A 230,686-nucleotide genomic window follows, 5' to 3' on the forward strand; every position below is an offset into this window, starting at 1 on the left:
CGGCACCCACAGCAATACCGCTTTCGGGTTGTCATTGGCATGGGATTACGCCGTCCATACCCAAAATAAGGCATTTCAAGACGTATTACGAACAGCCGCACTTCGCCTTTTCGGAGCCGATAAAGATGCCCCTTTTATTTGGGAACCCAGCGGCACCGACTTCCTCTCGCCCTGCCTCGAAGAAATCGGTATAATGCAACGCGTATTGCCGGAGCACGAGTTCCTCAAATGGATGAAAGCCTTTGCCCCCGTCCTGAAAAAGAAAGACTTCAAATGGGAGCCCGGAAAGGTGTCAGACCGAACCGATGGCCATCTGGTGCATCTAGACGGACTCAACTTTTCCCGCGCGTGGAACCTCTACCGGTTGGCGGCACAATACCCGCGGGCATACGGGCATCTCAGGTCCCTGGCCGACCTCCACATGGCTGCTTCCCTGCCCTCAGTCGTAGACGGGAATTACGAGGGCGAGCACTGGCTGGCTTCGTTTGCACTGCATGCGTTTGAAGAAAAAGGCGCTTCGTATTAACAAGCCGCCGTCGCCTGTGCCATTCCAAAAGTCCGGCCCGTAGGCAACCGTCGCGACTTTCCGTACCTTTGCGCCATGCCAAAGGAACTCCTGATACAGGTACCACCTGAAACCGCTGCCGATGCATCGGCCCTCAAATTGCATGTCGCACGGCACATCCGGATTTCGGAATCGCAAATCGATCATATCACCATCCTGAAACGGTCGATTGATGCGCGCCAACGGGCCATCAAAATCAACCTCAAGCTGCACGTTTTTGTAGACGGTGAGCCGTTCTCAGACGCGCTCATAGCCCTACCCGACTATCCCGACGTGTCGAACGCACCGGAAGTCTTGGTAATTGGCGCCGGACCCGCCGGACTCTTCGCCGCTTTGCGCCTCATCGAGTTGGGATGTCGACCAATCGTCATCGAGCGCGGAAAAGACGTAAGAGGACGTCGGCGCGACCTGAAAGCCATCAACCGTGACCATATCGTGGACGAAGATTCCAATTATTGTTTTGGCGAAGGCGGCGCGGGCACTTATTCCGATGGTAAACTCTACACCCGTTCCAAAAAACGCGGCGACATTGACCGCATCCTTCGGCTGCTGGTCGGATTTGGTGCGAGTGCTGACATATTGGTCGAGGCACATCCCCATATCGGCACCAACAAACTGCCCAAAATCATCGAAGACATACGCGAGAAGATCATCGAACGGGGCGGTAAAGTCCTTTTCGAAACCCGCATGACCGACCTGATTTTGGAAGGAGGGGCCGTGCGTGGCATCGTCACACAAAACGGCGAACGCATTGCCGCGAAAAGCCTGATCCTGGCAACCGGACACTCCGCCCGCGATGTATTTGAACTACTCCATCGGAAGAACATCCTTATCGAAGCCAAGCCCTTTGCATTGGGCGTACGCGCCGAGCATCCGCAAAGCCTCATCGACCAGATCCAATACAGTTGTGACTACCGGGGTGCCTTCCTGCCTCCGGCGCCGTATTCCATCGTCAAACAGGTCAACGGACGGGGTATGTATTCCTTCTGTATGTGTCCGGGAGGCGTCATCGCACCCTGCGCAACGAGTCCGGGCGAGGTCGTCACCAACGGTTGGTCGCCCTCAAAACGCGACCAGGCGACCGCCAATTCCGGCATCGTGGTGGAACTCCGCCTTGAAGACTTTGCGCCGTTTGCAAAAGAAGGACCGCTCGCTGGAGTGGCTTTCCAGCGCGACATCGAACAACGTGCATGGCGATTGGCAGGTGAAACCCAACGAGTGCCTGCCCAACGCATGGTCGACTTTTCAAAAGCAAAGGTATCGGCCGACATCCCGAAAACGTCTTACGTGCCGGGCACGACGTCTGTAGAGTTAGGGAATGTTTTCCCCGGTTTCCTTACCCAAACACTACGCCAGGGGTTTGCGGAATTCGGCAAGACCATGAGGGGCTATTTCACCAACGACGCCATCCTGCATGCCCCGGAATCGCGAACATCATCACCTGTTCGCATCCCCCGCGATCCCGACACACTCATGCACCCTGAAATAGCCGGACTCTACCCGTGCGGAGAAGGGGCAGGTTACGCCGGTGGCATCGTATCGGCCGCAATCGACGGCGAGAAATGCGCGTTCATGGTGGCGGCTTCGCTTGTCGGCGCAAAACCAATCTCTTAAACGAGCGTTAAACCTGTGGTGACGCCCGTCTGGCCCGTCAGTAAGCGTCCGTTTTTTCGTATTTTTACACGATGACGGAAGAACACGTAATCCTGGTCAATGAAAAGGACGAGCCTATTGGGCTGATGCCGAAGATGGAAGCACATGAAAAAGCGGTTTTGCACCGCGCCTTTTCCGTGTTTGTGCTCAATTCAAAAAACGAGGTCATGTTGCAGCAACGGGCCCGTGATAAATACCATTCCCCTTTGCTTTGGACCAATACCTGCTGTAGCCACCAGCGTGACGGCGAGTCGAATATCGAAGCCGGAACACGACGTTTATTCGAAGAAATGGGGTTCACCACCGAACTGCGCGAACTCTTCCATTTCATTTACAAAGCACCTTTTGACAACGGCCTTACTGAACACGAACTCGACCACGTCATGATCGGTCGCTACGATGGCGTGCCCCAGGTCAATCCGGCGGAAGTCGAAAGCTGGAAGTGGATGGATATTGAGTCGATCCGTACCGACATGACCGTACATCCGGAACGTTACACTGTTTGGTTCCGCATCATTTTTGACGAATTCTATCACTTCCTGGAAGAACACACTCTTTAACCGCCACACCACCGTGAAAGTAACTGTCTCCCGTCGCGCCCACTTTAATGCTGCCCATCGGCTTTACCGGCCTGATTGGTCAGACGAACGCAACAATGCAGTGTTCGGCAAGTGCAACAATCCGAACTTCCACGGGCACAATTACGAATTGATTGTGTCGGTGACGGGAGAGATTGATCCTGAAACGGGCTTTGTCATTGATGTCAAGGAACTTGCCGACCTTATCAAGGCATATGTCGAAAACGCCTTCGACCATAAAAACCTCAACCTCGACGTTGCCGATTTTCAATCCCTTAACCCAACGGCCGAGAACATTGCCGTGGTGATCTGGAACCGCCTCAGGCCGCATATTGCCGCCGATAAAGAGATGGAAGTGACCTTATATGAAACACCGCGCAACTTCGTTTCCTATCGGGGATTGTGATTTTTATAAGGAATTGACGGAATTGTAGTAGGACACTTCCGTCGGTTAGACGAAATTTGCGCGTAAAACACCGCGTATGGCCCTTCCGCTTTATCCGCTTACCTTCGCTCCCATCCTGAAAGAACGCATTTGGGGAGGTGAGAAACTGCGTACGTATCTCCACAAACCCATCGAATCCGCTATTACCGGCGAAAGCTGGGAACTGTCGGCTGTCAAAGGCGATGTCAGTGTCGTGGCAGACGGACCCTTGGCGGGACAACCGCTCGATGCCCTGATTGCCGAGCGTCCGGATGACCTACTCGGAACCAAGGTACACGCGCGATTCGGGGCCGAATTTCCCTTACTCTTCAAATACCTGGATGCACGCGAAGACCTGTCGATCCAGGTGCATCCCAATGATGAACTGGCGAAGGCCCGTCACAACTCATTCGGCAAAACCGAGATGTGGTATGTGATGCAAGCCGATCCGGGCGCGCGCATCATCGTAGGATTCAAGGAAAAGTCGAGTCCGGAAGCCTACCTCAATAGCTTAAAACACAATTCCATACTCGACCTACTCGACACCCGAACGGCACACAAAGGCGACGTTTTCTTTCTCAACACGGGCACTGTACACGCCATCGGGGCCGGTCTGGTCATTGCGGAAATACAACAGACCTCGGACATCACGTATCGCATCTACGATTTCGACCGCACCGATGCACATGGCAACCGTCGTGAACTCCACGTCGAACAGGCACTTGACGCCATTAACTACGACAAAACCGAGGCATTGCGCACGTATGACACAAAGCCGAATGTCGCCAACACGATGGTCGATTGTCCGTATTTTCAAACGAACTTCCTGCCTCTTGATGGGCAATTGGACGTGTCGAAATCCGGTGATTCCTTCACGGTGTATATGTGCACCGAAGGCGCGTTTTCGATTACTGTAGACGGAAACGAGTATCCGTATACCATGGGCAACACCGTATTGCTGCCGGCCGCATTGACCGACTTCCGTTTGTCCGGAACCGCCACGCTACTGGAAATTTCGGTGCCGTAGGCTGTCGTTCAAAAACTTATACGTACTTTTGCACCGAATTTTTAAACACAAGAAAATGGCAAGCGTTCGTAACCTTAAAAAAGACATTAACTACGTATTGGGCGATATCATCGAGGCCGTTTACCTGTATGAGCTGGCTACATCGGGAAAACCGAGCGTGGAAAGCAATGCCGTGATCGAAGAAGCCATCGTGGCGTTCGATACCTTGATCGCGAAAGTGAATGCTGTGAAGGGAAATGACAAAAAAGCGTCATTCAAAGCCATCAACGCGGAACTGGAAGAAACAGCCAACGCACTGGTAGCCAAAATCAACGCGCTACAGTAATAAAAAAAGCGGCTAAAAAACAGGCCTGACTTTTGGTTTTTTGGGAAGAGCCTGTATATTTGCACGTGTAAATGCCGGTGTAGCTCAGTTGGCCAGAGCAGTTGATTTGTAATCATCAGGTCGTGGGTTCGAATCCCTCCATCGGCTCAGCAAACCATCCTTGTGATGGTTTTTTTATGGACAAAAAAAGCCATCCTTTCCGGATGGCTTTTTGTTTTTACTGACCGGCTTTCAACCGCTCTTTGTAGTACTTTTCCAGTCGCTGTCCATACAGCGATTTCGCTACTTTCGGTGTCATCGAGGTACGGATGGTATCGAGGTATTTCAGGCTCACATCCGGGATGGCAGACAGCGCGACATAAGGCGCTACTTCCTGGTCGCGGTGGTTGACCGCAAAATTGACGGCATAGAGGTAGCGGCGCTTTAAATTCGACTCCGACACCTTTTCGAGGCTATCCAGACGCTCCGGTTTCCCGAGTCGCTGTGCACGGAGTTTCTCAACGATCAGGTTCGTATTCTGGTCGGTGAAACGACTGTCTACCTTACGGAATTCGTCATACAACGCATGGTTTTTCGACCCCGTAATCTTTGCATCGGCAAAAAAGGCATCGAGCGTCGTCTCGATGTTCATATTGCCCGGTTCAGCAAAAAAGGGCAGACGGTCATCAATTGAGTTGGTCGTGCCGCGGTCGAGTACGAGTACAAACATTTCCGGCGACGTGACATTCAGCCAGGTTTCAAAATGGGAATCATTGTCAATACGGATGCTATCCAATACGACCAATGACGTATCCACCTGTTTTTTGATATAAAGTGTTCCTTTCCCGAGTCCTTTGACATTTCCGGTGAGGTGCAGGTTTCCTTCTTTCTTCGTATCCTGGCACGCAACCAGCAACACCACGCCGGCCAGGGCCGCAACCAATCGTTTCATCTGTTTTGAGTTTGCGCAAAATAAAGAAAAAATCCCCAAAGCGCGGGCCTTGGGGATTTTACATTAGGGTGTTTTTTCACTATCCTTTCAACCAGGCATTGCGAAGCGCCTGTTTTTCGGCTCCGGAGGCGTTGTAGCCTTCCTCCTCGGTCGACGGAAGCACCACTTTTCCGGATACGGTTTTCTCTTCTGTACCGCGGCGGATCTTTAACGTAACCGCATCGCCTTCCTTCCAGCCTATACTTGCCATGACGAGGTCGTAAATATTATTGACGTTGTAGGCGGTGCCATTGGCTTCCAACAGCACGTCATTTCCTTCAATACCCAGGTTCTTGGCAAAGGCGTTATCAAGGCCCGGCAGGAAGTAAATCTCGCTCTTCGGATTCACCCCGATATACGGCGTCTGCATGTCTTTCAGCAGGGGCATCCCCTTCTTGTTGTATTTTCCTTTCACGACGCCCATTTTGGCGAAGTACTCACTATACGGGATCGGTGTTTCGCCCGCCACATACTTGTCAAGGAACGCGCCGACTTCCGGATACGTCATTTGCGTGATTTCGGCAAACAAAGCCTCGTCCTCAAACGGTTTTCCCGCGCCGTATTTGGCTGACAGGCGTTGCATCATGTCGAGGATACCCCGTTGTCCGTTGCTTTTCTCACGGATGATGATATCGATGCACATGCCGATAAGGGCCCCTTTCTCATATACGTTCTGGTATTGGTCTTTATACGGTTTCACCAATACGTTCTGGCTCATTTTCGTAAACGACATTTTGTCGTCCATGCGCGAGGCGTTTTCGATTTTACCGGTCATCCGGTCGAGGAACTCCTGCTCCGAAATCAATCCCTGGTTCACCTGGAACAAATTCGCAAAATACTCCGTTACGCCTTCGTACATCCAAAGGTGTTTCGACATCTTTGGCGCGTTGAAATCAAAATACTGGATTTCTTTTGAGTGGATGGTCAGCGGCGTTACAATGTGGAAAAATTCGTGTGACACGACGTCACGCAATTGCGCTCCAAGACCTTCCACACCCATCGATTCCGGCATCACGACAGTTGTACAGGTGGGGTGTTCAAGTGCCCCGAATCCTTTGGCATCCGTTTCCGAAAGCGTCGAAAGGTAAATAAGGATGCTGTATTTCTTGGTCGAATTGAAGTTTCCGAGGAAGGCTTTCTGCGCCGTCATCATCTCTTTCAAATCGGGGGTGATGGCCTCGGCGGTAATAGTGCCATTGGGTGAATACACCGCAATCAGGATATCCATGCCGTTGATTTGGAATTCGGTATGGTCAGGTGTGGAATACATAATCGGATTCTCGACGAGTTCCGCATACCGCGACACCGTAAAGCGATCTGCGGTTGGAGATGCATCGAGATCAGTCATCGACGTGGCGCCCCAAAGTCCGGCCGGATGCGATACCGTCATTTCATAAGGCGTTTCCATAAACTCCTTGAAATAGCCGACAAAGGCCTGGGTATTGACCAGGAAGTTCTTATTCGCGTCAATATTACTTCCCACCGGCGAAAAAATATCGTGTTTCCCTTCGATATCAAACGTGTCATTCACGAGATACGTAATCTTGGCGAGTTTTTTCGCGCCTACAATCGTCCAGGAATTCACATCGGTTTTTTCCACCACCAATGGCTTCCCGTCGGTTCCTACGGCTTTCAGGTCATCGATGTACTTTCCGAAATCGTCTTCCGAATACGTACCCGGAACGGTTTTGGGAATAAAATAGGTGATCTTGTCCGTGGCGATCTTGGGCACCGAAACGGTAACCTGTACTTTATCGTCGACCACATTCGTCAGATCCAGATTCGCTTTTAGGGCGTTTTGTGCAAAAGAGGCGACGCCCGTCAGCAGGACGACACACCACATCAAAGGTTTTGTCATATTGTTTCCGATTTGGGAGGTAAGACTACCAACCTTCGATATTGTTACGGCAGCGCGTCGTTTTTCGGTCTTATTTGACCTCGCGCGTAGGCGGTCGCTTCGGACGGAAGGGCATCTTCAGCAGTTCGGTGAGGCGGTTGTGCTCGCGTTCGTCGGGATGGGTGTCGATGCCATATACGACATCGGTGGCCGGAAGTTCGCGATAGGTCCCGAAGAGCCGGTCCCACAACGAAAAGATATTACCGTAATTCGAGTCGGTATAGGGTAAGCGATAATGGTGGTGCACTTTGTGCATATCAGGCGACACCAGCACAAACCGCAGCGTCTTATCCAACCACAGGGGCAATTGGATGTTGGCGTGGTTGAACTGCGAAAAAACAACAGACAACGATTGGTACATGAATACCATCCACATCGGCGCGCCCGCTAAAAACGTCCCGACGATCGTAAACGCAAATCGGATCACGCTTTCGCCCGGATGGTGCCGGTTGGCCGACGTAGTATCGAGCCAGGTATCGGTGTGGTGTATGAGATGGAAACGCCACAGCACGCTCACTTTATGCTCTGCAAGGTGGGCAAAGTAGGCTCCGAAGAGATCGAGTATCATGAGTCCGGCCAACGTATACAGCCACAACGGTAAGTCAGATAAGAGGTTCAACACTCCGATTTCATGAGCGGCGGCCCATTCCGCGGTTTGCAGCAACAGGAACGCCATGACAAAATTGACGACGATGGTTGTGGCCGTAAAGAAGAAATTGATGCCCGCATGCTGCCATTTGCTGTAGGAAAAGGAGGCAAACGGACGTGCATTCTCAATCAGCCAGAAAAAGGTAATCCCCCCGGCCAGGATGAGGGCGCGGTGCCAGGACGGAATGGTCTCGAAATACTGTACGATGGTTTCCATGATTATAAAGGAAAATGAACGATAAAGGTACTGCCGGATTGGCCGTCGCTTTCCACGGTGATCTTACCGCCGAGCGCCTCAACCTGTGTTTTGGTCATAAAAAGGCCAATTCCTTTCGCATCGGTGTTTCGATGGAAAATCTGCCGCATGCCAAAAATTTTATGCCCGTATTTCGAAAGGTCGATGCCAAGGCCATTGTCTTTCACCGTCAGTTTGACGTAATGGGTGAGTTTCTCGGTGCGGATCTCGATGAGGGGTTTGCGATCCGGATGACTGTATTTCAAGGCGTTGCTGACCAGGTTTTGTAGTATACTCTCAGCATAAATCTTCGGGAAGCGGATAAATGGCGCGCGGTCAAATTCAGATATAACCTGTGCCTCTTTTTCCAGTATTTGTCCCTGCAACGTCGCACAGACGTGCTGGCACATATCGCTCAATGCCACTTGCTCACGCTCGATGCCCGTATTGTTCTTGATATGGAGTACGTCAATAAGTTCGTTAAGCGTTTCATTGAGATTGACCGATACCTTCTTCAGCATTTCAAATACGGTTCGGTAATCGTCAATCGTACTGTCATCGTTGATGATATCGACCAATGACGAAATGTTGGCCGCCGGCGACCGCAGGTTGTGCGAGGTGATGTTGGCAAAATCGTTGAGTTGGCGGTTCTGCATGGCCATTTTATGCGTCATTTTGCGTTGCATGTGGATACTCCGCACCGTCTGCACCGTGGTGCGTCGGATCTGCAGGTAGCCAAAGACCACCAACCCGAACGTACAGATGACAAAAATGATGAACAGGCTGTCGCGAACCCGGACGTTATGGTCGATTTCTTCCAGACGTTTCGCCAGTTGTTGCTGTTGTTGGCGTTGGTATTTGATGATGAACACCCGAATCTTGTCCATCAGTTCCTTGCCTCTTCCCGACGCAATGATTGTAGTGGCAGCCTCTTCACCTACCAATCGACGCGCTTCCACAATAGAGGCTGAAATACGCTGTTTTTCACCAATCATCTGTTTGAGCGCCTCTACTTCCCGCACGTCGCCATGAATCGATTGGGAGAGATCGTGGAGCGAATCAACCAACACCTCAAGGTCGCGGTTACCCAGTTTATAGAGATTGAGGAATTTCTCCTGTCCCGTGATGGTATACCCACGTGAAGACGTTTCGATACTCACCGTACTGGTCAATATCTTATCGAGCACCGTGCAGATTTCGTTCGTCTCCATAATCGTCGAACGGTTCTGTTGTACGGTACGGGCCGTGGCAAAGATGGCATAAAACAGCGCTACGAACAAGACACCGCCAACGGCAAATGACAGGTCGATTTTGGTCAGCAGGGAAAACTTCCGCATAGAAAAGAACAACGGTTTCGTCGCTAAAGGTACGTTTTTTCTTAAGAATGTGACAAATAATTCCCTGATAACCAGAAACCGGATGGGTTATTTCAGGATACGGAAGGTAAGGTTGATCCGCGGCCCTGTCGGGCGGGCCGTTTTCGGTATCTGGTGTTTCCAGAAATGCTGTGTCGTGCCGCCCATTAGCAACAGGCTTCCGTGCTCAAGCCGCAGTTTTAGTGCCTGTGAAGCATCTTGGTTGTGTCGCAGGTGAAACATCCGTTCCGCCCCTAAGCTCACCGATGCGATAAGCGGGTCGCGGCCCAGCTCGCGCTCGTTATCGGCGTGCCATCCGTTACTGTCGCGGCCGTCGCGGTAGAGGTTGAGCAATACTGTCGTAAAGCGGTCAGCACACACCTGTTCGACGGCTTCCTTTATAAACATCAGGGCCGGTGTCCAGGCGTGCGGGTGCATGACGATGTTGCTGTAGGCGTAGGGTTTTCCTTCATTGCCATAAAGGGCGGTGAGTCGTGGCTGTGGATGGCTTTTCCCAAATACCACAATATCATCCTGTTGCCAGGCCGTGTTTTCCAAAAGGAAAGAAAACAGTTCATCCGCCTTGTCGTGGGTAAAGAAAGAAGGATAGTAGGTTACCTCCGCATCGCGCAGGTCAAACCGAACGGGCGTCCTTTCTTCCTCAAACAACAACACGGCTATTCTTTTTTTCGAAGGTACGGAAGATTGAGTAATACAATCGCCGCCAATATCAGCACGATGCCCAGCCATTGCGACGGTTGCACGGTTTCATGCAGCAAGACCCATGCCATCGTGACCGAAACGGGCAATTCGAGGGAAGCCACGATACTGCCGGGGCCGATACCCGCCTTCGGAAAGCCCGCGTTCAACAACAGCGGCGGAATGATGGTACCGAATACCGCGATGGCGAGTCCGTAGGTCAGGAAAATACCCATTTGGAAAGGCCCGGTTTGTGTGAAAAGGGCGGCCGAAAAAACGATGACCGCTCCACCTGCCAACATCCAGAGACTGCGTTGTGCAGCCGATACGCCCAACGCGACTTTATTGGCCGTGAACATGGTGGTGGTAAAGGAGGCAGCAGCCAACATACCCCATACGATACCCCTCCAGTCGGGAAACACCTCGGTATCGAGGAGATTGGCGGCCAACACGGTTCCGGCAAGCACCACGGCCACCGCCGTAACACGACCGAGAGAAGGCAGCCGCTGGGTGAGCAGGGCTTCAAGCACCACCCCCATCCAGACCGTTTGCATCAGCAATACAATCGCGACCGACACGGGGATATATTTTACGGCGATATAATAGAACAGGCTTGTAAACCCCATCGATGTACCCGCCAGCAGCAACGAAAACGTCTGCCGTCTGGTCGCCGCGACGGTTTCCGTTTTTCGACTCCGCATGAACAGGTTAATAAGGCCCAAACCGAGCAATCCGATCACAAACTGCGATACGGTAACTTCCGCAGTCGTGTATCCCTCGCCATAAGCCAACTTCACAAAAGTGGCCAGCATGCCGTAGCTGGTGGCACCCAGCGCCACAAATCCTATTCCCTTTAAAAATTCCCTGTTTCCCATAGTGTCGTAAGCGGGCGCAAAGATACGGAATCGTAACCGTGTACCGCGCCCCACCTAAAATAAAGCCCTCGTTCCAACGTTTGCACTGCTAACCGGCATCACAGCCTGAAACCCATGCCTATGCGCTACCTACCCCTACTCCTGTTTGTACTTTGTTGCGGAAAGCCTGCAGAAGAACCTGCGAAACTGAAAACCGAGTACATACGGGTCCACAACGAAGCACGCACGTTTTGCGAGAAGCAGGGCATGAACACCGACTACTATTTTCTCGTCGACCTGAGCGTGCATTCCGGGAAACCGCGGTTCTTCATATACGACTTCGCTCGCGGCACAATCGTCGACCAAAACCTCGTCACGCATGGTGCCTGCGATGTGACGCCCAATCCAACGAAATGGGAAACCGCACGGTTCAGCGATCAACCCGACAGCCATTGTTCGGCCAAAGGGAAGTACAAGATTGGAAAACGCGACTATAGCGGCTGGGGTATCCACGTGAAATACTGGCTGCACGGACTCGAAGCCTCCAACCGAAGTGCCGAGGAACGGGTGATCGTATTGCATTCGTGGTCGGCCGTAAAAGACGGGGAAACCTATCCAACCTACAGTCCTCTGAGTTGGGGATGCCCGGCCGTTTCGGATGCCTTCATGCGGAAGCTGGATGCGCGACTGAAGCAATCCCGTAAACCGGTTCTTTTGTGGATTATCGGCTGACTACTACTCCCCCTCTTCCAAAAGATCGCTCAAATGCACCCTCAGCGCCCGCACCGAAATACTGATCTCCCAGAACGAAATGCCCAGCGACACCAGCAGGCTCAAGAGGCTCACGCCAAACAGCACGATGCCTGCAAACGGCTGTTTAAAGAACAGCAGCAACATGGCAAACACCGACAAAAACAGGCTCATTACGCCGAACATCTGCATATAACGGATCAACGTCAATCGCAGGTTTAGGTTCCTGATCTCCAACAGGATACTCCGGTTCCGCTTTTCATCGTAATGTTTCTTCAGTCCACGGATGATCTGCGCGATCGTCAGGAAACGATTCGTATACGCCAGTAAAATCAACGACGTGGCAGAAAAAAGCAGGGCGGGTGTTTCGATGGCGAGGGTCATGAGGGAGGGGTTAGGAATTAGGAGTTAGGTGTTGGGTGTTGGGAGTTGTGTGTAACGAAGATACCTCATTCTCTTTATCCTACAAAAAAGCCACCTTGCGGTGGCCTTCTTTATTTGATCAGTTCGAAACTGCGTTTCACGAATGCGGTGAGTTCTTCGCCTTTCAGGAGTCCCTGCGCGATCTTCGCCAGGTCGAGTGCCTGTTTGACCAGGCCTTCGCGCACCGTCTCGTCTTCGGTTGACAGGATGGTCGTCGCCAGGTCGCTGTTCGTGTTCACCACAAGGTTATACATATCGGGGAAGTTGCCCATCCCGAACATGCCACCGCCACCGGTTTGGCTCATTTCCTTCATCCGGCGCATAAACTCCGGCTGCGTGATCAGGAACGGTGCCGCCTGGCTGTCGAGTGCTTCGAGTTGAACGGTGTAGCCCGGAGTAGGCACGACTTTTTCTACCGCCGACTTGAGTTGTTCTTTTTCCTCATCTGACAACTTCGAAATGGCCGCGTCGTCTTTCTTGATCAGGTTGTCAACGTGATCGGCATCAACGCGAACGAACGTGATGTCAGAGTTGTCGCCTTCCAGTTTCTGGATAAGGTGCGACACAATCGGCGAGTCGAGCAACAGCACTTCATACCCCTTGTCTTTCGCCGCAGCAATATACGCGTGCTGCGTTTCTTTATTTCCGGCATACAACAAGACGATCTTACCGTTTTTGTCGGTCTGGTTTTCCTTGACTTTCTCTTTTAGTTCCTCCAGCGTAAAGTACGAGCCGTCCACCGTCGGGTAGAGCGCAAAAGCCCCCGCCTTCTCATAGAACTTGTCTTCTGAAAGCATGCCATATTCCAATACGATCTTGATATCGTTCCATTTCGCTTCGAAATCCGCGCGGTTCTCGTTGAAGAGCGATTTCAGTTTGTCGGCGACTTTACGGGTGATGTAATTCGAGATTTTCTTCACATTGCCATCGGCCTGAAGGTACGAACGCGATACGTTCAGCGGGATATCCGGTGAATCGATCACGCCTTTAAGCATCGTAAGGAATTCCGGCACGATACCTTCTACATTATCGGTAACGAATACCTGGTTTTGGTAGAGTTGGATGCGGTCTTTCTGTATTTGGAGGTTTTCACCCAGCTTCGGGAAATAGAGGATACCGGTCAGGTTGAACGGGTGGTCTACGTTCAGGTGGATGTGGAAGAGCGGCTCGTCAAACTGCATCGGATACAATTCGCGGTAGAACGACTTATAGTCCTCTGGCGTGAGATCGGTTGGCTGCTTCGTCCAGGCCGGCTCAGGGTTGTTGATGATGTTGTCTGTCTCGACGGTTTCAGCAACGTAATCGTCTCCGGCATCTTCCGGCTTCGGAAGGGTTTCTGTGCGGGTTCCGAATTTGATCGGCACCGGCATGAATTTATTGTACTTGCGAAGAAGTTCCGAAATGCGGTGCTCTTCCAGGAACTCGGTCGAATCGTCGGCGATGTGCAGGATGATTTCCGTTCCGCGATCGGTTTTGTCAGACGGCACCAGGGTGAATTCCGGGCTGCCATCACAGGTCCAGTGGGCCGCAGGTTCGTCTTTAAACGACTTGGTGATGATCTCTACCTTCTCGGCGACCATAAAAGCCGAATAGAAACCAAGTCCGAAATGACCGATGATACCCGCATCCCTCCCTGCTTCTTTGTATTTGTCAAGGAATTCTTCCGCGCCGGAGAACGCCACCTGGTTGATGTATTTCTCTACTTCATCCGCCGTCATACCGATACCCTGGTCGATGATGTGCAGTTTTTTAGCGTCTTTGTCGATCCTGACTTCGATGATCGGATGCCCATACTCAACCTTTGCCTCACCGATGCGTGTCAGGTGACGGAGTTTAAGGGTAGCGTCGGTGGCATTCGAAACCAGCTCCCGCAAAAAGATCTCGTGGTCGCTGTAAAGGAATTTCTTGATTAGGGGAAAGATGTTCTCTACCGAAACGTTGATTTTTCCTGTTGTCATGAGTCGTGCTTTTATGGATTTGCCCGCGGCCTGCAAAAGGAATACCACACCCGTGGAAAATGACAAATTGTCGGTTTAATGCCATTTGAAAGAAAAATAGGTAATTGTACAAGTCGAATTTCGAAAACCGAAGTATTTTTGCAGGATAAACCCATTATTCGCACACATGAAAAAAGCAGTAGTATTCCTGCTTCTGGCGGCTGCGGCCGTTAGCTGCAAATCCACTTCGGCTACCAGTACCAAACTTGACAACAAATCCGAGCGCGGACTCAGCGGCGACTGGACACTGACGTCGGTCTCCTATCCGGGATCGGAGTATATCCGTGTTTTCTCTTTGGGACTCGCCGACTCGAAGTGCTTCGAAGGAAGTTCGTGGCATCTTGTCTCCAATAACAATAAAGGAACCATGTCGCTCGCCGGCGGTGCCAATTGCGCAGCCTTCGACTCGCCCATCACCTGGTTCGTCAACAAAGAAGGACAGTTCGTGCTGAAAGTATTGAACGCAGGCGAGAAAGCCCGTAAAGTGCGTGACGGTTATGTATTGTCAATGGCCAACCAAACCCCTACCTCTTTCCAGTTGGTAGACCGGGTAGACGTAGCCGGCAAAATGACCGAAGTCGTATACCAATTCCAAAAACGCTAACCTTATCCCATTACCATGAAAAAAATAACAACGATAGCCCTTTCGCTCGCATTCGTCGGAAGCGGCCTTTTGACCGGTTGTGAAGCCGTCAAGAACACGAACAATACCCAACGTGGTGCCGCCATCGGTGCCGTGGGCGGGGCCGTCATCGGAGGCGTGCTGGGCAACAACGTCGGAAAAGGCGGAAAAGGAGCCCTTGGCGCCGTCATCGGTGGTGTCGTAGGCGGTGTGGCCGGTGGTATCATCGGCAACAAAATGGACAAACAGGCACGTGAAATCGACAACGCCGTACCTGGTGCAGAAGTAGAACGCGTAGGGGAAGGCATCAAGCTGACACTGAAAGAAAATGCCGTCCGCTTCGATGTCAATAAGTCGACGCTGACACCTACCGCCAAAGCGAACCTCGACAAACTGGTGACCGTTTTCAATACGTATCCGGATACCGACATCGTCATTTACGGGTATACCGACAGCACCGGTCCGGATGACTATAACCTGACCCTTTCACAGCAACGTGCCGCCTCGGTCAAGGCCTATCTGGCGTCAAAAGGCATCAACGCCGCCCGTATCCAGACAACCGGTATGGGAGAAGCCGATCCAATTGCCACCAATGACACCAAAGACGGACAAGCGCAGAACCGTCGGGTAGAATTCGCTATCACGGCCAACGAGAAAATGAAGGCCGACGCAGCGAAGGAAGCAGCGAAGAACTAATTACAACATACATCCAATGAAGAAGACAGCCCGAAACGGCTGTCTTTTTTATTGCGTCCTCCTTAAACAAAAAGACCTCCCAGAAGGGGAGGCCTTTTCATGCAAAAAAATCTATGTATAAATAAGAACGTACTAGTTGAGGACTTTCCGGGTTACTATCGAACCGTCGGTCAAGGTAATTTTCAGAAGCAATACTTGCTTTTCAAGGTTCAACACTGAAAGGCGCACTTCATTTTCCCCTAATGCCATTATTGTGTGAACCATTCGGCCCCGGATATCAAACAATTGCACTTTTTCAATACCCGCGGACAAAGCGTGGATCGTCAAACCGTCCTTATCCGTAAAGACCGCTACCGGGATGCCAGCTACGTCGGGTATTCCCAGCGTCGTGTTTGTATACTGAATTTGAAAACGGTCGTTGAAATCACCTGCCGCCGTCGTGAAACTATAAGGTGTTTCTTTCAGGTTGGTGACACTACCTGTAATGTTATCCTTGAGGAAGATACCCTGTTCACCTGCAAAAACGCCGTCGGCATGGTCAAAAGAGATGGTCATCGTACCCGTCGTCTCCGCATGAAGTGCCATCGGCACAATATCATTATCATCAAATGATGAGCGCGCCTGTATGCCATATCGTTCACCTCCGATCATCGTAGCAATACAGTTTCCGCTAGGAAGCAGGCGTCCGTCATAACCTACGTCTTCACCCATCGTGGCCGTATCAAGATAAGCCAACAGCATCTGGTTACCTTTAGACGTTTCGCTTTCGATGTTTAACCAAAAACGGCTGTTTTCGCCACTTACTGCACTTCGGAAAAACTGCCCCTGGTTGTTTCCAGTCCGCATATCGGGTGTAAAATTCACAGCAGACAGATTGGAAGTGTTGCTGAAAACAAAGCCCTGCCCTACCTGTATGGTGCCATTGGGTACCATTCCGCCCTGGAAGGCTGCGGTAGCTCCGGTATTGTTGTACATGGCATAATTAGAGCCGCCAACCAATTGGTCATGATGCGCCCAGAAGTAGAGACTGCCGGGATTGGTCGCGAGAAATGCATCGGCATCGACTGTCGAAGGAAACGGATTCGAAATAATATGGTTGTAGTTCGTACCGTTTATTGTTGGTACCGCGATACGACCGTTATTCGGAACACCTGTAAACTGACTGATAAACAATGTTGTAGGTGAAGCACCTGAAAACGGCGGATTCGGGAAGTTGTTGGGCGCACGCACCATATACCCTCTCCCTGTCACAAAATCATAGGTCCCAATCGTCGGATCAGATGCACTGCTGAATACCGGCACGAAGGACGAGGAATTTACATTATAAGTATAAAAACGGTTCCAAAGCGTCAAAGGAGAAAAGGCAAACAATTTTTGTCCGGATACCGGGCTCCCCCAGTAAACATAGTCCTGGCGCCATATCTTGACGTTGGTTTTAAAGGTAACCAATCCCGAATTGGCAAATGCGTAATCCGATTGCAACAAGTTGCTACCCTGCTCAAAAGTGAGGGAGCCACCGTTTACCGTTATCGGTCCTGATAGGTCGAAGTCGTATGCCGTAACCGGCTCTCCGTTTGCGTCAACAGAACCAACTGTGACGTTGCCGCTGTTAACAATGATCCCACACGAGAAAAAATCGGCTGATGCATTGTAATCTCCTTCAAATACAGCGGTGGCTGGTATGCCATAAAAAGGATCGTAGTAATCATTTGGCGCACCATTCGACCAACTGGTACCGTTCCAAACCGTGTTAAAACACTTTTCGGCCAAAGCGTAATAGCCCGGAATTTGGGACGGCGTCAACTCCATGTAAACGGGTGCACGCTCTGGAAAAAACGTAGGAGGCTGATAGTAAACTCCTTCCAGGTCATTGGAACGAAAAATCCCCGATGGTTCGTTTACCAGTGAATAAAAGTATACCCTGACAGCGGATATGTTCGCTGCCCCGGTTAACACGGATACCTCTACCTTCCTTGATGCAAGACCGTAACCATAAAACGGACGACCAACCGAATTGACGTGTGGTTTAAACGACAACCAAACGCTACTTATTCCATTCCCAACCATCGAAAACCAAACACCGTAATTCGAAATGCTTAAAGGATCCACACTACTAAAGAAAGGAGACGCATTTGGAATTTCATTGACCGATGCCACAGTAGGTACTTCCATTCGTACTTCGCCATTAATCTCGATATTATTGGGGCCATCTTCAAGACGGGAATTCAACGGTATCACCAAATAGGCGCCATTGCTAAAGTTGAAAGAACCTGCTTCCACCTTCATTACATCCCTAATGGTAATCACCTGGGTGGTGGTCACGGGTGCTGACATCTGCTTGTAGATTTCCCAACGATTAAAGGTTGCAGTTGGAGCAACCGCATCGTTACGGTAAACACCATTTCCGGTTAGCAATTGCGCCGTTGCCGTTGGATCGACATTCCGCATCCACAGCGTATCGATCGTGGCGATACCTTCATTGAAAATACTGCCGCCCGTGTTGAGCAAATTGGTACGGATTTCGCCCGAAGTAATCGTCAAATCACCCGCAATATCGATTTGCGGGGAAGACACGAAGCGGTTGGTGCCGCTGCCCGTTTCAATCTCGATATCGCCAAAATACATATTGGAAGTGGTAAAATAAAACCCCTGGTTACCGCCCGCGTCGGTGGAAACGCCGTTTCCAAAGCGAAAAACATGAGACAGTGGAAATACAATCCCGGATGGAATGCTAATGCTTAGGGTCGATGCACCGTTGGCCACATGTGGGTCTACAATCGTAATACGGCCTGCTGAAAGAGCAAGGCTTGCGGTGGTTGAAGCAGTAAAGTCAAAGATTTTGTTCCCCGATTGGACGCTTCCGACCGCATTTCCACCGCCATTACCGTCAACAACCATTTCGCCTCCGCTTTGGCTAAAACTGCTCCCTGAGTTACCCTTAAAGTTACCGTTTAGGGTAAAAGTACCGCCCGATAAGATAAACGAGCCATTCAAGAGAAAAGTACGATCGCCACCACCCGCCGGACCGATGGTTACCGCGCCTGAGGAAAGCGTCAGGCTGCCGCCGGTATTTACCGCCATACCCGTACCGGAACCTCCGCCGACATTGAAGTCTCCGCCATTGACGGTTATACTTCCGCCCGTGGTTACGGAATCGGTTACGGCAAATGTACCCGAGGAGATTGTGACAGAACTACCCGGACGGACATTAAGCGTTTTGGCATTCGCGGTTCCACTTACTGTAAGCACCCGCCCTTCCAGGATGTAGGCACCGGTGCCGGGAGTAGGAACAGATCCAGTGCTCCAGATGGATGAATCCGACCAATCACCTGACTGTATCGCAATTACGTCGCCAGAAGTGTTGATATCGCTGAAGGAAGAACCAATGTAATAGGTATCCGCTAGGTTGGCCAAGGGTATGCCTACCCGGTTTGCTTTGATATAATTAGTACCAGATGCATGATTACCCGGTGCGGGCGTATTAGCCGATGTCACATGGTGATTGCCGTTGATAGGCGCGTACAGCAACGGGGCATATACATCTTCCCCGTCGAAACTGAGATCGAAGGTAGCGCTGCCGGTGATCCCCGTTTGGCCGACCGCCCATCCCGTATTGCTTCGCAGGTTGACAGTGTAGCCATCGTTATCGAGAATCGAATTGTACGAAACGTTATTTGCATCTATCATGGGCCCTACGCGCACGATTCCCCCAGTGGTAGAGGCTGTTTTTGAGACCGTGACGTCCCGTCTTTTGGTTCCATTTTGTCCGACCATATAGAAAGGTCTGGAGCCGGCGTCAACACCAAACCAACGACCCAAAACGGCGGTAGGTGCAAATCCGCCTGAAATGAAAGAGAGATCGTCATTCAGCGCCGGGCCAGTTCCGACAATAAATGTTGAACCAAGCGTGTCAATGGTACCGCTTGTTAAAGTAAGCATACCAGACACTGTACCCGTATTGCTGCCTGATAACAAAGAATTGGCATTCGAGAATGTCACGCCTCCATTCGTATTGGCACAATCCAGGGCGGAAAAATTGGCCGTGGCACCGCTAAGCGCGTTTTGGAAGACGCCAGCGCCCGAGACCGTCTGGTTACTGCTGCCAGTAAATGCAATCGAGCCTAGCGTGCTGAGCGTGCCATTATTCGTAAGGCTACCACCCAGTTGTAAGCCCGCCGTAGCCAGTATCCGGAACTCCCCGCTTGTGACCGTAAGCGAACCATTCATGCGAAAGCTATCGGCGATATTGGCGTATCTATTGGCACCGGATCCGGTATTGATTTCCAACGAGCCCATAGTAAGTGTTGTGGGTATACTGACCCGCATGGCCAGTGCCCCACCTACGGTTGTGGAAACACCATCACCCAACACAAGCCTGTGCGAACTGTTAGAGGTGCAGATTCCGGAAGGGATGACAAATACCTGGTCTGACGCACCGCTTCCCACGTGCGGATCTACAATAATGAGACGTCCGCCAGTAAAATAAAGATTGATGGCGCTTGCCGATGTAAATGAAAACAATGGTGTTCCCGTAGCAACGCTGGATGCGGCAATACCGTTATTATTACCGTCAATTATGATATCTCCACCACTTTGGGAGAGGATAGCCCCACTCGCGGCAGTCAAGTTTCCATTCAATACAAGCGTACCGCCATTACTTAAAGAGAGTGAACCACTGGACGTAATAGATAACGTGGTGTTATTCCCCGTGGCGCGACTTACCGTAAGCGTATTGGACCCTATGGAAAGACTGCCATTTTCAATGGTAAGCTGACGCACCGATGCTGATGCGTTCAATACCATGTTCGCGCCGTTACGTATAACATAGTTGTCGGCGTTAGTAATAGCTGCCGGTGCCGCGCCGCTGCCATTGCCGTTAACTCCCCAAGAGGTTCGATTCGCAAAATTAGTAGAAAAAGGCTTTGAGTAATACGTGGTTTGGGCCGTGCTATCCCATCCAAAGACCAGACATGCTGCCAGAACGTAGAAAAAAAGGGTCATCTTATTGAGACGCCTGTTGTCAGTGGTAGCACGAGTCTCAGCTGTAAGGGTGGCGCTATGACCTGGCTGCATGTTGTTGTAGCGATGTTGCATAAATTAGGTGTTTTGGGTTATTGATTTTTGGGGACAAATCCAACAATGGCGGAGTTTTTTAAAAGGGAAGCCGCCCCCCAAACGGACGGCTTCCCAGTTCAATTAAGAAACTATATATAAAAAGAACGTCAATGCATCAATGCCTGATTGAGACAATCCCGTAAGCCAAGAATCTCTTTTTCGAATACAGTTCCGACACTTTTTCAAGAGCACGAGTTCTGACAGAGCGCTTGCTAAATATGCGCCACTCACTCCGCAGAACGCCCCTCTTAAAAAATGTTTAACATTTTAGAAAAAAAGTTAGACAAATCTAAAAGTTGATGTAATGGAAACACTTGACTTTTGGTAAGAAAGTAGCGAAGGCTGTGAAATCAAATTAATTATCATTATCACACAAAATCACTACTATAAACTGTGATGTAGCCCTTCTAACTTGATGAATTGTTCAGTTTTAATAAAAAAACAATGAACAAATTATAAATATGACAAAGCGGGCTGCTTGACAATTGTCAAGAAGTGAGAAACAAACGACAAAACCGCGGAGGTGTGCGAAAGAAAATGGCATTTCGTCACACTATTTCTCCGTTCCATCAAGAGACGGTTAACTGACGATGGTGAGATGTAGAGAAAGGATATTATTTGAGCCGCAACGCACCACAGCGTCGAATGCGACTCAACGTTTCGGGTGTGACACCAAGATAAGAGGCAATAAACTTCAACGGCACGTTTTGATAGACTTCGGGTTGTTCCGAGAGAAGTTTCTGGTAACGCTGTTCGGCTGTTAGCATTCTGAAATCTAGTGTACGTTCGCGCAAACTCTGTATAAGGTGCTCGTACGTTTGTTTACATACATGTCGCCAAACCAGGGTGTTGGAAAGCAATTGATCATAACTTTCTTTATCAATAGCAATCAAAACGCAATCAGATAAGGCTGACACTCTTTCACGCGAGGGATGACCTGTCACAAAACTCTCAAATGCCGTTACAAGGCCGCCAGGACCGACAAGCTCAGTCGTGATTTCTTCACCATCATCAACAAAATAGACACGAACATATCCCTCTACCACAAAATAAAGGGTATCAACCTTCCGCTTCTCTTTTTCCAGAAGTCGGCCCTTTGATACGCTAACAGCGCGAAGTAGGTTAATAAGCGTCGTAACGTCATACGAATCGATTGGCATGATAGTATTGACATAACGCAGAAAATTGCTGATGGGCATATGCGAACTCTTATTGGGGTAAGAGTTACCTGAAAAAACCTCTCAAATATATTAACTATTGTTTAATATATCAACTGCAATAAAAAAAACTAGATATCTATAAATATCAGTTAATTAAGCGTATAAACAAAATACTAAGCCATAAGTCATTAAACAAATATTTAAACTAAGCCGTGTGCAAAGTGGCATACTTACGTGAACCTCTTTTAGATCAATCAGACGCCCCTCCATTAAGACAAAAAAGAGGGCACCGTGGTAGTCCCCCAACCCCTCGTGCGCCCTCTATGCAAAATTGGTAGATCGCTGAAAAACAGCTCTCGAAAAGCCCCAGTGTGGTTTCTCAGGTAAGTCGAACCGTTTTACTTCGTGTTCATCCTATGGGCTTAGCCAAAAATAACCCGACACAATAAGATTCGCCTTGACCTGTATCAAGAAATGAATTTTCTCACAGAAATAAGGTTCACCTAAGCGACTCGTAAAGTGATCCAACCGCTCTTATTTTGTTTTCGCGCTGCGTATCCGACTCAGTGTCTCCGGGCGAATTCCCAGATAAGAAGCAATGTATTTGAGCGGCACATGCTGGTATAATTCCGGCCGCTTGGCATAGAGCTTTTGATAGCGCTCTTCCGCGGTCAACGTAAGAAGGTCGAGTGACCGTTGCCGCGACTCGGCCAAAAAACGCTCGTAACTATATTTACAGACATATTTCCAGGACACCGTTTCCTTCATCAGGATATCGTAAGAGGCCTTGTCTGCCCACATCAAATGACAATCCGTGACGGCACTCAACGTTTCGGTCGAAACCTCCTGGTTGACGAAGCTCTCAAATACCGTAACAAGCGAATTACCGTGCACAAGCTGTGTGGTAACCTCAAGTCCATCATGGTTACACGACATCCGCATAACGCCATCAACCAAAAAATACATTTTCTCTACAACCCGGCCATCCGATTCTACGATCGTTCCCCGCGGCACCTCCATGCAGTGGAACGCTTTTTCGAGAACAAGCTCGTCTGTCTCAGACACATTCGTTATGCCCGATATGTAATTAACTAAGTGATGTAGCGGCATGCTGCAACTCTTTTTTGGGGGTAAGAGCTACCTGAAAAACCGCGTAAAGATACTTTTTTTGAAAATTCCCTCCTAGCAGATTAAAAAATTAACTTAACAGCCAATTTTTAACGAAATAGACCTCCTTTTCATACTTATTTTGTAAGTCTTTCAACAACTACTGCGCCCACTATTTTTTAGATACGCCTTCTTCCTCCATCAGCTTAAGTCCGAAATTTCGGATTTGAACGATGATGTCCAGCACCTCCTGCCCCCTCGGTGTCAACGAATATTCGGTGCGCGGCGGCACTTCCGCGAAGACTTTCCGCACGATATACCCGTCCCGTTCGAGTTCTTTCAACTGTGCCGTCAGCATTTTGTCGGAAATATGCGGAATGTCCTTTCGCAATTCCCCATAGCGCCGCACCTGGTCGCGAAGCCGCCACAGGATCGGGGCCTTCCAGGCACCTCCAATCTGTTCCATCACCAGTTGCACCGGGTTATAATAGACGCGTCCGTTGATAATGAAGTCAGGCATATGATGCGTTTTAGACGAAGATACCAAAAAACAACCCTTACTTACCAAAAAGTGTGTTCCGCACGCCTTGGTAACACTCTTGAAGCAGGGCTTTTCCGGGCGTAGCTTTGGAGTGTTAAACAAAAACTCCTTATGAAAAAACGGCTACTACTGGCCATGCTCGTCCTGACGTGCATCGCACATGCCCAACACAATGCGGGCTACAAAGGCAAGATACTGATGATTGCCTCGAACCAGGCCACCAGCAAACAAACCGGATGGCCCATCGGCGTCTGGTATTCCGAACTCACCCACCCCTATTGGACGTTCACCGAAGCGGGCTATAAAGTCGACGTGGCGTCCCTGAATGGTGGCGCGCTCTTTTTCGACAGCTTCAGTGACCCGGAAGATGCAAGCGGATACGCGGCCTTCGACCTACTGTCGCTAGGCTTCAAAAAAGACCCGGCCAAACGCGATTGGCTCGCGAACTCGAAGAAACTGGCCGACATCAACCCCAATGACTACAAAGCGATCTTCGTCTGTGGCGGGCAAGGGCCGATGTACACCTTCTATAAAAACCCGGAACTGCTGGCCTTCTTCAGCAACTTCTACCAAACCGGAAAACCGACCGCGGCCATCTGCCATGGCACCTGCCTCTTGCTCGACGCCCGTCTTCCCGATGGCAACCTCATCGTAAAAGGAAAACACTGGACAGGATTCGCGAACAGTGAAGAAAATTATGCGGATGCGTATGTAGGGATGAAAATCCAGCCGTTCCGTATCGAAGACGAAGCACGCAAGCTGCCGGACACCCATTTCGAAACCGCCCACGCATTCGATGCCTTCGCCATACGAAGTGGTAACCTCATCACCGGCCAACAACAGAACAGCGGCGCCAAAGCAGCCGAGCTGGTCGTGCAGGCCCTGGAAGAGGATGCGAAACGCTATCCTACCTATATCTTCGTACACGGTGCCTGGGCCGACGAGAGTGCCTGGGGTGGCATACGCACGACTTTGGCCGAGCACGCCAACGTTGTGACCGTCAACCTTCCCGCACATGGTATCGATCCAACGGCCGGCACGGAGGTCACCCTGAACGATTACGTCAAAACCGTTACGAACGCCATTGACGCGGCACCGGGTAAAGTGATCCTGGTCGGACATTCAATGGCAGGCGTCATCGTATCTGCCGCAGCCGACCAACGGGCCGACAAAGTCGAAAAAGTCGTGTATGTAGCGGCTTACCTCCCAAAAAGCGGACAAAGTATTGCCGCCATCAACGACGATTTCTTCGGGAAGAAACCCATTCCCATTTTTGAGTATTCCGCCAACGGGGCCCTCGTAAGCATCCAAAAAGACGCCATCGCCGATGTGGTATGTGCGGATTGTCCGGCATCGATCAAAGAAATGCTGGTAAAATACCACCGGGCCGAACCGACCAAAGGGTTTACCGAACCGACCACCCTGTCGGCCGGTTTTGCCCGCATCCCGAAATACTATATCTTCACCGAAAACGACCACGCCATCCCGCTTGCGCTCCAACAGAAAATGGTCAAAGCCGATGGCACCGTTCGCAAAACAGCCACAATGAAAACCAGCCATTTGCCTTTTGTGGTGCAGGGCCCTGAATTCCTTTCCATCCTACAATCGTTCCAAACACTATGATACCCTATCGCATTGCCGTAATCGGCCTCGGAAACGTCGGGGCCGCGCTTGCCCGCAACTGGAAAAAGGCCGGACACACGGTCGTATTCGGCGCGCAGTTTCCCCTTTCAGATAAAAGCCGACGACTCGTTGACGAGTTTGGCGAAAGCCGCTTCCTCACCGTTACGGAAGCCATAGCCCAAAGCCAGGTGATCCTGCTGGCCACACCCGCCGCCGCTGTAATCGAATTAGCCGATGCACTAGGCGGCGACCTGAGCCACGCTGTTATCATCGACGCGACCAACGCGATCATGCCCCTACCGAACGGCTACGCAACAGCCTTCCATTTTCTGGCCGAACACACCAACGCACGGCTTGTCAAATGTTTCAATTCGACCGGATTCGAAAACATGGCGGATCCGTTGTATGCCGACCAGGCCCTCGACATGTTCATGGCCGGCGACAACGTCGAAGCCAAACAGGTAGCCCGACAGTTGGCACTCGATTGTGGCTTCGGCACCTGCATCGATTTTGGCAAAGCCGATAAAGTGGAATTGTTGGAAAAATTCGCCCTCAGTTGGATCAATCTCGCGATCATGCAAGGAATGGGGCGCGGCATCGCCTTCCGTTTACTGCATCGCTGATCCCTTCGTATAACTTTAGTAATCAATTAACAAACCTTCCGTCATCGTTCTACGTATATAGGATAGGTTTGTTTTTGTTATTGGTTAGGCTGCAACCCCGGACACCGAAGCGTCTGGGGTTGTTTTTTTAGGAAATAGGGCGTCTACCACTGCTCAAACCAATCGAACCATTGCCGGATGATGGCCTCCTTCTCCGCCTTAAGGAAGTCGAGATAGGCCGTCGCAACGGGTCCGAGTCGTTTTTCTTTCAACCAAATCAAATACCAGGTCGACCGTATTGGAAAACCCTTGACGGGAATAATCTGCAATTGGCGGTTCAGCAGTTCATTCTTGATACCGATGAGGGGCATGATCGAATACCCAAGTCCGGCGATTAAGGCTTGTTTGACCGCCTCGTTGCTGGTGAGTTCCATCTTCTTTCGCACAGGCAGGCGGTTACGGCTGATATAGCGTTCCATCACGTGGCGCGTACCCGACCCCTGTTCGCGGTAAATAAGCGGTATTTCCTCGAAAATCGCTTTCCCCTGCTCCGTTTCCGGGAAGGTACGGTCGTAATTCCCTACGACGAACAACTTGTTTTGCATCAACTCCACTTTGTCGATTTGTAGTTTCTCAGGCAAGACGCTCACCAACGCGAAATCGACCTCATTGCGTTCGAGGGAAGCGATCACCTGCGCTTTGTTGGTCACATCCAGGTACAATTCGACCCCTTCGTTCGCTTTCATGAAATCCGCGATGAAGTAAGGTGCGATGTACTTTCCGGTCGACACCACCGACATCTTCAACCTACCGGTGAGTTGTCCCTTGTGGGCATGCATCCGAAAATCGATGGCGTGCACCTCGTTGAGGATGGTCTCCGCCGCCGCGGCAATCTCAAGTCCGAAGTCCGTCACAAACAGCTTCCGGTTGACAATCTCAATCAACGGAAGCTCAAACTGGTCCTGGAAATTCCGCAACTGTATCGAAACAGCCGGCTGGGTCAGGTGCAGTTCCTCGGCTGCCTTCGTAATACTCTTCGTTTGCACGACCATGGCGAAAATGCGCAACTGGTTCAGCGTATAGTTCATAAAAATATTTTATATAAGATATATCAAAGTTAAATAAAAATTTATCGAAAACACGCCCCAACTTTGCCCTGTAACCAAAAAGCAATTTTCAATGACGCGAATTACAGTAGCCAAAGGCGACGGAATCGGACCCGAAATTATGGATGCCACACTGGCCATCATCAAGGCGGCAGGTGCCCGCATCGAAATCGACGAAATCGAAGTGGGTGAGAAAGTATACCTGTCGGGTAATACCTCAGGTATTGCAAGGGAATCATGGGATATCATCCGCCGGAACAAAGTGTTCCTCAAGGCGCCGATCACCACGCCACAGGGCGGTGGCTACAAAAGCCTGAACGTTACCACACGCAAATCGCTCGGACTCTACGCCAACGTGCGTCCGTGCTTCACCCTTCATCCGTTCGTACAGACGAAACACCCGAAAATGGATGTCGTCATCATCCGTGAGAACGAAGAAGACCTATACGCCGGTATCGAGCACCAGCAAACCGACGAAGTCGTGCAGTGCCTCAAACTTATCAGCCGTCCGGGTTGTGAGAAAATCATCCGCTACGCCTTCGAATATGCCCGTCAATACGGTCGCAAAAAGGTGACCTGCTTCTCGAAAGACAATATCATGAAGCAGACCGACGGACTCTTCCACCAGGTATTCGATGAAATTGCCGCTGAATATCCGGAACTGGAAAACGAGCACTGGATCGTCGACATTGGCGCCGCCAAACTCGCCGACACTCCAGAGATTTTTGACGTCATCGTCATGCCAAACCTCTACGGCGACATCCTCAGCGACGTAGCGGCCCAGATCGCAGGTTCGGTCGGACTCGCCGGATCGTCGAACATCGGAGCCGAGTGCGCCATGTTTGAAGCCATCCACGGATCGGCACCGCGTCGCGCCGGACAAAACCTCGCGAACCCATCCGGGCTCCTTCAGGGTGCCATCCTGATGCTGACCCACATCGGACAACAGGATATTGCCGAGAAAGTACAGAACGCCTGGCTAAAGACGATTGAAGACGGAATCCATACGTACGATGTCTTCGTAGAGGGCGCCAGCACCGAGAAAGTGGGCACACGCGAATTCGCCGAGGCCGTCATTGCGCGCCTGGGCCAAACGCCGGTGAAACTGAAACCGGTGAAGTATGCCACCGACGTAGTCATGAACCTTCCGGAATACCGTCGGAAACCAGCCGCGCAAAAAGACCTCGTAGGTGTCGATATCTTCGTGCACTGGGCCGGAACCAATGCATCCGAACTGGCGGCGAAAATCCAACCACTTGACGGAGCCGAGGTAAAACTCAACATGATCACGAACCGCGGTATCAAGGTATACCCTGATGGCTTCCCTGAAACCTACTGCACCGACCACTGGAGATGTCGTTTCAAGCCGGTAGAAGGCGCGACCATCACCAAGCAGCACATCCTCCAACTGATGCAGACGGCCGAGAGCCTGGGAGTAGACGTCATCAAGACCGAAAACCTCTACACCTTCGACGGACGGGCCGCTTATTCACTCGGACAAGGTCAATAAAAACCCCCAACTATGAAACGCAACTTCCTTCCCGTATGCCTGACAGTGCTCGCCGTAGTCGTATTCACAATGGGCTGGGCCACCGACGATCTCTTTCTGGGGGCCGGCGCCAAGGCCCTCTCCATCCCGATATTCCTGGCGGCATTGCGAAACGGCGACCCGTTGCGTATCAAGTCGACCCTGCGGTAAATGGAGGCACGGCATTTTTTTGAAGGGCGACAGTTGCTGATCGCCACGAAACATGGCAAAGAGCGGGTCATCGCGCCACTGGTAGAGAAAAGCTTGGGCGTCACGGCACTGACAACCGACGATTTCGACACCGACCTGTTAGGGACGTTCACCGGTGAGGTCGAACGGGGCGATGACCCACTTGCCACGTTGCGTAAGAAATGCCGGATGGCGATGGAGCGATACGGCTACGACCTCGCGATAGCGAATGAAGGTTCCTTCGGACCCCATCCTTCCGCCTGGTTTGCCGGAGCCGACGACGAACTCATCATCCTGATAGACAAACAACAGGACATAGAGGTCATCGAACGCGAACTGAGCCTGCAAACCAATTTCGCAGGTGAGGCTATCACATCCGAAAGTGCGCTAAAAGCCTTTGCCGACAAAGCCTTATTTCCTTCCCATCGGCTCATCATACGGCGGGATGCCAACACCACAACGGGCTTGGTAAAAGGAATCGGGGACTGGGACACACTGCTGACAGCCTGGCGCCAAACGATGGAGCAACACGGATGCGCATACGTAGAGACCGATATGCGTGCCCATCATAACCCCACAAGGATGAAGGTTATCGAACGAGCGACGGAAAAATTGCTGGAAAAAGTACACTCATGCTGCCCATCCTGCGGCACACCAGGCTTCGGCATTGCCCGGTCGGTAAAAGGATTACCGTGCTCCCTCTGCCACCAACCCACCTCGTCCACACTGGCCTTTATCTGCCAATGTGCAAAATGCGGCCATGAAGCGGAACGACGATATCCGCATGGCAAAACCCAGGAAGACCCAATGTATTGTAACTATTGTAACCCATGACACTCCTTATGAAAACACACCAAACAAAACTGATGGAGGGTGCCTTCACAAAAGAAAGCGCAAAAACGCTTCTCGTGGAACTGCTCTCGTATAAAATCCGCTACCACCAACTGAAAAAATTCAGCGACGACGAGCGCTTCGGAACCGACATTGACCACTCTGAAAAGCGTATGCACGAACTGGCCCAGTCACGCGAAGAACTCGTGGCATGGCTCGACGCCCTCGACAGTAGTGCGGTAGCCATCCATTGTGACATCCAGATCCGAAGCCTAGACTGATGCCACATACCGTCTTGTGTCCGCGATTGGTGTTCAGCTGCCCCTGCTGTAACCTCGAATCCCTTATCCAACGGGAATTCGGCGACGTCTACCATTTTGCCACGCCGGCAGCGGTAGTCGAGCCGATCGACACCGAACGGAGTGTGGAACTCATGCAACTCGTGACTACCGCCCGTATCCGTGAGATTTGCATCATCGGCAGTCCAGACTGCAGTTTCGTCAAGCGGGCGCTAAAGTCCACCTTCGTACCCGACGTGGCGCATGACGCCGTCATCCGGAAGTTCCGGGTACCCTCCGACCGTGGGTATACGCTTTCGCGGAAGCTTATCCGCAACCAGGCCATCGCGCTGCGGGAGGCACTCCGCACAGCCGCATCAGTGGCCTCGGGCGCCATACAGGTGCGGGGAATCCTGGCCTGCGGCACCACCCACCGGTTCCTCGATGTGCGATAACCTGACGTATGCGTATCTTTGCAGTCCAAAACTGTTGACATGGCAGAAATCAGTTCGCAACTAGAACCGGCTGTAGCGTGGCTGACACGCGGAGACGTAGTGGCCATTCCTACTGAAACCGTCTATGGACTCGCCGGAAATGCCCTTGACGAAACGGCGATCAGCCGCGTTTTCGAAGTCAAGAAACGGCCGCGCCAAAACCCATTAATCGTACACCTGGCCGGCGTCGAGCGCCTTGATGAGTTCGTGACACACGTGCCGGAAACCGCCCGAAAGCTCGCTGCCCACTTCTGGCCCGGACCGCTGACGATGGTGCTGCCGAAATCCGAGCGCATCTCGCTCTCGGTCACCGCCGGACAAGACACGGTGGCCGTGCGGGTACCCGATCATCCGCTGACGTTAGCGTTGTTGCAGGCGCTCCCCTTTCCGTTGGTGGCGCCGAGCGCGAATCCGTATGGCTACATCAGCCCGACCAGCGCCCAACACGTCGAGCGACAACTCGGCGACAAAGTCCCTTATATTCTGGACGGCGGTTCCTGCAAAAAAGGCATTGAATCGACCATCATCGGCTTCAAGGGTGAAACCCCGGTGGTCTACCGCGCCGGAAGCCTGCCAATAGCCGCCATCGAAGCGGTTGTGGGCCGTGTCGAGCATCCTAAAGCCGGACAGAAAGCAGTCGTGACTGCGGGCATGTCGACCTCGCATTACGCACCCCGAACCCCTTTATATCTTACACACGGAGCCGCCACCTTACGTCTTTCGATGCCGGATGGCCGCTACGGACTATTGGCGTTCCGGAAACAATATGACATGAGCGGTTGGAAGGAGCAAATCGTGTTATCCCCTTCTGGAAATCTGGAAGAAGCCGCACACCGACTGTATGAGGCGTTGCACACGCTTGACGAAGCCGGACTCGACGCCATTATTGCCGAATATGTACCGAACACCGGGCTCGGTGAAGCGCTGAACGACCGACTGCGGCGCGCGGCCCTTCACGTATTGGAATAAAAAAAGGAGGCACGTGGCCTCCTTCTTTAATTAAAGCGCATCCGCCAACGGAAAGTCGATCTCAAACCCCGTCAGGTTGTGAAGGTAATTGGATATGATCTTATCGCCTACAACGATAATGACATCGATCATATTCGCTTCCGTATAACCGGCAGCAAAGAAGGCTTCTTTGGCCTCAGCCGATGCATGTCCGCGATCGCTTACCACGGCCGCCGTAAACCGGGCCAGGGCATCGAGTTTCGAATCAAAGGAAGCGGCTCCCCTGCGGATTTCGAGTACCTGTTCGTCAGTAAATCCGTTCAGTTTCCCCAATACGGTGTGCGCACTTTGGCAGTAGCGACAGCCGTTGATCTGGCTCGTTACGAGGTTGATGACCTCACGCTCTTTGGCGCGCAGCGTGCTTTTTCGGTTCTGAAGCGTCAGATAATCAGCGAGGGCGGTGTCGTTTTTGGCGAAGTACGCGTACAGGTTCGGCACAAAACCGAGTGACTTGTGCAGCGTGTCGAACAACGCCTGGTTGGGGGTGGATACGTCTGCTTTTTGCGGAACAGTGAAGCGGATGTTGGTAACGGTTTCCATTTTGTTTGCTTTTAGATGGTATGTCATTATTGACAAGACAAAGTTGGGCCATCTACACGCCCTGCAAAATGAAGTAGTTTAGGAAAAAAGCTTGAAGCAGTTCAACTTTTCCGGCGCACCTTGTTGTTCCGGATTTTAGAAAGGAATTCCGTTGTCATGCCCAGATACGACGCCAGGGCATACTGCGGCAGTCGCTGCGCCACCTGAGGGTATTTTTCGATAAAGTGGTCGTAGCGTCCTTCGGCCGACTGCGTAAGGTTTGATACCATCCGTTTTTGCTGGAAGGCGAGTCCACGCTCGGCCATAATCCGGAAGATGGTCTCAAACCGGTGATGGCCGCTCTTCAGTTGCTTTTCGGCTTCGTAGTTGATTTGAAGGATGACGCTATCCTCAAGCGCGACCACAAACATCGTCGCCGGTTGCTGGAAGATGTAACTGTTGTAATCCGTGATCCACCAATCTTCAATGGCAAACGAAATCGTGTGGTCGCCTCCATGGTCGTCCACTACGAATGACCGGAAAGCCCCCTGCACCACATAGTGCCGGTTGTGGGCCGTAAAACCGGGTTGCACGATGTACTGTCGTTTCTTGATTCGCACTTCCGCGAAAGCGCCGACGAACAGGTCGAGCTCGTCTTCCGAAAGCAGGTCAAACCGTCGTAGAAAGTCTTTTAATTGCGCGGGGCCGTCCATGTATCGTCATCCTGGTGTGACGAAAATAGGCAAAAAAAGCGTCGCTCCTACCCTTATTCCGCACCACCCAACACCCGGAACAACTCGGCATGTGACAGCAAATAGCGGTTTTGCAGGTCGATCTGCGAAAGTTGCGCGCTGACAAGGCTGTTCTCACGGGTATTGATCAGGAATACCGAACTTTCACCTACTGAGAACAGGCGTTCCTCTGATGTCAGCATGCGGTTGTAGTCGTTTACAAGCTCCGCGATGGTCAACTGTTGTCCGGCCAGGATGTTGATTTCGGCTTTCTGCGCTTCGATTTTATTTCGGAGTTGCAACCTTTCGTTCGATAATTCGAAATTCCCGTCCTGTATCTTCAGCTTTGCCAGTCGCAGCGAACCTCGTTCCTTACGAAGAAACAACGGAAAACTGAAGTTGAGCCCGATTTTGTAATCCTGTCCGACGTAGTCCCCTAAATACGAAGGCGCCGACAGGTATTGGTAACTCGCATCGAGCCGGGGTAACAGCGCATTGGCTTTCAGCTTCCGTTCAATTTCAAGCACATCCAACTTGACCTTGAGGCTTTCGATTTTCGGATGGTTTTCCACCGACGTCGGGTCGAGGATGGCCTTTTCCAACTCAAGGGTCTGTACGATAGATTCCGCAAGCCGTTCCTCAGGCATGATGGTTTCCGACAATTCTACCGGAACATCGTCGATCCAAAGATAATTGGAGAGCTCAAGCCGGGCCTTGGTCAGCTTTAGTCGCGATTCCTCAAGCGAGAGGCGACGGTTTTTTACGGTGATACCCGCTTCCACACTATCGATGGCCGGTTTATCGCCCGCCAAAATCAGTTTACGGATGCCCTCGTATCGAACTTGAGCAAACTCAAGATAACGGCCGTATAAAGTGAACTCCTCATAGGTCCGTTTCCACTGAAAATACGCTTTGGAAGCATCATACAAAACCTGGGTGGCCAGTAACCGCCGTTGTACGACCCCAAGTCGCAACTGTGCTTTCGCGGCCCGCACGTCGGCCATACGTTGGTTAATGAACAGCCCCTGCCCCAGCGGCACCTGCACGCCAACGAAGGCGAGGCCGTCGGTAGGGGTCGAAACCTGTGGATCTACATAGATACCATCGGCCTGTTCAAAACCCGCTTTGACCTCGATGCCGTACCAGGTCGGAATCTTAAAGGTCGAATTCAAAAGATCGTAATAGTCGATACCCTTGAACTCCTTTTTCGTATAATCGACCTCAATCTTTGGGTCAAAACCACCCCTTGCCACCATTAAAGCCGCCTGGGCCGCACTGACTTCGAGGTTGGCCTGTCGTACCAATGGATGGTATTTCTTGACGTACCCCAGGTATTCGGCATACGACATACGCTCGGTTTGGGCCGAGAGTACACTTACACAGAATACGGAGAAAAGGGTCAGGAACTTTCTCATTTTCCAGCCTCCTTCTTCTCTTCCTTCTTATCCGCACCTTTGTAATAATTGGCCGGGAAACCATTGAGCGTCCGCCACAGTTCGAACCACACCGGCACGGTATCCAGCATGGCGATCGTTTGGGCACCGGCGCCGATACTCAACTGTTTCGGCCACGGCTGGTCGTCTTTATCGGGGGCTATCAGCACGCGGTATTTGCCGTTCGGACTGATGTATTTTTCAATCGCCACTACGCGTCCGCCGAACGTACCATACGACAGTCCTGGCCATCCTGAAAACACGATGGTGGGCCATCCGTCAAACCACAAACGCACGGGCGCGCCGTTATCGATCAGGGGCAGGTCAATGGGGTCTACATAGGTTTCGACGGCAATTTGGTAATTCGACGGCATGATACTCACCACCGGGGTGCCTTCCTTAATCGTTTCCCCAAGTCCGCCCTGCAACGCCCGGTTTACATACCCGTTCTGTGGCGCCGTGATGTAGTAGAGTCCGTTACGGATGCTGTAATTGGCATACTGGTTCTTCAGTTTGTTCACTTCCGCACTGGCGTCATACTGGCTGCTGAGGGCCGTGAACTTATCGCTGGTTGACTTCGAGATTTTCTCGGCGTATTCTGCCTGTATGCGGTTGATTTCGACACGTGCATTTATAAGATCGTTGCGCGAGGAAAGCAGTTTATTTTCCTGGGTGATGATCTTCGCCTGGGATTCCTGAAGCTTAAGACGTTTCTCTTCTACATCCGGCAAGGCTTTCAGGCCCTCTTTGTTGAGCTGCGTTACCCGGTCGAACTGGGTGTTGGCGATCTTAAGCTGGGTGCGTACGGCCTCCAGATCGATACTGTCGCTACGCACCTTCAGGATGGCCTGGCGAATTTTATTGGCAGCCTGTTGGAGCTTCAATTCCCTTTCACGGGCCAGCGATACTACCTGCGCTTCGAGCGCGGTCACTTTTCCACCATACGACTGAAGGGCACTTTTCTTTGCCTCTACCTGTTGCCGGGTATTCTCGACGAGGTTCGGATCGAAATACGAATCCTTGATCTCGGAAAGGAATACGATGGTGTCGCCCTTCTTAACGAAGTCCCCTTCCTGGACATACCATTTCTCGATCCGGCCTGCAATCGCGGAGTGAATGGTCTGTGGTCGTTGGTCAGGCTTGAGGGTGGTGACAAAGCCCGACCCGGAAATGTTCTGCGTCCAGGGCAAAAAAAGTACCAAAACTCCCAGTATGGCCAATCCGACGACAATGCGGTTAAGCAACTTGTAATGCGGACGGTTCTCGAGATAGCGGACCGTTTTGTACGTCTGCAATTTCTCTGACGACGCTTTGTATTGGTTAGATATGTTTAACATGGCTAGTTTTTTTGGTCTTCAATGATCTTGCCTTTTTCCATCGTAATATAACGTGTACAACGCTGTACCCAGCGGTTATTGGAAGACACCACCACAAGCGCCCATCGATGCTCTTTCGAGCAAAGGAAATCGATAATGGCGTTGGCGGCGTCCGTATCCATACGGTCGGTCGGGTCTTCATAGAACAACATGGAAGGCTTGCGTACGATGCTTCGTGCCAGCAAGATCTTCTGCGCATTTGAGAACGACAGTTGTTTGCCTTCGGGCAGGATTTTCGTTTCAAGTCCGTCCGGTAGCGTTTTGATATAGCTGCCCAGTTGCACCGCATCTACGGCCCACCGAACATCCTCGGCACTGATGGAGGGATCGCCAAAAGTGATGTTGTCGAGAATGGTGCCTTCAAACGGCGTTTCACCATGTACGATGACGCCGATGGCGGAGCGATAGGTATGGATATCCACCTTATGGAAGGTATCGGATTGGTAAAGAAAAGACCCCGAGGAAGGCGTCAAAAGGCCCGAAAGGATACGCAACAGCGTCGTCTTACCTGACCCGTTCACGCCGCGGAGGATGATTTTCTCGCCCGGGTCAATCCGGAACGATAGGTTTTTCAGGGTATCGCGCTCGGCGTCGGGATAGCGAAAACGAAGACCTTCCACCTCAAGCGACAACTTTCCGGATGGGATCGGGTCGACATCAGGGGTTTCTTCGGGCTCCATTTCCATGTCGGTAACCTGGCCGATTTTCTCGACCGCAGTCAATACATCGTACAGCGATTCAAAACCAATAATGATTTTCTCCACCGAGCTGATGACCATAATGATGACAATTTCCGCCGCCACGAACTGGCCAATATTCATTTGCTGGTCCAGAACGAGGAATCCACCAATCAGCAACAGCCCGGCCGTGATGAGCGCTTTGAAAACAATCAAACGGCTAAACTGCGTTTTCAACACATTAAAGTGTTTCTCGCGGTATCTGAGGTAGCCGCCTACCAATTCGTCGTTTTTGCCCAAAGCATATCGGAAACTCGAAGGCGCCTTGAAGGTCGACTGGTTACGGGCCACTTCCTGTAGCCAGTCGGCCACGCGGTATTTGTACTTCGATTCGATCAGGCTGGTCTCAAGACCCGGGCGGTACGAGACCTTCAATAAAAGATACAGCACGAGCAGCAATACCAGTCCAAATACAATAAAGAAGGGGTGATAAAGCGACAGCAGGATGATGCCGAAACTGATCTGCAACAAAGCCGCCGAGAAATCGAGCAGCAACTTCGCGACACCTTTCTGGATGGTCAGCGTGTCGAAGAAACGGTTGGCAAGTTCGGGCAGGTACATGTCGCTATGGCGCTGGCGGGAGACCAATCGCGGCAAGCGGTAGGCGAATTCGAAAGACGAACGGACGAAGATCTTCTGCTGCAGGTTCTCGGTGATGCGCAACTGCATAAGCGACATCAAACCCACAAGGGCTACGCCTCCGACCACGATGACCACCAGCACGATCCACGACACGCTCACGCGCCCACTCTGGATAAAGTTGATGATCGTTTGGATACCCAACGGCAACGAAAGGCTGATGACCCCCGCCACGATAGCGTAGAAGAAGATTTGGGAAATGTCGCGCCGGTCAAGGTTCAACAGGCTGAAAAAACGTTTAAGTGGTGTCATGATGTGGCTTGCAGTTTGGCGATAAGGTCAACATAGAATTCGGCAGGACTCACGTGGTCGGAACAATCCGTGATCGTTTTCAGGTGGTCTTTCAGGAAATGCTGGTGCAGCGACCCCTCCACAATCGACGAGGCAAGGCTGCGCGGATAAGCGTAATCGGGCATCGCTTCCTGGATGAAACCGACCAGGCGGTTGATGACGTTTTTATAGAGAAGGAAGAAACCGTCTTTGTTTTCGGTGTCGACTTCTTTCGTGAGGAACGTCTTCGTAAATTCGGCTACGATGATCCGGTTCAGGATCGATTCATCGATGTGTTCGGTATCGTCGTCATCGTGCACGGTTCCAGTCAGCACGGCTACCGCCCGCCGAAGCCGCTCCCCCGCATGATCGATATTCGCAGTGCCGAGCGTGAGACGGTAGTCCATCCAACTCCAATACCACGACGACAAATATATCAACAAACGGTGTTTGTTCTCGAAATAACGGTAAATCGAACTTTCATTCGAGCCGATCCGTTCGCCCAGTTTCTTGAAGGTAAAATGGTCAAAACCGAGCTCATCGATGAGCAGGATGCTCTCCGTAACGATCCTTCGTCCCAATTGGGAGGTCTCCGGATCCTTCACGAAGAGATTCGGACACACATTTATTTTGATGGAAGATAAAGACATAGCATCGATATAAGACATGTCAAAATTAATAGTATTACTATCAATTATAACACACTTCCTATTTTTTAATATAACTTTAGCGTTTGTCCGTCGGTTTACGAGGGTGAAAAACCATTTCACCCCTTCCCTTTTTAGGGTGAATACGTACCTTTGCGCCCTGATTTCACGCCAATGCTCCACGTACACCACATCGCCTTTGCCTACGAAAAAGAAACGGTCATCCGAAACATCGGTTTTACCCTTGAAGCCGGACAAAACCTGGCAATAATCGGAGAAAGCGGCTGCGGGAAGAGTACATTGCTCAAGCTCATCTACGGACTCTACGACCTTGACCAGGGCGAGATTTTCCATTTCGGTGAACCTGTACTCGGACCGAAATTCCACCTCATTCCGGGTATGGCCTCGATGAAATACCTCGCGCAGGATTTTGACCTCATGCCCTATATTTCCGCTGCAGAAAACGTAGGTAAATACCTGTCGAACACCGATCCGGCCGAAAAAGAACGCCGCATCTGGGAATTACTGGAAATGGTCGAAATGACCAAATGGGCCCGCACCAAGGTCCAATACCTCAGCGGCGGCCAGCAGCAACGCGTGGCACTCGCCCGGGTGTTGGCGCTCGAACCGCAGTTGTTGTTGTTGGATGAGCCGTTCAGTAACATCGACAGCTTCCGCAAAGGCGCCCTCCGCCGGAATCTCTTCGGTTACCTCAAGGCGAAAGGCATCTCGTGTATCATCGCCACCCACGACAGTATCGACGCGCTTTCCTTCTCTGACCAGGCCCTGGTGCTGAAAGACGGCATGACGGTGCAGCATGACACGGCGCGGAATGTCTACCTCAAGCCGCGCAACAAGTACGTGGCCTCGCTGTTTGGTGAAGTCAACGAACTGCCCACACGCGTCTTCAACCCGATCGCACCGGAAGATAAAACGTTGCTGCTCTACGCCACCGAACTCTACCTCACCGACCAGTCGCCGCTGGAAGTGACCGTGCGACAGCAATACTTCAAAGGCCACACCTATCTGGTTAAGGCCGCCTTTGGCAAACAGGTGGTCTTCTTCGAAAACCCATTCCCGCTGCCGATAGGCGAAAACGTATGCCTCACCGTGGATCCGGAGGTGGTGACGATGCGGGGTTAGGATGAGTGGCAGTCGCAGTCGCAGTCACAGTCGCAGCGGGCAGTCGCAGTTGGCAGTGGGTAGCGATTACCGTTGTCCTAGCCCTTGAGGTATTTCTCCAGAAACCGGTCTTCCTCCCACAACAGGTGCAGGATATTCTCTTTGGCTGCATACCCGTGTGCTTCTTTCGGCAGCAGCACCATCCGCACGGGTGCACCCAGTCCTTTCAACGCCTGGAAATAGCGCTCGGTCTGCAGCGTAAACGTACCCGGGTTGTTGTCGGCGTCTCCGTGCACCAGCAAAAGCGGTGTTTTCATCTTTTCGGCGTTCATGAAGGGCGACATGGTGTTGTAGATCTCCGGTATCTCCCAATAATTGCGTTGCTCACTCTGGAACCCGAACGGCGTCAGGGTGCGGTTGTAAGCCCCGCTTCGCGCGATACCACAAGCGAAAAGATTGCTGTGCGTCAAGAGGTTTGCCGTCATGAAAGCACCGTAGGAATGCCCACCGATCGCGACCTTCTTGCGGTTGATATACCCCAGCGCATCCACCGCATCAATCGCGGCAGCGGCATCGTCGACCAACTGGGTAAGGAAGGTGTCATTCGGTTCGGTCGTGCCCTCGCCTATGATTGGGAACGACGCATCGTCGAGCACGGCATACCCTTTCGTTACCCAATACACAAACGAACCATAGTTCGGGAAGGTAAACTCATTCGGGTTCTTGTTGCTTTGCCCGGCGCTGTTCCGGTCTTTGAATTCCTCTGGATACGCCCAGATCAGCAACGGCAGTTTCTCTTTTTTGGCCATGCGGTCATAGCCCGCGGGCAGATACAGCGTACCCGAAAGGGCTACACCGTCTTTTCGCTTGTAATAAATGACTTCCTTATAGACATTCCGGATGCTTTCAAACGGATTGGCAAAGGACGTTACTGGCGTCAACGTCTTTTTCCTCAGGTCGCGGAAATAATAATTGGGGTAATCTGTCGCCGATTGCAGCATCACCAGGACCTTCCCTTTCTTGAAATCTTCGATCGACAGCAAGTCCTCTTTACGATCTTTGTAAACGGAGGTATACAGGCGTTTCTTCTTCAGGCTCGACAGGTTCATCTCTTCAATGAACGGAAACTGTCCTTCTTTGGTAAACCCATCCCCGATCAGGAAGACATTCCCGTTTTCAATCGCCATCACATAGCGGCCGTAGGCATTCCGCACGGTTTCTACCTGTCCGGGATCGGAGTAAATGTCCTGTGAATTCCGGTCCGATACCAACCGCGGCGCCGCACCCGGCTTCGACGGATCGATCAGGAACGACTTTTCATTCCGCGTATCATACCATTCTTCCGTCACCATTGCCGTGGTCGCATTGCCCCACAGCATCCCGCTGAACCGTTGTTTCAGTTTCACCAGCGACACCGGGGCCGCGTCGAACGGGGCTTTCCACAAAAAGACCTCATCTCGGAATTCGACCTGGTTGGCCGGATCGCCCCCGTCAAGCGCTTCAACGAAGGAAAGCGTAGCCGGTTCATCCGCGCGCCATCCCATGCTGCGTTTGCCTTTGCGTACCGCCATGAACCCTTTCGGCATGACTTCGTTCAACGGTACTTCATTGACGGTTTTGACGAGACGTCCCGACAAGTCATAAATGTCCGACTGCATCGGGAAACGGCTGACGGGCACGATATACGAATAAGGCTTGCGGATGGTGGTGACCATGAGAAGCGAGCCATCTGGCGAAAAGTTCACTCCGGCGTAGAGGTCGGCCGGTTTGAAAACCGAAGCGGAACCGTCAAGCGCGATGCGTTGCAATTCTGAGCGTACCAACGTTTCAAAGTTCGCCTCGTCGGTAGCGTTTTTGAGGAGGTCGGGATAGGTGCGGTTTTGTGATTTGGACCCGTCCGATACGGAAACCGTGGGGCCCTTGGGGAGGTCTTTCTTCGAATCGATAAGCGCCGGACGCTCGTTCGGCAGCACATTCACCAGCAGTGCTTTCCCATCGCGGAACCAACTGATCGGATTGCCCATGACGGCGTTCAGGGTCGGACCCGTGAGTCGTGTGGCTTTTGCCGACGCTACATCCAGCACCCAAAGTTCGGTGCCATCGCTTACGGTGTTCGTAAAGGCGATTTTGGTCTCGTCGGGCGACCACGACAGGTTCGTGATGCGGGGGTTACGCGGCAGGCCCGCCACCTGGATTTCCTCTTTGCCCGTAATCCGACGTACTTTGAGGTTGTTGATGAACGTGGTCGCGCTGCTGATATGGGTCACGGGGTTAATACGGAGGCCTCCCAAACGCATTTCTTCCTGGTTCAGGTCTTCCAACGATTTATACGTATCGCGATACGACAACAGCATCCATTCCTTTTTCGAGTCCATCGTCACCGACGGTGCGCGTTGGTAATCCGCTAGCGCCAGGATTTCAGCGGAAGGCTTCTGGAACGTCAGGTTCTCCTGGGCGAAAAGCGTGAGTCCGGTGAGAAGGAGAAGGGAGAGGAAGTGTTTTTTCATTTTGGTTGAGGGTTGATAGTTCAGGGTTGATGGTTTTGGGTTTTGGGTTATAGGTTGTTGGTTGTTGGTTGGGGAGATCGTTGGGTTGGGACTGTTGTTTTTACTGGGGTTATTGGTCGTCGGAGCGTTATTTTGTTACGAATATAAAAAAAGGGAGGGAGTGTGGGGTAGTTGGGACCTTGCTATCTCCCAATCTTCCGAACCTCCTATCTTCTTAACTTCACTGGACACGTGGTCGGGTGGTTAGTTGGGTGTTTTATTCTAAAAATGCGATGCAGATTTCGTGTTGTTATTCACAAAGCGCTGTATACCATTATCTTGAAGAGATCGGTGATTTAGGGTATTTTGTATATTTGAGAATTAGAGATATGTTAATCGACACTCGAGAAAATAATGAGTAATATTGACAAACTTCATGATTTAACGCTTAATATAAAAGAAATTATTCATGAGCTACAACTTCCAAGAAACGATGTGCGTAAAGCATACTTCGAGAATTTATATTCGATTGTAAGTGAATTTTATCATGGTAAAATTTTTTTCCGAATAAGTGAAGAAATCAAAAATCGTAGGATAAAGTTTGACTCAACTATAATTGAACTAAAACCTCATATCGATAGAATATATGAAATTGCTGATCACAATTTGCTTGCCAATTCATATCACAATGAATTAAATAGGAAACTATTCGTGGATTCTTTTACGAATTTTGAAACAACACTTTCACACTGCTTTGAAGAAATTGTTAGTCAGGAAAGTCTCGATGAAATTGTAAAAGCAATTAATTTTACGATACTTAAAATTTGTGGGAACTTATCCGAATTTGAGAAAAGCAACTTATTGAACGAGTTACACAAGACGACATTTATTCCATTATCTCGGAAATTCAAATTTTTATCCAAACTTCAAACAGAATGTTATCCCTTTGACAGGAAAGCAGATTTGAAGTTTATTGAATTTTGCTCAAAACTTAGAAATTGCGTTTCTCATTCTGCAGGTTACTATAAAGGAAGAGATTACGAGTATGAATTCGAAGGGGTGAAATTCATATTTAAAGATGATAAATTCCTAGAGATGAAAGGAGAGAATAATTACATCTTTCTAAAAATCAACGAAAAATTGACCAATATCGTTTATGGATTACTCCGATGCTTAAAAGACGTTAGATTTATTAAATATCCAGATGATGGATTTTAATACGTTTCTTAAAAACGGCTAATCGTGATTGGTCAGTTGAGTTAGAGACTCGAAATTCTATCTTCCGCGCACTGCACTAAAGCCTCGAGAGGCTAGCAGCAAGTTTCAGACTTACACCTTTAATATTATCTGGAAGGCTATGTTGGCATACAATGAATTAATTCAGTTAGCTCACAAGTTGGAGAATTGTCTTGTCCTGAAATAACTATACACAAATTTTCAGTGTATGGAACAAGAAGGAAAATTGGCTAATTGCCAGCACGAGGGAAAACAAAGTCATTTTGATCCTCGATTAATTGCAAAGATTGTAAGTGAGGTTGAGGCGGGTTTGCCTCGCAAGGAGGCCAACCGGATTTATGGCCTTGGAAAAAGTACTTTGTGCATTTGGATGCGCAAATATGGTTCGAGTCACTATCACGAGAAGATAAAGCGCCGGAGCTATACAAAATTGCAAAAGCGCACCATTGTCAGCGCTGTAGAACAGGGTAGGATGAGTATCAGTGAAGCGTGTAGCGCTTATGGTATAAAAGACGCGAAGTTGATTCGTGCCTGGCTTTTGAAATACAGGGAAGAAAAAGTGGATATTTGTACTGTAATCCCATCGGTCATGTCCAAGAAGCCCGCCCTGAAGGATGCTGCAGAAGTCGAATCGCTCCGCAAGGCGCTGCAGGAAGCTGAGATGAAGATCAAGGCATTGAACACCCTTATCGATGTTGCCGAAGAACAGCTTAAAATTGATATCAGAAAAAAGCCTGGTGCCAGGCAGTCCTCAAAATGAAACAAGACTATCCGCGTTGCGGAATAGGAATGTTATGTGGGCTGTTTGGCAAAACCCGACACGCGTATTATGATACGCTCTGGCGCAGGGAAACGGGCTTATAGAGGAAGATATCATCCTTCAGGAAGTGCAGAGGCTTCGCAAGTCATTGCCTCGTGTGGGCACCCGAAAACTCCTTCATCTGTTAGGTCCGGTGTTGGTATCACACCAAATTCGCATTGGCCGCGATGCCCTTTTCGATCTCTTACAGCGACATCGTTTATTGGTGCGCCAACGCAGGCGAAAAGCCATCACCACCGATTCACGCCACTGGATGCGTAAATATGGCAACCTGATAAAAGATATAGTGATAAACAGGCCCGAGCAGGTTTGGGTAAGCGATATTACTTACATCCGTATGTCTAACCAGTGGGGCTACCTGAGTCTGATTACCGATGCTTATTCAAGAAAAATCATGGGATACAGTTTTCGTAGTGACCTGCAGGCTGAAGGTTGTGTTCAAGCGCTGCAAATGGCACTGGACAATCGTGCCTACAACGCTACCATCACGCATCACTCTGACAGGGGATCTCAATATTGCTCAGCTCTATACGTCAGCCTACTACAACAAAACAACATCAGGATCAGTATGACAGAAAATGGCGACCCTTACGAGAATGCAATTGCAGAAAGGGTAAACGGCATCATCAAAACAGAGTTCAATCTGCACACCAGCTCTTTAGGTTTTGAACAAACCGGGAATCAAATAGCGAAAAGTATCAAGGCCTACAATGAACTACGTCCTCATGCGAGCTGTAACTACTTAACCCCGGAAGAGGCTCACCTTAATTTAAAACCGCTCACAAAGCGATGGAAAAACTATCACACACAAAACAAAAGTAAATCTCAATGTATAGCTGACCTAGGATTATGAATTACATTTGTATAACTAAAACAGGATTTATTTAGTAATCTGTATAGCTATTTTAGGACGCGACAAACTGCCGGGATACTGTATAGATACTGTATGGATACTGTATGGATACTGTATGGATACTGTATGGATAAAGTATCAGATGGTGACAAATTACCGTAGATCGACCGATGGTACCTCTGGTAAAAAACCGAAAGCGCGCATTTCCTATCCATGCCTTAAACACAAAGCCGCCGCTAGCGCCACCGCCGCCAGAAACCTTCTTTTTTACTATCTTCCCCCTATCAAAAAGCTGAATGTATATGAACACAATCACGTATTTAAAAGACGTTCCCTTGTTGAAGCAACTCCTGGGTTTCAGCCTGGCAACCCTAGGGTTGGTGGCGATGGTGCTCTCGAGTATCATAATGGGGCTTATCCTGCTGGTACTCGGATTGAATTTACTTGCTACGGAAGGCTCCCAGATCAATCTCGATACCCATACCTATCGAAACATAAAATCCCTTTTTGGGTTTCATATGGGAAAATGGCGGCCCTGCCCGCAATTCGAGTATGTCTCCGTTTTCAGAACGAAAGAAAACCAAACCGTCCGGGTCGTGACGGCAGAAGCGACGCTGCAAACCGATATCATTTTACTCAACTTGTTTTTTGACAGAAACAAACACATAACGTTCTATAAAACCAAAGACAAATCAGACGCGTTCGACAAAGCCCAAAGGTTCCGGTCGATCTTCGGGATCGACATTCTCGACGCCACCGAAAGTGAAAAAAAATGGTTGTGAAATCGCCGCTTGCGTGCGCATTTTAACTACCTACTAAAAGTATTCCATGGCAAAAGAACCATTCGCTTCAAAAATAACGGCAATTTGGATCGGCGGCGCATTCTTCTGGATGTCCAGCGGATTCAAAGGGCCGTATAGCCATGTAATTTCCGAAAGATATACTACCCGAAATGTAGCGGTGGGATATGTCGTAATGTTGGTTGGCGCATTGGGATTAGTCTATTTCATCGTCCGGCATGAACGTTGAAATTGAACATATCCTAAGCCAACTAACTTACGGGTTCGAAGAGAGCGGCTTAAGAAGATCGGATTGTTGAGCATGTCGTTGTGAGAATGGCACGCTCTACTTTATTGAAAGACATGTCATGGTGAGAATGGAAAGGAATCCCTTGAAAGTGGATCATCATACCTTGCGACTGGCATGTTTTACTTTGAGAGTGGCATTCAGGTTTTGCGCATGGAATGCTGTACTTTATAAGTGGGGAGGAGAGATGAGCAAGTATCAAGGGACAAGAAGCAAACCTAAAGTGTCTTCTTGAGTGCACGAATCCAACACAGAACGCTACATTCTCTTCTCTCCTTCCTTCTTGCTCCCCGATACTTGCTCCTTGCTCCTCTCCCCTAACTCCTAATCACAAAATCTTCCCTCGCCTGCCCTGTCCGAAAAAACACCACCCCCCATTGGTAGGTATCCATCGTCACCGTCACGGCCGGATGGCGTTTGATCGCGTCCCACGCGCGCTCCATCCCTGGCGACCAATGGATATCGTCGAAAATCCACACGGAATCGTCGGTTGCGTAGGGTAACAAGGCTTCGAAATAGGCGAGTGTGGCGGCTTCGGTGTGGTGTCCGTCGAAAAACACCAGTCGGGGCGTCGGAAAAGCCAGTGGCTGGGAAAGAAAAGACGAAAACTCGGCGTTGACGACGGTAACGTTCGCCAGTCCGGCTGCCTGCAAATGGGCCGCTGCTACCGCCGCTGTTTCCGGACAACCTTCCACCGTGATCACACGGGCGTCGGGTTTACCCAGGGCCAGCGCCGAAGTGGCGAGTCCGACCGAAGTGCCTATCTCCAATATCGTATCCGGTTGGAAATACCGCACTAGCCGAAAAAGCAACCGGGCCCGTTTGGGCGAAATTCCCGCATGCCGGGCCATGGCCGACACCGCCCGTCGGTTCGATTTGAAGACGTTCGACCCGGCCCCGAAATCGGTGACATCCACCAGGCGATGGTCGGACAGTAAATCGGACCGGAAGCGGCCAAGGGTTGTATACTCGGGGTATCCTGACGTGTCATAGAAGCACTTCGTGACCAGCGAAAACACGAAGGGCGAATGCACGCCGTGTTCGTTCTTCGAGTGCCACAAAAAACGCAGGTATGCCCAGAAGCGGAATCCCATCACGCCTCCATTTTGGCCAATAATTCGAACCAGCGCTCTTCCTTCGCCTCCAATTCGGCGATGATGCGCTGCAGCTCCACCGCTTTGGCCGCTATATCGGCATCGGCTATCGTTCCTTCCGAAAACTGCCGCTCGATTTCCTTGCGGGTATACTCGAGGTCTTTGATCTCACGCTCGATTTTCTGGAACTCTTTCTGCTCGTTAAACGACAAACCGGCCGACTTTTGCTGCTGTTTCCAGTTGTTCTTTTCCTTCGGCGCGTCGTCTTTCGACGGTTCGGCGCTGTCTTCATACGCACGGAAATCCGAGTAATTGCCAGGGAAATCCTCGATCACCCCATCGCCCCGGAAGATAAACAGGTGGTCGACGATCTTATCCATGAAATACCGGTCGTGCGAAACGACTACCAAACAACCCGGGTAGTCAATCAGGAAGTTCTCGAGCACGTTCAGCGTCACGATGTCAAGGTCGTTGGTAGGCTCGTCGAGAATGAGGAAATTCGGGTTTTGGATGAGCACCGTACAGAGGTACAACCGCTTTAGTTCGCCCCCGCTCAGTTTCTCAACATAATCATGTTGTTTCTTGCGGTCGAACAGGAAACGCTCGAGCAACTGCCCGGCCGAGATCGTGCGTCCTTTCATCAGCGGGATGTATTCGCCGAATTCCTTGATGACATCAATGACTTTCTGCCCCGGTTTGGGATCGATACCCGACTGGGTGTAATACCCGATCTTCATGGTTTCACCCGTAATCACCTTACCTGAATCGGGTGGCAGGGTGCCGGTGATGATGTTGAGGAAGGTCGATTTCCCCGAACCGTTCTTGCCGATGATGCCCACGCGGTCGCCCCGTTGGAAATCATAGGAGAAGCCGTCGAGTATGACTTTATCGCCGAACTTTTTGCCCAGGCGGTGCAGTTCGATGACCTTACTGCCCATCCGCTCCATATTGATCTCGAGTTCGACCTGCTTGTCACGGCGGCGGCTCATCGCTTTCTCCTTGATCACATAAAAGTCATCCTGCCGCGACTTCGACTTGGTCGTACGGGCCTTGGGTTGGCGCCGCATCCAGTCGAGTTCCTTCACGAAAAGGTTCTTGGCCTTGTCGATACTGGCGTTCTCAGAGGTGATGCGCTGCTCTTTCTTTTCGAGGTAATACGAATAGTTGCCTTTATAGGAATATAGCTTTCCGTTCTCAAGCTCGATGATCTCATTGCACACACGCTCCAGGAAGAAACGGTCGTGCGTTACCATGAACAGGGTGATGGGTGCGGCAGCGAAATAGCTTTCCAGCCACTCGATCATTTCGAGGTCCAGGTGGTTGGTGGGCTCGTCCATAATCAGCAGGTCGGGCCGGTTGATGAGGATGATGGCAAGGGAAAGACGTTTCTTCTGTCCACCCGACAAATCCCGTACTTTCAGCTTCAGGTTGTCGAGCTTCAACCGGAAAAGGATCTGCTTGAACTGCGTTTCGAAGTCCCAGGCATTGTGCTGGTCCATCTTGTCGAAGGCTTTCTGGTAGGCCTCTTCATCCGCCGGGTTCTCCAGCGCCCGTTCATAGGCGGCAATCACCTTCAGGGTTTCATTGTCGGAGGCGAAGATGCTCTCTTCTATCGTCAGGTCGTCCTGCAGATCCGGCACCTGCGACAAAAATGTCATCCGGATGTCTTTCCGCGTCACGACCTGGCCGTTATCCGGTTCGTCTTTTCCGGTGAGGATGTTCATGATCGTCGTCTTCCCCGTCCCGTTTTTGGCGATGAAGGCGATTTTCTGGTCTTTGTTGATCCCAAAACTGATGTTTTCGAACAGGGTACGTTCGCCATACGATTTGGAGATGCTCTCGACGGAAAGGTAATTCACAGTGGTTTCTTTAATCCGGATAGTCGGCAAAAGTAACGAAAAGCGCGCGTTTTGCCCGAGATCGTCCCATACAAAAAAAGCACCCTTCCGGATGCTTCTCTCTTAGTTCTTATAAACGCTGCCGCCGGAATCCTCCTGTTTGTTCAGCTTGTTCTTCGGAGTGCTCACATAGCGCACGTTGCCGCCACTATCGGCTTCCGCCACAAGCGTCAAGATCGGATTGACGACGGTCGTACTGCCGCTGTCGGCCGAACTGGTCACATCGTTGGTGTCGAGTCCTGCCGCGTCAAGGTTACTGCCACTGGAAGAGGCCGTTTGAAGACGCAGTGCCTTCCCGCGAACGGTGGCATTAGCGCCGCTTGCCGTTTCAATTGAGATATCATCGGCTTCGACTGCCAACTCTAAAGAGGCACCGCTCTCGCTTTTCACGGCGATTTCCGGTGTGACGAACGTGGCCGTCGAATGGGCGTGGGCCGCGCTGTGGGCGGTAAGGCCCCGCAGTTTGGGTAGGCTGACCGAGACTTTGATGCCTTCGGTCGAACTGATGTTACCCGTAGCCGCCACACGAAGGGTGCCTTTCTCTACGGTAGTAGTAATCATGTTAATCAGGTTCGCGTCGGTTTCGACGGTGATGCGGGTGTCGTTGGAAGGCGTGAGAACGAGTTCGATGCCCTCTCCTACCTCAACCCGGTCAAACGACTCGGTAACATTGCGGTCAACCGTGACCTTCTGGCCGTTGCCCCGAACGCCGGGATTGCAGGAGGTGAAAACCAAGGCCGCCAGCGCGACGACGATCAGTTTGATGGTGTAGATGATGATGCGGACCATACTCGTTATTTTTTAGGTACTATTTTTCCATCCTGGTCGGTCGTAAGCCCTTTACCTGACGATTGGGTGGTCGTTTCGACCCGGATGTCGCCATCGGTATGGACTTTTACGGTCATGGTGCCGGTCGAATCGCTTACTTCCACTGATTCGGGATCGTCTATATCGTTATACTCGTCTTCACTTGGTGGGCAATCCAGACAACGTACGCGGTCTTTGTCGACACGGTAGGTGTAGCTGTCGTCACTCCAGTGGAGGTTGAAGAAGGCGTCGTCTGAGCGATCACGGTCCGTAACCGATTTGTCGACGCGGAATTTCGTTCCTTTTGGCAAATACAGCACCACTTCCACCTGCTGGTCGCGAAACTTGTTGCGTATATCGGTCAGGAGGTAGTTATCCAAAAGTACGTCATTATTCTGGAATTTATACCCATACACGATCTTTTCAGCCGTGCGACGGGCGTCACTCACCGAACTGCCCCGGGCGATGCGCTGCACCTGAATGTAGGCCTTGTCATCGTCTGACGGACGCACATCAAGGGTGACGTCGTTCGAGTAAATCATCTCATGGTCAGAGCCGTCGAGCTCGATACGGAAATCGTCATACTCATTCGTAGAGTTGGCGTAACTGTCGTTGTGCACAAACTTGATGTCGAGAGTGTCGGCCGGCGCCAATACCAACTCTTCCTTTTTAAGGGTTTTCCCTTCGAAGGCGAAAGCGGTTGCCTGGCGTACACCAAAGGTGATGGCAATCGCGGTCGAGATGATCCACACGGCCAGCAGTCCGAAATTGATGATAGCACCCGGCGACTTGATCTTCGGCGCCAACAGTTTGAAGCCCAGCAGGCAGAAATAGAAGAACGGGATTCCCACGGCGAAGAACATGACCAGTCCGAACAACCAGATCGGATACTCCCCGAAATTGCCCTGTTCTACGAACGATGACCACGGGAAGCTCACAAAGGCGGTTGAACCAAGGGTGAACACACCGATCAGAAGGCTGACAATCACGGCCAGTGAGGCCAGGATGATGAGGGAACCGATGATTTTTGCGAACACCTTGAAAATACTGATGAAGATATCTCCGATGGTCGAGCCTACTTTGGTGGCACCTTTATGGATGCTGTCACCCATCTGGGCGTAGTCGGCGTTACGAAACCGCTCGGAAAGTCCTTCGATTTCCTCCCGTACTTTTCGTTCGATGTTGCTGATGGTGATGGGCTCCCCGCGCATTTCCAGTTTCTCGGTAGTCGTCACCGCTTCCGGCATTACGATCCACATAACCAGATAGGCGATTATACCCGTTCCGAATACGCACAACAGTATCACGAACAACACACGCAGCCATACCTTATCGATGCCGAAATAGTGCCCCAGGCCGGCCAATACACCACCGATGATGCCGTTTTCGCGGTCGCGGTACAATTTACGGGTCGCACGCGGCGAGTAGAAAGGCGTGTTCGGTTGCGGCGCAGCCCCTTCGTCGTCAAGGCGATAGTCCTCAGGTTGGCCCATCACAGCAATCACTTCTTCGATTTCCTTCATCGAAATGACCTGTTTCGGATGGGTGTGTTTCTCTGAGATCAGTTCAGCGATACGCATTTCGATGTCGCGGATGATCTCGTCCTGGCCGGCCGAACGGTTCAGCGACCGTTTAATGGCGTCGAAGTAGCGGCTAAGGCGTTGGTAAGCGTCTTCATCTATATAGAAGAAAATGCCTCCCAGGTTGATATTGACTGTCTTGTTCATGATTCGTGTTTTTGATTGGTGATAATGTTGACGGCGTCGGAAAGTTCGGTCCAGGTGCCGTTCAGTTCCTTAAGAAATGTGTGTCCGATTTCGGTCAGGCCGTAGTATTTACGAGGCGGCCCGGAGGTCGATTCTTCCCAACGGTAGTTGAGTAACCCGTCGTTTTTCAGGCGGGTCAGCAGCGGATAGACCGTGCCTTCCACAACCAACAGCTTAGCGCCTTTAAGGGTATCGAGTATCTCGGAGGTGTAGGCATCCCGCTCTTTTAGTACCGAGAGGATGCAAAACTCGAGAACACCCTTGCGCATCTGTGCTTTCGTGTTTTCAATGTTCATGATGCCATTTTGATTTTGGATTAATGTCCGTTTTTTGATGATGAATTATACAGTGACGCTCGAGGGTGATGAAGCCTCCGCGTCGACGGTTTATTTTAGGAAGCGGATGGTCGCCGGATACCGGAAGTCATCCCCTCCCGATGTCTTGACCGCCGCATAGATCGTCAGCAATACCTCGGCCGCTTTGATGAGACCGGCGAGGATGACGGCGACGATCGCGACCACCAGCGGAATACTGACCTCCGTAAACGACCACTCCATGTGGTGCATGTTAAAGTGGTGCCCGTGGCGGTGCAGCTCGCCTCCCGACATAAGTGCGAAGAGAAATGTCGGCACGGCGACCAAGGCACAGATAAGAAGGTAGAGGAAGCTGCTCAGTTGGAAATTGATGCACTCTTTCCCTTGCTGGTCGATATAGGCCGACCGCTCGCGATTGGACGTCCAGATCACGATCGGCAGGATGAAATTGCCAAACGGGATCAGGAACTGCGACAAGGCACTGATGTGGGTGAAAGTCGCGATTTGTTGTTCGTTGGTTCGTTGCATGACGATGATAGATTGTGATTGATGATGATTGAAACTCCAGACTACTATAGATAGCTCATTAATTTCTTATACAAAGATATGACGATTGGAAGGTATTATGCAATACAAAGTAGTGTATGTTAACTTTTATTTAACATATACCGCTTATATGCGGATAAAACGCTAAATTGCCCGTAAATACTGACCTCCATGCTCACAACAGCCCAATTCAACCGCTTCCTGTTTTTTAAGTTGCCGTCTGCCTTTTTGTGTGGTGTACGGGTGAAAAACATCTCTGACGCGCGTTGCGACGTTTCGGTTCGGCACCGCTGGATCAACCAGAATCCGTTCAAATCGATGTATTTTGCCGTGCAGGCCATGGCGGCGGAACTGTCAACGGGCGCACTGGTCATCGCCGCCATTCGAAGCAGTGGGGCTAATTTGTCGATGTTGGTAGCGCAGAACCGTTCCGTATTCACGAAAAAAGCGACCGGACGTATCCGATTCCGGTGCGACGACGGACGTGCCATTGCCGAAACCATCGCCAAAGCCATCGAAACCGGCGAAGGACAAACGCTGTGGATGCGGTCGGAAGGTGTCAACGAACAGGGTGAAACCGTTTCGCGCTTTGAATTTGAATGGACGGTGAAAGTCAAAACCCGACAATAAATGGGGGCTTTTTAAGTTTTGCCGAGGGGCAGACGTTGTACCTTTACCAAAAGAGCATCCATGAAGGTTCTGATCACTGGCGCAACCGGACTTGTGGGAACGGCTTTGGTGGCCGCCTTGCGCAGCCGCGGACATAAAGTCTGCTACCTCACGACGTCCAAAAGCGGGAGACCACTTCCCGGCGCCCAACGCTTTTTCTGGAACGTCGCCACAGAAGAACTCGATCCCGAGGCGTTTGAAGGTGTGGATGCCATCGTGCACCTGGCCGGCGCCTCTATCGCGAAACGCTGGACGGCGACCTACAAACAGGAAATCCGCGATAGCCGTATCGCATCCGCCGAACTCCTATATAAAGTACTTCGCACCCTTCCCCACCACTCCGTACGCCATTTCGTTTCCGCCTCGGCTATTGGCCTTTATGCCGATCACCCTGACCATCTCTACCACGAAAGCGACCTCGCCTTCGATCAGGGATTTCTGGGTGATGTCGTGTTGCAATGGGAACAGGCCGCTGACCGCTTCCGTACTCTTTCTATTAAAGTCGCTAAACTGCGCACCGGACTCGTTTTCTCTAAAAAAGGAGGCGTACTCGAGCAACTGGTGGCACCCGTGCGCTATGGGTTCGGCGCCGCATTCGGTTCCGGAAAACAATGGCAGTCGTGGATCCATCTTGATGATATGGTTGGACTTTACCTCGCGGCACTCGAAAACGGCTGGGAGGGGACGTTCAACGCCGTGGCGCCCCATCCGGTGACGCAAACGGAACTCATCCGGCAAATCGGAAAAACCCTCCATCGTCCGGTATGGTTGCCCAACATCCCCGAATTCCTCATGGCACCGATACTGGGTGAAATGCGCCAACTGGTCTTTTCCAGCCAAAAGGTAAGTGCTGAAAAAGCGATAGAACACGGTTACCGTTTCCAATTTCCTTTATTACCCGCCGCCCTTTCCGACCTGCTTACCAACGACAACGCGTAAGCAGACGAAATTCGTTCGTGACCTTCGGATGCTCTTTCTAAGTTGGATTGTGCATTCGTCTACTAGCACCCGGTGACAATTTGGCACTCCTTCTCCGTTTGGCAGTACTTTTGCCAACAAGCGGACGTATACAACGATTTTACGCTAAAAAATACATATCTCTATACCGATGGCAACCGAAAAGAACGCGCAATCACAGGAAAACGAAGACATTACAATGGACGGACAACCGACGGCCGAGGCCCCACAGGAAGACCTTCCGACAGCCGAAAGCCTGACAGCAGAGGAAAAATTGTCAGAGGATCTCGCCAAAGAGAAGGATAAATTCCTGCGTTTGTTCGCCGAATTCGAAAACTATAAGAAGCGTACGGCAAAAGAACGCCTCGACCTGTTCAAAACCGCGAACCAGGAAGTACTGCAGGCGCTGTTGCCGGTGCTCGACGATTTTGACCGTGCGATGATCGAAATCCGCAAGTCGGAAAACAACGAGCTGGTGCGTGGCGTGGAACTCATACAGGAAAAATTCAAAAACACGCTTGTCTCAAAAGGACTTGAGGAAGTCGAAATCAAAGCCGGCGATGCCTTTAACGCCGATTTCGCAGAAGCCATCACGCAAATTCCGGCTCCCACACCTGAATTAAAGGGCAAAATCGTGGATGTATTGGAGAAAGGCTATAAATTGGGCGACAAAATCATCCGTTTTCCGAAAGTCGTCATCGGAAACTAATCCGCCAGGACCATGAAAAAAGACTATTACGAAATACTCGGCATCTCGAAAGGCGCTTCGGCCGCTGAGATTAAGAAGGCGTACCGGAAGAAAGCTATCGAGTACCATCCCGACAAAAATCCGGGTGACAAGCAGGCGGAAGAAAACTTCAAGGCCGCGGCGGAAGCGTATGAAGTGCTGAGCGACGACCAGAAACGCGCGCGCTACGACCAATACGGCCACCAGGCATTCGAAGGTGGCGGCGGGTTCCACGGAGGCAACATGAACATGGACGACATCTTCAGCCAGTTCGGCGACATCTTCGGAGGGGCCTTCGGTGGTTTCGGAGGCGGATTCGGAGGCGGAGGCGGCCAGCGACGCGTGAAGGGAAGCAACCTTCGTATCAAAGTAAAACTCACGCTCGAGGAAATCGCGAAAGGCGTCGAAAAGAAAGTAAAAGTCAAACGCAAGGTGCAGGCACCGGGCGTGAAATATAAAACCTGCCCGACCTGTAACGGTTCCGGACAGGTCATGCGTGTGACCAACACCATTTTGGGACGGATGCAGTCGGCGTCTACCTGCCCTACCTGTGGTGGTGCCGGCCAGACACTGGAAAGTAAACCGGCGAACGCAGATGCCTATGGTATGGTGTACGAAGACGAGACGGTATCGATCAAAATACCGGCCGGTGTGGCAGATGGCATGCAATTGAAAGTCTCCAATAAAGGAAACGATGCCCCAGGCAACGGCATTCCGGGTGACCTGATCGTCGTAATCGAAGAACAGGAACATGAGACGCTGAAACGCGAAGGGGAAAACCTCCACCTCGATTTATACATCAGCATCGCGGAAGCGGCGCTCGGCGTATCGAAAGATATCGATACGGTAAACGGAAAAGTGCGCATTAAGTTGGAAGAAGGCATCCAGTCGGGCAAGATACTTCGCCTGAAAGGAAAGGGTATCCCGAGCCTGAACAGCTACGGAAGCGGCGACCTCCTGGTGCACATAAACGTCTGGACGCCACGGAATCTCACCCGCGAACAGAAGCAGTTTTTCGAAAATGCACTGAACGATCCGAACTTCACCCCTAACCCGGAAAAGTCGGATAAATCTTTTTTTGAAAAAGTGAAAGATATGTTTTCCTAATTAAAAAAAAGTATATACTTTTGACCTACTAGGCAACTAGTAATTTCTTTTTCATAGCAATTTTTCCCATCCTTGTGCACTTGTGTAAAAGGGTGGGTTTTTTTATGACGTTGGTTTGATCCTCTTCCTAGCGTATTTATGAGTCCAGACGTAGGCATAATTCCTCCGGTGACAGCGCCGGAATTTCGCTCGTTTTGAAATCCCTCAAATTCCGGGTCACGATAAAATCGACTTGCCCAATGCGGGCGGCGCACAAGACCTGTACCGCATCCTCGAAATCCCGATGACCCGAGCGAAGTGCCATCCGAAGGAGTTCGGCATCCGCATCCTGCACCGTTAAAAAGTCAAGGAGGGTAAGCAATACCTCACGAAGTGCCTTCTCGTCCAGATACCGGCTCATGAGGTAGTGTGTGGTGATAAGGGAGTGGGAAGACGCAAATAACTCTAACTGCTTCTGCTCGGCACGTTGAAAAATACGAACGGCATGCTGGCTATACGGCTGACGGTCTGCGATCAGATCAACGATGACATTGGTATCAAGGAAAATCCTCATTTCAGGAAATGTTTGCGTTCAAACGCCTCCCTCAAAGCCGTCGTTTCGTCGAAATCATCCGGCAGTTTTACCGCTCCGACCAGCGACTTAAGCTTAGGTGAAAGCACTCGATCTCCTTCCTCCAGTGTAATCGTCTCGAGATACCGTTCTACAAGCTCCGATAAGCTCCGGCCTGTATTCCGGGCATATAATTTGGCCCGGTCTATCACGGCTTTCTCGACGGTCAAGGTAAGCTTGGTTGTCATATACGTGTTTTTATTTCAAAGATACGTATTTTATAAAAATGCGTCGCTTCATGATGGAATTTCCGAAACTACCGAACTTCCCCTAACTTTACCTTCCAAACATATACACATGTCTATCATACTCGACGTTCGCGACGTCGTCAAACGATACGGCGACTATACCGCCCTTAACTCGGTTTCCCTTTCCGTCCCGAAGGGCAGTATTTACGGACTCCTGGGTCCGAACGGTGCCGGGAAAACCTCGCTTATACGGATTATCAACCAGATCACTTTGCCAGACTCAGGTTCGGTGTGGCTCGACGGGGCACCGCTGAAGCCAGACGATGTGCAGCACATTGGATATCTTCCGGAAGAACGCGGACTCTACAAAACCATGAAGGTGGGGGAACAGTGCCTCTATCTCGCGCAGCTAAAAGGGCTTGACCGCGCGGAGGCCAAGAAGCAACTCGACTTTTGGTTTGAGCGACTGGGTGTGGAAGGCTGGTGGAATAAGAAAATCCAGGAGCTTTCGAAAGGGATGGCGCAGAAGATACAGTTTATCGTAACGGTGCTTCACCGTCCGAAATTGCTCATTTTCGACGAACCCTTCTCGGGCTTCGATCCGGTGAATGCCAACCTGATCAAAGATGAAATTCTTGCCCTCAAGGAACAGGGCTCCACCATTATTTTTTCCACCCATCGCATGGAAAGCGTGGAGGAACTGTGCGACCATATCGCCCTCATCCACAAATCCAACAAACTGATCGAAGGCCCGCTCCAGGAGGTGAAGCGCCGCTACCGTACCCATACGTATGAAGTCGGCATCGTAACGCCCAACATCGAAGGGCTTATGTACGACCTGACACAGCATTTTACCGTGGCACCCACGCAGTTCCGTTCGTTGAACGACGATGTGAAACTCGATATCCAACTCGGAAAAGCCACACCGAACGAGTTGTTGGCCCTGTTGACGGGCCGCGGCGAGGTCACCCACTTCGTCGAGAAAATTCCGAGTGTCAACGACATCTTTATCCAAACCGTTACCAACGGCACTACCTTATAATACGACTTATGCGCGTCCTTTCTCTTATCATCCGTCGCGAATTCAATGCCAAAGTACGCAACAAGGCATTTATCGTCATGACCTTCCTGAGTCCGCTGATCTTCGTCGGCATCGCCCTCCTCATTGGCTTCCTCAGCACGATGAAAGCCGATACGAAGTTTATCGCGGTGCACGACGCTTCGGGACTTTTCGTGGGCGATTTCAAAAATTCCGACGAGTTCCATTTCCACAATGTTTCCACTCTTCCGTTGCAAACCGTCAAAGACAGCATCCTCAGCGAACGGCTGGACGGCGTGTTGGTCATCCCGAACGAAAAAGACCCGAAAAAACTCGCAGAGAACATCCAGTTCATTTCCAATGATGACCCGGGCATCGAGTTCATCGGCGGATTGGAAAACACCATTTCAAAACGGTTGACCAAGGCGAATTACGCGCGAACCGGACTCGATTCCATCTCCATCCGGCAGGCGCAGGCCGACGTTTCCATCCACATGAAAAAAGCGGACGGCACCGACTCGATGAAAGGGCTTAATTGGTTCAAGGCGGCCACCGGCGGGCTTTTCGGCTACCTGATCATGATGTTCATCATCATCTACGGCAACTTCGTCATGCGCAGTGTCATCGAAGAAAAAACGAACCGTATCATCGAAATCATCATTTCTTCGGTTCGGCCGTTTCACCTGATGATGGGCAAGATCATCGGCACGTCATTGGCGGGCGTGTTGCAGTTCGCCATCTGGGCTGTGGTCGGTTTCACCTTGTTGTTCGTGGCCACACAGTTCTTCGGTCTTGATGTAGCCACCACGCAAAGTACGGCCGCACACACTGCCACGCAGGAACCCGGTTTCTGGCCGTCGGCAATACGCGAACTCAGCAGCCTTCCGCTATTCGGCATGGCCGTTTGTTTCCTGGTGTATTTCGTCGGTGGTTACTTTTTGTATAGCTCCTTTTACGCGGCCATTGGCGCCGCGGTCGATAGCGAGACCGACTCCCAGCAGTTCCTGTTTCCCATTGTGATGCCGCTGGTACTGGGTGTGTATATTGGCTTTTTTACCGTCATCAATGACCCGCATGGCACCGTCGCCACCGTATTTTCGTTCATTCCACTCACTTCACCGATCGTGATGCTGATGCGGTTACCGTTTGGCGTGCCGTGGTGGCAGGTAGTCGTGTCGATTGTGATTTTATATGGCACGTTCTACGGTGTTGTATGGTTCGCCGCCAAAATCTACCGAGTGGGCATCCTGATGTATGGCAAAAAACCGACGTGGAAAGAACTGATCCGCTGGATGCGCTACTAAAAAAAGCAGCCCGTTTGGACTGCTCTTTCTTAGATGGGGATTACCGACGTTTATTCCGCCGCATCTTTTGCCTTTTGGTTTTCGTTTGCTTTGGCGCCCATACGTTCCCATTTGAATTTCGGGGCGAATTTCAACTTGATTTCTGCAATTTTGCGGTTATCATGTGATGTAAGGCCTTCTTTCTCAACCGTGTTCTTATGGGCATCCAACGCCTCATACATCGCTTTGATTTCATCGAAATCTTCACGTGAGTAGTTGTCTTTGTTCTTGTCGAACTCGTTATAAAAGTCGTTATAAACGCGAAGGATGTTGTCCTTGTTTACCCAACTGAAGTCCATATCAGCACCGATTTTACCCGCGCCGAAGAACGCATCACGCAATTCCTGAGGGCGACTTGGCGTAGCCTCTTTCTCAAGCTCGGCATTCACCTGTGCTTTAAGTTGTTCATATTTCTCGCGACCGGCGTCCAGTCGGTCTTTTGCGGACGCATCATCGCGAAGTGCAGCGGCGGCACTATCGGCTGCCGTGGCGCGTGCCTGGTAAGACGCTTCGATCGCAGCCCAGTTCGACTTGGCATCGGCAACGGCCAATGAACGAACCGAATCGGTAAAGGACGTATACTGGTTAAGGGTTTTCTCTGCTTCTTTCTCCGTTTCGCTTTTGCACGAAACAAAGGCCATTGATAAAGCCGCAAGGGCATAAAGGGACATGTTTTTCATGATGGGTGGGATGTTATTGTTAACAGAGGTAAAGGTAGTGGCAGTGGGAAACAGGGATGTTGCAGATACACCGCGTTTCGTTACAAAATACCGATATTGCCGTTGGGAGTGTAACAGAAGTACAATTGGGCGGACACATTATTTTTAGCTACTTTTATTGAAAATCCGGCATATGTCGAAATCATTGATTGAAATCCGCGGACTCCGACGGAATTTCCAACTGGGCGGTGAAACGCTTGAGGTGCTGAAAGGCATCGACTTAGATATCCAAAAAGGCGAATATGTCGCATTGATGGGGCCGTCCGGCTCTGGCAAATCGACCCTGATGAATTTGTTGGGATGCCTTGACACCCCCACCTCCGGACGCTATGTGCTGAACGGGCAGGACGTCAGTACGCTCCACGACGATGAATTGGCCGAAATACGAAACAAGGAAATTGGTTTCGTCTTCCAGACCTTTAACCTGATGCCGCGCACCACCGCACTCGACAATGTCGCGTTGCCGATGGTGTATGCCGGTTATGGAAAAAGCGACCGCCACGCCCGTGCCCGTGAAGTGTTGACCCAGGTCGACCTCGCTAACCGGATGGACCACCAGCCGAACCAGTTATCGGGTGGACAACGGCAGCGCGTCGCCATTGCACGTGCGTTAGTGAATAAACCGTCCATCATCCTCGCCGACGAACCTACCGGAAACCTCGACAGTAAGACCTCGGTGGAAATCATGGCGCTCTTTAACGAGATACACGCCCAGGGAAATACCGTCATTCTGGTAACGCACGAGGAAGACATCGCGGCGTATGCCAAGCGGGTTATCCGTCTGCGGGACGGGATGATTGAAAGCGACTCAGCCAACAAATAGACACCTAAACCGAACCGGAATGGCTTCTCAGGTCTCTTCCGGAACCCAAGGCTATGAAAGTATATACCAAAACCGGCGATGCCGGAACCACGGCACTTTTTGGCGGAACCCGTGTACCGAAAGACCACATCCGGATCGATTGTTACGGTACGGTCGACGAGCTCAACTCATGGATTGGACTCGTGCGCGACCAGGAATTCCCAACTCTTTATAAAGAAGTATTGATACGTATCCAGGACCGGTTGTTCACGGTAGGCGCCCAACTTGCCACGCCACCCGAAAAGGAAGTATTGAAAAACGGCGAACGGCGCCTGAAGAATCTCGGCATCACCGAAGACGACATCCTTTTCCTGGAAACCGAAATTGACCGGATGGACGCAGCCCTGCCCCCGATGACGCACTTTGTGCTACCCGGAGGCCATACAACCGTGTCATATTGTCATGTGGCCCGCTGTGTATGCCGCCGTGCCGAGCGACTTGCGGTGCAATTACGTCATGAGGAGCCCGTTGACGAGCAGGTATTGAAGTACCTGAACCGCCTTTCTGACTACCTTTTCGTGCTGGCACGGATGTTGTCGAAAGAGGTTGGCGCCGACGAGGTGAAATGGATTCCGCAAAAGGACTGAAAATTCATCGCCAAGCCCAGTGTTTACAAGGTTTTAAGAACTTTTTAAACACTACGTTCTTGCCTTTCCAAAATAAAGATCATTTTACTTGGCATTTTCAGTAAAAAATTTATTTTTGCATTAAATTCAAAAATCTTAAAGCGATGTATTGGACATTAGAATTGGCATCCTATCTCAGTGATGCCCCGTGGCCAGCAACCAAAGATGAGCTCATCGACTATGCAATCCGTGCCGGGGCACCGTTGGAAGTCGTCGAGAACCTGCAGTCGATAGAAGATGAAGGCGAAATATACGAATCCATGGAAGAGATTTGGCCCGATTATCCAACGGACGAGGACTATCTCTGGAACGAGGACGAGTACTAGAAAAAATAAAAAAAACACCTGAAAAAGTCTCATTTAGAGGCTTTTTTTTTGCTTAAATTTGCACACTTTTCACGAACAGAAACACCGTATTTATGAGTTTCATAAACAGTATATTAAAAGCCTTCGTAGGCGATAAGTCGCAGAAGGACGTCAAAGCCATCCAGCCCTTTGTCGCCAAGATAAAGGAAATCGAGCCGACCCTTACCGGATTGTCACACGATGCACTTCGCGCGAAGACAGAGGAATTCAAATCACGGATCCGTGCGGCCCGTGCGGCACAGGATGAGAAAATCGCTGCGTTGCGTGCGGAAGTCGAATCGATTGCCGACATCGATAAAAAAGAAGACGTTTATGCCGACATCGATGCGCTTGAGAAGGAAGCATACGACGTATCCGAGAAAGTGCTGCTTGACATCCTTCCGGAAGCGTTTGCTGTGGTGAAAGAAACCGCGCGCCGGTTCAAGGAAAATACAACTATTACGGTGACCGCTACTCCTATGGACCGTCAGCTGTCGTCGACCAAAGAATATGTCACACTCGAAGGTGACAATGCCGTATGGGCCAACTCATGGAACGCCGCAGGTAAGGCGATTACGTGGGATATGATCCACTACGACGTGCAGTTGATTGGTGGTATCGTATTGCACCAGGGGAAAATTGCCGAAATGCAGACGGGTGAAGGTAAGACCCTCGTGGCGACCCTCCCACTCTACCTCAACGCCCTGACCGGCGAAGGCGTGCACCTGGTGACCGTGAACGACTACCTCGCCAAACGGGACAGCACGTGGAAAGCGCCGTTGTTTGAGTTCCACGGACTCACAGTCGACTGTATCGACAACCACCAACCAAACTCGGAAGGTCGTCGCAAGGCCTACGAAGCGGATATCACCTACGGAACCAACAACGAATTCGGTTTCGATTACCTACGCGACAACATGGCGCATACACCAGGCGAACTGGTGCAACGCCGCCACAACTACGCAATCGTGGATGAGGTCGACTCGGTATTGATTGATGACGCCCGTACACCGTTGATCATCTCAGGTCCGGTTCCACAAGGAGACCGTCACGAATTCCTTGAACTGAAACCGACGATTGAGAACCTCGTCAACCAACAACGCGCCCTTGCCAATGGCTTCCTCGCCGAAGCGAAGAAATTAATACGGGAAGGAAATGCGAAAGACGGCGGCTTCAACCTGTTGCGCGCCCACCGTGCACTTCCTAAGAACAAAGCGTTGATCAAATTCCTCAGCGAGGAAGGTGTAAAACAGATACTGCAGAAGACCGAGAACCAGTATATGCAGGACAACAACCGCGACATGCCGAAGGTAGACGAAGCGTTGTTCTTCGTAATTGAGGAGAAAAACAACCAGGTTGAACTGACCGAGCGTGGTTTCAAGGCACTGGCCAGCGGATCGGACGAAAGTTTCTTCGTATTACCCGATATCGGAACAGAAATCGCGCGGATTGAGAAAATGGAACTTCCAAAAGACAAGGAAGCCGAAGAAAAAGAACGCCTATTCCAGGATTTCAGCGTAAAGAGCGAGCGTATCCATACGCTTACCCAGTTGCTGAAAGCGTATGCACTCTTTGAAAAAGATGTGGAATATGTCATCGACGACAACAAAATCAAGATCGTCGACGAGCAAACCGGTCGTATTATGGAAGGCCGCCGCTATTCGGACGGGCTCCACCAGGCGATCGAAGCCAAAGAAAACGTAAAGGTAGAGGCTGCCACACAGACCTTCGCTACGATTACCCTCCAGAATTATTTCCGGATGTACCGCAAATTGGCCGGTATGACGGGTACTGCCGTTACAGAAGCGGGCGAATTCTGGGAAATCTACAAACTCGACGTCGTTGAAATCCCGACCAATCGCCCGATTTCACGTAAAGACCAACACGACCTGATCTACCGTTCGGTGCGCGAGAAATTCAATGCAGTTATCGAAGACGTCATACAGTTATCCGCCGCCGGACGTCCGGTGTTGATTGGTACGACATCGGTTGAGATATCGGAATTATTGAGCCGTATGCTTAAAATGCGTGGTATACAACACAATGTGTTGAACGCGAAGATGCACAAGCAGGAAGCGCAGATCGTCGAAGAGGCCGGTAAGCCAGGCGTCGTGACGATTGCGACGAACATGGCCGGACGGGGTACCGACATCAAGCTGACGCCGGAAGTGAAAGCCGCGGGCGGATTGGCCATCATCGGTACAGAGCGCCACGATTCGCGTCGGGTTGACCGCCAGTTGCGCGGTCGTGCCGGTCGTCAGGGTGACCCAGGAACCTCGCAGTTCTATGTGTCGCTGGAAGACAGCCTGATGCGTCTTTTCGGCTCTGAACGGGTAGCTAAGATCATGGACCGAATGGGACTCAAGGAAGGCGAAGTCATCCAGCATTCGATGATGACCAAGTCAATCGAACGCGCCCAGAAACGTGTGGAGGAAAACAACTTCGGCGTTCGTAAACGACTTCTCGAATACGACGACGTGATGAACGCACAGCGGGAGGTAATCTATAAGCGTCGCCGTCACGCCTTGCACGGAGAGCGCCTGAAAGTGGACATCGCGAACATGATCTATGATACGTGTGAACTTATTGCCCGTGAAAACAAGGCGAAGCGTGATTTCCGGAACTTTGAATTCGAATTGATCCGTTACTTCTCGATCACATCACCGGTAACCGAATCGGAATTTGACAAGCTGTCTGACATGGAATTGGCCGGCAAAGTGTATAAAGCGGCATCCCTGTATTACGCAGAGAAAAATGAGCGTAATGCCCGTGAAGCCTTCCCGATTATCGAGAATGTGTTCGTGAACCAGGGCGATCGTTTTGAGCGTATTGTGGTACCATTTTCTGACGGCATCAAAACCCTAAATGTTGTCACCGACCTGAAGAAGGCCTATGATACCCACGGCGCACAATTGGTAGCCGATTTCGAAAAGAACATCACGCTGGCCATCGTAGACGAAGCCTGGAAGAAGCACCTCCGCAAAATGGACGAACTGAAACAGTCCGTACAGTTGGCGGTGCACGAACAGAAAGACCCGCTCCTCATCTATAAATTCGAAGCATTCGAGTTGTTTACGAATATGCTGAACGGTGTGAACAAAGAAGTAATCTCGTTCCTGTTCAAGGGTGATTTACCACAACAGCAGCAGGCACCGGAAATCAGGGAGGCACGCGAAGAACGCCGGGTAGAGAACTACAAGACGTCGAAAGATGAAATCCCGAATCTGGACCAGGCAGCGGAAGTGAACCGCGAAGCCGGACAAACGCAACCGCGGCAGGTGACGGAAACGATTGTACGGGAGGCACCGAAAATCAACCGAAACGACAACGTGGTGGTCAAGCATGTCATGAGCGGCAAGACCGAAACGATGAAATTCAAAAAGGCGGAAAGCCTGTTAGCCACTGGCGAATGGGTGCTGGTAAACGAAGCCTAACATAATAACCCCGGACCTTCCGGGGTTTCTTTTTGCTACTACTTTCGGGGGAGTGCCTTTTCGAGGTGCTTTTTTCTATTATGCACTTTCGGCTTTCTACGATATTGATCCTCGGCGAGAAATACATCACGTCTTGCAACGGAAAGCAAGAGTACACGGGCCAACCAGTCCTTACGGATTAATGCAATAAATTAAACGCCTCTGTGCGATCCTTCAGCACCATCACTGCCAGGCATCAAAGAAGAAAATTTTAACAAAAGATGCGGTTTTCCCGTACCTAACTTTCGGGATTGTTTTGTAAGGGACGCATCCGCCCCTCCCCTAAGGACAAAGTACGAATTCCCGGCGACACCGTCGTACGGGAAAACCGCACCTTTTGTTAAAAATCGATATGGAGCACGTATGTCTTAGAGCAGTGAGTATGCGTGATGAAAATGCCATTTTACCGGATACCTTGCGCCCTACTCCAACAAAAACCAGTTGCTGATATCGGTCCTTTTAGAAAATGATCGCACGAGAGACCCCGCTGCCACGGGACACTAGGCGTAGGATACTTCGGTGGAACATCGAAAGGGTTTCCCGGGAATGAACATGCTTCAGGCGTGAACCGCGCGTGAGGGACAGGCGCGGCAGCCTTTTTGCCACCGCCAACGTCTTTTGGAAACGGAAGTAGGGGAAAAACAGGAAAAGGAATCGAAGCCCGGCAAAAAGCTATAGCAGATGGCCCGACGGCGCCTTTTTAGTAGGCAGTTGGCAGTCGCAGTAGGCAGTGGGCAGTGGGCGCCGGCACGCCCAAAAACAAAAAGAGAAAGCCGCCTCCTTGCGAAGACGGCCCTCTCTTAATACAAAACTAAAACAAAATACTCTTTAGAAACCGTAGCCAACTCCGACGAAGATGCCGCTGACTTTCACGTCGCCCATACCCATTGAGTATTTAGCCGACACGTCGATGTCTTCGGAGATCTGGTACCCCGCGCCTACACCTACGTTGACTTTGAACTGGTCTTCATCGGCATTGAGGAAGTAGTTCAGGTCAGGTCCGGCGAACACACTGAAGTCGTCGAATTTGAATTTCGCCATAACCGGGATGTTCAGGAAGCTGAAATCATCCGGAAGCGATACATAAAGGAGTTCGGGCTGTACCGAGAAGGACTCGGAAATACCGATGTTGGCATAAGCGCCTGCGAAAAAGCCGGTGTACGATTCCGACACTTCACCCAGTGGGCCGAGGTCGACTTTTACCGATGCGAGGTCAACACCAGCTTTTGCACCAAATTTTGTTTCCTGAGCGGAAACCGAAAAAGAACCGGCTACGAGAAGAGCCGCAAAAAGTAGTTTTTTCATGATAAATGATTTGTTTAGTTATCATGGTAAAAGTACTTGGCGGGCTGTCGGCCGACAATACGACAAATGTCGTATTTTTACAATAGGTGGTCGGGAAGGATCTTTCCTGGATTTAAAATGCCTTGTGGATCAAATAGTTGCTTGATGCCTTTCATCAAATGGAGGTGATGCTCGGGAAAGGCAATGTCCATGTAGCCCTTCTGCACGAAGCCAATACCGTGCTCTCCTGACAGTGTACCACCGAGTGCTACGGTACTTTCAAAGATCTCGCGGATTCCCTTCGGCACTTCCGTCTTCCAGTTTTCATCCGACATCGTTCCCTTGATGATATTGACGTGCAGGTTTCCGTCGCCTGCGTGGCCGTAACAAACGGAAGAGAAGCCATATTTCGCCCCTGCGGCTTTGACGCTTTCGAGCAATTCTGGAAGGCGGTAACGCGGAACGACCGTATCTTCTTCCTTATAAATGGAATTCGCCTTCACCGCTTCTGCTACGCCGCGCCGCATGCGCCATAGGGCGTTCTTCTGTTCGTCGGAGTCGGCAAAAAGCACTTCACCTATGCGGAATACCTCGAGTACTTCCATGATTTTCTCTGCTTCAGAGAAAAGCACGTCGGGATAATTCCCGTCGACCTCTATAAGAAGGTGCGCCTGGATGTCGTCGGGTACGGTAACACTGATGCCATCGACGTACCGGATGGCCCAGTCGATGGCGTCGCGCTCCATAAACTCAAGTGCGCTGGGTACGATACCCGCACGAAACACGGCGGAAACGGCTTCACACGCCTGGCGTGCTTCGTAAAACGGTACCAGCATTAGGATATTTTGGCGGTTTTGTGGGAGCAGTTTCAGGACAATCTTGGTCAGGATACCCAGCGTACCCTCACTTCCTACCATGAGTTGGGTGAGGTTGTAGCCGGTGGAGTTCTTCAAGGTGTCAGCACCAGTGCGGATGATATCCCCGTTGGGCAGCACTACTTCCAGGTTGAGCACGTAGTCTTTGGTGACACCGTATTTCACAGCCCTTGCACCTCCGGAATTCTCCGCTACGTTCCCGCCAATGGTACAACTACCCATACTGCTCGGATCAACCGGATAGAAAAGGCCTTTTTCAGCAACGGCTTCGCGCAGTACCTGGGTGATGACGCCGGGCTCGACTGTAACCTGTAGGTTCATCTCATCGATGGCGATAATCCGGTTCAGTCGCTCGACTGAAAGGCCAATGCCGCCACGAATGGCCAGTGCACCACCACTTAACCCTGTGCGTCCGGCAATGGGCACAACCGGTATGCGAAACTCCGAAGCCAGCCGCATGATACCGGAAATTTCGGCCGCATTCGAAGGCTTCACCACTACCGAGGGCGGAAAGATATAATCTTCGGTTTCATCGTGACCGTAGTGCTTTCGCGTCTCCTCGTCGAGGAAAACGAAAGAAGGACCTACAATCGATTCGAGTTTTTGGATAACGTCAGGGGAGAGCGAGGTGTGCATGCCTCAAAAATAGCGATTATTTGGGTCTGCAAAAAGCACTGTTTACAGCATTCCGAGTACCCAATGCCAGAGCACCAACGTGAGGAGCGACAAGGGTATACCCACTCCGACCATCATACCGGAAAGCCGTGGCTTGAGTCCGTAGGAGGACGCCAATATCGCCCCGGTAATCATCGGTGCCATGGCGGCTTCCATAACACAGACATCGGACATAGCGCCGTCAAAGGCGAGTATATAGCGATAGAACAGCAAAAAGAAAAGCGGCATAAGGAACAGTTTGAACAGCAGCCCAACCGAAAGAAAGCGCCAATACTGGTTGCGCTTCGCCAGTTTCAGTTGCAGGCCTACCGCGACCAGTGCCACTGGCGCCACGGTTTGCGACAACCGAAGGAAGAACGTATCGGCATAGGCGGGTACCTGCCATTTCAGGACGCCCATTATCATGCCAAGTACGAAGGCAACAAAAGGCGGAAAGGTGAGAATTTTGCGCACCATGGCACCCACATCGGGTTTTTCGTTCGAGAAAAAGGAAGCCGTCAGTGTCCCAAGGGTCGCCATCACCACAAACGTACCGGCCTGGTCGACGACAACCGCGGTTTTGAGTCCCTCGCTGCCATACAATGCTTCAATAATCGGGAAACCAACAAACGACGTATTCCCGAGTCCGGCGGTGAGAATCAAACATCCGGTCAGTTTCCGCGGCCAGGCGAACCAATAGCCCAGAAAGAGAAAGAAACCAAACGACAATACGTAGCCGATCCAGGCGATTCCCAATGGATAGAGGATGTTTCCGCCCAATTCAATCTTGGGGATGTAATAAAGAGCCAGTCCGGGTAACGCCACATGGATGACATACTGGTTGAGCGCTTTATAGCCATCGGAAGGGAATTCCCTGATCCGCTGGAGGAGCACTCCGGCAGACAGACAGGCAAAGATGAGCAAGAGGTTTTCCATGCGGTACACACAAAAATAGGAAATCCGTCGGAGGCCGGACGCCCGTATTGGGCGTTTTTTGCTACTTTTATCGGTATGAAACCCGACCGTAAAACCGCGCTGTCTGAAGTTGACGGCGTTTTGCCACCCGCACCGGTCAATCCGGATGCCGCGGGTACGATACGGCAGTTGCGACGGTCACGCCCCCATCCGGAAGCATTGGCACAGGCCATCCTCAAAGGCGACAAAACGGCGCTGAGCCGGGGCATTACGTTAGTCGAAAGCACACAGGAAACCCATCGTAGTGACGCTGACCGTTTGCTTGAATTGTGCCTCCCCCACTCCGACCGCTCGGTTCGCATCGGCATCACGGGCGTACCGGGAGTCGGAAAAAGCACCTTCATCGAAGCCTTTGGCAGCTATCTTACCTCCATCGGCAAGAAAGTAGCCGTGTTGGCGGTGGATCCGAGTAGTACGGTGTCACATGGCAGCATCCTGGCCGACAAAACGCGCATGGAGGAACTGGTGAAAGACCCGAATGCCTTCATCCGCCCCTCCGCATCCGGCGAAGCACTGGGCGGCGTGGCGCGTAAAACCCGTGAGGCCGTTATCCTATGTGAAGCGGCGGGCTTCGACGTCATCATCATCGAAACGGTGGGCGTCGGGCAAAGCGAAACCGCCGTGCACGGTATGACCGACTTCTTCCTTTTACTGCAATTATCGGGGGCAGGCGACGAACTACAGGGCATCAAACGCGGGATTATGGAAATGGCCGACGGCATCCTGATCAACAAAGCGGATGGCGACAACGTCCGGAAGGCGCAACTGGCCCGGACGACCTTGGTACGCGCCCTGCACCTCTTTCCCCGCAAGGATTCTGACTGGCAACCGGAAGTCGCAACCTGCAGTGCCTTGAAAAAGGACGGTATCTCCGACGTCTGGTCGATGATCGAACGGTATGTAGCCACCACCACTGAAAACGGTTTTTTTGAAGCCCGACGACGGGAACAAGCCCTATTCTGGATGCGGGAAACAATACGCACCGAACTCGGCCGCCATTTCGCGGAAGATCCCAAAGTGCAGGCACTGATCGAGACAATGGAAACCGGCGTACTTACCCGGCAGACCACACCTTTTCGGGCGGCGCGGGAATTACTGGCGTCCTACTTCGGGACTCACTCCTCGTAACGGTCCATTTCGCGGTCATAGAAAGCACCCGCCTGTTCGATCAAACGCTCCATTTCGGATTGGATATCGTCTTCCTCGTCTTCTTCATCGAGTTCTTCAAGAAACTCGATTTCATCGTTTTTCAGGTTGATGAGGAAACGCGGATATTCCAGATGGATAATGAAGATATCGTCTGGGAAATCGGTATTGTCGGCGAGTACGAATTTAGGAAGTTCCATGGGCTTGGGTTGTGACCTCCCGTTTCTCACGGGATGTGATATAGTGAAAACGAAGGTACAAAAATAATGCAGCCGCTGCGAGTCCGGCCAGCAAGCCGATCCAGATGCCGGTAGCACGCAGTTCGGTATACTCGCCGAGCACGAAGGAAATCGGGAAACCAATGATCCAGTAGGCCACAAACGTAATATACATCGGCACTTTTACATCCTGCATACCGCGAAGCGCGCCCAACACCACGACCTGCACGCCGTCGACGATCTGGAAGAGGGCCGCAACGAGCAACAACTCCGATGCAATCGCAATTACCTCTGAGTTATCCGCCAATTGCAGGGTGTTTTCCATATTGAGGAAGAGATACGGCAGTTCTTTATAAAAGAGACAGAATAAAATCGCAAATACGATCTCGATTACAATGACGAGCAGGAACACCGAACGTGCAATCCGGACGAGGTTCGGGATATCGCCCAACCCACGCTGTTGGCTGACGCGGATCATCGACACGACGCTGAGTCCCATGGCGAACATGAACGTAAGCGACGCCAAACTCAACGCAATCTGGTTTGCCGCCTGGCTTTTCGGACCAAGGTTTCCACTGAGCCAGATGGCCGCTGTAAACAAGACCACTTCGAACAGCATCTGAAGCGCCGACGGGATACCCAACGAACAAATCTTCGACAACACGTCTTTCTTCAAGTCGGTAAACCGCAGGGCTGCGAAATACGGTTTCAATATCTCCTTCCGCGCCAAGATCATATGCATGAAAATCACCATCAGCGTGCGGGAAATAACCGTCCCGAGTCCGGCGCCGACGATGCCCATCTTCGGAAAAATCCAGATACCATAAATAAGGAGGTAATTCAGGAGTACGTGCACCACATTCGCCATAACGATGGCATACATTGAGTACTTTGTCATGAAGAGTCCGTCGGCGAATTGTTTATACGCCTGATACAATACCAGCGGTACCAACGAAAGGGCCGCCCAGTCGACGAAAGGCTTGGCCAGCGCGATGACTTCCGGCGGTTGGTGCAGGTACACCATCAATGGTTTCGCCAGTAGTACCAAAAGGAAGAGCGACAGTCCCAATACGGCACAAAGGAAATACCCATGACGGAACGCCGAGGCCACCCCTTCTTTGTCTTTCTCCGCATCCGCCTGGGCAATCATCGGCGTGAGCGCGGTAGAAAATCCGATACCAATCGACATCGCCACGAAAATCATGCTGTTGCCCAAAGAGACGGCGGCGAGTTCTGTCGCGCCCAGCTTTCCAACCATAATATTATCGACGATATTGATCAGCGTATGCCCCACCATTCCCAATACAACGGGATAGGCTAGGCGTACATTATATGCGAATTCTTTGGTATAGGAGGATAACACGGTGGCTAATTTGGCGGCAAAGGTACGGAGAAGCCCCGTGTTTGCGAATTTTATAACACGGTATCGAAATTCTATAAATCGAACGAATATCACGATACTAACTTTGTCACTGTCCTTATGAGGAAAAGGACGCACAAAACACATGATCCCTAACATACCTATTATGAAAAAGACCACCCCTTTTTTCGCCCTTTTTGCCCTTACCTTTTCCCTACTTTCAAGTGTGTCACTCCACGCCCAGACTCCGGGTGGCACCCTACCAGAGGCAGCCGAGAATTATGACAGCGGCTTCCGTCTCGGATTTGGCATCAGCGCCGGACCTGTTTTCGACGATCCGTTCTCATGGGGACTCGGCGGGGACGCCCGACTTCAGTACGACCTTACGAAGTTCACGTCGTTTACCCTTACTACCGGTTACACCCACTTTTTCGTGAAGAGCGAGTTTGAGGATGCCGGCGCGGAAGACCTCGGATTCATTCCCGTAAAACTAGGCTTTAAAGGCTTTGTCGTCGGAGAAGAGCTGTACCTCCTCGGCGAAGTGGGTGGTGCCTTCGATGTCACTAGCGACAACAGCCAGTCCTCGGTATTGTTGGCACCCGGTATCGGTTATGCCACCCGTTCGATCGACCTGAGCGCCCGCTACGAGTATTTCCCTAACTGGGAAACCGGGCCCGGCGAAAAAGGTGTAGGCTTTTTGGCCTTGCGACTGGCCTACGGGTTTAAACTGTAACGTAACCCTCTCTATATATCCACGAAAATACCTCCGTTAATCGGGGGTATTTTTTTTACTTTGTGCTATGCAACTCACGCTCGAAGCCTTTCGTCGTTTACCCGGGGTCGGCGCCGCATCCGGACTCTGTCTGGCGAACGGCTGGATCTACCTCATCTCAGACAATGCCACCTTCCTCTATGCCTATTCCCTGGATGGGAAGGAGATGGTTCAGATACCGCTGGCAGCAAAGCCGGAAGCTGAGATCAGGAAAAAGCACAAACCCGACTTCGAGGCCTTATTGATGCGCAACGGGCAACTTGAGGTGTATGGATCCGGATCACGGCCCAATCGACAAACGAAGGCAATCGTCGACCCCAATCGTCATACGGTGGAACATGAAGATTTGACGCCTTTGTATGCACGGATGCAGGCAGTTTCGCGTATCGACCCCGACGCGTTCAATATCGAAGGTGTCGTGTCGAAGGGAAATAGCCTGTATTTTTTTCAAAGGGGAAATGGCGCAGGCGGACACAATGGGATTTTTTCGGTTTCCGGATCGACGCTTTCGTATCACCCCATAGCCCTTCCTTCCATTGACGGAACGGCGGCTACCTTTACGGATGCGACCCTGGTAGACGACACCCTCTACTTCCTGGCGGCAGCCGAAGCATCCGACTCGACCTACTATGATGGGGAAGTGACAGGAAGCCTGATCGGCACCTGGAATCCCGACACGGGCGCTACGGCTGTGCTGGGCGTCCTGCCGGGGAAACACAAATTCGAGGGACTTACCTTTGAAGCGCGGACGTCGAACGGACTGTCATTCCTACTCTGCGAAGACGCGGATGTTGCCGCTCCCTTCACCACCCTCTACCGCCTGGTCATTTCGACCTGACCGCATTTTTTTTACGTACCTTCCCAACCATTTCCGGTTACGACTTCTCTTAGTCTGTAAACATCCACAAAATGGAGGAACAACTCGTCAATGGCTGCAGGAAGGGGCAACGCGACGCGCAACGGCTGGTCTATGAACGGCTGGCGCCGCGGCTCTACCATACCTGCCGACGCTACCTGAAAAAGGAAGAGGAAATCGAGGAAGCATTGGCCGACTCGTTCTACATCATCTTCACCAAAATCGACCAACTCAAGGAAAACGCCGCTTTTGAAGGCTGGGCCCGACGCATCGCCATCAACGAATGCCTGCGGTACTTGCGGAAAAGCGTCAACTTCAACCTCTATGTTGATGACATGAAAGCGTCACTGCAACCTGTGACGGATGCCGCCACCGACCTCGAAGAAGATGATTTGCTGCAATTGCTTACCAAACTTCCGGCAGGGTGCCGCACCGTTTTCAGCCTGTATGCCATCGAAGGCTATGGCCATAAAGAGATTGCGGCCCTACTTGACATTACCGAAGGCACCTCCAAATCCCAATTGAACGCCGCCCGCACCAAGCTGAAAGACCTGGTGGGTGGACTCTATTACAAACAAGCGAAGTAACATGGAACAGCAGGATATTTTTGAAACGAAACTACGCGAAGCCGCACGAAAAGCGGAAACGCAGGATTTCCCGGCCATGGAAAACGTCTGGAACCGGGTAACGGAAAAATTAGACGGAACCGAACGGAAGCGTCCGGTCATCTGGTGGAAACGCCTGGTGGTAGCGGCCTCCATCCTACTTTGTGGCGTTATCGCCTATGAGTTTGTCGATACACGGCCGATGCCCCGTTACCCCAGTCCGGCATCAACACAGCCGGTAGTGGAAGAACCTGCCCCTAAAGCGCCTTCTTCCGAAGCACCCGTTCCTTCTGCACCGGTAACGCCTCCGTCAACACTGGCGCCGCAACACGCCACGGACGCTGAAGTGTATGCGCCTCAGTCTGAATCCGACACGAATACGGAAATAGCCGCAGCAGATGAACCGGCACTAGCCAAAGAGAAGGCCGTTACCAAAGACATGACGCCGTTCCTGTCGAATTCCGCCAGTAGCCTGTCGACACCTTCGATGACAGCCAACCGCTTTCCCGTTACGGTCGACTCGACACAGCAAGCGGTGATGGGTGAAAAACGCGTATTGGACCTGGTTGAAGGGACTTCAGGTGACACCTATTCAGGTGTGGTTAACGATGATTCCGGGCTACCATTGCCGGGCGTATCAATCGTCGTACAAGGTACCAATCGCGGCACACAGACTGATTTAGACGGCAAGTTTACAATCAAGGCGAAAAAAGGCGAACGCTTGGTCTTTAGCTTTATTGGGTTGGACACACAACGTATCACATTGGGGAAGCCAAAAGACTTTCTTTCTATCTCGCTAAAGGCCTCCGCCAAGTTACTGGAAGCTGTGATGGTGCAAGGTTACAACATTACCCGTACAAAAAAGAGTTTGGCAGCGAGTACGGTAACCGTATCAAGCTCCTACGTAGAGCGGAAAGCGGCGAAAAAACGCAGTCGTAAAAACCGGAAGACGGCGCAGGTTACGTCCAATGCCAACACGCTACTCGTAAAAATCCTAAAGGAAAAAACAGCAGCTGACACCCTTAACGAAGCTCACGCAGTGCTATGGCAACGGGCCTTGAGCAGCGACAAACGCGGCGCGCCGCTTTACCTGCTCGACGGTGTTCCTGTGTCGCCTGAGAAACTAAAAGTCCTGACCTCTGATGATATCGACGATGTAGAAGCAATGAACCGTGATGAGGCCTTAAAAGTATATGGGAAAAAAGCAGAAAACGGCGTCATCATGATCGAGAGTGTCACCTACAACGGCGATAAAAAATCGAAACGGGAAGTCCGGAAGTGGCTTCGCGAATTACAACAAAAGCAGCGCGACACGCAGGAGGAATATCCACCCTTAATCGAAAACCCCTTTGAAAGCGCCCGCAACCACCCGCTTTCTACTTTCTCGATTGATGTTGATAATGCCGCCTACACCAATGTCCGCCGTTTTATCAACCAGGGGCAGGCTGTGCCGCCTGACGCGGTGCGGATCGAAGAAATGGTGAACTTCTTTGACTACCAGTATGCCCCACCGGTCACAAAGGATCCGTTGGCGGTGCATGCCGAATACGCCGATTGCCCGTGGAACAGCCGCCACAAGCTGCTGCGTATCGGTCTCCAGGCCGCTTCCCTGCCAAGTGATCGACTACCGGCTTCGAACCTTGTGTTCCTGATTGATGTATCAGGCTCGATGGACAGCCCTGATAAACTGCCGTTGTTGAAGGAATCGTTCAAGGTGCTTGTAAACCGACTGCGGCACCAGGACCGGGTGGCGATTGTGGTGTATGCCGGTGCGGCGGGTGTGGTGCTGCCGTCTACTCCGGGCGACGAAAAAGATACCATCCTCAACGCACTGAACAAGTTGTCGACTGGGGGTAGTACCGCGGGAGGACAGGGTATCGAGCTTGCCTATGACATTGCCTCCGAACATTTCATCAAAGGTGGAAACAACCGGGTGATCCTGGCAACGGATGGTGATTTCAACGTGGGTCCGTCCTCCGACCAGGACATGGAAGAACTCATTGAAGAAAAACGGCAATCGGGGGTTTTCCTGACCTGCCTCGGCTTTGGCATGGGTAATTACAAGGATGCCAAAATGCAGGTGCTGGCCCAGAAAGGAAACGGCAACCACGCGTATATCGACAATTTACAGGAGGCCAACCGCTTCCTTGGAAAAGAGTTCACAGGCACTATGTACGCGGTCGCCAAAGACGTAAAACTTCAGGTGGAGTTCAACCCGACCCATGTCAATGCCTATCGCCTCATCGGATATGAAACACGCAAATTGCGGGACGAAGACTTCCGAAATGATGCCATCGATGCCGGAGAATTGGGCAACGGCCAAACGGTGACCGCCTTCTATGAGATCATTCCACCGGGCGTTGAGAGTACGTTCTTTGATGGAGACATTCCGTTGAAATATACCAAAACCACCTATGACGGCGGCTCGGAACTGGCGACGGTGAAATTCCGGTACAAACAACCCAACGGAAACAAAAGTCGCGAGTTAGCGGTCCCAATCAGCGACACGCCGGTACCGTTGGATCGCTCGACAGACGATTTCCGCTTTGCTGCGGCGGTGGCATGGTTTGGATTAAAACTCCGGGATTCCCAATTCATCGAGAATAAATCGCAGGACGATATCGAGGCGCTGGCACGCGGGGCACTGACCCCGGATCCGGATGGTTACCGGGCTGAGTTTGTACGTTTGGTGGAACTGGCGCAGTAGCAGTTGCGATGCGTCTGAAAACGGCCAAATGGATTATGCCTTCTCGATTTCCTTCAGGCTCTCCATCTTCTTGAGGGCGAGGAAGCCTTTGATGTCTTCGAAATGTTCTTTCACGCGTTTGTTGCCGAATTCGAACACCTTAGTCGCGAGTCCGTCAAGGAAATCACGGTCGTGCGACACCAGGATGAGCGTTCCGTCGAAATCGCGAAGGGCATCCTTGATGATGTCCTTCGTTTTCATGTCGAGGTGGTTCGTCGGTTCGTCAAGAATGAGGACATTCACCGGTTCGAGCAGGAGTTTGATCATGGCGAGACGTGTTTTTTTCGCCGCCTGACAAGACCTTTACTTTCTTCTGGATGTCGTCGCCTCCGAACATGAACGCGCCGAGGAGGTTTTTGATCTGCGTACGGATGTCACCTACCGCGATCCGGTCGATGGTTTCGAATACGGTCAGGTCACCGTCAAGCAGCGACGCCTGGTTTTGGGCGAAGTACCCAATCTGGGCGTTGTGGCCGACCTCCACCTTTCCGGCATCCGGTTGGATCTCATTCATGATCGCTTTGATCATGGTCGACTTTCCTTCCCCATTCTTTCCCACAAACGCCACTTTCTGGCCGCGTTCAATGACGAGGTTAGCCTCGCGAAATACGACGTGGTCGCCATAGCGCTTCATCACATCCGTTACAATAACCGGATACTGCCCCGAGCGTGGTGAGGGCGGAAACTTCAGGCGTAACGCAGAATTGTCGACCTCATCTACTTCTACCAGTTCTAGTTTTTCGAGCATCTTCACACGCGACTGCACCTGAAGGGTTTTGGAGTAGGTGCCTTTGAAGCGCTCGATGAACTCAGTCGTTTCGGCAATCATCTTCTGTTGCTCTTCGTAGGCCTTCATCTGGTGTGCCCGACGCTCTTTCCGGAGTTCGAGGTAATGCGAGTATTTGGCACGGTAATCATAGATCCGGCCCATGGTGACCTCAATCGTGCGGTTGGTGATATTGTCGACAAAGGCACGGTCGTGGGAGATCACAATAACGGCTTTGGCGGAATTGACGAGGAAGTCTTCCAACCATTGTATCGACTCGATGTCCATGTGGTTGGTGGGCTCATCCAGCAGGATCAGGTCGGGTTGTTGCAGGAGGATCTTCGCCAACTCGATCCTCATGCGCCAACCGCCGGAGAACTCAGACGTCGGACGCGTGAAATCTTCGCGAAGGAAGCCAAGTCCTTTCAGCACTTTCTCTACTTCCGCTTCATAATTTACCTCTTCGATCGAGTAGAATTTCTCGCTTAGTTCCGACACCTTCTCGATGAGTTTCATATAGTCATCGCTTTCGTAATCGGTGCGGATGGTCAACTGTTCGTTGATATGGTCGATTTCGGCCTTCATTTTGAAAATGGTGGCGAATGCTTTCGACGCTTCCTCAAACACGGTGGCGTTGTCTTGCGTGAGCAGGTGCTGCGGCAGGTAGGCGATGACGGCTTCTTTCGGGGCTGATATGTTTCCGGTGGTCGGTTTGTTGACACCGGCAATGAGCTTCAGGAGCGTCGATTTGCCCGCGCCGTTCTTCCCCATGAGGGCAATCTTATCGTTTTCGTTGATGGAAAAAGTGACGTCACTGAAAAGTGTGGTGCCGCCGAACTGTACGGAAAGGTCGTTTACGGTAATCATGATGTGGTTTGAGCGCGCAAAGGTAGGAAGAAGTTGGGGAGATTGAGAGCGCAGGAACCGGGAAATTAGGTTGTTGCCAGACCTCGAAGTTTTCGTTACGCTATTGGCGAACTGTATGCTTTAGACAAGCTATCGAAGAGGCCTATCTTAAAAGGAGGTTTATCTCTGCTTTCAGTGGTTCGATATGTCGTTTCAGAATTAGCCAAACCATCGAGTTGTCGAGGCTGTCATACGCGTGTACCAATCTATTCCGGAATGCGATTATCTGCTTGTCGTGTTCGATTCGTAGGTCGGGCTGTAGTTTTTGACACTGGTTCAATGCTTCGCCTATGATGGCGAGTTGCCGTTCCACAGCACTTTGCGTCTTCCGGTCGGAATCGTAGACAGAAAAGTCACTTACTCCAATTGTAAACTCTTCTATCAACTCAATAGCAAGAAGAACATCAAATAGATACTTTCTGCTTTTTTCCGTCATAGATAAGTACTTTTGATGTATCAATACTGTTTCGGAGTATGGGATTCCGAATGGAAGCGTTTGTCAGCAAATCCACTCTGCGTTGGAAAAACGACTCGAACTTTTCCCATAAGTCGGTGAGATACTCGCCCCTTTGAAGTGGATCTTGGGTCGTTAGTTCGACCAATAGATCAATATCGCTGGACGCATCGTTGAATCGACCGGAAACAGATGAACCGAAGGCATATAACTCCTTTACTTCATGCGTCTTGCATAAAGACAGAAACTCACTTTGGTTAGCCGATATCGCTTCTCTTACATTCACAAAGGCTAAGATAGTCATTTTTGGGGTAGTAACCGATTGACGAAATATCGGTTTACGTTATCTTTAAACTAACAATTCCCGAGAGTTCCACCTAACTCCACAAAAATGCGACGTTCGGCCGGCCTGCTTTTATTTCGAAGGGATGCGGATGCCATCCGTTACCTGCTGGTGCATCCGGGCGGACCCTTTTGGAAAAACAAGGACGCGGGCGCGTGATCGATCCCGAAAGGAGAAGTAGAAGGAGACGAGGACGGACATGCCGCGGCCCTACGCGAATTCGAAGAAGAAACCGGACAAAGGATATCCGGCGATTTCATCACATTACCCCCGCTTCGGATGCCATCTGGAAAGTGGCTTTCCATTTGGGCGATTGAGCACGATTTTGACACCGGCTCCCTTCACAGCAACACTTTCGAAATGGAATGGCCACCCCGCTCCGGACGCCTGATTAGCGTTCCTGAAGTCGATCAGGCGACATGGGTGACGGCGGAAGAAGCACAACTCAAATTGCATGCCGGACAAATGGCCTCCCTCGATGCATTACAGGCGTTACTAAAGACGTCTCCTCAAAAGTAATTAACCGAAAACGATTGCAGTTCGCGAGTTATCCACACTTCATGAAACGTTAACAATCAATTTGTTATATTTGACCATGCCCCTTATCGACTACAGTTTCCTTCGCAATATCCTGCCCAAAGGGCGTTTCAAAAAACAGTTCCGGCACGCGCGCCGGTCGTATCTGCGTCGGGTACGGATTGCGGTTTCGCTCTTCTATTTCGGGATGGGATTCTGTTTTGCCAGTTGGGCGAGCCGTATTCCCGATATCAAACAGACCCTCGGTCTTTCAGAGGGCGAGCTGGGTACATTATTGTTCGCGCTTCCCATGGGGCAATTGGTGGCGATGCCTTTTTCGGGTAAGACCGTTACGCGCTATGGAAGTAAGGCCGTCGTTATGGCGGCCCTGTGTTTTTATGCGGTGGCCCTTTGCAGTATTGGCTTTGCCACCACCACTTGGCAGTTGGCACTAGCGCTTTTCTTCTTTGGATTAGGCGGAAATTTCAGCAATATTGCCGTGAATACTCAGGGTGTCTATGCCGAGGAATTGTATGGTAAGACCATTATGGGATCCTTTCACGGGTCGTGGAGTCTTGCCGGTTTCTGCGGCGCACTATTTGGCCTCCTGATGATGGGACTTGAGGTTGACCCGTTCGAGCATTTTCTCTATTCGGGTGCCATTGTGTTGTTCCTGATCCTATTCAATCATTCGTTTTTGGTACGTACCAAAAAGGCGAACCCGGCTGAATTAGAGGATGCCGAAGTCCGTTCCCGCTTTTCCTTCCCTCCTGCTCCGCTGCTGTGGCTGGGGTTAATCGGCTTCTGCTGTATGGCCAGCGAAGGGGTAATGTTTGATTGGAGCGGCGTCTATTTCCGAAAGATCGTAAAAGCACCCGGAGCCTTAGCTGCCTTGGGCTATACGTCTTTTATGGTCATGATGGCTACCGGTCGTTTTCTCAGTGATTTTGCCGTAGCCCGTTTTGGCCGGAAAGCCGTCTTGCAGGTCAGCGGCTGCGCCATTTCGATCGGATTGTTGAGCGCAGTGGCTTTTCCGTACCTGGTTCCGTGTGTGATTGCCTTTATGGTGGTCGGACTCGGGGTCGCGACGGTTGTACCATCGGTTTATAGCCTGGCCGGCAAAAATGGCAAGATCCCGCCCGGCGAGGCACTCACAGCCGTTTCGAGCGTCAGCTTCCTCGGATTTTTGTTAGGACCTCCTTTTATCGGGTATATCGCGGAAGCGTTTGGCCTGAAATGGTCGTTCGCCATTATTGGCACCTTCGGTTTCTTCATTACGCTGATGGTGTCGAAGTTGCCGATGTTCCGGGCGTCTCAGTCCTGATCGGATGCGTCGTCGTCAGCTTCGAAGAAGAGCGGCTCAATCATCCATTTTTCGGCCATTATCTCCACTTTTTCGGTAATCTCCGAGCAGTAAAACAGGCGTTGGGTGCGTTCGGCGCTGGCCGATAAACGCGCAATCGCTGCATCCTGTCGGTTTCGGAAGAGGACATCGGCATCGTCTACGGCAAAAACCCGCACCGTATTCAGGTTGAAGCCCGCGGTCGAGAAAAGGGCGCTCAGCTTGACCGGCGTACCAACAAGAATGTCGAGTCCGAGCGAAATAAGGTTTTTATCATAGTCGGTATCGCCTTTTTCATGTACGCCATATATCCGCAGCCCCATATACTGCCCCAGTTTTTCGAAAAGCGCTACGGTTTCGGTCACGGCATCGCGATCGGCTACAAACACCAAGGCACGCGTGCTTTCGCCTTCGGGTTTACCCAACTTTTGCAGGATATTCAATACCATCGTGGTGGTCTTACCCGTTCCCGGACCCGATTGCACCACAACATCCACGCCGCTTTTAATGGCTGTGAACGTGCCTGCCTGCAGGTCATTGGCGTCGGTGAATCCGGCTTCGATCAGGCCTTGTTGTAAGAGGGGGTTAATTTTCTTGAGCTGCATGATGGTGAGAGGTGAGGGGTGAGGAGTGAGGAGTGAGGAGTGGGGGTTAGGAGTCAAGGGTATTGGAGGCTAGATACATTTTGACCTGCTACTGGCTACTTGCTACTTGCTACTGAATTCACTTACTCGCAAACAACTTCACATCCGTTTCAGAAATCTCAGATCCTCCGAGGATGATGAGGCGTTCGACGACATTGCGAAGTTCACGGATGTTGCCCGTCCAGTCATATTCCTGTAACAACTGAATCGCTTCTTTAGAGAACGGCTTTCGGGCGCCGCCCTGTTCTTCTGCGATACGGTTCGAGAAGTGTTCGATGAGGGCGGGAATATCATCCCGACGTTCATTCAGCGCCGGCACCTTGATCAGGATAACCGCCAAACGGTGGTAGAGGTCTTCGCGGAAGTTGCCCTCAGCGATTTCTTTCTTCAGGTCTTTATTGGTCGCCGCCAGCACGCGAACGTTGACTTTAATATCTTTTTCGGCACCGACCCGCGTCACTACGTTTTCCTGCAGGGCGCGCAGCACTTTGGCCTGGGCGGGAAGGCTCATATCCCCTACCTCATCCAGGAAAAGCGTACCACCATCGGCTACTTCGAATTTACCTGCACGGTCTTTTACGGCCGAGGTGAAGGCACCTTTTACGTGGCCGAACAATTCACTTTCAATCAGTTCTGACGGAATAGCTGCGCAATTGACCTCCACGAAGGCCGCATTGGCCCGTTCGCTTTTATCGTGTAACTGACGGGCGACAAGTTCTTTACCGGTTCCGTTGGGGCCTGTTATTAATACGCGGGCATCGGTTGGCGCCACTTTATCGATCATCAGCCGAATATGAGACAAGGCGTCGCTTTCGCCAATCATGTCATAGGCACGGCTGACTTTTTTTCGCAGTATCTTATTCTCTACCACCAATTGTTTCTTGTCCAATGCGTTCCGCACCGTGTTCAACAGACGGTTCAAATCGGGTGGTTTCGAGATATAATCGAACGCCCCGAGGCGCATGGTATGGATGGCCGTTTCCATGTCGCCATGGCCGGAAATCATCACCATGGGAATCTCGGGCTTGATTTTCTTGACGGCTTCCAGTACCTCTACCCCATCCATTTTTGGCATTTTGATATCACAGAGGATCAGGTCGTAGTCCTGGTTTTTTACTTTTTCCATTCCGATGACGCCGTCTTCGGCTTCCTCTACAACATACGACGTGTTCTCTTCCGAGAGTATGCGGGTAAGCACGCGGCGGATGGCGGCTTCATCTTCGATAATCAGTATTCTGGACATGCGATGCAGTTCATGCGACGTGGCCGCCGCGGTCATGGGGCGAAGATACGGAATGGACGTTACATTCGCATTACACGCCGTTAGGTGGAATTTGGCTTTTTCGCGACCTTTGTGCCATGCGTAACATCAAACTCATTTGGGATTTCCGCGGGCCTGCTGCCGCGAAGACGGCCGAACATCACGATATACACCTGCGGGAATTTGTGGAAGCGGAACAGGTGACGCCCGGACTTACCGGCTGGGAAACGATACACGAATTCCACGCCATTGCTTATCTGGTCGTAGCGGAAAAAGACATGATGACCATTCGGGATCGGCTGCTTCCCCACCGCGGCGTCGTCTATGAAGGCTAGTTAATTCGCGACCTCGCTGATAAAACGAATGCGCATCATCCTGAGTTCCTCGATGTCATAATCGCCGTCGAACTCCTTCAGGGCCGTCTCGATACTGTCGGTTTCCGACTCCATAAAGTAATCCTGGATTTCCTCCTGCTGCTCGTCATCCAACATTTCATCAATCCAATACTTGATGTTGAGTTTGGTGCCGGAATAGACGATTTGCTCCATTTCCTTCAAGAGTTGGTCCATCGTCATGCCCTTGGCCGAGGCAATGTCGTCGAGTGGCAGTTTGCGGTCGATGCTTTGGATGATGTAGAGTTTATTGGTGGAATTGGCTCCGGTCGATTTCACGACGAGGTCATCCGGGCGGATAATGTCATTATCGTCGACGTATTTCGCGATCAAAGCGACAAATTCTTTGCCGTATTTCTTCGCCTTTCCTTCCCCTACTCCATGTACATTGCTGAGTTCCTCCAGCGTAACCGGGTATTTAAGCGACATATCTTCGAGTGACGGATCCTGGAAAACCACGAAAGGCGGAACACCTAATTTTTTCGCTACATTCTTCCGGAGGTCTTTCAACATGTTCATCAGCACCTCGTCTGCCGTTCCTGTTGCTTTCGAAGAGGTCACAATTGTATCGTCGTCGACCTCATCGTAATCATGGTCTTCCGACATCAGGAACGAAACCGGATGGTCGATGAAATTGAGTCCTTTCTCGGTCACCTTCAGAATGCCGTAGGTTTCGATGTCTTTGGAAAGCAGGCCTTCCACCAAAACCTGGCGGATGAGTGCCATCCAGTATTTTTCCTCCTGGTGGCTGCCGGCGCCGAAGAACGCCTGCGAGTCGGTACGATGGGCCTTGATGACCGCGTTGACCTTGCCGATCAGGGTAAAGATGACTTCTTTTGCTTTATATAGGTGTTTGGTGTCGCGTACGACCTTTAATAGGCGTACCACCTCGTCTTTTGCTTCCACCTTCGATTTCGGGTTCCGGACGTTGTCGTCCATATCGGCACCTTCGCCCGTTTCGGAATCGAATTCCTCACCGAAATAATGCAACAGGAATTTACGGCGTGACATCGAGGTTTCCGCGTAAGCGACCACTTCCTGCAAAAGGGCGAATCCGATTTCCTGTTCGGCGACCGGCTTACCCGACATGAATTTTTCCAGTTTCTCGACGTCTTTATACGCATAGTAGGCCATGCAGTGCCCTTCGCCTCCATCCCGTCCGGCGCGACCCGTTTCCTGGTAGTAACTTTCGAGCGATTTTGGGATGTCGTGGTGGATAACGAACCGCACATCGGGTTTGTCGATTCCCATACCGAAGGCGATGGTAGCGACAACGACGTCCACATCTTCCATAAGGAACATATCCTGGTGTTTGGCCCGCGTGCGCGCGTCGAGTCCGGCGTGATACGGTACCGCGCGGATACCGTTTACGGTCAACAGCTCGGCGATTGCCTCTACCTTCTTACGGCTGAGGCAGTAGATGATACCCGATTTTCCTTTGTTCTGTTTGATGAACCGGATGATATCGGTTTCGATGTTTTTGGTTTTCGGACGCACCTCATAAAAGAGGTTCGGTCGGTTGAACGACGCCTTGAACACAGCCGCATCGCCCATTTCGAGGTTTTTGAGGATGTCTTCCTGCACCTTTGGGGTGGCGGTGGCGGTCAACCCGATGATCGGAACCTGCCCGAGCTGCCGGATGATGTGCCGCAGGTTGCGGTATTCGGGACGGAAATCGTGTCCCCATTCCGAAATACAATGTGCTTCGTCGATTGCGACAAAGGAAATGGGGGTCGACTTAAGGAATTGTACGTACTCGTCTTTCGTCAGCGATTCGGGCGCTACGTAGAGTAATTTCGTCAGCCCGGCTGAGATGTCGTCTTTGACCTGGGCGATTTCCGTTTTGGTCAATGACGAGTTCAAGACGTGCGCGACTCCGGCCTCTGATGAGAGTCCACGTATCGCATCGACCTGGTTCTTCATCAACGCGATGAGCGGCGATACGACGATGGCCGTACCGTCCTGGATAAGGGCCGGAAGCTGGTAACAGAGCGACTTCCCGCCACCGGTTGGCATGATGACGAACGTGTTCTTTCCGCTGATAATGCTGCGTATGACCTGCTCTTGTAAGCCTTTGAACTGGCTGAAACCGAAATATTTCTTTAATTCCTTATGGATGTCTATTTCCGCTGGATCCATCCTCTTTTTATGGGTATATTATCGTAGTTTTGCAATTACTAAAGATACTATTAAATTTAGTTTTCGCAAACACAAGCTTTTTTCTTCGTTTTGAGCCAAAAAGATACTATACTGGCGTCGGCCAGGAAAACCATCCTCGCCGAAAGTGAGGCGATAAAAGGGCTTCACGACCGGCTGACCGACGACTTTGCCGAGGCCGTCACGCTCATCCTGAATGCGACCGGTCGCCTTGTGATTACCGGCATCGGGAAAAGCGCCATCATCGGGCAGAAAATCGTCGCTACCATGAATTCGACGGGTACGCCTTCGATGTTCCTGCATGCGTCCGAAGCCATACACGGCGATTTAGGGATGTTGCAACCCGGCGACGTGGTCATTTGCATCTCTAAAAGCGGCAACAGTCCGGAAATCAAAGTACTCGCCCCCATCATCAACCGTTTTGGCAATACCCTTATCGGGATGACGGGGAATGTTGATTCCTTCCTGGCAAAATCGTCCGACCTGATACTTGACACGACCGTGCCCTATGAGGCCGATCCGATCGACCTGGCACCCACGAACAGCACCACCGCACAATTGGTGATGGGCGATGCGTTGGCGATTGCCCTCATGGAACTGCGTGGTTTCAGCAGCGACAACTTTGCCAAATACCATCCGGGCGGTGCACTCGGTAAGAAACTCCTGCTGCGCGTAAGCGATATGCTGGAATCCAACCATAAACCCATGGTGGCACCTGAGACGCCCATCCGGCAGGCCATCTTTGAAATTTCCGAAAAACGCCTTGGCGTGACGGCAGTCATTGAAAACGGCCGTATTGTGGGGATTATCACCGATGGGGATATCAGAAGGATGCTCAACGACCGCGACTCAATCGCCGGCGTGACGGCACGCGATATCATGACCCGCAATCCGAAGACCATTCCGTCGTCGCACATGGTGACCGATGCCTTCCAGATGATGGAAAACTTCGCCATCACACAACTGGTGGTAGCCGACGAAGGTGAATACAAAGGCATCCTGCACCTGCATGACATCCTAAAAGAAGGCATCGTATAATGGCTAAGAAACAAAAAGGGGAAATGTCGTTTCTCGATCACCTCGAGGAACTGCGTTGGTTGTTGATACGCAGTACGGTTGCCATATTGATCCTGTCTTGCGTGGCCTGGTACTTCATCGACTTTATCTTCGATACGTTGTTGTTTGGCCCAGCCGATCCGAATTTCGTCACCTATCAGTTCTTCTGTAAAGTGGCCACTTTTTTTGGTGAAGGGGAAAATGCCTGTACGACCGAATTCCATTTTGCCATACAGAATACCGACGTCGGCGGCCAGTTTTCGCTGTTTATGTGGACGTGCATCACGGCGGGTTTCATCATGGCGGTACCCTATATTCTTTGGGAAGTATGGAAATTCATCAGTCCGGCGCTATATGAAAAAGAACGGCGGATGGCGGCTTCCTTCGTGATCGTCTCCTCACTGTTGTTTTTCGTGGGGGTGTTGTTCGGTTATTTCATTGTCATACCGCTCTCTGTCAACTTTTTCGGCACTTTCATTGCGAGCGATATGATCAAGAACGATTTCAATGTCGAATCGTATACGGCCATGATCAAGACCTCAGCCATCGGATCGGGTATTGTGTTTGAACTGCCGGTGATCATTTATTTCCTGACGCGGATCGGACTCGTGGGCCCGGCCTTCCTGCGCAAACACCGCCGGATTGCCATCGTATTAATCCTGATTCTGGCCGCCATCGTGACCCCACCGGAGATTTCAAGCCAGATTATCGTGTCATTACCTATCCTGGCCCTGTATGAAGCCAGCATCCTTATATCGGCCATCGTAGAACGAAACAAACTGAAGAATGAGCAACTTAGTCGATGATTTCAACGCCTATCGTTCCAAAATGAACGAGAAACTGCTTGCCGACAATAACAAAATCGTCAAGCGGATCTTTAACCTTGATACGAATGCGTATGCCGAGGGTGCGCTTGACGTAAAAACGAAAGAGCTTCTCGGGCTTGTCGCGTCGGCCGTGCTTCGCTGCGATGATTGCGTCAAGTACCACTTGGAAACCTCCTATAAAGAAGGTGTCACCCGCGAGGAAATGATGGAAGCCATGGGCATCGCCACACTGGTCGGCGGTACGATCGTCATTCCACACCTTCGACGCGCCTACGAATTCTGGGAAGCGTTGGAAGAAACCCAGCGCTAAACCGAACCGCCGCTGCCTATAGAATTTTGTTAAAATCACTTGTCACAGCAGCCCGAAACGTTTTCTTTGTACCCTCTCTGACCACTAACTACTGACTACCAACTACTAATCCTCCTTTCCATGATCCTAAGAGCCGAAAATCTCGTCAAGACCTACAAGAAACGAACGGTCGTAAAAGGCGTTTCCGTTGAAGTACGACAGGGCGAAATCGTGGGCCTTCTGGGACCGAATGGTGCGGGGAAGACGACCTCCTTTTACATGATCGTGGGATTGGTGAAACCGAATGCGGGACATATTTACCTTGACCAGACCGAGATTACCCAGTATCCGATGTATAAGCGGGCGCAAAATGGCATCGGTTATCTGGCACAGGAAGCATCGGTATTCCGGAAGCTGAGCATCGAAGATAACATCATGAGTGTGTTGCAATTGACGAAGCTCACAAAACAGCAACAGGAAGAAAAGATGGAGTCGTTGATCGACGAGTTTTCGCTGGGTCACATCCGCACTAACCGTGGCGACCTGTTGTCGGGCGGTGAACGGCGGCGGACGGAAATCGCGCGTGCGCTGGCAACCGACCCTAAATTCATCTTGCTGGATGAGCCGTTTGCAGGCGTTGACCCCGTGGCGGTGGAAGACATCCAACGGATTGTGGCGCAGTTGAAAAACAAGAATATCGGCATCCTTATCACTGACCATAATGTGCAGGAAACCCTTGCCATCACTGATAAAACCTATCTCATGTTCGAAGGCGGCATCTTAAAGGCCGGCATGCCGGAAGAATTGGTACAGGATGAGATGGTACGGAAAGTATACCTCGGACAGAATTTCGAGTTGCGGAAGAAAAAATTGAGTTTCGAGTAGGAACCCACGCATGCCCACGATGCCATGGATGTTTTCGATAACCAAACGAAAGTAACGGATGCCCTCGGGCAGCTTTTCCAACGATATGGCATCCCATCCGATGCCTATACCGCCTCTCATTTTACGATTCCCGTTGGGCGCATCGAGTTTCGGTTTCCCAATATTGCCGCGAGGGTAAAAGTCGCCCAGTTCCATGATTTACACCATATTTTGACCGGATATCCCACCACCTGGCTGGGTGAAGCGGAAATTGGCGCATGGGAATTGGCTACCGGATGCCGCGGCTATGTCATCGCGTGGTTTTTGAACGGAGGTGCGGCCTTCGTCGGACTGTTCCTCAATCCAAAAGCCGTCATCCGCGCGTTTCGGAGAGGATGGAAAACGCCCACGAACCTCTACCACGACTTCGTCTATGCCGACTTACTCGACCTTACCTTGGGTGAATTGCGTAAAAAAACAGGTATTTATTGAGCCAGGGAGGCGGCAACGAAAGCAATGAGAATCCGCACCACCGCGGCAAGACAAAAAGCCAGAATTCCCAAACGGTAGATCCACACCCCATGACGGCGGTCGGCTTCCTGATACAACGCCACCTTGCGTCCGTCAGGCAGTTTTTTCGTCAACTTCGCGAGCGAGAGTCCAATGAAAATGGCCGGAATGCCACCCAACAAAACGAAAAGATAGCCCAGCGCCACCAGAAGGTGTTGCCTTTTTGAGGGCTGTGCCAGTTCCGCCAGACGCTCCCGTTGTAGTTTTTCGATCACTGACGTGTCCATCAGATGCCCGCGTTCGGCGAGCAGTCGCTGTGCCAATGTGTAATCGATATCACTCCATTCGTCCTTTTTGCGCACAACGTCGAACAACTCGTCATCGGTGAAGTCGCGCAAATAATGATCCTCGGGAATCGCGCTGTCAGCGTTTGCTTGCTCCAGTAACTTTTGTGCGTGTTCGACTTCAGACGAAGGAACCCGCACTTGGTACTCATACACAGCCGTTTGATTGGCAAAGCTGGCATCAAACCGGGGTGTTGTATCGGTCAGGATAGCGGAAATACCTTTACTTTCCAACCACTCGGCAAGTTCACGCGCGGGTACCGGATCGATAAAGGTCGTAATGACCATATACTCTTCAGGTACGTCGTTGTTATCATTATTCATATCCGTAAACTTTTATCCATTCTCTCCTTTCGTGTCCTCTCTCCCCTCTCTTCTTTCCTCTTTCTTCCTGCTTCTTGCTCCTCACCCGCTCACTTCCCCAACAACCGCAGCTCCTTTTTCGTTCCGTTAAAGATATTCAGGTCGACGGTGCCGTTGATGCCGCTCACGCGGGCGCTCTCTGAAAACTGCCACATCAGCCAGTCGTCGTCAATCTCTTCCACAAAAAAGTTGTAGTTGGCGATCCAGAAGGGATAATCGGGAAAATCATCTGCCAGGAACGAATCATAATATTTCTCGCCCGTGTAGATGATGGGCTTCATGTGGTAATGGGCCTCTACTTTATCCAGCCAGCGTTTCAGTCCTTTTTTTAGGCTGTCAACCGATTGGCTGGCGGGCACTTTCTCGATGTCGAGTACCGGAGGAAGGTCGCCTTTCCGCAAGGTTACGGTACGGATGAAAAGATCGGCCTGTTTGATGGAATTCTCGTCCGGGCGGTAGTAGTGATAGGCGCCTTTTAGGAGTCCGGCTTTGGCCGCCCCTTTCCAGTTCCGTTTGAACGCCGCATCCGGACGGTCGCTGCCTGCGGTTGCGCGAATGAATACATATTCTATCGGAAACTGTCCGGCCACGTTTCGAACGCTGTCCCATACAATCCTGCCCTGGTATTCCGACACATCGATACCCGCAGCGCGCGGCGCATGCCGTTCGAGTACCTGGAATTCCCGGATACGCTGCAAACGCTTCTGTTCGGGCGTCTTGGCCTGTTTGTCATTGCGAAAGCTGAAGTAGTAGGCGATGGCGTTTCGATAATGGAACACACCTATTCCGAGCAGCAGTAAGAGGATGAGTACAGGCAGAAAGCGCCACGACCGCCTTTTCGACGGGGCACGACGAGACCGCCTGACCGACCGCCGTTTCATGCACCGCTAGCCTTATGATCGGATGCCAGTTTGTTTCGGGCGACCGATAACAGGATGTAAAAAAGGATGATCAGCGGCAGTGCGGTTACCTGTAGCAGCCACAAAAGAAGTACGCATACCGCGAGAAAGAAAAATTGCAAGGCGTAGGCCTTAACATCAAACTTCTTGATTTTGAGCGAGAACAACGGCAATTCGGCATTCATGATCCAGGTGCTGAAGAGCGTGATAGCCAGCAGGACATAGGGATTAAGCAACGCTTCGGTGACGACGATCGAGTCGGATGTATTGCGCACAATCGGCAGGCTCACGATGAAAAGGCAATTCGCAGGCGTCGGCAACCCGATGAAGGAGTCGGCCTGTCGCGTATCGATGTTGAATTTGGCAAGGCGGTAACAGGCACCCAGGGTGATGAGGAAGGCCGAGAAACAAAACCACAAATAGGGATTTTCAAGTGACACCGCCCCTTCACAATGCGGGTGCAGCGCCGCCGTCATCATATAAAACATGGTGAGCCCGGGCACGACGCCGCTGGTTACCATATCCGCAAGGGAATCGAGTTGCACGCCGAGCGGTCCGGAGACGCGAAAAAGGCGGGCAAAGAAACCGTCAAAAAAGTCGAAAAAAATGCCAAGGCCGACAAAGAACAAGGCCCAACCAAACTGGCGATCAAAGGCGAATACGAGTGCTATGCAGCCGCTTGCCAGGTTCAATAACGTCAGTAAATTGGGAATATAACGTCTGATATCCATTTCGGAGGTTTACGGGCAAATGTAGCACAATAACGCTATCGTTCCACCGTTTTGTATGTGTGATTTCGCCCGATACGGTGCGTCTTCCCTTTCGGAACCGCAAAAAAATGTACTTTTGTCGCGGCTCCGGGCCTTAAAAAAATTGCCTTGAAAAGAACCCTTATTGCGGCCTTCCTGACTGCCTCTGCGCTGGCGTCTGCCCAGACGGTGCGTAAGTATTCGAACGAGTTCATGAATATTGGAGTCGATGCCGCCGCATTGGGTATGTCGAACGCCGTTGTGGCAAGCACCTCCGATGTCAATGCAGGCTATTGGAACCCGGCCGGACTCGTGCACCTCGAAGACCACCAGGCCACTTTCATGCATGCCAGTTACTTTGCCAACATCGCGCAATACGATTATGCCGCCTATGCCCGGCCGATCGACGACCGCAGTGCCTGGGGCATCTCGCTGATCCGTTTTGGGGTGGATGACATCCTCAACACGACGGAACTGATTGACAGCGAAGGCAATATCGACTACAACCGCATCAGCCTCTTCTCTACCGCCGATTATGGCGTGACGTTTTCGTATGCCCGGAAACTGAAAGTACCCGGATGGCAATACGGCGTCAACGCCAAAGTGATACGGCGTATCATCGGGAAATTCGCTACTTCATGGGGATTCGGAGTGGATGTGGGTATCCAGTTTGAGCGCAACGACTGGAAGTTTGGCCTGATGCTCCGCGACATCACGACCACGTATAACATCTGGGCGATCGACGAAGAGGAATTCGCGAAGATAGCGGCGGCCATTCCCGACCAGAACCAAGAGCTGCCGGAAAGCACTGAAATTACACTTCCGAAGGCGCAAGTCGGATTGTCGCGTAAGTTCGAATTCCATAATGACATGTCGCTGCAACCCGCACTGAACCTCAACCTGCGGTTTGAGCAAACGAATGATATTTTCTCGACGTCCGCGGTCAGCATCGATCCGGCACTGGGCTTCGAGTTCGGGTATACCGATTTGGTGTTCGTACGGGCCGGTGTTGGGAACTTCCAGAACATCCAACAGATCGACGGCACTGATCGGGTGGGCTTCCAACCCAATGTGGGTGTGGGTTTCCGGTATCGCGGCATACAGGTGGATTATGCACTGACGGACCTTGGTGACCAGAGTGCGGCGCTTTATTCGAACATCTTCTCGGTTCGGGTGGATCTGGGCATATTCCGCCGATAGTCGTATCTTCGCATTGATGTCGCACCTTCGTTTCTTTTTACTCGTTTTCTTCGCGATGCTGTTGCCACTGGGCGCGGCACGGGCCGAAGCACTGTCATCTGACGCGCGCGTTTCCGTACTTACCTGTGACACCGGTGACCAGTTGTATTCGCTTTTTGGCCACACGGCCATTCGCGTGTTTGATCCCCGTTTGGGTATTGATACGGTGTATAATTTCGGGGCTTTCGATTTCAACACACCAAACTTCTATCTGAAATTCGTAAAAGGCGACCTGCAGTATTTCGTTACGACCGCCTCGTATGGAGAATTTCTCTATGAATATCAATACTTAGGACGTTCGGTCTACGAGCAGTTGCTGAACCTTACGCCCGCTCAAAAACAACAAATTTTCGACCGGCTTGAATCTATTTTAGGATCGAACGAACGCTATTATACCTACAAATTCATCGACCGGAACTGCACGACGATGGTGGCCGACATCGTCACCGACGCGTTGGGAAAGCCCTTGTCGCTTGATGTTGCGGGAAAAGGGGAAACCAATCGCCAGATACTATACGGCTACCTGCAACGACAGTTCTATGCGAATCTCGGCATCAGCATCATGTTTGGTGCCAAGACCGACCGCGAGATGTATAAAGTCTACCTTCCGTTGCAGTTTATGGAGAGTATATCCAAAACACAAAACGGAAAGCTACCGCTTACCAACGGCACGGCAAAGGTGTACGAAGCCCCAAAAACCGAAAGCGAACGCTCGTGGTGGGACAATGCCTACACCTATGCAGCGGTAATGTTGGTATTGGCGCTGGTGCGAAACCGCACGGTCATGTTGACCTGGTGGGCGGTGAGTGCCCTTTTGGGAACCTTCCTGGCCGTGGTAGGATTGTATTCTTTCCATGAGGAAGTCGCCTGGAACTACAACGCCTTCCTTTTTTCTCCCTTGTTTGGTGGTTTGGTCGTGTCGTTACTTTCCGCTGGAAAGAAGAACGTGCGGTTGTGGTGGTTTGCGGCGGCGGGATGCCAAGTCCTTTATCTGCTATACATGCTAAATAAGCCGCACCTGTTGCTTTTGATGCCGATTTTAGCCGTAAACGGGCTCTATCTTTTCAGGATTTACAAAAGCAATCTTCTACTGTCCCCTGTAAAATAATACCGTACTGAAGGTCTTGATGATAATGTTGAGATCAAGGAAGATGCTGCGGTGCTTGATGTAATACAAGTCGTACTGCAGTTTGATCAGGCTGTCGTCCATGGTTTGCCCATAAGGATATTTGACCTGTGCCCAACCCGTAATACCCGGTTTGATGACGTGCCTGGTTTCGTAGAAGGGCATCCGTCGTGATAACTCGTTGACAAATATCGGACGTTCCGGGCGCGGACCGATAAACGCCATGTCTCCTTTGAGGATGTTGATGAACTGTGGCATTTCATCGAGACGCGTCTTTCGTAGGAACTTCCCGAAGGGTGTCACACGTGCGTCGTTGGTGGCCGCGAAAACGGCTCCGTTATGTTCCGCATTCTGCACCATTGTTCGGAATTTATAGATACGAAAGGCTTTTCCGTTCTTGCCCACACGTTCCTGCACATAGAACAATTTACCCCGGTTTCCGAGTAGATTCCCTAAAAGAATTAACGGAAGCAGCACGCTCATGACGACCAGGCCCGCAAATGAAAATAGCATCTCCAGTGCCTTCACGATAATGAGATATAGCTTATTATTGTTGCTACGGCTGAACGGGAAGTAACGGTAAAAGTCAGTAGCGAAGTGCTCCATCGGAATGCGTTGCATCATCGATTCGTAGACCTGTGCGAAGTCACGGATGATGACGCCATTCTCGAGCAGGTAAACGAGTTGAGTGTAGAGAAACACCGTCATCCGCTTGGCTTTTTTCGAGTCGACCACGACTTCCGATATGCCGTTTTCGGTGACAAAAGAAGCAGCCTCCCCCACTCCGATTACCTGTACATCCGCTTTGACAGTTCCGTGATCGGATTCATCGGGATTGATGTATCCCACCACACGATAGTGTGGATCAGCGTCGGCAAGATAGGCAATCAACGAAGGAAGCAATTCACGGTCGCAAATCAAGACTACCTTTTTCTCAAATCGGTGCGACGCCAGAAAAGCCTGGTAGAAAAAGCGCCATACGAACAACCCAGCGAAAAGTCCGAGGAAGAAATAGACGATTTGGATACGGTTGAGCGGAAGGAAAGGCGTGAAAAACGGGGTCAACAGGTAAAAAATTCCCGTCGCGGTTGCCGTAAACAAGATACTTCGAATGACCTGTAGCTGGTTACTGGCTACCTGTAGGTTGTACATCTCGAATACCGTACCTAAGACATTGATGTAGAGCGCCAGTACTGTAAGTTCGTAATAGTCACCCCGTTGAAAGCTGAAGTAATCGAAGTCGACTAACTTATCGAGAAGAAATAAAGCCCCAAAAACAGAAGCCACATCGAAAGTCCGGAGGAGTATTTTCCTCTCGGAAATTTCAAAATGGATTTTGTTGCCGGACAACATCGTTCGGAAGGGGTTAGGAGCTGCAAGATACGTATTTTCGGCTTAACGAAAATCAGTTTTGAGCGGGTGATCGCATTCCAGGATACACCCGTTTCTTAATGATGGCAACGCCCGGCATGTCTACCTTCAACAGCGTCAACGAGTAAATAAAAGCGGGTGCAGCGGTGCGCATAGCCGAGTGATTGATGGTCAGGAACCAAAAGATCAACAGAGGGAACATCATGAAGTTCTCTTTGTTATCAAAGTGAAGAATAATAGGTGTAAAGATGAGGATAAGCAGCATGGCTATTCCTAAAGAACCATGTTCGGCCAAAAGACGCGTAATCTCATCGTGAGAAGCCGTATTGACACCCGACTCCTCTTCCCTCATATCGATTGTTTTTCCAGCCCCGACTCCAAAGACCGGGTTCTCAATGAAAGCAGTAATCTCCATTTGGGCAATCTCCTCCCGTCCGGTAAAACGACTTTCCTTAACCCTTCCGGCCGCATCCTGATTCGCATATCGCTTTCCGATTAAACCACCCGTTTGGAGCAATGAGTAGGTCCATACCGCTATCCCCACGAGGGCGAAAATACCTGCCGCCTGAGTGAGCCGTACCTTCGCTTTTCCCCTTATTCGTGTAAACAAAGTCAATAACAATATGGCAATCATGGCCAATGCCGTCAATATTCCACCTCGTGAGAACGTCGTAAGTCCCCGGAATGCTACAATGGTCGCAAGACCGACATTCAGGAGGATAAAGTGAAGGTTAGGTGAACGTAGCAACGCCCTTGAGACAAAAATAAACATCGCCAGTCCGAGAATTGTCGACACCTGGTTAGGACCGAAGCCACCGGACGTAGCAGACGTAGATGCCGTTCCCGTAATCACATCCCGTACCGTTGGGGTATAGAGAATGACATATACGGTAAGGGAGATGGCCGGCAATGCCATCATAAGCAAGCACGAATACAGATGCTCGAGTGTTATTCGACGTTGGTAGGTATACAACGAACAGAAACCGAGACAAAGAGGGCCGGAAATCACGAAGGAAATGATTTTTCTGTTCTCGATCGAACTGCCCAACACGGAATTTCCAATTATTACGCCCGGCACCATCAGCAGAAGGAAAACCCAATACGGCACCGCATTCTTTGAGAAGCCATTAAAGTAAATACCGTAAGCGATGACGAGTGCCACTGCATACTTCCCGTACTCGTATACCGGAACGCCGTGAGACGCACGCAGAAAAACCTCAGCGCCCGTAATGTAAGCTGCTACCACCAATGCTTCGTGTCCGCGATTCTGCCTTTTCGCAATATAAACCATGCCCCCCACTAGAATCACCAAACTATACGCGAGTGACAGCGTGGAAGAAGCGAATCCCAACACCCCAATGACGACGTGCAATGCGATAAGTCCGATGTAGGTCGAGAAGTTATTCATTCCGTTTATGCTCCAAAAGACGAAAGTACGAGGAAATAACGGCCTCTTCAGAAAATTCCCCAGCTACTTTTTTCTGTAACTGTTCGCCGAGCGCCGCGCGCAGCTGCCCGTCTTCCGATAAACGCAGCAATTCATCGGCAAAACAGGCTGTATCACCCACCGCGACCAACAGTCCATTATGCTGGTGTTGGATAATATGTGGAATTTCACCCACCGGAGTAGTGATCACAGCTTTACCCATGAGCCCATACTCGAGTAGTGCAACCGGCAGCCCTTCTGAGCGGGAAGACAGCACAGCAATATCGGCCTGTGACAGTATAGCCAAACTATCAAAACTGGCGGTATAGAAGTACACCCTGCCTTTAAGCCGGCTATCATCGGCGACCACGTGTTTCACATTGTCAGAATAAGGATCGTGAAAATCCTTACCGACCAAATGCAGCGACCACTCTGGTTTTTGGCTGAAAAAAATACCAGCCGCTTCCAATAGTGACAGATGGTCTTTCTGTTCGCGGAAGTTAGCCAGACAAACGATCCGCTTGCCTTCGGCTCCGGCAAGAAACGTGGGCGTATCCAGAGTGGTGGCCGTCGCCGGGAAATTAGGGAGATAGGTGACGTTCTGATATCCCAATGATCGAAGCCAGTCGACCAGTCGATGGTTCACGGCAATTGCCTTCCATGTGAAAGGAAGGCACAACCGAATGAGGGTTGACGGCCGTTTTTCCAGAAACTCACTGTCGCCATAATGATCATGCCATACAATACGGACGGAAGGCAAAGTACATTTCAGTAAGGTGGCAAAAAACAAAGACGTAGAATGCGCATGTATAAGAGTGATTTTTTCTGCTACCACCCATTTCCGCAGTTTAAACAATGCGGGAATATCGAGTGCCCTTTTCTTTCCCAACACAAGAAACCGAACACCCGGATCCAGGAGCGCCGCCATCGGACCCGTACGCCGGGTAGCCACCACCGCGGCATAACCCGTTCGCCGAATTAGGGCGTTGGCATAGCTCACCGCCATTCGTTCGGCCCCGCCCGTGTCAAGGGTATCGATCAACTGTAGGATTCTCATACGAGCAGTCGTTGGATTTCGGTTCGAAAACGGTCTGTTGTGTAAACTTGCGACCATTCGGATGCAGCCCCAGCCTTTTCTGCGTACGCCACGGGCGATTGTATCAACGTATCGATCTGGGCAACATCGGCGGCCAAATCACCAGTGAGCATAATGCCACGGCGCCCGTGATCCATCATCTGCGGCACACACGAAACGGGAAGGGCTGCCGGTACACACTTCCAGAACATCGCTTCTGCAACGGCCTTGGGCCAGCCTTCGCTCACAGATGGCAATATCAGGAAGTGGCCCGTTTGGTAGGCTTTCTTCATCTCCGCTGCCGGGACATTTCCCGCTATCGAGGCCCATTGACCAAGGTTTCTCTCGCGAATGCAGTGCTCTAAACCCGGACGAAGCGGCCCATCTCCGAAAAAAGTCAGCGAAACCTGATGTCCACGTTGCGCCAATTGCTGCACCAGGTTGAGCGCATACATCGGGTTTTTACCCGGTACTAACATACCGGAAAACAAAAAACGAAGAGTACCTGACAAAGGGCGCACCGGCAGGTCTACTTTTTCGTTTTCCGCATATGTAGCCGTGAAAAACGAGCGGATGTTGGCAGTATCATCGGGCCAGTCGCCGTAGACCAATACCGTCATTCTCCGCGTCCAAAACGTATTTTTCAGGATGGCCTGCTGCCATCGGTACGAAGACGGTTGGCGGGAGGAGGGATCCCAATTACCCGCGTATTTTGCTGTTTTGGGTTTTGAAGGAAAAAACACCTGCGCTAAACAGCCCAATAGCCCCATATTTCCGGGACAACGAAGGTGGATGTGATCGGCTTTTCGTATGGCACGAAGGATACGCCACCCGATAAGGGGCAACATCACAAACGAAAAAAGCGTATTTCGCCACGAAAGAAAGTTGAACGCGGGAACCGGAACTACCGTGACGTTGGGGTGTTGGTACGGTATATCAATGGCATCCGGCGACCTGGCAACAAGGGGGGCTACAATAACGATCTTGTCTACAAATTCGCCCCATATGTTCATCTCGCGCACGTAGGGTCCGTAGGCGAAGAACCGTCCTTTTTCTTCTACATGCGGAACATGTGTCACGATCAGGAACGTCATGGGGCTAACGAGTGGAATTCAGAAAAGAGTTCGTTTTCAGAACGCAGTCGGGCGTCTTTTCGAAACGTAAACGCATATCCTTTAGGCATCGATATCGTACGGCGGTTCACGGTCTCCGGACGGCGGTCAAGGTATTTGAGCCAACCAAAAACGAACCGGGAAACCAACAGAAAACCACTTCTGACAATGCGACGGCGTGAGATATTCACCAGGAAATTGGACGCTGCCAACGCCACAACGGACGCGTTCCCTTCTGTGACATAGGCCTTTTCTACGGCGCAAAGACGGAAAAGGCTCCGCATGCCGGTGTAGGTGAAACGAAAGAAATCGTAAGGTTCGGCATGATACGGAAAATTATGCGGCGCTTCAATCTGCAGCAATCCTCCTCTTCGGGTAACGCGTTGCAATTCTGCCGAGAACTGCCACGGATTTACAGTATGTTCGATTACCTGCGCCGCCAATACCAGATCGAACACCTCATCTTCGAATGGAATCCGGTGTCCGTCAAATACATAGTCGGGGCGAAACGCCGCATGGACGTCCGACGTCACCACCTGGCATCCGGGAAAGGTCTCCCGGTAAAAATCGGCTTTCTCGCCTGTCCCCACGACCAATACGACACCACCCTGGGGCAATTTTGCATTGAGCTCGCGATAGCGGCGTGTAAGGGAAGTATCATCGGCTAAGGAAGGTAGCAATTTGCGGCGGATGTAATTCCGATAATTCCCGGTATTTAGGTGTTCGGCATCCTGAGTAGTAACGGAACCCTCCCGTATGTCATCTGCGGAAAAAAGAGAGTCTGCGCCAAACAATATAGGTACTCCATTGTAAACGGGCAGTTCGGAACCGTCCTCAAACCGGATGATGTCTACGGAGCGGAACGCTTCGCGCGACTGCGTATCAGGATGTACGGGTTTCGGAGTACGTAGTTCCATTTATCGTTTTTGTAATCGCATGGTGATATGCATACATCGGAACAGCGCTGCATCAGACACTGATGACCGTTCCCAATCCTGTTGATGCCATCGGGTGCCGAGTTTGTGCACCAACGCATTTGAAAACGGCAGCAAATTCAGGAGGGCCAACCATTTTGACTTCCCGAGCAAGCCGCGTCTTTCCTGTACCAAAAAGGCGGTTTCGTAAGCGCGTACTGTCTTTTTATTGAAGGGCCATTCCCAGTCAGCATCCGACTGAAACGGACGGTATAAAGTACGCAACAACTTTACCGGCCAACTCGTTTGCATAGGGTCATAGCTTATGATCTCGCCCCCGGGTGCCAGTCGTTTTTGCAGATGGGCGATAATCAGTTCGGTGTTTTCAAAATGATGCAGTACACCGTAGGCATAAATGATGTCAAAACCGTCTTCGGTAAAATCCGGCGACAGAAAATCAATGGCTTCCACCCGGGCGTTAGGTAGGTCGGCCAAACGGAGCCTCAATTTTTCAATGGCTACATCGCTGAGATCGATACCGAGGTAACTCTTTGCACGCTCCGCCATGTATTTTGAAAGATAGTTCCCCGCGAAGCAGCCCAAATCAAGTACCTTTTTATCGGATAAATCGCCCAGCCACTGTGTATGGAGTTCGTAGACCTGTGAGCTGATGCCCGTGTTTTTTCGTATCCGCTGTAAAAGTCCGTTTCGAACCGAAGCCCAGCAGCGGGTCAAAAAGTTCTGTCGGACCTCATTATAGAAGTCTCTTTGTCTTTTGTTGGTTTCGAGGATGTCGGCTGCGCTTTTCATAAAGAGGGTTTTCGCCACACCAAGCCGAAGAACGCTGTCAGACGTCCGAGTGCTTCCGTAAAAGCCTGTTTTTTTTCGGTGCCGGTAAAGGTATTGCTAAATCTTATGAATGTCAAAAGCAGCGTCACCAAATTCCACTTAACGCGCGCATCAAAAGACGGCCTTGGATTTGCCACACGCCACACATACCATCCGTTCCGAACAACCATCTTTCCAAAAGCAAACTGATTCGGGCGCCCCGACGGTTCGTGATAATGGGCCAATCGCGCTGCCGTATTGCAGTAGAGCGCACCCGTTTGAGCCACCCTGATACTGAAATCAGCGTCTTCGTAGAGTCCGTATCCCTCGAAATACGTCGAGAATTGATGCGTGGTTACCGTTTCTTTGCGAAACGACGATACGCCTCCCATAAGCAATTGCGTGGGATAGGTTTTACCGCTCGGTGGCAGGAAGCCGATACTCCGCGCATGCCCGAACGCCGGCATAAACCCGGGCGGACAGTCGGTATCGAGTCCAAAACGCCTCCGCAGGCGAAAACGACTGCTTTCTTCCTGCACCCAACCATCGTAGAAAAACTCGTGGGACGAGGCAGCATAGTCGGTTCCTACGTATCGAAAACGCGATTCATTGGCAATGTATCCTCCTACGCCCACCGCATCCGGATAAGCTTCATAGGTTCCGATCAGTTGCTCGAAATAATCGCTTTCGAGAACCGTATCGTCATCTAAAAAACAAACAATTTCGGCCCTTTCATGCACCCGTTGGATACCGTAATTACGCTGTCGGGTGAGACCCCGCTCAGCCGGAGGAACCGAAAAATACCGCACCAAAGGCATCGGATGGCGTTCGAGCATTTCGCGGGTGCGATCGTCCGGCGAGCCGTCTACCACCAGGACTTCCAGCGGCGGAAGGGTTTGTTGATCTACCGAAGCCAGAAGTTTTGAAAGGGCTTCGGGCCGTTTATACGTGCAGATAATGAGCGTAAAGTTCTTCATCGATCGGATCGTAAGATTTCAAAGGGTACACTTCCCATTCGAGCGGCATATCGGCTAAAAGCACTGTTATACATATCGCGCCCCAACAGCAGGAAGATGCGTTCGGACGAAGCCAGAAAATGGAAATCCTGTAGGGTTTTAACGAACGCTTCGGTGGCGCTTCCTGAGTGGGAAACACCTGTATGGGCGGGCGTTCCGGATGTAATCCGAACGTTTGGCAGCGTTTGGCAATACGTCAGAAACGATGTGCTGTCGGAAAATACGTAGACAGGCTTGTCAGATGTGGCCTGCACGCGTTCGATCAGCGTCCGAACTTCTTCTATCAACTGTTTTTTCGCCTCTTCGGATAACACGCGCTGCGTTGTATCGGCGAAGTCACCCAACAAAGATGTAAACCGGGCATGGCACGAAACGTAAGCCGGGGGCGTAGCGGGCAATTGCCCCGCCATAAAAGGCGTCATGGAAAACAACGTGTGAAAATGAGACCTCCAACGCTCGTGAAGCTGTTCGGGATTGAGATCGGGCCGAAGGACGGGCAAGGCATCTATATTGTAGAAATAGTAAAAGCGACGTATGCGACGGTTCTTGAGGGGTTTGCGGATATCAGCTTGAAAGTCATCCATATGGTACACAATGCGGGAGTAAAACGGATGATAGCCTTCGTCGTCGGGACGCCAGTCATAAGTACCCGGTTCAAAAAAGTCCGTCAGGGCTACCGGCGACGTATACACAATCCGAAAATCAAGTTGTTCCTGAAGGGCAAGTTCGTAACACGAAAGGATGCCTTTGAGCCTGTCAATCCAACCGCCGTGTGGCACGACTCCATTACAGCAGAACACCAGCACGCGACCTTCCGGTTTCGTAAACCGGGGCTTCTTCATAAGATGCGTCCATATTCGCACGTTCTTCTGAAGACGCGCCAACCTGTTCCGGAGGTGCTTCCGTGTCTCATTCCATACCTTCATCCTGACTATTGATTGGGTTAACGAAAAAATCGTGGACGGTATGAAAAAACCGGACATCCCGGAGCTTGTTATACCAAAGTGCGCGGTTCTTCTCCTGCATCGCCCGAAAATCCGCTGGCGTGATTGTTTGATGGAACGCCCACAAATCGTCGGCGATCGAACGGCCCGACACTTTCACACAGTGTTTGTCCCAGTCGATTGAGGTAGGAAGCGGCAAACGGCAGTCGGTGTCGACCAACACCGGAATACGCCCCATTGCCAGCGCTTCGTAGAATCGCACGGAAAAATTCCCATTTCCCCGTAAACAAAACGTATACGGTGCTTTTTCCATGTTGCGTAAAAACTCCAGATGGGTGCGAACGCGATCGTCTTCGGTTTTTGCACCCGCGCGATAGGATTTCCGGAAGATAAAATCCGTCCGGATCCGCGCATCTTCCTGCAACTTTTTCAACAGCCTGTACCGTACGATTCCAGAAGGGAAAAACGGCTGTGGGTCAGAGGGAATGCTGCGGCGAAACCGGTGCCAAAAATAATACCATTGGATATAGAGTTCCTTTATCCATTTGCCGAAACTGCCATCGGCGTTGCCAGTGAAGGCAATGAAAGGACTGGTTTCTTTGTCTATAGGCTGGAACTCCTTATCGAGCGTCCGATACGGATCTGTTGTATGGGCGGGAAGGATGATGGTTTGTTCGCCGAGTTTACTGTCGAATCCGCCGAACCGGAAGACCCAGACGGGCTTGGTAAACGTCAGCCCAAGATCTCCGGAAGAATATACCCATACGGGCTTCTGCCGTTGTAAGGCCTGGTCGATGAAGCGGTCCATGACGGCACGCAAACCGTTGCTGATGTAGTATTCGACGCTAAGCGGAAGCACGTATACATCCGCCGCAGCGTCATCTGTTACCAGGGTATAGACCTGCCGCAAAGGTTCGTCCTCTTTATACCAAAGATGGAATAAAAGCGGAAAAACAAACCGACGATGTAATTCGCCGAGGTAATCCCTGTCTGTATAGACGTTGATCATGGTGCAAGCCTGGAGGCCCAAGTTACGGCGGCGTTCCACCTTTTCCAAAAATTCCGTAAAAATGATGGTAGTTCTTTCAAAGGGACGCTCTTCAGCGAGCGAAGAAAAAGTTGGAGTTTATAGCCCCGTACCTGTTCGACCGAATCATATTGCTTCCGGACGTAAAGTAACGTGGGGGCCGGTTTAGGTTGGATGGCGTCGTCTTCCCACGGATGCCGGAACTTCGAACGAAACCCGCCTATGGGCGCATTCAGGTGCAGCAGCGCCGGCTTGGGGAAATACAGGACATCGCGTCCGGAGTACCGTAACTGCATGCCATAGTCGGTATCCTCCCCGTATCCAAACTCCAATTCCATTTTGAAACGTGGCATGGGATCGATCCGTTTTACAAAACTGCAGCCCGATCCGAATACGATGGTCTGGTGGACCTGCGGATATAACTGCGGAACACCGGCGCTAAGGCAACTCAGCACCAAACATTCGGCACCGTATTGGCGTGCGTTATCCAGACAGATCGAAAGGCTATCTGCCGGAAGGCGTATATCGTCATCAGCAAAAAAAACCCACTCGGAGGCGACGTGTTCCAGGGCCACATTCCGGGCATTGCAGGCACCGGCCTGACGCAGGAAAACGTGTTTGATCGAAAAGGGCCATTTCGTTGTTTCAAGATAGTCAAGAAGCGAGTTTCCGTTTGGTTCAGGGTTTTGCTCGACGATGATGACCCGTTTCGGAAGATGGTCTTGTTGGGCGAGATCGGAAAGCACGTCCCAGAGATACGGTTTTCTCCCGATAGTTGGAATCACTACGTCGATGGTTCCCTCGCTGACGACGCTTCTTCGGCTCGAAACTTTTAAAACGTTCATCTCCACTTTCACATTAATTCGTTTACGGACGACGGCCCTGAGAAAGGAAATCATCGCCCATTTACTTTCAAAAAGCACTAACGAAGCGAAAAGTAAAACAACCCATTTGCGTCCTTTATAGCGTGCTACGAAATCGAACAAGTGACGATATGAAATCGGCTTGGACGATAGCCGGAGGGGTTCGCGCAACAGCCGGGGTTCGGACAGGCAGATTAGCCCTTCGACCTGAAGGAGTTTACCCGCAGCGTGTAATACCTCATCAAACCCGGAAACGTTCGGGAAGGCGTCAAGCAGCATACGTAGACAACGGCCTTTGCACGCACCTGCGTTTGCACTCATGCACCAGGTGGGAAACGTCACATCGTCTGGAAACCGCACAAAAGATGCCCCTTCAACATACCCGATGGCGGTGGGTAGGTAATAATGTCCCGCGGCGTAGGAAATAAGTAGCGTATCGTGATGCAGCAACTCCTCTACCCGCTCCTTTGCAAATACAGGTTCCAGTTCTTCCCGACACCAGGTCACCGTACCGTCTTCTGCTGCCGCGAGTTGGGCCAGGCCGCGCACAAGGGACTGTCCGACGACGTCCACAGTGGTGCCTTCCGTTTTCAGGATGGCCGAACCGTTATGTACGACGTGTACCATTTGCAATACAATTGTGGTAAAATGCCTGGTTCTGCGTTACGACCGTAGCGATAGCAAAGTGCTTCTCTACGAAATTTCGGGCTGCAACACCGACTGCGGACGTTAACGCATCATCGGTCAGCAAGCGTACGATGGTGTTAGCAAACGCCTCATGATCGTGGGGATCAACGAGAAAACCGCTTTCTCCGTTGGCCATCAGTTCGTGTGCCCATCCCCCATCACTGTTTACAACGGCCTTTCTCATCGCCATCGACTCGACGGTCACCATGCCAAATGTCTCGGCAAATGTAGGGAAGAGACAGATATGGGCGTTTCGTATGAAGTCCTGTACTTCGTGATACGGCTTACTGCCAAGATATGTAACAGCGTCCTGGTCGTCGGGATGAAGTGCTTCCTGGAACAACGCATACGTAGAAGGTCTTCCCGATACCGAATCGGCGCTGTCGTTGCCGATCAACACCAGTTTCACGTTTGGATACTGCTGCCGCACACGCCTCAGGATGAACGGAAGCTCCAACACACCTTTCTTTCGGATGAGGGTGCCCAGATAGAGCAGCGTACCACGCTCAAAGGCATCCGGTTCAGGATTAGAAAAATGGGAGACGTCGATTCCGTAGGGTATCCGCGTCACCTTCTGCCGCAATCCGAAAAGACGGGCCGACTGCTCGCCTGCGAAGGTACTCGGCGCGATAAACGCATCGGCGGCGCGAACCGCACACCATTCCAGCCAACGGTTTTTGACTTTTTGGCGCCGGTTCTCAAGTTGGCAGAAATAGGTGTCACTTCCGTGGAAACGCATCACAACGGGAACCCGAAACGACATAAAAGCGGATATGCCAGTCCAGTCGGGCACTTCTATTAGGTCAATTTGTTCCTCTTCGACAAAGGTCCTAATCCGTGCCTGGATATACTTTCGATAGAGAAACCATCCGCCCACACGGTAGTGCCGTTGGCGAAGAAAGTGGAGCATTACTCCTTCCTCTTCACGGCGTTCGTCGCGTTCCTGACCATACAAAATAACAGACACTTTCACTCCCGCCCGCACGAGGCCACGCGCAAGGGTACCCAAACTCGTACCGAGCCCACCGCAACGACCTGCCGAGGTGGTAGGATATTCAGGCGTGAGGAAGGCTATATGCATCATCACGTACCGGAACGTAAGATGGTGTCAATACCGTTCCAAATCCGTTCGGACGCGTGCACCGGATCCGGGCCTACGACAATATCAAACCATCGAAGTCCGTCGGGCACGTTGGTCGTTTTTCCATCAAGGATATCCGCCGTCAATTGTGCGAGGTCCTTCTTATTCCGGCACCAAAGTGCGGCATCGGGCGATGGCATCGAGCGAAAGTGGATATATTTATAATTCTGTCCGATATCCCGGATTCCCTTCTTCAACTGGGGCTGTTCGTAGTCGAAAAACACACAGGATTTATGGTGTGCGACAAAATCGAATACCATCGATGACGCCACATTGGCTACGAACTCTGTATGCTCACAAATAGTGGCCTGAAGGGCAAAATCTTCCTTCGATGGCATGATTTCATTCCAACTGGAACCCACCGGCCGCCAAAGCGGGTCAATAGAGGTGATGACATCCGAATAGGTTTCGAGGATGGACTGATACCGGTCGGTAAAGTCAACAGGGCATTTTCTGTAAATAATGCCCAGGTTACGCCCCGACGCATTTAGTGTGCGTACGGCAAGGGCCAGGTCTTCGAGGTAATATTGGTCAAGCGGAGAGGTTACGATATCATCCCCTGAAAAACAGATATACTGTTTAGACATGTCCAGTCCGTGGCGCTCAAAAAAAGACGCCTTTGGTTCAATGAGATTTTTGTCGAAATGGCTGGCAAACTGTGGAGTGCCCGTTACAAAAACCTGTTCTTCCTTCACGTAGGGGCAGTAGCGCAGCAGTTCCCGTTTCATGTGATCACTCCAGACGAAATAATAATCCGTTTCGATGACGGTCGTCGCCTTAGGGAGGTTGTCCCATGAAAAAATAAAGGTGCCGGTCGGTATCCCCAGGTCCTGAGCTGCCAAAATAGGCGCGATGGCCTGTGAAGGACGTTGGTTGGTGCAAAAAACAAAGGCAGGCTTTCCTTCCTGAAGTTGGCGGTGGCAGTAGGCGTATTTGGGGCTTTTACGCTCACGTGCCCGAATTTGCTTCCGGATGCGTTCGACACCCCGGGGGCTCGACGATGTTGCGACCAGGAAATCCGATAGCAGACTTTTCGCCGTATTCTTGAGTCCGTTATAGGATTGCGGAAAGTTGTAGGTATTGTATACGGTTTCGTTGAACTGCCTGTCAAATACATTCAGTTCCGAACGCTTTCGCGCATTGGTCCAAACCGGTGTAAGCGGATCGATGCGCTGGTTCTCGATGCGGATTTCGGGATATCCTGTTTCTGTTTCTACGGGAAATGGGGTGTTATTCCAATAGACGACCTCATATTCCCTTTCCACTCCCAACTGCGGGAAATCGGTGAAAGCGAAATTCCGAAGGCCTACCCCATCCGGCAGAAAGATAAAGACCCGTTTTTTCATTTCTTTCGATACTTGAGCTTTTCGCGTTGCACGGCCTCGATAGGCAATACATCCTGTTCTTTGAATCGAAGCGATTCATAGACCGCCTGTAAATCGCGCGTCAGTTTACGAAGTCCCATAGGCTCAAGCGACGCGGCGTGATCGGTTCCTTTCCAGGTACGGTCAAGCGTATAATGCCGTTCGATGACCGTGGCACCCAGCGTATAGGCCGCGATATCCACAGCGATACCGAGGTGGTGACCTGAAAAACCGATTGCCTTTACCTCGTGCCCGTATCGTTGTTGGAGGTAGGTAATATCCAGTAGGCATATGTCGGCGAAAGGCACCGGATAGCCCGACGTGCAGTTATACACGACCACGTCCTTGCTTCGGTTCCGTTCGCGGAAAAACGTCATCAGTTCTTCGATTTCCTCTTTTGTGGTCATGCCTGTCGACACGTGAATCTCCCCTTTATAGTGGTCACAAAGCCATCCGAGCATTTCGTAATGGTTGTTGCAGGCCGACGGGATTTTGATAAACTCCGGCTCAAGTGCCGCAATCTCTTTTGCAGAGGTGGTGTCCCAAACAGAGGTTGAGTAGACGATGCCGGTTTCTTCACAATAAGCTTTCAGCTCCCGGTGTTGTTCGGCCGTAAACTCAAGGAATTCGCGGTGTTCCCCATAGGTGCTTCCGTAGGCATGGGATTGGTTGGGATGTGGCGCATTGTATTGCTCTTCCGTAAGCAGTTCGCGGTTATTTCGCTTTTGGAATTTTACCGCATCCGCGTTCCCGAATATTTTGGCTATTTTAATAAGTTCCTTCGCCGTTTCCATCTCGCCCCGGTGGTTACACCCGATCTCCGCGATGACGAAAGGTCTTTTAAACTGAGTCATGTCGTTTGTTATGTTTTATGATAAATTCGCAGGCTTCCCGGATGGCACCATGACCACCCGAATGTCGCATTATGATATCGGCATGGCGCTGCACCGTGACTGTAGCATCCGCCGGAGCCAGTCCCCAACCGGCTGCGCAGATACAGGCCAGGTCGTTTACGTCGTCGCCGATATAGGCAATGGAAGAAAAATCAATATTCCTACTTCCCAGGATTTCGGTCAATCGCGAGAACTTGTCTTTTACGCCCAGGTACGCATCCTGTACACCCAACTTACGCATCCGTGCAGCAACCAGGGGTGATTGCTCTGAAGTGATGACCATGACACCCACGCCATGTTGTCGCAGGATCTCAAGCCCCATCCCATCCCGCATATCGAAGCGTTTTCCGAACTCTCCTTCTTCGTTGTAATAGACGCCGGCATCGGTAAACACTCCATCCACATCCAGCACCAGGTACCGAATAGGCCCATGGGCGGCACTTTTTCCTGAAAGGCGGGCGGCGAGCAATGTCTCACATACCTGCCAATCGGTTTCATGATCGATTTCTATAAGTGTCTCTTCGGGCATTTCAACCACGGCCACCTTACCTCCCAGCCTATTTCGGGTTTCCGCATACGTTCGGCCATTTGTCGCATATACGGCACCGTTTTCGACGAGTGTTCCGGTGAAGTCCTGGCGGCGGGGGCGTTGCATATAGTCGTAGTTGAGGGGCGCACCCTCCTCACTCCAAAGAAAACGATGGGTTCGCACTACTGACAAGGCCGAATCGGCCTGACCTGAGGCCACTTTTTCCAATACCTTATCAATATCGGCAGCGGTCGTCAGTGGCGAGGTCGCCTGAAGCAGGCAAATGATATCGTCGGGGTTTTCATGGCCGGAAAGGAACTCCGCCAACGCCGATTCAGTCGACGCGGTATCCGTCGCATTTTCGGCGGAACGCAGGCGCGCCGTGACTTTGGCGGTCCAACTGTACTCGCGCTCAATCGCGGATACTACGCCCTCGTCATCCGTAAAAACGTACACCTCATCCAGTTGCGATAGGATGGCCTCGCCCAGCACCCAGGCATAGAGCGGTCTCCCGAGCATCTTACGGGTATTCTTACCCGGAATTCCTTTTGAACCCTTCCGTATGGGAATAAATCCTATTTTCTTCATATCCGCCGCCTAAGTTACGTAAATGTGTTCATTTTTGCCCGTTGCGCTTCAGGAACCTACCCACGTCGCGCGCGAAGACCGCCGCCCCCTTGGCATTCAGGTGCGATTCGTCATGAAAGAAGCGGGCATTTGTATACTCGGGCAGGCGCGGATCATACGAAATCATCGGTGTATCACCCGCCAGCTCCCTGATGCGTTCCCGAAACCCGGGTGTAGGCAATGCAAAGTTAGGCGGCAAAACCAAATACAACCGGATCTGATTTTGACGACAAAGCGTTTGGAAGCCCACAAAATCACGCACTTTCACCGGCTGCTCTTTACGCCGGTCATACGGCCGTACCCGCTTTTGATACGGCGGCACTGGCTTTTTCCCTACCGTATCCAGAAGCGATTGCGCCGTCAGGGTAGTTTTAGTTGTATGCCGGTCTTTCCATGTGGTGGAAAGTGTTGCGAAGTCGACGCACAGAAGGTTTAGGAAACGTGCGCCCGGATTCCGCTTTCCGTGTGCGATAAGCGTATCGGTTATGGCAGCATCGGTCATAAAAGGATAGAGGGCATCGTCCCGGAACTGAAGGGTCTTGGAGGCCTGTAATTCTGATGGATCGTCTAACACCAATACGATCGTTCGTGGCGTGCTTCCCTTCCGTATCATCGTTTCCAGCAAAAAGCGGTGGAACGCGATGTCAGAGCCGGGAAAGCCCAGATTGGCTACCTGCCGGCCCGTTGCTTTTGACAGTTCTTTTGAGTCTATATCCCATGTGCCTCTTGACGAGCCCATAACGAGAATATCAATTTTTGTTTTACCTGCCAGTACCTGCGCGATGCGCTGGTCTTGGGAATGCCTGCCCACCGCGTTCACCAACACACCCACGGCCCGGTCTACCAGCACAACGACCAGGCAAAAAAGGAGTATATGTAAAAGAAAGCGCTTCATCAGTATTGAAAGTAAATGAAGGGCACCTCGTGCATCTGCCGGAATACAAACAGCACCACGAATAACCCGATATAGCAACTCCACCGGACGACCCTCGGCATACGCACGATTTTTTCAAGCGGATGCACGGATTCGCGTCCCAACCACTCGATTATGAAAAATACAAACAGCAACACGAAAAGGTAGAAAGGCCGTATCTCAGGAAGTGAAAACAGCGATGGGGAAAAGAGGTGGCGACAATAAGAGAAGGCGCTTTCAAGACTGGGGGCACGGAAAAAAATCCAGGCCAGCGTGGAAAGACAGAACGTTATGAGCACCTGCCCTAATTCTTTAAGGGACGGAAAAATACGCCCTGCGGCAACGGAATCCAGGTGCGTGCGGTTTCGGTCTGAGAGTAACAAGGGAAGAAAATACACCGCGTTCAAAAATCCCCAGAAAAGATAAGTCCAGTTCGCGCCATGCCAAAATCCGCTGACCAGAAAAATGGCAAACGTATTGCGTATGCGCATCCATTTACCCCCTTTGCTGCCGCCGAGCGGTATGTAGAGATAATCCCGAAACCAGGACGACAGCGACATGTGCCACCGGCGCCAGAACTCGGCGATATCCCTTGAAAAATACGGAAACGAAAAATTGCGCAGCAGTTCAATCCCGAACAGTTTCGAAACCCCCAGTGCAATGTCGGAGTAACCCGAGAAATCCCCGTAAATCTGCACGGCAAACAAGACGGCACCAAGCGCTAATGTACTGCCACTGTAAGCCGCCGGATCATGAAAAATCTGATCGACAAATACGGAACAGTTATCGGCTATCACGATCTTTTTAAACAATCCCCACAAAATCTGGCGCATGCCATCCACTGCCTGGTGATAGCGGAATTCCCTCGGCTTTTTGACCTGCGGCAATAGATGCGTCGCGCGCTCGATGGGGCCCGCCACCAACAAAGGAAAATAGGCCACGAACACGCCATACGCCACGAAATCCGATTCTGCTTCAGTGCGACGGCGGTATACGTCGATGATGTACGACAAACCATGGAAGGTATAGAACGAAATGCCAACCGGAAGAATCACATCCAGCAGGACTGGCGTGATGGAGAGACCAAACCCCGAAAGCAGTTGCGTAAACGACTCCGAGAAAAAGTTGAAATATTTGAAGACGGCCAGAAAACCCACATTAATGCCGATGCTGAGCCATAGCCAAATGCGGCGATGAGACTCGCTTTTTGCTTTCGTGATGCAATGGGCGGCCGTATAATCGAGAGCAGTAGAGAACAATAACAGAAACAGGAACCTCCAATCCCAGCAGGCGTAAAAATAATAGCTGGCGGCCAACAACAGCATGTTCTGCAGGCGCAGGTGGCGGCTCGCCATCCAGTAAAGGGCGAAGACAAGGGGAAGAAAGACCGCGAATTCGAAGGAGTTGAACAGCATATCAATACGGGATTCCGTCCAGGCTTTTGATCTTATTCTCCGTAGCCGCACCTAACGGTTTCCGGAACCGGAAGACAGCGGGCGTTCTCCACACCATCGTTGCTACGGCACGGCAATAGGCGCTGAAATACGCGCGGTCACGAACGGCATATTTACGGAAATTATGCAGGAGGAGACGTAGCATTCTGCGAAGCGGATAGCGGTAGTAGACCAGGAAAATGAAAAAACTGTTGCGTAACTGCCGCTCGAACCGAAAGTAGTTCCGACCGGTCCTCCGGCGTTTTTCCATGTCAACGCGATGGTTGATGACAATCGATGGTACATACAGAAGATCATGCCCGTTTTCAAGTACTTCGAAGGCAACGCAGGTTTCCTCCCCGTAAATGTCGATCCATTCCGGAAAACCGCGGGTTTCGTGATATACCTGACGCCGTATGGCAAAGCCGCTGCCAATGAAATCAGCGGTACGGTACTCAGGACCCGCCGGACCCGCCTTATCCAGACACGCCTGGTCATTTGGAAAAATGCCTTTTATCTCACGAAACACAAGGAGTCCGACCGTTTCGTCGCCAAACTTTTGATCGATGATAGAAAGGAAATCGGGCGTAACCGGATGCGCATCGTCGTCAAGTCCGATCAACACACGTCCGTTTGCTTCCGGATACAAACGACGGCGGGCGGGGGATGCCCCCAACTGCTTCTCTGACGAAAACCATCGCACCATCGGAAATTCTTTTTTCACCTCACGCGTCTCCCAACAGCCATCAATGAAAACCAGGATTTCGGCATCGCACGTATCCACCCACTCGCTCAGTCGACTGAGTGTCAGACGCAGGTCGTCCGGGCGCTGGCGTGTTACGATTAGAAACGAGACGTCCATTCGCTTTTGATGTGTTCGTATAGCTCGTTGATGACGGGCTTCAATTTCGTACGGTCACGTGTCTCCGATAGCACATGCACATTATATTCCTGGGCGTTCCTCCTTAGTGAGACATCCTGCAATGCGGTGATAACTAACTCGCGTATAGCGGTACTGTCGGTCGGGCTAGCAATCAGGAAGCCGTTTTCGCCATGACGAATGACCTCCTCCGTCGCGCCGCCCGGATTCGATTGAATGGGGAATGCGCCCATGCCCATAGCTTCGAGCAGCGCATTCGGCATCCCGTCTGATGTACTGTTTCCGATATGGAGGATACTGCGTCCCATCATGTCAATTAAATCAGCGTTGGATACGAATTGATACCTGCTGTACACCCTTACATCCTGAAAAGGAAGCCGGTTTTGCCTGCAATATACGGAAACCACATCGTCAGCCGCATATACGACCAGCTTCAGGTGGTGGTAGTGTTCGGGAAGTTCGTGTAGCGCGTCCAGCACAGCAAGCGCCTTTCCAACGCCATCCTCATAGCCTTTTACCAGGATGATATTACGTTCTTCGAGGGAACGTATGGAGTCCTTCGGAAAATGCATCCCTCCGTTGGCGGGTAATACGCCCAATACACGTCCGGTGAAGCCGTTTTGCAGGGCGAGGTTGACATCACGACTGCAGTCGGAAATCAAAAAATCGGCACGCTTCAGGAATCGCGCCTGGACATCGCTCGGACGTGCCGACGCGAGTTGGAAAAGATCACTTCCCCAGGACGAGTATATAACTGGAATGTGGGTTTTTTCGAGAAAATCGAGTATGGGTGTCCCGGCGCGATCCATTTCAAAGCAGTGGATCACGTGGGGGCGGAACCTTTCCGCTGTTAAACTCAATACGGAAGAGGCATCGACGGTGTTCCAACGTTCTACCCAGCTTGAGACGGCGGGTAGCCATTTCCTGAGTTTATGCCGGAAAGGCAAGCGGTAGCGGCGTTTCCATTTTTTTATTTGTGTAACCCACGGAATCCGGGGCGATGGCGTTTCATCGTCGGTTATATCAAACCAAACCACCTCGTGCCCGGCGTCGCGCAACTGGTCGACCCATTGAAAAAAATGCTGGTTGGGTATCGCGATCATCAGAATTCTCATGATACAAAACCCAATAGTTGACGGTAGTCATGGTTAAACTTCTCTTTTCCAAAATGACAGAAGGCATATTCCCGCGCATTGGATGACAGCCTGGCACATAGCTCAGGGTCAGCAATCAGCAATTTCAGTGAGGAAATAAGCTCTTCGACGATGGCCGATTCGTTTTCACTAGGCAGTAAGATGCCATTTGATGACGAAATGTGTTCCGCTATCCCGCCGACATCCACCGAAACCGGAATGACGCCGTGGGCCATTCCTTCCATCAAAACCATGGGAAAGCCTTCATATTCGGATGTGATGACGATGGCGTCTATTTGATGGTACAGGCTCGACAACTGTTCCGTATCCGTAACCTCTCCCAAAAACTCGACGCCGGCCTTCGCTATTTCCTCGGCGTGACTTCGCATACCTGTGCCCACCATGATGCAACGCGTCGACCCACCCATATGCCGTAAACGTTCGGCCATAGCGAGGAAAAGATGCGGGCGTTTCTCTTGCGACCAGCGTCCTATATAGGCAATGGTAAATACGTCCGCACCGGAAGGACGGTGCCTAGAGGGTAGTGTAACGCCGTTACGTATGACGCGGAGGCGATCATCAAAAGAGCGTGGCACATCAAAGGAGCGATAGATGTGCGCCAGGTCAGCCTGCCCCTTTTGGTTGATCACGACCCGCGCGTTAACAAAAGGGGCGCTCGAAGCGACGACGGGTGCGCGGTCATCAGCAGGTGCAAAGGCATGGAAGAGATCTATTTTTCGTATATCGTTCCTAAGCTGTGGGATTATTTGGTAAAAAAAAGCCGCGTTGGATCCGAAAACGACCTCGACATTTGGCGACGTATTGATTGTCTTTGTCAGTAACGAACGGAATTGACGCTCAAAAAAAGGCGCCTTTCGGGTGAGGATATGATGGGCATGAACGACCTCCGAACACTCGCTGAAACCGGAAAGAAAGTTCGTAGTCGCGGATCGCATCGTAAAAATAACGGCGGTCGCCACCTCGGGGAAAGCCCTGACGATATCGAGGTGCACGCGCTCGGCACCGCCCGTATGATAATAGGGGAAGAAAAAGACAATTTTTGATTTCCGTATCTTCTGTCGCCCTCGCAGAAAAAACAGCACCAGGTGCCAGGCCGCGTGTGTGGCATTCAGAAGATGGCGGACTTTTTTCTTCAACGCGCCCATCAATCGGTGAAGTGATCGGTAATCTGTTGCGGTGTCATCCCCTTTTGTTTCAGCAGCCATCGATAAAACCGACGATTGCCTAACATCCTCTTGAACACTTTTTCCAGGAACATCCCACTGAGGATGGGCTTTGGAAGGATTCCGAACTGCTCATCCGGATTGCGTTTCCCGGTTATTTCAGGAAGCGTTTCAAATTTCTGTACAATCCAGTCTTCCAACTGGTTTCCCACATGGAACGCGTGATTGTGAACGGTAGAAAGACGGAAACCTCCGCGTTTGATCACGGGTAGATCTGTGTAAAGCAGTTCTGAATTTCCGCGAATGCGAAACTCACTGTTGCCTGACGGCAGTTTTTCAAAGACTTCCCGTCGGTACGTGGCCACAAAATGCGAGCAACCCACAAGTGCTTTGGCGCCATTGGCCGCGGTCAGGGTGGCAATGCAATCTTTATACCGATCCAACAGGTACTCCCACCCCAGGCTTTTCGCAAAACGGGTCATACTCTCCGGATCCTGCACTTTTTCATACCGCAGCCGCGATGAAAAAAGAAACCGCAGCCAAATGTTGGCCGTGAGGTCAAAGTTCTTTCGAAAAACCGGAACCGGGCATACGGCACCCGCTTGAGGAAACGAGCGAAAGACGTCAAAAACCGCGTCTTCCCAACCCACATCGAAAAGCACATCAGCATCGGTAATGGTGATGAAGGGTTCAGACGCCGTACGCAACGAACGCAGCACGCTGTTGATTTTTCCTATTCCTTCTTTTACGACCGTCAGTTCGTCTATCCAACCGTCTTTCTGAAGTTCCCGGAGCCTGTCTGAAATTGCCTCAGAGCAGCCATTCGCCACAACCGCTACCAACAATCGGGTGCGACTGGTGCGATGAAGCGATAACAGGCACATGGTAAAAATATCGAATGCCTGCTCAAAATACCCGGTCTCATGGGGTATATAGATCGGGATAATGACACGATGGAAAGCAGATTCGCCCTCCAGTCGACTTTTGTTATTAGGATTAGATCCGACCCTCATAATAGGCCATCAGTTTTCGGATACCTTCTTCGACGGTCACAAAAGGCCGTCCTAAAATCATCTTCATATTGGTTGCATCGGGGCAGCGCCGCGTCATATCGCCCTCAGGTAAGGCCGGCAGATACTGAATTTCCGACGTCGACCCGGTGACCTCGATAACTTGTTGGGCGAGGGAAAGAATGCTCTGTTCGACATCACTTCCGATGTTGATCACTTCATTCACGAACAAATTCTCTTCCATGACCTTCACGCAGGCCTCCACATTGTCGTCTACATAGCAGAAGGTCCGGGTTTGTAAACCGTCACCATAGATAAAAATGGGGTCCCCGTTTAGGGCGGCTTTTACAAAACGTGGGATGACAAAATCCTCGCTTTGACGAGGACCATAGGTATTGAAAAACCGAAATATGGTATAATCGAGTCCGTATTCTTTTTGATACGACCGGAAAAAAGCCTCTCCGACATTTTTCACGATGGCATACGGCAACCGCGAGTTCAAAGGAGTAGTCTGTTCGTTCTGCGGTATTTCGAATGGTTCGCCATATACCTCCGAAGAGCTCGAATAAAACACCCGTTTTACGCCCGAGTTTTTGGAAAGAAGCAGGATGTTCTTGATACCTTCGATATCATTGAGCACCATGATCGGGTTTTCAAGGGTGCGTTTCACCCCGACGACCGCGGCAAAATGGAACACGAAATCAAAAGCACGGCTTCCGAAAATTCCGACCATGTCACGGAAGTCGTTTACATCGGCTTTGATGAAGGTGACGTTATCCGACTTCGGAATCTTCTCAATACTTCCGGTCAGGAGGTTATCGACGATGACCACTTCGTATCCGCCTTGAGCGGCCAATCGCGCTGCGAGCGCACTGGCTACATTACCGGCCCCGCCGGTGATTAATATCGTTCGCCTCATCGTTATGTTAATTCTCGTGCCGCAAGTTACGGTATGCGTTAACATAACCGCAAGCCTACGCGCCTATTTTTGTATATAAAAGAGATTCCCCAGATCGCCTTTGATGGTGGTCTTGCCTACCAATCGATACCCTTTGTCATCGAGAAATTGTGACACTTCCGAATCGAGATCGACCCTGAGCGACGCTTCGGTTTCGGTTACCACAATTGACGGACGAAACCGATCCCAGTCATTAGATTGAAGTATCTCAAGATCATACCCTTCCGCATCCACATCGAAAAAATCGAGTCGGTCGGATGGTGTGAGTCGCTCGTCCAAAATCTCCCGTAAAGGACGCGTAGGTACGTCAACCACCCGTTTCACCTTATCGGCCAGACCGTAGCGTCGTATGAAGTCGCCGTCAAGGGTGTTCATCGAGTCGTAACCCGACAACAGCATGTAATATTGAAGGGTGGCTGACTCAAGTCCGACGGCTGTATTGATGAATTCGTCGGTCGGACGGGTAGCGCGATAGAGGTCCGCCAATTCCGGATTGGGATCGATACAGATACCCCTCCAGCCCCTTAGGTAGAAATAATAGCTATTCGATGCCTTGACGGGATGCCACGATCCGATATCGACGTAGGATCCGGGTGAAGCATTTTGCAGGAGCCTCATTAACTGAATGTCGTCTCCCGACCGTGAAAAACTCACGTTTAACCGTTTTTCTATTAAGGTTCTTATCCAGCTCTTCATTCCGCCGTCCAGTTTTGTTTCATCAATAAAGCCCCGTGTTTTCTGGCTACCGGCATTTGGCCCGTGCCGAAATAATTGGTAGCCAACACTTCAATATGGAAGGCCTCCTCTACTTCATCGCAAAATCCATTGCGTAGCGACATCCAGGTGGTTCCCTTGTAAACACCACCCGTTAGGTTAAGATCGGGCAGCAAACAGCGGAAGGACGTATACTTCTCTGCCGATACAATCTGCATGTCGTCATATCGATTGGATATGGTGAACAGGATGACATTGCGCTCATTTCGAAAAACCACATAAAAGCCCACTGCTTTGACCTCGTCGAGCGATAAGCGTCGATTGAGGGTAAAGACCATTTCCAACGCATCACCGGAACGGACGGTCTGGTAAAGAGCGTCAGAACCGTTCAGTTGAATGGCGTCCAACCACAAATCACCTTCGGTCGTACGTCGGGCCTTTGAAAGATCGGTATTCTTACTCGATGACAGGTAGTACGCAATCGCTTCCTGTGGGGATGCTTTTTTAATGACCGAGCCATGCTCAAGTACAACAACCGAATGGCACAGCGATTCAATCGCATTCATGTCATGGCTTACGAAAAGAACCGTTCTACCCTGCCCTTTTGAAATATCCTGCATTTTGCCAAGTGCTTTTTTCTGGAATTCGGCATCTCCTACCGCCAACACTTCGTCTACGATTAAAATCTCGGGTTCAAGGAAAGCCGCCACTGCGAAGGCAAGGCGCACCGTCATACCGCTGCTGTAGCGTTTGACGGGTGTATCGATGTAACGTTCACAACCTGAAAAAGCGATGATATCCTCTAATTTTGACGCAATTTCCTTTTTTGACATACCTAAAATGGCACCGTTAAGAAAGATGTTTTCGCGTCCGGTGAGTTCTGGGTGGAAACCCGTTCCGACTTCCAATAAAGAAGCGATCCGGCCCTTTGAACGAATACGGCCTGTAGTTGGGGCGGTTACTTTGGAAAGTATTTTAAGTAACGTCGACTTACCTGCACCGTTTTTGCCAATGATCCCAAGCACTTCGCCCTGGTGAACGTCAAAAGACACATCGCGGAGGGCCCAAACATAATCGCTGTCGCCTTTTCGGGATCTGTCGTTTGCCTCTCCGACTTTTAGAAACGGATCTTCAAGTCCGCGCACGCGATACCACCATCTTTTAAGGTCATGACTGAGGGTTCCGGTGCCGATCTGGCCCAGTCGATATTGTTTCGACACGCTTTCTACAGAAAGAATGATATCCTCACTCATATCGTATCAATAAAAGTTCGTTCCGTTTTATTGAAAATCAGCAATCCGACAAACAACACTACAACGGTGGGAATAATCGTCATTCCGATACTCTCCATCGCCGTATCGCTGCCCCCGAGCAACATCCTACGGGAAATTTCAACCATATGTGCAAGGGGATTGTATTGAATCGCCCAAGCCCACTGAGGCAACTTCTGTTGTACGAGTTCTATGGGATACGTAACCGCCGAAAGATACATCAGAAGCTGGACGCCGAATACCACGAGAAAACTCAGGTCACGGTATTTCGAAACCAGCGATGACACAATCATGCCCAGACCCAATCCGAGCAGGGCCATGGAAATAATTAGAAGCGGGAACAACAAAATGCTCGCATGTGGTCGAATCTCCACTCCGGAAAAGTAGAAATAGAGATAGAACCCGAAAAAGATGACGAGTTGGATGAGGAACTTCACCAAATTAGACAGCACCACGGAAAGAGGCATGATGACGCGGGGAAAATAAACCTTCCCAAAAAGAGCCGCATTTGTTTTGAACGTATCCGCTGTGGTCGTAAGGCATGTTGAGAAAAAAGTCCAAACGGTCACCCCGGCCAAATTGAACAAAAAAGGAGGCACACCATTTGTCTGGATGTCCGCTATTCCATTAAAGATGATTGTAAAAATGACCGTAGTAAGAATGGGTTGGATGACATACCACAACGGCCCCAAAATCGTCTGTTTATAAAACGCCACCAGATCCCGTCGAACTAACAAAACCAGAAGATCGCGGTATCGCCAGACTTCTTTAAGGTCGAGGCGCAGCAATGTATCACGGGGGGTAATTTCAAATAGCCATGTGCGGCTCGACACGTTTTCCAAAACGTACTTTTTAGTTCGGTTCAAATATACAACTTATAACAAAAGTGCCTGAAATCACGGGCGTCATTTATACCAACTAAAAAAAGGGCAGCCCTTTCGGACCGCCCTTTGTATGTAGGGTGTTAAGCGATTAGTACGCCACCTTCTTGGTTACGACCCTTCCGTCGGCGGAAGTAATCTGTACCAACAAGACTTGGTGCTCTGCTTTCAGGTCACCCAACTGGGCCACATTCGAGCTGATCGCTTCTTTGGTGTATACCTGACGGCCGCGGATGTCGAAGATTTTCACATTCGCCATCTCGATCGTACCGGCGTTGATGGTCAGCACCTGGTTGTCATCTTTATAGATAACCACCGTGTTCGCATCGAAGCCTGGGATACCCAAGGTCGTATTGACATACTGCAACTGCAGACGGTCATTGAAGTCGCCCGCTTCGGTAGCGAAGCTGTAAGAGGCTTGTTTCAGGTTGGTCACAACCCCTGTCAGGTTATCTTTCAGGAAGATGTCCTGATCGCCCTCAAACACACCATCCACGTGGTCAAGCGATACCGTGAAGGTACCAGCTGTCTCAGCACGAAGACCCATCGGAACGATGTCGTCAGCGCTGAACGCAGGACGTGCCTGGATCACGTAACGGTCACTTCCAATCAGTGAGGAAATGTTGTTACCATTCGGGATCAGTTTCGCCTCGTAGCCATTGTCATCAGCCAGTGTGGCAGATGGGATATAAGCTACCAACATCTGGTTACCTTTCACATCGCCGTTGGCCACATTCAGCCAGATACGGCTGCGATCGCTATCCGCTGTACGGAAGAACTGACCTGCATTGTTGCCCAAACGCATTGAGTTGTTGAAGGTAACGCTTGATACGTTGCCTGTGTTGCTCAACAGGAAGCCCTGACCTACCTGGATCGTACCGTTCGGAACCACACCGCCTGAGTAGGCAGCTGCTGCTCCTGAGTTGGTGATCGAAGCGTAGTTGTTGCTTCCAGCCGTTTGGTTGGTGTGTGTCCAGAAGTACAACGCACCTCCGCCGTTAGCCGAACGGAACGCAGCCGCATCGATAGTAGACGGATACGGGTTCGAGATCATATGGACATTCGATACTCCGTTGGTAGTCGTAACGTTGTACGTACCGTTGTTGGCAACACCGATGAACTGGCCGTTGAACCATGGCTGGGTAGCTGGTTGTGAATAGTTCGGGTTAGCGAACGTATTCGGGGCACGAACCATATAACCCGTACCAGGACTGAAGTCATAAGTAGCCATCGCCGGATCGGTACTGCTAGAGAATACCGGAACATACGCGTTACCCGTAGCACTGAACGTATAGAAACGGTTCCAAAGTGTCAACGGAGAGAAGTTGAACAACTTCTGACCCGATACCGGTGAACCCCAGTATACGTAATCCTGACGCCAAACGCGGACTTTCGTCTTAACAGTAATGTTACCACTGTTAGCTCCCGTGTAGCCCGTCTGCAACAGGTTCGATCCCTGCTCGATGATCAGCGATGAACCAGTCTGAACCGTTACCGGACCAGAAATGTCAAAGTCATACGCCGACGTCGTAGCATTCCCTGCGTCAACCGTACCTACGCGCACTACTGCCTCGTTTATCAACGAAAGTGAACACGCGATCAGATCAGCATCTGCAGTATAATTACCAGAGAATACCGCGGCCACACCAGTAGTTGGCGCACCGTTCGACCACTGCGTACCATCCCATGTTGTGGCAACGGTAACAGTGATTTCAGAAGAAGTAGCCTCTGAGCAAGCACCGCTTTGAACAACAGCACGATAACGTGTCGTTGAAGCGATCATACCGATGCTCAATGTGCTGGTTGTGTTGGCAATCGGTGACCATGTTGTAAATGGTGACACCGCGCTTTCCCAACGAACCACACTACCTGTATTACCGGTAAGGGTAAGCGTACCGCCATCTGTTCCGCAGACAGCACCACTGCGTGCAAGGCTACCACCCACAGAAACTGGGCTCACCGTGATTTTCACTGCAGTAGAGTTCGCAGTCGAACAAGCACCGCTCTGTACCACCGCACGGAACCAGGTATCAGCTGTCAACGCACCCATTTGGGCCGATGTCAACGTCGTGCTGGTCGTGACAATGTCAGTAGCAGACGTAAACGCTGCATTCGACGCACGTTGCCATTTTACCACATTACCTACATGGCCTGAAAGGCTTACATCAGTTGGAGTACCTCCCGTACAGATAGTCTGGTTAGACGATACGGAGCCTCCTACAGAAGTAGGATTAACGGTGAAGTTGAACGTGCTGCAAGACGAAGCCTCACCATTCGCGTTCAATGGAACCACGCGCCAGAAATACGTGCCTGCAGCCAATGGAGCCGCCGTAGTAAAGCTTGTAGTCGTTTGGTCGTTCGAAACCAGTGTGGTTCCGTCAACGGTGTCAAGATATACGTCATATGCTGTCGCATTCGTTACAGCAGCCCATGAAAGGGTAGTTCCAGATACAGAGGCGCACAAGTTAGCGCCACCAGCAGGAGCTGTTGGAGCCGCGACGCACACAGGTACAGGTGCCGTGACACAAACGGTGAAGTTCCCTGATCCGGCGCCACTTGCTGCGTGGTAAATACGTACGAAATACGTATTACCCGACACAAATGCGTTGCTAGTATACGTCTCAAGACCTCCCGTACTAGTGCCGTTCGTACAAGTCAATGAAGTCAGTGTACCGGTAGCAGTGTTGTCTGAAGAAGAGAACACCTGCAGCACGGCATTATAACCTGAACCTGACTGTACCGTCACAACCTGGTAGGTTGAGGATGCCACGAAGGAATACCATACGTCATCATCCGGTGTTCCTGTACACGATGTCTGAGGCGACAAGGTAGCTACAAGAATATTCGGTTGTGGACTAGACGTTGGGTTACACACAGAATCAACTGTAAGGGTAACGGCACCGGCAATGTTGTCATTGGCAGGTGGATTCACCACTTCGTTCACCGAAATAGAGAACTGTCCGTTTCCTGAGCCTACTCCGTTGTGGAACACACGCAGGTAGTACGTAGCACCGCCAGTAGTCAGCCCTGTCGGGTTGATGGCCTCTACCAAACCAGCCGATGTACTGTTAGCACATGTGATCGGTGTCATTGACGAATCGAACAACTGCAACACGCCATCGTAACCAGGTGAAGACCTGAGACGGATGTTGTAGTCAGCAAATGTTGTGGTGTTGAATGAGAACCACACATCGTCGTCTTCAAATCCGGCCGTCGAGCACGAAGCTGTGCCCACCCCTGAGTTGGTAGCACCGTCGGACGTATAATACGTACCGCACAGTTCAGACGGAGGTGATGATAATACGGTCAATGGAGTAGCACCCGCCACTTCGTTATTAGACGGAACCGGAGTCGTCGGTGCACTGGTCAAGCCTGAGTAGATACCTGGTGTAAGAGACACCATGGTATAACAAGCTGGCATACGCGTAAGCGCGGTTTGGTTCGTCGTAGAGAAGAAGTTGGTGTTCGCTACTTGTTGGGCGAAACGATCGGAAGCCGTCGTTCCGTTAGGCGTAGTGCCATTGTAACCCACGCTGTAGCTGTATGCAGATGTTACAGTACCATCAAAACCATTAAAGTTACCATAGATAAACTCGATATGGTTATCTGATTCGTACAGTTTTACCTGGAAGTTCAGGTTTGGACCAGGGATGTTGAAACGTTCCATACCCGCCCACTCTACTGTAATCACAGCAGAACCGGAACCTAACACACCTGTAACCTGATAACGCATACACGCATCGCGGTTGGCATACGCTTGACCCGTGAATACAAGGTCATCCCAGAATGGAGCCAATACACGGTTCTGTCCGGTAGAGGTCAGGTCGTTTGAGAACGCAGTAGATGTGTTCGCAGTATTGAACGTCATCCATCCGTTTGAAGACGCCTGGAATCCACTCACCGGAGCACCTTGGTAGGTGAAGGTCGTTCCGGTAAGGCTTACCGTAGTAGACGTGTTATCGTCACCCGATGTAGTACTCTGCCAGCCAGGGAATGCGGTACCTGTTCCGCCGGCAGCCGGCATGATCGAGGTGTATGACGCACTTGTAATGGCCGTATCATACGTACAGATGCTTACGATAACATTCGACACGTTTGAATATCCTGTAAGGGCAGTAGCCGAACAGTCAACACGCAACCTGTAATACTTGGTAACGGTCAACGCAGGTGTCGTATAGGTAGGCGTAGTCGCCCCTGTTCCACCTGTAACCGCAGCCCACGCATCGCTCACACCATTGTCATCTGACTCTTCCCACTGGAAGCTGGTACCGGTTCCGGTAGAATATCCGGTAGCCGCCAGTTGAACGGTATTCGTCGCACAAACATTGAATGTAGCCTGAACCGTACCACCTGTTGGCGTTCCGTTACAAATTGGAGCCGCAATCACATTGACAGTATAGTCTTCGAATGAACCGAAGGAGCCTGAGTAACAAGGCGTCACCGGACCTGAGTCCTGACCACCGATACGCATTCTGTGCGGACCTACCGTTGCCAAAACAGGCACGGTAAAGCTAGCCGAAAGCGTCGTTGGGTTGGTGGCAAGTGACGTACCCGTATAAGCGATCTCGCCAGTATCGTCGAAATCAAGGTCATCGTTCCAGTCAATGAAGATACGGGTGTCATACGTGAAACCGGTCGAATACGTGATGCTCACCGGAACTACGTCTCCTTGCGTGACCGTTGCCGATAATCCGGAGTAGTCAGCATAGTTTCCAGTTTCAGCACCAGTAGAGTTGTTAACCGTACCGAATGTCACATTCGTGATACCACTTCCGTCAACTGAAGTCGGTGCAGGAACGCAGTATCCTGTAAAGAACGATCCGATAGACGACCAATCACTTACGGTACCAGAACCACAGTTCGAACGTACCCAGAAATAGTATTGGGTGTTCGCTGACAACGTTGATAACGTAGCGGATGTACCAGTAGCGGTGCCTGTCGGTGTATCCGTAGTCAACGGAGTTACATTCGATGTTGAAACGTAATATTCATACCCATTTGACGGCGCAATCGAAGGAGCGGTCCATGTGATAACCGCACCACCAGTAGAAACTGAAGAAGTCGTGAGCGCTGAAGGCTCATTACAAACCGGCAGGTCTTCCACGAGTACATCGTCAAGGTACAGGACCCATCCATCAGCCGGTGCTGCATTTCGGACGAACGCAATGTAAATAGAAGAGCCCGCATATGCTGACAAATCAACCGTCATCAACTGATAAGTCGTAGAAGCGACCGGCGTTGAGGCCATCGCAATATTCGTGAAGTCACTATAGGAACCGCCCGTAGTTGAAATACGAACCGAAATTTCATCGGGTTCCCCCGTTGAATTCGCACGTACCCAGAAGCGAAGCCTTTTCGGAGCACCCACCAGGGTCAACTGAGGCGTAATCAAGTAATCATCATTAGCAGCATTGAAATCTGTATTCAAAGCAGCCGCACGACTACCCGAACGCGGGTTGCTGGTTGTGATCCCCCACGTACCTGAATCTCCTCCGTCAATAACGGTGAAACACGGTAAGGTAGTAGACGTCGTTTCGAATGTCTCCGTCCATGGGAAAGTCGACACTGGATCACAAAGGGTAGTAAACGCCGAAGCAGGCGCCCAGCTACTGTAATCACCACCGCCGCAATTAGCACGTACCCAAGCGTAATACGTAGTGGAAGCAGCCAGTGTGCCCAGTGATGTTGTCAACACGCCTGCACCGACTGAACCTGTTGGTGTTGTAACAGCCGTTGGAGCTGTGCTGGTAGTATCGAGATAATAATCATATCCGCCAGAAGGAGCACTAGCCGACGCCGTCCAGTTAAGGGTAGCTGAACTGTTTGTGATGGCATTTACAGTTGGCGAAGACGGTGCCAAGCACGATGGTACCGGAATTACATTCACGGTGTAGTCTTCAAACGTACCAAACGAACTTGTCCAACACACAGTTGGCGGTCCTGCATCAACACCACCGATACGCATTCTGTGCGTTCCGTAGAAACCAACACCTGTTGGAACCGTGAACGAAGCAGCCAGGGTAGTTGGGTTCGTCGCAAGGGATGTGCCGCTGTAGACCTCTTCACCTGCATCCGCAAAGTCAAGGTCATTGTTCCAGTCGATCCAGATTTTGGTATCGTATGTAAAACCTGTTGAGTATGTAATGTTCACCGGAATTGTCGCACCGGTAATCACATCACCCACCAGCGAGGAGTAGTTTCCATAACCACCGGGTTCAGCACCGGTCGGATTGTTGATTGTAGAGAACGAAACGTTTGTGATACCATTTCCATCCGTGCTTGTAGGTGCTGGCGAACAATAGGTCGTACTGAACACAGCAGAGTTTCTCCACGGGCTGTAGGAGCTCGAAGAAATGCTACAAGCGGAACGAACGTAAGCCGTCAGACCGGCAACAGAAGGAAGTCCTGAAACTGTAGTAGTCAATACACCTGCCCCAACCGAACCGGAAGCGACAAGGCCTGTCGACCCGCTGCCACCCGCACCACTCGTGCGGATTTCGTACTCATATCCATCAGCAGGCGCACTCAGCGAGGCCGACCACGTCAGGTCAACTGAAGCAGCAGTGATGTTAGACACGGTGATGTTGGATACCACGTCGCACGATACCGTCGTGAAACTGGTTTCATTGGCGACACCGCATGTAGGGGCACCGTTACCGTTTTTCGGAACGATATACCAGAAATACTGGGTATTTGACAACAGTGGCGTTGTGAATGTATACGAGGTAGTCGCAACATTGGTCAGCAGTGTTTCGCCGCCTGAAGAAGTTCCGAAATACACATCATAACTGGTTGCGTTGGTAGCTGCTGCCCACGTGAGGGTCGGTAGCAAGGCGACTTGTGTTACCGCATCAACCGGATCTGTGTTTGTTGTACAGGCAGGAACCGGAGCCGTTACACAGATCGTGAAGGCACCTGTTCCGGCACCTGTACCACTGTGGTACACACGTACGAAATAGGTTTGGCCTGCCGTGAACGGACCTGAATAGGTTTCGATACCACCACCGGTAGTCGCGTTCACACACGCTACAGAGGTGAGGGTACCCGAACACGTATTATTAGAAGAGGTGAAAACCTCAACATGTGGGTTGAAACCTACCGCACTTCCGGTTACCGTGATAATATTGGTACCGCTGCTCACGAAAGAATACCATACGTCGTCGTCTGGGTTACCACCGCAGGCCGCTTGCGAAGAAGCCGTCGCCGTGAACGTGTTACCAGCCGTTGTCGTACAGGTTGCAGTCGGCGTGAGCGAAGTAGCCGTACAGATATCATCGTTAGCAGGTGGTGTCGGTGTAGCGTTCACGATAATCGAGAAGTCACCGGTAACACCAAAGCTCGAAGGCGCAACGGTAACCGTCGGCGTACCCGAATAACCGGAACCGCCCTGGCTGCCTTGGAGCGCAATAGCTGTGATCGCACCGCTGGTCACTGTAACTTTCGCCACAGCACCTGAACCCGTAGCATCGGTAATATATACGAACGGAGTTGCAGTAAGTCCTGCACCACCATTACACGTAATATACCCCGTTCCACCGTTGGTTACCGTGAAGCCGGTAATCGCGCCTCCCGAAACAGTAGCGGTTGCAGTTGCCTGCGTTCCACCTCCTGCATGGTACACACGCACGCGGTAGACATTACCCGGTGTCGTTGTAAAATCAACCTGGTTGATGGTCTCGGTCAGTGATGTACCGGTCAGGCCGTTCGCGTTCTTCGACGCAAGCGGCGTTGTATAGTCACCGTCATTAAAGATCTGTACGACCGCATCATAACCACCTGAACCGCGAACGGTAACAGTGGTGTTGGTCGAATTCGCCGTGAACTTGAACCACACGTCGTCATCGGCTGTCGTTCCTGACACAGGAGCCGCAATACCTGAACTCGCTGTCGCGAACGCAGACGAATAGAACGAGCCACAGAAGTTCGCCGGAACAGTAGGCAGCGTCGTCAAATCGATCGCGCCCGCTGGCTCATCGTTGGTAGGCGGACCTGGCACACCCGGATACGGATCATTCGCACGAATGGAACCCGCTGGTGTGAAGGTATACATACTCGAACAGTTTGGCATAACCGAAAGCTTGTTAACACCTTCGTTTGTTGTTATACCTCCCAAACTTGAGAAACTAAGGGAATTGGCCTGCTGTAGTGCGATAACCTCGCCCGCCACAGCCGGTGTACCCCATGTGGAAGCGGTCATACCCATGGTGTAGCTAAACGCATAGCCGTTGGTAACCGTACCATTATTCGGGTTGGTTCCGTCAAAGCCCTGCATCACACCATATACATATTCGATATGGCTGTCAGACTCATAGAGTTTGACCTGGAAGTTAAGGCTAGGACCAGGATAGTTAAATACTTCCACGTTTTCCCACTGCACGGTCAATACGCGGTTAGGGGATGTACCCGTGACTTCGTATTTTACGAACTGTGTGTTCGGCGTGCCGTTGTTTACATACAAGTCTTCCCAGAAGGGCGCCAGCACAAAGTTGTTACTGGTGCTATTCGAGATACCGTTGTTGAAGGATGTAGCGGTATTCCCGCTATTCAACGTCATGAAACCATTCGTCGTTACGCGGAATGACGACACGGTCGTACCGGCATATTGGAATGGGAAGAATGTAAATGGACCGTAGTTGGAATCATCGGCGGTACCCGTGGTAGGCGTCGCAATGACGGCAGAAGCCGATACCGGCGTGTAAACGATATTGTCTGTACGCGTGATGTTATATTTCAAGCGATCAGCGGTAGAAATAGAAGCCGGGTTGGCTGTAGCCGTGGCCGTGTTGTAGAAATAACTTGGCGACGTACACAAGCGGCTCTCATACACGCGAACAAAATACGTAGTCCCAATGGTCAAGCCGGTAACCGTAACCGATGTACCTGTACCGTTAAAGACAAGTTGTTGCCCTGAACCTCCGTATACCGTGTTGGCTGTGCCTGGCACTACCCCATTGGTGGGGTCTACAAAGGAATTGGTCGTATTGATGTAGACAGAACGGTTGTTACCGTTACCTGCCGTCCAGCTAAATGTTGCAGATGTTGTCGTCGCAGCGGTCTGCGTAATAGCAGATGCCTGGATAGTCGGGTTTGCCGGCCCGGAAACCGATACGACGTTGGAGTACGCGATATCAGAAGTGGGCGTACACGTAACGCGAAGGCGGTAGTACTGTGTACCACTGGCATAGGCCGGTGTGGTATATGACGCCGTCGTCGCACCCGTACCTCCGGAAACGTTCGCCCATCCGGTCGAACCATCAGGTGATGTTTCCCATTGATAAGCTAACCCCGTAACACCAGTAGTGTTACCAGTAACTGTAAATGCCTGTGTACTGCCTACGCAAATTGTCGACACTGCCGGACTAACAGTCCCCGCAGATGGAGGACCGGAACACGGTGGCGGTGGCGTAAACCTGTATACAGTTCCAGTAGCAGGTTTGGTTGAAAGCAACGTTTGAGATGTCGTACTACTCACAGCAGGCGTAGCTACGCTAGTTAAGTTCAAATAAGAGTTGGCACCTGAACCCGTAGCCGAACCGATACCGATCGAAGCAGAGCCATTGTTAACCGACCCCGACTCAGAACGATAAATGAATTCAATCACGTTCGTTGTCTCGTATAGTTTAATTTGGAAGCTCAGAACAGGAGACCCTGAGTTCCAATTCCACTCCCAATTTCGCCACTCAACAGTAAGAACGCGGCTTCCGACTGAACCTGTCAACTCATAGCCCGCAAAGGAGCCTCCAGTGGCAGCTCCGTCCAAGTCGTCCCACAGCGGCGCGATGATAGGCCGCGAGGTAGCATTGGCCGTAGTGAAGTCGTTAGTCGTCAATGAAGAAGTACCGGTCGTGTTCAAACTGATAAAGCCGTTTGAACTCATCCGGAACTGCGTGTAATTCACGCCTTCATAGACGAATGTAAACCCAATGTTTTGCGCCGTACTGAGAGCGGTATCGGCCTGCACAGACGTTAGCTGTGTGGCTGAACCACTCACCTGCGTGTAAGTACCTGTCGTTGCGAGAAACGAATAATCTCTCGCAGTCTGAGCATGGACACTGACTGAACACAGATGCACGACTACAAAAGCGATAAACCAAAGTAGGAAACCTCGGCCTGCCCTATTTCCCGAACGCGGTCGAGAATGAGCGGAATTGTAGTTTTTATACATAGTTAATAAAATTTTAGTGCCTAAAGATATTCAAAAAAAGTTAATGGTTTATTAATATTCCGATAATAAGCTAATTATTCCGACGTTTTCGACCGAAAAATAAACGAATTACGAGTAAAAAACCAAATACTTTGAATTATTCTCAATATTAAAAATCGCAAAAAGACACTATATTTTACTTAATAACACAACTATTAAATCACAATTTGATAACTTTTGAGGTATGGCATTTAAATAAAAGGGCTGTATATGAAAAATTGTGATGTGAGTGTTAATTCTATGATTATTCCTATGCACTCTATGAAAATTATCTGGCAATAGCGCAAAAAAAAACCTCCCGTTTCCGGGAGGTTTCTCTTATTTATAACCAGCGATTAGTACGCCACCTTCTTGGTTACGACCCTTCCGTCGGCGGAAGTAATCTGTACCAACAAGACTTGGTGCTCTGCCTTCAGGTCACCCAACTGGGCCACATTCGAGCTGATCGCTTCTTTGGTGTATACCTGACGGCCGCGGATGTCGAAGATTTTCACATTCGCCATCTCGATCGTACCGGCATTGATGGTCAGCACCTGGTTGTCATCTTTATAGATAACGACCGTGTTCGCATCGAAGCCTGGGATACCCAAGGTCGTATTGACATACTGCAACTGCAGACGGTCATTGAAGTCTCCTGCTTCGGTAGCGAAGCTGTACGAGGCTTGTTTCAGGTTGGTCACAACCCCTGTCAGGTTATCTTTCAGGAAGATGTCCTGATCGCCCTCAAACACACCATCCACGTGGTCAAGCGATACCGTGAAGGTACCAGCCGTCTCAGCACGAAGGCCCATCGGAACGATGTCGTCAGCGCTGAACGCAGGACGTGCCTGGATACCATAACGGTCATTACCGATCAGCGAAGCGATACAGTTACCGTTCGGGATGAGGATACCATCAAGCGACATATCGACGCCCATAGTGGCCTCTTCCGTATAACCGACCAACATCTGGTTACCTTTAACCGTACCATTGGCTACGTTCAGCCAGATACGGCTGCGGTTGCCGGAAGCGGTCCGGAAGAACTGTCCTTCATTATTGCCCACACGCATCGCGTTGGTAAAGCTGACGCTTGCCAGGTTGTTGTTATTCGTGAACAGGAAGCCCTGCCCTACCTGGATCGTACCGTTCGGAACAGCACCACCCAAATAAGCGGCCGTGCCTCCCAAATTGTTATACATCGCGTAGTTGTTACCACCCGGTGTTTGGTCATGGTGCGTCCAGAAGTACAACGTACCTGGGTTAACCGAAAGGAATCCGGTTGTCGCATCGGCATTAACGGTCGACGGATACGGGTTCGAAATCATATGGACATTCGATACGCCATTCGTAGTCGTTACGGAAACCGTACCGTTGTTTGGTACACCCGTAAACTGGCTGGTGAACCAAGGCTGTGTTTCCGGAGCCGCGTAGTTCGGGTTAACGAACGTATTCGGGGCACGAACCATATAACCGGTTCCCGGAACGAACTCATAGGTTGCCAACGCAGGGTCGGTCGCATTTGCGAAGACCGGAGCATAGGCGTTACCTGCCGGATTAAAGGTGTAGAAACGGTTCCACAGTGTCAGTGGAGAGAACGCATTCAGTTTCTGACCCGATACCGGTGAACCCCAGTATACGTAATCCTGACGCCAGATACGAACTTGTGTCTTCACGGTGATATTACCACTGTTGGCCCCAGTGTAGCCTGTTTGCAACAGGTTCGAACCTTGCTCGAACGTCAGGGAACCACTCTGTACCGTTACCGGACCAGAAATATCAAAGTCATACGCCGATGTGATCGCATTCGTGGTAGCGTTAACCGAACCTACCGTCACCACAGCACCGCCATTGACGGTCAATGAGCAGGCCGCGAGATCCGATGTCGCACTGAAGTTGACCGGGATAACTGCAGCCATGCCGGAGTTAGGTGTTCCGTTTGACCACGTTGTACCATTCCAGCTGGTAGACACTGCATCCACATTGATTTCAGCAGAAGTCGCAGTAGAACATGCTCCACTTTGCACCACTACACGATAACGCGTCGGAACCGACAAGGCACCTACGGCATACGACGTGGTCGTATTCGTGATCGGTGTCCAGCTAGTGAACGGTGCAACCGAACTTTCCCAACGTACAATCGTTCCTGTATGGCCAGACAGCGTCAACGTTCCTCTGTCGGTGCCGCACACGGATGTGCCCGCCGAAATAGTACCGCCAACCGAAGCTGGATCCTTGATGAAGCTGAACGTACTACATGCACCGGCTTCGCCATTCGCATTTAGCGGAACGACACGCCAGAAATAAGTACCGCCTGCCAAAGGAGCCGCTGTTGTATAGCTTGTAGCCGTTTGGTCATTTGATACCAGTGTGCTTCCATCAACGGTATCGAGATACACGTCGTAATTAGTAGCATTGGTCACTGCAGCCCATGAAAGTGTGGTTCCGGTTCCGGAAACGCACGAATTGGATCCGTTGACCGGTGCGGTAGGTGCAGCAACACAGACGGGTGACGGAGCCGCCACACATACTGAGAAGTTACCACTGCCGACACCGCTGGCAAAATGATAGACGCGAACGTAATACGTATTACCAGGCACGAAGGTATTCGACGCATAGGTCTCCGTTCCAGCCGTGCTTGTGTTGTTCGTACAGGTAAGCGAGGTAAGCGTACCCGTCGGTGTGTTGTCGGATGACGAGAACACCTGGAGTACGGCATTATAGCCTGAACCCGATTGAACGGTCACGACCTGGTAGCTTGACGAGGCAACGAATGAATACCACACGTCATCGTCCGGTGTACCGGTACAAGCCGTTTGAGGTGAAAGCGTTGCCGCCAACACGCTTGGTTGAGGGCTATTGGTCGGGTTACAGAAGGTATCCACAGTCAAAGACACTGCACCTGCTATGTTGTCGTTCGCAGGAGCTGTAATCACCTCGCTCACACAGATCGAAATCTCTGGTGTTGTGCCGTTTCCGGTACCAAGGTGGTATACGCGAACATAATACGTCGCACCCACTGTGAGTCCTGTTGCAGCAAGGGTTTCGGTCAAACCGTTACCTGTTGCGTTGATACAGCTTAGTGACGTAGTACCTGCATTGCTGAATAGCTGCGCTACAGGGTTGTATCCGCCACCTCCGTATACACGGATATTAATGTCTGCCGTGGTGGCTACGAAGCTGAACCAAACGTCATCGTCCGGTGTTCCGATAGCCGACGGCGAACAGGCTGAAATACCCGCAGAAGCCGTAGCGCCCGCTGTTGAGTAGTACGTTCCGCAAAGCGATGTACAAGGGGACGTGTTCACCGTGAGTGACACAGCGCCGCCCGGTTCGTCGTTTGCCGGTGTAGAAGCACCCGGAACATACGTTGTATACGCACCCGGAGTAAACAAGAGACTTGAGTTACAATCCGGAACGAAGTTCAGGTTGTTCACGGCCGTAGCGGCAAAACTGCGCGTATTGGCGAGTTGCTGCGCCGTAAGGTTGTTCACATTTGGCGTGCCTATCGTCTCACCATTCATACCCGCTGCATAGGCGTACGTATAATCAGTAGTACCATTGAAACCTTCCATTGAACCGTAGACAAACTCGATGTTGTTGGTCGTTTCATAGAACTTCACCTGGAAGTTCAGGTTAGGTCCGGCGTTCAGGAACGTCTCCATGTTTGACCATTCAACGGTCAGTACCCGGTTAGGTGCTGTGCCGTCAACCTGGTACTTGATCGGAGCCGAAGCACCTTGCAGTGACGCAACCGTATTCGGGTTACCCTGTGTGACAAGGTCAGCCCAGAACGGAGCTACCACAGAATGGTAGTTCGAAGTCGAACCAATAGCAGGTCCTGCCAAATGTGACGTATATGGAGTATCACTCAGCGATACGAATCCGTTAACGTGGGCCTTAAAGTTACTCACGACCGTTCCACGATATACGAATGGGAATGGGAAACTCACCGCCGTAGACGTGTTCTCATCGGTTTGCCAGCTGCTGTTAACGGCCGGTGTAGACGAGGTAGTACTCCACGTAAACGAGTTACCTGTTGAAATAATAGATGCGTAGCTTACACCCGTATTACGTGTTACGTCGAACGAACAAACCGATGCAACGATCGTATTCGTATTCGTATACGCAAACTCCGCGCTGGTGGCGCACGTTACCTTCAGACGATAGTAGCGTGTGCCGGACAATGTAGTCGGCGTGGTATAGGTATCCGTAGTGGCACCTGTTCCGCCTACTGCATCTGCCCAGGCATCCCCTACTCCATTATCATCCGACTCTTCCCACTGGAACGAAATGCCCGTGCCCGTTGTGTAACCGGTTGCTACCAGTTGTACGGTGCTACCGACGCAAACCGCAGAGGAAGATGGGATCGTACCTGCAGTCGGTGTACCCGTACAGATAGGCGCCGCCGTTACGTTGATGGTGTAATCCTCGAAGGTACCGAATGAACCCGTGTAACATGGTGCTACCGGACCGCCATCCTGACCGCCAATACGCAATCTGTGCGAACCGACGGACGCGCTCAATGGCACTACGAACGTACCTGAAAGGACGGTCGGATCATCACCGGCGGAGGTTCCTGTGTAGACAGTTTCTCCCGAGTCGCTGAAATCAAGGTCATCGTTCCAGTCAACGAAGATAGCCGTGTCGTAGGTATAACCCGTTTCATATGTGATGCTGAACGACACAGTCGACGCCTGTTGGGCTGTCGTAGACTGCGCGCTGTAATCACCATAGTTGCCTGTTTCGGAACTTGTCGTATTGTTGATAGTACCCATCGTTACATTCGTAATCCCGAGTCCGTCAACACTGCTTGGTGCAGGCACACAATGACCGGTGTAGAACGAAGCCGGAGACGACCATTCGCTGGTCGAAACACCCGTGCTACAAACCGAACGTACCCAGAAGTAATATTGGGTAGAGCCGCTCAACAGGGAGAGATTGGTAAAGGTTGTGCCCGCGGCCGTGCTGCCCGAAGGCGTAGTGGCATTGGTAGGCGTTGTGTTAGACGTACTGAAATAATACTCATAACCATCCGCCGGAGCCACCGCTGGAGCAGTCCAACTAACCGTAGCAGAATTCGTCGTAACGTTCGACGCAACCGGCGCATTAGGCGCAATACAGCTTGGCTGATCTTCCACGAGAATATCGTCAAGATACAGAATCCAACCATCGGCCGGAGCCCCGTTACGCACAAACGCAATATAGATGTTCGAATTGGCATACGCCGTCAAATCAACGGTCAGTTGTGTATACGTTGTAGACGCAACCGGTGTTGACGCGAGGGCAACGTTCGTGAAATTCGCCACCGTCTTACCGGTAGTTGAGATACGAACCGAAATTTCATCCGGCTCCGCTGCTGAATTCGCACGCACCCAGAAACGAAGACGTTTTGGTGTGGCATCCAGTGACAACTGCGGCGTAATGAGGTAGTCGTCGTTACTGCTGTTGAAATCAGAGTTCATGGCAGCACTACGCGCACCTGTACGAGGCTGAGACGTAGAAAGTGTCCATGTCTCTGTATCGGCATTGTTGTCGATTACCGAGAAACAGCCCAACCAGGTAGAAGTCGTTTCGAAACCTTCCGTCCATGGGAAAGTCGTCACAGCGTCACAGGCGGTTGTAAAGGTACCTACCGATGACCAGTCACTGGTCGTCAGTGCATCACACACCGAGCGAACCCATACGTAGTAATCAGTATTTCCTGTAAGGCTTGAAATACCAGCCGTCAGAATACCGGCCCCCACCGCACCCGAAGGCGTAGTAGCCCCGGTAGGCGTAGTGGAACTGGTGCTGAAATAGTACTCATAACCGTTAGCTGGTGTCGATACAGAAGCATCCCATGAAATGGTCGCGCTGTTATTGGTGATGGCAGACGCCACAACATTGGTAGGAGCGGCACATGGCGGCGTCTCTACGATGTTGATATCGTCGATGTAACAGTCGTTACCGAATTGACCTGTGAAAAGGAACGCGATATACACTTGCGGTTGATTACCCGCACCCGCAGGAAGCGTGACGGTTTTACCAATCCATCCCAGGGTACTGCCGTCGTAACGGACAATCGGTCCGCCTGCGTTTACCCATGTAGCACCATCAAGTGAATACTGTACCTGCACTTCGTCAAGGTTCGTATAGGTAAGTGAGTGAAGCCACTTAAACTTCACATCAACAAACGATACGCCCGTGGTATTGACAGCCTGCGAAACCAAACGGATCTGGTCGCCCGCGTCACAATCAAAGGAGTTAAAGCGGTAGAATCCGGTACCTTCTTCAGCAGAGAAGCCGGTCGGATTGGTCGATGCCGTTACATAGGTAAGGCTTGGTGTAGCGCCACCAGAACCTGTTCCGTCTGTAACCACCGTCGATGACCAACAACCCAATGAGCCGCTGTTAAGCCCTTGGGCCAATGGCAACCCTGCTGTAGCACAGTCGGTAACACAAATAGTGAAATTACCCGAACCTGCTCCAGACACGGCATGGTACACACGTACGAAATAGGTGTTTCCCGGAACGAACGTTCCTGAATAGCTCTCTTGGCCCGCTGAACTTGTCGCATTCACACACGCAACTTGAGTAAGTGTACCCGTTGGGGTATTATCCGAAGAAGAAAGGATCTGCATAGCCGCATTATAACCACTTCCCGATTGAACAGTTACTGTCATAAGAAGCGATGTCGCGGTGAACTTATACCAAACGTCATCGTCTGCCGTGTTACAGGCTGCCGGGGTTGTTGGCGATGCCGTTGCGGCCAGCGTAGATGGGAATTCGCTTGCCGTTGTAGTACATGAACTCGCTGGTGTCAGGGTTGTGGCCGTCGCAATGTTATCATTCGTTGGCGGCGAGATTACTTCACTGACGCAGATTGAAAGGTTGGTGGCCGTTCCGTTCCCTGTACCTGCATGGTACACGCGAATGTAATAGGTTACCCCAGTGGTCAACCCGGTCGCGTTGATGGTTTCGGTGAGTCCGGTTCCGGTTGCGTTGACGCAGCTCACGGCAGTCGTTCCAGCATCGCTGAAAAGCTGCACTACCGCATTGTAGCCACCACCACCATACACCTGGATTTTATAGTCGGTTGCAACACCGGCTGTGAATTTGAACCAAACGTCGTCATCAGGAGTGGTTCCTGCTACCGAACAGGCAGTAATGCCAGCCGAAGCCGTAGCGCCTTTGGTATCATAGTAGGTTCCACAAAGCGAGGTGCACGGAGACGCGTTTACTGTAAGCGTCGCAGCGCCTGCCGGTTCGTCATTCGCAGGCGTTGAGCTGCCTGGTACGTAAGCGGTGTAGTCGCCCGGTGTAAATAACACGCTGGAATTACATTCCGGCACAACATTGAGGTTGTTTACGGCCGTAGCGGCAAAGCTACGGGTGTTGTAAAGCTGTTGTGAGGTTAGGTTCGCCACAGAAGGCGTTACGATGCTTTCACCATTTAGACCCGAAGCGTATGAGTAGGTATAATCCGCGGTTCCGTTATATCCTTCCATTGATCCGTACACGAATTCGATGTTGTTGGTCGTTTCGTAGAACTTGACCTGGAAATTAAGGTTTGGTCCAGCATTATTGAACGTTTCCATGTTTGACCATTCCACAGTAAGGACACGGTTTGGAGATGTTCCGTCCACCTGATACTTGATCGGGGCGCCTGCGCCCTGAAGCGACGAAACCGTGTTTGGGTTACCGGCGATGACAAGGTCAGCCCACATCGGCGCGATAACGCTCTTCCATGTGGCCGTGGAACCCAATCCAACGGTGAAGCTACTCTGGGTGGAGAGTGCCGTGTTACTCAGCGTTACAAAGCCGTTTACTGTCGCACGGAAACCGGTTACGGTAGTGCCGCGATACGTAAACGGGAATGGAAACGTTACTTGCGTCGTGGTGTTCTCATCCGTCTGCCAAGAGGAGTTGACGGCCGGTGAAGACGAGGTCGTGCTCCAGGTAAAGGCATTACCGGTTGAGATAATAGAATTATATGTGATACCGGTCGAACGTGTTACATCGTACGCACAGTTCACCGTCGTGATAGTTGCTACATTCGTAACATCCGACAAACCACTGTTCGAACAAGTAACGCGCAGACGGTAATAACGGGTAGAGGCAAGTACAGGTGGCGTATACGATGCCGTAGTGGCACCGCTTCCTCCGACCGCATTGGCCCATGCATCCGCTACACCGTTGTCATCCGATTCCTCCCATTGGAAGTTGATGCCCGTGACGCCCGTCGAAAACCCGGTGGCGGTTAGCACAGTACCGGATGTATTAGCGCAAATGGTAGTAGAAGCGGGAGCTACAGTACCGGGCGTAGGTGTGCCCGTACAAGGTTGTGAAATATCAACATTGGCAGCACCTATATAAAGGGCGCCTGATGTCAATTGCGCTACCGAAAGCACGCGTTGTGCACCCGGTGTACTTGTTCCACCCTGCTGAGTGCCTCCTACACTTGAAGAAGCCAGCAAGATGCGGCTGTTCGAATTCAGTGCGATGTATCCACCTGGTGCCACAAGCGCTACTTCATTATTGGTAGCCGAGTAGGCAGAACCTTCCGTACTGAAGGTCCAGCTGCCGTTGTAGCGTGATTCGATGGTGTAAGCACCGTCTATTACACTTACCGGAGTGGTGCCCGTGGCATCCACATACGTACAGGAAAGCTGTCCGGCCACCGTGGAAGTGCTACGTTCGATCCAAGCGGAACGGTTTTGATTCGTTGCCGAAACGAACGGATAGCGGCTGGTAGCAGTTGAGGGGTCGGTTCCACCCGTTATGGTGCTGCCGGTTCCGGCGGTTGTCCAATAACGGTTGAAGGTGCCTCCCGTGAAACCACCCGCAGTATAGCTAAGGGTACCGGTAGTGGTGGTATTGATTCCCAGGGTCAGTTTATTAGATCCCAGTGCCACTTTTCCGGCTGTAAACGTAAGCGTGTTGGCAATGCTGATATTATTGAAGTTCCAGTTGATATTCGGAACAGCCGCATTGGTATTGTTAAAGGTAAGTCCGCGAAGGGTATTCGCCGTAAACGAACCACTGCCTCCAACCGTCTGCACCGTAGTGCCGTTCAGGGTAAGCGCAGTAGCCGTTGATCCCACCGACATATCGATGGTGCCATTATTCGTAATGTTACCCGCCACAGCAACGCTCTTACCCGCCGTACCATTGTAGACATTAAAAGCGCCGCCCGCGTTGACTGTAAGGTTACCTACTATTGTAAAGGTGCTGGGCGTGGTGCCATAGTTGAGGATACCACTCGTACCTCCACCTATGGTGAGATTATTAACCGCTTGTCCGGTTTGGTCGATGGTCACAGTAGAACCGTCGGCAATCACCGCGTTATCGGCGGAAGTCGGAACGATCCCGCCTACCCAGGTAGCGGTAGACGACCAAAGTCCACCCGCACCATTTGACGTAATGGTCATAGGCGCCCGTGAGGTCATCGAGATGTTATCGATAGCAGCCGGGGGTTGTGAACCACCGGTCTCATTCTTCCATGAGAAGATAAGACGGAAGGTCGTACCGGCTAACGAAGCCGGCAGTGTAAACGTCGCCGTCTGTACGGTAGTCTGTATCTGACCGAATCCGATGAGGGTAGCTCCTGTAATTCCGGTTGGAATTACTCCGGTACCACTACCAGGATGCGAAGCAACACCTGTAGGCGTGACCGTAGTCGGCGCATAGAAGACCTGCCAAAGGTCCCAACTGCTTTCGCCATTGCTACGCCAGTTGAACGACAGCGTGATGATAGTCTCCCCTGCCGGAACGGTAATGTCCCGATAGAAATAGTTGGTAGCATCATTTGCCTGCGTATACGCATTGGTCGTACCACCATCGTTGGAAATGTAGGCGCTATTCCCGGAAAACGGTGCCGTCGACACCGCAGTGCCGACTACCCAAGGGTTATTGGCCGAACTGGAAGCGGTCCATCCGTTTGCAGCGAATGTCGATCCATTGGCAAAACCACCGTCTCCTGTCGGACTGATGAGGGTCGTCTGAGCAGACGCAGGGCCCACGGAGAAAAAGAGCAGGAACGCAAGGCCGAAAAGCCATCGGGCGAACCTAAAAACGGACGTAGAAGGAGGCGAACCTACATCATGCCCGATTCCGTCGTTGAGACCGGCATCCCTACCAGTCATCAAGAAAACGTAATTTTTACACATAGTTAAGATTAATTTAAAAGCCGAAGTTAACAAAAATAGTTAACCATAACTTAAATTAAATTAAAAAAATCACATTTGGAAACTATTTGTAAATATAACTGCGTTTTTATCGGGCATTTTATGCATTTAATCGTGTTTTCCTATTTTTAAATCGCATATAGAAATCAAAAAAGGGCAGCCCTTTCGGACTGCCCTTTGTATGTAGGGTGTTAAGCGATTAGTACGCCACCTTCTTGGTTACGACTCTTCCGTCGGCGGAAGTAATCTGTACCAACAAGACTTGGTGCTCTGCCTTCAGGTCGCCCAACTGGGCCACATTCGAGCTGATCGCTTCTTTGGTGTATACCTGACGGCCGCGGATGTCGAAGATTTTCACATTCTCCATCTCGATCGTACCGGCGTTGATGGTCAGCACTTGGTTGTCATCCTTATAGATAACCACCGTGTTCGCATCGAAGCCTGGGATACCCAAGGTCGTATTGACATACTGCAACTGCAGACGGTCATTGAAGTCTCCTGCTTCGGTAGCGAAGCTGTAAGAGGCTTGTTTCAGGTTGGTCACAACCCCTGTCAGGTTATCTTTCAGGAAGATGTCCTGATCGCCCTCAAACACACCATCCACGTGGTCAAGCGATACCGTGAAGGTACCAGCCGTCTCAGCACGAAGGCCCATCGGAACGATGTCGTCAGCGCTGAACGCAGGACGTGCCTGGATCACATAACGGTCACTTCCAATCAGTGAGGAAATGTTGTTACCATTCGGGATCAGTTTCGCCTCGTAGCCATTGTCATCAGCCAGTGTGGCAGATGGGATATAAGCTACCAACATCTGGTTACCCTTCACATCACCGTTGGCCACATTCAGCCAGATACGGCTGCGGTCGCTATCCGCTGTACGGAAGAACTGACCTGCATTGTTGCCCAAACGCATTGAGTTGTTGAAGGTAACGCTTGATACGTTACCTGTGTTGCTCAACAGGAAGCCCTGACCTACCTGGATCGTACCGTTCGGAACCACACCGCCTGAGTAGGCTGCTGCTGCTCCCGAGTTGGTGATCGAAGCGTAGTTGTTGCTTCCAGCCGTTTGGTTGGTGTGTGTCCAGAAGTACAACGCACCTCCGCCATTAGCCGAACGGAACGCAGCCGCATCGATAGTAGACGGATACGGGTTCGAGATCATATGAACATTCGATACACCGTTGGTAGTCGTAACGTTGTACGTACCGTTGTTGGCAACACCGATGAACTGGCCGTTGAACCATGGCTGGGTAGCCGGTTGTGAATAGTTCGGGTTAGCGAACGTATTCGGGGCCCTTACCATATAACCCGTACCAGGACTGAAGTCATAGGTAGCCATCGCCGGATCGGTACTGCTAGAGAATACCGGAACATACGCGTTACCCGTAGCACTGAACGTATAGAAACGGTTCCAAAGTGTCAACGGAGAGAAGTTGAACAACTTCTGACCCGATACCGGTGAACCCCAGTATACGTAATCCTGACGCCAAACGCGGACTTTCGTCTTAACAGTAATGTTACCACTGTTAGCTCCCGTGTAGCCCGTTTGCAACAGGTTCGATCCCTGCTCGATGATCAGCGATGAACCAGTCTGAACCGTTACCGGACCAGAAATGTCAAAGTCATACGCCGACGTCGTAGCATTCCCTGCGTCAACCGTACCTACGCGCACTACTGCCCCATTGGTGACCGTAAGTGAACAGGCCGCCAGATCGGAACTTGCCGTGTAATTGCCTGAGAATGCCACTGCCTGGCTCGCAACAGGCGCAAATGGCGTCCATTGCGTACCGTCCCACGTAGTTTCGGCAGAACATGGCGCAGCATCCGTATCGGTGATTCCATTACAATCATTGTCAATATTATCGCCGTAAATCTCCGACGCATCCGGATTGACATTGGCGTCGGTGTCATCACAGTCAGGACCTTCGGTGAACGGAGATGTATTTGGAGGATACATTCCGATAGTACCATCATAACATACAGTTACCGTCGAACTATGGTAATCATCACCGTCCAAATCCACATACATCAACTCGCTTATGAAAATCGCTGCGTTTGAGTCGTCGCAGTCCGTATTGTTAGTCGAATAACCCGGAAGCAGGGTACAAGCCGTAAGGCTGATTGCACCGTCTCCATACCCATCTCCGTCAAAATCCGCATACAGGGTAAACAGCGGCAGTGCTGTAATTTTAACAGCGGAAGAGAAGGTACTCGAACAAACACCATTCTGCACCACCGCGCGGAACCACGTATCAGTGGTAACCGAACCAATTTCGGCGCCTGTGAGTGTGGTAGTGGTATTCGCGATATCCGTTGGCGACGTAAACGCCGCATCAGAAGAACGTTGCCATTTCACGACCGTACCGGTTTGACCGGAAAGCGTAAGGTTAGCCGGCGTATTCCCTGAACAGATACTTTGGTCAGAAGAAACACTACCTCCCACTGATGGCGTGTTCACGGTGATTTTTACCGGGGCCGAGTTGGCTACGGAACACACGCCGCTTTGCACCACGGCACGGAACCAGGTATCTGCAGCCAATGTTCCGATTGCAGCGCCGGTCAATGTAGTGGTAGTATTGGCGATATCCGTTGGTGACGTAAACGCCGCATCCGACGAACGTTGCCATTTTACAACAGATCCGGTATGTCCGGAAAGCGAAACATCCAATGGCGTAGCGCCTGAACAAATGGTTTGATCCGCCGAAACGGTACCTCCCACACTGGTTGGACTAACCGTAACCGAGGCCGTAGATGCCTGTGTAGAAGAACACCCGCTCACACTGGATGATACCACGAGGTTATAAACCCCCGAAGCGGCAGGCGTAATAGCGGAAATAGAAGGGTTCGCCTGGTTACTGGTGAAGCCATTCGGACCTGTCCAACTATATACCGGCTGGTTTCTCACGAATGAAATAGTCGAATTACTCGCCGGAGCGGTAGAAAGGCCGGTTTGGTTGGTAAAGCCAAAGGTACCTGAATTTGCCGTCGTCTGACTAATCAATTCACTGGATGTTGGCGTCGTACTGACGGTGGCCGCGCTGGCGCCCACACTATAACTTATGGAGGATGAACTCTGGTTCATGGTTCCATAAACGAACTCTACCCTGCCATCGGCTTCGTAGAGTTTCACCTGCCAGTTGAAGGAGGCTGTCGACGTCGTACTGAAATCCTGCATATTCCTCCACTCGATGGTGGTCACCCGATTACCGGCTGAGCCTGTGGTGGTATAGTTGATACTATTATTCAGGTCAGCAACGGTCGTTGCGTTGGCAGCCGTCTGCAAATCGTCCCAGAAAGGGGCCAAAATCAACCCGCCATTGCTAACGGTAAAGGAATTTGTATAGCTGTACGGGTTGGAAAGTCCACCACCGGTGACGGTAGAGGCATTATCAAACGTCACGAAGCCATTCGTACTTACACGGAAGGTGGAGTACGTCACCCCATTGTATGTAAACGAGAAACCGATAGGCTGGTTGTCACTCAGGTTATCGTCCGTATTGGCGGAATTTCGCCAGGCCGAAATATTCGTAGCCGGGAAAATCGTGGTAAAGGCCGTCCCGGTCGTGCGGGTTGCCACATAGTTGGCCATACCGGTTCCTAGTGACGAAGCTGTATACCCGGATGTAAGGTTGAGCGTATCGCCCTGACATAACTGGGTCGCACTGGCACTGGCTGTTACCCCGGCTGGCGTAAGATTGACCGTAACCGTAACCGTTGATGCGACAGACGAACAACCGTTATTTGTTGCCGTGAAGCTGTAAACTCCCGCAGCTGCTGCTGTTACGTTTGAAATCGACGGGTTCTGCAATGTAGATGTAAACCCATTAGGACCCGTCCAAGAGAACGACGTACCCGTATCCGTAGCTCCGGTCAGACTCAAAGTTCCTCCCAGACATACGGTTCCGGAGACACCGGCTGTGGCAGTGGGTGTCGGCGTAACTGTTACCGTAACCAGTGAAGAATTATCTGTCGATGAGTTGGTGGCGCAAGTTACGCGAAGCCAATAATACGTGGTCGCATTGACGACTCCCGTGGTCAATGCAGCAGGGTTGGTTTGACCGGAAACTGCACTTCCACCGTTTGGATAATCGGTTGAATTAGTCGATGACATCCATTGATACGTTGTCCCGAGTCCACCGGAATAGCCCGATGCCGTAATGGTCGGCGTTCCGGAACCACAGAAAGATACCGTACCCGTCGCTGTTCCGCCCACGGCCGTAACGCAAGTCGGAGGTGTAAACTCATCCGCTCCCATATCCGGCGCCGTACCGCTGCGTGTAGCACCGTCATAGTCGACCGTAACCGATACAGGGGTTCCAAGATCGTTAAGGGTCGTATTAAAGGACGGCACCAGGTGTAGATCCGAACCACTTGTAAAAGTAGGCGCTATGTTGACCGAGTTGGCATTCTGCCCAAATCCTGCAATGATACCCGCCAGGTTGGTCCGATCACTGGAAAGGAATCCAAGAACGGCAGACGCAGCGTTGAAGGTATTGGAAACGAAATAATCGTTGTAGTTAATAGCGGTAAACGCTGTGTTGGCTGCCGCCGAATAGATGGCATAATTCTTCTGGTTGGTGCCGGTCGCCACCTGATTATTGACCAAGATGTTATTTCGGATATCCAGCGACGTAGCACCTGATCCGATGTATAGGGCAGTTGTGATGGCGGTGGTGCTACCGGAACCCATGCTCCCGCTCATGTTCACCGTATTATAGTACAAGTTGACACCGCCAACGGTTGTGGTAAGAGTGCTCGTTCCACCAATTGGGCCGATACCGATACCCATAGAAGAAGAGTTCCCAAAAGAACTAAAGTTTGTACCATTGACGCCACTTATAAAGTTGTTTGCAATGGTTAGGTTACTTGTGGCCGTACCCGTACCAACCGTAATCCCGCGACCACCATAGCCGCCTGAATTCGAAGCAAATACCTTGGTTATGGTATTACCTGTCACGGTAGAGGAAACGAAACCAGTTTCAAGAGAAATCCCTGTTGGCGCGGTGGCGGCAGAGCTTTCCTCAGACACCGAATTTTGCGCTATGGAACTGTTTAAGGCATTTCCAACCTGTATGCCAATACAACCGGCCAGGGTGCCATTGTAGTCAACGGTATTGCCACTGATAGTCAACGCATCATCACCTCCCGAAGAGACAGAAGCCGCACCGGCCGCATAAATACCCACGGGAACAAGGGTGATGGCATTGTTTTGTATCGATACGTTATCATTGTCCGCACCGGAGGTACCAGGGGTTGAACCCCCTACTGAAATACCATATCCCACTGTAGTTGCCACTCCAGTCCGGATGTTACAGTTCTTAATCGTATTGTTTGTAGCCCCTGCACCCACGCCCAGACTCACAAGAGAGACCGCAGAAGGTGCTGTGGTAGCGGTGTTGATGATGGTCAAATCACGACTTGACGAACCGTTGTTGCTACCGTCGATGGTCACACTGTCGGCACCATTCAGTCGGATCAGCGCGTTAGACGCCAACGAACCGGAAATGGTAGCCGTCACCCCTGTATTTGGCTTGATCGTAACGGTAAAAGGCGTCGCAAACTGGTTGAGCGCAATAGCGCCTGTTTCCACCGTGAGGTCGCCGTTGACCAATAGGGTAACGTTCCCCGTGACCGCGCTGTTATTGATGGCATCGAAGGCGCCACCCGCCACCGTCAAAGTGGTATAATCACATCCGGAAGCACACACCGTCTTCGTACCGAAAATTGAGGCGGTTACGGTATAGCTATTGATTGTGCCGCCAATTGGGAATTGCGTCGAGGTAAGTGCCACTGAAGATGGACTGGCCGTAAACGTACCTGAATTGATTGCCACGTTAGGGGTCGGCGCGGTGTCCTGTGCCACCACAAAATACTGGATAACATCGCCGTTCGCAATACTGCCTGCATTAAGAAGGGTATAATCGATGGTAAAACTGAAAGGTGAGCTACTTCCGGTCGCCTCTACAAACTTCCATCCTGTCAGGTCATTTGCATCGGTTGATTTCTTGAAATAGAGACGTGGTCGCGTGCCTGAAGTGCCGTTCACGCCGGTCGCATCCGTTATCGTCACACCAGATACCGCCCGCGTCGAAGCCACCACATCGTTTGCTAACGTAGTGTAGGTGATTTGCGGAGCCAGCAGATCCAACGCAGTGAAGTTGCCGGCGTCGGCACCGATATCAACTGGCGTAAGGCCCGAACGCGTCTGACCGTCATAATCATCCGTAACACCGAGCCCCGTTACGCCCGTTCCTTCCACAGCCGTAGCCGTTACCGCGCTGATATGAAGGTCCGGAGTTGTAGCAGCCGGCGCGACATATTGCGGATTGGTAAAGAAACTCTGTGCGTCCTGCCCTACCGCGGTTCTCCACGCGCCAATATCCGCTACATCGACTCCGTTGAAAAATCCGAATACGGCGCCCACACCTGAACTAAAGTAGACGTTGTTGTTGATGGTCAGACCCGTCGGATTAGCCGCCGAACCACCGACACGCACGATGTAGTTCTTCCCAGATGCTCCGGAATTGGTACGGGCATTTACGAAAATATTGTTACGGAATGAACGGGTGTTAGTGACCTGTGTACTGTTGAAAGCATACGAAGCCCCCGTACCGGCTGTAACCGTTCCGCCCACATATACGCTGTTGTGGAAGATATTGTCGGTACCCAAAGGTTCATTGATACCGTTAACAGGAATCGCATTTGCGACACCTTCCCCAATCGCGATCATATTATTACGGATCGTCGAAGTACCGCCCGCGATACGGATACCATTGATTTCGGCGGAAGTCGAGTTGGTTGCTGCCGTCAGTCCGTATATGAGGTTTCGATCGATTACGTTACCCGTACCACCATTGAATTGAATACCGGTAACAACCGATGCGGCCGTCGTGTTCGAGTTCGAAAGATTGAAAATGGTATTCTGCGAAATGGTATGCGCGGGTGTTGTATTTGTGGAAAGGATACCAATAACAGACGCCGTAGTTGTGGTGCCAATTCCAATATTGGACGTCAGGTTTCGAATGGTGTTTCCCGTCAACGCCATAGGGGCATTCTGGCTCCACATACCGACCACCTGCGAGGCGGTTGAAGTTGCATTCAACTGGATGGAACCCGCAACGCTACCACCTACTGTGTTACCAGAGGCGGTCCAAGTAACCGAAGTTCCTGTATTCGCGCGGATGCCATAAACCACAACACTACCAGAACCCGTGTTGGTGACACTGATGCCTCCTACTGTGTTGTTATTTGACGTCCAGGTATTACTGGTGAAATTATAAAGACCGATGACCTCAGACGCCACGGCGGTATTCGTCGAAAATACGATCGAACCGGTGCTACTTTGGCTACCGATCACATTGTTGTTGGTAACGCCAATCCCTTCCTGGAATAATATCCCCATGAAAGGACTGCTAGTGGAAGTACCCGACGAAGTAACGCCGGTCATACTGATAGCAGCTATCGTATTATTCGAGATAGTCGACGCCGGATTAGACGAAGTCGAGTTCACGTTTACGTGTATACCTATAAACCTCGCCCCGGTCACGGCCCCTGTCAGCGTGTAGGCTCCCGTAGCGGTATTAGAGGCGTATCCGATGGTGTTTCCTGTGATCGTAAAACCTCCTACTCCCGCACCGGTATTCGTGATCTTAATGGCAGCATGAGGAGCGCCGGTTGTCCATGTCCGGGTGCCGGTTTGGTAGAATTTGTTATTCGTAATAGTATTAGCCGTCGACCCTGTAGTGCCGTATACACCGGCGCTTTCCACCGTTGCACTGAAGTAGTCGAATATTTCGTTGTTATCGATTACGTTTCCACTGTTATTAAGGGTAAGAGTGGTCGTGGTTCCTGAAAAATAGACCCCTTTAGTGGGTAGGTTACTGCCCGCCGGGCCAATTTTACAGAATGAAATCGTGTTATTGTCGTTTCCTGTGGTGACTGCAGACGCATGGAAGAAAATGTTACCACCGTTTGTACCGACCGCCATGGTGGAAGATCCGAGGATCGAACAGTTGGTAATCAGGTTTGAGGTAGCATCCCCGTAGAAACGTATTGTAGAGGTGCCCGATGTAGCCGATGTACTGGTATTGGAAATAACCAACGCGTTTCCGCCACTATTCAAGCCATTGAAGGTTACGTTATCGGCGCCGTTAAATCCGATCAGCTCGCTCGCCAGCGACCCCGAAATCGTGCGGGTAGCGCCCCCTGCAGGAGACATCGTAATAGCAGTATACGAAGCAGAACCGGAGCCACTCGCATTGAGCGTTGCAATTGCTGCTTCGGTGGTATTTCCGTATAGTGAAATGGTAATCGCACCCGTGTGCGTTCCGGCATTGATAGCATCAAATGCGGCCTTGACCGTCGCATACTGCGCGAAGGCCGTACCGGCTGTCGAATTGACCCAAACCGGGTTGGCAGGATCTACAACCGTTAGGGTAGCACGGTAATTCAGGCCGCCATTACTGGCGAAGGTAGTACCCGGATTACCGTCGGCATCCGAATACACTTCCAGCGTATAAATGCCCGCCGAGAGTGTGGAAACAAGATCGGTCGTACCACCGGTTCCCTGCCAGGTCTGGTTACCACCGCATCCCCCCGCATCATTCGATACAAACGACATGGTAACGGTATTGAAACTACCGCTGGCACCCGCACTTGTTTGCCATGCCCGCCAGTTAAAGCGGCCATTGAAAATGTCACCTCCGTTACACTTGAAGGTCTTGTTCTGACCCCCTCGGACAATAAGCGAATTCGAGCCTTTGTAAAAAACGCCAAGATTCGCATTGTTAAAATCGGGGTTGGTAGTAGTGGCACCCATATCATAAAAGGTATTGCCTCCACCGTTCAGGCTCAGGATGGCATAACTTTCATAAATGCCGTTGATCTGCGCTTGTACCGACTGTCCCATTATCAGGACAAAAAAGCCGACAAGCATCGTGATTACCTGCATCCTGCCTCTAACGTGTACTTCTCTCTTCATAACACTAATTTGATTAATTCACAACAATTTGAACACACAAAGGTACATGCTAAAATAGTTTTATAACATTTCGTTTTGATTTTTGCCGTTTTTGTAACACTAGAGCCCGACTACCCCGAATTCTTACAAAAAAAGCGTCAAAATGGTCACTACACTGGATAAAATGCAATGAAAAAAAGAAGATTCAAAATACGCAAACGTTTTCGTGTTGATAACGTCGCAACTATGCGGTATAAATAAAAAAACCACCCCTTTCGAGGTGGTTTTGTATAAAGTAAGTGAGCACTTACGCTTGGCCCGTCGGACCGAAGTTGAGCGGAATAGCGGGCTGTTCACCCTCTTTGATCTCGCCATGGGCCATCTCGAAGCGGTGGATGTTCTCCGCCATCGCCTTCAACAAGCGTTTCGCGTGCTGCGGCGTCAGTACGATACGTGACCGTACTTTCGCTTTTGGCGTACCGGGCATGATACTGACGAAATCCACTACGAATTCCGACGGTGAGTGGTTGATGATGGCAAGGTTCGAATAGATCCCCTCTGCCGTCTTTTCATCCAACTCGATATTGATTTGCTGCTGGTTTTGGTCACTCATGACTTAGAAATTATACTCTTCTTTAGCAGCCATTAATTCATTGAAATCCTCTTTCGAGCCTACGATTGTTTCATCGTACTCACGCATACCGGTACCAGCCGGGATACGGTGTCCGACGATGACGTTCTCTTTCAGGCCTTCCAGTGTATCGACCTTACCGGCTACGGCCGCTTCGTTCAATACTTTCGTGGTTTCCTGGAACGACGCCGCCGAAATGAACGACTTCGTCTGAAGGGAAGCACGGGTAATACCCTGAAGGATTGGTGTAGCGGTCGCGGTGATGACATCACGGGCCGTTACCTGTTTCTTGTCGGCACGTTTCAGGATCGAGTTCTCGTCACGCAGGTCACGTGGTGAGATGATCTGGCCTGGCTTCAGGCGCTCTGAGTCACCGGCATCCTCTACGACTTTCATACCGTAGAGTTTGTCATTTTCGTAGATAAAGTCTTTCGTGTGGATCAACTGATCTTCCAGGAAGAGCGTATCGCCCGGATCCTGTACCTGCACCTTACGCATCATCTGACGGATGACCACTTCAAAGTGCTTGTCATTGATTTTTACACCCTGCAGACGGTATACCTCCTGGATCTCGTTCACGAGGTACTGCTGTACCGCCGAAGGCCCCTGGATACGAAGGATATCTTCCGGCGTAATGGCACCATCTGAAAGTGGCGCACCGGCACGTACGAAGTCATTCTCCTGAACCAGGATCTGGCTAGACAGTTTCACAAGATACTTCTTCACCTCGCCGAACTTCGACTCGATTATGATCTCGCGGTTACCACGCTTGATCTTACCAAAGGTCACCACACCGTCGATTTCCGACACAACCGCCGGGTTCGACGGGTTACGGGCTTCGAGCAATTCGGTGATACGCGGAAGACCTCCGGTGATATCGCCCGCTTTTGACGAACGACGTGGGATTTTCACGAGTACTTTACCAGCCTTGATCTTCTCGCCGTTCTCTACCATAAGGTGGGCACCTACCGGAAGGTTGTACGAACGGATAAGCTCGTTGTCCTTACCGAAGATGAGGAGCGTCGGGATGAGTTTTTTGTTACGTCCTTCGGAAATTACCTTCTCCTGGAAGCCGGTCTGTTCGTCGATTTCGACAACATACGACTGACCTTGTTCAAGATCCTCGTAGGCTACTTTACCGGTAAATTCCGAGATGATAACACCGTTATAAGGGTCCCATTTACAGATGACATCACCTTTCTTGACGCTTTGTCCGTCTTTCACGAAGATGCTGGATCCGTAAGGGATGTTATGGGTATTCAGGACAATGCCTGTTTTCTCGTCGATGAGTTTCAATTCCGTTGAACGTGACACGACGATATCCACCAGGTTACCTTCGTTGTCTTCGCCCTTGACGGTCTTAAGGTCTTCGATTTCAAGACGTCCGTCGAAACGCACCACAATGCTCGATTCTTCCGAAATACCACCGGCCACACCACCGACGTGGAACGTACGGAGGGTCAACTGGGTTCCTGGTTCACCGATCGACTGTGCTGCGATTACACCTACCGCCTCCCCTTTCTGGGTCATGCGGGCAGTGGCAAGGTTACGTCCGTAACACTTCGCACAGATACCTTTTTCTGCCTCACAGGTCAGCGGCGAACGCACTTCCACTTTTTCAAGCGGAGAGGCTTCGATCGCTTTCATGATCGGCTCGGTGATTTCCTCGCCGGCCGCAACGATGACTTCGTTGGTCAGCGGGTTGATCACATCCTGAAGGGCCACACGGCCGAGGATACGCTCGCCCAACTGCTCGACGATCTCTTCGTTTTTCTTGAGGGCAGATATTTCGATACCACGCAGGGTGCCGCAATCCTCCATATTGACGATGACGTCCTGCGACACGTCGTGGAGACGACGCGTGAGGTAACCGGCATCCGCCGTCTTCAACGCCGTATCCGCAAGACCTTTACGGGCACCGTGCGTCGAGATGAAGTATTCAAGGATCGAAAGACCTTCCTTAAAGTTCGAAAGGATCGGGTTCTCGATGATCTCGCCACCTCCGGCAGTCGATTTCTTCGGTTTTGCCATCAAACCACGCATACCGGTCAACTGGCGGATCTGTTCTTTCGAACCCCTCGCACCCGAGTCAAGCATCATGTATACGGAGTTGAAGCCTTGCTGGTCTTCGCGGATGTTCTTCATCGCCAACTCCGTGAGGAGGGCGTTGGTTGACGTCCATACGTCGATGACCTGGTTGTAACGTTCGTTGTTGGTGATTAGACCCATGTTATAGTTCATGAGGATGCCTTCCACCTGCTCATTTGCGTCGGCGATAAGCGCTTCTTTCTGATCTGGGATCTTGATATCACCGAGGCTGAACGACAGTCCACCTTTGAAGGCAAAACGGTAGCCCATGTCCTTGATGTTGTCAAGGAACGCAGCCGTTGTCGGAACGTCGGTCACGGCCAGGATATGTCCGATAATGTCACGCAGTGACTTCTTGGTCAATACTTCGTTGATGTAACCCGCTACTTCCGGCACCACTTCGTTGAAGAGTACACGACCGGCTGTTGTCTGGATGATCTTCCATACCAATTCACCGTTTTCATTGAAGTCTTTGGCACGGATTTTCACACGGGCATTCAGCTCGAGTTTGCCTTCGTTCAGGGCGATATTCACTTCCTCAGCCGAATAGAACGTCGTGCCTTCGCCTTTGATTTTCAACGTATCGGTCGACAGACGCTCTTTGGTCATATAGTACAGACCGAGTACCATGTCTTGCGACGGTACGGTGATCGGTGCACCATTGGCCGGGTTGAGGATGTTGTGCGATGCCAACATCAGCAGTTGCGCCTCAAGAATCGCCTCAGGGCCCAACGGAAGGTGTACCGCCATCTGGTCACCGTCAAAGTCGGCGTTGAAGGCCGTACACACGAGTGGGTGAAGCTGGATCGCTTTTCCTTCAATCAGTTTCGGCTGGAACGCCTGGATACCCAAACGGTGAAGCGTAGGGGCCCGGTTGAGGAGTACAGGGTGTCCTTTGATTACATTCTCAAGGATATCCCATACCACCGGCTCTTTCTTGTCGATGATTTTCTTGGCTGATTTTACCGTTTTCACGATACCGCGCTCGATGAGCTTACGGATCACGAATGGCTTGTAAAGTTCGGCCGCCATATCTTTTGGCAAACCGCACTCATATAATTTCATTTCCGGACCCACGACGATAACCGAACGCGCTGAATAGTCGACACGTTTACCGAGGAGGTTCTGACGAAAACGACCCTGTTTTCCTTTAAGGGAATCAGAAAGTGACTTCAGCGGACGGTTCGATTCGGTCTTAACGGCCGACGCTTTACGCGTGTTGTCGAAAAGTGAATCTACCGCTTCCTGAAGCATACGCTTCTCGTTACGAAGGATCACTTCCGGTGCCTTAATTTCCATCAAACGCTTCAGACGGTTGTTACGGATGATCACACGACGGTAAAGGTCGTTGAGATCCGACGTCGCGAAACGACCACCGTCAAGCGGCACAAGCGGACGCAATTCAGGCGGGATCACTGGAATTACTTTCAGGATCATCCACTCCGGACGGTTCTCACGGTTCTCGTTCGACTCACGGAACGACTCTACCACCTGCAGACGCTTCAAGGCCTCTGTCTTACGTTGTTTGGACGTTTCGTTGTTCGCAGAGTGGCGGAGTTCGTATGACAACGCATCGAGGTCGATACGGGCCAACAGGTCCATGATACACTCAGCGCCCATCTTCGCGATGAACTTGTTCGGATCGGAATCATCCAGGTATTGGTTGTCAGCCGGCAGGCTGTCGAGAATGTTCAGGTACTCTTCTTCTGTAAGGAAGTCAAGCGACGACAGCTTCTCACCATCCGGATGGTTCGCAATACCGGGCTGGATCACTACATAACGCTCGTAATAAATAATCATATCGAGCTTTTTGGACGGAAGTCCAAGCAGGTATCCAATCTTGTTCGGCAGCGAACGGAAATACCAGATGTGTGCGATAGGCACTACGAGGTTGATGTGGCCCACACGGTCACGACGAACCTTTTTCTCGGTCACTTCCACGCCGCATCGGTCGCAGACAATGCCTTTGTATCGGATGCGCTTATACTTACCGCAGGCGCACTCGAAATCCTTCACCGGGCCGAAGATCCTTTCGCAGAAAAGACCGTCGCGCTCTGGCTTATGGGTTCTGTAATTGATGGTTTCCGGCTTCAGGACCTCTCCACGCGATTCGGCGAGGATGGATTCCGGCGATGCCAGTCCGATCGAGATTTTGTCAAACCTTTTTACAGGGTTTTTATCTTTATTTCTATTGTTCATAACGGTGTTGAATCTTAATTAGTTGATGGTGGCTGGTGGTTGGTAGCCAGACGGGATGTCCAACATCCGGCTACCAATTACCAACAACTTATTCCTCAAGGCGGATATCGAGTCCGAGACCTTTCAGTTCGTGCATCAATACGTTGAACGATTCAGGGATACCAGGCTCTGGCATGGTCTCGCCTTTCACGATCGCTTCGTATGTCTTGGCACGTCCGATTACGTCATCCGACTTCACAGTCAGGATTTCGCGAAGTGTGCTCGATGCACCGTAGGCTTCGAGGGCCCACACCTCCATCTCACCGAAACGCTGGCCCCCGAACTGTGCCTTACCACCCAGCGGCTGCTGTGTGATGAGTGAGTACGGACCGATGGAACGCGCGTGCATTTTGTCGTCGACCATGTGGCCGAGTTTCAACATGTAAATCACGCCCACGGTAGCCGGCTGGTGGAAACGTTCTCCGGTTCCGCCGTCGTAGAGGTAGGTATGTCCGAAACGTGGGATACCTGCATCATCCGTCAGTTTGTTGATCTCGTCGAGTGACGCACCGTCGAAGATCGGCGTCGCGAATTTCTTCCCGAGCTTCTTACCGGCCCATCCAAGTACGGTTTCGTAAATCTGTCCGATGTTCATACGCGATGGTACGCCCAGCGGGTTTAACACGATGTCGACCGGTGTTCCATCTTCGAGGAATGGCATGTCCTCCTCGCGAACGATGCGCGCAACGATACCTTTGTTACCGTGGCGTCCTGCCATCTTATCCCCTACTTTCAGCTTACGCTTCTTGGCGATGTATACCTTCGCGAGTTTCAGGATACCGGCAGGAAGTTCATCTCCTACGGTAATGGTGAATTTCTCGCGGCGGAGTGCACCCTGAAGGTCGTTCAGCTTGATTTTGTAGTTGTGGATCAGGTCGTTCACCAAACGGTTTGTCTCGTCGTCCGCCACCCATTGTCCTTTTGACAGGTGGGCGAAGTCCTCAACAGCGTGAAGCATCTTCAGGGTATATTTCTTGCCCTTCGGAAGTACTTCCTCACCCAGGTCGTTCATCACGCCCTGTGACGTCTTGCCGTTCACGATGTTGAACAACTTGTCAACCAATTTATCTTTCAGTTCATTGAACTTCACTTCGAATTCCATTTCGAGTGCGCCCAAATCATCTTTATCTTTCGTACGCTTGCGCTTGTCTTTTACGGCACGAGCGAAGAGTTTCTTGTCGAGAACGACACCGCTCAACGATGGCGAGGCTTTCAACGACGCATCTTTTACGTCACCGGCCTTGTCACCGAAGATGGCACGGAGGAGTTTCTCTTCCGGCGTCGGATCCGATTCGCCTTTTGGCGTGATCTTACCGATGAGGATATCGCCAGGCTTGACTTCGGCACCGATACGGATCATACCGTTCTCGTCGAGGTCTTTCGTCGCTTCTTCCGAAACGTTCGGGATATCATTGGTAAGTTCTTCGTTTCCGAGTTTGGTATCACGCACGTCGAGTGAATATTCGTCGATGTGGATGGAGGTGAAGATATCATCCCGTACCACTTTCTCTGAAATCACGATCGCATCCTCGAAGTTGTACCCTTTCCATGGCATGAACGCCACCTGAAGGTTACGTCCGAGTGCCAGTTCACCGTTTTGGGTCGCATATCCTTCACAAAGCACCTGACCTTTGGTCACGCGGTCGCCCTTGCGAACGATCGGTTTCAGGTTGATTGATGTGCTCTGGTTGGTCTTGCGGAACTTGATGAGTTGATACGTCTTTTCATCCGGATCAAAACTCACCATACGCTCTTCATCCGTACGGTCGTACTTAATGGTAATTTCGTTTGCGTCAACGTACTCAACAGTACCATCTCCCTCCGCGTTGATCAATACACGGGAATCAGACGCTACCTGACGCTCCAATCCGGTTCCGACGATAGGTGCTTCAGGACGCAACAATGGTACGGCCTGGCGCATCATGTTCGATCCCATCAGCGCGCGGTTCGCGTCATCGTGCTCGAGGAACGGAATCAGCGACGCCGAGATCGAAGCGATCTGGTTTGGTGCTACGTCGGTATAGTGAACGCGTGACGGCTCGACTACCGGGAAGTCACCTTCCTCACGGGCGATGACACGCTCAGCGGTGATCGTTCCGTTGTCGTCCATATCGATGTTCGCCTGCGCGATCAATTTGCCTTCTTCTTCTTCCGCACTGAGGTAGATTGGTTTGGCAACCAGATCCACTTTACCGTCTTTCACGACGCGGTACGGCGTTTCGATGAAGCCCATGTTGTTCACCTTCGCATACACACCGAGAGACGAAATCAGACCGATGTTTGGTCCTTCCGGCGTCTCGATCGGGCAAAGGCGTCCGTAGTGGGTGTAGTGAACGTCACGCACCTCAAAGCCGGCACGCTCACGTGACAGACCGCCTGGTCCGAGGGCTGAAAGACGACGCTTGTGCGTGATCTCGGCCAGCGGGTTGGTCTGGTCCATGAACTGCGACAACTGGTTCGTACCGAAGAACGAATTGATCACCGAAGACAGGGTCTTGGCGTTGATCAGGTCAATCGGTGTGAAGACCTCGTTGTCACGAACGTTCATACGCTCACGGATGGTACGGGCCATACGGGCCAGACCGACGCCGAACTGCTGTGACAGCTGCTCGCCTACGGTACGTACACGACGGTTGGAAAGGTGGTCGATATCATCGATCTCCGCTTTGGAGTTGATGAGTTCGATCAGGTATTTTACGATGGTGATGATATCCTCTTTGGTCAGCACCTGCTTCTCCATAGGGATGTCAAGACCCAGTTTTTTGTTCATCCGGTACCGGCCTACTTCCCCGAGGTTGTAGCGTTGGTCTGAGAAGAAGAGCTTCTCGATGATGCCACGCGCGGTCTCCTCATCAGGTGGTTCAGCGTTACGGAGCTGGCGGTAGATGTGTTCCACGGCCTCCTTCTCCGAGTTCGTCGGGTCTTTCTGGAGGGTGTTGTGGATGATTGCGTAATCCGCCTGGTTGTTATCTTCTTTGTGGAGAAGGATCGATTTCACGTTCGATTCGATGATCTCCTCTACATTGTCTTTGTCGATGATGGTATCGCGGTCGAGGATAATCTCGTTACGCTCGATTGATACTACTTCGCCTGTATCCTCGTCTACGAAATCTTCGTGCCAGGTGTTCAGGACACGCGCAGCGAGTTTACGGCCTACGTATTTCTTAAGTCCGGTTTTCGAAACCTTGATTTCTTCCGCCAGGTCAAAGATCTCGAGGATATCCTTATCCCGTTCGAATCCGATGGCACGGAAGAGGGTCGTTACCGGTAATTTCTTTTTACGGTCGATGTACGCATACATCACGTTGTTGATGTCTGTCGCGAACTCGATCCATGAGCCTTTGAACGGAATGACCCTTGCCGAGTACAATTTCGTTCCGTTGGCGTGGAAAGACTGTCCAAAGAAGACACCTGGTGAGCGGTGTAGCTGTGATACAACCACGCGCTCGGCGCCGTTGATGACAAACGTCCCGCTGGGGGTCATGTAGGGGATAGTCCCCAGGTACACATCCTGAACGATGGTTTCGAAGTCCTCGTGCTCCGGATCGGTGCAGTAGAGCTTTAGGCGGGCCTTGAGGGGCACGCTGTACGTCAGTCCGCGCTCGATACATTCCTGGATGGTGTAACGTGGCGGATCGACGAAATAATCAAGAAATTCGAGAACGAACTGGTTTCGGGTATCAGTGATAGGGAAGTTCTCCTGAAAAGTCAGGTAAAGTCCTTCGTTGCCACGTTCCTCGGATTTGGTCTCCAACTGGAAGAAGTCCTGGAAGGATTTAACCTGGATATCCAGGAAATCCGGATACTCCGGGATGTTCTTTGTCGAGGCGAAATTCAGTCTTTCAGTCTGATTTGTTATCATCAATGGACAAATTTGATTTAAAAAAAGTAGCTTGTGTGTATCCGATACTTTCTTTTTGTTATCGAAACATCTTTAGAAATGAGCCAAGTGAAAACTCATCCTTTTCTTCGTATCGACTAAAAGTTTGTTGGTATGCAACCTAACGATAATAAAACCGGATATAAATTTTATTATACGCAAAATGGTTTAGGCCACTGGAAACCTTCCAGGACCTAAACCTTGCTTTTGCAGCGGAGCCTAATTACTTAAGCTCAACAGCAGCTCCGGCCTCTTCCAAAGCTTTCTTAAGGCCTTCAGCCTCATCTTTGGAAACGGCTTCCTTCACGTTGGATGGAGCGCCGTCAACGAGATCTTTTGCTTCTTTCAGTCCAAGACCGGTCAATTCTTTAACCGCCTTAACCACTGCCAATTTAGAAGCACCTGCGTCTTTCAACACTACAGTGAATTCTGTTTTCTCTTCAGCAGCAGCTTCGCCACCACCAGCGCCACCAGCCACAACTACAGCAGCAGCTGCAGGCTCGATGCCGTATTCTTCTTTCAATATTGTAGCCAGGTCGTTAACCTCTTTCACAGTCAGGTTGACCAGTTGCTCAGCGAATTGTTTCAAATCTGCCATTTTTTCTATCGTTTTAAGATTTGTGAAAATATAATTTAGTTATTGTGCGCGTCTTCTAGCCGCTTAATCCTGCGCAGGATTAGGCGTTTTCTTCGTCCTTGAATTGGTTTTTCAACGCAGAGATAACGCGTTGAGCCGGAGACTGGAGCAATCCGATGATTTCGCCGATCATCTCTTCTTTCGACTTCATCGAAGCCAACAGGTCGAGTTGATTATCGCCGATGAAAATATCGGAATTGATGTAAGCTCCTTTCAGGACAGGTTTATCGGATTTCCGACGGAACTCCTTGATGATCTTCGCTGGCGCATTGGCCACGGTAGCCACCATGATAGCAGAGTTTCCTTTCAATACAGAAGGGAGGTCGGCGTACTCGTTAGACGACGCTTCCATCGCTTTCTCGAGGAGGGTGTTTTTCACCACTTCGAGTTTGATACCCGCTTTGAAGCAGGCACGGCGAAGGTTGGAAGTCGTTTCGGCGTCAAGTCCGGACACATCCGCTACGTACAAGATGTTCGACTCTGCTAATTGAGCAGTCAAATCGCTGATCGCTGTTGATTTTTCTTGTCTTGTCATTTTCTTACAAGTTTACTACTTCAATTAGACTGCTTTCGGATCGAGGGCAATGGCAGGACTCATCGTAGACGACAAGTGGATGCTCTTGATGTACGTTCCTTTAGCAGCAGTCGGCTTCAGTTTGATTAATGTTTGGATGATTTCGTGCGCGTTGTCGACGATTTTGTCAGCATCGAACGAAACTTTTCCGATACCTGCGTGAACGATACCTGTTTTATCCACTTTAAAGTCGATTTTACCGGCTTTCACTTCAGCTACCGCCTTACCTACTTCCATCGTTACCGTACCGGTCTTAGGGTTTGGCATGAGGCCGCGTGGTCCGAGTATCCGCCCGAGTGGACCCAGTTTACCCATTACAGCCGGCATGGTGATGATTACATCAACATCCGTCCAGCCGTCTTTGATTTTCTGGAGGTAATCGTCGAGACCTACGAAGTCCGCGCCCGCTGCTTTCGCTTCCGCTTCTTTGTCAGGCGTAACGAGGGCCAAAACCCGTACGTCCTTACCTGTACCGTGTGGAAGTGTTACAACGCCACGTACCATTTGGTTCGCTTTACGGGGATCAACTCCCAGACGTACCGCGATGTCGACCGACTCATCGAATTTCGCAGAAGCAACCGTCTTCAAAAGAGAAGAGGCGTCTTTCAGCGAATACAGCTTGTTCTTCTCAATTTTAGAAGCAGCTTCTTTTTGCTTTTTTGTCAATTTTGCCATGTCTTTTCCGGATTAAAAAGGAGCATCTCCCGTTACGGTTATACCCATAGACCGTGCTGTACCAGCCACCATGCTCATTGCTTTCTCGATGGTGAAGGCATTCAGGTCCGCCATTTTGTCGTCAGCGATGGCACGGATCTGATCCCATGTTACGCTGGCCACTTTCTTACGATTCGGCTCTCCGGAACCGGACTTAAGCTTAGCCGCATCCATCAACTGGATGGCAGCCGGAGGTGTTTTTACGACGAAGTCGAATGACTTGTCTTTGTACACGGTAATCTGTACCGGTAACACTTTGCCGGGTTTATCCTGGGTCCGCGCATTGAACTGCTTACAGAACTCCATGATGTTAACTCCAGCGGCTCCCAAAGCAGGTCCAACCGGTGGCGACGGGTTCGCAGCACCTCCCTTAACTTGTAGTTTAACTACTTTACTAACTTCTTTAGCCATTGTTTAAAAAAATTTAGCACATCTAACAGTTGGAAGCAAAAAGATGTGAATTGAATATGTAACAGAAAAATTATACTTTTTCGACCTGCATGAAACTGAGTTCCAGCGGGGTTTTGCGTCCGAAGATCTTGACCATCACTTCCAGCTTGCGCTTTTCTTCGTTGATCTTCTCTACGGTGCCGTTGAATCCGTTGAACGGACCATCGATTACCTTTACGGTCTCACCATTGGTGAACGGAATGGCATGCGAATCGGTTTTGACCGACAATTCGTCGACTTTCCCCAGCATGCGGTTCACTTCAGACAGACGCAACGGAACCGGATCACCGTTTTTGGTTTCACCCAGGAAACCGATGACGCCGGTAATGGATTTGATGATGTGCGGAATCTCACCTGAAAGGTTGGCCTCGATCATCACGTATCCTGGAAAATATACCTTGTCTTTGGTGATTTTCTTCCCGTCTTTTACCTGTACCACCTTCTCGGTCGGCACCAGTACCTGTGAGATGAAATCACTCATCCCAAGACGGTTCGCCTCGGTCTCGATGTAAGCCTTGACCTTATTTTCCTGGCCGCTTACCGCCCTGACGACGTACCACTTCTTGACGTTGTTATCTGACATTGCGTTGCAGGCTTTTTGGATTATTTGATCAGCTTGAACAGGTTATCGAGCGCGTTGGTGAACAACTGGTCAATACCCCAGGTCACCAGGGCACAGGTCACCGAAAACAGCGCCACCACGATGGTGTACTTCTGTACTTCAGCCCACGCTGGCCATGTCACGTTCGACTTCAGCTCTTCGAATGAATCCCCGATATAGTTGAAAAATGCCTTCATTCTTTTCTTTGTTTGCACGGGTGGAGGGATTCGAACCCCCATCAACGGTTTTGGAGACCGCTATTCTACCCTTGAACTACACCCGTTTGATTAAAAGCCGGCAGCATCCGTAGACCTGCCGGCTTTCTTATGTTGGTTATCCTAATTAGTCGAGGATTTCAGTAACCTGACCTGCACCTACTGTACGTCCACCTTCGCGGATAGCGAAACGAAGACCTACGTTGAGGGCGATTGGGCTAAGGAGGTTCACCTCAATAGTAAGGTTATCACCTGGCATTACCATCTCAACACCTGCAGGAAGTGAAATCACACCTGTTACGTCAGTTGTACGAACGTAGAACTGTGGACGGTAGTTGTTGTGGAATGGCGTGTGACGGCCACCTTCTTCTTTTTTCAGGATATAGACCTCAGCCTTGAATTTAGCGTGTGGCTTAACGGAACCTGGCTTACAGATAACCATACCACGACGGATGTCTTTCTTATCGATACCACGGAGGAGGAGACCAACGTTGTCACCTGCTTCACCACGGTCAAGGATTTTACGGAACATCTCAACACCAGTGATCGTAGAAGTCAGTTTGTCAGCACCCATACCGATGATCTCAACTGGGTCACCTGTGTTGGCAACACCTGTTTCGATACGACCTGTAGCAACCGTACCACGACCAGTGATGGTGAATACGTCTTCAACTGGCATAAGGAAAGGCTTCGCGTTGTCACGAACTGGCTCTTCGATCCAGTTGTCAACAGCTTCCATCAGTTCAAGGATTTTAGGAACCCAGTTCGGGTCAGCGTTCAATCCACCAAGAGCAGAACCTTGGATAACTGGACCGTTGTCGCCGTCATATTCGTAGAATGAAAGAAGGTCACGGATTTCCATTTCAACGAGCTCAAGAAGCTCAGCATCGTCTACCATGTCCACTTTGTTCATGAACACAACGATACGTGGAATACCTACCTGGCGACCCAAAAGGATGTGCTCACGTGTTTGTGGCATCGGTCCGTCTGTAGCAGCAACAACAAGGATAGCACCGTCCATCTGGGCAGCACCTGTAACCATGTTCTTAACGTAGTCGGCGTGACCTGGACAGTCAACGTGTGCGTAGTGACGGTTAGCTGTTTCGTATTCTACGTGAGACGTGTTGATGGTGATACCACGCTCTTTTTCTTCTGGTGCGTTGTCGATCTGGTCGAACGATTTAGCAGCTGTTTTAGAAAAACCGGCTTCTGCAAGAACTTTAGTAATTGCAGCCGTCAAGGTAGTTTTTCCGTGGTCAACGTGACCGATCGTACCAATGTTAAGGTGCGGCTTGGTACGACTAAAATTCTCTTTTGCCATTTTTACTTAATTTAACTTAGTTATATATTAGTGTTCAAACTTTTAGAAAGTTGAGCCAATGACGGGATTTGAACCCGTGACCTCTTCCTTACCAAGGAAGCACTCTACCCCTGAGCTACACCGGCTTGTAATCAACCCTGGTTTTGAATCCCAACAAGTGGAAGCTGTATAGGATTCAAAAGCCCGGATCTAGACTCCCGAGGGAGTCAAAAATCACAGGCGTACACCTGCAATTTTACTTTTGTGATTGAACTCCTCCAGCATCCATCCAGTTCAGGCCTCCCACGAATTACCTCCGCTGCGCTTCGGTGATCCGTAAGGGTGAACCCTTACCAAATTTTTGCTTTCGCCAGCTTACGAAAGCAGAGCTTTCGACGCTGTCTCAATCAAAAATTTCGTGGGAAGAGCAGGATTCGAACCTGCGAAGGTTTCCCAACGGATTTACAGTCCGTCCTCGTTGGCCGCTTGAGTATCTTCCCTAATTTTTTGTGCTCCAGTATGTAAAAGAACCGCAACTTTCGAGCCGATGGAGGGATTCGAACCCACGACCTGATGATTACAAATCAACTGCTCTGGCCAACTGAGCTACACCGGCATATAGCAATAAAAAAGTCCGCTATTTCTAACGGACTGCAAATGTATAGGTTTTTGTTTGGTAATCCAAAACAAAAACTAGAAAATTTTTGTATCAGGTATGGGCCCGGATTTTCTCTTTCCTTCTTACCAGTAAACGCTCCAGCGACTCGGCTGCCTGGTCGACCGCTTCCTCAAAAGTCTTGCACTGTTTCTTGACCATCAGGTCGTCTCCGGGTACATGAATCTTGACCTCTACGATCTTATTTTCCTTTTCACTCGTCTTCTCAACCTTGAAATAGACGTCCGACGCCACCACCCTGTCATAATACTTTTCCAGTTTGTCAAGACGTAGTTGTGTGAAATCCACCAGCTTCCGGTCAACCGTGAAATTGACCGCATGAACATTTACTTTCATAATCTAAATGTTTTAATTGAACAATTGTTACCGTCTATTCCGAGGATGCGCATCCCCATACACCTTCTTGAGTTCAGCAAGACTGTTGTGGGTGTATACTTGCGTGGATGCCAGGCTGGAATGTCCGAGTAGTTCTTTAACCGAATTCAAGTCCGCTCCGTTGTTTAGAAGATGGGTTGCGAAGGTGTGCCGCAGGATGTGCGGACTCTTCTTCACCTTACCGGAGACATCACTAAAGTAATACTTTATGAGTCGATAAACAAGCGATTCTGACACTTTAATTCCCTTTTTCGTAACGAAAAGATAACCTTGGTCCGCGACTGATTCGAGCGCGGCTTTTGCCACAAGATAATGTCTTATGGATGAGACAACTGACGGCAACAACGGAATAAGACGTTCTTTGTTCCGTTTCCCCAACACTTTCAGCATCCGTCCGTCGAGGTCGACGTTGGCCGTACGGATGTGGATGAGTTCAGCCCGCCGGATGCCGGTAGTATACAGCAACTCAACGATTAGCTTATCCCGCACACCGTCAAATCCTTCTGGATATCGGATGTCCTTCAAGACCTCTTCCATCTCCTTTTCAGAGAATGGCAATTGCACCTGCTTGGGTGTTTTGAGTGATTTGTGCTGTTGCAACGGACTCACCTCTATCTGGCGGCTCCGCAACAAGAACTTGTAGAAGGCTTTTAACGAAGCAACCTTCCTATTTACGGAATAAGGCGATAACCCTTCCTCGACCAAACGCACGATCCAGGTGCGCACCTGTGGATACACGACATCCTGTAGCGTTTCCTGCCCATACTCTGCCCGCAGGAAAACCGAAAAAACATCGAGGTCGCTGGTGTAGGCCAAGACGGTATGTGGCGAATAATGACGTTCCGCCTGAAGATAATCCCGAAAAGCTGCCTTATAATCGTGCATAAAAATACCGCCAGTCTCAAAGATAGCAATCTTTGTCGACTGGCGGTTTATGATAAAAAGAAAACGCTCTTAGTTTTCAGCAGCGTCACGAAGACCCTGGATATAAGAAGCTTTCTGGATTTGCATCCTACGGGTTACCGATGGCTTTACGAACGCTTGACGCGCACGGAGCTGACGGATAGTTCCGGTCTTATCGAATTTACGCTTATAACGCTTCAGCGCGCGATCAATATTTTCTCCGTCTTTAATTGGAATAATCAACATAGCGAGACACCTCCTTTCATTTAGGCGGCAAAGATAGTGTTTTTAATTAATTACCAACAATTAAGGAGTAACAATTGCAAAAGAGGTAAAAGTACGCTATCAAGAGCCTTTCCCACAACGCGCCGTTATCCCTAGACCTACCCTATCATTATTCTCACTTACTCATCTTAATTGCTCATTGTTCCTTGTTACTTGTTCATTTCAAAAACCTTTTCCTATTTTCGGCAAAAATTTCTCTCAATGGAAGAAACCCATTCACAATACCCACCCGCAAATCCCTATGGAGGCGGGTATCGCCCTTTTCCAGCCGCGCTCCCGAACGCCAACGCCGTGTTGGTACTCGGTATTTTATCCATCGCGCTTTGCTTCTGTTACGGCATCGTGGGTCTTATTTTGGGCATCATAGCACTCGTGCTTTCCTCGCGTTGCAAAGCGATGTATGAGGCACAGCCTAGTGCTTATACACCATCCTCCTATAACAACATGAATGCAGGCCGGATTTGCGCCATCATCGGAATCTGCCTTTCCGCTGTGTACTTCCTGTTTGTCTTGTACGTGATAATTGTAGGAGCCGCCATGTCGACTGTGCCGTGGTACATGATGGAGCAATAGGATGATCGAGTGGCTGGAGGCCCATATGCTCGCCTGCTCGATGAAGGCTACCTTCGGCATCGAATGTCCGGGCTGTGGTATGCAACGTGCACTGATAGCACTACTCCGCGGTGACGTTATGGATTCTTTGCACTATAACGCCGCCTTGGTGCCCTTCTTATTGACTATTTCCGCACTAATGGGACAGCTATGGGCCAAACACCCAAAAGGAGGATATGTGGTGATGTGGCTGTTCATCCTGACTTCGACCATAACAACCGTGCAATTCCTATATAAGGTCTCCACCTGGTAGACAGGAACGATTACAAAAGAAAAAAGGCTGTCTCCGATAAGAAGACAGCCTTTTATGCTTTATGTATCGCTACTTACCTTAGCAAATTACGTGAAATCACCACCTTCTGGATTTCGGTAGTGCCCTCTCCAATCGTGCAGAGTTTCGAGTCACGGTAAAACTTCTCAACGGGAAAATCTTTCGTGTAACCATATCCGCCATGGATTTGCACCGCTTCGTTCGAGATGCGCACGCAGGCTTCCGATGCATACATTTTGGCCATGGCGCCTGCAGTGGTAACCGGTTGGTGGGCCTCTTTCAGGTGGGCCGCTTTGCGCAACAGCAATTCCGACGCTTCGATCTCGGTGGCCATATCGGCCAACTTAAAGGAAATCCCCTGGAACTCGCTGATTGGCTTTCCGAACTGCACCCGCTCTTTCGAATATTTCAATGACGCTTCATAGGCCCCTTTCGCAATGCCAAGCGAAAGCGCCCCAATCGAAATACGGCCGCCGTCAAGGATTTTCATTGCTTGGATAAAACCCTGTCCGACCTCACCCAAACGGTTCTCATCCGGTACGCGGCAGCTATCAAAAATCAATTCCGCTGTTTCAGACGCCCGCATACCGAGTTTGTTCTCTTTCTTACCGGATGAAAATCCAAGCATACCTTTCTCAAGTACGAAGGCGGTCATCCCCTTCGAATCACCTTTCTCACCCGTCCGGGCAATCACCACGGCCACCTCTCCGGAGATTGCGTGGGTAATGAAGTTCTTCGCGCCGTTCAGTATCCAGTCGTTGCCGTCTCGTTTCGCAGTCGTGTTCATCCCACCTGCATCCGATCCGGTATTGTGTTCGGTCAATCCCCAGGCGCCAATGTGTTCACCGGTCGCCAGTTTCGGAATCCAACGGCGTTTCTGCTCATCGTTACCAAACGTCAGGATGTGATTGGTGCAAAGCGAATTGTGGGCTGCAACCGACAATCCAATAGACGGATCGACCTTTGAAATTTCTTCGATGATCGTAATATACTCGTGATAGCCCAGACCCGAACCACCAAGTTCTTCCGGCACTAAAATACCCATGTAGCCCATCTGGCCCAGTCTTCGGAAAAGGTCAACCGGAAACAGCTGCGCCTCATCCCATTCCATAACGTGTGGACGGATATGTGTTTCGGCAAAATCGCGCACGGATTCCGCAATCATGGTATTGGATTCCAGGTAGTCAAAAGTCATAATCGAAGGTTTATTTTTCAGAATTCCAAATATAGACTTATTATTTTTAATTTTTCAAGTGGAAAGCCCTCAACATTTGCTAAATCCTCAGCATTCTTTATTCCCGAGTGCATGCTACGGTATACCATTACCTCTTTTGTCAGGTTGTAATTAAAATAGGGAGCCTGCATGATTTCGCGAAAGGTGGCTTCATTGATACGCACCTTTTTCACCGCAGGCGCCGGGCCCACTACAAAGGCTTTCTTTACTTCAGCAAGTGCCTCGGGCCGCAACCCCCAAACAAGTTCCAACTGGTCGATCGAGACGAACGCCCCAAATTTTTCCCGAAGCTTCAGGATGCGTTCCGACAAGGCTGGTCCGATGCCGTACACCTTGATCAGGTCTTCCTGTGTGGCCGTATTGATATCGAGTGGCTTTTGCTGACGCTTTTCAATCCTCACGGTATCTTTGGTAAAAGAGCCCCGCGCGTTTCGGTGCGTTACCCATTCGGGAAATCGAAAAAAGGGTGACAACCGCTCCAGCAACGAATCCGAGATACCGGTTACTTTCTGAAATTCACGGGCGGAGTTAACGTAGCGTCCGGTTTTACGGAAAGCCAACAGGCGGTCAATCTCGGCTGCTGACATGCCAAGCCGGTATCCTTTATAGTCGCTGATAAAATTCGGGTTGAATGGATACTGCTTGGGCTGTTCAGACTTCCGGATGGTCTTGAGGGAATCGATCATTCGTTGTGTGGCCATCCATTCCGTTTCGTCCTTCGATGGGACACCGGATGCACCGATATCACTGCCGTACAAAACGATCTGGAAAACTACCATAAGAAGCGCGAGCACCGTCAATCCCCTTCGCTGGCGGCGCGAAAAGGTCAGGCTAGCTCCCATAATGCAAACTTAAAGGTCGAACACCGACGATCGCTTGGCGCGGATAAGGTCTTTCAACTTGAGCCAAAACGCGAGTGTGAGGTACACCCCGAACCAAAGTCCGGCCGTCACAAAGGAAATGTAAATGAAAAACAGGCGGACACTGCTGGCGCGCATCCCCAGTCGATCGGCTAACCGCGAAGCTGCGTTGAAGCCGTGTTTTTCGAAGAAATATTTGAGTCGGGTGACTACTGACATATACGTGCATAAAAATACGGATTATTCGGTTCGTAACAACTGGTGCCCTACGGTACATTCGAGGCAGCGTCCGCGAGAGCAAAAAGAGGTCTTCAGCTCGAGCAACGCCTGGGTTTCGAAGGCATCGGCCGCTGCGATTCCCAGTTGCCCAAAGCGTTCCACTACTACATTGCGTTCGGGTTTCAGTTCGCGTAACAGTACGATAAGGTCTTCGTCGGGCAAATCGCCTTTCGCCTGTCCGTAAAGAAACCGCAGCGGCACAATGGTATTGATGATCACTAAATCGATAAAAGAATCCGATAGCCCTTTTCTACGCTGTGGCGACGGGCGATCGAACAGGTAATGTGTCTCCCAATAAGGCGTTGTCTGGCTCTTCAGCAGCGCTCGGAGTTCCCGCCCTGATGAGGCCAGCATAACCGAGGTAAAAAGATGTGCGGAACGATGGTAAAGCCACGCTAACTGCGATAACCGGATGGTCGGGAAATTATCCGGACGCAGTTTGAAAAAGTGAACAGGCTCTGAAACAGGCGGCGGCAACCGGTACTTGGTCGACAGATAGGCAAATTCGCCCTGTAAGGTCTTGAAGTAGTGGTCTTCTTTCTCTCCATCCAACATCCCGCAGAGCCCCATAAAAAGCGCTTCCAACCGGGTGGGGTCGTCTGCTTCCTTTCGCACCAACGAAAACGGCAACAGACCTGACATGGCAAAAAAGATTTCCCCGTTTTGGTTAAGTCCGAACGTACGTGCCAGCATCCGAAACAGCACCGCCTCCCAATCGCCCGCCTGGTATTCCGGCCATGACCGTATCTGAAGCGACTTCCGTTCCAACCGCTCGAAAAATAAGCGTTCGAGCCAGGCCGAGAAGTGAAATGCATCGACATCGGCAATCTGGCGTTCGCAATAAATCCACTCTTTGGGCGCCAGCAACTGGTTATACCGCAAAAGCGTTGAAGAAGGAACGCGCCCCCGAAGTTCCAACGTCGGGATTTCAGTTTGGTCGGCCCGAAACACCGGCGTATCGTGTTCCCACACCACATGCAGGATCACGCTGTCGTAGGCCCGATCCGCTTCATGGCGGTGCGCATACCAATCGGATGACTTCAGGTGTATCTCGATGTTCCCGGCCCACTTCTGTCGGTCGAGTACAATCTGCGCGTTGAAAAAATCCGGACCGGCCACCTGTAGGTACTGGCCCGGATGCACAATCGCAAGGTCTTTTCCGTCGACGGTCGTCAACGAGTGGTTGTCGAATTTTGAATACCTCCATACATAATGCAGGAAATCCTCTCTCATGGCGTAAACTGGACTAGTGGCTTAGATAGTCGCAAGCTAACACGGTTTTCTGTTCCGATTTTACGGGAAAAACCGCATATTTTCCCACAAACCTGCTGCGTCCGATGCGATCAAAAAACGTCCACATAGGAGCACATGCCCGCGTTTCGGTATCTTTACACAAAATCGTATTGGATGCGCGCTTTACTTATCCTACTCCTGACCGCCGTCACCTCGCAAGCCCAGACTTATAAAATCTCGTATGACCGCATTTCCAACGGTACGCCCGCAGACGGAGCGTCCCCGGTCGTTTTTACCGACTCCGATAAGACCGTGGTGACCCAATCGGCCATCCTCGCCGGGAAGGCATCTGTTCCCTACGAGCAAACACTGCTTTTTCGCGATCAGCCCGGCGTCTTTTACCTATCAGCCGTTTTAGGAGCAAACCGGACTGTCGCGACCAAAGACAGTACGACCATTGCCGGCCAACAACTGGAACTTCGTCCGGACCGCAAAAAGATACTCGGATACGAATGTAAGTTGGCGCACACGGTGATCAATTCCAATAGCATCGACATCTGGTATACGGAGGCGTTGGGCGTGCAGGGAGGGCCGTCGGTATTAGGACAACGGCTCGGACTCGTACTCGAAACCATCCGCAACGGACAATTCGTGGTCAGGGCACGCCAAATTGAAAAGGTGAAGGGTTTTCCGCCTTTTCCTGCCATAGCACCCTTATCGGACCTCCTCACCTACCGCGACCTTTTGTGGAGAAGCCGCTTTACAACGATCCCCCTGTTCCGCCAACAGGTATTGAACTTTTCGGACGACGCTACCTCTAATGACAGTATTTTCCGTTTTGGCGGTGGCAGTATCGCCGTTCGAAAAATCCGTTTCCCGGAAATAGGATCCGGAAGCGTGGCCTTCCTGGACGTCACCGAGCAATCTACGGGCGATGCCTACGACCGCACTGGATCGGTATTCCTCCTGCCGGTCACAGGCCCCAGTTTTTGGGACGCACTTGAGAAAGGGATTGAGGCGGTGCCGGTATATGAAAACGGAAACGGCAAGAAATACCAGGGAATGGTACGGGCAGGCGACTACGAACCCTTATTGGAATTGATGCGGTTCTTTACTCCTTTTGGCGTTAAAGGCTACAACCATTTACAGTTAAAGAACAAAGTATGGCAGGACAGCGTCTCCTATCGACAGGACATTACCGACCTCATCCCGGCGTTTTCGGGTAAGGAAATGTATGTGGGAATCGTGATCGGAAACTACGATAAAGGAGGACATACGGTCAATGCGAACATCACCGTGCACACGGATCCGGATTCGGAGAAGCTCGGGGTGGCGAAGGTCCTGCCGCTTTTTAATACGGTGAACATACTGGAGATGCGCGGCCAGAACTACGGTTCGATGTTTGATGTGGAAAAAGGACTTGAAGTCACCTTCACACTGCCCGAAGGGGCCCGAAACGCGCGGTTGCGGTATATCGTAACGGGACATGGCGGATGGGAACACGGCGATGAATTCATGCGAAAGAAAAACATGCTTTTCCTCGACGGGGCCGAACGGTTTGCGTTCACACCCTGGCGGACCGACTGCGGCAGCTATCGACTTGCGAACCCGGCGTCAGGGAACTTTGAAAACGGTCTCTCTTCCAGCGATTACAGCCGTTCGAATTGGTGTCCGGGCACTACTACCAATCCTATTTGGATTGACCTCGGCGACCTGGCCCCGGGCACGCATACCCTCCAGGTCAAAATCCCGATGGGCGCCCCGGAAGGTGGTAGTTTCAGCGCATGGAATGTGTCGGGTGTGCTGGAATACAACTAAAAAAAATCTCCCTGTTCTAAAAAGAAAAAGCGCGCTCACGAGCGCTTTTCTATAAGACATGGGTGCCCTTATTTAATGGACCCGATGATGTCGTGCTTCGTAATGATATGGTGTTTGCCGTTGCCGAGCTCCACCAGCACGGCCTGTCCGTCTTTTCCAAAGAGTTTCGATACCTCTTCAATGGCCGTACCGGCTTTCACCACGGGATAGGGCGCGCCCATCACCTCGCGGATCGGCTTTTCGGCTACGTTTTTGTCGGCTACGTAATGACGGAACAGATCGGTTTCGTCGACGGAACCCACAAATCCGTTGATATCGATAACCGGGATTTGCGAGATGTTGTACTTCCGCATCCGCTCGATGGCGTGTGACACCAGTTCTTCGGTACGGACGGTGATCAGTGGCTTGTCAACGTGGTCTTTGATGACGTCTTCCGCCTTTGTAATCTCTTCTTCGAGGAAACCACGCTCGCGCATCCAGTCGTCGTTGAACATCTTGCCCACGTAACGGCTGCCTGAATCGTGAAACAGGACGACGACCACATCATCCGGTTTGAAATGTTCCTTGAGTTGCAACAAGCCTTTGACGGCAGCTCCGGCCGAATTCCCAACAAAAATACCTTCTTCCAGGGCCAGTCGGCGTTGGTAGACGGCTGCATCTTTATCGGTTACTTTCGTAAAACCGTCGATGAGGCTGAAGTTGACGTTTTTCGGGAGGATGTCCTCGCCGATGCCTTCCGTGATATACGAATAGATTTCGTTCTCATCAAAAATGCCCGTTTCATGGTATTTCTTGAACACCGAGCCATAGGTATCAATACCCCAGCACTTGATGTCAGGGTTCTTTTCTTTCAGGTATTTGGCCACGCCGGAGATCGTACCTCCTGTTCCCACACCCACTACAAAATGCGTCACCTTCCCGCCGGTCTGCTCCCAGATCTCCGGTCCGGTTGATTCATAATGTGCCTGGGTATTCGACATGTTGTCGTATTGGTTTACGTACCACGCATTTGGCGTTTCCTCTGCCAGACGACGCGATACCGAATAGTAGGAACGCGGATCAGTGGGCTCCACATCCGTCGGGCACACCACTACTTTCGCTCCTACGGCCCGCAGGATATCCATTTTCTCTTTGGATTGTTTGTCGGTAATGACACAAATCAGCTTGTATCCTTTGATGATGGCGGCCAGTGCCAGTCCCATTCCGGTGTTGCCCGACGTACCTTCAATGATGGTACCGCCCGGTTTCAGGCGCCCGTCGGCTTCGGCATCCTCCACCATTTTTACGGCCATCCGGTCTTTCACGGAATTGCCGGGGTTGAAGGTCTCGACCTTTGCCAACACCAGTGCATCAATCTCTTTTGTAATCTTGTTGAGTTTCACCATGGGTGTGTTCCCAATGGTACCCAATATGTTTTCAGCGTAGTTCATTTGACTGTATTTCGGCGCAAAGATACGGAAACGATTGCGTTGAAAGTCGAAAGTCAAAAGTCGAAAGTTGGGACTACTGGAAAAAGGTCCAGACGAGGCCGAAGCGTACGAGGAAGTCTTTATACGGATAATTCGGTGCCGAGTAAAACTTGTTTCCGGTAAAAGGCGAGTTGAAGTGCTCGGCTTTGAGGTAAATGCGTGTCTGGCGAACCTTCGCGTTGAAGAAAAAGTCAACGAGCGGGAAGTCGCCGATCTCGCGTTTGGTCTGCACGTAAAACTCGCCCAATAGTGGGTTGAAGTCGTTTGCCTTGTATTTTGAGAAGTATTGGAAGGTGAATCCGGTTTGGATAAACATCGCCTTCTTAAACAAGGTGCCGGAGTAGTACAGGGTATTTCGCGTAAGCAGTTTCGGCACATTCAGCACTGGATCGTCCTGGCCCACCTGTTGGTAGAGCACGGTATTGTCGAGGGCGAAGTGGCCGAGGCGGAACTCCTTTGAGGCCTTTACGGAAAGATACTTGATGGTTTTCCCATACTGTTTTGGCGACACGAGCAACACGCGGTCGTCGGTACTTACATCGTCAAAATAGAGGTAGTCGTCGAGTACAGTAGCCTGCAGGCTCGCGTTGATCCAGGGCGTGTCGGCCGTGGCTTCAAAATGCGTGATCTTCTCGTTCTTGAAATCGTTGAACCAGTTGTACGCGATGTAATCACTCTGGAACAGATTGAAATTGTGATTGGGCAATCGGTTCAGTTTCTGGAGACGGAAGGCAAACAGATAGTCGTCATTGAGTTGGTAATCCGCCTTGACATCGATTTCCGAAAGCCGTTGGTTGGTGATGGCATTTCGAAGGAGCGCCGTTCCCGACCAGCTTCCCTTTTTGTAGGTATACTGTCCCCCGAAATTCTCGATACGGGCATTGAGTGAGCTTGGAATTACCTCTCCATTTTGCACGATGGCTGTTTGGTAGAAATAATTGTAGTTGAAATCTTCGATGAAGAACTGCACCTGTCCGAGCGACTTATTTTCATACGCCACTCCGACCTTATTATACATCCGGTTGTAGCGCGATTTATCCCGCAGCCGCGACGCCACGTAAGACTCGCCAAACCGTTGGAAATCGTCATTCGAATTGACCACATCGGTGCGTAGGGTTGGCTGGTAGTATTCAAAAAACTCGTGTTCGTAGTTGAACTGGTGCAACAGCCACAGGTTGTTCTGCCGGTCGCTTCCGTTGACGCGGAAACCATGGTCGAAGAAATAACGGTTGCCTTTCATCGTCGACTGGGCGTCGGTGAGGTAGACCTGCAAACGCCCCCGTTCATCGAAGGCTGGGTCGCCGCTTTCAAAATCTTCGAGGTTCAGCACGCCACCGTTTTCCATGTTGAAGAAATCCTGGCCGGTGAAATGCGCTTTGAGGAAATACCGCCCCGACTTCGTTTGGTAATTGGAGGTAAACCGGAAGTTACCCGTACTCGACATTGCATTCTCATACCGACCGACCGACCGCAGTCCGCGATAGGCCACCGATATGTTCAGGCGTTCGTGTAGGTTGAGGGTCAGGAAGGCATCGACCGACTGCCCCTGTTTGATGGTGGTTTTGAAGTAGAGTTCCGTCAGCGGTGTGGCCACCTGGTAATACCGCATCTGCTCAGGGCGGATGTAGTTGAAATGCTTGGCCCGCATGCCAAACTGCGGAAACGGTGAAAACCCGTCAAGACCGAAGTCGAGAGTATTGTAGGGCTGCCCGTCGTTGGCAAACGGCAAGAGCCCGAAGTTGTCGCGGCGCAGGTAATTGAAACGGTAGTCTTTCTGGATGGTCAGTGATGTATCGATGTAGGTCGTATCATTGTCAATGGTAAACACCCGATACATGTCGATGGTCGCTTTGGCGTCGGGGGTCTGGCCGGCCGCCTTTCGCTCTTCCTTCGTCATTTTCTTCAACCCCTCACCCATGGGCTTCGGCTGTTGCGCGAATGCCGACACAGCAACTAACAGCAGGAGGATATAACAGCGTTTCATCATCGGGAGGGCGGAAATTTCGGAGGGAATTCGTGCTATAATTTGCCTTAAGCGCCCAAAGGTAGTACATTTAAACGGAAAAAGTTTCTTAAAAACCGTGGTGCGCTTTGAGGATCTCAACCTTTTATCACGCGGTGTACCTAACCAAACACCTGGACCATGAGACACGTTTTGCTTTTGCTATTAATCTGTTTACCGGCCTGGGCGCAGTATGAAGACAGGTGGGAAAAAGTATACACGCTGGAAGAAGCCAGAAAAATCAAATCAGCGGATGCGGAAATAAACGAAATTCTCTCGCGGGCGGTAAAAGAGAAGCGCGAACCGGAAATACTCCGCTGTTTTTTCTATCACAACCGCTTTCTACATTCGCTTAGTGACCACGCCGTTCAAACCATACTCGAAGAAGCTGCAAAACCACCTGTCGGACTGTCAGCGCCATCAGAGGCCCTGATGCTGCTCATCCAGGCGCAAATACTGCAACAATATTACGCCAACCATTACTGGGAAATTGACGGGCGCACCGCAAACCATACCGACCCAGGCAACCCTTTGACGTGGACGGGACAGGATTTTAGCGACGCGATCTCCTTGCGGCTTAAGAACTCACTTAAAAATCGCGGGCAACTACAGCATATCAAGGCAGATGACTATCGTCAATTGTTCGATTTCCGTTACGAGGACGATCCCAAAAAACTTTCTCTTCTGGAGTGTTTACTTCGCGAGCACGTCGAATTACGCGTCGGACTTACGAAAGCCAAAAAACGAACCCGACCTGTACCTATTGCCCTTTTCGCCGATGCAACGCAATTTACGGCCGATTCGCTGCAGACTGGCAACGCCGAAACCGACCGGGTGATTGCCCGCTTACAGGAAATTGAACGCCTTTCTCCGTCTGATCGAAACCGATTTGAACGCTTACTGAGAATCGAAAATCTGATAGGGGACGATTTACAGTTCGAAAGCGCGTTCGACAACTTCCATACAACCGATCCGGCTGTGCGCCAGGAAATCTTCTTTCGGCGATACCGCAAAGTGATTTCAGGCAAAGCACCAGATCGAAATATAGAGGGGTTGAGGCTTCTTGACAGCATTCTGTCCATCCCTGAAAAATCAAATGTGTATTGGAAATCCGTCATGGAAAAAAAGACCATGCAGAATCGGGAATTAGAAGTGCGAATCCCTTCCGTGGTTACGGCAGGACGGCAAAGTCGAATACATCTCGCCTACCGGAACCTCACCGGAGTGGATGTGGTCGTTTTTCGGTTGAACAGAAAACAAACTGCGCTTTGGCGTGAATTCCCGCAAAAACACGATAGCCTCGGCCAGGTATTTTCTAACATCCGGGTAACGGCATTTCGCGTCGACTTCGTGAAAGAGCGCCCGGATTACCTACCCCATACCACCGAAGTTCTTTTGCCTTCGATGGAGCCAGGTCAATACCTGTTTGCCTTCACCCCCATTGACCCCAGCGGAACGACAAACGAGCGTCACTATTCTGCCGTAACGGCATCGAACCTGATGCCCTTGGCACGTGAGCTGAACGAGCGCCATTATGTTCAGATAGTGCATCGCGAGACAGGAAAGCCGATGTCAGGTGTACAGATATCAAATATCACGGGCACCTCTATTACGGACCGCGACGGGGAAGCCGTTTTACCCTATTCAAGGGAAAACCAGGTTCGTATTGCGCAACCTGGCGATACGCTGGATGTCGATTTCCGCTATTCACCGCGCTTTTACAACTTTTCGTCCTCTGACACCTCTTTTGAAACGGGTGCCCGGATCTATTTCGACCGCGCCATCTATCGACCTGGCCAGCGCGTCTGGTATAAGGTTATTGTGGTGAAGGAAACCCTTATGGGGCAGGAGGCCGCACCGCAGCTACACGTTTTGCTGACACTCGAAAACGACGACGACACCATCGTGACGAAATTGGTGCTGACAAATGAATTTGGATCTGCTTCGGGCTATTTTGACCTTCCTAAAGCAGCGCCCACCGGGCGTTATAGTCTAACAGTCGGGAAGCCGACAGATGAGAAAGATCAATTTCTTCCCGACGTTCCCGAACCAGAACGTTCGTTTTGGCATCTTGCCTCGTGGGATGATGAAAATGCTTCCTTCGAGGTAGAAGAATACAAGCGTCCCCGATTCGAGGTGGTGATGGAGACGTTCGAAGAAGCAGTGCGGCTGGGCGATTCGGTGCGGCTCTCCGGTCGTCTGCAGGCATTTGACGGAAGCAGCCTGGCCAAGGCAGAGATACGTTTTGCGGTGCATCGAACCGAAGAAGACGAGACGTACGATCCTGAGGATGACGAACCCGCACTTGTTTCGGGCAACTTACAATCCGATGCGGAAGGGAAGTTTCATTTTGCCTTCGCGGCGTTACCGCATCCGGAGGACGGCCCCGAAACCGTCTACGACTATCATGTGCGGGTCGAAGCTACCGATACCTCAGGAGAAACACATGAGGCTTCGACATCGGTGACCGCCGGAAACCGAAAGCGGATCATACGCATATCTGCCCCCTGGCGATGTGATACGTTTCGAAAAAATACGTTTACGGTTTCGGCGACCAACCTCAATGGCGGACAGGTTCCGACGAAAGGAACGGTGCGGTTGTTTCGTCGTCGTCTGGTTCGGGAGGCCTATATGCCCCGACCCTGGGCAAAACCCGACCGACCGGTAATCGACTCACTTACGTACGATCGACTCTTTCCGGTTGAAAAAACAGACGAAGAAAATCAGCAGTTGTTTGGAATAGACCGTGAGACTCAGGATGAAGATGGAGAGTTGATGGCCACAATCCCTGTCGACACTGCACTCAAACAAGAATGGCCGCTTGACCTTATTGACCTCTACCCGAGCGGAGACTATAGACTGGTTTTCACTGTCGAAGAAGACGGAAGGGAAGAAAAAAGCAGTTACGACTTCCGTATACAGCAGCATCGCGATCCTTTTGACCGAAGCGAACTTGTAACGCTAACAACAAAAGATGTTTTGGTGGACGCTAAGAACGTAGTGGTACAGGTGGCGTCGCCAGTGCGCGATCTTACCATCCGTATTGCGGCTTTTTACGACGGACAGCAGTTCTTTCAGCAGGATTTGGTAGTGGAGGCGGGCCAGGGAAAAGTGCGGATACCCCTCCTTCCACAATTTCAGGACGGCGTTATGATCTCGGCGGAAACCGTTTACAAAGGCTGTTTCTTTGTCGAAAGCCATGCCGTAACGATTCCCAGAGAGGAACAAAAGATCGCGTTTGGCACCCAAACCTTCCGCAACCGAATTGCGCCCGGCCAACGAGAAGAATGGTTATTTGACCTAAACGAACCCGAAACCGAAGTTCTGGCGTCGATGTACGACCGTTCACTGGATATGTTTACCCAAGAATCATGGAAATCGCCTACCAAAAGTCACTATATCAACCGCAGTTTCGCACAGCGTCTGGCGCACACAGGACAAACAGAGCACTTAAAATTCACGCAGTTGAATGAATGGTCGCCCGAACCCCTTTACCGTCAGGAAAAGCCCGGACTGATCTGGTTTGGATTTTCCATCAATAATGGGTGGTTCGACCGAAATGCCTACAATGCCATGCTGCAGCGCAAATCGCCTGCCCCCGCTGATGCGCGGCGAGTACGGGGTGTGGTGACGGATGATACCGGAGCCGCTCTCAGTTGGGTCTCGGTATTTGTGAGGGGAAGCAGGCGTGCCACACTGACGAATCTCGATGGCTCCTTTGAAATCGAAGCGGCACCGGAAGAAACACTGGAATTCGTCTCTTCAGGCATGCTCAACACCCAAACCAAAGCGCGAAAGAGTTCTATAGAAGTGCGGATGAAGGCGCTGCCCGGCCAATTGAGGGAAGTGGTAGTGAAAAGTTATGAGATAAGACGGCTAAGAAGTAAGTCGAACGCCGCCGTTGCAACCGTTTCATCCGTTTCGTTTGAGTATGAAACGTCGGCGGGATTCTTTGCCACCTTACAAAGTCAGGTCGCAGGACTGAACATCTCCACTGCGTCCGGCGCGTCCGGCGGATCAAACGCGGTGATCCTTCGCGGTGTGGGCACCATCCGAAATGGTTCGGAGCCGCTCTACATTATTGATGGTGTTCCCCTTTCAAGAAACGAATTCCTTGCCTTGGATCCCACTTCGGTTTCTGCCGTATCTACCCTAAAAAGTGCCAGCGCAATCGCGCTATATGGTAATCGCGCCTCGAACGGGGTCATCGTGGTGACCACTAAGAAAGCCGTATCAGAACTGGTTTCGGTGACAACACGTAAAAACTTATCGGAAACTGCCTTCTTTCTTCCGCATCTGCAGACCGACAAGAAGGGACTGCTACGCGTGTCCTTTGAGAGTCCGGAAGCGTTGACAGAATGGAACTTCCGCATGCTCGCCCATACCAAAAAAATGGTGTCAGGCTTGTTCCTGGGTGTCGTACGAACACAAAAAGACCTCATGGTAGCGCCGAATTTCCCCCGTTTTCTCCGCGAGAACGATCATATAACCGTAAAAGTGCGCGTCTCAAACCTTACCGCGACTCCGAAAACGGGAACCATCCGCCTGACCCTGACCGACCAGGAAACCGGCCTCGAGCAAAATCAACAGACGGGAATTGGCGATGGGATCCAATCTTTTACAGCACCGTCTATGGGCACTACGACCTTGTCATGGGCGTTAACCGTACCAGAAGGATTAAAAGGCCTGCGGTATAAAGTAGTAGCGAAAGCCGGGGACTTCTCCGACGGTGAGGAAAACCTTATTCCCGTCCTGACCGACGCGATGCTGGTAACCGAAAGCCAACCCCTTTGGGTACGGGAGGGTAGCACCCAGAAGATCACACTGCCTACCCTGGCTACACCCTCTAACACCCAGCGTCCGCACCTGCTCACGCTGGAATATACCTCAAACCCGGCCTGGAGTGCCCTGCAATCACTGCCCTACCTCATGGAGTTCGAGCACGAATGCTCGGAACAACTTTTCAGTCGGTTTTATGCACAGCGACTCGCCCGGCGCCTCCTTGAAGCAAATCCAAAAATCGCGGGGGTGTTTACCGAATGGGCAAAAAGCGACAGTACCGAGGTACAAAATGACGACCTCCGTCGCTTGATTGCAGCTGAAACACCCTGGGCCGACGACCTGAAAAAGGAAAGCGAAAAGAAAAAACATCTTGCCCGTCTTTTTGACGCCGCGCGACTAGAATCGGAATCATCGGCTACACTTCAAAAACTCAGCGAACGCCAATTGTCCTCCGGCGGATTTAGCTGGTATGGAGGCGAACACGAGAACGCGTTCATTACGCGTCATATCATAGGGGGCTTCGGCCATCTACTGCGTCTTGGCGCACTTGATACGCTCAATGTAAAAGTAAAGGACCTTCTGGATGAGGGAATCGCCTATATCGATGAGGATGTGCTGGTGTACGACGCCCCCGTTGGCAAAGGGCGCTGGCGGAACCGCTCGGCGGGGCTTCATTACCTGTATGTGCGTAGCTTCTTTCTTTACAAGGAACTTCCTAATGTAGTGGCACAACAGTTACCCGCCTTATTGTCGGACGTGCGGCAGCATTGGCAAGAGTATACCCTCTATGAAAAAGGAATGGCAGCACTTGCCTCCCATCGATGGGGTGAAAAAGACCTCGCAAAGTCTATTTTGGAACAATTGAAAGAAACCGCGGTAAGCGACACCACAGACGGTATCCATTGGAATGCCAACGTGGGTGGGTGGAGTTGGAACCAGTTGCCTATTGAGACGCAGTCGCTGCTTATTGAAGCGTTTGCCGAAATCGGGAAGGATGCAAAAACCGTCGATGGCATGAAAGTCTGGCTTCTGGGCCAGCGAAGCCGAAGCCATTGGCCAACCACAAAGGCATCAGCTGACGCCATTTATGCGCTGCTCATGGAAGGTCGTGATTGGCTGAGCGTCAAAGAGAATACAACTATTGTAGCCGGTGATCAACGCCTACTTGAACAAAAAAGGGAAGAGAGTAAAGAGGAAGCAGGAACCGGTTATATGAAGCTTCAGTGGAAACCTTCTGAGATCTCACCCGCACTTTCGCAGATTGAAATTAGGAACGATTCCAAAGTGCCGGGCTATGGGGGCATCTTCTGGCAGTATTTTGAAAAAATGGAGAAGGTCCAAACTGGCACACCCACCGGGCTCTCAGTGCTGAAGGAACTGTTTTACAAACCACTGTCCGGCCCGACGGAGCTACTGAAAAACAACGAAATCAGAATCGGCGACCGCGTATTGGTTCGACTTACGGTTACCGCTGACCATGACTTTGAATTCGTGCACCTCAAAGACGTCCGGGCATCATGCCTGGAACCTGTCGATGTGTTGTCAGCCTACGAATGGATGCAGGGAGCCGGTTACTACAAAACCACCCGCGACGCCGCCACCCACTATTTCTTTGAACGCCTGCCCAAAGGCGTTTACGTACTGGAATATGAGGTGAAGGTGAACAATGCCGGGGATTTCTCGGCGGGTATCGCGACGATAGAAAGTATGTATGCACCGGCCTTCTCCGGGCGGTCATCAGGAGGCCGTATCGAAACAAAGGAGTAGTCCATTTCCGGAAGTTGCGTGAGGGATGGGCGCGGCAGCCACGCGGCGCGAAGGCTGGTTTTGCCGGCAGGCGGGTGCGACCGCAGGAAGCGCCCGGCGACGGTGCAAAACCGCCTGAGCGCAAGAGGCTATAGCAAACAGCCCGACGGCGTCCCTGCGGGTAGTTGAACGGATGCTATTCTGCCAACTGCACTGCCAACTGCCCACTGGAACGCGCCGGCACGCCCATTCCTTCGCTGCGCTCGGAAGGACGTCGTTTGCACAAGCCAGTTTCGCGTAACGAGGAATGGCCCTATCAACGGCCTACCACTGCCTAGTGAGACTGCCTCGTGCCTATTGCTTACTAATTGAACCTACAAGGTTTTAAAAACCTTGTAGGTTGTAGACGGCGCTGAACGCTGCAAACTACCCACTACTAACCATCAACCATCAACTAAAAAAGGCCACCTCACGGCAGCCTTTTCTTTTTACTTCACGATCGTCATCTCGTCGACGATGTGCTTCGCGCCGCTGAACTTGTCGATCAGCCAGAGTACGTAGCGGATATCGACGTTGATGGTGCGCTGTAGGTTCTTGTCGAAGATGACGTCACCTGCCATGGCTTCGATGTTGCCGTCGAAGGCAAGGCCGATGAGTTCGCCTTTGCCGTTCAATACCGGTGAGCCTGAGTTACCTCCGGTGATGTCATTGTCGGTCAGGAAGTTGACTGGCATATACCCGGCTTTGTCGGCGTAACGGCCATAGTCTTTTGCTTTGTAGATGTCAAGCATCGCCTGTGGCAGGTCGAATTCGGCATCGCCCTTTTTGTATTTCTTCACCATGCCTTCGAGGGTGGTGTAGTTGTTGATCTTGGCATCGTTGCGCTTGTCGGCCGGAAGGGCACGCACTTTACCATACGTCAGGCGCAGGGTCGAGTTTGCGTCGGGATACTGGATCGGGTTGAGTTTTGATTCACGGAGTCCGGCTACCAGGTTGCGGAACGCTTTTTCATAGTCGTTCTGCGCTTTCGCGATGGCATCCGACTTCGACGCCAGGTGCGTGAGCAGGTCGTTTGACAGTTTATACACCGGATCGTTGGTTACAAGGGCGGCATCGGGAGCATCCAGGAAGGCCATCATCTTGGCTTCCGACGTCAGGATACTCAGGTCGTAGATCGCGTTTACATACTTCGTGAAATCACCATTGTTTTCCTTACCAATCTTGTCGACCATCGGTGCGATGGCGTATCCGGTCGCTTTTGTTGAATAGAGTTTCAGTTGTGCGGCCATGATGTCTTTTTCAGCCGGCAGGTACACTTCTGAGAAGAAACCTTTGATCATCTCTTCCAGATCCGGACGCATGCCGGCGCGGGCTGTGGCATCGGCATTGGCGTAGGCTTCGAGCTGTTTGCCGAATACGCGGGAAACGGTACCGAAAGACGTCGTACGCAGCAATTGTTGCAGGTAGTTGTCGTGACGGGCCTTCTCGTTTGTCAGTGCATACCAAGCATTGATATCCCGGATGACGTTGCCGTATTTGGCTTTGTTGGCCGGTTTGTTGGCCCATTTGTCAAATTTTGCTTCCTGTGCTGCCTTGGCTTTGGCGGTGCCGAATTTGCTAAGGGCATCGATCATACCCTGCCGGTTTTTCCAGTAGTTGGCGGTTGAAGCGTATTTTGAAGCGTACTGAAGGTTGACTTTTTCGTCTTTCTCCATATACTTCTTCATGTTGTCCATGCCGGTTTTGGCTCCTTCCACCCAAGCTGGGTAGGCAAATTTGACGTTCTGCTCGATCCCGCCTGCCGGCATCCAGCGGTTGGTACGGCCCGGATAGCCGAGGATCATGGCGAAATCGCCTTCTTTCACCCCATTCAGGTTGACCGGAAGGTAGTGCTTCGGATGTAACGGAACGTTGTTGGGTGAATAATCGGCCGGGTTGCCGTCTTTATCGGCGTAGATACGGAACATCGAGAAGTCGCCGGTGTGGCGTGGCCATTCCCAGTTGTCGGTGTCGCCACCGTATTTACCGACGCTTTCAGGTGGTGTTCCTACGAGGCGTACGTCTTTGTAATCCTGGTACACGAAGTAGTAAAATTCGTTGCCCTGGAAGAACGAACGCACGACGACGGTATATTTGCCGCCTTCGTTGTTTTCTTTTTCGATGACTTTCATTTCGTCGGCGATGGCTTTGGCGCGATCGGCTTCCGACATATTGTCGTTGACTTTAGAAAGGATGCGTTTCGACACGTCGTCCATCCGCACGAAGAAGCGCACGAACAGGCTTGATGGTTTCATCTCGCCGTTTTTATTGGGTGCCCAATACCCGTCTTTCAGGTAGTTGTGCTCAGGCGACGACAATTCGGCGATGGCGTCGTATCCACAGTGGTGGTTGGTGAGCACGAGACCGTCTTTTGAGATCAGCTCGGCCGTACAACCGCCGTTGAACTGCACGATGGCATCTTTGAGGCTGTGGTGGTTGATACTGTAGATTTCTTCAGCGGTCAACTGAAGGCCCATTTTTTCCATGTCGCGGTGGTTGAGACGTTCGATGAACATCAGGAACCACATCCCCTCGTCGGCCCGCATTGGGAATGCCGATAACGCCAGGAGGATGAATAACGTTATTTTTTTCATGTAGTGAGAGTTTATAATGCGCCGAAACCCGGCAAACGCCGCGAATATACGCAATTTTAGGATTGATAACGGCAGGGTTTGTAGTTGCTATAACGATTTCGTTACAACTAGTGCCCGACGGGGTTTAGCATCGACCACAGTCGGTCTTTCAACTGGGTCAGTCCCAACTCCGACACCGACGAAATGAACATATACGGTGTACCCGCAAACGCGTTGTCGAGATCGCGGCGCATTTCGGCTATCAGTTCGTCGTCGAGCATGTCGCATTTAGAGATAGCGATCAGGCGGTCTTTGTCGAGTAACTCCGGATTGTATTTGTCGAGTTCATTCAGCAGGATGTCGTATTCGGCGGCGATATCAGGTGAATCGGCCGGAATGAGGAACAACAGCGTTGAGTTGCGTTCGATATGGCGGAGGAAATAATGCCCGAGTCCTTTGCCTTCTGCCGCTCCTTCGATGATACCGGGAATATCGGCGATGACGAACGACTGGAAATCGCGATAGGCGACGATACCCAGATTGGGTTTCAGCGTCGTAAACGGATAATCGGCAATCTTCGGTTTGGCTGAGGTGAGTACCGACAGCAAGGTCGACTTACCGGCGTTCGGAAAGCCCACCAGTCCTACATCCGCGAGTACTTTGAGTTCGAGTATAATGTCTTTCTCCTCGCCCGGCAGTCCGGGCTGGGCGTAACGCGGCGTTTGGTTGGTCGACGAGCGGAAATGCCAGTTCCCGAGTCCACCTTTGCCGCCTGATGCCAGGATCTTTTGCTCGCCGTCTTCGGTGATCTCAAACAGGATTTCGTGGGTTTCGGCGTCTTTTACAACCGTCCCGAGCGGCACCTCGACGATTTTATCTTCGCCATCATGCCCCGTGCTTCGGGAGCTACCCCCGTCACCGCCGTGTCCGGCCTTTACGTGTCGGAGGAATTTGAGGTGGAAGAGCGTCCATAGGTTCTTGCTTCCCTGCAGGATGACGTGGCCGCCACGGCCGCCGTCGCCCCCGTCAGGACCGCCTTTCTCGATGAATTTCTCGCGGTGTAAATGCGAAGAGCCGCGGCCTCCTTTGCCGGACGCTACGTAAATTTTGGTGTAGTCGACGAAATTTCCCTCGGTCATGAAGTTGGCAGTTGGCAGTCCCAGTAGGCAGTAAAACTCCTGGAATTGAAATTAAGTGCAAAACTACGCCTAATTGGCCTTTGCGCCAAACTTCGTCGGATTTTGAATCATATAGGCCAACAGCTTTCCCACTTCTTCCGACCGGAAAAGAAGTGCGTCCCGAAGCTCAGCCCCTATGTATCCACAGGAAAATGAGAAGTCAATCCAAACAGCTGTCTCTGCGTTTTCGCTGTCGCTGTCGGTGAGTTTACTTATGAAGTGATTGGGATAACGTCGCCTGCGATAGGCCTCGGCAAGGTTCGCACAGGTGCTTCGAGATGACCGTCGCACCTGGTCTATTAGGGAATATCGTTCTTCTGTCGGGAGTCCTTTTGAAATTTCGAATAGCTCCATAGCTAGTTCATAGGCCTTTTGGTAAGCTAGTAAGTCCCTGAAATCCATATTTTTTCATTTTGGCGTATATTCTTATAAAAATTGAATCGTCTAAACTCCACAAACCGCTGGCACTGCCCACTGCAAACTGCCCACTGCAAACTGCCTACTGCCTACTGCGACTGCCAACTGCTCATTCCTACCGCTCCCTCCGCGCCCGCACGATCACCTTATCGATTTTCACGCCGTCCATGTCGACGACTTCGAGTTCGTAATCGTTCCAGACCAGTACCTCGCCTTCTTTGGGGATGTAGCTGAGTTCGGTCATGATGAGGCCGCTTACGGTGGTGACTTCGTAGTCGTTGATGAGATCATCGAGGTCGAAGAAGGTAAGGAAATCGTGGAGGGAATAGTGTCCGTCTACCAACCAACTGCCGTCTTCCCGCTCGATGAGTTTGAAATCGTCTTTATAAAATTCGGAGGCATCACCTACCAGGGCTTCCAGGATGTCATTCAGTGTGATGATTCCCTGGAAAACGCCGTATTCGTCTGACACCAGTGCATAATGCACCCCGCTTTTCTTGAAGTTTTCAAGGGCTTTGTAGGCCGTTGTCTGCTCCATCATATAAGGAGCATCGGTCATAATCTTCGCGATGTCGAAATCGGCTTCATCAAAATGAGCAAAGATGTTCTTGAGGTTTACGACGCCGACGATATCATCGAAGTTCTCCCCATAGACCGGATAGACGGAATGCAGTTCCTTCAGCATCAGGTCGCGGGCCTTTTGTTTGTCGGAATCGAGGGGTAGCATCACTACCGAACCCCGGTGTGTCATGAGGGAATTGATCTTCCGGTCACCGATATGAAACACCCGTTCCACGATATCCTGCTCGATTTCCTGCACTTCACCGCCTTCGGTTCCTTCCTTGATGATGGCTTTGATTTCCTCTTCCGTCACTTTTCCGTCGGCGGAGGGTTTGATCATGAACAGCTTCATCAGTCCCTCGGTGGCAAACGTCAGCAACCAGATGAAAGGCGCTGTTGCGATGGAAATCCACTTCATCGGAATCGACACGGCCTTGGCGATTTTCTCAGGGTAGTTCAACCCGATACGTTTAGGCAACAGTTCGCCCAGCACCAGTGAGAAGAAGGTCAGCATGACGACAACAATACCCGTGGCAATATTGGCCGCATAGGGTTTGAGCGCTGGAAATCCTTCGACGAAATGTTGCATGTCGTCGGTGATCTTGTCGCCGGAATAAATACCTGTGAGGATGCCAATAAGCGTGATGCCGATCTGTACGGTCGAAAGGAACTTGTTAGGCGAATTCGACAGTTCCAGCGCGGTCTGTGCCCCGGCATTGCCTTTTTTGGCGGCCGTTTCGAGGCGGTTCTTCCGCGACGAGATCAGCGCGATTTCCGACATCGAAAAGACGCCGTTGAGCAAGATCAGGAACAGGATGATAAGGATTTCCATACGGAAAACGATTGGTTCTTATAAGGCGTCGATCACCGCGCGCAATCGATCGGTGATGGCAGCGATCTCACCAATACCGTCGACAGCGTGGTAATTGCCTTTTTGTTCGTAGTAGGCGATCAGTGGCGCCGTTTTTTCGTTGTATTCCTGGTAGCGGTTGCGGATCAGCGATTCGTCCTGGTCGTCTTTGCGTCCGGATGTTTTGCCCCGCTCCAGCAGACGTTTTACCAATATTTCGTCATCGGCCTCAAGGGCAATGGTAGCGGTTACCGCCCAGCCTTTCGATTGCAGGAAACCATCGAGTGCTTCTGCCTGGGCAAGCGTACGCGGATACCCGTCAAACAGAAATCCGTTCGCGTTGGGATGGCTGTTGACCGAATCGATCAGCATGTTCGTGGTAACCTCATCCGGCACCAGGTCACCCCGGTCGATATAGCTCTTGGCCAATTTGCCTAACTCGGTTTCGTTCTTCATATTGAACCGGAAAATGTCACCGGTTGAAAGGTGGATCAGTCCGTAGTGCTCCTTCAGGAATTCTGCCTGGGTACCTTTTCCCGCGCCCGGCTTGCCGAATAAAACGATATTGGTCATCAGTTATGTAGGGTGTTTAGCTAAGTTACGAATTTAGGCGACGGATCAATCCGCCAATTGGTAGACATCCGGAAGATTCCGGCCGAGTCCGTCATAGTCGAGTCCGTATCCCACGATAAACTTGTTCGGGATGCGGATGCCGACATAATCCAACCGGACATCTTTGTCGTATACCTCGGGTTTAAGGAACAACGTCGCGATCTTCACGTGCTTGGGATTATGTTCCTTGAGCATGGCTTTCAGGGCGACGATGGTCGCACCGGTATCGACGATGTCTTCTACGAGGATGACGGAACGCCCCGACAGGTCGGAGGAAAGTCCAATCAATTCCTGTACGGCTCCGGTTGAGGCGGTTCCTTCATAGGATGCCACCTTCACGAACTGCACCTCGCATTGGCCGCGGAAGTGCTTTACCAGATCAGAAACCACCATAAAGGCGCCGTTTAGTACACCGATGAAAACCGGGGTCTCCTCCGCATGGTCGTCGGTGATGCGGCGCGCCATTTCCTGAATGGCAAATTCGATTTCGCCCGAGGAGATGAAAGGGACGAATCGTTTATCATGAAGATGAATCACGTTGTTGTGTTTGGGAATAAAGGGCAAAGATACGTAAAGCGGGGGAAGACACAAGATGTGGTGAAGGAGTGAGGAGCGAGAGGAGAGAGAGGTGAGAGGTGAGAGGTGAGAGGTAAGAAGCAAAAGGAGCGGAAAGAAAAATGAAAGCGGAAAAACAGAACAAATGAACGAAGCATAACGACGGACGCGGACACCAGTGTATCCCGGCTTGGAGCCAAAATTCGGATGCCTACCAAATGCTGCGGCTTTCTAAAGGAGCATTCGACGAACTGTGTCCGTTTTACAATCGCTATTTGCCTATGGCAACCTTCCACTCTACCCCGTCTAGTAGCCGCTCCTCCATCCTCTCTCCTCTCCTCTCCTCTCCTCTCTCCTCTTTCTTCTTTCTTCTCTCCTCTTGCTCCTTGATACTTGATACTTGCTCCTTCCCCACTACATTTTCCGAAAATTATGTAACTCCCGTCACCTCCCGCCTCACGAACTTTGTTGTAGCCCGCCCCAAAAACACCGACCATGATTACCCGGCGCAAACTCCATCTCTATCAATATTTCAATGCCGATCGTTCCGACTGGAACCTCTATGCCACGCCTGCTGAAAAAGCGGGTATGACCGACGGCGACTGGTTACTGATTGAACGCCTGATGCAGGAATTGCTGTTGGCCGAGCGCGGCAAGCTCGACGCAGAGGCACGGGCAACGCTCGAAGAACGGCTGCGACGCTGCTGCGACGGCCCCGAAACCGAGGCCGAAGCGCGACGGGTAGCATTTGTCAATTATAACTGAAGTTATAGCACCGACTGCTACACAGAGAGCGAGAGCTCTCGTATGCGGTCAAGAGCCGCTTCCCATCGGATTTTCATCGTATCGTAGGAGGCATCCGATACGTCGGACGAAACGGTCAAAAGGGTGCCGTCTTCTACGGATGCCAACGCAAACACTTCACTACCCCCTTTCCATTGCATCGCTTCCAGGCTTGTCGTATCGTCGCTGCCCTCAGGTGTGATGATGCCGTCGTATACCCATTCAATTCGGTCGTAGGGACGCTTTTCCTCTATTGTCCCGACACGTCCGCCACCGGATCCGTCCCACAGACGGAGCGGATGCCCGATGATCCAGTCGGTATCGAAATACGTACCCGGGGCGAACTCCGCCAGCCAGGTTCGGTTGAATTCGTCTTCCAGCAAGACCATCCAGATGGTTTCTTTGGGGGCTACAATATATCGGGTTTGGGTGATCGTTTTCATAGGCAAGTGTTTTTGGTTACTTTAGGTACTTGAAAATACGCATTCCCTAACCGATCCTCTCCCAATAAAATCGTAAATGTCTGCTTCTCCTTCTACGTCTTCCTGGTCGTTCCGCCTTTTCACCAACCTCACGACCTGGGTATTGCTGGCCATTCTGACCGGGATTGCGCTCGGACACTGGGCACCCGAAACCGGACAACAGATGAAGGTACTGGGCGAATGGTTTGTGGCCGGTATCAAGTGCTTTATCGGCCCCATCATCTTTCTCACCATCGTGTTGGGTATCGCGGGCATGGGCGACCTTCGAAAAGTCGGACGCATCGGACTTAAGGCGCTTGTATATTTCGAAATCGTCAGCACCCTTGCCCTGGTCATTGGTGTCGCCGCGGCCTACCTCATCGAACCCGGCCATATCGACCGGCGGCAACTCGCACTGCCGGAAACTCCGGTTCCGGGAAACGGCGATGGCCATTTTGACTGGATGCAGTTTTTTCTCGACAACCTCACTTTACAGGTGCTTTTAGCTGCCATCGTGTGTGGTATTGCGCTGAACTATTCCTCCCATAGGCAACGGGTGGTCGACGGGTTGTATAGAATATCGTCGTTCGTTTTCAAGTTATTAAAATGGCTGATGTACCTCGCGCCCGTCGGTGCCTTTGGCGGGATGGCATACACCATCGGGAAATTTGGCCTTGCAACCCTTCTGCCTCTGGGAAAACTGATGCTGACCATGTACGTCACGATGGCGATTTTCGTTTTCGTTGTATTAGGAGGCATCATGCGGTATTATGGACTGAGCCTTCGCAAGTTCCTGCGGCACATACAGGCAGAATTATTGGTGGTGTTAGGAACATCTTCGTCGGAATCAGCATTGCCGCGTCTTATGGAAAAACTCCAGGAAATGGGATGCTCAAGGGCGGTGGTCGGTTTGGTCGTTCCGACAGGTTATTCGTTCAACCTCGATGGCACCTCCATCTATCTATCAATGGCCGTTATTTTCCTGGCACAATTATATAATGTCCCCCTATCTATAACTGATATCATGACGATCTTCTTCCTGCTCATGCTCACGTCAAAAGGGGCGGCTGGCGTTACGGGTAGTGGTTTCATCGTATTGGCCTCGACGCTCACGGCACTTCAAAAGATTCCCGTGGAAGGACTTGCCTTTCTGTTGGGCGTCGATAAATTCATGAGCGAGGCACGTGCCATTACCAACTGCATTGGAAATGGAGTGGCCGCTATCGTGATCTCAAAACAGGAAGGCGACTTCCAGGCCGATCCGGAACGGGCGCTTGACTAACGGGCTTCTTCTCTCCGGCAACATGCCCTAATGAACTTGCAACTCTCTAACGGAATTGTGTAGCGCAAAAAAAGGTTTCCAGCCGGAACTTGCGTCGAAATACCACTCCATGAATGTAAAACGACTTTTCGGCACGACCCTTACTATTTTAGGCATCGTTGGACTCATCTATGCTGCTATCCTGTTCATCAACACAGGAGGTCAAACGCGGGATGTGAAAGGCATCATCATCTCCGGTCTCCTCGGCCTGGTGTTTTTTGTCTCCGGTATCGGCTTATTGAAAGGAACGAAAGACGAGAGCTAGGTGAATCAACCTTCCCTTATAGCCCTTCCATCGACTGGAGGCGTATCCGGAACAGTTCGCGGCATTCTTTGCTGTTAGAGCATCCCATGTCGCCACAGTACCCCCTAACGGATACAAGATAACCGAATATGCCATTTTATCTCCCGAATACACCCTGCCTTAGACCGCTTTCGGACAAGGTCTGTAAAACACGAGGCGTGATGGAAACGAGCATGTAGATTTGCGCCAAAAAAAAATGGATTCACTATCAATTACCCAAAACCGATACCTGAATGTCCGTTTACTTTTGCCGCTGGCCATGGCATTCGTATCATGGGTTGCATTTCCTCAAAGCCCGATGAGCCGCATCTGGCTCAACATGTCGCATGAAGAAAATCCAGGTAACCAAATCCTGGTTGGATATACCGATATGGCGACGTTGGAAGTCGACCCCGGTTTTGACTCGGCACTGGCACCCGCGGGAGATTGCCTTTCGTCGCTTATCGGTTCTGAACACTACGTTATACAGGCCCGACCGGCTTTCGAAGCATCAGATGTAGTTCCGCTCGCACTGCATGCCGAATCATCCGGAACGTTTACAATCTGGCTGGATCATGCCGATGGCGTTTTTGAACAAGGCCAGGCGATTTATCTTTACGATGGTTTGGAAAATAAGTGCTCCGAGTTATCGGCCGCTTCCTATGTATTTACATCCGAATCGGGCGACTTCGACAACCGTTTCCAATTGCTTTACCAGACGTCAACATTAGGTTTGGCGACCTCGTCACAAGATACTGTATCCGTTTACGACGAGTCAGGTGTTTTGACGGTACATACCGGATCCGAAACAGCATCATGTATCCAGGTATTTGACTTGCAGGGCCGGGAAATTGCCCAATTGAAAACGCCTGCTACGTTAACGGCGTCACTGCCATTTGTATCAGCGCAACGCGAAGTGAGGCTTGTGCGTATTGTATACCCTTCGGGTCGGGTATTGGTCCGTAAAATACGGTTTTAAGACAAAGTACGTTTTCCAGAAAACCGCGTGAATCCGCAGTTCATGCGCGTTGAAGGCGGACGTACCTGTTTATTATGCATTTGGTTAATATTTTAGAGAAGATACGCTCGTCATAGGACGGGCGTTTCTGCTCTGCTCTAGTAGAAAAAATCAGCGATTAAGTCCCGTAAACGATTGGTAGTGGCGACCGAGCGGCACCATACACTTGACATCGTGATCGTTTACATACCATTCCAGGCAATATCCGTCCGGATCGACTTCGTGCTGCGCGCGCAGCATTTCGAAAGCGCGGTCAATCGCGTCGGGTTGTGAGGTATAATCCGAAATATAGAAGCTATTGTAGGGACCATTTTGAATGGTAAACGCACTGAGCCCCTGTTGTTCCATTTCGCCATCCAGTACGTTCGCGGCGGCTTTATACGTACCACCGTCGCGTCCTGGCCAAAACAGCCCATAAAAATGTCGCCTTTCGTTAGGCGGCAGGAGTGACTTCAACGTCTGCATGGCATCGGCGGCACCCCGGCGTCCGTCAACTGCCGTCACACAAAAAACCGGAACGTCTTCCTGGAAGGTAAAGCTGTCCATATTGGGAGATTTTCTCAAATTTACGAAAAAAACAGCTGGCTTACAATGCCAATTCGATCCAAACAGGGGCGTGATCACTGGTTTTTTCCCATCCCCGCACCTCTCGGTCAACTCCGCCTGCCTTCAGGTGGTCTTTGAGTTGGGGACTGAGCAGGAAATGGTCGATACGCAGACCGGCGTTGCGCTGGAAAGCGCTGCGGAAGTAGTCCCAAAACGTGTACATCGTCTCATTTGGGTAAAGGGTTCGAAGTGCGTCGGTCCACCCCTGCTGCACTAACGACTGGAACGCCGCCCGGGTTTCCGGACGAAAAAGGGCATCGTCTACCCAACGTTCCGGCTTATACACATCTTTTTCGGTTGGCATGACGTTGAAATCACCCGCCAAAAGCACGGGGGTGTCGTGTGATAACAGTACGGCAGCCCGCTCCTGCAAACGTCGAAACCAATCAAGCTTATAGTCAAACTTGGGGCCCGGCGCCGGATTGCCATTCGGCAAATACAAGCAGGCAATAACGAGCGGACCCGCAAGTACTTCCAGATAACGACTTTGTTCATCATCGGGATTACCGGGAAGCACACGGGTGATTTCCTGAATACGGATGTCATTCCTGGCTAAAATGGCGACTCCGTTCCAGCTTTTCTGTCCGTGCCAGATAGCCTGGTAGCCTGCGTCCGAAAACGCCGCCAGCGGAAACTTCTCCTGTGGCGCTTTAAGTTCCTGGAGGCACACGATATCCGGCTGCGCGAACTCCAGCCATTTCAAAACGACAGGAAGGCGCCCGTTCACACCATTGACATTGTAGGTGGCAATCTTCATAGCTACGTTTTCTCTAAGATAGTCAAAAAGGGCGAGATACATCCCTTGGCGCAGAACGTTATAAAAATATACAAACAGGCCTAAAATTAAATAAAATCAAACTTTACCGTTGTTTTTGTTATAAAATGACGTTTCTGCTTTTTTTGCTTTGTCATGTCGCCGATTTCTGCCATTTTGCACCAAACCCCAACTACCCCATGAAAAAAAACCTCAGCAGCGGCGAGAGCCTCTGCCGTCTGGTGGCTGCCGCTGCCTGTTTTTATGTATTGTACTTCTTCGAATTTGACTGGAAAATGGCCATCACGGGCGCCATCGGGCTCTTTTTTTTCATCACAGGAATTTGGCGCGTTTGCCCGGTATATTCCCTCTTTCACATTTCTACCAGGCGTCCGCCTGAAAAGCGATAACTCCAAACCACTGGTTGTTAATTCGATACCGACGTCCATGGGACGGCGTCGGGCTACTTATCCTCTCAGGTTAGCCCTTTACGAATCCTATTCGTACTAAAGCAGCAACGTAATTTGTACGTAAGAACCCACGTAATTCTACGTGTTTTTTGAAGAGTCTAACTATCGCCTCTTAATTTTGATATTTTTACCACACTGAATCTAAAACAAAACAACAAACCTCATGGAAAAAACAAACCCCAACGTAATTCCGCTCAAACAAGCACAGGATTGGGCGGCAAATTGGCAAAAAGACAACACACTTAAAGCCTTTCTGATTCAAAAAGACAATATTGACTCCATTTTGGCTGCAGGGGGAAATGTGGCTAATTTTAGAGGTTATCTAGGGCTGGACGATGCGGGAGATCCCGTTTTTATGTTGGTCGGTGTGGATGCCAGCGGAAACGATATAATCAATGAAGAAGATGGGTATTATGTTTACGATTTTAATGATCCATGCCCACGTACGTGTAGCCCCGGTAGTCCACTCATAATGAAGTAATGGCACACCTTCTTTCCTACATAGGTGACTTTCTTCTTCTGGTCAATTTGATACTGTCACTGTCGATACGACCAAAGAATCGCACCATTATCTTCTTTATCGTATACCAGTTCTGCATTTTTTTGGTTCAGACGGCCGGTACGACACTCAGCACCTTGGGGGAGCGTAATCTGTTTCTGTCCCACTACTATTTCGTGGGACAGTTTTTACTACTAAGCCTCTTTTATTACAGTCTTTTGAATACGTCACAGAGGCGCATCCTATTACTCGCTCAACCTGCCGTACTTATACCGCTGGCAATTCAATACACAGTGGATCCCGAAGTCTATTGGAAATTCAATCATTTAGAGATTCTGTTAACGGCCTTTCCGATTATTGCCTTTGCTGCCTTTCATTTCTACAATCAACTAGATGGTCCGAAACAATTTCACCTGATTAATCTGTCGATAATGATGTACCTTTTCGGCAGTACCGTGCTTTTTCTAGCCGGTAATACGGTGAATCTGATGGTAAATAATCGTGCACGGATTTGTTGGGATCTTAACTCTATCCTTTATATTTTATTTCAACTATGTGTGTTACATGAATTGCGTGTTACGTACTTAAAAAGACCCCTGTCACAGCATGAAGCAGGTCACTGAAAATGACTTAATTCTGGGAATCATTTACATCTCTCTCGCCTTCTTAATGATGGGAGGGATTGTCGTAACCTTTTTCTACTTCTCCAAAAAGAAAATACTTCAAAAAGAGCTCGAAAAACGTGACCTCCGCATCTCGCACCAGAAGGAACTCCTGCGGTCCATCATCCTCACGCAGGAGGAGGAACGGGCGCGTATTGCGCAGGACCTGCACGACGACATCAGCTCTAAACTGAATATCGTGTCGCTGAACGGACACCTGCTGAAGGAAAAAAGCCTGCCACCGGACGAAGCCGACCGTATACGGGAAGCTATTGTCGAACTCACGGGAAAAGCATTGGAGAATTCACGGCGTATTGCTCATGACCTACTGCCTCCCGTACTCGAGAAATTCGGCCTCGTGGCGGGCATCGAAGAATTGGTGCAGGAGTTCGAAGCGTCGAAGCGCGTTACGACCAGCTTTACCCAGCACCTTTCGCATGAGCCGGAAGACGAACGCACCAGCCTGCAGGTATTTCGCATCCTACAGGAATTGATGAACAACTCGTTGCGTCATGGAAAATCGACACATATCAGCATCAATCTATCGGAAGAAAACGGACGCTACAGCTGCCACTACACCGATAACGGATCGGGGATGGACGCACAGACACTGAAAAATGCCCGCGGCCTCGGCCTGCGAAATATCGAGAACAGAATTGAAATCCTCGAAGGAACCTTTAACATCGACAGCCAGCCGGGCAAGGGTGTCCGGGTTCACTTTACCTTTTGACTGTAACCATGGAACAACAACCGCATACGCACATCCGCATCGCCCTTGCCGACGATGAAATGCTGTTCCGCAAGGGCATCGCTTTCCTATTGGGACGTGAAAGTGATATTGAAATCGTGCTTGAAGCCTCCGACGGACAGGAACTCGTCGATTACCTTAAGGAAAGCCATGAACATCCGGATATTGTGCTCATGGACCTTAAAATGCCGTCACTGAACGGCGTGGAAACCACCAAAATCCTGAACCGGAACTTCCCGAATATCCGCATCATTGCCCTTACCAGCTATAACACCAAGCCTTTCATCGCCAATATGATTCAGGTAGGCGCCGTCTCGTATATCGTAAAAAATGCGAGTCCGGACGAGATGATCCATACCATCCGGCAGGTGGCCGAAAAAGGGTTCTACTATAACGAAGAGGTTATGCAGATCATCCGGTCGGGCGACCTGCGGAAAACACCGAAAAGCCTGCTCGACAATACGTTTCTCACCCAGCGGGAACTGGAGATACTGGAGGGCATCTGCCAACAGAAAAACTCGGCGGAAATCAGCGCAGAATTGTACCTCAGCCAGCGCACCGTCGAAGGGCATCGCACCAACCTCCTGGTCAAAACCGGGTCGCGCAACATCGCTGGCCTGGTGGTCTTTGCAATCCAAAACCGTTTGGTGAACATCGGCGGACTCGACTGATTCCTATTTCAGCAGTTTGTTGGTAAAAAGGTAATCGGCAGTTTGGTACCAGGCGATCGTCTCCTCAAGAAACGACGGCTCTGGCTGTAACGGCAGCAAACGATCCTGTTTCCGATCCCAACGGTAAAACGCCTTTTTCTTCTGGTCGCTCAAAATCATGATCCGGTCGCCTTTCATCAGTGCCAACTTCCGGTAGGTACCGACGAACGAACGCTCCTCAAACGCAGCATCTCGTACATCCTTACCATAAAAATCCGATTCATACGACCAGCCCAGGAGTCCGAAGAAGGTTGGGAATAAGTCGATTTGGGAACACTGCTCCGCGATCTTTCCATTCTGTTCTGCCGGAAGATTCACAATCAGCGCCGGGATGTGGTAATTCTTCACATCGATCTCGTCTTTGCCCGCGCTGCTGGCGCAGTGGTCGGCTACGATGACAAATACCGTGTTTTGGAACCAGGGCTTTTTGCGCGCCGCCGCGAAAAGTTCGCGCAACGCAAAGTCGGTGTACTTGACGGCCCCGTCACGACTGGTGCCAGACGGAATATCGATCTTTCCTGACGGATACGTATACGGCCGGTGATTCGACGTGGTCATGATAAAGTTAAAGAACGGCTCTTTTCGGGCATAGTGGGCATCGGCGACAGATAGCATCTTGCGGTAAATATCCTCATCGCATATCCCCCAGGCATTCTCGAAGGTCACCTCACCATCCGTAATGTTGTGACGGGTTGTCTTGATGGCATCGCTCAACACACTTCCGCGTCCACGGTCGTAAATCGTAAACCCGTTACCGCCGTAGAACGCATTCATGTTATCGAAATACCCATCACCGCCGTAAAAGAAATTGCGGACGTAACCGCGTTTTTCGAACACGCTTCCCACCGTATACAGTCCGCCGTTCTCCGGACGCTTTACGATACTTTGTCCGGGTGTCGGTGGAATACACAGTGTAACGGCTTCCATGCCCCGTACCGTCCGGGTTCCTGTAGCGTACATATTCGAGAAAAACACGCTTTTTTGGGCCAGGCTGTCGAGGAAAGGTGTAATATGTTTTTCGTTTCCGAATTCCTGCAGGAAACTGCCCGACAGACTCTCGACGAGAATGAATACCACATTTTTGGGAGCTCCCGTACCTGTATCCAGCGAATTGGAAATCTTGCGGTGGATGGAAAAACCATCTGAAGAATACACACTCGTTTCCTGCTGCAATTTCGAGCGCACCAACTGGAACGCCTTTTTATTGTCGATGGAAGTATAGAACTCCGTATACTTCATTTGGTTGTTGCGGAACGCTGAAAAGAAAGAATACACGCCGGTTTTCGACAGTTCGGAATTATAGCGGTTCGGCGACCATTCGGCATCCGTGTTGCGCAACCAGACGGTGCAGAGAAACACCACCAGGCCATAACCCAAAGCGAGGGCCAGGCTTCGGTTCCAACGTGCTTTTGACCGGAAAGCCGTAGTAAAGGCTGCGTTGCGCCAGAACAGGAATAGGAAAAGCACCGTAAGTGCCACCACCGCCCCGACGAGCAGCGGCAGCGGATACGATTCCTGGATGTTGGCTACGACCTCATGGGTATAGATCAGGTAATCAACCGCAATGAAGTTGAACCGACTCCGGAATTCCTCCCAGAACGTGAATTCGGCAAAGAAGGCAAATACGAGAATAAACACGGCCAGGCTGGTAAAAAACCAGACCATAACCCGGTCGAACAGACTGCCCACCCATCGATTCGGGAAAAAACAGAAGTATAACGTCGGCAGGAGCCCGGCGTAGAAAGCGGTCGCTACGTCGAAAAGAAGTCCGGTTCCCAGGGTGCGGAGTATATCAAGTGGCGCCCACGAAACGTCCGCCGATTGCCATATAAGCAGTGCGATGCGAACCACGGAAGACGTGACGACGAACCACGTGAGAAAGTGAGCCAGGACGGCGAATCGCCCGGACCTGCGAAGGAATTGAAACATGGATAGTGTGGTTGGTTATAGTTGGTGTAAAAATACGTAATTTCCTTAAAGGTAAGACTGGTGGGGCGACGTCAAAAAAAAAAACGCAACCCGGTGAGGATTGCGTTAGAAGTGCCCAAGACTGGACTCGAACCAGCACACCCGAAGGCGCTGCGACCTGAACACAGTGCGTCTACCAATTTCGCCACTTGGGCATTCAGGACGACAAAAGTAGTCCTTTTTCGGTAATTCCAAAACGGTTTCCGCGTTTTTTAGTATAAAAAACGTCGAGTCTGAGACTGCGACTGCGACTACTATCATACTTTCCCACTTCCCGAACTTTTTCTACCTTCGCCCCCATGGCAAAACACATCATCGTCATCATCGGCGGACCTGGCAGCGGAAAAACGACCCTGATCGATGCCCTTGCGGCAAAAGGCTTCCGGTGCTATCCTGAAATTTCAAGGGAAGTGACCCTGGAAGCGCGTAAGAACGGCATCGAACAACTGTTTCTGGAAAACCCTTTGCTGTTCAGCGAACTCTTGCTGGAAGGACGCCGCAAACAATTCCTCGATGCCCAGGAAGACGAGGCGGACGTGGTTTTCATCGACCGCGGCCTGCCCGACGTGTTGGCCTATATGCACTACATCGGCGATTCCTATCCACCTCATTTTGACGAAACCTGTCGGATCCATACCTACACCCACATTTTCATGCTGCCACCGTGGGAAGCCATTTATGTGTCGGACGATGCACGCTACGAAAGCTATGAACAGGCCGTCAAGATACACGAGCACCTGATCGAAACCTACGGAAAATACGGTTATGAGATGTTTGAGGTACCGCGCGATACGGTAGAGAACCGCGTGAACTTTATCCTCGAGAAACTGGCGTAAACCTACTTTTTCCGCGCATACTTATTGTCTTTCCAAGGGTTAGTGCCGGCCGCACTCTGCGCAATGAGTTGTTCGAGCCGTTTGCGCTGTGTCGCTTCCTGTTTGGCACTCATCACCCAATGTATTGATGTCCGCCGGTAGGACGGTGCCAGGTTTTCGAAGTAGGCCCATGCCTCGGGATGCTTCCGGAAGACGGCTTCAAATGGAGCCGGAAAAGCGGCTTTTTCCTTTTCATATGAATAGACGCCTTTTTTGTCGGCCTTGGCGGAATCGAACGCGGCGAGTCCGGCGGGAGTCATTTTCCCCGCTTCCGTAAGGGCCGCTACCTTTTTGATATTGACATTACTCCAACTGCTGCCGGGTTTGCGGGGTGTAAACCGAATTTGGTAGCGGTCGGCGTCAATCGTTTGCCGGACGCCGTCGATCCAGCCGAAACACAGCGCTTCGTCGACTGATTCCGACCAGGTCATGCCCGCTTTTCCGGTGCTAACTTTATAATATCCTACCAGCAATTCGGCGGCTGTTTCGTGGTGCTGGACCAACCATTCACGGAATTTACTGGGAGAGGAAAAGAATACCGCGTCCATGACTTTTTTCGTAAAGATACGCCCTCTGAAAAGAGAAAAGCAAGGGGAAATTACGGGATAGCCTGGGTCGCCAATCGATAGGGTTGGTCCCATCGGGCCTGCAATCGCTCGAGCTCCCGAAGGTTCGCGTCGGATGGGAGATTCTTTTTCCATCGTGTGATCTGTCGATCGAGCGTCGTCCGGTCCCTTCGCAGGAAAGCACAGGTTCCTTTCGCAAACCGATACCACGCCGCACCGTCAGCGTCTCCGAACCACTTTTGGAATACGGAATAGGTGCTTCTCAGGTAGCGAAGGGCTTTTTTGTTCTCACCCGCGAAAGCATACAGTTGTCCGGCGTGCCAGCGAAGCGATTGTCGGTTGTCAGGATGCCCATCAGCAAGAAAATCCTCAATACGTTGCGCGGCCTCCACATAATGGCCTTTCGTGGCAAGCACCCGCCAGCAGCAGGTATCGCTGTCGAACGCACGCTGCGGGTACGTAACCTGCGCGTATGCCGTAGTAACTAAGAAAAAAAGGAAGATAAAGGATCGTTTCCTGAAAAGGAAAAACGGAATTATTCCGCGGTACCGCATTAGTGCCGGAAGGAAGACGCCAGTGTCGAATGTGCCTCTGGGTGCGCAATCATTGACAACAACAACAGGGCGAAGGCACCAAACGCAAGGATAATTGCCAACCATAGCACACCTCTGTGCTTCCGGATGTAGTGCTCAAGAACTTCTTCCTTTACGCGGATATCGGGCTTCAGATGGGTTTTCATAGCGCGGAGCGTTGTTTGTCTCTCTATAACGGTATAGAACAGGTAAAATTGTCTTTACCCTACCGTAACATAGTAGTTTTATGAGACCGAGGCAATTAACGGCGCTACGGAGCAGCCAAAACGGCGCGTTAGCCCCCGTCAGCGCTGGAGTAGCGACCCTCACAGGCTTCCAAACCGATTGCTTTTCCTATTTTTACCTCATGACCGCCCTCGACGCTTTACGCAGCTACTGGAAACACGATGCCTTTCGACCTTTGCAGGAAACGATCATCGAATCGGTGCTGGCAGGGCGTGACACTGTGGCGCTACTGCCTACCGGTGGCGGTAAGTCCATCTGCTTCCAAATCCCGACATTGGTCAAAGGCGGTGTATGCCTGGTCGTATCCCCGCTCATCGCACTTATGAAAGACCAGGTGGCCCAACTCGCTGCGCGTGGCATCAAGGCATTGGCCCTTACCGGTTCCTTATCGACAGACGACATCAGCGACCTGCTCGATAACGTCAAATTTGGCGACTATCGTTTTCTGTATCTCTCACCTGAACGATTGCAGATCGACTGGATTGTAACACGGCTGACTGAGTTACCCATCAACCTTATCGCAGTTGACGAAGCCCACTGTGTCTCGCAATGGGGACACGACTTCCGGCCAGCGTATCTGAAGGTGGGTGACTTACGAAAACAGTTTCCGGGCATTCCGCTGATCGCATTGACGGCTACGGCCACCCCGCGCGTGCGGACCGACATCATACAACTGTTGTCGTTAGGGGAACCGTCGGTTTTCGAAGGCTCTTTTGAACGTCCGAACATCGGTTATCATGTCGTCGCCACAGAAGATAAAATAGGACGTGCCGTTGCGATCCTCGAGCGGCAGCAGGGTTCGGCCATCGTGTATGTACGGAACCGGAAAGCCTGCCATGAAGTGGCCGACCAGTTACAGGCATATGGAATTGCTTCGACGCATTACCATGGTGGACTCCCCTTCCGGGAGAAGAACCGCCACATGGAAGAATGGATGACGGGCCGGAAACGGTGTATCGTCGCCACCAATGCCTTCGGAATGGGTATTGACAAACCCGATGTGCGCACCGTCCTTCACCTGGAATTACCCGAAAACCTCGAAAACTATTATCAGGAGGCAGGTCGTGCCGGACGTGACGGTGCGAGCGCTGCGGCCATTATCCTAGTGGCGCCTGCCGATGTTGACCATGCACGGGGCCGTTTTTTAGGATCGCTTCCCTCGAAAACCTTTCTTCTGGAAGTTTATAAAAAACTCTGTAACCACTTACAGATTGCGTATGGAGAAGGCCCAGGCGAGGTCTACCCGTTGAGCCTGCACCGTTTTTGTGTGCACTATGGCTTCCCTGTGATTAAAACCTACAACGCGCTGCAGTTCCTGGATCGGTCGGGTGTGGTAGCGCTTTCGCAGGACGGCATCGAGAAAGTGACACTGCGGTTCACGGCCGAGTCAAAAGAAATCATCCGCTACGCCAGTCTGCATCCGGCGGATGAACCCGTCGTCAGTTTGCTGCTGCGCACCTATCCGGGCATCTGGGAAATCGAAACCGCACTCAATCTTCCCTTCCTCGCCCGAAAAACCGGTAAAGACGAAGCGGAACTGTTGCAGGTGCTGGAGCGTCTCGCCGCACGTGAACTGGCCGATCTAAGGCGCAACGACAGTGATGCCGCCGTTTCCTTCCTTGAAATACGCGAAGACGAACACACCATCAGCCGGGTATCCCGCCATCTGGAAAGCCAGAATACCGTGAAAACCCAGCAGTTTGAAGCGGTTGCCGCTTACGTAACCTCCGACGGCATTTGCCTTTCGCGCAAACTGTTGACGTATTTTGGAACGCCAGGTGAAGATTGCGGCCGCTGTTCGACCTGCCTGGCGCGAAAAGCCACACGACCGGTAACGGCCGCCGACCAGCTACGCCGCCTATTGGCAAACGGATCGTACTCGTCGGGTGAACTCGAAAAAGCCACCGGATTACCGCCGGATGCCCTTATCTTTGCGCTCCGGACGCTGCTGGAGAACGAAGAGATCGTGCTTACGTCCGATAACCGATATAAATGGAATGGATAATCTTCGTATAGTCTTTATGGGAACGCCCGAATTCGCAACGGGCATCCTCGACGCCATCCGACAGGCGGGATATGAGGTCGTGGCAGTCGTTACGGCCCCGGATAGGCCCGCAGGTCGCGGACAAAAACTGCATTTTTCCCACGTAAAAGAATACGCCCTTGAACATGGGCTACCCGTGTTGCAACCCCTGAACCTGAAAGACGAGGCTTTCCGTGAGGAGCTCGCTGCTTTTCAGGCTGACATACAAGTGGTAGTGGCCTTCCGGATGCTGCCGAAAGCAATTTGGGCATTGCCTCCGAAAGGGACCTTCAACCTGCATGCTTCGCTGCTGCCCGATTACCGTGGTGCCGCACCGATCAACTGGGCGCTGATCAACGGGGAAACCGCTACTGGTGTTACGACCTTCTTCATCGATGAGAAAATCGACACCGGCGCGATTATACTGAGTAAAGAAACGACCATCACCCACGAGGATAATGCGGGGACCCTGCACGACCGTTTGATGGCCTTGGGAAAAGATGCGGTGGTGGAAACCCTGCGACGCGTGACCGACGGAAGCGTTACCACTACTCCCCAACCGATGGATGACACGGGAAAAAATGCGCCCAAGCTGACCAAAGAAAATACGCGAATTGACTGGCAAATGTCAGGCGAGGCCATCCGTAACCTGATACGGGGCCTGTCGCCCTATCCGGCAGCCTGGACACTGTTTACGGATGCAGGCCAGGAATGGAACGTCAAAATATATGAAGCGGAATTCGAGGCCGGGGCATGCGATCACCGTCCGGGCACCCTTGTGACAACGAAGAAAGACCTCCGCATTGCCGTTACCGACGGCTACCTGCGTATCCTGTCGTTGCAGTTTCCGGGTAAGAAAAAAATGACCGTTTCCGAACTCCTGAACGGCATCCGGTTCTCCGAAGAGGCATTTGCGCTGTAGGGCGCGCCGTTACTGGCCTTGCGGCATTTTGGAAAAATCAAGCCTGCTTATGAACAAATGCATTGAAGTTATTAACAAAAATGCGTCTGAACCCCGCCAGCCCTTGCCTGGTAAGGAATTCCTCTTAAATTTGTTTGTATAAGGAATGTTTAACCAACAATTAATACTATTATTATGAACAAATCAGAATTGATCGATGCAATCGCGGCTGACGCCGGAATTTCAAAAAATGCTGCTAAACTGGCTCTTGAGTCGTTCATCAACAACATCGGCGGCACACTGAAGAAAGGCGGACGTGTTTCCCTGGTAGGTTTTGGATCTTGGTCTGTATCAAGCCGTGCTGCAAGGGAAGGGCGTAACCCACAAACAGGTGCCAGCATCAAGATCGCTGCTAAGAAAGTAGTGAAGTTCAAAGCAGGTGCTGACCTCGAAGGAGCCATCAACTAATCGTTCTATTCGATACAACCTCAAGGCCTTCCCTTCATTGGGAAGGCTTTTTTTGTTAACGCTGTAGGAATAGGCATTCTTTTTATGAAAATAATTTTATACTTTTAAGAAAAATTCCGTGTCTCATGACTTTGGAAAAGCTACGAAAAGGACAATTACTCATTGCGGAACCGTCGAGTACTTTGGGCGATGCGTCGTTCAACCGCTCGGTAATCCTGCTGGCTGACCATACCCGTGAGGGCTCGGTAGGCTTCATCATCAACAAGCCGCTTCGGTATACGCTGAGCGACCTGATACCGGAGCTGAACGCCAAATTCAAGATTTACAATGGAGGCCCGGTAGAGCAAGACAATCTCTATTTCATCCATAACGTACCGGATTTGATTCCGGAGAGTATCGAGATTTCCAACGGTATTTATTGGGGAGGCGATTTCGAATTTGCCCGCGACCGGATCAACCGGGGCGAAATCGGGAAAGACAACATCCGCTTTTTCCTGGGGTATACCGGATGGAGCGCCCACCAGTTGGAAGAAGAGATGCAATCGCACTCGTGGATACTCGCCGATAACATCTACGAGAAGAAAATCCTCGGACGTCCTACCACCCATTTCTGGAAAGAGAAAATACTGGAATTAGGCGGTGAGTATCTCATCTGGTCGAATGCACCCGAAAATCCCATCCTGAACTGATCAGGCCAGGCGCAACTGGGCATTTAACTGCACCAGCAAGCGCCGCGCAAAGGCATCCCCAAACGCTTTTTTCCGATAGGATGTAATCGGGCGTATACCCATAATCACGTTCGTAAGGAACAACTCATCCGCTTTTTGAAGATCGAAAGGAGAAATCGGTTCTTCCACCACCTCAATACCTTCCATTTTTCGCGCCAGGGCCATTACCTGCTGTCGCATCACGCCGTTCAGGCAGCCTTCTGATACCGGCGGTGTTGCCAATCGGTTGCCGGTCAGCATAAACACATTGCCCTGCACCGCTTCTGCCACATTACGCGCATCGTTCAGCAACAGGCAGTTCGCATAGCCGTTCTCTTCGGCGAAAACCGCCGCTGTGACGTTGAGCATCCGGTTGGTCGATTTGATAGAAGACAGCAATTGCCGCGGAATCAGGTAATCTTTGTAGAGCTCTACCTCATACGGCCCTTCCTCCCATCCAAATACCGGATCGATGGCCGTCGCTTCCATTAGCCACGACACCGTGTTGTCGGTTGGTCGGTAAAACCCGCCGCTATTCCGGAACACCGTAATACGGACGCGGGCCGCCGCCTGGTAGCCCAATGTCGTTACCAATTCGGCAATCGCCGCGGAAAAGAACTCCATCGTGAAGGTCATCGGAATTTCCATCCGGCAAATGCGCATGGCGGCCATCAAACGGAAATAATGGTCTTCGAGAAACAGCGGTTTGGCGTCGTTCACCCGCAGTGTTTCAAAAACCCCGTCACCGAAGAGGAAGCCGCGGTTACGGGCCAAAGGAATGGAAGCGTCGGGAACGAGTTCCCCGTTGAAGTGCAGCATAAAAAAAGCCCTGAAGGATCAGGGCAAATATACGTCTAAATGAAGCGTCCCACAATCAAACGGATCCGATCACGTGTTTAAGATCCGACACCTGGTTTTCCCACAATTGGGCCGCTTCGTCGAGTTCTGACTCGGGTGCGTAGTCGACCACCATCAGCGATACGTCTTTCGTGATCTCATCCTCAAGGATGCGAAGCTCGAAAAAGTAGTCGGTATCATGGTCGTTCTGGTCAATCCAGCGGAACTTGATTTTCTCGCCCGTTTTGCGTGAGGCTACGCGTGCACGTTCTTCTGTGTCCTCCCATATGAAGGTAAAGATCTCGCCACGGGCGTTTACATTATCGGCGAACCACTCAGATAAACCAGAGGGTGTGGAAATATACTGATAGAGCAGCTGAGGCGAGGAATTGATAGGGAATTCAAGTTCGTATTTTACTTTTACTTCCATGCGGATTGGGGATTGAAAGTCGAAATATATACAATTAAAATTAATTGTTTGGCACCCGATACAAATAAAAATTTAGAGGCCGTTCTTGCCACATCTGAATTTAGTCCTATATTTGCACCCGCGTTCCGAAACGGACGCCGAATCAGGCGAGGTAGCTCAGTCGGTTAGAGCGCAGGATTCATAACCCTGAGGTCACGGGTTCAACTCCCGTCCTCGCTACAAAAAAGTCGTCCAATGGACGGCTTTTTTTTTGGCCCTATCGCCAAAATGCATCTTTCTCCTCCTTTTCCGCTTCATTTTATAGGTGTTTTCTTAGCTCAAAAGCGTTTTTACACTACAAATCCGACAAAAAATGCGGTAAAAAGCGACTTTTATCGAAAAACACAAATTGTTGATTTATAATTATTTAAGGCATATCGCAATTCTAAAAAGTGTATTTCGTCGACAAAAAGCATCACTTTATCGATAAAAAATTTGGCTGGTAGTTTTTTCTTTTCTAAGTTTGACATGCCCCAAATCTTAAAAAAATGAAAAAAATTACGCTGGCAACATTGGTCCTGTTGCTCTTCTCGACTGGCGTGTGCTTTTCCCAGAAAACCTATTGGCGTTTTGACGGTACTGAAAAAACCGTTCGTGACAAGCCTAAACGAAAAACCGTTCCAAATGAATTCCGGGTGGTAACACTCGACTTCAATGCCATTAAGTCTGAACTGGCCCAAACGGCCGTCCGTGGCGCGAACGGATTACTGACAAAGACCGTATGGGTCGATTTCCCTATGGAAGACGGCACAACGGAAACGTTCAGCATGGAGAAAACCTACACCCTCGCCCCTGAACTCGAGGCGCTGTATCCGGATATTACCTCGTATTTCGGGGTGAGCCGAAAAAATCCGCTGAACAAAATCTATATCAGTTTGTCGCAGTTGGGCTTCGCCGGACTCGTTACGGGCGAAAAAACCATCTACATCGACACCTACGACTTCCTAAAAAACGACGGTCGCTATATCGTCTATGACCGGAACAAATGTACGCGTGCCGAAAAAGACGGCTTCGAGTGCCATGCAGATGTAGATGTCGTAGATATAGAATCGCTGCCGCCTTCCATGCAGTTCCGGAACTCTACCGACGGTATTTTCCGCACTTTTGACCTTGCCGTTGCCTGTACGTCTGAATATACCTATTACTACGGAAACACGGTAGCGAATGCCCTTGCCGCCATCAACACCACGATCACACGTGTAAACAGTGTGTATAAGCGTGACTTCGCCGTGGTCTTCCAGGTCGTAGCGTCTAACAACCGTCTTGTCTATCGCAATAATGTCAACATCGACACCACGCCTGATCCAGATCCGTATGACAACTACGACGGCAGCCAGATGCTGAGTGCCAATACCAGCAACATTACGGGTATTATCGGCGCCAGCGCGTATGACGTCGGACACGTATTCAGTACGGGTGGTGGTGGTATCGCCTCAACTGCTCCTTGTAATGCTACAAGTAAAGGTTCAGGCGTGACGGGCATCGTAACACCGCAATTCGATCCGTTCGACATCGACTATGTCTGCCACGAAATCGGTCACCAGTTCGGTGCCAGCCACACCCAAAACAATGCCTGTCAACGTGCAGCGGCCGCCGCTATGGAGCCTGGTAGTGGTTCGACCATTATGGGATACGCCGGAATTTGCGCACCGAACGTGCAAAACAACTCCGATGCCTATTTCCATGCCTACAGCATCCAGCAAATAACCGGCGGTATGTCAGGATATACGTGTGAGACCGAAACTGCCATCAACAATGCCGAGCCAACCGTATCTACGACGGCTACGTACACCATCCCAAAATCGACACCGTTCATCCTGACCGCAACAGGAAGTGATTCCAATGGCGACACCATCACCTATTGCTGGGAACAAATGAACAATGGTACGGGAACTGGAGAAGTTATGCCTCCTGCTTCGACCAACACCACACGGCCGGCTTTTCGTTCGTTTACACCCACAACAGACCCTACCCGCACCTTCCCGAACCTCAATGCCGTGATCGCGAACGTGACGCCGACATGGGAGGTGCTGCCAAGCGTGGCCCGTACGATGAACTTCCGCTGTACGGCGCGCGATAACAACTCATTGGGCGGGCAAACCAACCAGACCAATACCACCCTTACGGTAAGCGGCACCGCCGGACCTTTCGTCGTGACCGCTCCGAACACCAATGAAACCTGGTATGTGGGCGAAACCAAAGCCGTTACGTGGAGCGTCAACAGCACCAATACCCTGTCGGCAAATGTCAACATCAAACTATCGACAGACGGCGGTTATACCTACCCTATCACACTTGCATCCGGCGTGACCAACAACGGAACTGCCAATGTCACGGTTCCTAATAACATTGGTTCGAACAACCGCGTGAAAATCGAAGCGGCGAGCAACATCTTCTTTGATATCTCGAACACGAATTTCACGATCAAAGCCAACACGTTCGAACTTACGACCGCGCAGAACACCGTATCGGTTTGTTCCCCAACCAATGCGGCCTACAGCTTTACGTATACCCCGGCACCTACTTTCTCGTCTACGACTACGTTCACGGCAAGCGGACTTCCGGGCGGTGCTACTGCTGCTTTTTCGCCTACCACCCGCAACGCGACGGGTTCCGTAAGCCTGACGGTGGGTAACCTTACCGGCATCACACCAGGCACCTATAATTTCAACGTGATAGGAACCGCCGGAAGTAACGTGATCACGCTGCCGATGGTATTGCGTATTTTCGACTCTACTATCGGAGCTGTGACCCTTACCAGTCCGATCAACGGCGCGCCAAACCAGCAAACGTCCTGCCTATTGCAATGGAATGCGGTATCGACAGCGTCGTCTTATACCGTCCAAATTTCAACCGATCCGACCTTTGCCACGGTGACCGAAACCGCCACTATCACAGCTACGTCCTACCAAACCACGTCGCTGTCGGCCGGCACCATCAACTACTGGAGAGTGCGTCCGAACAACCCTTGCGTAAACGGCAACTTCTCTCCCAGCTTCGCCTTCCAGATCGCGAGCGACACCTGTAAGAGCTATGACCAGGAATATTTCGAATTCAACGACAACGTTTGGGACCTGAACTCGACCAATGCGGTGAGCGCCCGGGTTGACGTAGCGGATAACATCGTCATCAGTGAAGTCAGTTTCTACATGCGGGCCACGCATGCCGCCCTTGGTGATATCAAAATGCAGTTTAGCGGTCCTACCGGCATTTTCGCGGAAATCTACAACCGTGATTGTACCGGAGCGAATTTCGACGTCACCTGGGATGACGACGGAACCGTACTGACATGTGGTAACGTGACAGCCGCAACAAATGCCGGCTTGGAAGGCACACAGCAACCGAGCCAGCCGCTGTCAAAATTCGATGGCACCTCGTCACTCGGAACGTGGGTATTGCTCGCAACCGACCGTGGCGCCAACACATCCGGAGGTACCTTCAACGAATTCAGGGTAGACATCTGTGGAAAACTGCAGATCGTCAATAACATAACCGTGACGAATAGTTCCGTAAAAGCCCCGCTTGGATTGACTACGACCATCACCCAATCCAAGCTACTTGCCGCCCAGCCAGGTGCCACTACATCTGACTTGGTGTATGTATTGACCGACTTACCCGACAACGGAACATTGAAAAAAAGCAATGCATCCCTGTCACTGGGGCAAACATTCACGCAGGCCGATATCAATAGCGGTGCAGTGACCTATACGCACAATGGCGCCAATTCCAATCCGGATAGTTTTACCGTAATTGTAAAAGGCACCAGCATGGCGCTGTCAGAAGCCAAAACAACGGATATCGAGATCTGTTCATTTGCTACCAATCCGTCACAAACCAATGTACTTTGTTTCGGAGCGTCTACGGGCTCCGCTGCCGTGGCTCCTTCAGGCGGTGTAGCACCCTATACGTATCTGTGGTCGACAGGCGCTACTTCAGCTAGTGTCACCGGACTCGCAGCCGGATCTTACAGCGTGACCATTACAGACGCCAGCGGATGTGCCATGCCGCAAAGCTTTACACTCACACAACCTGCCGCGGCCCTGACAGTAACGTCTGCCGGACAGACCAACATCAACTGTTTCGGAAATGCCACTGGTGCTGCCTCGGTAACTGTAAGTGGTGGAACGACCAACTACTCCTACAACTGGACACCGGGCAACCCAACCGGTGACGGAACCGCTTCGGTAACCGGATTGACCGCCGGAACCTGGACGTGTACGGTGACCGATGCCAACGGTTGTACTGCTTCACAGAACTTCACCATCACACAACCTGCCGCGGCCCTGACAGTAACGTCTGCCGGACAGACCAATATCAACTGTTTCGGAAACGCTACCGGTGCTGCTTCGGTAAGCGTGAGCGGTGGAACGACCAACTACTCTTATAACTGGACGCCGGGCAACCCAACCGGTGACGGAACTGCTTCCGTAACCGGATTGACAGCCGGAACCTGGACGTGTACGGTAACCGATGCCAACGGATGTACCGCTTCACAGAACTTCACCATCACACAACCAGCCGCGGCCCTGACAGTAACGTCTGCCGGACAGACCAACATCAACTGTTTCGGAAACGCTACAGGTGCTGCTTCTGTAACGGTAAGTGGTGGAACGACCAACTACTCCTACAACTGGACACCAGGCAATCCAACCGGTGACGGAACTGCTTCCGTAACCGGGTTGACAGCCGGAACCTGGACGTGTACCGTGACCGATGCCAACGGATGTACTGCTTCACAGAACTTCACTATCACGCAACCTGCTGCTGCCCTGACAGTAACGTCTGCCGGACAGACCAATATCAACTGTTTCGGGAACGCCACCGGTGCTGCTTCTGTAACGGTAAGTGGCGGAACGACCAACTACTCCTACAACTGGACACCAGGCAACCCAACAGGTGACGGAACTGCTTCCGTAACCGGATTGACCGCCGGAACCTGGACGTGTACCGTGACCGATGCCAATGGATGTACTGCTTCACAAAACTTCACCATCACACAACCTGCTGCTGCCCTGACAGTAACGTCTGCCGGACAGACCAACATCAACTGTTTCGGAAACGCTACAGGTGCTGCATCGGTAACGGTAAGTGGCGGAACGACCAACTACTCCTACAACTGGACACCAGGTAACCCAACCGGTGACGGAACTGCTTCCGTAACCGGATTGACAGCCGGAACCTGGACATGTACCGTGACCGATGCAAACGGATGTACCGCTTCACAGAACTTCACTATCACGCAACCTGCTGCTGCCCTGACAGTAACGTCTGCCGGACAGACCAACATCAACTGTTTCGGAAACGCTACAGGTGCTGCTTCTGTAACGGTAAGTGGTGGAACGACCAACTACTCCTACAACTGGACACCGGGCAACCCAACAGGTGACGGAACTGCTTCGGTAACCGGATTGACAGCCGGAACCTGGACGTGTACGGTAACCGATGCCAATGGATGTACTGCTTCACAGAACTTCACTATCACACAACCTGCCGCAGCCCTGACAGTAACGCCTGCCGGACAGACCAACATCAACTGTTTCGGAAACGCTACCGGTGCTGCTTCTGTAACGGTAAGTGGTGGAACGACCAACTACTCCTACAACTGGACACCAGGCAATCCAACCGGCGACGGAACTGCTTCCGTAACCGGATTGACCGCCGGAACCTGGACGTGTACGGTGACCGACGCCAACGGATGTACCGCTTCACAGAACTTCACCATTACACAACCTGCCGCGGCCCTGACAGTAACGTCTGCCGGACAGACCAATATCAACTGTTTCGGAAACGCTACCGGTGCTGCTTCGGTAAGTGTGAGCGGTGGAACGACCAACTACTCCTACAACTGGACACCAGGTAACCCAACCGGTGACGGAACTGCTTCGGTAACCGGATTGACCGCCGGAACCTGGACGTGTACGGTGACAGATGCAAACGGATGTACTGCTTCACGTGTCTTCACTATCACACAACCTGCCGCAGCACTGACAGTAACGTCTGCCGGACAGACCAATATCAACTGTTTCGGAAATGCTACCGGTGCTGCTTCGGTAAGTGTGAGCGGTGGAACGACCAACTACTCTTATAACTGGACACCGGGCAACCCAACCGGTGACGGAACCGCTTCGGTAACCGGACTAACAGCCGGAACCTGGACGTGTACGGTGACCGATGCTAATGGATGTACTGCTTCACAGAACTTCACGATCACGCAACCTGCCGCGGCCCTGACAGTAACGTCTGCCGGACAGACCAATATCAACTGTTTCGGAAACGCTACCGGTGCTGCTTCCGTAAGTGTGAGCGGTGGAACGACCAACTACTCTTATAACTGGACACCAGGTAACCCAACCGGTGACGGAACCGCTTCTGTAACCGGATTGACAGCCGGAACCTGGACGTGTACGGTGACCGACGCCAACGGTTGTACTGCTTCACAGAACTTCACCATTACACAACCTGCCGCGGCCCTGACAGTAACGTCTGCCGGACAGACCAACATCAACTGTTTCGGAAATGCTACCGGTGCTGCTTCTGTAACGGTAAGCGGTGGAACGACCAACTACTCCTACAACTGGACACCAGGCAACCCAACCGGTGACGGAACCGCTTCTGTAACCGGACTAACAGCCGGAACCTGGACGTGTACCGTGACCGATGCAAACGGATGTACTGCTTCACGTGTCTTCACTATCACACAACCTTCCGCAGCCCTGACAGTAACGGCCGCTGGACAGACCAATATCAACTGTTTCGGAAATGCCACTGGTGCTGCTTCCGTAACTGTAAGCGGTGGAACGACCAACTACTCCTATAACTGGACACCGGGCAACCCAACCGGCGACGGAACCGCTTCGGTAACCGGATTGACAGCCGGAACCTGGACGTGTACGGTGACCGACGCCAACGGATGTACTGCTTCACAGAACTTCACCATTACACAACCCACTGCCGCTCTGTCCGCCACCATCAGCAGCACCAACGTGTCATGCTTCGGTGAAACCAACGGAAGCGCCACTGTGGTACCATCCGGCGGAGCAGGCGGATATCAATATAGCTGGTCTCCATCCGGCGGAACGGCTGCTACCGCTTCAGGGCTCGGTGCCGGCACTTACATCTGTACCATTACGGATGCCAACGGATGTTCTATCACCAAAACCGCTGACATAACGGCTCCGACAAGTACTACCTATACGTCCGGAGGCTGGAGTAACGGCTACCCAACAGCCGGTATGAAAGCGATCATCTCGGCCAATTACACCGCGTCCTCAGACCTTACCGCGTGTATACTTGAAGTAACCGATGCTGTGATTGTGACAGTACCTTCCGGTCTTGACTTTAACATTGCCAAGCAGGTAACCGTTGCTACGACCGCGCAGTTGATCTTCCAGAACAACTCGAACCTGTTGCAATCATCTGCTTATACCACGAATACAAACAGTGGAAAAATCGAAGTACGTCGGAATGCACAAATGTGGCGTCAGGATTATGTATACTGGAGCTCACCTGTTCAGCAGCAGAAACTGCGCAGTTTCTCACCTGAGACGCTCGAGAACCGTTTCTATGTTTTAGACGAACCAACCAACAGCTTCAAAGGTGTGTTTACGGCAGCTCCGGGCGGATTGGCGCAAGCACCGGCCACTTACGAATTTGTGCCTGCGAAAGGCTATATGGTGCGTGCCCCGAATACCTTCCCGAATCCGGGTTCGCTTCCACAGGTGCCGACGTTCACCGGGGTCTTTACCGGACTTCCAAATAACGGAAACGTGAACATTGCGGTGACTAAAAGTGCTTCCAACCTCGGGTATAACCTGATCGGAAACCCGTATCCATCTACAGTTGACGCGTATCAGTTCTTGTCACAAAATCCGGGGACCCTTTACTTCTGGACACACCACGACCAGAACAGTGCGAACAACAACTACGCCAGCTTTACGACGTTGGGAGGCTCAGCCGCCTATCCGGGTGGCGTAGTTCCAAATGGCTTCATTCAGGTGGGCCAGGGATTCCTTTACCACAACACCAATGGCATCGCCACTGCTAACTTTACGAACTCCATGCGCGCCGGCAACAATGACGGGCAGTTCTTCCGCACCTCAAATGGTATCCACCGACTTTGGCTGAACCTGTCGTATGAAGGACAGGGACAAAGCCAGATGCTCCTGGGGTATACAGATATGACGACCTACGGCGTAGACCCGGGCTTTGACGGCTTGCTTATTGATACGGGTAATTCGATTGCTACTTTGATTGACGACGTTCCGTATGTCATTCAGGCACGACCTGCTTTCGAAGTCACAGATCAGGTACCGATGCACATCACAGCGACAGTAGCCGGTAACTATACCATCTCTATTGCCGATATGGATGGTTTGTTCCAGGGTGACCAGCCGGTATTCATCAAGGATAACCTTACGGGTGTGATCCATGATATCAAACAGACGCCGTATACCTTCACAAGCGAAGTCGGTACATTCAACACGCGATTTGAAATTGTGTATCAGGACACCTCACTGGGCATCGATCAGCCGGTAGCGGAAACGTCAGCCGTAACCGTCTACAAAAACGACGGAATCCTGACGCTGGATGCCGGCAAAGATGCGATTTCCAAGGTTACAATCTTCGATGTCCGAGGACGTCAGTTGTACCAGAAAAAACCGGTAAATGCGTCTTCTGTTTCGCTGTCTGACTTTACCGCAGAACAACAGGTTTTACTTATCCAGGTGACTACCGATAAAGGGGTCATCACCAAAAAATACATTTACTGATAACTTCCTGAAATAAAGACTACTAAAACTTTAGCCCCAAACCATCGTTTTAGTAGTCTTTTTCATCTAAAAATTACCCGCAAAGGTATTTCATCGGTAATAAAACGCATTTTATCGATGATTTTGTTAACTTTTTCGTCCAAAAATTTTTTTATTCAGGATTAAAAATATAGTTTTACCCCGTTCATAGTGAACAGACATAATTTTTGAATATCTAAGCCCCAACGGATATGAAAAAAAACTACCTACTAATAGGTAGGCTGGCTATAATGCTAGCCTGCCTCCTGGCCACGCCTGTGCTTTTTGCGCAACAATCCCAAACTTTTGCCGGTGCCGGAACCTATTCGTTCCAAGTACCTGCCGGCGTCACCCAACTGGATGTCCAGGCATGGGGTGGCGGTGGCCGGGGCGGCTCCCGAGTATCCGGAAGTAATGGCTACGGAGGTGGCGGTGGCGGTGCGTTCGCAAGTTCAACCCTTACTGTTACGCCCGGCCAAACCTATACCATTGTGGTGGGCGCCGGAAGTACCAGCGCTGCCAGCGCAGGAGGAAGTTCCTATTTCAATAACACCACAACCTTACTGGCCGTAGGTGGCCAGTCGGTGGCAAACAATATTACGATCGGTGCCGCTGGAGGTGCTGCGAGCAGTTGTGTGGGTACGATTCGATATTCCGGCGGTAACGGCAATAACGGACTTGCCAACACCTATGGAGGTGGTGGTGGTGCCGGTGCGGGTCCGCTTGGTAACGGCCTTAGCGGCACCGGAACCAACCTCGGCGGTATCGGACTTACATCAGGTGGTGGAAATGGCGGCGCGGGCCGCACAGGTTCACAAGGTGATGGTACTGCCGGAAGCGCGCCAGGAGGCGGTGGCGGAGGTGCTTTGCGTACGAGTACGGGCAGTCCCGTTGGTGGAAATGGCGGTGACGGACAAGTCATCATCCGTTGGACCTGCCCTGCTTATGGTATAACGTCTACAGCCGTTCCGGCCACATCCTGTTCTGGCAACAGTGCGACGGTCACCCTTACCGGAAGCGCTACTTCCCTACCCACAGGAACCTACACCATAACGTACAATTTGTCGGGCGCGAACGCAGCTACAGGCAGCACCGCCACCATGACCGTGTCTACTGCCGGCAGTGGTACCTTCACAACCAGTTCTCTCACAAATGCGGGAAATACGACGGTAACCGTAACAAATATTGCGAGTGGCGGCGCGTCTCCCTTCAACTGTTCTACCAATATAAGCAGTTCGAATACCGCTACCGTCAACGTAATCGCTATACCGGCACAGCCATCCGTTATTACCGGAAGCGCCACGCCTTGTGTGGGCACGTCCGTTACCTATAGCGTTACGAATGTGGCAGGTGTTACGTATACCTGGGCCTTCCCTTCCGGCTGGACACAAACCGGAGGCGGAACCACCAACAGTGTAACCGTAACGGTCGGAAGCACCGGCGGAAACGTTTCGGTAACCCCTTCGAATGCCTGCGGAAGCGGAACGGCACGTACCCTTGCGGTTACGCCACTCAGCATCCCGGCCACACCTTCATCTATAACGGGTAGCACCGCTCCGTGTAACGGATCGTCTGTTTCTTATTCCGTCACGAATGTCACGGGCGTCACTTACAACTGGACATTCCCGTCCGGATGGACACAGACCGCAGGTGGCACTACCAACTCTGTTACGGTAACAGTGGGGGCGTCCAGTGGTGTCATCTCGGTAACTGCTGGCAATACCTGCGGCACCAGCACGGCCAGTACGCTCTCGGTTGTATCCACAACCCTGCCAAGCCAACCCAGCACTATTACCGGCCCCTCTCCTACCTGCGCCGGAACATCACAGACTTACTCCGTCACAGCCGTGGCGGGTGTAAGCTATAGCTGGACCGTTCCTTCCGGATGGACCATTACCGCCGGTACGGGCACGAACAGTATCACCGTAACGGTCGGCACAACAGGTGGCACCCTCTCGGTGACACCCTCAACCGGATGCGGGTCAGGACCTGCCCGCACGCTTTCGGTAACCGTCAATGCCGCTCCTACCATTACCTCTACGACCCCCGGTTCACGTGTGGGCTTCGGTCCGGTCGTTCTGGGCGCGACGGCTTCTTCCGGGATTGTCAATTGGTATGCAACTGCCAGCGACACGACCATTTTAGGAACAGGCACTTCGTTTACAACTCCCGACCTTGTTACGACATCCATATTTTATGCCGAAGCCGTATCAGGAGGATGTTCCAGTACGCCGCGTACACCCGTGACGGCAACCGTCAACCTTCCGGAAGCGAACGTAAAAGGCAATGGCTTCGACATCGCTGATGAAGACGTTACGCCGATCACGACCGACTATACCATACTCGGAACCACACCCGTAGCTACCTCCATCACGCGTACGTATACTATCCAAAACACCGGAACCGTCGCGCTGACAGTAGGCTCGATCTCTATTACCGGAACAAACGCATCTGCCTTCACCGTACTCACGGCGCCTGCATCCACAATCGCAGCCGGCAGTACGACCACCTTCACCATTCGGTTCACCGCTGCGTTCCTGGGCAACCACGATGCCACACTGTCGTTTGCCACGAATGATAACGACGAAAATCCCTATAACTTCTCTATTAGGGGTATAGGCGGAACCGGACTCTACCCTGAGATGAACATTACCGGAAATGGCGTAACGATCATCGACGGTGACTCCGGACCCACCACCGCTGACCATAGCGACTTTGGAACAGTAACGATACCGGGCACCGTAACACGTACTTTCACCATCCAAAACACAGGTGCCGCCCCACTCTTGCTGACTGGGACGCCCGTGGTTGAAATAACGGGCAGCGCCAACTTTACACTTGTCACAGCGCCGGCCACTACCATTGCTGCAGGCGGTTCGACAACCTTCCAGGTGACCTTCTCGCCTTCGACAACCGGTTCCTCGGTTGCCATCATCTCGATCATCAACAGCGACGACGACGAATCGATTTATGATTTCACCATACAGGGAGCGGCACTGATCTCGGGCCGGGAGATTGATATCCAAGGCAACGAAGTATCCATTGTCGCGGGCGATACAACACCGAGTATCGTTGACCAGACCAACTTTGGGGTCACCGATACTACGACTGCCATTGCCATACCTTTCAACGTATATTCATTTGGAACCTCCACGTTGTCACTTACGACGACGGTGGGCATCTCGGGCACCAATGCATCGATGTTTACAGCCACGGCACTACCCGGCACCCTGGCTTCCGGAGCCGTGACGTCGTTTGTTATAACGTTTACTCCCAACACTTCTCTGGGCGTGAAAACCGCCACGATAACAGTTACCAGCGACGACCCTAACGAAGGCACCTATTCGTTTGCAGTGAGCGCTGAAATACAGGCGAGCAGCACTCCTTCAACCGGACCTGGTGGCGTAACAGGAAACTTGCGCCTTTGGCTGAAGGCCACCAGTAATCTCTCTGGGCTGAACGATGGGGATGCGATCTCCACTTGGGCAGATCAAACGACGGGCAGTACGAAAAGCGCCATTGCACAATCATTGTCAGAACCGACGTTCCGAAACAACCCGGCCTACAACGTCAATTTCAACCCTGTAGTTCACTTTGACGGTGGGGATGCGATGTATGGCGGACAGGGTTTCTACAACTCTGACATGTATATTGTCGTAAAAACGGCCAATACCATCAGCTACCTCGCGAGTCCGCAGGATATCTTCTGTGGCGATGACATAGCGACCAACCGCAACAGCCAGGACGTAACAGGATTCCAGATGGGTAACACTTCCGTGCGCCACGCGAATGAAACATGGGCGTACAACCAGGGTGCACAGACCTCTTACGGTATCGCAGAGATCAGCACTACGAAAACCTACAATGGCGTCAACATCTTCAACCCACGTAAAAACGTATCGTCTGGTCGGATGGAGTTGATTTGCAACGGCGGTGCCATCACCGGTACCGAAGTATTTACTGGCACATACAAAGACATCAACAACTCACGTTACTGGCTCGGACGAAGCGAGTTCTTCGACTCTAGTTTCAACGGGTACCTGCTGGAAGTGATCTGCTATAACTCGCGTAACACCGACACCAATCGCAACCGCATCGAAACCTATCTCGCCTTGAAATACGGCATCACGTTGGGCGTTAACGGCACGAGTGTGAACTATGTAAGTTCGAACGGAACAACCGTATACTCTGCGGCCTCCGGATTCAACTACAACATTGCCGGTATTGGTCGCGACGACAACTCAGGGCTAAACCAGAAACAATCGCGGACCGAGAATTCAAGCTACGATGTTACGATGGGACTTGCGACGATTGAACCCCGTAACTCCGATAACAACAACACGTTTGACACGGATCGCAGCTTTTTAGTGTGGGGACATAACAATGCTACCCTTACCGCACAGGCACCGGTAGTAGTCAATATGAGTGCGGGCATTTCAGGCCTGACGTCAGAAGTGGAGTTCATTTCGATTGGACGTGTATGGCGTGTGGTAGAAACCGGTGGAGATGTAAAAACCGTGAAAGTATCGGTTCCTGAGGACTTACTTACTTCAACCGTCACACCTCCGGGCGCTTTCTTCATGTTCATTTCGTCAAGTCCCATCTTTAATCCAACCGCGGAATACCGCATCATGACCAAAAACGGGGTAAATCTGGAGACAACCTATGATTTCAGCGGCACCAAATACATCACCTTTGGTTACGCCCCGGAAAAAACGTTTGTACGTTCAATTGACTTCGATGGTGTAGATGATTACCTGGATGCCGGAAACGTTCTCAACCTTGGCAACAACTTTACCGTTTCGGCCTGGATCAAGCGCTCGGGCGCGAACCAAAGTATCGTATCGAAACGAAATGCAGGTTTCACATCCGGATATGACCTACGCATCAATAATGCGGGACGCGTAGAAATGAGTTGGATGAACGGTACCTTGCAGACCATTACGTCTACCGTTTCTATCCCAACCAACGTATGGCACAATGTCGCCGTCACATTCGATGGCACCACCGCCCGCCTGTATATTGATGGTGTTCTCAATGTATCACAGGCCCTTTCAACCGTTCCTGATACGAACGAGAGTTTCCTGATTGCAGCGGCAGGAGGTACGTCAACCACTTCCTTCTTTGATGGTACGATAGACGAAGTGCGTGTGTTCGGAACCGCCCTCTCGGCTGCCCAGCTCCGCTACATCATGAACCAGGAGGTCCGCCAGCATTCAGACGGCACCGTAAACGGCAGTATCGTGCCACAGTCGATCACATCGAACGACATCAAGACCGTAGCGTGGAGCCAGCTTAGGGCGTATTATCCGATGTCGACCTACACCTACACGAACGCAAAAGACGAATCCGTAAATGGCTACACGGCGTCGTTGAGAAACCTCACCACTGTCGACTACCAGACCGCCCCGCTTCCCTATGTGAGCAATGCCGACGGGAACTGGAATACGGCCGGAACCTGGAAAAATAGCAGCACACAGGATTTACCCTACGCGCTTTCAATTGTGGACGGCGCTACCCGTGTGACCTGGAACATCGTCGATATTGACCACAATGTGGTGTCAACCGGAAACAAAGATGTACTAAGCCTTGACCTGGCCAGCGGAAAAACCCTCACAGCCAGCAACGATACCCGTATCGGTGTATCACACTATCTGCTGCTGAACGGAAAACTCGACCTGGTTGGAAAATCGCAATTGGTGCAGTCACAAAACAGCGACCTGGCCATCACAAGCTCCGGATCGATTGAACGCGACCAGCAGGGTTCGAACAACGTCTATAATTACAACTACTGGTCATCTCCGGTAGGTGCAACCAGCACTACAGCCAACAACACCGACTATACCATTAGTGGCGTGTTGCGTGACGGTACTGACGAGAACAATCCTCTCGCCATTAACTGGACATCGGGATACAACGGCGCGGCAGGAACCCCTATCACGCTGTCAAGTTCCTGGATTTATAAATTTGGGAACCTGTCGAACGACTATGCCAACTGGCAATATGTAGGTCAGGATGGGACTATGCGCGCCGCCGAAGGATTTACCATGAAAGGAAGCGGTGCGGGGTCTTCGCAGAATTATGTATTCACAGGCAAACCGAACAACGGACTCATCGAGCTTCCGATCGCGGCATCCAACCTCAACCTGTGTGGCAACCCGTATCCATCGGCACTTGACGCGAATACCTTTATCACCGACAACCTTGGCGTTCTCGACGGAACCCTGTATTTCTGGATCCACTACAGCACCAATAACACGCACAACCTGGCGGATTACCAGGGTGGTTATGCGGCACGTACGTTGGTAGGTGGCACAAATGCGGTGAGCCCGCCGGGCGTTAGCGGCCTTGGTTCTAACTCCCGTGTTCCGCAGCGCTATATCCCTGTCGGACAAGCGTTCTTTGTCACGGCCAATTCGACAGGCGGTACCATTACGTTCAACAACAACCAACGGGCCTATGTCAAGGAAGACAACAGTCAGTCGGGTGTGATGTTCCGAAGCGGAAACAGCGCAGCAGCATCACTGGATGACCTTTCGGAAACAAATGTACAGGAAGACAACTTCCCTACCGTTCGAATCGGATTTACCATGCCGAATGATTACCACCGTGGACTTCTGCTCGGTTTTATGGGCGCCAATGCTACCGATGGCATTGACGTTGGGTACGATGCCGTACTGTTCGACGAACTGCCATATGATATGTACTTTGTCAACGGGGAAAACCGACTGGTGATTTCGGGCGAAGGTGATCTTGACGTCAGCCGCAATTACCCATTGGGTGTAAAGGTTTCCGAAAAAGGATTCGTGAAGTTCTCATTGGATGAGATGCTACACTTCCCGACGGCGATGAACTGTTTCCTATATGACGCCTATCTGGGTATCTATCATAACCTCAGCCAATCCGAATATGAGCTAACGCTTCCGGAAGGCGTTTACAATCAACGTTTTTATATCCGATTCAGCACAGCCAATACGCTTGGAACCGCCGATGTGCCGACCACTGCGACTACGGGTATACGTTATGAATCGTCCAAACACGAACTGGTGATCGAACCGGCACCGTCCACAACGGTCACCTCTGCATTGTTATTCAACATGTTGGGGCAACAAATTGCCAATTGGGAACTAGAGAAAATGGGACAGGAAATGATCCGGATTCCGATTACAAAAGCCACTTCCGGGACCTACATCGTGAAGTTGCTGACAAGTATGGGGCCTGTCAGCAGGAAAATCGTAATCCAGTAGTTTACTCACCCTTTTTGCCCGCGAAAGACCGCCCTAACCGGCGGTCTTTCTTTTTTATCTAAAATCCTGAGAAAAAGCAGGATAAAAATTACGTTTCGCAAAACGAGAATAAAACAACAAACTTCCCATTAACACTGCGAAAACCCTCAAAAACACTATGCAAAACATGTAGTTTATCGACGAAATACACCCGTCAACGATTATTTTTCGTGCACGCGTAAAGGGAGATTAATTTCGACCCCGGTTTCAGTCCCCAAACCTGGAACCGACCGTAACATGAAACACATAACCAGTACAAAATCATTACTCCAATTCGGAATCATCCTACTTGCATTTTCCGCTTTTGGGCAGCCCGTCGTACTGAATTCGGAGACATTTGAGTCGGCTTCGGGCTCGGTCACCGGTATTTGGACGATGGGTACAAACGCCTCGCTCAGCACCACCTTTGCGCATGACGGCTCGCGATCCATGCGCTTTCAAAGTGGCGGAACCACATCCAACACCACGCTTACTTCCAGTGTCTTTGCCACTTTGTCACTCTATGACAAGATTGACGTCAAGTTTTTTCTTTACACAAACTCCACCACTGCCGGCGATTATGTCGAATTGCAATACCGTCCTACCGCGCTTGCATCGTATGTTCCGGTAAGGCGTTTCACTATTGGTTCCTCTACCACCCCGGCAGACATCAATGACAATGTAAACCGCTATGCGTTCATCGCGACAATGTTCAGAACCGATAGCAGTTTCGGCCCCTACAGCTTAACAGGCAACTTCCGTTTTGTGGCGTCTTTGTCTGGCAGCAACCGATTTCTCTACATTGACAACCTAACCGTTAGCGGCACGGTTTACAATACGATCTCACAAGGCCCGGGAGGCATCACGTCCGGCCTTGAAACATGGCTTCGGGCCGACCGCGTCAACGGAACAACCGTTGGAACCGACAACGCAAATCTGGCTACATGGAGAGACTGTGCGAAAGGACACGATGCAAGCGTTATGGATAACTCGAGCAGTTGGGCAGCAACCAATCTCACCCTTCGTCCTGTTTACAATAACAACAGTACCCGGAATATGAACTTTAACCCCGTGGTGTATTTCGGCAACGACCCCACGACGGTAAACTTCAGTGAATATACAGGTCTCACCAACCGGGCAGAAATGAATGGCACCGGTGGTTTTTTCACCCATGAACAGTTCGTGGTGTTCGCAATCGACTACGCTACGACAATCAACTCGTCTACGCCGATACAGTCGATTTACGTAGGCCAGATGTCAACGACAAACCCGTGGGATCGCGATACGGGCGGATTTGCAGTCGGGCAGTTCACCGGTCGATTTAACAACGAAGTAATCAACTATTCGCTTGGCACCACCGGCACGCCCGTGGGATACGGAGTAGCCGCTGAAAATGTGACCTACACCAATCTGCGTGGTTTTCTCAACTGCAGAAATACGGCGGCTGCCAATGGACTCGAACTATACCTCAACGGCACCGACATAGAGACAACAGAAGTCGGAGCGGCGCAGTTCGTGAATTCGTCGAACAGGCGGTACTGGTTAGGAAGGTCACAGGTAACAAATGGCAGTCTTAACGGGCGTATAGCGGAGTGTATCACCTTCTCCTCTCGCCTCTCGAACGCCCAGCGCTCCCGCGTTGAGAGTTATTTGGCGATAAAATACGGCGTTACACTCGGAGTGAACGGTACCTCTCAAAACTATGTTGACTCATCCGGCAGTATCATTTGGAATACGGGTACTCACAACGGTTACAACTTCAACATTGCGGGCATCGGACGCGATGACGCGGGTACATTGAACCAAAAGCAGTCCCGCAGCGCCAACTCGGGCGAAGTAGTCACCGTTGGTTTGGGCACGATTGCCACAACCAATTCGGCCAATACCAATACATTCACTACAGACAGGAGCTTTTTGATGTGGGGATCCAACAATGGTACGATTGCCAATGCTACTACACCGGTAACTGTTACATATCCGGGGGCGGGTGTGTTCACTTCAACAGACGTGATCAACCGCAGATGGAAATTTGTCGAAACGGGAGGCGACGTTGCAACAGCTCGCGTATCCATCCCTACCACCACGCTTTCTTCACTTTACACAGTCTCCGCATCCGACGCTTATGTAATGGTTGTCTCCGACAATGCAGCCTTCACATCAGGCGTGGAAACGGTCTTCATGTCGGTCTCCGGATCTGACCTGATTGCAAACTATGATTTCGACGGCGCGAAGTTTGTTACTTTTGGGGTGGCACGTGGAAAAGCGAGCACGTCACGACTAACCCTTGACGGAGTAGACGATTATGTTCGCATGGACAATGTAAACGAATTGGGAAGTGCTTTCACGGTAATGTCCTGGATTCGTCCAACTGGAGCCAACACACTCGCGTCAAACGAAACGATCATAGCGAAACGACCAGGAAGCACCAGCGGATACCGCATTTTATTGCTTACGTCAAATAAAGTGCGCGCCGAATGGACGGTATCGGGCACTACCTATGGACTCACATCCAATACGGTACTACCTGACCTTAAATGGCGCCATATCTGTTTCACCTACAATGGAACTACCCTTACGCTTTACATCGACGGCGTCGTTGATTCAACCGCTTCCATAAATACGGCGCCCGTTGCAACGACGGCTAACTTTACAATTGGCGCTGAGTACAACTCTAAATCATCGATTTCCAACTATTTCAGGGGCGATATTGACGAATTGAGAATATGGAATAAAGCGCTTACGATGACGGAGATACGTTTCGTTATGAACCAGGAGATTGCCCAAAACGGTTCGGCAACGCGTGGAACGGTACTCCCCACCACCATTCCGATGCACGATATAAGTGGCACAACGTGGGCTTCCCTCACTGCCTACTACTCGATGAACAATTTTATCGGGTCGCACGTATCGGATGATTCAAACAGCAAGAACAGAGGTTTTCTGGTATCAAACACACCAAGCATCAATGCACAGACCGCCCCATTGCCTTATACGAGTGCTTCTGCTTCAACCTGGACAAATAGCGCAACCTGGACGAATGGAACCCTTGTAGATGCACCAAGCTCGGTGTCAATTGTAGATAATACTACTGTTGTCGGTTGGAACATCGTGCAAACGAGCCATAACATTACGTCCAACAATAGCGTCAAGGTAATGGGTCTGTTCGTCAACTCCAACACCCTATCCGCAGCAACCGCAACCAATATCGAGGTATCCCATTATCTCTTGCTATCAGGCAAAATCGACTTGGTTGGCAAGGCGCAATTGGTTCAGACGAATAATAGTGAGCTTGCCACTAGTAGCGGAGGATCAATCGAGAGAGACCAACAGGGCACCCGAAACCTTTTCAACTATAACTATTGGTGTTCTCCGGTAAGTACGATCAATACGACCTCGAACAACAATGGGTACACCCTGGGTGGCGTGCTGCGTGACGGCACAACACCGTCGGCTCCGGCGTCTATTAGCTGGACAAGTAGTTTGAACGGCTCTGCTACATCACCGATTACCTTGAGCGACCAGTGGATCTACACCTATAACAACGCCAACGGAGCTTACTCTGAGTGGATTTATCAAAGCACCACCGGCAACATCGCATCCGGACTCGGATTTACGATGAAAGGAAGCGGTGCCTCGGGCGCTTCCCAAAATTATGTTTTCGTAGGAAAACCCCACAACGGAACCATTACGATCCCTGTAACGGCAAACAACCTGGTACTGTGCGGAAACCCATACCCATCGGCACTGGATGCAGTTCAATTTATTAAAGACAATATTTCCGGCAGCAACTCTAACCCAGGTTCAAGTGCCTCACTCGACGGCACATTGTACTTCTGGCAGCAGGGGGCAGATAACGCCTCCCACATACTTGCTAACTATACCGGCCGTTACGCGTCTATGAACCTTTTGGGCTCTGTAACGGGTGTAGTACCATCCGGAATAAACGGGTTAGGTGCGGGAAGTTATTCTGCCCCGAAACAGTACATCCCGGTAGGACAAGGTTTCTTCGTTCAGGCAAATACGACCGGCGGAAGCATCACCTTCAAAAACAGCCAGCGTATTTTCAAAACGGAAGACGATACCAACTCTTCTTCCCTTATGCGTACTTCGGAGGCACAGGCCGACGGAGGCTCAGAAAATCCTGCAACCACCTCAACAACTCCGGTTATCAAGCTCGGCTTTAACTCGGTTGATCATTGGCACCGCCAAATCGCCATTGGTTTCGACGGCCAGAATGCAACAGATGGTTTTGACTACGGGTACGATTCAATCAATTTCGATGACTTCCCAAGCGATATGAACTTCCTGCAGGATACCAACAAACTCGTGATCCAGGGAGTAGCTGATTTCACGCTGACAGCTTCTTACCCACTGACAGTTAAATCAGACCTAAGCGGAGTGGTACGATTTGAAATTGACGAATTGGAAAACTTTGATCCTGAGCGCGCTATCTACCTTTATGACGATACCACCGGCATCTACCACGACCTGAAGCAGAACCCTGCCGAGGTAACGATTGACGCCGGCACATACGACAACCGTTTCTTCCTTCGCTTCCTTAACCCGTCACTCGGAACAGGTGAAGACGAAATGGCACAGCCGATCAAAGTATCGTACCTCAACAGCAATGGCACACTGGTGATCCACAATAATACGACCGGCACAACAGTGAAAGACGTACGCCTGTTCAACATCATGGGCCAACAGGTCGGAAGTTGGAAAGTGGAGGCCACGGCTGATCAAACCAACATTGTGCTTCCGGTATCGAAATTGAGTACCGGTACCTATATCGCGAAAGTAACCTCCGACAAAGGTACAGTTGCCCAAAAAGTAGCGATCCGATAAAAACACCTTTTTTAAAAAAAGAAGCCCGACATGCAACCCGTGTCGGGCTTTTTTTATTACGCGCTGACTGTCAATATCTTATGCACGCATAAGAACACGAAATAAACTACTAAAAAACGACCCGTAGTTCTACGTAAGTCTACGTCATACATCGTTTTTTTGCGCCTGTTATCGAAAAAAAGCCTGATTCTGTTAAGGTACTGTTACCTTAGCCCCCAAGATTACAAGAAGCCCAAAAATCTTATGAAACCAAACCTAATTACCCACCTCGCAGGCGTAGCCATGCTCGTTTTTTTCAGCGGCAAGGTTTACAGCCAGGACGACAACGAAGACACCCCGCTTCCGTCCGACACCTTCCCTAAAGTACGTTTGGCTTATTACGGCCACAACAACGCCCAACGCCAATTACTGATCGGATTTCAGGGTGCTCCCTGCACCGACGGCGTCGACCCGGGTTACGATGCCATCAACATCTTTGACCTGCCAAACGATGCGTATTTCTGGGTCAACCAAACCGAACTCTTCATTCAGGGAGTTGGTGAATTTAATCCGGATAATGTGTATCCGCTCGGCGTAAAATCGGATGACGATGGCAACATTACGATTCAGTTACTGGAGACGGAAAATTTCGATCCGACGCAACCGATTTACATCTACGACAACGAAACGGGTATCTACCACAGTCTTAAAGGTGGTACGATGACGGTAGCAGTCGGCACTGGCACGTTCAACGACCGGTTCTCTCTTCGGTTTAGCCAAACGTCCTTGAGTACACCCACATTGGAACCATCTAAATCGGTAGGTATACATTACTACAGTTCCAACAACCTATTGCATGTTGCAGCAACAAATAGCGCGTCGACGCTGTCTTCGATGTCCTTGATTTCTATGACGGGGCAGGTCGTGTCTTCATGGACGGTCAACGGCACGGAAGCCGATGTCGCCCTTACCGGACTCGCCTCTGGCGTGTATCTTGTAACCGTGAATGCCTCGACCGGTACCGCGACGAAAAAAATCAGCATTCGATAGACAGATAGACCTGTCGCAAAATAAAAAGGGGCTGTCTTTGTGAGACAGTCCCTTTCCTTTTGGGTATAATGTACAAACTACAAAACCAGAACCTTCGATCAGGTGACGGTCACGACAGGGGGAGGAGTGCGGAGGAAGCTAAAAAGCCCCACTAATTGTCGTTTGCGAACCCTGACTAAGAAACGTATTGGCTGTAAGTAATTGGCAAATCGTCCGACAAAAATGCGTACATAGGATGCACCGACTGTAAGCTATTTTAGGACGCGACAACGACCCGGATACTGTATGGATTAAGTATGGATACTGTATGGATACTGTATGGATAGTGTATGGATAAAGTATCAGATGGTGACAAATTACACCTCCAGCCCCCTTCGCTCTCTACACCCACTACTCCACTTGCTACCTGGCTGAAAAACGTTGCAACAGTGCCGTTAACTCCGGTAGCGTAACGGTTCGTTGCTCGCCCGATCGCAAGTCCTTTAGTGTAAATACCTGCTGTTCCATTTCGGTATCACCGGCCAATGCCGCATACGGAATGCCTTTTTTATCTGCATGCTGGAACTGCTTGCCTATTTTCGCCGCATCCGGATACAACTCTGCCCGAACGCCCGCTTTCCTCAGGGAAGCGATGGCCCTGCTCGCATAAAGCGCTTCCGCATCGCCAAAATTCAGGAACAGCACATTCGACGCCGCAGTCACTTCCGCGGGGAAAAGGCCGAGCTCTTCCAATACCAGGTAAATCCGGTCGAGGCCAAACGAAATACCGACCCCGCTCATCCCTTTCAATCCGAAGATACCCGTCAGGTCATCATATCGTCCGCCGCCACCTATTGAACCCATGGCAACCGTATCTGGAGCCGCGACTTCAAAAATAGCGCCGGTGTAATAGTTGAGTCCGCGTGCCAGTGTCACATCCAACACCAACTCCGATGAGCGCAGTCCGAGTGCCGCAATTGCCTCACAGATAAAACGCACCTCTTCGATGCCTTTGAGTCCCGTTTCCGATTCTGCCAATAACGATGTCAATGTTACAAGTTGTTCGGAAACACTTCCCGTCAAATGAAACAAAGGAGCAAGGTGATCCAGGGCCTCATTTGTAAGTCCTTTTTCGAGCATTTCCTTCCGCACACCCTCTTCCCCTATCTTATCGAGCTTATCCAGGGCAACGGTGAAATCGATTAATTTATCAGACGCTCCAATGGCATCGGCAATACCCGACAATATCTTACGGTTATTGATTTTGATGCGCGTACCGACAAGGCCAAGTTCCGAAAACACGCTGTCATATAACTGCACCAACTCTACTTCCTGCCAAAGAGAAGTCGATCCCACCACATCGGCGTCGCACTGGTAGAACTCCCGAAAACGTCCTTTCTGCGGACGATCCGCGCGCCATACCGGTTGCATTTGGTAGCGCTTGAAGGGAAACTCGATCTCATTCTGGTGCTGCACCACATAGCGGGCAAACGGAACCGTAAGGTCGTATCGAAGGGCCTTTTCGGATATTTTTACCGCCACTTTCCGGCTGTCAGCCAGCTCATCCGGCGTGACCTTCGATAGAAAATCGCCGGAGTTGAGTATTTTGAAAATCAGCCGGTCGCCTTCTTCTCCGTATTTCCCCATCAGGGTCTCCGAATTCTCAAACGAAGGGGTCTCAATCGGTTGGTACCCGAAGCGTTCGAATTGCGTCCGGATGGTTCCGAAGATGTAGTTGCGCCTGGCCACTTCCGAAGGGGAAAAATCACGTGTGCCTTTTGGTATACCGGGTTTCTGTGCCATGATGAAGGAATTTCGGTGCAAATATCCCACTTTATGTCAAAGAAAAGAAACGTACCAGACGATTTCAGTCGCCCAATATCTGTAACAAATGCCGTAACTTCGTGACAAACCGGCACCATGTTAAAACTGCTGCGCGAAAACATCCGCACCGCCCTCGGCTCTATTCGTTCGCAATTGCTGCGAACCGTCCTTACCATTGTAATCATCGGCATCGGTATCTGGGCCCTCGTGGGCATCCTTGCCAGTGTGGCGGCGCTGCAGGCGACGATGAACGCCAATTTCGCCGATATGGGCTCAAACACCTTCAGCATCACGCAGTATGACTGGTCAGAACGGCTCGAAGATGAATCCGAGCGCGAAGAAAATCCGGCAATCTCCTACCCGCAGGCCAAAGCCTTCAAAGAGCGCTACGACTTCCCGCAAAGCACCGTCTCACTCGCCTTTCAGGCAACTGCAAAAGCGGAAGTACGCTACGAATCCAAAAAGACCGATCCCAACATCCAGGTGTGGGGCGTCGACGAAAATTTCCTTTCCAACACCGGATCGGAAACCACGCTAGGGCGCAATTTCACGAATTTCGACATTACCAACAACGCCAGCGTCTGCATCGTCGGCTCCGACTTTATAAAAGGATTGCTGAAAGACGTTGATCCCATCGACAAAGTCATCTCGGTGCGGGGTGCCCGTTTTCGCGTTATCGGCGTGCTGAAAGAGAAAGGCGCCACGTTCGGCAACAACCAGGATCTTCGGGTAATGATCCCGATACAACGCGCCCGTTCCCTCTTTTCGGCATCCGGCATCAATTACAATGTCAGTGTGAAAGTAGAGCGCGGCGATGTCATCGATGCGGCCGTTGACCACGCGACCCTCGCCATGAAAACCATCCGTCGGGTAGGCCCGGCCAAAAAACCGAACTTCGGCATCGAACGAAGCGACGATTTGATCCATCGTATCGCGGAAGTAACAGATTACCTGAAGTATGCGGCCATCGTCATCAGTATTATTACCATTTTGGGGTCCTCCATCGCGCTGATGAACATCATGGTGGTCTCAGTAACCGAACGCACCCGCGAAATCGGCGTCCGGAAGGCTCTCGGTGCTAAAAAACGTACGATTGCCACACAGTTTTTCATCGAAACCGTGGTGATTGGGCAGTTGGGCGGGCTGCTGGGTATTATTTTGGGGCTTCTGACAGAATGGGGCATATCCGCCGCCTTTGACCTCGAATTTGTAGTGCCATGGGCCGCCGGTATCTGGGCGATTGTAGTGAGTTTTATAGTGGCATTGGTATCCGGACTATTTCCCGCCATCAAAGCCGCCAACCTCGATCCAATCGAAGCGTTGCGCTACGAATAAGGCTTCCGGCCACGTATCATCCGGTCATTGCCAAAAATATCCGGGCGCAGGGTCACGTCTTCAAACCCTGCGTGTGTCAGCACATCCGCCGTTTCTTTTCCAAGATATTGGTTGATTTCGAAATACAGCCATCCGCCCGGCACCAACGCTTTGTGCGCCAACGAGGTGATACGGCGATAGAACAACAACGGATCCGTGTCGTCAACGAAAAGCGCCAGGTGCGGTTCATACGACAGCACATTCGGATTCATCTCCGCTTTTTCCATCTGGCGTACATACGGCGGGTTCGACACGATTACATCAAACGTATCGAGCGTCTCAGCGATTAGGATATCCGTTTGGGAAAATGCCACCTGAGCACCCAGCAACCGGGCGTTTTCCGACGCCATCGAAAGCGCCGCTTCCGATACATCAAGTGCCGTCACCCGGGACGAAGGCAGCTCCAACGCCAGCGTTAAAGCGATGGCACCACTACCCGTTCCGATATCGAGTATCCGGCTTTCGGGATGGATGTCCGACACCATCCACGCGACCAACTCCTCCGTTTCCGGCCGCGGGATCAATACGTCGGGGCCGACCTTAAAACGCCGTCCAAAAAACGTTGTCTCACCCAGTGTATATTGTATCGGGCGAT

Annotated in this window: 175 protein-coding genes, 7 tRNA genes and 1 pseudogene (2 of these 183 running past the window's edge); 72 read left to right on the top strand and 111 right to left on the bottom strand. The window is 51.1% G+C overall.

Annotation, left to right across the window (positions count from 1 at the left end; genetic code table 11):
• The 7 genes from MKO97_RS14120 to MKO97_RS14150 form a co-directional block, all read left to right on the top strand.
• Positions 1-526: the final stretch of a DUF2891 domain-containing protein gene (locus tag MKO97_RS14120; protein WP_241103856.1), read on the top strand. The gene continues 557 nt to the left of window position 1, outside the view; only the last 526 of its 1,083 coding nucleotides appear in the window; its start codon lies beyond the left edge, outside the window; its stop codon occupies positions 524-526.
• Between the two features lie 75 nt (positions 527-601).
• Positions 602-2,179, top strand: a complete 1,578-nt coding sequence (locus tag MKO97_RS14125) for an NAD(P)/FAD-dependent oxidoreductase (protein ID WP_241103857.1) — start codon at positions 602-604, stop codon at positions 2,177-2,179.
• A gap of 71 nt (positions 2,180-2,250) precedes the next feature.
• Positions 2,251-2,778, top strand: coding sequence for an isopentenyl-diphosphate Delta-isomerase (idi, locus tag MKO97_RS14130; protein ID WP_241103858.1), 528 nt, complete (start codon positions 2,251-2,253; stop codon positions 2,776-2,778).
• 13 nt (positions 2,779-2,791) lie between these two features.
• A complete protein-coding gene (locus MKO97_RS14135) occupies positions 2,792-3,202 on the top strand; it encodes a 6-carboxytetrahydropterin synthase (protein ID WP_241103859.1) in 411 nt (136 codons plus the stop codon).
• 76 nt (positions 3,203-3,278) lie between these two features.
• Positions 3,279-4,247: a type I phosphomannose isomerase catalytic subunit gene (locus MKO97_RS14140; protein ID WP_241103860.1), complete on the top strand. Its 969-nt coding sequence runs from the start codon at positions 3,279-3,281 to the stop codon at positions 4,245-4,247.
• Between the two features lie 55 nt (positions 4,248-4,302).
• Positions 4,303-4,572, top strand: a complete 270-nt coding sequence (locus tag MKO97_RS14145) for a hypothetical protein (protein WP_241103861.1) — start codon at positions 4,303-4,305, stop codon at positions 4,570-4,572.
• Between the two features lie 73 nt (positions 4,573-4,645).
• Positions 4,646-4,719: transfer RNA gene (locus MKO97_RS14150), tRNA-Thr, on the top strand.
• A gap of 70 nt (positions 4,720-4,789) precedes the next feature.
• Here the strand turns inward: MKO97_RS14150 and MKO97_RS14155 are convergent.
• The 6 genes from MKO97_RS14155 to MKO97_RS14180 all read right to left on the bottom strand — a co-directional run bounded on the left by MKO97_RS14155 (position 4,790) and on the right by MKO97_RS14180 (position 11,251).
• The gene (locus MKO97_RS14155) at positions 4,790-5,503 is read right to left on the bottom strand and encodes a DUF4369 domain-containing protein (RefSeq protein ID WP_241103862.1); all 714 of its coding nucleotides are present in this window, start codon (positions 5,501-5,503) and stop codon (positions 4,790-4,792) included.
• Between the two features lie 79 nt (positions 5,504-5,582).
• Complete coding sequence (locus MKO97_RS14160) at positions 5,583-7,400, bottom strand: peptidase M61 (protein WP_319800051.1); 1,818 nt, start codon at positions 7,398-7,400, stop codon at positions 5,583-5,585.
• 70 nt (positions 7,401-7,470) lie between these two features.
• Entirely contained in the window at positions 7,471-8,304 is an 834-nt protein-coding gene (locus tag MKO97_RS14165; RefSeq protein WP_241103863.1) for a sterol desaturase family protein, read from the bottom strand.
• Between the two features lie 2 nt (positions 8,305-8,306).
• On the bottom strand, positions 8,307-9,659 hold the full coding sequence (locus tag MKO97_RS14170) for a CHASE3 domain-containing protein (protein ID WP_241103864.1): 1,353 nt from the start codon (positions 9,657-9,659) through the stop codon (positions 8,307-8,309).
• An 87-nt stretch (positions 9,660-9,746) separates the two neighbouring features.
• Positions 9,747-10,352 (bottom strand): alpha-ketoglutarate-dependent dioxygenase AlkB, encoded by a 606-nt coding sequence (locus tag MKO97_RS14175; RefSeq protein WP_319800050.1) that lies wholly within the window; start codon positions 10,350-10,352, stop codon positions 9,747-9,749.
• Between the two features lie 2 nt (positions 10,353-10,354).
• Positions 10,355-11,251: a DMT family transporter gene (locus MKO97_RS14180; protein WP_241103865.1), complete on the bottom strand. Its 897-nt coding sequence runs from the start codon at positions 11,249-11,251 to the stop codon at positions 10,355-10,357.
• A 120-nt stretch (positions 11,252-11,371) separates the two neighbouring features.
• Between MKO97_RS14180 and MKO97_RS14185 the strand changes: the two genes are divergently transcribed.
• Positions 11,372-11,962 carry a murein L,D-transpeptidase catalytic domain-containing protein gene (locus MKO97_RS14185; RefSeq protein WP_241103866.1) on the top strand — a complete coding sequence of 197 codons (591 nt, stop codon included), beginning with the start codon at positions 11,372-11,374 and terminating at the stop codon, positions 11,960-11,962.
• 3 nt (positions 11,963-11,965) lie between these two features.
• On the opposite strand, the gene MKO97_RS14190 is transcribed toward MKO97_RS14185, so the two are convergent.
• Both MKO97_RS14190 and htpG read right to left on the bottom strand, forming a co-directional pair.
• Entirely contained in the window at positions 11,966-12,364 is a 399-nt protein-coding gene (locus MKO97_RS14190) for a DUF2721 domain-containing protein (protein WP_241103867.1), read from the bottom strand.
• A 110-nt stretch (positions 12,365-12,474) separates the two neighbouring features.
• The gene (gene htpG / locus MKO97_RS14195) at positions 12,475-14,361 is read right to left on the bottom strand and encodes a molecular chaperone HtpG (protein ID WP_241105537.1); all 1,887 of its coding nucleotides are present in this window, start codon (positions 14,359-14,361) and stop codon (positions 12,475-12,477) included.
• Between the two features lie 166 nt (positions 14,362-14,527).
• On the opposite strand from htpG, the gene MKO97_RS14200 reads away from it, so the two are divergent.
• A complete protein-coding gene (locus MKO97_RS14200) occupies positions 14,528-15,004 on the top strand; it encodes a lipocalin family protein (RefSeq protein WP_241103868.1) in 477 nt (158 codons plus the stop codon).
• A 15-nt stretch (positions 15,005-15,019) separates the two neighbouring features.
• Positions 15,020-15,718 carry an OmpA family protein gene (locus tag MKO97_RS14205; RefSeq protein ID WP_241103869.1) on the top strand — a complete coding sequence of 233 codons (699 nt, stop codon included), beginning with the start codon at positions 15,020-15,022 and terminating at the stop codon, positions 15,716-15,718.
• Between the two features lie 132 nt (positions 15,719-15,850).
• On the opposite strand, the gene MKO97_RS14210 is transcribed toward MKO97_RS14205, so the two are convergent.
• The 4 genes from MKO97_RS14210 to MKO97_RS14225 form a co-directional block, all read right to left on the bottom strand.
• Positions 15,851-20,812: a T9SS sorting signal type C domain-containing protein gene (locus MKO97_RS14210; protein WP_241103870.1), complete on the bottom strand. Its 4,962-nt coding sequence runs from the start codon at positions 20,810-20,812 to the stop codon at positions 15,851-15,853.
• Between the two features lie 635 nt (positions 20,813-21,447).
• Positions 21,448-22,032: a Crp/Fnr family transcriptional regulator gene (locus MKO97_RS14215; protein ID WP_241103871.1), complete on the bottom strand. Its 585-nt coding sequence runs from the start codon at positions 22,030-22,032 to the stop codon at positions 21,448-21,450.
• Positions 22,033-22,527: 495 nt separating this feature from the next.
• A complete protein-coding gene (locus tag MKO97_RS14220) occupies positions 22,528-23,103 on the bottom strand; it encodes a Crp/Fnr family transcriptional regulator (RefSeq protein WP_241103872.1) in 576 nt (191 codons plus the stop codon).
• Positions 23,104-23,272: 169 nt separating this feature from the next.
• A complete protein-coding gene (locus tag MKO97_RS14225; RefSeq protein WP_241103873.1) occupies positions 23,273-23,620 on the bottom strand; it encodes a helix-turn-helix domain-containing protein in 348 nt (115 codons plus the stop codon).
• A gap of 132 nt (positions 23,621-23,752) precedes the next feature.
• Here MKO97_RS14225 and MKO97_RS14230 point away from each other — a divergent pair, with 132 nt between their 5' ends.
• Positions 23,753-25,264 (top strand): alpha/beta fold hydrolase, encoded by a 1,512-nt coding sequence (locus MKO97_RS14230; protein ID WP_241103874.1) that lies wholly within the window; start codon positions 23,753-23,755, stop codon positions 25,262-25,264.
• The gene (locus MKO97_RS14235; RefSeq protein ID WP_241103875.1) at positions 25,261-25,887 is read left to right on the top strand and encodes an NADPH-dependent F420 reductase; all 627 of its coding nucleotides are present in this window, start codon (positions 25,261-25,263) and stop codon (positions 25,885-25,887) included. The genes MKO97_RS14230 and MKO97_RS14235 overlap by 4 nt, the downstream gene beginning before the upstream one ends.
• 143 nt (positions 25,888-26,030) lie before the next feature.
• On the opposite strand, the gene MKO97_RS14240 is transcribed toward MKO97_RS14235, so the two are convergent.
• A complete protein-coding gene (locus tag MKO97_RS14240) occupies positions 26,031-26,954 on the bottom strand; it encodes a LysR family transcriptional regulator (protein WP_241103876.1) in 924 nt (307 codons plus the stop codon).
• 91 nt (positions 26,955-27,045) lie between these two features.
• On the opposite strand from MKO97_RS14240, the gene MKO97_RS14245 reads away from it, so the two are divergent.
• The 6 genes from MKO97_RS14245 to MKO97_RS14270 are packed head-to-tail and all read left to right on the top strand — an operon-like array spanning position 27,046 to position 31,261.
• Positions 27,046-28,482: an NADP-dependent isocitrate dehydrogenase gene (locus tag MKO97_RS14245; protein WP_241103877.1), complete on the top strand. Its 1,437-nt coding sequence runs from the start codon at positions 27,046-27,048 to the stop codon at positions 28,480-28,482.
• A 12-nt stretch (positions 28,483-28,494) separates the two neighbouring features.
• Positions 28,495-28,671, top strand: coding sequence for a hypothetical protein (locus tag MKO97_RS14250; RefSeq protein ID WP_241103878.1), 177 nt, complete (start codon positions 28,495-28,497; stop codon positions 28,669-28,671).
• Positions 28,672-29,523 carry a DUF6671 family protein gene (locus MKO97_RS14255; RefSeq protein WP_241103879.1) on the top strand — a complete coding sequence of 284 codons (852 nt, stop codon included), beginning with the start codon at positions 28,672-28,674 and terminating at the stop codon, positions 29,521-29,523.
• An 8-nt stretch (positions 29,524-29,531) separates the two neighbouring features.
• Positions 29,532-29,801 carry a hypothetical protein gene (locus MKO97_RS14260; RefSeq protein ID WP_241103880.1) on the top strand — a complete coding sequence of 90 codons (270 nt, stop codon included), beginning with the start codon at positions 29,532-29,534 and terminating at the stop codon, positions 29,799-29,801.
• Positions 29,801-30,253: a hypothetical protein gene (locus tag MKO97_RS14265; protein ID WP_241103881.1), complete on the top strand. Its 453-nt coding sequence runs from the start codon at positions 29,801-29,803 to the stop codon at positions 30,251-30,253. Before MKO97_RS14260 ends, MKO97_RS14265 begins: the two co-directional genes overlap by 1 nt.
• A gap of 39 nt (positions 30,254-30,292) precedes the next feature.
• Positions 30,293-31,261, top strand: coding sequence for an L-threonylcarbamoyladenylate synthase (locus tag MKO97_RS14270; RefSeq protein WP_241103882.1), 969 nt, complete (start codon positions 30,293-30,295; stop codon positions 31,259-31,261).
• Positions 31,262-31,291: 30 nt separating this feature from the next.
• Here MKO97_RS14270 and MKO97_RS14275 read toward each other — a convergent pair whose 3' ends face one another.
• The 6 genes from MKO97_RS14275 to MKO97_RS14300 all read right to left on the bottom strand — a co-directional run bounded on the left by MKO97_RS14275 (position 31,292) and on the right by MKO97_RS14300 (position 37,655).
• Complete coding sequence (locus MKO97_RS14275; protein WP_241103883.1) at positions 31,292-31,840, bottom strand: carboxymuconolactone decarboxylase family protein; 549 nt, start codon at positions 31,838-31,840, stop codon at positions 31,292-31,294.
• 101 nt (positions 31,841-31,941) lie between these two features.
• Positions 31,942-32,532, bottom strand: a complete 591-nt coding sequence (locus MKO97_RS14280; protein WP_241103884.1) for a Crp/Fnr family transcriptional regulator — start codon at positions 32,530-32,532, stop codon at positions 31,942-31,944.
• Positions 32,533-32,585: 53 nt separating this feature from the next.
• On the bottom strand, positions 32,586-33,965 hold the full coding sequence (locus tag MKO97_RS14285) for a TolC family protein (RefSeq protein WP_241103885.1): 1,380 nt from the start codon (positions 33,963-33,965) through the stop codon (positions 32,586-32,588).
• Entirely contained in the window at positions 33,962-35,320 is a 1,359-nt protein-coding gene (locus MKO97_RS14290) for an HlyD family secretion protein (protein WP_241103886.1), read from the bottom strand. Before MKO97_RS14290 ends, MKO97_RS14285 begins: the two co-directional genes overlap by 4 nt.
• A gap of 2 nt (positions 35,321-35,322) precedes the next feature.
• Entirely contained in the window at positions 35,323-36,987 is a 1,665-nt protein-coding gene (locus MKO97_RS14295; RefSeq protein WP_241103887.1) for a peptidase domain-containing ABC transporter, read from the bottom strand.
• Positions 36,984-37,655, bottom strand: a complete 672-nt coding sequence (locus MKO97_RS14300; RefSeq protein WP_241103888.1) for a TetR/AcrR family transcriptional regulator — start codon at positions 37,653-37,655, stop codon at positions 36,984-36,986. The genes MKO97_RS14295 and MKO97_RS14300 overlap by 4 nt, the downstream gene beginning before the upstream one ends.
• 171 nt (positions 37,656-37,826) lie before the next feature.
• Here MKO97_RS14300 and MKO97_RS14305 point away from each other — a divergent pair, with 171 nt between their 5' ends.
• The gene (locus MKO97_RS14305; RefSeq protein ID WP_241103889.1) at positions 37,827-38,795 is read left to right on the top strand and encodes an ABC transporter ATP-binding protein; all 969 of its coding nucleotides are present in this window, start codon (positions 37,827-37,829) and stop codon (positions 38,793-38,795) included.
• Positions 38,796-38,872: 77 nt separating this feature from the next.
• Here MKO97_RS14305 and MKO97_RS14310 read toward each other — a convergent pair whose 3' ends face one another.
• Complete coding sequence (locus MKO97_RS14310) at positions 38,873-41,281, bottom strand: S9 family peptidase (RefSeq protein ID WP_241103890.1); 2,409 nt, start codon at positions 41,279-41,281, stop codon at positions 38,873-38,875.
• A 393-nt stretch (positions 41,282-41,674) separates the two neighbouring features.
• Between MKO97_RS14310 and MKO97_RS14315 the strand changes: the two genes are divergently transcribed.
• The 4 genes from MKO97_RS14315 to MKO97_RS14330 all read left to right on the top strand — a co-directional run bounded on the left by MKO97_RS14315 (position 41,675) and on the right by MKO97_RS14330 (position 44,951).
• On the top strand, positions 41,675-42,478 hold the full coding sequence (locus MKO97_RS14315) for a hypothetical protein (RefSeq protein ID WP_241103891.1): 804 nt from the start codon (positions 41,675-41,677) through the stop codon (positions 42,476-42,478).
• A 226-nt stretch (positions 42,479-42,704) separates the two neighbouring features.
• Complete coding sequence (locus MKO97_RS14320) at positions 42,705-43,256, top strand: transposase (protein ID WP_241102823.1); 552 nt, start codon at positions 42,705-42,707, stop codon at positions 43,254-43,256.
• A 115-nt stretch (positions 43,257-43,371) separates the two neighbouring features.
• The gene (locus MKO97_RS14325) at positions 43,372-44,169 is read left to right on the top strand and encodes an IS3 family transposase (RefSeq protein ID WP_256463654.1); all 798 of its coding nucleotides are present in this window, start codon (positions 43,372-43,374) and stop codon (positions 44,167-44,169) included.
• Positions 44,170-44,471: 302 nt separating this feature from the next.
• Positions 44,472-44,951, top strand: coding sequence for a hypothetical protein (locus MKO97_RS14330; RefSeq protein ID WP_241103893.1), 480 nt, complete (start codon positions 44,472-44,474; stop codon positions 44,949-44,951).
• A gap of 621 nt (positions 44,952-45,572) precedes the next feature.
• Here the strand turns inward: MKO97_RS14330 and MKO97_RS14335 are convergent.
• From MKO97_RS14335 to MKO97_RS14360, 6 genes are all read right to left on the bottom strand, one after another.
• Positions 45,573-46,349, bottom strand: a complete 777-nt coding sequence (locus MKO97_RS14335; RefSeq protein ID WP_241103894.1) for an O-methyltransferase — start codon at positions 46,347-46,349, stop codon at positions 45,573-45,575.
• The gene (locus MKO97_RS14340) at positions 46,349-48,208 is read right to left on the bottom strand and encodes an ABC-F family ATP-binding cassette domain-containing protein (protein WP_241103895.1); all 1,860 of its coding nucleotides are present in this window, start codon (positions 48,206-48,208) and stop codon (positions 46,349-46,351) included. Before MKO97_RS14340 ends, MKO97_RS14335 begins: the two co-directional genes overlap by 1 nt.
• A 102-nt stretch (positions 48,209-48,310) precedes the next feature.
• Positions 48,311-49,036 carry a head GIN domain-containing protein gene (locus MKO97_RS14345; protein ID WP_241103896.1) on the bottom strand — a complete coding sequence of 242 codons (726 nt, stop codon included), beginning with the start codon at positions 49,034-49,036 and terminating at the stop codon, positions 48,311-48,313.
• A gap of 5 nt (positions 49,037-49,041) precedes the next feature.
• A complete protein-coding gene (locus tag MKO97_RS14350; protein ID WP_241103897.1) occupies positions 49,042-50,781 on the bottom strand; it encodes a PspC domain-containing protein in 1,740 nt (579 codons plus the stop codon).
• Entirely contained in the window at positions 50,778-51,116 is a 339-nt protein-coding gene (locus MKO97_RS14355; protein WP_241103898.1) for a PadR family transcriptional regulator, read from the bottom strand. The genes MKO97_RS14350 and MKO97_RS14355 overlap by 4 nt, the downstream gene beginning before the upstream one ends.
• A 90-nt stretch (positions 51,117-51,206) precedes the next feature.
• Entirely contained in the window at positions 51,207-51,662 is a 456-nt protein-coding gene (locus MKO97_RS14360; RefSeq protein ID WP_241103899.1) for a DUF4870 domain-containing protein, read from the bottom strand.
• Between the two features lie 189 nt (positions 51,663-51,851).
• On the opposite strand from MKO97_RS14360, the gene MKO97_RS14365 reads away from it, so the two are divergent.
• The 4 genes from MKO97_RS14365 (at position 51,852) to dnaJ (ending at position 55,140) form a co-directional block, all read left to right on the top strand.
• Complete coding sequence (locus MKO97_RS14365) at positions 51,852-52,310, top strand: DUF4442 domain-containing protein (protein ID WP_241103900.1); 459 nt, start codon at positions 51,852-51,854, stop codon at positions 52,308-52,310.
• 60 nt (positions 52,311-52,370) lie between these two features.
• Positions 52,371-53,288 (top strand): TIGR01777 family oxidoreductase, encoded by a 918-nt coding sequence (locus MKO97_RS14370; RefSeq protein ID WP_241103901.1) that lies wholly within the window; start codon positions 52,371-52,373, stop codon positions 53,286-53,288.
• 169 nt (positions 53,289-53,457) lie between these two features.
• Positions 53,458-54,015: a nucleotide exchange factor GrpE gene (locus tag MKO97_RS14375; RefSeq protein WP_371820404.1), complete on the top strand. Its 558-nt coding sequence runs from the start codon at positions 53,458-53,460 to the stop codon at positions 54,013-54,015.
• Positions 54,016-54,027: 12 nt separating this feature from the next.
• The gene (gene dnaJ, locus MKO97_RS14380) at positions 54,028-55,140 is read left to right on the top strand and encodes a molecular chaperone DnaJ (RefSeq protein WP_241103902.1); all 1,113 of its coding nucleotides are present in this window, start codon (positions 54,028-54,030) and stop codon (positions 55,138-55,140) included.
• A gap of 136 nt (positions 55,141-55,276) precedes the next feature.
• Here the strand turns inward: dnaJ and MKO97_RS14385 are convergent, their stop codons facing one another.
• Together MKO97_RS14385 and MKO97_RS14390 are read right to left on the bottom strand one after the other, a co-directional pair.
• On the bottom strand, positions 55,277-55,693 hold the full coding sequence (locus MKO97_RS14385) for a PIN domain-containing protein (RefSeq protein WP_241103903.1): 417 nt from the start codon (positions 55,691-55,693) through the stop codon (positions 55,277-55,279).
• The gene (locus tag MKO97_RS14390) at positions 55,690-55,938 is read right to left on the bottom strand and encodes a DUF6364 family protein (protein WP_241103904.1); all 249 of its coding nucleotides are present in this window, start codon (positions 55,936-55,938) and stop codon (positions 55,690-55,692) included. Before MKO97_RS14390 ends, MKO97_RS14385 begins: the two co-directional genes overlap by 4 nt.
• A 109-nt stretch (positions 55,939-56,047) precedes the next feature.
• Between MKO97_RS14390 and MKO97_RS14395 the strand changes: the two genes are divergently transcribed.
• Both MKO97_RS14395 and MKO97_RS14400 read left to right on the top strand, forming a co-directional pair.
• The gene (locus MKO97_RS14395) at positions 56,048-56,980 is read left to right on the top strand and encodes an ABC transporter ATP-binding protein (protein WP_241103905.1); all 933 of its coding nucleotides are present in this window, start codon (positions 56,048-56,050) and stop codon (positions 56,978-56,980) included.
• Positions 56,981-56,988: 8 nt separating this feature from the next.
• A complete protein-coding gene (locus tag MKO97_RS14400; RefSeq protein WP_241103906.1) occupies positions 56,989-58,281 on the top strand; it encodes an ABC transporter permease in 1,293 nt (430 codons plus the stop codon).
• A 50-nt stretch (positions 58,282-58,331) separates the two neighbouring features.
• Here the strand turns inward: MKO97_RS14400 and MKO97_RS14405 are convergent, their stop codons facing one another.
• Positions 58,332-59,000 carry a hypothetical protein gene (locus tag MKO97_RS14405; protein ID WP_241103907.1) on the bottom strand — a complete coding sequence of 223 codons (669 nt, stop codon included), beginning with the start codon at positions 58,998-59,000 and terminating at the stop codon, positions 58,332-58,334.
• Positions 59,001-59,172: 172 nt separating this feature from the next.
• Here MKO97_RS14405 and MKO97_RS14410 point away from each other — a divergent pair, with 172 nt between their 5' ends.
• The 4 genes from MKO97_RS14410 to secA all read left to right on the top strand — a co-directional run bounded on the left by MKO97_RS14410 (position 59,173) and on the right by secA (position 64,305).
• Positions 59,173-59,862: an ABC transporter ATP-binding protein gene (locus tag MKO97_RS14410; RefSeq protein WP_305879417.1), complete on the top strand. Its 690-nt coding sequence runs from the start codon at positions 59,173-59,175 to the stop codon at positions 59,860-59,862.
• Between the two features lie 53 nt (positions 59,863-59,915).
• A complete protein-coding gene (locus tag MKO97_RS14415; RefSeq protein ID WP_241103908.1) occupies positions 59,916-60,488 on the top strand; it encodes a cob(I)yrinic acid a,c-diamide adenosyltransferase in 573 nt (190 codons plus the stop codon).
• A gap of 143 nt (positions 60,489-60,631) precedes the next feature.
• Positions 60,632-60,853, top strand: a complete 222-nt coding sequence (locus MKO97_RS14420; protein WP_022828503.1) for a DUF2795 domain-containing protein — start codon at positions 60,632-60,634, stop codon at positions 60,851-60,853.
• Positions 60,854-60,945: 92 nt separating this feature from the next.
• Complete coding sequence (gene secA / locus MKO97_RS14425; RefSeq protein WP_241103909.1) at positions 60,946-64,305, top strand: preprotein translocase subunit SecA; 3,360 nt, start codon at positions 60,946-60,948, stop codon at positions 64,303-64,305.
• Positions 64,306-65,172: 867 nt separating this feature from the next.
• Here the strand turns inward: secA and MKO97_RS14430 are convergent.
• The 3 genes from MKO97_RS14430 to MKO97_RS14440 all read right to left on the bottom strand — a co-directional run bounded on the left by MKO97_RS14430 (position 65,173) and on the right by MKO97_RS14440 (position 68,093).
• Positions 65,173-65,649 (bottom strand): outer membrane beta-barrel protein, encoded by a 477-nt coding sequence (locus MKO97_RS14430; RefSeq protein ID WP_241103910.1) that lies wholly within the window; start codon positions 65,647-65,649, stop codon positions 65,173-65,175.
• Positions 65,650-65,726: 77 nt separating this feature from the next.
• Positions 65,727-67,139 carry an FAD-binding oxidoreductase gene (locus MKO97_RS14435; RefSeq protein WP_241103911.1) on the bottom strand — a complete coding sequence of 471 codons (1,413 nt, stop codon included), beginning with the start codon at positions 67,137-67,139 and terminating at the stop codon, positions 65,727-65,729.
• Between the two features lie 42 nt (positions 67,140-67,181).
• The gene (locus tag MKO97_RS14440; protein WP_241103912.1) at positions 67,182-68,093 is read right to left on the bottom strand and encodes an AEC family transporter; all 912 of its coding nucleotides are present in this window, start codon (positions 68,091-68,093) and stop codon (positions 67,182-67,184) included.
• Between the two features lie 75 nt (positions 68,094-68,168).
• Here MKO97_RS14440 and meaB point away from each other — a divergent pair, with 75 nt between their 5' ends.
• Positions 68,169-69,260 (top strand): methylmalonyl Co-A mutase-associated GTPase MeaB, encoded by a 1,092-nt coding sequence (meaB, locus tag MKO97_RS14445; protein ID WP_241103913.1) that lies wholly within the window; start codon positions 68,169-68,171, stop codon positions 69,258-69,260.
• Here meaB and MKO97_RS14450 read toward each other — a convergent pair.
• Complete coding sequence (locus MKO97_RS14450) at positions 69,248-69,478, bottom strand: hypothetical protein (protein ID WP_241103914.1); 231 nt, start codon at positions 69,476-69,478, stop codon at positions 69,248-69,250. The two genes, meaB and MKO97_RS14450, sit on opposite strands and share 13 nt — an antisense overlap.
• On the bottom strand, positions 69,465-70,859 hold the full coding sequence (locus tag MKO97_RS14455; RefSeq protein WP_241103915.1) for an MATE family efflux transporter: 1,395 nt from the start codon (positions 70,857-70,859) through the stop codon (positions 69,465-69,467). Before MKO97_RS14455 ends, MKO97_RS14450 begins: the two co-directional genes overlap by 14 nt.
• Before the next feature lie 163 nt (positions 70,860-71,022).
• Here MKO97_RS14455 and MKO97_RS14460 point away from each other — a divergent pair, with 163 nt between their 5' ends.
• The 4 genes from MKO97_RS14460 (at position 71,023) to MKO97_RS14475 (ending at position 75,796) form a co-directional block, all read left to right on the top strand.
• On the top strand, positions 71,023-71,589 hold the full coding sequence (locus tag MKO97_RS14460; RefSeq protein WP_241103916.1) for a hypothetical protein: 567 nt from the start codon (positions 71,023-71,025) through the stop codon (positions 71,587-71,589).
• Between the two features lie 67 nt (positions 71,590-71,656).
• Complete coding sequence (locus tag MKO97_RS14465) at positions 71,657-72,466, top strand: hypothetical protein (RefSeq protein ID WP_241103917.1); 810 nt, start codon at positions 71,657-71,659, stop codon at positions 72,464-72,466.
• Positions 72,467-72,537: 71 nt separating this feature from the next.
• Positions 72,538-73,071, top strand: a complete 534-nt coding sequence (locus MKO97_RS14470; protein WP_241103918.1) for an RNA polymerase sigma factor — start codon at positions 72,538-72,540, stop codon at positions 73,069-73,071.
• Position 73,072: 1 nt separating this feature from the next.
• Positions 73,073-75,796 carry a VWA domain-containing protein gene (locus MKO97_RS14475; RefSeq protein WP_241103919.1) on the top strand — a complete coding sequence of 908 codons (2,724 nt, stop codon included), beginning with the start codon at positions 73,073-73,075 and terminating at the stop codon, positions 75,794-75,796.
• Between the two features lie 33 nt (positions 75,797-75,829).
• On the opposite strand, the pseudogene MKO97_RS14480 reads toward MKO97_RS14475, so the two are convergent.
• The 3 genes and pseudogenes from MKO97_RS14480 to MKO97_RS14490 all read right to left on the bottom strand — a co-directional run bounded on the left by MKO97_RS14480 (position 75,830) and on the right by MKO97_RS14490 (position 78,265).
• A pseudogene (locus tag MKO97_RS14480) lies at positions 75,830-77,468 on the bottom strand (ABC-F family ATP-binding cassette domain-containing protein).
• 142 nt (positions 77,469-77,610) lie between these two features.
• Positions 77,611-77,943, bottom strand: coding sequence for a DUF86 domain-containing protein (locus tag MKO97_RS14485; RefSeq protein WP_241103920.1), 333 nt, complete (start codon positions 77,941-77,943; stop codon positions 77,611-77,613).
• Complete coding sequence (locus MKO97_RS14490; RefSeq protein WP_241103921.1) at positions 77,912-78,265, bottom strand: nucleotidyltransferase family protein; 354 nt, start codon at positions 78,263-78,265, stop codon at positions 77,912-77,914. The genes MKO97_RS14485 and MKO97_RS14490 overlap by 32 nt, the downstream gene beginning before the upstream one ends.
• Positions 78,266-78,466: 201 nt before the next feature.
• On the opposite strand from MKO97_RS14490, the gene MKO97_RS14495 reads away from it, so the two are divergent.
• A complete protein-coding gene (locus MKO97_RS14495) occupies positions 78,467-78,823 on the top strand; it encodes an NUDIX domain-containing protein (protein WP_241105540.1) in 357 nt (118 codons plus the stop codon).
• 76 nt (positions 78,824-78,899) lie between these two features.
• Positions 78,900-80,144 carry an MFS transporter gene (locus MKO97_RS14500; protein WP_241105541.1) on the top strand — a complete coding sequence of 415 codons (1,245 nt, stop codon included), beginning with the start codon at positions 78,900-78,902 and terminating at the stop codon, positions 80,142-80,144.
• On the opposite strand, the gene MKO97_RS14505 is transcribed toward MKO97_RS14500, so the two are convergent.
• On the bottom strand, positions 80,135-80,767 hold the full coding sequence (locus tag MKO97_RS14505; protein ID WP_241103922.1) for a DEAD/DEAH box helicase: 633 nt from the start codon (positions 80,765-80,767) through the stop codon (positions 80,135-80,137). The two genes, MKO97_RS14500 and MKO97_RS14505, sit on opposite strands and share 10 nt — an antisense overlap.
• Positions 80,768-80,885: 118 nt before the next feature.
• Positions 80,886-82,049: a sigma-54 dependent transcriptional regulator gene (locus MKO97_RS14510; RefSeq protein WP_241103923.1), complete on the bottom strand. Its 1,164-nt coding sequence runs from the start codon at positions 82,047-82,049 to the stop codon at positions 80,886-80,888.
• A gap of 116 nt (positions 82,050-82,165) precedes the next feature.
• On the opposite strand from MKO97_RS14510, the gene MKO97_RS14515 reads away from it, so the two are divergent.
• Positions 82,166-82,402: a hypothetical protein gene (locus MKO97_RS14515; protein ID WP_241103924.1), complete on the top strand. Its 237-nt coding sequence runs from the start codon at positions 82,166-82,168 to the stop codon at positions 82,400-82,402.
• Here the strand turns inward: MKO97_RS14515 and MKO97_RS14520 are convergent, their stop codons facing one another.
• Entirely contained in the window at positions 82,403-84,598 is a 2,196-nt protein-coding gene (locus tag MKO97_RS14520) for an ATP-dependent DNA helicase RecQ (RefSeq protein ID WP_241103925.1), read from the bottom strand.
• 90 nt (positions 84,599-84,688) lie between these two features.
• Here MKO97_RS14520 and MKO97_RS14525 point away from each other — a divergent pair, with 90 nt between their 5' ends.
• The 5 genes from MKO97_RS14525 (at position 84,689) to MKO97_RS14545 (ending at position 88,144) form a co-directional block, all read left to right on the top strand.
• A complete protein-coding gene (locus tag MKO97_RS14525) occupies positions 84,689-85,654 on the top strand; it encodes an SIS domain-containing protein (protein WP_241103926.1) in 966 nt (321 codons plus the stop codon).
• The gene (tatC, locus tag MKO97_RS14530) at positions 85,654-86,478 is read left to right on the top strand and encodes a twin-arginine translocase subunit TatC (protein WP_241103927.1); all 825 of its coding nucleotides are present in this window, start codon (positions 85,654-85,656) and stop codon (positions 86,476-86,478) included. The genes MKO97_RS14525 and tatC overlap by 1 nt, the downstream gene beginning before the upstream one ends.
• Complete coding sequence (locus MKO97_RS14535; protein ID WP_241103928.1) at positions 86,459-86,809, top strand: carboxymuconolactone decarboxylase family protein; 351 nt, start codon at positions 86,459-86,461, stop codon at positions 86,807-86,809. The genes tatC and MKO97_RS14535 overlap by 20 nt, the downstream gene beginning before the upstream one ends.
• A gap of 120 nt (positions 86,810-86,929) precedes the next feature.
• Positions 86,930-87,673 (top strand): LPS export ABC transporter ATP-binding protein, encoded by a 744-nt coding sequence (gene lptB, locus MKO97_RS14540; RefSeq protein WP_241103929.1) that lies wholly within the window; start codon positions 86,930-86,932, stop codon positions 87,671-87,673.
• A 24-nt stretch (positions 87,674-87,697) separates the two neighbouring features.
• Entirely contained in the window at positions 87,698-88,144 is a 447-nt protein-coding gene (locus MKO97_RS14545) for a ubiquinone biosynthesis protein COQ4 (RefSeq protein WP_241103930.1), read from the top strand.
• Here MKO97_RS14545 and MKO97_RS14550 read toward each other — a convergent pair.
• From MKO97_RS14550 to MKO97_RS14560, 3 genes are all read right to left on the bottom strand, one after another.
• Entirely contained in the window at positions 88,138-88,830 is a 693-nt protein-coding gene (locus tag MKO97_RS14550; protein WP_241103931.1) for a hypothetical protein, read from the bottom strand. The genes MKO97_RS14545 and MKO97_RS14550 overlap by 7 nt on opposite strands.
• Before the next feature lie 89 nt (positions 88,831-88,919).
• Entirely contained in the window at positions 88,920-89,750 is an 831-nt protein-coding gene (locus MKO97_RS14555) for a glycoside hydrolase family 25 protein (protein WP_241103932.1), read from the bottom strand.
• Positions 89,747-90,499, bottom strand: coding sequence for a phosphatidylcholine/phosphatidylserine synthase (locus MKO97_RS14560; protein ID WP_241103933.1), 753 nt, complete (start codon positions 90,497-90,499; stop codon positions 89,747-89,749). The genes MKO97_RS14555 and MKO97_RS14560 overlap by 4 nt, the downstream gene beginning before the upstream one ends.
• A gap of 231 nt (positions 90,500-90,730) precedes the next feature.
• Between MKO97_RS14560 and MKO97_RS14565 the strand changes: the two genes are divergently transcribed.
• Both MKO97_RS14565 and MKO97_RS14570 read left to right on the top strand, forming a co-directional pair.
• Positions 90,731-91,717, top strand: a complete 987-nt coding sequence (locus MKO97_RS14565) for a PorV/PorQ family protein (RefSeq protein ID WP_241105542.1) — start codon at positions 90,731-90,733, stop codon at positions 91,715-91,717.
• Between the two features lie 16 nt (positions 91,718-91,733).
• Positions 91,734-92,864, top strand: a complete 1,131-nt coding sequence (locus MKO97_RS14570) for a DUF4105 domain-containing protein (RefSeq protein WP_241103934.1) — start codon at positions 91,734-91,736, stop codon at positions 92,862-92,864.
• Here MKO97_RS14570 and MKO97_RS14575 read toward each other — a convergent pair.
• The 44 genes from MKO97_RS14575 to rpsU form a co-directional block, all read right to left on the bottom strand.
• A complete protein-coding gene (locus MKO97_RS14575) occupies positions 92,844-94,169 on the bottom strand; it encodes an exopolysaccharide biosynthesis polyprenyl glycosylphosphotransferase (protein ID WP_371820405.1) in 1,326 nt (441 codons plus the stop codon). The genes MKO97_RS14570 and MKO97_RS14575 overlap by 21 nt on opposite strands.
• Before the next feature lie 118 nt (positions 94,170-94,287).
• Entirely contained in the window at positions 94,288-95,661 is a 1,374-nt protein-coding gene (locus tag MKO97_RS14580) for an O-antigen ligase (RefSeq protein ID WP_241103936.1), read from the bottom strand.
• On the bottom strand, positions 95,654-96,736 hold the full coding sequence (locus MKO97_RS14585) for a glycosyltransferase family 4 protein (protein WP_241103937.1): 1,083 nt from the start codon (positions 96,734-96,736) through the stop codon (positions 95,654-95,656). Before MKO97_RS14585 ends, MKO97_RS14580 begins: the two co-directional genes overlap by 8 nt.
• A complete protein-coding gene (locus MKO97_RS14590; RefSeq protein ID WP_241103938.1) occupies positions 96,733-97,848 on the bottom strand; it encodes a glycosyltransferase family 4 protein in 1,116 nt (371 codons plus the stop codon). Before MKO97_RS14590 ends, MKO97_RS14585 begins: the two co-directional genes overlap by 4 nt.
• The gene (locus MKO97_RS14595) at positions 97,845-98,783 is read right to left on the bottom strand and encodes a methyltransferase domain-containing protein (protein WP_241103939.1); all 939 of its coding nucleotides are present in this window, start codon (positions 98,781-98,783) and stop codon (positions 97,845-97,847) included. The genes MKO97_RS14590 and MKO97_RS14595 overlap by 4 nt, the downstream gene beginning before the upstream one ends.
• Positions 98,784-99,590, bottom strand: a complete 807-nt coding sequence (locus MKO97_RS14600; RefSeq protein ID WP_241103940.1) for a bifunctional 2-polyprenyl-6-hydroxyphenol methylase/3-demethylubiquinol 3-O-methyltransferase UbiG — start codon at positions 99,588-99,590, stop codon at positions 98,784-98,786.
• On the bottom strand, positions 99,587-100,585 hold the full coding sequence (locus MKO97_RS14605) for a glycosyltransferase family 2 protein (RefSeq protein WP_241103941.1): 999 nt from the start codon (positions 100,583-100,585) through the stop codon (positions 99,587-99,589). Before MKO97_RS14605 ends, MKO97_RS14600 begins: the two co-directional genes overlap by 4 nt.
• Positions 100,582-101,466, bottom strand: a complete 885-nt coding sequence (locus MKO97_RS14610) for a hypothetical protein (protein WP_241103942.1) — start codon at positions 101,464-101,466, stop codon at positions 100,582-100,584. Before MKO97_RS14610 ends, MKO97_RS14605 begins: the two co-directional genes overlap by 4 nt.
• A gap of 67 nt (positions 101,467-101,533) precedes the next feature.
• Positions 101,534-102,577, bottom strand: coding sequence for an exostosin family protein (locus tag MKO97_RS14615; RefSeq protein ID WP_241103943.1), 1,044 nt, complete (start codon positions 102,575-102,577; stop codon positions 101,534-101,536).
• Complete coding sequence (locus tag MKO97_RS14620; protein ID WP_241103944.1) at positions 102,574-104,085, bottom strand: glycosyltransferase family 2 protein; 1,512 nt, start codon at positions 104,083-104,085, stop codon at positions 102,574-102,576. Before MKO97_RS14620 ends, MKO97_RS14615 begins: the two co-directional genes overlap by 4 nt.
• Positions 104,066-105,229, bottom strand: a complete 1,164-nt coding sequence (locus MKO97_RS14625) for a glycosyltransferase family 4 protein (RefSeq protein WP_241103945.1) — start codon at positions 105,227-105,229, stop codon at positions 104,066-104,068. The genes MKO97_RS14620 and MKO97_RS14625 overlap by 20 nt, the downstream gene beginning before the upstream one ends.
• On the bottom strand, positions 105,229-106,632 hold the full coding sequence (locus MKO97_RS14630; protein WP_241103946.1) for a UDP-glycosyltransferase: 1,404 nt from the start codon (positions 106,630-106,632) through the stop codon (positions 105,229-105,231). The genes MKO97_RS14625 and MKO97_RS14630 overlap by 1 nt, the downstream gene beginning before the upstream one ends.
• Positions 106,629-107,504: an N-acetylneuraminate synthase family protein gene (locus tag MKO97_RS14635; RefSeq protein WP_241103947.1), complete on the bottom strand. Its 876-nt coding sequence runs from the start codon at positions 107,502-107,504 to the stop codon at positions 106,629-106,631. Before MKO97_RS14635 ends, MKO97_RS14630 begins: the two co-directional genes overlap by 4 nt.
• The gene (locus MKO97_RS14640; RefSeq protein ID WP_241103948.1) at positions 107,491-108,660 is read right to left on the bottom strand and encodes an acylneuraminate cytidylyltransferase; all 1,170 of its coding nucleotides are present in this window, start codon (positions 108,658-108,660) and stop codon (positions 107,491-107,493) included. Before MKO97_RS14640 ends, MKO97_RS14635 begins: the two co-directional genes overlap by 14 nt.
• 28 nt (positions 108,661-108,688) lie before the next feature.
• Positions 108,689-109,594, bottom strand: coding sequence for a hypothetical protein (locus MKO97_RS14645; protein WP_241103949.1), 906 nt, complete (start codon positions 109,592-109,594; stop codon positions 108,689-108,691).
• A complete protein-coding gene (locus MKO97_RS14650) occupies positions 109,594-111,027 on the bottom strand; it encodes an MBOAT family protein (RefSeq protein WP_241103950.1) in 1,434 nt (477 codons plus the stop codon). The genes MKO97_RS14645 and MKO97_RS14650 overlap by 1 nt, the downstream gene beginning before the upstream one ends.
• A gap of 1 nt (position 111,028) precedes the next feature.
• Entirely contained in the window at positions 111,029-111,907 is an 879-nt protein-coding gene (locus MKO97_RS14655) for a glycosyltransferase family 2 protein (protein WP_241103951.1), read from the bottom strand.
• Positions 111,889-113,040, bottom strand: a complete 1,152-nt coding sequence (locus MKO97_RS14660) for a glycosyltransferase (RefSeq protein WP_241103952.1) — start codon at positions 113,038-113,040, stop codon at positions 111,889-111,891. The genes MKO97_RS14655 and MKO97_RS14660 overlap by 19 nt, the downstream gene beginning before the upstream one ends.
• Positions 113,037-114,284: a glycosyltransferase family 4 protein gene (locus MKO97_RS14665; protein ID WP_241103953.1), complete on the bottom strand. Its 1,248-nt coding sequence runs from the start codon at positions 114,282-114,284 to the stop codon at positions 113,037-113,039. Before MKO97_RS14665 ends, MKO97_RS14660 begins: the two co-directional genes overlap by 4 nt.
• Positions 114,224-115,255 carry a hypothetical protein gene (locus MKO97_RS14670; RefSeq protein WP_241103954.1) on the bottom strand — a complete coding sequence of 344 codons (1,032 nt, stop codon included), beginning with the start codon at positions 115,253-115,255 and terminating at the stop codon, positions 114,224-114,226. The genes MKO97_RS14665 and MKO97_RS14670 overlap by 61 nt, the downstream gene beginning before the upstream one ends.
• Positions 115,239-116,171 (bottom strand): NAD-dependent epimerase/dehydratase family protein, encoded by a 933-nt coding sequence (locus MKO97_RS14675; RefSeq protein ID WP_241103955.1) that lies wholly within the window; start codon positions 116,169-116,171, stop codon positions 115,239-115,241. The genes MKO97_RS14670 and MKO97_RS14675 overlap by 17 nt, the downstream gene beginning before the upstream one ends.
• Before the next feature lie 63 nt (positions 116,172-116,234).
• Entirely contained in the window at positions 116,235-116,828 is a 594-nt protein-coding gene (locus tag MKO97_RS14680) for an FkbM family methyltransferase (protein ID WP_241103956.1), read from the bottom strand.
• Positions 116,829-116,902: 74 nt separating this feature from the next.
• Positions 116,903-118,177, bottom strand: coding sequence for an ABC transporter ATP-binding protein (locus MKO97_RS14685; protein ID WP_241103957.1), 1,275 nt, complete (start codon positions 118,175-118,177; stop codon positions 116,903-116,905).
• On the bottom strand, positions 118,174-119,028 hold the full coding sequence (locus MKO97_RS14690) for an ABC transporter permease (protein WP_319800087.1): 855 nt from the start codon (positions 119,026-119,028) through the stop codon (positions 118,174-118,176). Before MKO97_RS14690 ends, MKO97_RS14685 begins: the two co-directional genes overlap by 4 nt.
• Before the next feature lie 139 nt (positions 119,029-119,167).
• The gene (locus MKO97_RS14695; protein WP_241103959.1) at positions 119,168-129,067 is read right to left on the bottom strand and encodes a GEVED domain-containing protein; all 9,900 of its coding nucleotides are present in this window, start codon (positions 129,065-129,067) and stop codon (positions 119,168-119,170) included.
• A 548-nt stretch (positions 129,068-129,615) separates the two neighbouring features.
• Positions 129,616-139,383: a choice-of-anchor J domain-containing protein gene (locus MKO97_RS14700; RefSeq protein WP_241103960.1), complete on the bottom strand. Its 9,768-nt coding sequence runs from the start codon at positions 139,381-139,383 to the stop codon at positions 129,616-129,618.
• A gap of 241 nt (positions 139,384-139,624) precedes the next feature.
• Positions 139,625-148,405: a T9SS sorting signal type C domain-containing protein gene (locus tag MKO97_RS14705; RefSeq protein WP_241103961.1), complete on the bottom strand. Its 8,781-nt coding sequence runs from the start codon at positions 148,403-148,405 to the stop codon at positions 139,625-139,627.
• A 286-nt stretch (positions 148,406-148,691) separates the two neighbouring features.
• Positions 148,692-148,997, bottom strand: a complete 306-nt coding sequence (locus MKO97_RS14710) for a DUF3467 domain-containing protein (RefSeq protein ID WP_241103962.1) — start codon at positions 148,995-148,997, stop codon at positions 148,692-148,694.
• 3 nt (positions 148,998-149,000) lie between these two features.
• Complete coding sequence (gene rpoC / locus MKO97_RS14715; protein ID WP_241103963.1) at positions 149,001-153,302, bottom strand: DNA-directed RNA polymerase subunit beta'; 4,302 nt, start codon at positions 153,300-153,302, stop codon at positions 149,001-149,003.
• 88 nt (positions 153,303-153,390) lie between these two features.
• The gene (rpoB, locus tag MKO97_RS14720; RefSeq protein WP_241103964.1) at positions 153,391-157,203 is read right to left on the bottom strand and encodes a DNA-directed RNA polymerase subunit beta; all 3,813 of its coding nucleotides are present in this window, start codon (positions 157,201-157,203) and stop codon (positions 153,391-153,393) included.
• A gap of 241 nt (positions 157,204-157,444) precedes the next feature.
• Positions 157,445-157,819: a 50S ribosomal protein L7/L12 gene (gene rplL, locus MKO97_RS14725; RefSeq protein WP_241103965.1), complete on the bottom strand. Its 375-nt coding sequence runs from the start codon at positions 157,817-157,819 to the stop codon at positions 157,445-157,447.
• A 79-nt stretch (positions 157,820-157,898) separates the two neighbouring features.
• Positions 157,899-158,393: a 50S ribosomal protein L10 gene (gene rplJ, locus MKO97_RS14730; protein WP_241103966.1), complete on the bottom strand. Its 495-nt coding sequence runs from the start codon at positions 158,391-158,393 to the stop codon at positions 157,899-157,901.
• Between the two features lie 24 nt (positions 158,394-158,417).
• A complete protein-coding gene (gene rplA / locus MKO97_RS14735; RefSeq protein WP_241103967.1) occupies positions 158,418-159,107 on the bottom strand; it encodes a 50S ribosomal protein L1 in 690 nt (229 codons plus the stop codon).
• A gap of 12 nt (positions 159,108-159,119) precedes the next feature.
• Entirely contained in the window at positions 159,120-159,557 is a 438-nt protein-coding gene (rplK, locus tag MKO97_RS14740) for a 50S ribosomal protein L11 (protein WP_241103968.1), read from the bottom strand.
• Positions 159,558-159,627: 70 nt separating this feature from the next.
• Positions 159,628-160,179, bottom strand: a complete 552-nt coding sequence (nusG, locus tag MKO97_RS14745) for a transcription termination/antitermination protein NusG (RefSeq protein WP_241103969.1) — start codon at positions 160,177-160,179, stop codon at positions 159,628-159,630.
• A 20-nt stretch (positions 160,180-160,199) separates the two neighbouring features.
• The gene (gene secE, locus MKO97_RS14750) at positions 160,200-160,394 is read right to left on the bottom strand and encodes a preprotein translocase subunit SecE (protein ID WP_241103970.1); all 195 of its coding nucleotides are present in this window, start codon (positions 160,392-160,394) and stop codon (positions 160,200-160,202) included.
• A 15-nt stretch (positions 160,395-160,409) separates the two neighbouring features.
• A tRNA-Trp gene (locus MKO97_RS14755) sits at positions 160,410-160,480 on the bottom strand.
• Positions 160,481-160,539: 59 nt separating this feature from the next.
• A complete protein-coding gene (tuf, locus tag MKO97_RS14760) occupies positions 160,540-161,733 on the bottom strand; it encodes an elongation factor Tu (protein WP_241103971.1) in 1,194 nt (397 codons plus the stop codon).
• Positions 161,734-161,786: 53 nt separating this feature from the next.
• Positions 161,787-161,858, bottom strand: a tRNA-Thr gene (locus MKO97_RS14765).
• Positions 161,859-162,131: 273 nt separating this feature from the next.
• A tRNA-Tyr gene (locus MKO97_RS14770) sits at positions 162,132-162,212 on the bottom strand.
• 42 nt (positions 162,213-162,254) lie between these two features.
• Positions 162,255-162,328 (bottom strand) — tRNA-Thr (locus tag MKO97_RS14775).
• Positions 162,329-162,421: 93 nt separating this feature from the next.
• Positions 162,422-162,724, bottom strand: a complete 303-nt coding sequence (gene hpf / locus MKO97_RS14780) for a ribosome hibernation-promoting factor, HPF/YfiA family (RefSeq protein ID WP_241103972.1) — start codon at positions 162,722-162,724, stop codon at positions 162,422-162,424.
• A 27-nt stretch (positions 162,725-162,751) separates the two neighbouring features.
• A complete protein-coding gene (locus MKO97_RS14785; protein ID WP_241103973.1) occupies positions 162,752-163,648 on the bottom strand; it encodes a tyrosine-type recombinase/integrase in 897 nt (298 codons plus the stop codon).
• 69 nt (positions 163,649-163,717) lie between these two features.
• Positions 163,718-163,912 carry a 30S ribosomal protein S21 gene (gene rpsU / locus MKO97_RS14790; protein ID WP_241103974.1) on the bottom strand — a complete coding sequence of 65 codons (195 nt, stop codon included), beginning with the start codon at positions 163,910-163,912 and terminating at the stop codon, positions 163,718-163,720.
• A gap of 240 nt (positions 163,913-164,152) precedes the next feature.
• On the opposite strand from rpsU, the gene MKO97_RS14795 reads away from it, so the two are divergent.
• Together MKO97_RS14795 and MKO97_RS14800 are read left to right on the top strand one after the other, a co-directional pair.
• Entirely contained in the window at positions 164,153-164,524 is a 372-nt protein-coding gene (locus MKO97_RS14795) for a CCC motif membrane protein (RefSeq protein ID WP_241103975.1), read from the top strand.
• A gap of 1 nt (position 164,525) precedes the next feature.
• Positions 164,526-164,816, top strand: coding sequence for a DUF2752 domain-containing protein (locus MKO97_RS14800; protein WP_241103976.1), 291 nt, complete (start codon positions 164,526-164,528; stop codon positions 164,814-164,816).
• Positions 164,817-164,889: 73 nt separating this feature from the next.
• On the opposite strand, the gene MKO97_RS14805 is transcribed toward MKO97_RS14800, so the two are convergent.
• From MKO97_RS14805 to MKO97_RS14820, 4 genes are read right to left on the bottom strand one after another with little or no spacing between them, the layout of a single operon-like run.
• Positions 164,890-166,029, bottom strand: coding sequence for an acyl-CoA dehydrogenase family protein (locus MKO97_RS14805; protein ID WP_241103977.1), 1,140 nt, complete (start codon positions 166,027-166,029; stop codon positions 164,890-164,892).
• A gap of 17 nt (positions 166,030-166,046) precedes the next feature.
• Positions 166,047-166,910 carry a helix-hairpin-helix domain-containing protein gene (locus tag MKO97_RS14810; protein ID WP_241103978.1) on the bottom strand — a complete coding sequence of 288 codons (864 nt, stop codon included), beginning with the start codon at positions 166,908-166,910 and terminating at the stop codon, positions 166,047-166,049.
• Between the two features lie 9 nt (positions 166,911-166,919).
• Positions 166,920-167,147, bottom strand: coding sequence for a PspC domain-containing protein (locus MKO97_RS14815; protein ID WP_241103979.1), 228 nt, complete (start codon positions 167,145-167,147; stop codon positions 166,920-166,922).
• Between the two features lie 21 nt (positions 167,148-167,168).
• Entirely contained in the window at positions 167,169-168,440 is a 1,272-nt protein-coding gene (locus MKO97_RS14820; RefSeq protein WP_241103980.1) for a DUF2851 family protein, read from the bottom strand.
• A gap of 174 nt (positions 168,441-168,614) precedes the next feature.
• Between MKO97_RS14820 and MKO97_RS14825 the strand changes: the two genes are divergently transcribed.
• Positions 168,615-170,258, top strand: coding sequence for a PNGase F N-terminal domain-containing protein (locus MKO97_RS14825; protein WP_241103981.1), 1,644 nt, complete (start codon positions 168,615-168,617; stop codon positions 170,256-170,258).
• A 68-nt stretch (positions 170,259-170,326) separates the two neighbouring features.
• Here MKO97_RS14825 and MKO97_RS14830 read toward each other — a convergent pair whose 3' ends face one another.
• A complete protein-coding gene (locus MKO97_RS14830) occupies positions 170,327-171,688 on the bottom strand; it encodes a pyridoxal-phosphate dependent enzyme (protein WP_241103982.1) in 1,362 nt (453 codons plus the stop codon).
• A gap of 73 nt (positions 171,689-171,761) precedes the next feature.
• A complete protein-coding gene (locus tag MKO97_RS14835; RefSeq protein ID WP_241103983.1) occupies positions 171,762-173,714 on the bottom strand; it encodes a putative porin in 1,953 nt (650 codons plus the stop codon).
• A 156-nt stretch (positions 173,715-173,870) separates the two neighbouring features.
• Between MKO97_RS14835 and MKO97_RS14840 the strand changes: the two genes are divergently transcribed.
• Positions 173,871-180,278 carry an MG2 domain-containing protein gene (locus MKO97_RS14840; RefSeq protein ID WP_241103984.1) on the top strand — a complete coding sequence of 2,136 codons (6,408 nt, stop codon included), beginning with the start codon at positions 173,871-173,873 and terminating at the stop codon, positions 180,276-180,278.
• A gap of 467 nt (positions 180,279-180,745) precedes the next feature.
• Here MKO97_RS14840 and MKO97_RS14845 read toward each other — a convergent pair whose 3' ends face one another.
• The 6 genes from MKO97_RS14845 to hpt form a co-directional block, all read right to left on the bottom strand.
• A complete protein-coding gene (locus MKO97_RS14845) occupies positions 180,746-182,890 on the bottom strand; it encodes a S46 family peptidase (RefSeq protein WP_241103985.1) in 2,145 nt (714 codons plus the stop codon).
• A 107-nt stretch (positions 182,891-182,997) separates the two neighbouring features.
• Positions 182,998-184,008: a GTPase ObgE gene (gene obgE, locus MKO97_RS14850; RefSeq protein ID WP_241103986.1), complete on the bottom strand. Its 1,011-nt coding sequence runs from the start codon at positions 184,006-184,008 to the stop codon at positions 182,998-183,000.
• Between the two features lie 69 nt (positions 184,009-184,077).
• Positions 184,078-184,449 carry a four helix bundle protein gene (locus tag MKO97_RS14855; protein ID WP_241103987.1) on the bottom strand — a complete coding sequence of 124 codons (372 nt, stop codon included), beginning with the start codon at positions 184,447-184,449 and terminating at the stop codon, positions 184,078-184,080.
• 130 nt (positions 184,450-184,579) lie between these two features.
• The gene (locus tag MKO97_RS14860) at positions 184,580-185,857 is read right to left on the bottom strand and encodes a hemolysin family protein (RefSeq protein WP_256463646.1); all 1,278 of its coding nucleotides are present in this window, start codon (positions 185,855-185,857) and stop codon (positions 184,580-184,582) included.
• 18 nt (positions 185,858-185,875) lie between these two features.
• Positions 185,876-186,448: an adenylate kinase gene (locus MKO97_RS14865; RefSeq protein ID WP_241103988.1), complete on the bottom strand. Its 573-nt coding sequence runs from the start codon at positions 186,446-186,448 to the stop codon at positions 185,876-185,878.
• Positions 186,449-186,493: 45 nt separating this feature from the next.
• Positions 186,494-187,024, bottom strand: coding sequence for a hypoxanthine phosphoribosyltransferase (hpt, locus tag MKO97_RS14870; RefSeq protein ID WP_241103989.1), 531 nt, complete (start codon positions 187,022-187,024; stop codon positions 186,494-186,496).
• 513 nt (positions 187,025-187,537) lie between these two features.
• Between hpt and MKO97_RS14875 the strand changes: the two genes are divergently transcribed.
• Positions 187,538-187,807 (top strand): hypothetical protein, encoded by a 270-nt coding sequence (locus MKO97_RS14875; RefSeq protein ID WP_241103990.1) that lies wholly within the window; start codon positions 187,538-187,540, stop codon positions 187,805-187,807.
• Between the two features lie 17 nt (positions 187,808-187,824).
• On the opposite strand, the gene MKO97_RS14880 is transcribed toward MKO97_RS14875, so the two are convergent.
• Positions 187,825-188,268, bottom strand: coding sequence for an SRPBCC domain-containing protein (locus tag MKO97_RS14880; protein ID WP_241103991.1), 444 nt, complete (start codon positions 188,266-188,268; stop codon positions 187,825-187,827).
• Positions 188,269-188,344: 76 nt separating this feature from the next.
• Here MKO97_RS14880 and MKO97_RS14885 point away from each other — a divergent pair, with 76 nt between their 5' ends.
• The 3 genes from MKO97_RS14885 (at position 188,345) to MKO97_RS14895 (ending at position 190,869) form a co-directional block, all read left to right on the top strand.
• The gene (locus MKO97_RS14885; RefSeq protein ID WP_241103992.1) at positions 188,345-189,568 is read left to right on the top strand and encodes a cation:dicarboxylate symporter family transporter; all 1,224 of its coding nucleotides are present in this window, start codon (positions 188,345-188,347) and stop codon (positions 189,566-189,568) included.
• A 109-nt stretch (positions 189,569-189,677) separates the two neighbouring features.
• Positions 189,678-189,872 carry a hypothetical protein gene (locus MKO97_RS14890; protein WP_241103993.1) on the top strand — a complete coding sequence of 65 codons (195 nt, stop codon included), beginning with the start codon at positions 189,678-189,680 and terminating at the stop codon, positions 189,870-189,872.
• A 235-nt stretch (positions 189,873-190,107) separates the two neighbouring features.
• Positions 190,108-190,869, top strand: coding sequence for a hypothetical protein (locus MKO97_RS14895; RefSeq protein ID WP_241103994.1), 762 nt, complete (start codon positions 190,108-190,110; stop codon positions 190,867-190,869).
• Between the two features lie 150 nt (positions 190,870-191,019).
• On the opposite strand, the gene MKO97_RS14900 is transcribed toward MKO97_RS14895, so the two are convergent.
• Positions 191,020-191,454, bottom strand: coding sequence for a hypothetical protein (locus tag MKO97_RS14900; RefSeq protein WP_241103995.1), 435 nt, complete (start codon positions 191,452-191,454; stop codon positions 191,020-191,022).
• 40 nt (positions 191,455-191,494) lie between these two features.
• Entirely contained in the window at positions 191,495-192,271 is a 777-nt protein-coding gene (xth, locus tag MKO97_RS14905) for an exodeoxyribonuclease III (protein ID WP_241103996.1), read from the bottom strand.
• Between the two features lie 197 nt (positions 192,272-192,468).
• Here xth and MKO97_RS15185 point away from each other — a divergent pair, with 197 nt between their 5' ends.
• From MKO97_RS15185 to MKO97_RS14925, 4 genes are all read left to right on the top strand, one after another.
• A complete protein-coding gene (locus MKO97_RS15185; RefSeq protein ID WP_371820406.1) occupies positions 192,469-192,678 on the top strand; it encodes a DUF2892 domain-containing protein in 210 nt (69 codons plus the stop codon).
• Positions 192,679-192,901: 223 nt separating this feature from the next.
• On the top strand, positions 192,902-193,219 hold the full coding sequence (locus tag MKO97_RS14915; RefSeq protein WP_241103998.1) for a hypothetical protein: 318 nt from the start codon (positions 192,902-192,904) through the stop codon (positions 193,217-193,219).
• Positions 193,220-193,843: 624 nt separating this feature from the next.
• Positions 193,844-194,629: a sensor histidine kinase gene (locus tag MKO97_RS14920; protein WP_241103999.1), complete on the top strand. Its 786-nt coding sequence runs from the start codon at positions 193,844-193,846 to the stop codon at positions 194,627-194,629.
• Positions 194,630-194,637: 8 nt separating this feature from the next.
• Complete coding sequence (locus MKO97_RS14925) at positions 194,638-195,318, top strand: response regulator transcription factor (RefSeq protein ID WP_241104000.1); 681 nt, start codon at positions 194,638-194,640, stop codon at positions 195,316-195,318.
• 3 nt (positions 195,319-195,321) lie between these two features.
• Here the strand turns inward: MKO97_RS14925 and MKO97_RS14930 are convergent, their stop codons facing one another.
• On the bottom strand, positions 195,322-197,286 hold the full coding sequence (locus MKO97_RS14930) for an LTA synthase family protein (protein WP_241104001.1): 1,965 nt from the start codon (positions 197,284-197,286) through the stop codon (positions 195,322-195,324).
• 112 nt (positions 197,287-197,398) lie between these two features.
• Positions 197,399-197,480 (bottom strand) — tRNA-Leu (locus MKO97_RS14935).
• 144 nt (positions 197,481-197,624) lie between these two features.
• Between MKO97_RS14935 and MKO97_RS14940 the strand changes: the two genes are divergently transcribed.
• Entirely contained in the window at positions 197,625-198,161 is a 537-nt protein-coding gene (locus MKO97_RS14940; RefSeq protein WP_241104002.1) for an AAA family ATPase, read from the top strand.
• 2 nt (positions 198,162-198,163) lie between these two features.
• Here the strand turns inward: MKO97_RS14940 and MKO97_RS14945 are convergent, their stop codons facing one another.
• Genes MKO97_RS14945 through MKO97_RS14955 form a run of 3 tightly spaced genes read right to left on the bottom strand, consistent with a single transcriptional unit; the run spans position 198,164 to position 199,505 of the window.
• On the bottom strand, positions 198,164-198,748 hold the full coding sequence (locus MKO97_RS14945; RefSeq protein ID WP_241104003.1) for a YdeI family protein: 585 nt from the start codon (positions 198,746-198,748) through the stop codon (positions 198,164-198,166).
• 50 nt (positions 198,749-198,798) lie between these two features.
• On the bottom strand, positions 198,799-199,320 hold the full coding sequence (locus MKO97_RS14950) for a hypothetical protein (RefSeq protein ID WP_241104004.1): 522 nt from the start codon (positions 199,318-199,320) through the stop codon (positions 198,799-198,801).
• A complete protein-coding gene (locus MKO97_RS14955; protein ID WP_241104005.1) occupies positions 199,320-199,505 on the bottom strand; it encodes a hypothetical protein in 186 nt (61 codons plus the stop codon). Before MKO97_RS14955 ends, MKO97_RS14950 begins: the two co-directional genes overlap by 1 nt.
• A gap of 80 nt (positions 199,506-199,585) precedes the next feature.
• Here MKO97_RS14955 and MKO97_RS14960 point away from each other — a divergent pair, with 80 nt between their 5' ends.
• From MKO97_RS14960 to MKO97_RS14975, 4 genes are all read left to right on the top strand, one after another.
• Positions 199,586-201,589: an ATP-dependent DNA helicase RecQ gene (locus tag MKO97_RS14960; RefSeq protein ID WP_241104006.1), complete on the top strand. Its 2,004-nt coding sequence runs from the start codon at positions 199,586-199,588 to the stop codon at positions 201,587-201,589.
• The gene (gene fmt, locus MKO97_RS14965; RefSeq protein ID WP_241104007.1) at positions 201,582-202,529 is read left to right on the top strand and encodes a methionyl-tRNA formyltransferase; all 948 of its coding nucleotides are present in this window, start codon (positions 201,582-201,584) and stop codon (positions 202,527-202,529) included. Before MKO97_RS14960 ends, fmt begins: the two co-directional genes overlap by 8 nt.
• Positions 202,530-202,703: 174 nt before the next feature.
• On the top strand, positions 202,704-202,976 hold the full coding sequence (locus tag MKO97_RS14970; RefSeq protein WP_241104008.1) for an HU family DNA-binding protein: 273 nt from the start codon (positions 202,704-202,706) through the stop codon (positions 202,974-202,976).
• 125 nt (positions 202,977-203,101) lie between these two features.
• Positions 203,102-203,665 carry a YqgE/AlgH family protein gene (locus MKO97_RS14975; protein WP_241104009.1) on the top strand — a complete coding sequence of 188 codons (564 nt, stop codon included), beginning with the start codon at positions 203,102-203,104 and terminating at the stop codon, positions 203,663-203,665.
• Here the strand turns inward: MKO97_RS14975 and MKO97_RS14980 are convergent, their stop codons facing one another.
• Together MKO97_RS14980 and MKO97_RS14985 are read right to left on the bottom strand one after the other, a co-directional pair.
• Positions 203,666-204,502, bottom strand: coding sequence for an aminotransferase class IV (locus MKO97_RS14980; protein WP_241104010.1), 837 nt, complete (start codon positions 204,500-204,502; stop codon positions 203,666-203,668).
• Between the two features lie 55 nt (positions 204,503-204,557).
• Positions 204,558-204,950 (bottom strand): START-like domain-containing protein, encoded by a 393-nt coding sequence (locus tag MKO97_RS14985; RefSeq protein ID WP_241104011.1) that lies wholly within the window; start codon positions 204,948-204,950, stop codon positions 204,558-204,560.
• Between the two features lie 145 nt (positions 204,951-205,095).
• Here MKO97_RS14985 and MKO97_RS14990 point away from each other — a divergent pair.
• The 6 genes from MKO97_RS14990 to MKO97_RS15015 all read left to right on the top strand — a co-directional run bounded on the left by MKO97_RS14990 (position 205,096) and on the right by MKO97_RS15015 (position 226,914).
• Positions 205,096-205,169, top strand: a tRNA-Met gene (locus tag MKO97_RS14990).
• 15 nt (positions 205,170-205,184) lie between these two features.
• Positions 205,185-205,352: a hypothetical protein gene (locus MKO97_RS14995; RefSeq protein ID WP_241104012.1), complete on the top strand. Its 168-nt coding sequence runs from the start codon at positions 205,185-205,187 to the stop codon at positions 205,350-205,352.
• Positions 205,353-205,477: 125 nt separating this feature from the next.
• Positions 205,478-213,757, top strand: coding sequence for a reprolysin-like metallopeptidase (locus MKO97_RS15000; RefSeq protein WP_241104013.1), 8,280 nt, complete (start codon positions 205,478-205,480; stop codon positions 213,755-213,757).
• A 269-nt stretch (positions 213,758-214,026) separates the two neighbouring features.
• Positions 214,027-221,022 (top strand): choice-of-anchor D domain-containing protein, encoded by a 6,996-nt coding sequence (locus MKO97_RS15005; RefSeq protein ID WP_241104014.1) that lies wholly within the window; start codon positions 214,027-214,029, stop codon positions 221,020-221,022.
• Positions 221,023-221,298: 276 nt separating this feature from the next.
• On the top strand, positions 221,299-225,885 hold the full coding sequence (locus tag MKO97_RS15010) for a LamG-like jellyroll fold domain-containing protein (RefSeq protein ID WP_241104015.1): 4,587 nt from the start codon (positions 221,299-221,301) through the stop codon (positions 225,883-225,885).
• A 243-nt stretch (positions 225,886-226,128) separates the two neighbouring features.
• Positions 226,129-226,914 carry a T9SS type A sorting domain-containing protein gene (locus MKO97_RS15015; RefSeq protein ID WP_241104016.1) on the top strand — a complete coding sequence of 262 codons (786 nt, stop codon included), beginning with the start codon at positions 226,129-226,131 and terminating at the stop codon, positions 226,912-226,914.
• A 402-nt stretch (positions 226,915-227,316) separates the two neighbouring features.
• On the opposite strand, the gene hisS is transcribed toward MKO97_RS15015, so the two are convergent.
• Positions 227,317-228,696 carry a histidine--tRNA ligase gene (hisS, locus tag MKO97_RS15020; protein WP_241104017.1) on the bottom strand — a complete coding sequence of 460 codons (1,380 nt, stop codon included), beginning with the start codon at positions 228,694-228,696 and terminating at the stop codon, positions 227,317-227,319.
• Positions 228,697-228,813: 117 nt separating this feature from the next.
• On the opposite strand from hisS, the gene MKO97_RS15025 reads away from it, so the two are divergent.
• Positions 228,814-230,052, top strand: a complete 1,239-nt coding sequence (locus MKO97_RS15025) for an ABC transporter permease (RefSeq protein WP_241104018.1) — start codon at positions 228,814-228,816, stop codon at positions 230,050-230,052.
• On the opposite strand, the gene prmC is transcribed toward MKO97_RS15025, so the two are convergent.
• Positions 230,043-230,686 carry the 3' portion of a peptide chain release factor N(5)-glutamine methyltransferase gene (gene prmC, locus MKO97_RS15030; RefSeq protein ID WP_241104019.1) on the bottom strand. The gene runs 202 nt beyond the window's last position, so 644 of the gene's 846 nt are visible here — the last part of the coding sequence; the start codon falls outside the window, past its right edge — the gene reads right to left on this strand; the stop codon is at positions 230,043-230,045. The two genes, MKO97_RS15025 and prmC, sit on opposite strands and share 10 nt — an antisense overlap.

Origin of the sequence: Flavobacterium sp. HJ-32-4, assembly GCF_022532105.1 — a bacterium.
Classification (GTDB): Bacteria; Bacteroidota; Bacteroidia; order Flavobacteriales; family Flavobacteriaceae; genus Flavobacterium.

Excerpts from the sequence above, each read along its gene's own strand:
- MKO97_RS14125 (WP_241103857.1), top strand. The coding sequence starts at position 602 with ATGCCAAAGGAACTCCTGATACAGGTACCACCTGAAACCGCTGCCGAT.
- idi (WP_241103858.1), top strand. The coding sequence starts at position 2,251 with ATGACGGAAGAACACGTAATCCTGGTCAATGAAAAGGACGAGCCTATT.
- MKO97_RS14140 (WP_241103860.1), top strand. The coding sequence starts at position 3,279 with ATGGCCCTTCCGCTTTATCCGCTTACCTTCGCTCCCATCCTGAAAGAA.
- MKO97_RS14145 (WP_241103861.1), top strand. The coding sequence starts at position 4,303 with ATGGCAAGCGTTCGTAACCTTAAAAAAGACATTAACTACGTATTGGGC.
- MKO97_RS14155 (WP_241103862.1), bottom strand. The coding sequence starts at position 5,503 with ATGAAACGATTGGTTGCGGCCCTGGCCGGCGTGGTGTTGCTGGTTGCG.
- MKO97_RS14160 (WP_319800051.1), bottom strand. The coding sequence starts at position 7,400 with ATGACAAAACCTTTGATGTGGTGTGTCGTCCTGCTGACGGGCGTCGCC.
- MKO97_RS14165 (WP_241103863.1), bottom strand. The coding sequence starts at position 8,304 with ATGGAAACCATCGTACAGTATTTCGAGACCATTCCGTCCTGGCACCGC.
- MKO97_RS14170 (WP_241103864.1), bottom strand. The coding sequence starts at position 9,659 with ATGCGGAAGTTTTCCCTGCTGACCAAAATCGACCTGTCATTTGCCGTT.
- MKO97_RS14180 (WP_241103865.1), bottom strand. The coding sequence starts at position 11,251 with ATGGGAAACAGGGAATTTTTAAAGGGAATAGGATTTGTGGCGCTGGGT.
- MKO97_RS14185 (WP_241103866.1), top strand. The coding sequence starts at position 11,372 with ATGCGCTACCTACCCCTACTCCTGTTTGTACTTTGTTGCGGAAAGCCT.
- MKO97_RS14190 (WP_241103867.1), bottom strand. The coding sequence starts at position 12,364 with ATGACCCTCGCCATCGAAACACCCGCCCTGCTTTTTTCTGCCACGTCG.
- htpG (WP_241105537.1), bottom strand. The coding sequence starts at position 14,361 with ATGACAACAGGAAAAATCAACGTTTCGGTAGAGAACATCTTTCCCCTA.
- MKO97_RS14200 (WP_241103868.1), top strand. The coding sequence starts at position 14,528 with ATGAAAAAAGCAGTAGTATTCCTGCTTCTGGCGGCTGCGGCCGTTAGC.
- MKO97_RS14205 (WP_241103869.1), top strand. The coding sequence starts at position 15,020 with ATGAAAAAAATAACAACGATAGCCCTTTCGCTCGCATTCGTCGGAAGC.
- MKO97_RS14210 (WP_241103870.1), bottom strand. The coding sequence starts at position 20,812 with ATGCAACATCGCTACAACAACATGCAGCCAGGTCATAGCGCCACCCTT.
- MKO97_RS14215 (WP_241103871.1), bottom strand. The coding sequence starts at position 22,032 with ATGCCCATCAGCAATTTTCTGCGTTATGTCAATACTATCATGCCAATC.
- MKO97_RS14220 (WP_241103872.1), bottom strand. The coding sequence starts at position 23,103 with ATGCCGCTACATCACTTAGTTAATTACATATCGGGCATAACGAATGTG.
- MKO97_RS14225 (WP_241103873.1), bottom strand. The coding sequence starts at position 23,620 with ATGCCTGACTTCATTATCAACGGACGCGTCTATTATAACCCGGTGCAA.
- MKO97_RS14230 (WP_241103874.1), top strand. The coding sequence starts at position 23,753 with ATGAAAAAACGGCTACTACTGGCCATGCTCGTCCTGACGTGCATCGCA.
- MKO97_RS14235 (WP_241103875.1), top strand. The coding sequence starts at position 25,261 with ATGATACCCTATCGCATTGCCGTAATCGGCCTCGGAAACGTCGGGGCC.
- MKO97_RS14240 (WP_241103876.1), bottom strand. The coding sequence starts at position 26,954 with ATGAACTATACGCTGAACCAGTTGCGCATTTTCGCCATGGTCGTGCAA.
- MKO97_RS14245 (WP_241103877.1), top strand. The coding sequence starts at position 27,046 with ATGACGCGAATTACAGTAGCCAAAGGCGACGGAATCGGACCCGAAATT.
- MKO97_RS14250 (WP_241103878.1), top strand. The coding sequence starts at position 28,495 with ATGAAACGCAACTTCCTTCCCGTATGCCTGACAGTGCTCGCCGTAGTC.
- MKO97_RS14255 (WP_241103879.1), top strand. The coding sequence starts at position 28,672 with ATGGAGGCACGGCATTTTTTTGAAGGGCGACAGTTGCTGATCGCCACG.
- MKO97_RS14260 (WP_241103880.1), top strand. The coding sequence starts at position 29,532 with ATGAAAACACACCAAACAAAACTGATGGAGGGTGCCTTCACAAAAGAA.
- MKO97_RS14265 (WP_241103881.1), top strand. The coding sequence starts at position 29,801 with ATGCCACATACCGTCTTGTGTCCGCGATTGGTGTTCAGCTGCCCCTGC.
- MKO97_RS14270 (WP_241103882.1), top strand. The coding sequence starts at position 30,293 with ATGGCAGAAATCAGTTCGCAACTAGAACCGGCTGTAGCGTGGCTGACA.
- MKO97_RS14275 (WP_241103883.1), bottom strand. The coding sequence starts at position 31,840 with ATGGAAACCGTTACCAACATCCGCTTCACTGTTCCGCAAAAAGCAGAC.
- MKO97_RS14280 (WP_241103884.1), bottom strand. The coding sequence starts at position 32,532 with ATGGACGGCCCCGCGCAATTAAAAGACTTTCTACGACGGTTTGACCTG.
- MKO97_RS14285 (WP_241103885.1), bottom strand. The coding sequence starts at position 33,965 with ATGAGAAAGTTCCTGACCCTTTTCTCCGTATTCTGTGTAAGTGTACTC.
- MKO97_RS14290 (WP_241103886.1), bottom strand. The coding sequence starts at position 35,320 with ATGTTAAACATATCTAACCAATACAAAGCGTCGTCAGAGAAATTGCAG.
- MKO97_RS14295 (WP_241103887.1), bottom strand. The coding sequence starts at position 36,987 with ATGACACCACTTAAACGTTTTTTCAGCCTGTTGAACCTTGACCGGCGC.
- MKO97_RS14300 (WP_241103888.1), bottom strand. The coding sequence starts at position 37,655 with ATGTCTTTATCTTCCATCAAAATAAATGTGTGTCCGAATCTCTTCGTG.
- MKO97_RS14305 (WP_241103889.1), top strand. The coding sequence starts at position 37,827 with ATGCTCCACGTACACCACATCGCCTTTGCCTACGAAAAAGAAACGGTC.
- MKO97_RS14310 (WP_241103890.1), bottom strand. The coding sequence starts at position 41,281 with ATGAAAAAACACTTCCTCTCCCTTCTCCTTCTCACCGGACTCACGCTT.
- MKO97_RS14315 (WP_241103891.1), top strand. The coding sequence starts at position 41,675 with ATGAGTAATATTGACAAACTTCATGATTTAACGCTTAATATAAAAGAA.
- MKO97_RS14320 (WP_241102823.1), top strand. The coding sequence starts at position 42,705 with ATGGAACAAGAAGGAAAATTGGCTAATTGCCAGCACGAGGGAAAACAA.
- MKO97_RS14330 (WP_241103893.1), top strand. The coding sequence starts at position 44,472 with ATGAACACAATCACGTATTTAAAAGACGTTCCCTTGTTGAAGCAACTC.
- MKO97_RS14335 (WP_241103894.1), bottom strand. The coding sequence starts at position 46,349 with ATGGGATTCCGCTTCTGGGCATACCTGCGTTTTTTGTGGCACTCGAAG.
- MKO97_RS14345 (WP_241103896.1), bottom strand. The coding sequence starts at position 49,036 with ATGGTCCGCATCATCATCTACACCATCAAACTGATCGTCGTCGCGCTG.
- MKO97_RS14350 (WP_241103897.1), bottom strand. The coding sequence starts at position 50,781 with ATGAACAAGACAGTCAATATCAACCTGGGAGGCATTTTCTTCTATATA.
- MKO97_RS14355 (WP_241103898.1), bottom strand. The coding sequence starts at position 51,116 with ATGAACATTGAAAACACGAAAGCACAGATGCGCAAGGGTGTTCTCGAG.
- MKO97_RS14360 (WP_241103899.1), bottom strand. The coding sequence starts at position 51,662 with ATGCAACGAACCAACGAACAACAAATCGCGACTTTCACCCACATCAGT.
- MKO97_RS14365 (WP_241103900.1), top strand. The coding sequence starts at position 51,852 with ATGCTCACAACAGCCCAATTCAACCGCTTCCTGTTTTTTAAGTTGCCG.
- MKO97_RS14370 (WP_241103901.1), top strand. The coding sequence starts at position 52,371 with ATGAAGGTTCTGATCACTGGCGCAACCGGACTTGTGGGAACGGCTTTG.
- MKO97_RS14375 (WP_371820404.1), top strand. The coding sequence starts at position 53,458 with ATGGCAACCGAAAAGAACGCGCAATCACAGGAAAACGAAGACATTACA.
- dnaJ (WP_241103902.1), top strand. The coding sequence starts at position 54,028 with ATGAAAAAAGACTATTACGAAATACTCGGCATCTCGAAAGGCGCTTCG.
- MKO97_RS14385 (WP_241103903.1), bottom strand. The coding sequence starts at position 55,693 with ATGAGGATTTTCCTTGATACCAATGTCATCGTTGATCTGATCGCAGAC.
- MKO97_RS14390 (WP_241103904.1), bottom strand. The coding sequence starts at position 55,938 with ATGACAACCAAGCTTACCTTGACCGTCGAGAAAGCCGTGATAGACCGG.
- MKO97_RS14395 (WP_241103905.1), top strand. The coding sequence starts at position 56,048 with ATGTCTATCATACTCGACGTTCGCGACGTCGTCAAACGATACGGCGAC.
- MKO97_RS14400 (WP_241103906.1), top strand. The coding sequence starts at position 56,989 with ATGCGCGTCCTTTCTCTTATCATCCGTCGCGAATTCAATGCCAAAGTA.
- MKO97_RS14405 (WP_241103907.1), bottom strand. The coding sequence starts at position 59,000 with ATGAAAAACATGTCCCTTTATGCCCTTGCGGCTTTATCAATGGCCTTT.
- MKO97_RS14410 (WP_305879417.1), top strand. The coding sequence starts at position 59,173 with ATGTCGAAATCATTGATTGAAATCCGCGGACTCCGACGGAATTTCCAA.
- MKO97_RS14415 (WP_241103908.1), top strand. The coding sequence starts at position 59,916 with ATGAAAGTATATACCAAAACCGGCGATGCCGGAACCACGGCACTTTTT.
- MKO97_RS14420 (WP_022828503.1), top strand. The coding sequence starts at position 60,632 with ATGTATTGGACATTAGAATTGGCATCCTATCTCAGTGATGCCCCGTGG.
- secA (WP_241103909.1), top strand. The coding sequence starts at position 60,946 with ATGAGTTTCATAAACAGTATATTAAAAGCCTTCGTAGGCGATAAGTCG.
- MKO97_RS14430 (WP_241103910.1), bottom strand. The coding sequence starts at position 65,649 with ATGAAAAAACTACTTTTTGCGGCTCTTCTCGTAGCCGGTTCTTTTTCG.
- MKO97_RS14435 (WP_241103911.1), bottom strand. The coding sequence starts at position 67,139 with ATGCACACCTCGCTCTCCCCTGACGTTATCCAAAAACTCGAATCGATT.
- MKO97_RS14440 (WP_241103912.1), bottom strand. The coding sequence starts at position 68,093 with ATGGAAAACCTCTTGCTCATCTTTGCCTGTCTGTCTGCCGGAGTGCTC.
- meaB (WP_241103913.1), top strand. The coding sequence starts at position 68,169 with ATGAAACCCGACCGTAAAACCGCGCTGTCTGAAGTTGACGGCGTTTTG.
- MKO97_RS14450 (WP_241103914.1), bottom strand. The coding sequence starts at position 69,478 with ATGGAACTTCCTAAATTCGTACTCGCCGACAATACCGATTTCCCAGAC.
- MKO97_RS14460 (WP_241103916.1), top strand. The coding sequence starts at position 71,023 with ATGAAAAAGACCACCCCTTTTTTCGCCCTTTTTGCCCTTACCTTTTCC.
- MKO97_RS14465 (WP_241103917.1), top strand. The coding sequence starts at position 71,657 with ATGCAACTCACGCTCGAAGCCTTTCGTCGTTTACCCGGGGTCGGCGCC.
- MKO97_RS14470 (WP_241103918.1), top strand. The coding sequence starts at position 72,538 with ATGGAGGAACAACTCGTCAATGGCTGCAGGAAGGGGCAACGCGACGCG.
- MKO97_RS14475 (WP_241103919.1), top strand. The coding sequence starts at position 73,073 with ATGGAACAGCAGGATATTTTTGAAACGAAACTACGCGAAGCCGCACGA.
- MKO97_RS14485 (WP_241103920.1), bottom strand. The coding sequence starts at position 77,943 with ATGACGGAAAAAAGCAGAAAGTATCTATTTGATGTTCTTCTTGCTATT.
- MKO97_RS14490 (WP_241103921.1), bottom strand. The coding sequence starts at position 78,265 with ATGACTATCTTAGCCTTTGTGAATGTAAGAGAAGCGATATCGGCTAAC.
- MKO97_RS14500 (WP_241105541.1), top strand. The coding sequence starts at position 78,900 with ATGCCCCTTATCGACTACAGTTTCCTTCGCAATATCCTGCCCAAAGGG.
- MKO97_RS14505 (WP_241103922.1), bottom strand. The coding sequence starts at position 80,767 with ATGCAGCTCAAGAAAATTAACCCCCTCTTACAACAAGGCCTGATCGAA.
- MKO97_RS14510 (WP_241103923.1), bottom strand. The coding sequence starts at position 82,049 with ATGTCCAGAATACTGATTATCGAAGATGAAGCCGCCATCCGCCGCGTG.
- MKO97_RS14515 (WP_241103924.1), top strand. The coding sequence starts at position 82,166 with ATGCGTAACATCAAACTCATTTGGGATTTCCGCGGGCCTGCTGCCGCG.
- MKO97_RS14520 (WP_241103925.1), bottom strand. The coding sequence starts at position 84,598 with ATGGATCCAGCGGAAATAGACATCCATAAGGAATTAAAGAAATATTTC.
- tatC (WP_241103927.1), top strand. The coding sequence starts at position 85,654 with ATGGCTAAGAAACAAAAAGGGGAAATGTCGTTTCTCGATCACCTCGAG.
- MKO97_RS14535 (WP_241103928.1), top strand. The coding sequence starts at position 86,459 with ATGAGCAACTTAGTCGATGATTTCAACGCCTATCGTTCCAAAATGAAC.
- lptB (WP_241103929.1), top strand. The coding sequence starts at position 86,930 with ATGATCCTAAGAGCCGAAAATCTCGTCAAGACCTACAAGAAACGAACG.
- MKO97_RS14545 (WP_241103930.1), top strand. The coding sequence starts at position 87,698 with ATGGATGTTTTCGATAACCAAACGAAAGTAACGGATGCCCTCGGGCAG.
- MKO97_RS14550 (WP_241103931.1), bottom strand. The coding sequence starts at position 88,830 with ATGAATAATGATAACAACGACGTACCTGAAGAGTATATGGTCATTACG.
- MKO97_RS14555 (WP_241103932.1), bottom strand. The coding sequence starts at position 89,750 with ATGAAACGGCGGTCGGTCAGGCGGTCTCGTCGTGCCCCGTCGAAAAGG.
- MKO97_RS14560 (WP_241103933.1), bottom strand. The coding sequence starts at position 90,499 with ATGGATATCAGACGTTATATTCCCAATTTACTGACGTTATTGAACCTG.
- MKO97_RS14565 (WP_241105542.1), top strand. The coding sequence starts at position 90,731 with ATGAATATTGGAGTCGATGCCGCCGCATTGGGTATGTCGAACGCCGTT.
- MKO97_RS14570 (WP_241103934.1), top strand. The coding sequence starts at position 91,734 with ATGTCGCACCTTCGTTTCTTTTTACTCGTTTTCTTCGCGATGCTGTTG.
- MKO97_RS14580 (WP_241103936.1), bottom strand. The coding sequence starts at position 95,661 with ATGAATAACTTCTCGACCTACATCGGACTTATCGCATTGCACGTCGTC.
- MKO97_RS14585 (WP_241103937.1), bottom strand. The coding sequence starts at position 96,736 with ATGAGAATCCTACAGTTGATCGATACCCTTGACACGGGCGGGGCCGAA.
- MKO97_RS14590 (WP_241103938.1), bottom strand. The coding sequence starts at position 97,848 with ATGACGTTCCTGATCGTGACACATGTTCCGCATGTAGAAGAAAAAGGA.
- MKO97_RS14595 (WP_241103939.1), bottom strand. The coding sequence starts at position 98,783 with ATGGAACTACGTACTCCGAAACCCGTACATCCTGATACGCAGTCGCGC.
- MKO97_RS14600 (WP_241103940.1), bottom strand. The coding sequence starts at position 99,590 with ATGAAAAGCGCAGCCGACATCCTCGAAACCAACAAAAGACAAAGAGAC.
- MKO97_RS14605 (WP_241103941.1), bottom strand. The coding sequence starts at position 100,585 with ATGAAGAACTTTACGCTCATTATCTGCACGTATAAACGGCCCGAAGCC.
- MKO97_RS14610 (WP_241103942.1), bottom strand. The coding sequence starts at position 101,466 with ATGAAGAAGCCCCGGTTTACGAAACCGGAAGGTCGCGTGCTGGTGTTC.
- MKO97_RS14615 (WP_241103943.1), bottom strand. The coding sequence starts at position 102,577 with ATGATCAACGTCTATACAGACAGGGATTACCTCGGCGAATTACATCGT.
- MKO97_RS14620 (WP_241103944.1), bottom strand. The coding sequence starts at position 104,085 with ATGGTACACGTCGTACATAACGGTTCGGCCATCCTGAAAACGGAAGGC.
- MKO97_RS14625 (WP_241103945.1), bottom strand. The coding sequence starts at position 105,229 with ATGATGCATATAGCCTTCCTCACGCCTGAATATCCTACCACCTCGGCA.
- MKO97_RS14630 (WP_241103946.1), bottom strand. The coding sequence starts at position 106,632 with ATGAAAAAACGGGTCTTTATCTTTCTGCCGGATGGGGTAGGCCTTCGG.
- MKO97_RS14635 (WP_241103947.1), bottom strand. The coding sequence starts at position 107,504 with ATGACTCAGTTTAAAAGACCTTTCGTCATCGCGGAGATCGGGTGTAAC.
- MKO97_RS14640 (WP_241103948.1), bottom strand. The coding sequence starts at position 108,660 with ATGAAGAAAATAGGATTTATTCCCATACGGAAGGGTTCAAAAGGAATT.
- MKO97_RS14645 (WP_241103949.1), bottom strand. The coding sequence starts at position 109,594 with ATGAAGCGCTTTCTTTTACATATACTCCTTTTTTGCCTGGTCGTTGTG.
- MKO97_RS14650 (WP_241103950.1), bottom strand. The coding sequence starts at position 111,027 with ATGCTGTTCAACTCCTTCGAATTCGCGGTCTTTCTTCCCCTTGTCTTC.
- MKO97_RS14655 (WP_241103951.1), bottom strand. The coding sequence starts at position 111,907 with ATGGACGTCTCGTTTCTAATCGTAACACGCCAGCGCCCGGACGACCTG.
- MKO97_RS14660 (WP_241103952.1), bottom strand. The coding sequence starts at position 113,040 with ATGAGAATTCTGATGATCGCGATACCCAACCAGCATTTTTTTCAATGG.
- MKO97_RS14665 (WP_241103953.1), bottom strand. The coding sequence starts at position 114,284 with ATGGCTGCTGAAACAAAAGGGGATGACACCGCAACAGATTACCGATCA.
- MKO97_RS14670 (WP_241103954.1), bottom strand. The coding sequence starts at position 115,255 with ATGAGGGTCGGATCTAATCCTAATAACAAAAGTCGACTGGAGGGCGAA.
- MKO97_RS14675 (WP_241103955.1), bottom strand. The coding sequence starts at position 116,171 with ATGAGGCGAACGATATTAATCACCGGCGGGGCCGGTAATGTAGCCAGT.
- MKO97_RS14680 (WP_241103956.1), bottom strand. The coding sequence starts at position 116,828 with ATGAGGCTCCTGCAAAATGCTTCACCCGGATCCTACGTCGATATCGGA.
- MKO97_RS14685 (WP_241103957.1), bottom strand. The coding sequence starts at position 118,177 with ATGAGTGAGGATATCATTCTTTCTGTAGAAAGCGTGTCGAAACAATAT.
- MKO97_RS14700 (WP_241103960.1), bottom strand. The coding sequence starts at position 139,383 with ATGACTGGTAGGGATGCCGGTCTCAACGACGGAATCGGGCATGATGTA.
- MKO97_RS14705 (WP_241103961.1), bottom strand. The coding sequence starts at position 148,405 with ATGAAGAGAGAAGTACACGTTAGAGGCAGGATGCAGGTAATCACGATG.
- MKO97_RS14710 (WP_241103962.1), bottom strand. The coding sequence starts at position 148,997 with ATGAGTGACCAAAACCAGCAGCAAATCAATATCGAGTTGGATGAAAAG.
- rpoC (WP_241103963.1), bottom strand. The coding sequence starts at position 153,302 with ATGAACAATAGAAATAAAGATAAAAACCCTGTAAAAAGGTTTGACAAA.
- rpoB (WP_241103964.1), bottom strand. The coding sequence starts at position 157,203 with ATGATAACAAATCAGACTGAAAGACTGAATTTCGCCTCGACAAAGAAC.
- rplL (WP_241103965.1), bottom strand. The coding sequence starts at position 157,819 with ATGGCAGATTTGAAACAATTCGCTGAGCAACTGGTCAACCTGACTGTG.
- rplJ (WP_241103966.1), bottom strand. The coding sequence starts at position 158,393 with ATGACAAGACAAGAAAAATCAACAGCGATCAGCGATTTGACTGCTCAA.
- rplA (WP_241103967.1), bottom strand. The coding sequence starts at position 159,107 with ATGGCAAAATTGACAAAAAAGCAAAAAGAAGCTGCTTCTAAAATTGAG.
- rplK (WP_241103968.1), bottom strand. The coding sequence starts at position 159,557 with ATGGCTAAAGAAGTTAGTAAAGTAGTTAAACTACAAGTTAAGGGAGGT.
- nusG (WP_241103969.1), bottom strand. The coding sequence starts at position 160,179 with ATGTCAGATAACAACGTCAAGAAGTGGTACGTCGTCAGGGCGGTAAGC.
- secE (WP_241103970.1), bottom strand. The coding sequence starts at position 160,394 with ATGAAGGCATTTTTCAACTATATCGGGGATTCATTCGAAGAGCTGAAG.
- tuf (WP_241103971.1), bottom strand. The coding sequence starts at position 161,733 with ATGGCAAAAGAGAATTTTAGTCGTACCAAGCCGCACCTTAACATTGGT.
- hpf (WP_241103972.1), bottom strand. The coding sequence starts at position 162,724 with ATGAAAGTAAATGTTCATGCGGTCAATTTCACGGTTGACCGGAAGCTG.
- MKO97_RS14785 (WP_241103973.1), bottom strand. The coding sequence starts at position 163,648 with ATGCACGATTATAAGGCAGCTTTTCGGGATTATCTTCAGGCGGAACGT.
- rpsU (WP_241103974.1), bottom strand. The coding sequence starts at position 163,912 with ATGTTGATTATTCCAATTAAAGACGGAGAAAATATTGATCGCGCGCTG.
- MKO97_RS14795 (WP_241103975.1), top strand. The coding sequence starts at position 164,153 with ATGGAAGAAACCCATTCACAATACCCACCCGCAAATCCCTATGGAGGC.
- MKO97_RS14800 (WP_241103976.1), top strand. The coding sequence starts at position 164,526 with ATGATCGAGTGGCTGGAGGCCCATATGCTCGCCTGCTCGATGAAGGCT.
- MKO97_RS14805 (WP_241103977.1), bottom strand. The coding sequence starts at position 166,029 with ATGACTTTTGACTACCTGGAATCCAATACCATGATTGCGGAATCCGTG.
- MKO97_RS14810 (WP_241103978.1), bottom strand. The coding sequence starts at position 166,910 with ATGGGAGCTAGCCTGACCTTTTCGCGCCGCCAGCGAAGGGGATTGACG.
- MKO97_RS14815 (WP_241103979.1), bottom strand. The coding sequence starts at position 167,147 with ATGTCAGTAGTCACCCGACTCAAATATTTCTTCGAAAAACACGGCTTC.
- MKO97_RS14820 (WP_241103980.1), bottom strand. The coding sequence starts at position 168,440 with ATGAGAGAGGATTTCCTGCATTATGTATGGAGGTATTCAAAATTCGAC.
- MKO97_RS14825 (WP_241103981.1), top strand. The coding sequence starts at position 168,615 with ATGCGCGCTTTACTTATCCTACTCCTGACCGCCGTCACCTCGCAAGCC.
- MKO97_RS14830 (WP_241103982.1), bottom strand. The coding sequence starts at position 171,688 with ATGAACTACGCTGAAAACATATTGGGTACCATTGGGAACACACCCATG.
- MKO97_RS14835 (WP_241103983.1), bottom strand. The coding sequence starts at position 173,714 with ATGATGAAACGCTGTTATATCCTCCTGCTGTTAGTTGCTGTGTCGGCA.
- MKO97_RS14840 (WP_241103984.1), top strand. The coding sequence starts at position 173,871 with ATGAGACACGTTTTGCTTTTGCTATTAATCTGTTTACCGGCCTGGGCG.
- MKO97_RS14845 (WP_241103985.1), bottom strand. The coding sequence starts at position 182,890 with ATGAAAAAAATAACGTTATTCATCCTCCTGGCGTTATCGGCATTCCCA.
- obgE (WP_241103986.1), bottom strand. The coding sequence starts at position 184,008 with ATGACCGAGGGAAATTTCGTCGACTACACCAAAATTTACGTAGCGTCC.
- MKO97_RS14855 (WP_241103987.1), bottom strand. The coding sequence starts at position 184,449 with ATGGATTTCAGGGACTTACTAGCTTACCAAAAGGCCTATGAACTAGCT.
- MKO97_RS14860 (WP_256463646.1), bottom strand. The coding sequence starts at position 185,857 with ATGGAAATCCTTATCATCCTGTTCCTGATCTTGCTCAACGGCGTCTTT.
- MKO97_RS14865 (WP_241103988.1), bottom strand. The coding sequence starts at position 186,448 with ATGACCAATATCGTTTTATTCGGCAAGCCGGGCGCGGGAAAAGGTACC.
- MKO97_RS14875 (WP_241103990.1), top strand. The coding sequence starts at position 187,538 with ATGATTACCCGGCGCAAACTCCATCTCTATCAATATTTCAATGCCGAT.
- MKO97_RS14880 (WP_241103991.1), bottom strand. The coding sequence starts at position 188,268 with ATGAAAACGATCACCCAAACCCGATATATTGTAGCCCCCAAAGAAACC.
- MKO97_RS14885 (WP_241103992.1), top strand. The coding sequence starts at position 188,345 with ATGTCTGCTTCTCCTTCTACGTCTTCCTGGTCGTTCCGCCTTTTCACC.
- MKO97_RS14890 (WP_241103993.1), top strand. The coding sequence starts at position 189,678 with ATGAATGTAAAACGACTTTTCGGCACGACCCTTACTATTTTAGGCATC.
- MKO97_RS14895 (WP_241103994.1), top strand. The coding sequence starts at position 190,108 with ATGGATTCACTATCAATTACCCAAAACCGATACCTGAATGTCCGTTTA.
- MKO97_RS14900 (WP_241103995.1), bottom strand. The coding sequence starts at position 191,454 with ATGGACAGCTTTACCTTCCAGGAAGACGTTCCGGTTTTTTGTGTGACG.
- xth (WP_241103996.1), bottom strand. The coding sequence starts at position 192,271 with ATGAAGATTGCCACCTACAATGTCAATGGTGTGAACGGGCGCCTTCCT.
- MKO97_RS15185 (WP_371820406.1), top strand. The coding sequence starts at position 192,469 with ATGAAAAAAAACCTCAGCAGCGGCGAGAGCCTCTGCCGTCTGGTGGCT.
- MKO97_RS14915 (WP_241103998.1), top strand. The coding sequence starts at position 192,902 with ATGGAAAAAACAAACCCCAACGTAATTCCGCTCAAACAAGCACAGGAT.
- MKO97_RS14920 (WP_241103999.1), top strand. The coding sequence starts at position 193,844 with ATGAAGCAGGTCACTGAAAATGACTTAATTCTGGGAATCATTTACATC.
- MKO97_RS14925 (WP_241104000.1), top strand. The coding sequence starts at position 194,638 with ATGGAACAACAACCGCATACGCACATCCGCATCGCCCTTGCCGACGAT.
- MKO97_RS14930 (WP_241104001.1), bottom strand. The coding sequence starts at position 197,286 with ATGTTTCAATTCCTTCGCAGGTCCGGGCGATTCGCCGTCCTGGCTCAC.
- MKO97_RS14940 (WP_241104002.1), top strand. The coding sequence starts at position 197,625 with ATGGCAAAACACATCATCGTCATCATCGGCGGACCTGGCAGCGGAAAA.
- MKO97_RS14945 (WP_241104003.1), bottom strand. The coding sequence starts at position 198,748 with ATGGACGCGGTATTCTTTTCCTCTCCCAGTAAATTCCGTGAATGGTTG.
- MKO97_RS14950 (WP_241104004.1), bottom strand. The coding sequence starts at position 199,320 with ATGCGGTACCGCGGAATAATTCCGTTTTTCCTTTTCAGGAAACGATCC.
- MKO97_RS14955 (WP_241104005.1), bottom strand. The coding sequence starts at position 199,505 with ATGAAAACCCATCTGAAGCCCGATATCCGCGTAAAGGAAGAAGTTCTT.
- MKO97_RS14960 (WP_241104006.1), top strand. The coding sequence starts at position 199,586 with ATGAGACCGAGGCAATTAACGGCGCTACGGAGCAGCCAAAACGGCGCG.
- fmt (WP_241104007.1), top strand. The coding sequence starts at position 201,582 with ATGGATAATCTTCGTATAGTCTTTATGGGAACGCCCGAATTCGCAACG.
- MKO97_RS14970 (WP_241104008.1), top strand. The coding sequence starts at position 202,704 with ATGAACAAATCAGAATTGATCGATGCAATCGCGGCTGACGCCGGAATT.
- MKO97_RS14975 (WP_241104009.1), top strand. The coding sequence starts at position 203,102 with ATGACTTTGGAAAAGCTACGAAAAGGACAATTACTCATTGCGGAACCG.
- MKO97_RS14980 (WP_241104010.1), bottom strand. The coding sequence starts at position 204,502 with ATGCTGCACTTCAACGGGGAACTCGTTCCCGACGCTTCCATTCCTTTG.
- MKO97_RS14985 (WP_241104011.1), bottom strand. The coding sequence starts at position 204,950 with ATGGAAGTAAAAGTAAAATACGAACTTGAATTCCCTATCAATTCCTCG.
- MKO97_RS14995 (WP_241104012.1), top strand. The coding sequence starts at position 205,185 with ATGGACGGCTTTTTTTTTGGCCCTATCGCCAAAATGCATCTTTCTCCT.
- MKO97_RS15000 (WP_241104013.1), top strand. The coding sequence starts at position 205,478 with ATGAAAAAAATTACGCTGGCAACATTGGTCCTGTTGCTCTTCTCGACT.
- MKO97_RS15005 (WP_241104014.1), top strand. The coding sequence starts at position 214,027 with ATGCTAGCCTGCCTCCTGGCCACGCCTGTGCTTTTTGCGCAACAATCC.
- MKO97_RS15010 (WP_241104015.1), top strand. The coding sequence starts at position 221,299 with ATGAAACACATAACCAGTACAAAATCATTACTCCAATTCGGAATCATC.
- MKO97_RS15015 (WP_241104016.1), top strand. The coding sequence starts at position 226,129 with ATGAAACCAAACCTAATTACCCACCTCGCAGGCGTAGCCATGCTCGTT.
- hisS (WP_241104017.1), bottom strand. The coding sequence starts at position 228,696 with ATGGCACAGAAACCCGGTATACCAAAAGGCACACGTGATTTTTCCCCT.
- MKO97_RS15025 (WP_241104018.1), top strand. The coding sequence starts at position 228,814 with ATGTTAAAACTGCTGCGCGAAAACATCCGCACCGCCCTCGGCTCTATT.